This is a genomic window from Kitasatospora sp. HPM-01-4, assembly GCF_051374625.1.
Classification (GTDB): Bacteria; Actinomycetota; Actinomycetes; order Streptomycetales; family Streptomycetaceae; genus Kitasatospora.
Genome location: NZ_JBPQGP010000005.1, coordinates 5,318,463 through 5,549,148 on the forward strand (window position 1 = coordinate 5,318,463; position 230,686 = coordinate 5,549,148).

The 230,686-nt window shown below is 71.8% G+C and carries 185 protein-coding genes, 2 tRNA genes and 1 riboswitch (2 of these 188 only partly in view); of the genes, 112 read left to right on the forward strand and 75 right to left on the reverse strand.

Annotation, left to right across the window (positions count from 1 at the left end; genetic code table 11):
• Positions 1-858: the 5' portion of a flippase-like domain-containing protein gene (locus ACSMTC_RS23195; RefSeq protein WP_436561631.1), read on the reverse strand. Its footprint begins 1,782 nt before the window's first position; only the first 858 of its 2,640 coding nucleotides appear in the window; it begins with the start codon at positions 856-858; its stop codon lies beyond the left edge, outside the window.
• Positions 859-1,004: 146 nt separating this feature from the next.
• On the opposite strand from ACSMTC_RS23195, the gene ACSMTC_RS23200 reads away from it, so the two are divergent.
• The 4 genes from ACSMTC_RS23200 (at position 1,005) to ACSMTC_RS23215 (ending at position 9,878) form a co-directional block, all read left to right on the forward strand.
• Entirely contained in the window at positions 1,005-1,331 is a 327-nt protein-coding gene (locus ACSMTC_RS23200) for an MGMT family protein (protein WP_436561632.1), read from the forward strand.
• A 275-nt stretch (positions 1,332-1,606) separates the two neighbouring features.
• A complete protein-coding gene (locus ACSMTC_RS23205; protein WP_436561633.1) occupies positions 1,607-4,924 on the forward strand; it encodes an ATP-dependent helicase in 3,318 nt (1,105 codons plus the stop codon).
• Between the two features lie 374 nt (positions 4,925-5,298).
• The gene (locus tag ACSMTC_RS23210) at positions 5,299-8,499 is read left to right on the forward strand and encodes a UvrD-helicase domain-containing protein (protein WP_436561634.1); all 3,201 of its coding nucleotides are present in this window, start codon (positions 5,299-5,301) and stop codon (positions 8,497-8,499) included.
• A 191-nt stretch (positions 8,500-8,690) separates the two neighbouring features.
• Positions 8,691-9,878, forward strand: a complete 1,188-nt coding sequence (locus tag ACSMTC_RS23215) for a PP2C family protein-serine/threonine phosphatase (RefSeq protein ID WP_436561635.1) — start codon at positions 8,691-8,693, stop codon at positions 9,876-9,878.
• Positions 9,879-10,016: 138 nt separating this feature from the next.
• On the opposite strand, the gene ACSMTC_RS23220 is transcribed toward ACSMTC_RS23215, so the two are convergent.
• Positions 10,017-11,021, reverse strand: coding sequence for an endonuclease/exonuclease/phosphatase family protein (locus tag ACSMTC_RS23220; protein ID WP_436561636.1), 1,005 nt, complete (start codon positions 11,019-11,021; stop codon positions 10,017-10,019).
• Between the two features lie 59 nt (positions 11,022-11,080).
• Between ACSMTC_RS23220 and ACSMTC_RS23225 the strand changes: the two genes are divergently transcribed.
• The 5 genes from ACSMTC_RS23225 to ACSMTC_RS23245 all read left to right on the forward strand — a co-directional run bounded on the left by ACSMTC_RS23225 (position 11,081) and on the right by ACSMTC_RS23245 (position 16,329).
• Complete coding sequence (locus tag ACSMTC_RS23225; protein ID WP_436561637.1) at positions 11,081-11,680, forward strand: PadR family transcriptional regulator; 600 nt, start codon at positions 11,081-11,083, stop codon at positions 11,678-11,680.
• Between the two features lie 32 nt (positions 11,681-11,712).
• Entirely contained in the window at positions 11,713-12,489 is a 777-nt protein-coding gene (locus ACSMTC_RS23230; RefSeq protein WP_436561638.1) for an ABC transporter ATP-binding protein, read from the forward strand.
• Positions 12,490-12,665: 176 nt separating this feature from the next.
• Entirely contained in the window at positions 12,666-14,066 is a 1,401-nt protein-coding gene (locus ACSMTC_RS23235; RefSeq protein ID WP_436561639.1) for a dipeptidase, read from the forward strand.
• Between the two features lie 63 nt (positions 14,067-14,129).
• Complete coding sequence (gene nudC / locus ACSMTC_RS23240; RefSeq protein WP_436561640.1) at positions 14,130-15,047, forward strand: NAD(+) diphosphatase; 918 nt, start codon at positions 14,130-14,132, stop codon at positions 15,045-15,047.
• Positions 15,048-15,447: 400 nt separating this feature from the next.
• On the forward strand, positions 15,448-16,329 hold the full coding sequence (locus tag ACSMTC_RS23245) for a GntR family transcriptional regulator (RefSeq protein ID WP_436561641.1): 882 nt from the start codon (positions 15,448-15,450) through the stop codon (positions 16,327-16,329).
• Here the strand turns inward: ACSMTC_RS23245 and ACSMTC_RS23250 are convergent.
• On the reverse strand, positions 16,302-16,559 hold the full coding sequence (locus ACSMTC_RS23250; RefSeq protein ID WP_436561642.1) for a mycoredoxin: 258 nt from the start codon (positions 16,557-16,559) through the stop codon (positions 16,302-16,304). The two genes, ACSMTC_RS23245 and ACSMTC_RS23250, sit on opposite strands and share 28 nt — an antisense overlap.
• Positions 16,560-16,742: 183 nt before the next feature.
• Between ACSMTC_RS23250 and ACSMTC_RS23255 the strand changes: the two genes are divergently transcribed.
• The 4 genes from ACSMTC_RS23255 (at position 16,743) to ACSMTC_RS23270 (ending at position 20,664) form a co-directional block, all read left to right on the forward strand.
• Positions 16,743-19,016: an ATP-dependent DNA helicase UvrD2 gene (locus tag ACSMTC_RS23255; RefSeq protein WP_436561643.1), complete on the forward strand. Its 2,274-nt coding sequence runs from the start codon at positions 16,743-16,745 to the stop codon at positions 19,014-19,016.
• A gap of 272 nt (positions 19,017-19,288) precedes the next feature.
• Positions 19,289-19,738: a hypothetical protein gene (locus tag ACSMTC_RS23260; protein ID WP_436561644.1), complete on the forward strand. Its 450-nt coding sequence runs from the start codon at positions 19,289-19,291 to the stop codon at positions 19,736-19,738.
• 168 nt (positions 19,739-19,906) lie between these two features.
• On the forward strand, positions 19,907-20,269 hold the full coding sequence (locus ACSMTC_RS23265) for a WhiB family transcriptional regulator (RefSeq protein WP_436561645.1): 363 nt from the start codon (positions 19,907-19,909) through the stop codon (positions 20,267-20,269).
• A gap of 149 nt (positions 20,270-20,418) precedes the next feature.
• Positions 20,419-20,664 carry a hypothetical protein gene (locus tag ACSMTC_RS23270; RefSeq protein WP_436564786.1) on the forward strand — a complete coding sequence of 82 codons (246 nt, stop codon included), beginning with the start codon at positions 20,419-20,421 and terminating at the stop codon, positions 20,662-20,664.
• Between the two features lie 109 nt (positions 20,665-20,773).
• Here ACSMTC_RS23270 and ACSMTC_RS23275 read toward each other — a convergent pair whose 3' ends face one another.
• The gene (locus ACSMTC_RS23275) at positions 20,774-22,147 is read right to left on the reverse strand and encodes an ABC1 kinase family protein (protein ID WP_436561646.1); all 1,374 of its coding nucleotides are present in this window, start codon (positions 22,145-22,147) and stop codon (positions 20,774-20,776) included.
• A gap of 219 nt (positions 22,148-22,366) precedes the next feature.
• On the reverse strand, positions 22,367-23,512 hold the full coding sequence (locus tag ACSMTC_RS23280; RefSeq protein WP_436561647.1) for a ThiF family adenylyltransferase: 1,146 nt from the start codon (positions 23,510-23,512) through the stop codon (positions 22,367-22,369).
• Positions 23,513-24,090: 578 nt separating this feature from the next.
• Between ACSMTC_RS23280 and ACSMTC_RS23285 the strand changes: the two genes are divergently transcribed.
• Complete coding sequence (locus ACSMTC_RS23285) at positions 24,091-24,660, forward strand: M48 metallopeptidase family protein (protein WP_436561648.1); 570 nt, start codon at positions 24,091-24,093, stop codon at positions 24,658-24,660.
• A gap of 46 nt (positions 24,661-24,706) precedes the next feature.
• Here the strand turns inward: ACSMTC_RS23285 and ACSMTC_RS23290 are convergent, their stop codons facing one another.
• A complete protein-coding gene (locus ACSMTC_RS23290) occupies positions 24,707-25,294 on the reverse strand; it encodes an NUDIX hydrolase (RefSeq protein WP_436561649.1) in 588 nt (195 codons plus the stop codon).
• Positions 25,291-26,847, reverse strand: a complete 1,557-nt coding sequence (locus tag ACSMTC_RS23295; protein ID WP_436561650.1) for a zinc-dependent metalloprotease — start codon at positions 26,845-26,847, stop codon at positions 25,291-25,293. The genes ACSMTC_RS23290 and ACSMTC_RS23295 overlap by 4 nt, the downstream gene beginning before the upstream one ends.
• A gap of 190 nt (positions 26,848-27,037) precedes the next feature.
• On the opposite strand from ACSMTC_RS23295, the gene ACSMTC_RS23300 reads away from it, so the two are divergent.
• The 4 genes from ACSMTC_RS23300 (at position 27,038) to ACSMTC_RS23315 (ending at position 30,413) form a co-directional block, all read left to right on the forward strand.
• Entirely contained in the window at positions 27,038-28,186 is a 1,149-nt protein-coding gene (locus ACSMTC_RS23300) for an NAD-dependent epimerase/dehydratase family protein (protein ID WP_436561651.1), read from the forward strand.
• A gap of 195 nt (positions 28,187-28,381) precedes the next feature.
• Entirely contained in the window at positions 28,382-28,825 is a 444-nt protein-coding gene (locus tag ACSMTC_RS23305) for a molybdenum cofactor biosynthesis protein MoaE (RefSeq protein WP_436561652.1), read from the forward strand.
• Between the two features lie 280 nt (positions 28,826-29,105).
• Positions 29,106-29,288 carry a hypothetical protein gene (locus tag ACSMTC_RS23310; RefSeq protein ID WP_436561653.1) on the forward strand — a complete coding sequence of 61 codons (183 nt, stop codon included), beginning with the start codon at positions 29,106-29,108 and terminating at the stop codon, positions 29,286-29,288.
• A gap of 42 nt (positions 29,289-29,330) precedes the next feature.
• On the forward strand, positions 29,331-30,413 hold the full coding sequence (locus ACSMTC_RS23315) for a YlbL family protein (RefSeq protein ID WP_436561654.1): 1,083 nt from the start codon (positions 29,331-29,333) through the stop codon (positions 30,411-30,413).
• Positions 30,414-30,428: 15 nt separating this feature from the next.
• On the opposite strand, the gene ACSMTC_RS23320 is transcribed toward ACSMTC_RS23315, so the two are convergent.
• Entirely contained in the window at positions 30,429-30,992 is a 564-nt protein-coding gene (locus ACSMTC_RS23320; RefSeq protein ID WP_436561655.1) for a PPA1309 family protein, read from the reverse strand.
• A 169-nt stretch (positions 30,993-31,161) separates the two neighbouring features.
• Here ACSMTC_RS23320 and ACSMTC_RS23325 point away from each other — a divergent pair, with 169 nt between their 5' ends.
• From ACSMTC_RS23325 to ACSMTC_RS23335, 3 genes are all read left to right on the forward strand, one after another.
• Entirely contained in the window at positions 31,162-34,113 is a 2,952-nt protein-coding gene (locus ACSMTC_RS23325) for a UPF0182 family membrane protein (RefSeq protein WP_436561656.1), read from the forward strand.
• 67 nt (positions 34,114-34,180) lie between these two features.
• Positions 34,181-34,254, forward strand: a tRNA-Met gene (locus ACSMTC_RS23330).
• Positions 34,255-34,590: 336 nt separating this feature from the next.
• Positions 34,591-36,585, forward strand: coding sequence for an SEL1-like repeat protein (locus ACSMTC_RS23335; protein WP_436561657.1), 1,995 nt, complete (start codon positions 34,591-34,593; stop codon positions 36,583-36,585).
• 155 nt (positions 36,586-36,740) lie between these two features.
• Here the strand turns inward: ACSMTC_RS23335 and ACSMTC_RS23340 are convergent, their stop codons facing one another.
• Positions 36,741-37,157: a Fur family transcriptional regulator gene (locus tag ACSMTC_RS23340; protein WP_436561658.1), complete on the reverse strand. Its 417-nt coding sequence runs from the start codon at positions 37,155-37,157 to the stop codon at positions 36,741-36,743.
• 104 nt (positions 37,158-37,261) lie between these two features.
• Between ACSMTC_RS23340 and ACSMTC_RS23345 the strand changes: the two genes are divergently transcribed.
• Positions 37,262-38,740 (forward strand): catalase, encoded by a 1,479-nt coding sequence (locus tag ACSMTC_RS23345; RefSeq protein ID WP_436561659.1) that lies wholly within the window; start codon positions 37,262-37,264, stop codon positions 38,738-38,740.
• 73 nt (positions 38,741-38,813) lie between these two features.
• On the opposite strand, the gene hisN is transcribed toward ACSMTC_RS23345, so the two are convergent.
• The 5 genes from hisN to ACSMTC_RS23370 all read right to left on the reverse strand — a co-directional run bounded on the left by hisN (position 38,814) and on the right by ACSMTC_RS23370 (position 43,293).
• Positions 38,814-39,611, reverse strand: a complete 798-nt coding sequence (hisN, locus tag ACSMTC_RS23350) for a histidinol-phosphatase (RefSeq protein ID WP_436561660.1) — start codon at positions 39,609-39,611, stop codon at positions 38,814-38,816.
• 58 nt (positions 39,612-39,669) lie between these two features.
• On the reverse strand, positions 39,670-39,993 hold the full coding sequence (locus ACSMTC_RS23355; protein WP_436561661.1) for a DMT family transporter: 324 nt from the start codon (positions 39,991-39,993) through the stop codon (positions 39,670-39,672).
• A gap of 89 nt (positions 39,994-40,082) precedes the next feature.
• Entirely contained in the window at positions 40,083-41,138 is a 1,056-nt protein-coding gene (rsgA, locus tag ACSMTC_RS23360) for a ribosome small subunit-dependent GTPase A (protein WP_436561662.1), read from the reverse strand.
• A 14-nt stretch (positions 41,139-41,152) separates the two neighbouring features.
• Positions 41,153-42,472, reverse strand: coding sequence for a 3-phosphoshikimate 1-carboxyvinyltransferase (gene aroA, locus ACSMTC_RS23365; protein WP_436561663.1), 1,320 nt, complete (start codon positions 42,470-42,472; stop codon positions 41,153-41,155).
• Positions 42,473-42,591: 119 nt separating this feature from the next.
• Positions 42,592-43,293, reverse strand: a complete 702-nt coding sequence (locus ACSMTC_RS23370) for a M50 family metallopeptidase (RefSeq protein ID WP_436561664.1) — start codon at positions 43,291-43,293, stop codon at positions 42,592-42,594.
• A gap of 145 nt (positions 43,294-43,438) precedes the next feature.
• Here ACSMTC_RS23370 and ACSMTC_RS23375 point away from each other — a divergent pair, with 145 nt between their 5' ends.
• The 8 genes from ACSMTC_RS23375 to def all read left to right on the forward strand — a co-directional run bounded on the left by ACSMTC_RS23375 (position 43,439) and on the right by def (position 51,634).
• Entirely contained in the window at positions 43,439-44,194 is a 756-nt protein-coding gene (locus tag ACSMTC_RS23375) for an SOS response-associated peptidase (protein WP_436561665.1), read from the forward strand.
• A gap of 112 nt (positions 44,195-44,306) precedes the next feature.
• Complete coding sequence (locus ACSMTC_RS23380) at positions 44,307-44,942, forward strand: alpha/beta hydrolase family protein (protein WP_436561666.1); 636 nt, start codon at positions 44,307-44,309, stop codon at positions 44,940-44,942.
• A gap of 107 nt (positions 44,943-45,049) precedes the next feature.
• A complete protein-coding gene (locus ACSMTC_RS23385; protein ID WP_436561667.1) occupies positions 45,050-45,943 on the forward strand; it encodes a sigma-70 family RNA polymerase sigma factor in 894 nt (297 codons plus the stop codon).
• Complete coding sequence (gene rsrA, locus ACSMTC_RS23390) at positions 45,940-46,287, forward strand: mycothiol system anti-sigma-R factor (protein ID WP_436561668.1); 348 nt, start codon at positions 45,940-45,942, stop codon at positions 46,285-46,287. Before ACSMTC_RS23385 ends, rsrA begins: the two co-directional genes overlap by 4 nt.
• 340 nt (positions 46,288-46,627) lie before the next feature.
• On the forward strand, positions 46,628-48,064 hold the full coding sequence (locus ACSMTC_RS23395) for an HD-GYP domain-containing protein (RefSeq protein WP_436561669.1): 1,437 nt from the start codon (positions 46,628-46,630) through the stop codon (positions 48,062-48,064).
• Between the two features lie 244 nt (positions 48,065-48,308).
• Positions 48,309-49,592: an HD-GYP domain-containing protein gene (locus tag ACSMTC_RS23400; RefSeq protein ID WP_436561670.1), complete on the forward strand. Its 1,284-nt coding sequence runs from the start codon at positions 48,309-48,311 to the stop codon at positions 49,590-49,592.
• 326 nt (positions 49,593-49,918) lie between these two features.
• Positions 49,919-50,899, forward strand: a complete 981-nt coding sequence (locus ACSMTC_RS23405) for a tetratricopeptide repeat protein (protein WP_436561671.1) — start codon at positions 49,919-49,921, stop codon at positions 50,897-50,899.
• A gap of 99 nt (positions 50,900-50,998) precedes the next feature.
• Positions 50,999-51,634, forward strand: a complete 636-nt coding sequence (def, locus tag ACSMTC_RS23410) for a peptide deformylase (protein ID WP_436561672.1) — start codon at positions 50,999-51,001, stop codon at positions 51,632-51,634.
• A 71-nt stretch (positions 51,635-51,705) separates the two neighbouring features.
• Here def and ACSMTC_RS23415 read toward each other — a convergent pair whose 3' ends face one another.
• The 3 genes from ACSMTC_RS23415 to ACSMTC_RS23425 all read right to left on the reverse strand — a co-directional run bounded on the left by ACSMTC_RS23415 (position 51,706) and on the right by ACSMTC_RS23425 (position 56,005).
• On the reverse strand, positions 51,706-52,701 hold the full coding sequence (locus tag ACSMTC_RS23415) for a ribonucleotide-diphosphate reductase subunit beta (protein ID WP_436564787.1): 996 nt from the start codon (positions 52,699-52,701) through the stop codon (positions 51,706-51,708).
• A gap of 32 nt (positions 52,702-52,733) precedes the next feature.
• Positions 52,734-55,133, reverse strand: coding sequence for a ribonucleoside-diphosphate reductase subunit alpha (locus tag ACSMTC_RS23420; protein WP_436564788.1), 2,400 nt, complete (start codon positions 55,131-55,133; stop codon positions 52,734-52,736).
• Positions 55,134-55,299: 166 nt separating this feature from the next.
• Positions 55,300-55,457, reverse strand: a riboswitch (cobalamin riboswitch).
• A 53-nt stretch (positions 55,458-55,510) separates the two neighbouring features.
• Positions 55,511-56,005: a GNAT family N-acetyltransferase gene (locus ACSMTC_RS23425; protein WP_436561673.1), complete on the reverse strand. Its 495-nt coding sequence runs from the start codon at positions 56,003-56,005 to the stop codon at positions 55,511-55,513.
• 581 nt (positions 56,006-56,586) lie between these two features.
• On the opposite strand from ACSMTC_RS23425, the gene ACSMTC_RS23430 reads away from it, so the two are divergent.
• Positions 56,587-57,534 carry a helix-turn-helix domain-containing protein gene (locus ACSMTC_RS23430; RefSeq protein ID WP_436561674.1) on the forward strand — a complete coding sequence of 316 codons (948 nt, stop codon included), beginning with the start codon at positions 56,587-56,589 and terminating at the stop codon, positions 57,532-57,534.
• Positions 57,535-57,638: 104 nt separating this feature from the next.
• Here the strand turns inward: ACSMTC_RS23430 and ACSMTC_RS23435 are convergent, their stop codons facing one another.
• The 4 genes from ACSMTC_RS23435 to ACSMTC_RS23450 all read right to left on the reverse strand — a co-directional run bounded on the left by ACSMTC_RS23435 (position 57,639) and on the right by ACSMTC_RS23450 (position 61,511).
• Entirely contained in the window at positions 57,639-58,382 is a 744-nt protein-coding gene (locus ACSMTC_RS23435; protein WP_436561675.1) for a histidine phosphatase family protein, read from the reverse strand.
• Positions 58,383-58,607: 225 nt separating this feature from the next.
• Entirely contained in the window at positions 58,608-60,233 is a 1,626-nt protein-coding gene (mctP, locus tag ACSMTC_RS23440; RefSeq protein WP_436561676.1) for a monocarboxylate uptake permease MctP, read from the reverse strand.
• Entirely contained in the window at positions 60,230-60,517 is a 288-nt protein-coding gene (locus tag ACSMTC_RS23445; RefSeq protein WP_436561677.1) for a DUF3311 domain-containing protein, read from the reverse strand. The genes mctP and ACSMTC_RS23445 overlap by 4 nt, the downstream gene beginning before the upstream one ends.
• A 202-nt stretch (positions 60,518-60,719) precedes the next feature.
• Positions 60,720-61,511 (reverse strand): GntR family transcriptional regulator, encoded by a 792-nt coding sequence (locus ACSMTC_RS23450; RefSeq protein ID WP_436561678.1) that lies wholly within the window; start codon positions 61,509-61,511, stop codon positions 60,720-60,722.
• A gap of 336 nt (positions 61,512-61,847) precedes the next feature.
• Here ACSMTC_RS23450 and ACSMTC_RS23455 point away from each other — a divergent pair, with 336 nt between their 5' ends.
• The 7 genes from ACSMTC_RS23455 (at position 61,848) to ACSMTC_RS23485 (ending at position 71,488) form a co-directional block, all read left to right on the forward strand.
• Entirely contained in the window at positions 61,848-63,131 is a 1,284-nt protein-coding gene (locus tag ACSMTC_RS23455; RefSeq protein WP_436561679.1) for an extracellular solute-binding protein, read from the forward strand.
• A 111-nt stretch (positions 63,132-63,242) separates the two neighbouring features.
• Positions 63,243-64,232, forward strand: coding sequence for a carbohydrate ABC transporter permease (locus ACSMTC_RS23460; RefSeq protein ID WP_436561680.1), 990 nt, complete (start codon positions 63,243-63,245; stop codon positions 64,230-64,232).
• Positions 64,229-65,071 carry a carbohydrate ABC transporter permease gene (locus ACSMTC_RS23465; protein WP_436561681.1) on the forward strand — a complete coding sequence of 281 codons (843 nt, stop codon included), beginning with the start codon at positions 64,229-64,231 and terminating at the stop codon, positions 65,069-65,071. Before ACSMTC_RS23460 ends, ACSMTC_RS23465 begins: the two co-directional genes overlap by 4 nt.
• 7 nt (positions 65,072-65,078) lie before the next feature.
• Positions 65,079-66,596: a glycoside hydrolase family 3 protein gene (locus tag ACSMTC_RS23470; protein WP_436561682.1), complete on the forward strand. Its 1,518-nt coding sequence runs from the start codon at positions 65,079-65,081 to the stop codon at positions 66,594-66,596.
• A gap of 278 nt (positions 66,597-66,874) precedes the next feature.
• Positions 66,875-68,182 (forward strand): extracellular solute-binding protein, encoded by a 1,308-nt coding sequence (locus ACSMTC_RS23475; RefSeq protein WP_436561683.1) that lies wholly within the window; start codon positions 66,875-66,877, stop codon positions 68,180-68,182.
• 160 nt (positions 68,183-68,342) lie between these two features.
• Positions 68,343-69,401 (forward strand): SIS domain-containing protein, encoded by a 1,059-nt coding sequence (locus tag ACSMTC_RS23480; RefSeq protein WP_436561684.1) that lies wholly within the window; start codon positions 68,343-68,345, stop codon positions 69,399-69,401.
• A 569-nt stretch (positions 69,402-69,970) separates the two neighbouring features.
• Positions 69,971-71,488, forward strand: a complete 1,518-nt coding sequence (locus ACSMTC_RS23485; RefSeq protein ID WP_436561685.1) for a sensor histidine kinase — start codon at positions 69,971-69,973, stop codon at positions 71,486-71,488.
• 394 nt (positions 71,489-71,882) lie between these two features.
• Here ACSMTC_RS23485 and ACSMTC_RS23490 read toward each other — a convergent pair whose 3' ends face one another.
• On the reverse strand, positions 71,883-72,134 hold the full coding sequence (locus tag ACSMTC_RS23490; protein ID WP_014138019.1) for a WhiB family transcriptional regulator: 252 nt from the start codon (positions 72,132-72,134) through the stop codon (positions 71,883-71,885).
• 359 nt (positions 72,135-72,493) lie between these two features.
• On the reverse strand, positions 72,494-73,465 hold the full coding sequence (locus ACSMTC_RS23495) for a diacylglycerol/lipid kinase family protein (protein ID WP_436561686.1): 972 nt from the start codon (positions 73,463-73,465) through the stop codon (positions 72,494-72,496).
• A gap of 51 nt (positions 73,466-73,516) precedes the next feature.
• On the opposite strand from ACSMTC_RS23495, the gene ACSMTC_RS23500 reads away from it, so the two are divergent.
• Positions 73,517-73,945: a hypothetical protein gene (locus ACSMTC_RS23500; protein ID WP_436561687.1), complete on the forward strand. Its 429-nt coding sequence runs from the start codon at positions 73,517-73,519 to the stop codon at positions 73,943-73,945.
• Between the two features lie 79 nt (positions 73,946-74,024).
• On the opposite strand, the gene ACSMTC_RS23505 is transcribed toward ACSMTC_RS23500, so the two are convergent.
• From ACSMTC_RS23505 to sodN, 4 genes are all read right to left on the reverse strand, one after another.
• Positions 74,025-75,137, reverse strand: a complete 1,113-nt coding sequence (locus ACSMTC_RS23505; protein ID WP_436561688.1) for an RNA polymerase sigma factor SigF — start codon at positions 75,135-75,137, stop codon at positions 74,025-74,027.
• Between the two features lie 150 nt (positions 75,138-75,287).
• Complete coding sequence (locus tag ACSMTC_RS23510) at positions 75,288-75,701, reverse strand: ATP-binding protein (RefSeq protein WP_436561689.1); 414 nt, start codon at positions 75,699-75,701, stop codon at positions 75,288-75,290.
• Positions 75,702-75,932: 231 nt separating this feature from the next.
• Positions 75,933-76,406, reverse strand: coding sequence for a GNAT family N-acetyltransferase (locus ACSMTC_RS23515; RefSeq protein ID WP_436561690.1), 474 nt, complete (start codon positions 76,404-76,406; stop codon positions 75,933-75,935).
• A 115-nt stretch (positions 76,407-76,521) separates the two neighbouring features.
• Complete coding sequence (sodN, locus tag ACSMTC_RS23520) at positions 76,522-76,920, reverse strand: superoxide dismutase, Ni (RefSeq protein WP_436561691.1); 399 nt, start codon at positions 76,918-76,920, stop codon at positions 76,522-76,524.
• Positions 76,921-77,106: 186 nt separating this feature from the next.
• Between sodN and sodX the strand changes: the two genes are divergently transcribed.
• Positions 77,107-77,577, forward strand: coding sequence for a nickel-type superoxide dismutase maturation protease (sodX, locus tag ACSMTC_RS23525; protein WP_436561692.1), 471 nt, complete (start codon positions 77,107-77,109; stop codon positions 77,575-77,577).
• On the opposite strand, the gene ACSMTC_RS23530 is transcribed toward sodX, so the two are convergent.
• From ACSMTC_RS23530 to ACSMTC_RS23550, 5 genes are all read right to left on the reverse strand, one after another.
• A complete protein-coding gene (locus ACSMTC_RS23530; protein ID WP_436561693.1) occupies positions 77,561-78,157 on the reverse strand; it encodes a CGNR zinc finger domain-containing protein in 597 nt (198 codons plus the stop codon). The two genes, sodX and ACSMTC_RS23530, sit on opposite strands and share 17 nt — an antisense overlap.
• 110 nt (positions 78,158-78,267) lie before the next feature.
• Positions 78,268-79,059 carry an amino acid ABC transporter ATP-binding protein gene (locus tag ACSMTC_RS23535; protein WP_436561694.1) on the reverse strand — a complete coding sequence of 264 codons (792 nt, stop codon included), beginning with the start codon at positions 79,057-79,059 and terminating at the stop codon, positions 78,268-78,270.
• Positions 79,056-80,030, reverse strand: coding sequence for an amino acid ABC transporter permease (locus tag ACSMTC_RS23540; protein ID WP_436561695.1), 975 nt, complete (start codon positions 80,028-80,030; stop codon positions 79,056-79,058). Before ACSMTC_RS23540 ends, ACSMTC_RS23535 begins: the two co-directional genes overlap by 4 nt.
• A 33-nt stretch (positions 80,031-80,063) precedes the next feature.
• A complete protein-coding gene (locus tag ACSMTC_RS23545) occupies positions 80,064-81,005 on the reverse strand; it encodes an ABC transporter substrate-binding protein (protein ID WP_436561696.1) in 942 nt (313 codons plus the stop codon).
• Positions 81,006-81,374: 369 nt separating this feature from the next.
• Positions 81,375-82,295 (reverse strand): ABC transporter substrate-binding protein, encoded by a 921-nt coding sequence (locus ACSMTC_RS23550; RefSeq protein WP_436561697.1) that lies wholly within the window; start codon positions 82,293-82,295, stop codon positions 81,375-81,377.
• Between the two features lie 671 nt (positions 82,296-82,966).
• Between ACSMTC_RS23550 and ACSMTC_RS23555 the strand changes: the two genes are divergently transcribed.
• Together ACSMTC_RS23555 and ACSMTC_RS23560 are read left to right on the forward strand one after the other, a co-directional pair.
• Positions 82,967-84,163 (forward strand): NAD(P)-dependent malic enzyme, encoded by a 1,197-nt coding sequence (locus tag ACSMTC_RS23555; RefSeq protein ID WP_436561698.1) that lies wholly within the window; start codon positions 82,967-82,969, stop codon positions 84,161-84,163.
• A 271-nt stretch (positions 84,164-84,434) separates the two neighbouring features.
• Entirely contained in the window at positions 84,435-85,397 is a 963-nt protein-coding gene (locus ACSMTC_RS23560; RefSeq protein ID WP_436561699.1) for a zinc-binding dehydrogenase, read from the forward strand.
• A 64-nt stretch (positions 85,398-85,461) separates the two neighbouring features.
• On the opposite strand, the gene ACSMTC_RS23565 is transcribed toward ACSMTC_RS23560, so the two are convergent.
• The 6 genes from ACSMTC_RS23565 to ACSMTC_RS23590 all read right to left on the reverse strand — a co-directional run bounded on the left by ACSMTC_RS23565 (position 85,462) and on the right by ACSMTC_RS23590 (position 93,938).
• Positions 85,462-86,511, reverse strand: coding sequence for a PadR family transcriptional regulator (locus ACSMTC_RS23565; RefSeq protein WP_436561700.1), 1,050 nt, complete (start codon positions 86,509-86,511; stop codon positions 85,462-85,464).
• A gap of 1 nt (position 86,512) precedes the next feature.
• Positions 86,513-87,403, reverse strand: coding sequence for a DUF4097 family beta strand repeat-containing protein (locus ACSMTC_RS23570; RefSeq protein ID WP_436561701.1), 891 nt, complete (start codon positions 87,401-87,403; stop codon positions 86,513-86,515).
• Between the two features lie 205 nt (positions 87,404-87,608).
• Complete coding sequence (locus ACSMTC_RS23575; protein ID WP_035866044.1) at positions 87,609-87,788, reverse strand: DUF6104 family protein; 180 nt, start codon at positions 87,786-87,788, stop codon at positions 87,609-87,611.
• 123 nt (positions 87,789-87,911) lie between these two features.
• Positions 87,912-91,646 carry a multifunctional oxoglutarate decarboxylase/oxoglutarate dehydrogenase thiamine pyrophosphate-binding subunit/dihydrolipoyllysine-residue succinyltransferase subunit gene (locus ACSMTC_RS23580; RefSeq protein ID WP_436561702.1) on the reverse strand — a complete coding sequence of 1,245 codons (3,735 nt, stop codon included), beginning with the start codon at positions 91,644-91,646 and terminating at the stop codon, positions 87,912-87,914.
• 264 nt (positions 91,647-91,910) lie between these two features.
• On the reverse strand, positions 91,911-93,134 hold the full coding sequence (locus ACSMTC_RS23585) for a sensor histidine kinase (RefSeq protein ID WP_436561703.1): 1,224 nt from the start codon (positions 93,132-93,134) through the stop codon (positions 91,911-91,913).
• 66 nt (positions 93,135-93,200) lie between these two features.
• A complete protein-coding gene (locus tag ACSMTC_RS23590; RefSeq protein ID WP_436561704.1) occupies positions 93,201-93,938 on the reverse strand; it encodes a response regulator transcription factor in 738 nt (245 codons plus the stop codon).
• A gap of 590 nt (positions 93,939-94,528) precedes the next feature.
• On the opposite strand from ACSMTC_RS23590, the gene ACSMTC_RS23595 reads away from it, so the two are divergent.
• The 3 genes from ACSMTC_RS23595 (at position 94,529) to ACSMTC_RS23605 (ending at position 98,901) form a co-directional block, all read left to right on the forward strand.
• On the forward strand, positions 94,529-95,242 hold the full coding sequence (locus ACSMTC_RS23595) for a rhomboid-like protein (RefSeq protein ID WP_436561705.1): 714 nt from the start codon (positions 94,529-94,531) through the stop codon (positions 95,240-95,242).
• Between the two features lie 272 nt (positions 95,243-95,514).
• Positions 95,515-97,911, forward strand: coding sequence for an endopeptidase La (gene lon, locus ACSMTC_RS23600; RefSeq protein WP_436561706.1), 2,397 nt, complete (start codon positions 95,515-95,517; stop codon positions 97,909-97,911).
• A gap of 465 nt (positions 97,912-98,376) precedes the next feature.
• A complete protein-coding gene (locus ACSMTC_RS23605; protein WP_436561707.1) occupies positions 98,377-98,901 on the forward strand; it encodes a GtrA family protein in 525 nt (174 codons plus the stop codon).
• A 55-nt stretch (positions 98,902-98,956) separates the two neighbouring features.
• Here the strand turns inward: ACSMTC_RS23605 and ACSMTC_RS23610 are convergent, their stop codons facing one another.
• A complete protein-coding gene (locus ACSMTC_RS23610) occupies positions 98,957-99,985 on the reverse strand; it encodes a DUF3533 domain-containing protein (protein ID WP_436561708.1) in 1,029 nt (342 codons plus the stop codon).
• A gap of 123 nt (positions 99,986-100,108) precedes the next feature.
• Here ACSMTC_RS23610 and ACSMTC_RS23615 point away from each other — a divergent pair, with 123 nt between their 5' ends.
• Positions 100,109-100,567 (forward strand): MarR family winged helix-turn-helix transcriptional regulator, encoded by a 459-nt coding sequence (locus ACSMTC_RS23615; RefSeq protein WP_436561709.1) that lies wholly within the window; start codon positions 100,109-100,111, stop codon positions 100,565-100,567.
• Between the two features lie 130 nt (positions 100,568-100,697).
• Here ACSMTC_RS23615 and ACSMTC_RS23620 read toward each other — a convergent pair whose 3' ends face one another.
• The 3 genes from ACSMTC_RS23620 to ACSMTC_RS23630 all read right to left on the reverse strand — a co-directional run bounded on the left by ACSMTC_RS23620 (position 100,698) and on the right by ACSMTC_RS23630 (position 104,076).
• The gene (locus ACSMTC_RS23620; RefSeq protein WP_436561710.1) at positions 100,698-102,263 is read right to left on the reverse strand and encodes an MDR family MFS transporter; all 1,566 of its coding nucleotides are present in this window, start codon (positions 102,261-102,263) and stop codon (positions 100,698-100,700) included.
• Between the two features lie 351 nt (positions 102,264-102,614).
• Positions 102,615-102,857: a hypothetical protein gene (locus ACSMTC_RS23625; RefSeq protein ID WP_436561711.1), complete on the reverse strand. Its 243-nt coding sequence runs from the start codon at positions 102,855-102,857 to the stop codon at positions 102,615-102,617.
• A gap of 19 nt (positions 102,858-102,876) precedes the next feature.
• Positions 102,877-104,076, reverse strand: a complete 1,200-nt coding sequence (locus ACSMTC_RS23630) for an inorganic phosphate transporter (protein WP_436561712.1) — start codon at positions 104,074-104,076, stop codon at positions 102,877-102,879.
• 342 nt (positions 104,077-104,418) lie between these two features.
• Between ACSMTC_RS23630 and ACSMTC_RS23635 the strand changes: the two genes are divergently transcribed.
• Positions 104,419-105,861: a C40 family peptidase gene (locus ACSMTC_RS23635; protein ID WP_436561713.1), complete on the forward strand. Its 1,443-nt coding sequence runs from the start codon at positions 104,419-104,421 to the stop codon at positions 105,859-105,861.
• Between the two features lie 190 nt (positions 105,862-106,051).
• On the opposite strand, the gene ACSMTC_RS23640 is transcribed toward ACSMTC_RS23635, so the two are convergent.
• The 3 genes from ACSMTC_RS23640 to ACSMTC_RS23650 all read right to left on the reverse strand — a co-directional run bounded on the left by ACSMTC_RS23640 (position 106,052) and on the right by ACSMTC_RS23650 (position 111,436).
• On the reverse strand, positions 106,052-108,355 hold the full coding sequence (locus ACSMTC_RS23640) for an FdhF/YdeP family oxidoreductase (protein WP_436561714.1): 2,304 nt from the start codon (positions 108,353-108,355) through the stop codon (positions 106,052-106,054).
• Between the two features lie 64 nt (positions 108,356-108,419).
• A complete protein-coding gene (locus tag ACSMTC_RS23645; protein ID WP_436561715.1) occupies positions 108,420-110,486 on the reverse strand; it encodes an FAD/NAD(P)-binding protein in 2,067 nt (688 codons plus the stop codon).
• Positions 110,483-111,436: an amino acid ABC transporter permease gene (locus tag ACSMTC_RS23650; protein ID WP_436561716.1), complete on the reverse strand. Its 954-nt coding sequence runs from the start codon at positions 111,434-111,436 to the stop codon at positions 110,483-110,485. The genes ACSMTC_RS23645 and ACSMTC_RS23650 overlap by 4 nt, the downstream gene beginning before the upstream one ends.
• Positions 111,437-112,088: 652 nt before the next feature.
• Between ACSMTC_RS23650 and ACSMTC_RS23655 the strand changes: the two genes are divergently transcribed.
• The 9 genes from ACSMTC_RS23655 to ACSMTC_RS23695 all read left to right on the forward strand — a co-directional run bounded on the left by ACSMTC_RS23655 (position 112,089) and on the right by ACSMTC_RS23695 (position 121,750).
• Entirely contained in the window at positions 112,089-113,240 is a 1,152-nt protein-coding gene (locus ACSMTC_RS23655; protein ID WP_436561717.1) for an LLM class flavin-dependent oxidoreductase, read from the forward strand.
• Entirely contained in the window at positions 113,237-113,728 is a 492-nt protein-coding gene (locus ACSMTC_RS23660; RefSeq protein WP_436561718.1) for a GNAT family N-acetyltransferase, read from the forward strand. Before ACSMTC_RS23655 ends, ACSMTC_RS23660 begins: the two co-directional genes overlap by 4 nt.
• A 21-nt stretch (positions 113,729-113,749) precedes the next feature.
• Positions 113,750-114,688 carry an ABC transporter substrate-binding protein gene (locus ACSMTC_RS23665; protein ID WP_436561719.1) on the forward strand — a complete coding sequence of 313 codons (939 nt, stop codon included), beginning with the start codon at positions 113,750-113,752 and terminating at the stop codon, positions 114,686-114,688.
• Between the two features lie 29 nt (positions 114,689-114,717).
• Positions 114,718-115,713: an amino acid ABC transporter permease gene (locus tag ACSMTC_RS23670; protein ID WP_436561720.1), complete on the forward strand. Its 996-nt coding sequence runs from the start codon at positions 114,718-114,720 to the stop codon at positions 115,711-115,713.
• 1 nt (position 115,714) lies between these two features.
• Positions 115,715-116,479: an amino acid ABC transporter ATP-binding protein gene (locus ACSMTC_RS23675; RefSeq protein ID WP_436561721.1), complete on the forward strand. Its 765-nt coding sequence runs from the start codon at positions 115,715-115,717 to the stop codon at positions 116,477-116,479.
• Positions 116,480-116,504: 25 nt separating this feature from the next.
• On the forward strand, positions 116,505-117,494 hold the full coding sequence (locus ACSMTC_RS23680; protein ID WP_436561722.1) for an ABC transporter substrate-binding protein: 990 nt from the start codon (positions 116,505-116,507) through the stop codon (positions 117,492-117,494).
• A gap of 101 nt (positions 117,495-117,595) precedes the next feature.
• Positions 117,596-118,021, forward strand: a complete 426-nt coding sequence (locus ACSMTC_RS23685) for an SRPBCC family protein (RefSeq protein WP_436561723.1) — start codon at positions 117,596-117,598, stop codon at positions 118,019-118,021.
• A 752-nt stretch (positions 118,022-118,773) separates the two neighbouring features.
• Positions 118,774-120,486 carry a DUF885 domain-containing protein gene (locus ACSMTC_RS23690; protein WP_436561724.1) on the forward strand — a complete coding sequence of 571 codons (1,713 nt, stop codon included), beginning with the start codon at positions 118,774-118,776 and terminating at the stop codon, positions 120,484-120,486.
• Between the two features lie 355 nt (positions 120,487-120,841).
• Positions 120,842-121,750 carry a trypsin-like serine peptidase gene (locus ACSMTC_RS23695; protein ID WP_436561725.1) on the forward strand — a complete coding sequence of 303 codons (909 nt, stop codon included), beginning with the start codon at positions 120,842-120,844 and terminating at the stop codon, positions 121,748-121,750.
• 28 nt (positions 121,751-121,778) lie between these two features.
• Here ACSMTC_RS23695 and ACSMTC_RS23700 read toward each other — a convergent pair whose 3' ends face one another.
• On the reverse strand, positions 121,779-122,354 hold the full coding sequence (locus ACSMTC_RS23700; RefSeq protein ID WP_436561726.1) for a methyltransferase family protein: 576 nt from the start codon (positions 122,352-122,354) through the stop codon (positions 121,779-121,781).
• Between the two features lie 348 nt (positions 122,355-122,702).
• Positions 122,703-122,774 (reverse strand) — tRNA-Arg (locus tag ACSMTC_RS23705).
• A 215-nt stretch (positions 122,775-122,989) separates the two neighbouring features.
• Between ACSMTC_RS23705 and ACSMTC_RS23710 the strand changes: the two genes are divergently transcribed.
• From ACSMTC_RS23710 to ACSMTC_RS23770, 13 genes are all read left to right on the forward strand, one after another.
• Entirely contained in the window at positions 122,990-123,454 is a 465-nt protein-coding gene (locus ACSMTC_RS23710) for a response regulator (protein ID WP_436564789.1), read from the forward strand.
• Between the two features lie 91 nt (positions 123,455-123,545).
• Complete coding sequence (argS, locus tag ACSMTC_RS23715) at positions 123,546-125,210, forward strand: arginine--tRNA ligase (protein ID WP_436561727.1); 1,665 nt, start codon at positions 123,546-123,548, stop codon at positions 125,208-125,210.
• 93 nt (positions 125,211-125,303) lie between these two features.
• Positions 125,304-126,695, forward strand: a complete 1,392-nt coding sequence (lysA, locus tag ACSMTC_RS23720) for a diaminopimelate decarboxylase (RefSeq protein ID WP_436561728.1) — start codon at positions 125,304-125,306, stop codon at positions 126,693-126,695.
• 130 nt (positions 126,696-126,825) lie between these two features.
• Positions 126,826-128,118: a homoserine dehydrogenase gene (locus ACSMTC_RS23725; RefSeq protein WP_436561729.1), complete on the forward strand. Its 1,293-nt coding sequence runs from the start codon at positions 126,826-126,828 to the stop codon at positions 128,116-128,118.
• Between the two features lie 7 nt (positions 128,119-128,125).
• On the forward strand, positions 128,126-129,205 hold the full coding sequence (gene thrC, locus ACSMTC_RS23730) for a threonine synthase (protein WP_436561730.1): 1,080 nt from the start codon (positions 128,126-128,128) through the stop codon (positions 129,203-129,205).
• Between the two features lie 391 nt (positions 129,206-129,596).
• Entirely contained in the window at positions 129,597-130,514 is a 918-nt protein-coding gene (gene thrB, locus ACSMTC_RS23735; protein WP_436561731.1) for a homoserine kinase, read from the forward strand.
• A gap of 617 nt (positions 130,515-131,131) precedes the next feature.
• Complete coding sequence (gene rho, locus ACSMTC_RS23740; protein WP_436561732.1) at positions 131,132-133,195, forward strand: transcription termination factor Rho; 2,064 nt, start codon at positions 131,132-131,134, stop codon at positions 133,193-133,195.
• Positions 133,196-133,427: 232 nt separating this feature from the next.
• Positions 133,428-134,447 (forward strand): LCP family protein, encoded by a 1,020-nt coding sequence (locus tag ACSMTC_RS23745; RefSeq protein ID WP_436561733.1) that lies wholly within the window; start codon positions 133,428-133,430, stop codon positions 134,445-134,447.
• Positions 134,448-134,663: 216 nt separating this feature from the next.
• On the forward strand, positions 134,664-134,885 hold the full coding sequence (gene rpmE / locus ACSMTC_RS23750) for a 50S ribosomal protein L31 (protein WP_344639450.1): 222 nt from the start codon (positions 134,664-134,666) through the stop codon (positions 134,883-134,885).
• 139 nt (positions 134,886-135,024) lie between these two features.
• On the forward strand, positions 135,025-136,101 hold the full coding sequence (gene prfA / locus ACSMTC_RS23755; protein WP_436561734.1) for a peptide chain release factor 1: 1,077 nt from the start codon (positions 135,025-135,027) through the stop codon (positions 136,099-136,101).
• 20 nt (positions 136,102-136,121) lie between these two features.
• Positions 136,122-136,988, forward strand: a complete 867-nt coding sequence (prmC, locus tag ACSMTC_RS23760; RefSeq protein ID WP_436561735.1) for a peptide chain release factor N(5)-glutamine methyltransferase — start codon at positions 136,122-136,124, stop codon at positions 136,986-136,988.
• 175 nt (positions 136,989-137,163) lie between these two features.
• A complete protein-coding gene (locus tag ACSMTC_RS23765) occupies positions 137,164-137,811 on the forward strand; it encodes an L-threonylcarbamoyladenylate synthase (protein WP_436561736.1) in 648 nt (215 codons plus the stop codon).
• A gap of 38 nt (positions 137,812-137,849) precedes the next feature.
• On the forward strand, positions 137,850-138,503 hold the full coding sequence (locus tag ACSMTC_RS23770; RefSeq protein ID WP_436564790.1) for an arsenate reductase/protein-tyrosine-phosphatase family protein: 654 nt from the start codon (positions 137,850-137,852) through the stop codon (positions 138,501-138,503).
• A gap of 179 nt (positions 138,504-138,682) precedes the next feature.
• Here the strand turns inward: ACSMTC_RS23770 and ACSMTC_RS23775 are convergent, their stop codons facing one another.
• Entirely contained in the window at positions 138,683-140,179 is a 1,497-nt protein-coding gene (locus ACSMTC_RS23775) for an alpha/beta hydrolase (RefSeq protein ID WP_436561737.1), read from the reverse strand.
• Positions 140,180-140,277: 98 nt separating this feature from the next.
• On the opposite strand from ACSMTC_RS23775, the gene ACSMTC_RS23780 reads away from it, so the two are divergent.
• From ACSMTC_RS23780 to ACSMTC_RS23850, 15 genes are all read left to right on the forward strand, one after another.
• A complete protein-coding gene (locus ACSMTC_RS23780; RefSeq protein WP_436561738.1) occupies positions 140,278-141,201 on the forward strand; it encodes a helix-turn-helix domain-containing protein in 924 nt (307 codons plus the stop codon).
• A 139-nt stretch (positions 141,202-141,340) separates the two neighbouring features.
• Positions 141,341-142,600, forward strand: coding sequence for a serine hydroxymethyltransferase (locus ACSMTC_RS23785; protein WP_436561739.1), 1,260 nt, complete (start codon positions 141,341-141,343; stop codon positions 142,598-142,600).
• Positions 142,601-142,773: 173 nt separating this feature from the next.
• On the forward strand, positions 142,774-144,075 hold the full coding sequence (locus ACSMTC_RS23790; RefSeq protein ID WP_436561740.1) for an MraY family glycosyltransferase: 1,302 nt from the start codon (positions 142,774-142,776) through the stop codon (positions 144,073-144,075).
• A gap of 288 nt (positions 144,076-144,363) precedes the next feature.
• Positions 144,364-144,801, forward strand: coding sequence for a Cg1360 family ATP-synthase-associated protein (locus ACSMTC_RS23795; protein ID WP_436561741.1), 438 nt, complete (start codon positions 144,364-144,366; stop codon positions 144,799-144,801).
• 261 nt (positions 144,802-145,062) lie between these two features.
• Positions 145,063-145,890: a F0F1 ATP synthase subunit A gene (gene atpB, locus ACSMTC_RS23800; RefSeq protein WP_436561742.1), complete on the forward strand. Its 828-nt coding sequence runs from the start codon at positions 145,063-145,065 to the stop codon at positions 145,888-145,890.
• Between the two features lie 83 nt (positions 145,891-145,973).
• The gene (atpE, locus tag ACSMTC_RS23805) at positions 145,974-146,210 is read left to right on the forward strand and encodes an ATP synthase F0 subunit C (protein WP_436561743.1); all 237 of its coding nucleotides are present in this window, start codon (positions 145,974-145,976) and stop codon (positions 146,208-146,210) included.
• A gap of 36 nt (positions 146,211-146,246) precedes the next feature.
• Positions 146,247-146,804: a F0F1 ATP synthase subunit B gene (locus tag ACSMTC_RS23810; RefSeq protein WP_436561744.1), complete on the forward strand. Its 558-nt coding sequence runs from the start codon at positions 146,247-146,249 to the stop codon at positions 146,802-146,804.
• A complete protein-coding gene (locus ACSMTC_RS23815) occupies positions 146,801-147,616 on the forward strand; it encodes a F0F1 ATP synthase subunit delta (protein WP_436561745.1) in 816 nt (271 codons plus the stop codon). Before ACSMTC_RS23810 ends, ACSMTC_RS23815 begins: the two co-directional genes overlap by 4 nt.
• A gap of 150 nt (positions 147,617-147,766) precedes the next feature.
• Positions 147,767-149,341, forward strand: a complete 1,575-nt coding sequence (atpA, locus tag ACSMTC_RS23820; RefSeq protein WP_436561746.1) for a F0F1 ATP synthase subunit alpha — start codon at positions 147,767-147,769, stop codon at positions 149,339-149,341.
• 32 nt (positions 149,342-149,373) lie between these two features.
• Positions 149,374-150,288 (forward strand): F0F1 ATP synthase subunit gamma, encoded by a 915-nt coding sequence (locus ACSMTC_RS23825; protein WP_436561747.1) that lies wholly within the window; start codon positions 149,374-149,376, stop codon positions 150,286-150,288.
• Between the two features lie 2 nt (positions 150,289-150,290).
• Entirely contained in the window at positions 150,291-151,745 is a 1,455-nt protein-coding gene (atpD, locus tag ACSMTC_RS23830; RefSeq protein WP_436561748.1) for a F0F1 ATP synthase subunit beta, read from the forward strand.
• Between the two features lie 203 nt (positions 151,746-151,948).
• Positions 151,949-152,329 carry a F0F1 ATP synthase subunit epsilon gene (locus tag ACSMTC_RS23835; protein WP_436561749.1) on the forward strand — a complete coding sequence of 127 codons (381 nt, stop codon included), beginning with the start codon at positions 151,949-151,951 and terminating at the stop codon, positions 152,327-152,329.
• A gap of 130 nt (positions 152,330-152,459) precedes the next feature.
• Positions 152,460-152,966, forward strand: coding sequence for a DUF2550 domain-containing protein (locus tag ACSMTC_RS23840; protein ID WP_436561750.1), 507 nt, complete (start codon positions 152,460-152,462; stop codon positions 152,964-152,966).
• 235 nt (positions 152,967-153,201) lie between these two features.
• Positions 153,202-153,840: a Uma2 family endonuclease gene (locus tag ACSMTC_RS23845; protein ID WP_436564791.1), complete on the forward strand. Its 639-nt coding sequence runs from the start codon at positions 153,202-153,204 to the stop codon at positions 153,838-153,840.
• Between the two features lie 13 nt (positions 153,841-153,853).
• Positions 153,854-154,426, forward strand: a complete 573-nt coding sequence (locus ACSMTC_RS23850; RefSeq protein ID WP_436561751.1) for a cob(I)yrinic acid a,c-diamide adenosyltransferase — start codon at positions 153,854-153,856, stop codon at positions 154,424-154,426.
• Here the strand turns inward: ACSMTC_RS23850 and ACSMTC_RS23855 are convergent.
• Positions 154,423-154,953: a hypothetical protein gene (locus ACSMTC_RS23855; RefSeq protein WP_436561752.1), complete on the reverse strand. Its 531-nt coding sequence runs from the start codon at positions 154,951-154,953 to the stop codon at positions 154,423-154,425. The genes ACSMTC_RS23850 and ACSMTC_RS23855 overlap by 4 nt on opposite strands.
• Positions 154,954-155,100: 147 nt before the next feature.
• On the opposite strand from ACSMTC_RS23855, the gene ACSMTC_RS23860 reads away from it, so the two are divergent.
• Together ACSMTC_RS23860 and ACSMTC_RS23865 are read left to right on the forward strand one after the other, a co-directional pair.
• Positions 155,101-156,300: a sensor histidine kinase gene (locus ACSMTC_RS23860; RefSeq protein WP_436561753.1), complete on the forward strand. Its 1,200-nt coding sequence runs from the start codon at positions 155,101-155,103 to the stop codon at positions 156,298-156,300.
• Positions 156,297-156,950 carry a response regulator gene (locus ACSMTC_RS23865; RefSeq protein WP_436561754.1) on the forward strand — a complete coding sequence of 218 codons (654 nt, stop codon included), beginning with the start codon at positions 156,297-156,299 and terminating at the stop codon, positions 156,948-156,950. Before ACSMTC_RS23860 ends, ACSMTC_RS23865 begins: the two co-directional genes overlap by 4 nt.
• Positions 156,951-156,973: 23 nt before the next feature.
• On the opposite strand, the gene ACSMTC_RS23870 is transcribed toward ACSMTC_RS23865, so the two are convergent.
• Positions 156,974-157,261 (reverse strand): hypothetical protein, encoded by a 288-nt coding sequence (locus ACSMTC_RS23870; RefSeq protein ID WP_436561755.1) that lies wholly within the window; start codon positions 157,259-157,261, stop codon positions 156,974-156,976.
• Between the two features lie 171 nt (positions 157,262-157,432).
• Here ACSMTC_RS23870 and ACSMTC_RS23875 point away from each other — a divergent pair, with 171 nt between their 5' ends.
• The 3 genes from ACSMTC_RS23875 to ACSMTC_RS23885 all read left to right on the forward strand — a co-directional run bounded on the left by ACSMTC_RS23875 (position 157,433) and on the right by ACSMTC_RS23885 (position 161,615).
• Entirely contained in the window at positions 157,433-158,299 is an 867-nt protein-coding gene (locus ACSMTC_RS23875; RefSeq protein ID WP_436561756.1) for a 3-hydroxyacyl-CoA dehydrogenase family protein, read from the forward strand.
• Positions 158,300-158,617: 318 nt separating this feature from the next.
• A complete protein-coding gene (locus ACSMTC_RS23880; RefSeq protein ID WP_436561757.1) occupies positions 158,618-158,989 on the forward strand; it encodes an STAS domain-containing protein in 372 nt (123 codons plus the stop codon).
• A gap of 283 nt (positions 158,990-159,272) precedes the next feature.
• Positions 159,273-161,615, forward strand: a complete 2,343-nt coding sequence (locus tag ACSMTC_RS23885; RefSeq protein WP_436561758.1) for an ATP-binding protein — start codon at positions 159,273-159,275, stop codon at positions 161,613-161,615.
• A gap of 87 nt (positions 161,616-161,702) precedes the next feature.
• Here ACSMTC_RS23885 and nucS read toward each other — a convergent pair whose 3' ends face one another.
• Positions 161,703-162,362, reverse strand: a complete 660-nt coding sequence (gene nucS, locus ACSMTC_RS23890) for an endonuclease NucS (protein ID WP_436561759.1) — start codon at positions 162,360-162,362, stop codon at positions 161,703-161,705.
• A gap of 625 nt (positions 162,363-162,987) precedes the next feature.
• Here nucS and ACSMTC_RS23895 point away from each other — a divergent pair.
• The gene (locus tag ACSMTC_RS23895) at positions 162,988-163,380 is read left to right on the forward strand and encodes an SCO5389 family protein (RefSeq protein WP_436561760.1); all 393 of its coding nucleotides are present in this window, start codon (positions 162,988-162,990) and stop codon (positions 163,378-163,380) included.
• Positions 163,381-163,556: 176 nt separating this feature from the next.
• On the opposite strand, the gene ACSMTC_RS23900 is transcribed toward ACSMTC_RS23895, so the two are convergent.
• Complete coding sequence (locus ACSMTC_RS23900) at positions 163,557-164,705, reverse strand: LLM class flavin-dependent oxidoreductase (protein ID WP_436564792.1); 1,149 nt, start codon at positions 164,703-164,705, stop codon at positions 163,557-163,559.
• A 365-nt stretch (positions 164,706-165,070) separates the two neighbouring features.
• Between ACSMTC_RS23900 and ACSMTC_RS23905 the strand changes: the two genes are divergently transcribed.
• On the forward strand, positions 165,071-165,403 hold the full coding sequence (locus tag ACSMTC_RS23905; RefSeq protein WP_436561761.1) for an ATP/GTP-binding protein: 333 nt from the start codon (positions 165,071-165,073) through the stop codon (positions 165,401-165,403).
• An 87-nt stretch (positions 165,404-165,490) separates the two neighbouring features.
• Positions 165,491-166,285 (forward strand): alpha/beta fold hydrolase, encoded by a 795-nt coding sequence (locus ACSMTC_RS23910; protein ID WP_436561762.1) that lies wholly within the window; start codon positions 165,491-165,493, stop codon positions 166,283-166,285.
• A 186-nt stretch (positions 166,286-166,471) separates the two neighbouring features.
• Here the strand turns inward: ACSMTC_RS23910 and ACSMTC_RS23915 are convergent, their stop codons facing one another.
• The 3 genes from ACSMTC_RS23915 to mce all read right to left on the reverse strand — a co-directional run bounded on the left by ACSMTC_RS23915 (position 166,472) and on the right by mce (position 173,310).
• Positions 166,472-167,401, reverse strand: a complete 930-nt coding sequence (locus ACSMTC_RS23915) for a coiled-coil domain-containing protein (RefSeq protein ID WP_436561763.1) — start codon at positions 167,399-167,401, stop codon at positions 166,472-166,474.
• A 109-nt stretch (positions 167,402-167,510) separates the two neighbouring features.
• A complete protein-coding gene (locus tag ACSMTC_RS23920; protein WP_436564793.1) occupies positions 167,511-172,472 on the reverse strand; it encodes a hypothetical protein in 4,962 nt (1,653 codons plus the stop codon).
• 394 nt (positions 172,473-172,866) lie between these two features.
• Positions 172,867-173,310 (reverse strand): methylmalonyl-CoA epimerase, encoded by a 444-nt coding sequence (gene mce / locus ACSMTC_RS23925; RefSeq protein ID WP_436561764.1) that lies wholly within the window; start codon positions 173,308-173,310, stop codon positions 172,867-172,869.
• Positions 173,311-173,614: 304 nt separating this feature from the next.
• Between mce and ACSMTC_RS23930 the strand changes: the two genes are divergently transcribed.
• On the forward strand, positions 173,615-174,802 hold the full coding sequence (locus ACSMTC_RS23930; RefSeq protein ID WP_436561765.1) for an acetyl-CoA C-acetyltransferase: 1,188 nt from the start codon (positions 173,615-173,617) through the stop codon (positions 174,800-174,802).
• Positions 174,803-174,934: 132 nt separating this feature from the next.
• Positions 174,935-175,891, forward strand: coding sequence for a methylmalonyl Co-A mutase-associated GTPase MeaB (gene meaB / locus ACSMTC_RS23935; protein ID WP_436561766.1), 957 nt, complete (start codon positions 174,935-174,937; stop codon positions 175,889-175,891).
• 59 nt (positions 175,892-175,950) lie between these two features.
• Here the strand turns inward: meaB and ACSMTC_RS23940 are convergent, their stop codons facing one another.
• The gene (locus ACSMTC_RS23940; protein WP_436561767.1) at positions 175,951-176,469 is read right to left on the reverse strand and encodes a MarR family winged helix-turn-helix transcriptional regulator; all 519 of its coding nucleotides are present in this window, start codon (positions 176,467-176,469) and stop codon (positions 175,951-175,953) included.
• 152 nt (positions 176,470-176,621) lie between these two features.
• Entirely contained in the window at positions 176,622-177,398 is a 777-nt protein-coding gene (locus ACSMTC_RS23945; RefSeq protein ID WP_436561768.1) for a DUF2127 domain-containing protein, read from the reverse strand.
• A gap of 283 nt (positions 177,399-177,681) precedes the next feature.
• On the opposite strand from ACSMTC_RS23945, the gene ACSMTC_RS23950 reads away from it, so the two are divergent.
• Complete coding sequence (locus ACSMTC_RS23950; protein ID WP_436561769.1) at positions 177,682-177,996, forward strand: DUF3817 domain-containing protein; 315 nt, start codon at positions 177,682-177,684, stop codon at positions 177,994-177,996.
• A gap of 85 nt (positions 177,997-178,081) precedes the next feature.
• Here the strand turns inward: ACSMTC_RS23950 and ACSMTC_RS23955 are convergent, their stop codons facing one another.
• Both ACSMTC_RS23955 and ACSMTC_RS23960 read right to left on the reverse strand, forming a co-directional pair.
• Positions 178,082-179,725, reverse strand: a complete 1,644-nt coding sequence (locus ACSMTC_RS23955) for a M4 family metallopeptidase (RefSeq protein ID WP_436561770.1) — start codon at positions 179,723-179,725, stop codon at positions 178,082-178,084.
• 575 nt (positions 179,726-180,300) lie between these two features.
• The gene (locus ACSMTC_RS23960; protein WP_436561771.1) at positions 180,301-181,956 is read right to left on the reverse strand and encodes a M4 family metallopeptidase; all 1,656 of its coding nucleotides are present in this window, start codon (positions 181,954-181,956) and stop codon (positions 180,301-180,303) included.
• Between the two features lie 411 nt (positions 181,957-182,367).
• Between ACSMTC_RS23960 and ACSMTC_RS23965 the strand changes: the two genes are divergently transcribed.
• The 3 genes from ACSMTC_RS23965 (at position 182,368) to ACSMTC_RS23975 (ending at position 185,306) form a co-directional block, all read left to right on the forward strand.
• Complete coding sequence (locus ACSMTC_RS23965) at positions 182,368-182,883, forward strand: MarR family winged helix-turn-helix transcriptional regulator (protein ID WP_436561772.1); 516 nt, start codon at positions 182,368-182,370, stop codon at positions 182,881-182,883.
• Positions 182,884-183,117: 234 nt separating this feature from the next.
• Positions 183,118-183,450: a DUF3817 domain-containing protein gene (locus ACSMTC_RS23970; RefSeq protein ID WP_436561773.1), complete on the forward strand. Its 333-nt coding sequence runs from the start codon at positions 183,118-183,120 to the stop codon at positions 183,448-183,450.
• 170 nt (positions 183,451-183,620) lie between these two features.
• Entirely contained in the window at positions 183,621-185,306 is a 1,686-nt protein-coding gene (locus tag ACSMTC_RS23975) for a coenzyme B12-dependent isobutyryl-CoA mutase large subunit (protein ID WP_436561774.1), read from the forward strand.
• Between the two features lie 180 nt (positions 185,307-185,486).
• On the opposite strand, the gene ACSMTC_RS23980 is transcribed toward ACSMTC_RS23975, so the two are convergent.
• Positions 185,487-186,812: a sensor histidine kinase gene (locus ACSMTC_RS23980; protein ID WP_436564794.1), complete on the reverse strand. Its 1,326-nt coding sequence runs from the start codon at positions 186,810-186,812 to the stop codon at positions 185,487-185,489.
• A gap of 122 nt (positions 186,813-186,934) precedes the next feature.
• Entirely contained in the window at positions 186,935-187,639 is a 705-nt protein-coding gene (locus tag ACSMTC_RS23985) for a response regulator transcription factor (protein WP_436561775.1), read from the reverse strand.
• 64 nt (positions 187,640-187,703) lie between these two features.
• Here ACSMTC_RS23985 and ACSMTC_RS23990 point away from each other — a divergent pair, with 64 nt between their 5' ends.
• From ACSMTC_RS23990 to ACSMTC_RS24000, 3 genes are all read left to right on the forward strand, one after another.
• The gene (locus ACSMTC_RS23990) at positions 187,704-188,864 is read left to right on the forward strand and encodes a UDP-N-acetylglucosamine--N-acetylmuramyl-(pentapeptide) pyrophosphoryl-undecaprenol N-acetylglucosamine transferase (protein ID WP_436561776.1); all 1,161 of its coding nucleotides are present in this window, start codon (positions 187,704-187,706) and stop codon (positions 188,862-188,864) included.
• Positions 188,861-189,847, forward strand: coding sequence for an SDR family NAD(P)-dependent oxidoreductase (locus tag ACSMTC_RS23995; RefSeq protein ID WP_436561777.1), 987 nt, complete (start codon positions 188,861-188,863; stop codon positions 189,845-189,847). The genes ACSMTC_RS23990 and ACSMTC_RS23995 overlap by 4 nt, the downstream gene beginning before the upstream one ends.
• 138 nt (positions 189,848-189,985) lie before the next feature.
• Positions 189,986-191,242 carry a serine hydrolase domain-containing protein gene (locus ACSMTC_RS24000; protein ID WP_436561778.1) on the forward strand — a complete coding sequence of 419 codons (1,257 nt, stop codon included), beginning with the start codon at positions 189,986-189,988 and terminating at the stop codon, positions 191,240-191,242.
• A 198-nt stretch (positions 191,243-191,440) separates the two neighbouring features.
• Here the strand turns inward: ACSMTC_RS24000 and ACSMTC_RS24005 are convergent, their stop codons facing one another.
• On the reverse strand, positions 191,441-192,109 hold the full coding sequence (locus ACSMTC_RS24005; protein WP_436561779.1) for a TetR/AcrR family transcriptional regulator: 669 nt from the start codon (positions 192,107-192,109) through the stop codon (positions 191,441-191,443).
• Between the two features lie 393 nt (positions 192,110-192,502).
• On the opposite strand from ACSMTC_RS24005, the gene trxA reads away from it, so the two are divergent.
• From trxA to ACSMTC_RS24025, 4 genes are all read left to right on the forward strand, one after another.
• Positions 192,503-193,495, forward strand: a complete 993-nt coding sequence (trxA, locus tag ACSMTC_RS24010; protein ID WP_436561780.1) for a thioredoxin — start codon at positions 192,503-192,505, stop codon at positions 193,493-193,495.
• A gap of 673 nt (positions 193,496-194,168) precedes the next feature.
• On the forward strand, positions 194,169-194,798 hold the full coding sequence (locus ACSMTC_RS24015) for a DUF6230 family protein (RefSeq protein ID WP_436561781.1): 630 nt from the start codon (positions 194,169-194,171) through the stop codon (positions 194,796-194,798).
• Positions 194,799-194,923: 125 nt separating this feature from the next.
• Positions 194,924-195,514 carry a DUF6114 domain-containing protein gene (locus ACSMTC_RS24020; RefSeq protein WP_436561782.1) on the forward strand — a complete coding sequence of 197 codons (591 nt, stop codon included), beginning with the start codon at positions 194,924-194,926 and terminating at the stop codon, positions 195,512-195,514.
• On the forward strand, positions 195,511-196,890 hold the full coding sequence (locus ACSMTC_RS24025) for a hypothetical protein (protein ID WP_436561783.1): 1,380 nt from the start codon (positions 195,511-195,513) through the stop codon (positions 196,888-196,890). The genes ACSMTC_RS24020 and ACSMTC_RS24025 overlap by 4 nt, the downstream gene beginning before the upstream one ends.
• A 67-nt stretch (positions 196,891-196,957) precedes the next feature.
• Here ACSMTC_RS24025 and pyk read toward each other — a convergent pair whose 3' ends face one another.
• The 8 genes from pyk to ACSMTC_RS24065 all read right to left on the reverse strand — a co-directional run bounded on the left by pyk (position 196,958) and on the right by ACSMTC_RS24065 (position 211,057).
• Complete coding sequence (gene pyk / locus ACSMTC_RS24030) at positions 196,958-198,388, reverse strand: pyruvate kinase (RefSeq protein ID WP_436561784.1); 1,431 nt, start codon at positions 198,386-198,388, stop codon at positions 196,958-196,960.
• Between the two features lie 102 nt (positions 198,389-198,490).
• Positions 198,491-199,699: an acetate/propionate family kinase gene (locus ACSMTC_RS24035; RefSeq protein ID WP_436561785.1), complete on the reverse strand. Its 1,209-nt coding sequence runs from the start codon at positions 199,697-199,699 to the stop codon at positions 198,491-198,493.
• A complete protein-coding gene (gene pta / locus ACSMTC_RS24040; protein ID WP_436561786.1) occupies positions 199,696-201,831 on the reverse strand; it encodes a phosphate acetyltransferase in 2,136 nt (711 codons plus the stop codon). The genes ACSMTC_RS24035 and pta overlap by 4 nt, the downstream gene beginning before the upstream one ends.
• A 174-nt stretch (positions 201,832-202,005) precedes the next feature.
• Positions 202,006-202,920 carry an undecaprenyl-diphosphate phosphatase gene (locus ACSMTC_RS24045; protein ID WP_436561787.1) on the reverse strand — a complete coding sequence of 305 codons (915 nt, stop codon included), beginning with the start codon at positions 202,918-202,920 and terminating at the stop codon, positions 202,006-202,008.
• 176 nt (positions 202,921-203,096) lie between these two features.
• On the reverse strand, positions 203,097-205,574 hold the full coding sequence (glgB, locus tag ACSMTC_RS24050) for a 1,4-alpha-glucan branching protein GlgB (RefSeq protein ID WP_436561788.1): 2,478 nt from the start codon (positions 205,572-205,574) through the stop codon (positions 203,097-203,099).
• A 69-nt stretch (positions 205,575-205,643) separates the two neighbouring features.
• Positions 205,644-207,134 (reverse strand): maltokinase N-terminal cap-like domain-containing protein, encoded by a 1,491-nt coding sequence (locus tag ACSMTC_RS24055; protein WP_436561789.1) that lies wholly within the window; start codon positions 207,132-207,134, stop codon positions 205,644-205,646.
• 267 nt (positions 207,135-207,401) lie between these two features.
• On the reverse strand, positions 207,402-209,105 hold the full coding sequence (gene treS, locus ACSMTC_RS24060; protein ID WP_436561790.1) for a maltose alpha-D-glucosyltransferase: 1,704 nt from the start codon (positions 209,103-209,105) through the stop codon (positions 207,402-207,404).
• A complete protein-coding gene (locus ACSMTC_RS24065; protein ID WP_436561791.1) occupies positions 209,102-211,057 on the reverse strand; it encodes an alpha-1,4-glucan--maltose-1-phosphate maltosyltransferase in 1,956 nt (651 codons plus the stop codon). The genes treS and ACSMTC_RS24065 overlap by 4 nt, the downstream gene beginning before the upstream one ends.
• Positions 211,058-211,904: 847 nt before the next feature.
• Between ACSMTC_RS24065 and glgP the strand changes: the two genes are divergently transcribed.
• A complete protein-coding gene (gene glgP / locus ACSMTC_RS24070; protein WP_436561792.1) occupies positions 211,905-214,598 on the forward strand; it encodes an alpha-glucan family phosphorylase in 2,694 nt (897 codons plus the stop codon).
• Between the two features lie 51 nt (positions 214,599-214,649).
• Here the strand turns inward: glgP and ACSMTC_RS24075 are convergent, their stop codons facing one another.
• The 3 genes from ACSMTC_RS24075 to glgX form a co-directional block, all read right to left on the reverse strand.
• On the reverse strand, positions 214,650-216,557 hold the full coding sequence (locus tag ACSMTC_RS24075) for an ABC transporter ATP-binding protein (protein WP_436561793.1): 1,908 nt from the start codon (positions 216,555-216,557) through the stop codon (positions 214,650-214,652).
• Entirely contained in the window at positions 216,554-218,407 is a 1,854-nt protein-coding gene (locus ACSMTC_RS24080) for an ABC transporter ATP-binding protein (protein ID WP_436561794.1), read from the reverse strand. Before ACSMTC_RS24080 ends, ACSMTC_RS24075 begins: the two co-directional genes overlap by 4 nt.
• A gap of 211 nt (positions 218,408-218,618) precedes the next feature.
• On the reverse strand, positions 218,619-220,859 hold the full coding sequence (gene glgX / locus ACSMTC_RS24085; protein ID WP_436561795.1) for a glycogen debranching protein GlgX: 2,241 nt from the start codon (positions 220,857-220,859) through the stop codon (positions 218,619-218,621).
• 236 nt (positions 220,860-221,095) lie between these two features.
• Here glgX and ACSMTC_RS24090 point away from each other — a divergent pair, with 236 nt between their 5' ends.
• The 5 genes from ACSMTC_RS24090 (at position 221,096) to ACSMTC_RS24110 (ending at position 226,841) form a co-directional block, all read left to right on the forward strand.
• Positions 221,096-222,292 carry a L,D-transpeptidase gene (locus ACSMTC_RS24090; RefSeq protein WP_436561796.1) on the forward strand — a complete coding sequence of 399 codons (1,197 nt, stop codon included), beginning with the start codon at positions 221,096-221,098 and terminating at the stop codon, positions 222,290-222,292.
• 521 nt (positions 222,293-222,813) lie between these two features.
• Positions 222,814-224,010 (forward strand): L,D-transpeptidase, encoded by a 1,197-nt coding sequence (locus ACSMTC_RS24095; RefSeq protein WP_436561797.1) that lies wholly within the window; start codon positions 222,814-222,816, stop codon positions 224,008-224,010.
• A gap of 56 nt (positions 224,011-224,066) precedes the next feature.
• Entirely contained in the window at positions 224,067-225,245 is a 1,179-nt protein-coding gene (locus ACSMTC_RS24100) for a L,D-transpeptidase (RefSeq protein WP_436561798.1), read from the forward strand.
• Positions 225,246-225,285: 40 nt separating this feature from the next.
• A complete protein-coding gene (locus ACSMTC_RS24105) occupies positions 225,286-226,176 on the forward strand; it encodes a L,D-transpeptidase (protein WP_436561799.1) in 891 nt (296 codons plus the stop codon).
• Between the two features lie 116 nt (positions 226,177-226,292).
• Positions 226,293-226,841 (forward strand): ATP-binding protein, encoded by a 549-nt coding sequence (locus ACSMTC_RS24110; protein WP_436561800.1) that lies wholly within the window; start codon positions 226,293-226,295, stop codon positions 226,839-226,841.
• 453 nt (positions 226,842-227,294) lie between these two features.
• Here the strand turns inward: ACSMTC_RS24110 and ACSMTC_RS24115 are convergent, their stop codons facing one another.
• Entirely contained in the window at positions 227,295-228,485 is a 1,191-nt protein-coding gene (locus ACSMTC_RS24115; protein WP_436561801.1) for a MarR family transcriptional regulator, read from the reverse strand.
• Positions 228,486-229,099: 614 nt separating this feature from the next.
• The gene (locus ACSMTC_RS24120) at positions 229,100-230,293 is read right to left on the reverse strand and encodes an alpha/beta hydrolase family protein (RefSeq protein ID WP_436561802.1); all 1,194 of its coding nucleotides are present in this window, start codon (positions 230,291-230,293) and stop codon (positions 229,100-229,102) included.
• Between the two features lie 364 nt (positions 230,294-230,657).
• On the opposite strand from ACSMTC_RS24120, the gene ACSMTC_RS24125 reads away from it, so the two are divergent.
• On the forward strand, positions 230,658-230,686 hold the start of the coding sequence (locus ACSMTC_RS24125; RefSeq protein WP_436561803.1) for a sensor histidine kinase. The gene runs 1,276 nt beyond the window's last position; the window shows 29 of its 1,305 coding nt (coding positions 1-29); it begins with the start codon at positions 230,658-230,660; its stop codon lies off the right edge, out of view.

The following is a 230,686-nucleotide window of genomic DNA, read 5'->3' on the forward strand; positions in this document are numbered from 1 at the left end:
GGCGAAGCCGACCTTCCGCAGGCCGATCAGCAGGTGCTGCCCGGTGGGGCGGATGTTCGGCGAGCCGATCGCGTACAGCGTGCCGTACGCCACGGACCAGCCGATGAGCACGGTCAGGAGCAGCGAGAGCAGGGTGGTGTAGCCGCTGACCAGCTCGGTCAGCCCGCTGAGGATCACCACCACCCAGAGCGCCACCCGCCAGCGCGGCCGACTCGACATGCCGACGGCCGTCATATAGGCGATCACCGGCGCCAGGTAGCCGTGCACCGGGTCGGTGAGGGTCTGCCCGCCGCCCGGCGGCAGCTGGGTGAGCGCGTCCCGGATCGCCATCGGCGCGCCCGCCGCGACCCACCAGTCCACGCCGAGCGAGACCCCGTACGCCAGCACCGAGGCGAGCACGCCGTCGGCGACCCGCAGGCCGTCCCGTTTGATCAGCCGCTCCACCGCGAAGGCCAGCGGGACGGCCAGCACCGCCACGCTGGAGACCAGGGCGGCGATGGTGCTCATGACGCTGGGGATGCGGTGGGCGTTGACGGAGATGTCGTTCTCCAGGCCCGTGGTGGTCGAGATGGCGAACCGGGCCACCAGGAAGAGCGCCACGATGCCGGCGAGTCCGGTCAGGAACCGGAGCAGGTCGGACGGCCGGTGCGCACGGGCAGCGAGCAGCGGCTCGTCGACGGCGAGCGCGCCGCCGCCCCCCGGCTCGCCCTCCCGCACGTGCTTCTCCCCCTTGGTCAACGACACTCGCCGCTGCGGTGCCGGCCGACGCGACGGGACCTTCCCCGAAGCTGCGGAGGAGTGGCCGGTGGTGGGCTCCTCGGAGCCCTCGTCCACGTCCACGCCTGCCGTCCCGGTCATCTGGTCTTGTCCTCGTATCACCACTCACCGCCTCGAAGATGGTGGCATGCCCGAAGGGGTGCTGCTGGACAGGGGCAGTATCGGGCGCGGCGGATCCCTTGCAAGTGCTGTCCCGCCGATCGGCCTGATGGGGAAGAATCACTCCGATGACGGAGAGCACGAGCGAGGGCGGCCTGCCGCCTTTCACCGAGTCGGTCCTCGACCTCACCGAGCGCATCCCGGCGGGCCGGGTGATGACGTACGGCGACGTCGCCGAGTACCTCGGACAGGGCGGTCCTCGGCAGGTCGGGCGGGTAATGGCACTGTATGGCGGAGGGGTGCCCTGGTGGCGGGTGATCCGGGCCGACGGCCGGCCGCTGCCCGGTCACGAACACCGCGCGCTGGGCCACTACCGCGAGGAGGGCACCCCGCTGCGCACCGTCGGCGGCGAGCCCCGGGTCGACCTCCGCCGCGCCCGCTGGGACGGGCGGTAGGTCTTCGGGGGCGCGTGGAACCGCGCGCTGGGCGTGCTCGGCTGACCGCGCGCTGGTACTCGTCCAGTACGGGCGGGTACGGGCCCGCCGCGGCGGCGGGCAGCGCACTGCCGGACGTCCGGCTCCCCGCCCTGAGCCGGTGCGCCTCCCCGTCCGCGAGTGGCCGCGGGCCGGTTCTCCGCGTCACCGAGTGCGTTGCGTGGTTGCGCTCCCGGGATCGTAGGCTCGGGGGTCACGGGTCCGGCGCGGCCCGCCCGCTGTCCGATCTGCCCAGGATGTCCGTGACCTCCCCCTTCCGCTTGGTGCGCAGCCCCCTCGCCCAGCCCGCCCCGCCCGTACTGGACGAGTACCAGCGAGCGGTGGCCGAGCACGCGGGCGGCCCGCTGCTGGTGCTGGCCGGCCCGGGGACGGGCAAGACGACCACCCTGGTGGAGTCGGTGGTCCGGCGGATCGAGCGCGGCACCGACCCCGAGAAGATCCTGGTCCTCACCTTCAGCCGCAAGGCCGCGATGGAGCTCCGCGACCGGATGACCGGGCGCCTCGGCAACGGCAGGGTCGCCCCGCAGGCCACCACCTTCCACTCCTTCTGCTACGCCCTGCTCCGCTCCCACCAGGACCCGGAGGCGTACGCCGAGCCGCTGCGGCTGCTCTCCGGCCCCGAGCAGGACGTCATGGTCCGCGAGCTGCTCGCCGGCCACGCCGAGGACGCCAGGCTCGGCGTCGGCGGGATCAGCTGGCCGCTGGACCTGCGCGCCTGCCTGACCACCCGGGGCTTCGCCGACGAGGTCCGCGCCGTGCTCGCGCGCAGCCGTGAACTTGGCCTCGGCGAGGCCGAGCTGGGACGCTTCGCGGACGGCGTCCAGCGCCCGGACTGGGCCGCCGCCGCGCACTTCCTCGCCGACTACCTGGACGTCCTCGACCTGCGCGGCGTGCTGGACTACGCCGAACTGGTGCACCGTGCGGTGCTGCTCGCCGAGCGCCCCGAGGTGCGCGAGGCGCTGCGCGGGCGGTACGAGGTCGTCTTCGTCGACGAGTACCAGGACACCGACCCCTCGCAGGTCCGGCTGCTGCGCCAGCTGGCCGGCGACGGGCGCGACCTGGTCGCGGTCGGTGACCCGGACCAGTCGATCTACGCCTTCCGGGGCGCCGACATCAACGGCATCCTCGACTTCCCCGAGTCCTTCCCGCGGGCCGACGGCCGCCCCGCCGAGGTCAGGGTGCTGCGGGTCTCCCGCCGCTCGGGCGCGGTGCTGCTCGCCGCCACCCGGGAGCTGGCCCGGCGGATGCCGATGGGGCGCCTGCCCGCCGACAAGCTCGCCCAGCACCGTGCGCTGCTGCCCTCCCGCGAGGGCGGCCGGGTCGAGGTGTACACCTACCCGACGCCCGGCACGGAGCTCGACAGCATCGCCGACCTGCTCCGCCGCGCCCACCTGGAGGACGGCGTCCCATGGGGCGAGATGGCGGTCCTGGTCCGCGCCGGGGCACGCTCCATACCCGGCGTACGGCGGGCGCTCGGCGCGGCCGGGGTCCCGCTGGAGATCGACGGTGACGACCTGCCGCTGCGGGACGAACCGGCGGTGGCACCGCTGCTGCTCGCCCTGCGGGTCTGCGCCCGCCCGGCCGACGAGTGCACCGCCGAGACCGCCCGCACCCTGCTCACCGGCCCGCTCGGCGGACTGGACGGCTCCGACCTGCGCCGCCTCGGGCGGGCGCTGCGCGAGGAGGAGCGGCAGGCCCTGCGGACGGCGGCCGGGGCGGACGAGGCCGACGAGGACGCGTCCCGGCGGAGCGGAGCCGTACGGTCCGCCGAGGAGCTGATCAGGGAGGCGCTGGCGGAGCCCGAGCGGCTGATAGCGCTGGAGGGCGGGTACCCGCGCCGGGCCCGGGACCTGGGCTTGCTGCTGCGCAAGGTGCGCGAACTGCTGGCCGGGGGCGGCGGCGCCGAGGAGGCGCTCTGGGAGCTGTGGGACGGCAGCCGCCGCTGGCGCGAGCGGCTGGAGCGGGCCGCGCTGCGCGGCGGTGCGGCGGGCCGCAACGCCGACCGCGACCTGGACGCGCTGTGCGCCCTGTTCGGGACCGCCGCCCGCGCCGAGGAGCAGATCGCGGGCCACCGGGGCGCCCTGGACTTCCTGGCCGAGCTGGAGGCCCAGGACATCGCCGCCGACACCCTCACCGTGCGGACCGTCCGCCCCGACGCCGTACGGCTGATGACCGCGCACCGCTCCAAGGGCCTGGAGTGGCGGCTGGTGGTGGTCGCCGGGGTGCAGGACGGCCTCTGGCCCGACCTGCGCCGCCGCGGTTCGCTGCTGGAGGCGGACCGGATCGGCCGGGACGGCCTCGCCGAGCCGCTCTCCCCGGCCGCCCTGCTCGGCGAGGAGCGCCGGCTCTTCTACGTCGCCGCCACCCGGGCGAAGGAGCGGCTGATCGTCACCGCCGTCAAGGCGCCCGCCGAGGACGGCGACGAGCCCTCCCGCTTCCTGCGCGAGCTGTACCGCGAGGAGACCGACCCGAGGACCGGGCGGGTGAGCGGCCGTACCCCGCAGGTCACCGTCGAGGACGTCACCCACCGGCCGCGCCGCCCGCTGTCGGTGGCCGCGCTGGTCGCCGAGCTGCGGGCGGTCACCGTCGATCCGGCGTGCGAACCCGGGCTGCGCCGGGCCGCCGCCGAGCGGCTGGCCGTGCTGGCCGCCGCCGTGGACGAGGACGGGGCACCGCTGGTCCCGGCCGCCCACCCCGACCGCTGGTGGGGCCTGCTGGACCGGACCGAGTCCGACGAGCCGCTGCGGACCCCCGCCGAGCCGGTCCGGCTCTCCGGCAGCGGGCTCGAACAGCTGGAGGGCTGCACGCTCCAGTGGTTCCTGGACAAGGACGTCAAGGCCGCCGGGACCACCACCGCCGCCCAGGGCTTCGGCAACGTGGTGCACGCCCTGGCCGACGAGGTCGGGTCCGGGCGCACCCCGGCCGACCTTGCCGTGCTGATGGAGCGCCTGGACACGGTCTGGGACGCGCTGGCCTTCGACGCGCCGTGGAAGTCCCGGCAGGAGAAGGAGCAGGCGCGCGCCGCCCTGGAGCGCTTCCTGCGCTGGCACGTGCTGGAACGCGACCGCTCCACCGTGGCCACCGAGCACGGCTTCGACCTCACCCTGCCGGTCGGCGGGATCAACGTACGGATCCGGGGTTCGATGGACCGGGTCGAGCGGGACGCGGTCGGCCGCGCGTACGTGGTGGACTTCAAGACCGGCAAGCGGATCCCCACCGAGAAGTCGCTGCCCGAGCACAAGCAACTGGCCGTCTACCAGCTCGCGGTGCGCGGCGGAGCCCTCGCCGGCCTGCCCGGCTTCGAGTCCGGCGCCACCTCGGGCGGGGCCGAGCTGGTGCACCTGCGGGAGCCCGCGAAGGGCGCCCCCGACACCCCCAAGGTCCAGCAGCAGGCGCCGCCGGACGGCGAACCGTGGATCGAGAACCTGCTCGCGGACGCGGCGGGGCGGGTCCTCGCCGAGCGCTTCGTGCCCACGACGGGCGACGGCTGCGACCGCTGCGCCTTCCGCAGCAGCTGCTCGGCCCAGCGCGACGGGCGCCAGATGATCGACTAAGACCGCCCGGCACGCGACGCCGCGGGCCCTGTCGCCGGTCGGTCCGAACCTGGGACTTTTCACGGCGACGCGGCGGAACCATCCGGGCGCCGGAAGACCGCGCGGCGGCACGGGGCGGGGCCGCGGGAAGCGGAAGACCCCGCGGCCGTCCGGGCCCGGCGGGGCCGTGCACACCCGACACTCCTGGTCGGGCGGTACGGCCCGCGGTCCGCGGGCCGGAGCCGGGGCCGGCACTTCCCGCCCGCGCCGGTCCCCGCGCCAAGGGGGTGCCGCGCCCCGTCCCTGAGAGGTTCCTGGCCCTGCCGTACGGTTCCGTCGTCCCGCCGCTGAGCGGCCCGGTCCGTTTGTCGGCGGCACCGGTTAGGTTTGAGCGCGTGCGTGCCGTGCTCAGTGACCCCGAACAGCTCAAGGAGCTGCTTGGCATCCCGTTCAACCGGGAGCAGATGGCGGCGATCGGCGCGCCGTTGGAGCCCGCCGTGATCGTGGCCGGGGCCGGGTCGGGGAAGACCACGGTGATGGCCGCCCGGGTGGTCTGGCTGGTCGGCTCGGGAGCGGTCCGGCCCGAGGAGGTGCTGGGGCTTACCTTCACCAACAAGGCGGCGGGCGAGCTGGCCGAGCGCGTCCGCGACGTGCTGCGCCGGGCCCGGGTGCTGGACGCCGACGAGGACGCGCTCGGCGAGCCGGAGATCTCCACCTACCACGCCTTCGCCGGTCGGCTGCTGAAGGAGCACGGCCTGCGCCTCGGCATCGAGCCGGACGTCCGCCTGCTCGCCGACGCCACCCGCTTCCAGCTGGCCGCCAAGGTGCTGCGTTCCGCACCCGGCCCGTTCCCGGCCCTGACCGGCGCCTTCTCCGGGCTGGTCGCCGATCTGATCGCACTCGACGGCGAGCTGGCCGAGCACCTGGTCGAGCCCGCCGAGCTGCGCGCCTTCGACCAGGACCTGCTGGACGAGCTGGCCACCGTCAAGCTGAGCAACGAGGACCTGCGCGCCGTCCCCCAGACCGCCAGGGCCCGGCTGGAGCTGCTGCAGCTGGTGGAGGAGTACCGCCGCCGCAAGCGGGCCGCCGGGCTGATGGACTTCGGCGACCAGATCGCCGCCTCCGCCCGCCTCGCGCAGCAGCGCCCCGAGGTCGGCGAGCTGCTCCGGGCGCAGTTCAGGGTGGTGCTGCTGGACGAGTACCAGGACACCTCGGTGGCCCAGCGGCTGATGCTCTCCGGCCTGTTCGGCAGGTCCCGTACCGCTTCGGGGCACCCCGTCACCGCCGTCGGCGACCCGTGCCAGGCGATCTACGGCTGGCGCGGCGCGTCCGTCGCCAACCTGGACGACTTCCCCGCCCACTTCCCGCGCCGCGACGGCACCCCGGCCGCCCGGTACGCGCTCAGCGAGAACCGCCGCAGCGGCGGACGGCTGCTCGCCTTCGCCAACGAGCTGGCCGCGCCGCTGCGCGCGATGCACCAGGGGGTCGAGGCGCTGCGGCCCGCGCCGGGGGAGGAGCAGAGCGGGTTCGTCCGCTGCGCCCTGCTGCCCACCCACGCCGAGGAGATGGACTGGCTGGCCGACTCGATCGCGCACCTGGTCGCCACCGGCACCGCGCCCGGGCGGATCGCCGTGCTCTGCCGGGGCGGCGCGTCCTTCGCGGACATCCACGCGGCGCTGGTGGCCCGTGAGGTGCCGGTGGAGGTGGTGGGGCTCGGCGGGCTGCTGCAGCTGCCCGAGGTGGCCGACCTGGTCGCGGTCTGCGAGGTGCTGCAGGACCCGACCGCCAACGCCTCGCTGGTGCGGCTGCTGATCGGTCCGCGCTGGCGGATCGGCCCGCGCGACCTCGCCCTGCTCGGCCGCCGGGCCGCCGAACTGGTCCGCACCGCCCGCCCGGAGGGCGTGGACGCACTGGCCGCGGCGGTGGCCGAGACCGATCCGACCGAGGTGGTGTCGCTCGCCGACGCGCTGGAGACCTTCCTGGAGGCCGAGCAGCCGGACGAGCTGCCGTTCTCCGCCGAGGCCAGGGTGCGCTTCGCCAGGCTCGCCCAGGAGATCCGGGAGCTGCGCCGGTCACTCGCCGAGCCGCTGATGGACGTCCTCCACCGGGTCCTGGCGGTGACCGGTCTGGAGGTGGAGCTCGCCGCCTCTCCGCACGCCCTGGCCGCGCGCCGCCGGGAGACCCTGCACGGCTTCCTGGACGTGGCCGCCTCCTTCGCGGACCTGGACGGCGATCCGGGGCTCTCCGCCTTCCTGGCCTTCCTGCGGGCCTCCCAGGAGTACGAGCGCGGCCTGGACAGCAGCCTGCCCGGCGGCGAGGACACCGTGAAGGTGCTCACCGCGCACAAGTCCAAGGGCCTGGAGTGGGACGTGGTCGCCGTCCCCGGGCTGGTGAAGGACGCGTTCCCGAGCAACAAGGGGCGCGAGCGCTGGACCAGCACCAAGAAGGTGCTTCCGCACGCCCTGCGCGGTGACGCGGCCACCCTGCCCCCGGTGGGGAAGTGGGCGCCGAAGGAGATCGGGATCTTCAAGAAGGCGATGGCCGAGCACTCCGCCGTCGAGGAACTGCGGCTCGGCTACGTCGCGTTCACCCGGCCCCGCTCGCTGCTGCTCGCCTCGGGTCACTGGTGGGGGCCCAGCCAGAAGCGGCGGCGGGGGCCGTCGGGCTTCCTGCTGGAACTGCGGGCGCACTGTGAGCGGCCGGGCTGCGGCGAGGTGGAGCGGTGGGCGGAGCCGCCGCTGCCGGACGCGGAGAACCCGGCGCTGGCCGCCTCCGTGGAGACCCCCTGGCCGCTTCCGCTGGACCCGGCCGCGCAGGCCGCCCGGCGCCGGGTCGCCGAGGTGGTGCACCGCCGTCTGGCCGGTGAACCGGCCCCGGAGGCGGAGGAGTTGGGTGCCGAAGCGGAGCGGCAGGTGGCCTCCTGGGACCGTGATCTGACCGCACTGCTGGGTGAGTTGGAGCGTTCCCGGCGGTTGGTGCGCGAGGTGCCGCTGCCGGCCTCGATGTCGGCCTCCCAGCTGATGCGCCTCGCCGCCGACCCGGACGGCTTCGCCCGCGAGCTGGCCCGGCCGATGCCCCGTCCGCCGCAGCCCGCCGCCCGCCGGGGCACCCGGTTCCACGCCTGGGTGCAGTCCCGGATCGAGCCGCTGATGCTGGTCGGGCCCGACGCCCTGCCCGGGGCGGACGACGACGGGATCGAGGACGAGCGCGACCTGGAACGGCTCAAGGAGGCGTTTCTGCGCGGCCCGTACGCGGACCGGACGCCGTACCGGGTCGAGGCGCCGTTCCAGCTGGTGCTCGCGGGGCGCGTGGTGCGCGGCCGGATCGACGCGGTGTACCGGGAGCGTGACGGTGGCTCAGGGTCACCGCGCGTGCCGCGGTACGAGGTGGTGGACTGGAAGACGCACCGGGACGAGACGGCCGATCCGCTGCAGCTCGCCATCTACCGGGTGGCCTGGGCGGAACAGGCGGGTGTCGATCTGGAGCAGGTCACGGCTTCCTTCCTCTATGTCCGCAGCGGTCGTGTCGTAAGACCGTCAGGACTTCCTGACCGAAAAGAGTTGACCAGGCTCCTGATCGGGAATAGTGAAGAATGAGTCACGCAGAGCATCCAAGTCGTCACAGGAGCGCGCGAAACCTGTGCGCTGTGCACTTTTCGCGCCTATTGTGGGGTCGGTAACCGGTCACTCCCAGTACTCCGGCCGCCGACGAGGACCAAGTCCCTGACCCTCTGTCATCACCGCAGGTGTCCCCTGGCACCGGCCACCTTCCGCTGGAGAGACCGAAGTTGAGCGCGACCGGATGGATCAGAGAGCGGCTTGCGGGGCCGGTCCCGGGAGCCGTTCCAGGCGCCGTCACCGGCACCTGGCCGAAGACCGCCCTGGCACTGCCGTTCATCGGCATGGTGCTGGTGGTCTCCCTCGACTACTTCAGCAACTCCTCGGTGACGGTCGAACCCGCCATCACCGCGGTGCCCGCGCTGGCGGCAGTGGTCAGCAGACGCACCTGGTACCCGCTGGTGATCGGCCTGTTCACCGAGGTCGCGGCGTTCGTGATGGCGCTCTACAACAACGTGCTCGGCCAGTCCGTGCACACCGCCACCGTGTTCGCCATCGCCCTGGTCGCCGGCATCGGCTGGGTCAGCGCGACCCTGCGCCTGCGGCAGGAGAAGGCCCTCGCCGACGCCCAGTTGGTGGCCGAGATCGCCAGGCGGGTACTGCTGCGCTCGGTCCCCGACCGGGTCGGCAGCGTGCGGGCCGCCGTCCACTACGCGGCCGCGGCGGCCCACGCCCGGATCGGCGGAGACCTCTACGAGGTGGTCAACACCCGGCACGGGGTGCGGGCCGTGGTCGGCGACGTCCGGGGCAAGGGGCTCAACGCGGTGGAGACGGCGGCCGCGGTGCTCGGCGCGTTCCGCGAGGCCGCCCACCAGGAGCCCGAGCTGGCCAGGGTGGCGGGCTGGCTGGCCGTCAGCCTGGACCGCGCCCTGCACGAGAACGACCACCCCGGGGTGGAGGAGGAGTTCGTCACCCTGGTCCTGATCGAGGTCGGCCCGGACGGCGTCGCGGAGATCGTCAACTGCGGGCACCCGGCGCCGCTGCTGCTGCGCGTCGGCGAGCCGGCGCGGGCGCTGGAGTCGGCGGACGCCGTGCCGCCGCTCGGGGTGCTCGATCCGGCCGACGTCCGGCCGCCGGCGCACCGGGTGCGGGTGCAGCCCGGGGACCGGGTGCTGCTCTTCACCGACGGCGTGATCGAGGCCCGCGACCACCGCGGCGTCTTCTACCCGCTCGCCGAACGCCTTCCGCAGGTCGCCGTCGGCTCCCCGGTGGACGTCCTGGACCGGATCCACGAGGACGTCGTCCGCCACGTCGGCCGCAAGCTCGGGGACGACGCGGCCATGCTCCTCCTCCAGTACGAGCCGACCAACCACCACCTTCCCCAGCAGCCGGGCCATCAGACCGCGGCCCCGGTCTGACCGGAGAAGCTTCCGGGGCTCCGGCCGGTGGCCGGTGCAAGGGGGCGGGGCGTGCGGGGGCTTCCCGGGCGGCTCCCCGGGGCGGTGCCGGTCGGCCCACGGGGACCGGCCCGCAGCCCGCCCCGGGTCCCAGCGGTCTCAGAGGGTGACTTCGACGATCAGGGGCCGGTGGTCGGAGACCGCCGCGCGGGGGGCCGAGGCCGGGCCGACGGCGGTGCGGGGGACGCCGATGGCGAGCACGTGGTCGAACTGGACGGCCGGGTTGTGCGAAGGGTAGGTCGGGGTCTTCGCCAGGTCGTACCAGCCCTGCAGGCGCGGCCGGGGCTCCCGCACCCGCCGCCGGCGCACTCCCGCCTGCGCCGCCCGCAGGCGCCGGGCCGCCCGCAGATCCCGCCGCCGCAGCCGCTCCGAGCGCCGCTGCCGGGCGGTCTGAGGGTCGAGCACGGTGGCCCCGCCGAGCACGGTCCGGGGCATCGCGCCGATCAGGTTGAAGTCGCCGAGTACCAGGTACGGCTTCGGCAGGTCGGCGATCCAGCGCCGGATGCCCGCGAGTTGGGCCATGTTCCAGCCGGGGACGAAGGACAGGTGGGTGGCGACCACGGTGAACGGTCCCCGCTCGCCCTCCAGGACGGCGGCCACCGCCGCGCGCGGCTCGTCCGGCACGGGGGTCAGCCCGCGCCGCCCGGCGACCCGCAGCGGCAGCCCGAACGGCGCGGGGGCGAACCTGCGGGCCCGCCAGTGCCGCACGGGCAGCCGGGTGAGCAGCGCGGTGCCGTACGAGGGCAGGTCGGTGGCGGTGTCGATATCGGCGGGCCCGTAGACCTGGAGCCCGGGGACGGCCGGGTCGGGCACCCAGCCGGCCACCGGGGCCGGGCGGCCGTGCAGGGCCGCGGCGAAGCGCCAGTCGGCGGCGCCCATCGCCTTGGCGGCCGCGGCGGCCTGGTCCACCAGCCCGGAGCGCGCCTGGTAGCGGTCGACCTCCTGGAGCGCGAGCACGTCGGCGTCCAGCCCGGCGACGGCCTCGCCCAGCGGATCGGCGGCCTCGATGCCGGAGACCGGGGGCGGGAAGGGCAGCGGGCTGCCGTCGGCGGCCAGGGGCTGGCCGTGCAGCAGGTTGAAGGTGGCGATGCGCAGCTGGCTCACCGTACGACGGTACCGGCTGGGCTTGAGCGGGCAGAGCATACCAGGTATACATACTGAGTATGTCGATCCGTCACGGCCTGCTCGCCCTGCTCGACCAGGGCCCGCGCTACGGCTATCAGCTCCGCGTCGAGTTCGAGGCCCGTACGGGCGCCACCTGGCCGCTGAACGTCGGCCAGGTCTACACCACCCTGGGCCGCCTGGAGCGGGACGGACTGGTCGCGCCGCACGGTGAGGACGAGGACGGGCACCTGTTCTACGCCGTCACCGAGGCCGGCCGCGCGGAGCTGCGCAGCTGGTTCGAGACGCCGGTGCCCAGGGACAGCCCCCCGCGCGACGAGCTGGCGATCAAGCTGGCGATGGCGGTGACCGTACCGGGGGTCGACGTCGCGGCCGTCGTCCAGGCGCAGCGCCACCACAGCATGAAGGCGCTCCAGGACTACACCCGGCTCAAGGGCCAGGCGCTGAACGCCGATTCGGGCCGCGAGGACGATCTGGCCTGGCTGCTGGTGCTGGAGCAGCTGATCTTCCAGACCGAGGCCGAGATCCGCTGGCTGGACCACTGCGAGACCCGGCTGGCGCGGCGCCGCGTCCAGGAGGCCGCCCCGCCGCAGGCCGCCGAGGCCCCGCCGGTCCGCACCGGGCGCCGCAGCCGGATCTGAGCCACACCGAACGAGTCACTGCAGGGGAAGAGTTGAGTACTGATCAGTTGACCGGGGGCGACGCGGAGCCGGTACCGGTACTGCACCTGGCGGGGGTGACCCGGGTGCACGGGCAGGGCGCCGCCGAGGTACAGGCCCTGTGCGGGGTCGAGCTGCGGGTGTACCCGGGCGAACTGGTCGCCGTGATGGGCCCGTCGGGCTCGGGGAAGTCCACCCTGCTGACCCTGGCGGGCGGTCTGGACTCGCCGAGCACGGGGGAGGTGCTGGTCGAGGGCGTCGCGCTCGGCGGGCTGTCCCGCAAGGAGCTGGCCAGGGTCCGCCGCCGCTCGATCGGTTACGTGTTCCAGGACTACAACCTGATACCGGCGTTGACCGCCGCCGAGAACATCGCCCTGCCCCGCGAGCTGGACGGGGCCTCCGGCCGTGCCGCCCGCCGGGAGGCACTGGCGGCGCTGGCGGAGCTGGGCATCTCCGAGCTGGCGGACCGGTTCCCCGACGACATGTCGGGCGGTCAGCGGCAGCGGGTCGCCATCGCCCGCGCTCTGATCGGCGACCGCCGGCTGGTCCTCGCCGACGAGCCCACCGGAGCGCTGGACTCCGACACGGGGGAACAGGTGCTCGCGCTCCTGCGGGCGCGCTGCGACGCGGGCGCGGCCGGTGTGATGGTCACCCACGAGGCCAGGCACGCGGCCTGGGCGGACCGGGTGGTCTTCCTGCGGGACGGCCGGATGGTCGACCAGACCGTCAGCCGGGGCGCGGACAGCCTGCTGGGCTCCGCCGCGGGCAACGGTCCGGAGAAGTCCGGGTGAAGCCGGGCGCCCGGCGCGCGCGGCGGGGCGCGGGAGGGTGCCTGAGCGGCCGTGCGCTGAGGCGCGCGGGCGCGGTGGAACCGCCCCGGCGCCGCACCGGTGCGTGACGGAGGTTACTGGTCCGGGGCGCGGACGGCAGGGGCGGACACCCGCATGGGCGAACTAAAGTCGTCCGTATGACGAAAACCCCGGACAGTGCCGTCCGCTCCTACATCGACCAGCACCAGGCCGCCTTCCTGCGGGACCTCTCCGAGTGGCTGAGCATCCCGTCCGTCTCCGCCGACCCGGACCGGGCCGGAGAGGTCCGCCGCTCGGCCGAGTGGCTGGCCGCCAAGCTGACCGAGACCGGATTCCCGGTGGCGGAGGTCTGGGAGACCGACGGACTGCCGGCCGTGTTCGCCGAGTGGCCCTCCGGGGATCCGTCAGCGCCCACCGTGCTGGTGTACGGGCACCATGACGTGCAGCCCGCGGCCAGGGAGGACGGCTGGGCGACCGAGCCCTTCGAGCCGACGGTGATCGGCAAGCAGCTGTTCGCCCGCGGCGCGGCGGACGACAAGGGCCAGGTCTTCTTCCACACCCTGGGTGTCCGGGCGCACCTGGCGGCCACCGGCCGTACCGCGCCGGCCGTCAACCTCAAGCTGCTGATCGAGGGCGAGGAGGAGTCCGGCTCCCCGAACTTCGCCAAGCTGGTCCACCGGCGGGCCGACCGGCTCGCCGCGGACCTGGTGATCGTCTCGGACACCGGCATGTGGGCCGAGGACACCCCGACCGTCTGCACCGGAATGCGCGGCCTGGCCGACGCCCAGATCGACCTCTACGGCCCGGACAGCGACATCCACTCCGGTTCCTTCGGCGGTGCCGTCCCCAACCCGGCCGACGTCGCGGCCGCGCTCGCCGCCAACCTGCACGACGCCGACCGCCGGGTCGCGATCCCGGGCTTCTACGACGGCGTCGTCGAGCTGACCGAGCAGGAGCGCGAGCTCTTCGCCGAGCTGCCCTTCGACGAGGCGCAGTGGCTCAGGGTCGCCAAGTCGTACGGCGTCCAGGGCGAGGCCGGCTACACCACCCTGGAGCGGGTCTGGGCCCGGCCGACCGCCGAGGTCAACGGCATCTGGGGCGGCTACATCGGCCCCGGCGGCAAGACCATCGTCCCGGCCGAGGCACACCTCAAGCTCTCCTTCCGGCTGGTCGCGGGCCAGGAGGCCGAGCAGGTGCACGAGGCCATCCGGTCCTGGGTGGCCGCGCAGGTGCCCGAGGGCATCCGGTACGAGCTGGTCTTCCCCGGTGTCACCCGGCCGTGCCTGACGCCGCTGGACCACCCGGCGCTGCAGGCCACCGCCCGGGCGATGGGACGGGCGTTCGAGAAGAAGATCCTCTTCACCCGCGAGGGCGGTTCGGGGCCGGCCGCCGACCTGCAGGACGCGCTCGGCGCGACGGTGCTCTTCCTGGGCATCTCGGTGCCCTCGGACGGCTGGCACTCGATCAACGAGAAGGTCGAGCTCGACCTGCTGGCCAAGGGAGTGGAGACCGCCGCCTACCTCTGGGGCGACCTGGCCGAGAACTTCCGCCGGGCGTGAGTGCCGATCACGTGAGCGCCGATCACCACGTGCAGTTGACAACCAGAACGGGGATGGACCGAGTTGAGCACCGTGCCTGATACCAAGCCTCTCGCCCTGGCCCGCGCCGGCGTGGACCGGGCCGCAGAGCACCGGTTCGACGAGCCGTGGCTGGCGGCGGCCTGGAGCCACCCGAGCACCAAGGTGCTGCCGATCTCCGGCGGCGAGGCCTTCGTGGTCGACACCGAGCTGGGCACCGAGCTGGTGCTGCTGCCCTCCTTCGAGGCACCGCAGGAGGGCGACCGGTACTTCCTCGGTACCGACGAGGACGGCGTCTCGTACTTCGCGCTGGCCGGCGAGAGCCTGCCGGGGCGGCTGGACGGCGACGCCCGTCCGGCCGGGCTGCGCGAGGTCGGGGCACTGCTCTCGGACCGTGACGCCGGGCTGCTGGTGCACGCCGTCGCACTGGAGCACTGGCACCGGCTGCACAGCTTCTGCTCCCGGTGCGGCCACGCCACCGAGAAGGCGGGCGCCGGACACGTGCGCCGGTGCACCTCCTGCGCCGCCGAGCACTATCCGCGCACCGACCCGGCGGTGATCATGCTGATCACCGACGAGCAGGACCGCTGCCTGCTCGGCCGGCAGGCGATCTGGCCGGAGGGCCGCTGGTCCACGCTGGCCGGCTTCGTCGAGCCCGGCGAGTCGATCGAACAGGCGGTGGCCCGCGAGGTCCGGGAGGAGTCCGGGGTCAAGGTCGCCGAGGTCCGGTACGTGGCCAGCCAGCCGTGGCCGTTCCCGGCCAGCCTGATGCTGGGCTTCCTGGGCAAGGCCGCGGCGGACGGCACCGAGATCACCGTCGACGGCGAGGAACTGGCCGAGGCGCGCTGGTTCTCCCGCGAGGAACTGCGGGCCCAGATGGCCACGGGGGAGATCCTGCCGCCGTCCGGAATTTCGATCGCGCGTCATCTGGTCGAACTCTGGTACGGCGAGCCGCTGGCCTAGGAGGTCCGCCGGCTGTCGGCGGCGGACGAGTCCGAAAAGGGGCGTGCAGATAATCTCTGCACGCCCCTTCGGGCTTTATTGTCGGATTAATTTAGAAGGGGGGCCGTCATCGGCCGGGTGTGACGGTCGACGGCGTCGAGGGTGTGGCCGGGATGCTGCCGCGCACCGCTCGGGGCGGCGCGACGCCGATCGGACCGGCGCTCGTGGCGCGGGTGCGCGGAGCCGGTTGCGGGCGCGCTCCGCCTTCGGTGCGCCGTTCGGAATGCGGTGCCGGATTCGGCGGATGTGCCGCAGGGCGGCGCAATCGCTCCGGCCGTGGTCAATGCCGGAATCCCCGGTCCCGGCCGGTATTGGGCGGTTTCGCTGAAATGGCGCAAGCCCTATCGCTACATTCACTCGGGTGACAATCCCACGGGGCAGTGCCCAATCACCGAAGTATCAGCGCCTGGCCGCCGATCTGCGCCGCCGCATCGCGGCCGGGGAGTGGCCGAGCGACGTCCCGCTCCCGGTCGAGGGAGAGCTGGAGCAGCAGTACGGTGTGGCCCGCAACACCGTCCGCCTCGCGGTCGACGTACTGGTCAACGAGGGAAGGCTGGTCCGCCTCCAGGGCAAGGGGACCTTTCTCAAGGACCACTCGGTGCTGGACCACCGGGTGTTCGGCCCGGCGCCGGCCCCCGGTCTGCCGGACTGCCTGGCCACCCCCTCCGAGGTCTACCCGAAAGAGGCACAGGCGGCGGGACGCCGGTTGACGGTCGACTTCGAGATGCTGATCGTCCGGGCCCGGGCGGACATCGCCGAGCGGCTCGGGATGCGGCCCGGCGAGGCGGTGGTGGTCCGCCGCCAGCTGCGGCTGATGGACCGTGAGCCGTACTCGATCGAGGAGAGCCACTACCGGGCCGGGCTGGCCGCGGGTACGCCGCTGATGGAGCCGGACCCGGTGCCGGGCGGAGACGAGTCGGTGCTGGCCGCCCTCGGCCGTGCCGAGATCGGGGCGGTGGACCACCTGGTCTCACGGATGCCCGGGCCGGAGGAGTCGGCCTGGTTCCAGGGCGGCCCCGGGGTGCCGCTGCTGGTGCAGACCCGGGTGACGTACGACCGGCGCGGCCCGGTCCGGGTGGTCGAGTCCCGCTACTCGGCGGACCGCTGCCGGCTGGTGTACGGGCTGGGCGCGCTGGAGGCCCGGCCGGCGCCCGTGGCGCGTACGGACGGCCCCGGGCCGGAGCCGGCCGGGGCCGCCGCGGAGCTGATCCCGAATCAGGCGGCCAAGGCCTTCTTGACCTGAAGCAGGCTCGGGTTGGTCATCACGACCTGCTCGCCGCCGGCGCTCGGCTGCACCAGCACGGTCGGCACGGTCTGGTTGCCGTTGTTCACCGACTCGACGAAGGACGCCGAGGCCGGGTCCTCCTCGATGTTGATCTCGGTGTAGCCGATGCCCTCGCGGTCCAGCTGGCTCTTCAGACGGTTGCAGTATCCGCACCAGGTCGTGCTGTACATCGTGACGCTGCCGGACATGGCGATGGGCTCCTCTGGGGAAGGGGGCTTGCGGTCTGCGACAAGAACACACGGAGTGCTTCCGGCATTCCTTGTGCGCCCGGCGTGTGACGCAGCATGCACGCCGGATTGCGGGGTGATGGTCCGACCATCCCACCCGGCCTGTGGACAACCGGGACCGGAACGTCGGCCGACCCTGCGAGGATGGACGGCATGCAGCAAGAGCTCCTGGGCACCTCTGGCCCGTACGACACCCTCGGCCCCGCCGGTGGGGCGGCGCTCGGCGCCGACGCCGTGCTGGCCGGCCTCGACCCCGAGCAGCGGGCGGTGGCCACGGCCCTGCACGGGCCCGTCTGCGTCCTCGCGGGCGCCGGCACGGGCAAGACCAGGGCCATCACCCACCGGATCGCCTACGGCGTGCGCAGCGGCGTCTACCAGCCGCAGCAGGTGCTCGCGGTGACCTTCACCGCCCGCGCGGCCGGCGAGATGCGCGGGCGGCTGCGCCAGCTCGGCGCCGAGGGCGTGCAGGCCCGGACGTTCCACGCCGCCGCGCTCCGCCAGCTCCAGTACTTCTGGCCGCGCGCGATCGGCGGCGAGGTGCCCCGGCTGCTGGAGCGCAAGGTACAGCTGGTCGCCGAGGCCGCCGGCCGCAGCGGCCTGCGGGTCCAGCGCACCGAGCTGCGCGACCTCACCGGGGAGATCGAGTGGGCCAAGGTCACCCAGATCGTGCCGGACGACTACCCGGCCGCCGTGGTCAAGACCGGCCGTGAGGCCCCGCGCGACCCGGCCGAGATCGCCCGGGTCTACGCCGCGTACGAGCAGGCCAAGCGCGACCGCGCAGTGATCGACTTCGAGGACGTGCTGCTGCTCACCGCCGCGATCCTGGAGGACCGCCCGGAGATCGCCGAGCGGGTCCGCGCGCAGTACCGCCACCTCACCGTGGACGAGTACCAGGACGTCTCCCCGCTCCAGCAGCGCCTGCTCGACCAGTGGACGGCCGGCGGCGCCAGCCTCTGCGTGGTCGGCGACGCCAGCCAGACCATCTACTCCTTCACCGGTGCCACCCCCGACTACCTGCTGAACTTCCGCAACCGGCACCCCGAGGCCACGGTGGTCAAGCTGGTCCGCGACTACCGCTCCACCCCGCAGGTGGTGCACCTGGCCAACGGTCTGCTCGCCCAGGCCCGGGGCCAGGCCGCCCAGCACCGCCTGGAGCTGGTCTCCCAGCGCGAGGCCGGCCCCGAGCCGGTCTACGTCGAGTACCCGGACGAGCCGACCGAGGCCGAGAGCACCGCGCACGCGATCGAGAAGCTGCTGGCCCAGGGCGTGCGGGCGAGCGAGATCGCCGTCCTGTTCCGCACCAACGGCCAGTCCGAGGTCTATGAGCAGGCACTGGCCGACCTGGGCATCTCGTACCAGCTCAAGGGCGCCGAGCGGTTCTTCGAGCGGCCCGAGGTGCGGGACGCGGTGATGCTGCTGCGCGGCGCCGCCCGCGCCGGGGCCGACCCGCTGACCGCCGAGGCACCCGACCTCGCCGGGCAGGTGCGCGCGGTGCTCGCCAGCCGTGGCTTCACCCCGGTGCCGCCGGCCGGTTCGGGCACCGTCCGGGAGCGCTGGGAGTCGCTGGCCGCCCTGGTCCGGCTCGCCGAGGAGTTCGAGACCGCCCGCCGGGGCGCGGGCGCCGCCGCCGACCTGGCCGCCTACGTCACCGAGCTGGACGCCCGCGCCGCCGCCCAGCACGCCCCCGCCGTCGAGGGCGTCACGCTGGCCTCGCTGCACGCCGCCAAGGGCCTGGAGTGGGACGCCGTCTTCCTGGTCGGCCTCTCCGAGGGCACCCTGCCGATCATCTACGCCAAGACCGACGAGCAGATCGAGGAGGAGCGCCGACTGCTCTATGTCGGGGCCACCCGGGCCAGGGTGCACCTGACCCTGTCCTGGGCGCTCTCCCGCTCCCCGGGCGGCCGGGCGAGCCGCAAGCCCACCCGCTTCCTGGACGGCCTGCGGCCCGGCTCCAGCGGCTCGGGCGGGCGCTCGCGCGGCGGCCGGGGCGGAGTGGAGTTCGGTGCCGAGCGCTCGGCCGCCCGCCGCTCGCGCGGTCCGGTCAAGTGCCGGGTCTGCGACCGCACCCTGACCGAGGCGGTGGAGCGCAAGCTGCGCCGCTGCGAGGACTGCCCCTCCTCGATGGACGAGGCGCTGTTCGAGCGGCTGCGCGAGTGGCGGGCCGGGCAGGCGAAGAAGCAGGGCGCCCCGGCCTATGTGGTCTTCACCGACGCCACTCTGATGGCAATCGCGGAGGACGTCCCCACCAGCACCGGCGAGCTGGCCCGGATCTCGGGCGTCGGCGCCATGAAACTGGACAAGTACGGGGCCGCCGTGCTGTCGTTGTGTGCTGGGGAGGTGCCCGAGGACGAGTCCGAGGGAGACCAGCAGGGGGAGCTCACAGGGGGAGACACGGGGGAGTCGGACGAGCCGGCCTGAGCCGCTCGGAAGACCGCTTCGGAATCCGCCTCGGAACTCGCCGAAAAAATAGTTTGCGCGCCGTGCTGGGAGCGCAATAGCCTGCCGGAGCGGTCAAGGGGACAAGACCGCGAGCTGGACGGGGTCACTCCTGGAACAGCTTTCCCCTGCGCACCATCAGCTATGTCCGTGCTGTAGCTGAACCTGCATCACCTGAGCTGGACCTGACAGACATCCGAACATCGGAGCCCGGGGGACTGGGCACCGCGAGACGCCGAGAGGAGGCGAGTGACATGGGAACCAAGATGATCAACAAACTGACTGGCCAGACCGTCATCGCCATGCCTTGGCGTGCACTCTCGCAGTTCGACGCCACCGGTGCCTCGATTTCCGCCGTGCAGCAGTGCGGCGTGGTCGCCCTTGCCGAAGGCGGTCTGGGTCTCGACGCCACCGGTCTCTCCGTTGCCGATGCCGCCGTTCTCGGTGGCTCCACTGTCAGTGGTCTTGGCAACACTGATGCCACGTCCGTCGAGTCGGGTCTGTCCCGTGTCGAGCGACCGCTCCAGGCATCGAAGGCCGTTGTAGCCGCCGCCATGCATGGCGACTATGCGCGGGCCATCGGTGCCGGAGCCCAGCAGCAGGAGCAGCAGCAGATCAGCCAGGCCAAGGCCGCCTTTACCGGCGCCATGGCCACCCGGATTCGGTCCTTCCGCGGGCCTGGACCCTGGAGAGAACGAACCTGAGGAACCCTCAGGTCGGCACTCCAGGGCCGCGGAAACCCGTACACCGGGATCCGCGGCCCTTCTGTTTGTCCGGTACGTCAGACCCACCCTGGCCCCTCGGGGCCTCCGATCCCGTCCCACCAGTAAGACCGGATCGGAACCACAGAGAGAAGACGAGGAACACCCACAGTGTCCACGGTCATCACACCGCCACTCCCGTCCGTACCGACAGACAACACCAAGGCCGACCAGGCCGACCCTCCGGAGGTTTCCCTCATGCAGCTCACCGCGCTCGACGACGCCGAGGCGCTCGGACAGCCCATCCCGTGTCGTGCCTTCGACCCCGAGGTCTTCTTCGCCGAGACGCCGGAGGACGTGGAGTACGCCAAGTCGCTCTGCGGCACCTGCCCGGTGAAGGAGGCGTGCCTGGCCGGTGCGCTGGAGCGGCGCGAGCCGTGGGGCGTCTGGGGTGGCGAGCTCTTCGTCCAGGGTGTGGTGGTCGCCCGCAAGCGGCCCCGGGGCCGTCCGCGCAAGAACGAGGTCGTGGCATGAACCCCGCGAAGTCCGCGGCAGCCGTCCACCGGGGAGAGCAGCCCCCACTGGACAGTGCACTGCGGCACTCCATCCGCGTCGCCGCCGCCAAGGCGGATGCACAGCTCTCCCGTCCCTTCCCGAGCAAGCACCACGAGCAGGACCACCACATGACCCCCGCCGCCATCGACCCCACCGTCCGCGCCGAGCAGACCACTGAACTTCAGATCCAGAACAGGACACTCGAAATGCATCTTCTCCAGGAATCCCTGGCCAGGGCCCATATGCAAGAGCGCTTGCAGGAGGCCGAGCACCAACGCCTGGCCATCCGCGTCGCGCGGGCCGCGAAGCTGAAGCGCCGGGCCGAGCGCGCTTCGCTGCGTGCCCGTAAGGCGCTCGCGGTCGTCGTGATGTAACCGGCCTCCGCGCCTTGCGGGTTGACGCCCGCACCCCCGTACGGCGATGGCCGCTCCCCTGCGCACAGGGAGCGGCCATCGCCGTGTCCGGGGTTGTTCCGGTCGGGGGTCAGCCCTCTTCCAGGACCTCCGCCAGAGTCTGGGCCGCGGTGGTCTCCTCGGCGAAGCCGGGCAGCCACTCCAGCATCTCGGCCCGGAACGGCGCCTTGGCGCTCAGCTGGCAGAGCACCCCGATGGTGCTGAGGGTGACCCGGTGGATCAGCAGGTACGCGGGCGGCAGGTTGAGCTGCTTGCCGAGGTTGTAGGCGGGGGAGCGGGGGTCGGCGATCCTGGCCGCCTGGGAGCGCATCCAGCCGCGGGTGAAGTGGAAGGTCTCCACGGTGGCCGGCTCGATGATCGGCAGCAGGTACTCCAGGACGGCGTCCGGGTCCAGCTCGATCGAGGGCTTGACGAAGCCCTCCTCACGGAGCATGTCCAGGACTCCGGTGGCGTCCCCGGCGAGGGCCATCCGCAGCGCGTACCCGATCGGGGTGGGCAGGCCCTCGGGCAGCCGGTCCACGGTGCCGAAGTCCAGCACGCCCAGGCGCCAATCGGAGGCCGTACGGCCGTCCTTGATGAGGCGGAAGTTCCCGGGGTGCGGGTCGGCGTGCAGCAGACCGGTGCGGGACGGGCCGGCGAACAGGAACCGGGCGAGCAGTTGGCCGGCCCGGTCGCGTTCGCGCTCGGTGCCGTTCGCGATCACCTCGGCCAGCGGGACGCCGTCCAGCCACTCGGTGACCAGCACCTGGTCGGTCTGGGCCACCACCCTGGGCACCGTGATGTCCGGGTCGTCCGCGAACTCCTCAGCGTGGCGGCGCTGGGCCTGCGCCTCCAGCTCGTAGTCGAGCTCCTCGGAGACGCGTTCGCGCAGCTCGGAGATCAGCGGCTTGATGTCGAGCCCGGGGATCAGCGGGCCCAGCAGCCAGGCCACCCGGCTGAGTTGGGTGAGGTCGGAGAGCAGTGCGTCACCGGCGCCCGGGTACTGGACCTTGACCGCGACCTCCCGCCCGTCGTGCCAGACGGCCCGGTGCACCTGGCCGATCGAGGCCGCGGCGGCCGGCTTGTCGTCGAAGCTCAGGAAGTTCGACCGCCAGTCCTCACCGAGCCGTTCGGCCAGTGCGGCGTGCACCGTGGCGGCGGGCATCGGCGGTGCGGCGTCCTGAAGCTTGGTCAGCGCCGCCCGGTACGGCCCGGCGATCTCCTCGGGCAGTGCGGCCTCGAAGACCGAGAGCACCTGCCCGAACTTCATCGCACCGCCCTTCAACTCGCCGAGGACCTTGAAGAGTTGGTCGGCGGTGGCCTGCTGCAGCTCGGCGGTGACCACCTCCGCCGAACGCCCGCCGATCCGCTTGCCGAAGCCCAGCGTGGCGCGTCCGGCTATCCCGAGGGGAAGGGCGGCGAGCCGAGCCGTACGGGTCACTGCCTTGCGCGGAAGATCGCTCACCCGGGGGCCTCCCAGTCAGTCGTCCCCGTCGGTCGCAACAGACCGGAGGATGGTGGTCACTACGCCATTGTGCCCGCTCGCGGAGGCTGTTCGGTTGAACTGTCCGGAGAGATCGAATCCCTTGAACGAAAACGCTGTTCATGCTGATGATCACGTGAACGGCAGGTGACCCGCAGGGGCCGGCCGGGAACGGGCGCACTCCGGACGGCGGGGCGCGCGTCAGGCAGGGTGCATCGAGTCCCCGACGGCGGGCCTGGGACGGGGCACCGACTGCCAGAGGCAGCCGCAGTCCGGATGGCTCGGCAGCCGCAGCCGCCGGGCCATGCCGTCGGCGGCGGAGATCTCGCACCAGCCGTCGATGCTCGGCGGACTCCCGCCGTCCAGGTACAGCTGGACGTGCAGAGCGGCGAGCCCAGCCACCGCGGTGGCGAGGGCGCTGTCGCAGGTGGGCACCCGGGGCCGGCCCGGGCCCTCGTCACCGAGCTGGGCGAGCAGCCTCGGCCAGGCCTCGTCCTCGTCCCGCCGGGAGAGCGTGGCGCAGCTGCCGCAGGCCGAGGCGCCGGGAAGGACGAGCGGGCCGACGACACCCAGGTGCTCCACCACCCCGACGTACAGGTGCGGGATGCCGGCGCGCATCAGCCGGTGGGGCTCGGCCGCCGCACCGGTGAAGGCGCCGCTGCCGTCCCGCGGGGCCAGCACGACCAGCATGGGCGGCGCCTGGGTGCCCGGGGTGCGGGCGCCGCGGCGGTGCCGCTCGCCGACGGCGGCTCCGGAGACCCGGTGCACCACGTCCCGGGCGGCGGTGGTGCGCAGCCGGCCGATCTCGGTGGGCGGGTAGCCGGCGGGGGAGCAGTCCCGGGCCGTGACCCGGCCCTTGTCCAGGACGGTGACCGAGCCGACCCCGCCCGCGGCGAGTGCGGCGGCGACCGCCGCCCCCACCCGGCCGGCGCCGCGCACCTCCACCCGGGCCCGGCCCCGCCCCCGGAGCACGGCCGGGGCCTCGCCGGGCGCCGGATGGACCAGGGAGAGCGAGGCGAGGTCCGGGCCGAGCAGGTCCTGCTGCGGGCGGGGGTAGGCCGCCAGGGTCCTGCTGGTGGCCTCCGCGTCGTCGAGCAGGCCGCTCTGCGCCAGCGAGGCGAGCAGCTGCTCGGCGACCGCGCTGCCCAGGCCGAGCCGCTCACCGGCGTCGAGCAGGTCGCCGTGCTCCCTGGTGCCGTCGATCAGGTCCAGGAAGGCGGTGACGGGCTGGTCGACCTCCTCGACCAGGCGGGCGTGCTGGCGCACGGTACCGAACTGGAGGGTGTCCCTGTCCCGCCAGGCGCGGGAGAGTGCGGGCTTGAGCATGGGCCTGGAGACGGGGTTCATGACGGTCCTCCGGCGCGGTGCGGGGCGGGGAGATCGGTGGAGATCGGTGGAGATCGATGCAGGCGGGGTACCAGAGGGCGAGCGCGGTACGAGGGCGCTACGGGTGTTTCCGATGGCAGGATGCCCGATCACGCTGCGGGCCCGGGGCCGGTTGTCCACAGGCTCGGGGTGATGATCCGACCATCGTTCCGCACAACCTGTGGACAACGTTCGCCTCGGTACGGCCGGACCCTCTGCCCCGCCGCGGCCCGGACCTTCGTCACCGCCCGCACCGGCCGCCACCGCTCGCCCCGGCAAACATTTCGGCCATGGCAACGGACTTCTGTCCGTGACACCGGGTAACGTCGGGTGCCATGGCAGCCGAAAGGGACTCCCAACCTTCGGTGTCGCCCCGGCGTGCCCGTGCAGCCTCCGGGCCGGGAGTGGCGACGCCGAGCGGCCGTGCGTGCCCCGCACCCGCCGCGTCCCCGCTCTCCGGTGCCGCTCCGCATCCCGAAACCGCCTCGGCCCGCGAGCACCGGCCCGACCGCGAGCACCGGCCTGACCGCGAGACCCCGGCCGGCCGGGACGTTCCTCCGGTGCCCGACCGGTCCAAGGTCGAGGTCCGGCGCAGTGCCCGCCGCAGCCGCACGGTCTCCGCCTACCGCGAGGGCGACCGGACGGTCGTGCTGATCCCCGCTCGGATGTCGCTCGCGGAGGAGCAGCGCTGGGTGGCGCAGATGCTCGACAAGCTGGCCGCCCAGGAGCGCCGCCGCACGCTGGGGGACGACGCCCTCGAGGAGCGGGCCCGGGAGCTCTCGGCCGCCTATCTGGAGGGCAGGGCCGCGCCCGAGCAGGTCCGCTGGGTGACCAACCAGAACTCCCGCTGGGGCTCCTGCACCCCCAGCGAGCGCACCATCAGGCTCTCCCACCGGCTTCAGGGCATGCCCGGCTACGTCGTGGACTACGTGCTGCTGCACGAGCTGGCGCACCTGTTGGTGCCCGACCACGGCCCGGCGTTCTGGGCGCTGCTGGAGGCGTACCCGCGCACCGAGCGGGCCCGCGGCTACCTGGAGGGGGTCGCTTCGGCCGCCCGGCTGCCGCACATCCCGGGCGCACGCGGCGGCCATGCTCCGGCCGCGGACGAGGAACCGGAGTCCTGCGACTGACGCCTTCGGGCCCCCGCGTCGCGGGGGCCCGTCGCGGCGGCGGCCGTCAGCCGGTCAGCTTGCGGGCCAGGGAGACCAGCTCGCGTACGGAGACATCGGTCAGCTCCGGCAGACGGTCGTAGTCGAACCAGCGCAGGTCCAGCGACTCCTCGCTGATCAGCGCCTGGGCACCGGCCGGGGCCAGCGCCACGTACTGGACGTCCAGGTGGGTGTTCTCCGGCTGGTCCTTGCCCGTGCAGCGGACCAGGTGCCGGTCGAGCTTGACCGGGGTCGGCACGCCGTCGACCGCGAGCAGTTCGAGCCCCCGGATCCCCGACTCCTCGGTGGCCTCGCGCAGTGCGGCGGCGGCCAGGGTGCTGTCGCCGGGCTCGCAGTGGCCGCCCATCTGGAGCCAGATGCCGACCTTGGGGTGCAGGGTCAGCAGCACCCGCCCGGCGGACGGGTCGACCACCACAGCGCTGGCGGTGATGTGCGCGGGCAGGCAGCTGCGGTAGAGGCCCTCGGGCTGTTCGGCCAGGTGGCCGAGGTAGTCCCGGCGGAGCTGCTCCTGGTCGGGGTCGGCCACCGACCAGGCGGACAGGGCGCGGACGGCGTCGGCGTGCAGGCCGGTGCCGGCCGTGTCGATCAGGGTCATGCCTTGGCCCCGCCCTCGCCGTTCTCGTCCGACTCCGGCGAATCGCCCGGCTCCTTCGCACCCGGCGCGCCGTGCCCGCCGGCCGCGGCCTCGCCGAGCAGCTTGTCGAGCGCGTCGAAGTCGATGCCGCCCTCGACGGCGTCACCGACGCCCTGGTGCACGAAGCCGTCCGGGTCGTCCAGGTCGGCGGCGGTGGGCAGCATGTCGGGGTGCTCCCAGAGGGCGTCGCGGCCCTCGATGCCACGGGCGTCGGCCAGCGAGGCCCACAGCCGGGAGGCGTCGCGCAGCCGGCGCGGACGGAGCTCCAGTCCGACCAGGGTGGCGAAGGTCTGCTCGGCCGGGCCACCGGCGGCCCGGCGGCGGCGTACGGTCTCGCGCAGTGCGCCGGCCTGCGGCAGGTGCGGCTCGGCGGCGGCGTGCACGACCGCGTCCACCCAGCCCTCGACCAGGGCGAGGGCGGTCTCCAGACGGGCCAGCGCGGCCTTCTGCTCGGGGGTGTCCTCGGGCTGGAGCAGACCGCCGGCCAGGGCCTCCTGGAGCGCCTCGGGGTTGCTCGGGTCGAGCTGGCCGACCAGCTCCTCCATCCGGGTGGTGTCCACCTTGATGCCGCGCGCATAGGCCTCGACGGCGCCGAACAGGTGCGCCCGCAGCCACGGGACATGGGCGAAGAGCCGCTGGTGGGCGGCCTCGCGCAGGGCCAGGTAGAGCCGGACCTCCTCGGCGGGGACGCTCAGGCCCTCACCGAACTCGGCGACGTTCTGCGGCAGCAGCGCGGCCTTGCCGGCCGGGGCGAGCGGCAGGCCGACATCGGTGGAGCCGACCACCTCGGCGGCCAGCGCACCGAGCGCCTGACCGATCTGGGTGCCGAACATCGCGCCGCCCATCGAGCGCATCATGCCCATCAGCGGCCCGGCCATGGCCTGCATCTCCTCGGGAAGCACGCCGCCCATGGCGCCCGCGACCCGCTCGGCGACCGGGTCGACCAGGTCCTTCCACACCGGCAGGGTGGCCTCGATCCACTCGGCCCGGCTCCAGGCGACCGCGGTGCCCGCACCCGACGGGAACTCGGTGGCCGAGTCCAGCCAGAGGTCGGCGAGGCGGACCGCCTCCTCGACGGCCGAACGCTCGGGCCCGCTGACCGAACGGTCCTTGCTCTTGCCCTCGGCGGGCTCGGCCACCACGGTCTGCCGGGCGATGTCCTTGGCCAGCTCCCAGTTGACCGGGCCGCCGTCGAAGGAGAGCATCTGGCCGAGCTGCTGGAAGGCGGCACCCAGGTCGTTGGGGTTGAGCCCGCCGAACATCGCGCCGAACGGGTTGTCGGCCCCGCCCGGACCGCCGGCGGCACCGGGGACGCCCATGCCCCCCATGCCGAAGAGGGCGCCCAGCGGGTTGGCGCCGCCGAAGCCGAACGGCGGCTGCGGCGTCGAGCCGGACCCGGAGCCCGTGGCCGCGTCGTCCGACTTGCCCTGCCCGGGCTCGTCCTTGCCGGGCTTGCCCTTGCCGTCCTCGGGCTCCTCGGGCGGGACGGCGAATCCGAAGGGGAGGTCGCTCACGGGGGGTCCTCGATCTGGTCGGCCGTCACGCGGGTGGTGTGGCGGGAGGTGCGGGCCCTCGGCGGGATGCGGAGCGGCGGCTCGGCGACCAGGGCCGTGCCGGGTGCACCGCCTGGCCCGCGCCTCGGGCAGGATGGTCGGTACGTGACACTCGTACGTACGCACATAAGCTAACCGTGGAGGATGGCCGGTGAGTTCCCCGCCTTCGGACGTTCGCTCTGGGCTGACCGGAGGAGAGGACGCCCCAGCCGCCGCGGGTTCGCCGTCTCCAGCCTACGGCGGGCGGCCACTCACCGTGGCCGTGACCGGTGCCGCCGGGGTGCTCGGTGAACGGGTCTCGGCCCGGCTGGTGGCGTCTCGGCACGTCCGCAAGGTGCTGGCGCTGGACGACCGGCGCGGTGAGGTGCCCGGTGTGCACTGGCGGGTACTGGACGTCCGGGACCCGGCGGTGGCCGAGCGGCTGGCCGGGGTGGACGTGGTGGTCCACCTGGCGATGGACCTCGGCATGGAGTCCGACCCCAGGGCACGCAGCGCGTACAACGTGCGCGGCGCCCAGACCGTGATCACCGCCGCCGCGGCGGCCGGGGTCTCCAGGGTGGTGCTCTGCACCTCGGCGATGGTCTACGGCGCGCTGCCGGACAACGAGGTGCCGCTGGCCGAGGACTCCGAGCTGCGGGCCACCGAGGAGGCCTCGCTGGTCGGCGACCTGCTGGAGATCGAGCGCCTCGCCCGCCGGGCACCGCGCGCCCACCCGGGCCTGCAGGTGACCGTGCTGCGCCCCGCCGTGGTCGTGGGCCCCGGTGTGGACACCGTCCTGACCAGGCACTTCGAGGCGCCCAGGCTGCTGGTGGTGGCCGGTTCGCGGCCCTGCTGGCAGTTCTGCCACCTGGACGACCTGGCCTCGGCGCTGGAGTACGCGGCGCTGGGCCTGGTCGAGGGCGAGGTGACGGTCGGCTGCGACGGCTGGCTGGAGCAGGAGGACGTCGAGGAGCTGTCGGGCATCCGGCGGATGGAGCTCCCGGCCTCGCTGGCGCTCGGTACCGCGGCCCGGCTGCACCGGCTCGGGCTGACCCCGGCCCCGGCGGGCGATCTCGCGTACACCATGTACCCCTGGGTGGTCTCCGGCAGCCGGCTGCACGAGGCGGGCTGGCGGCCGGAGTTCAGCAACGAGCAGGTGCTGGCCGAGCTGCTGGAACAGGTCTCGGGCAAGCACGCGGTGGCCGGCCGGCGGCTCGGCGGCAAGGAGGCGGCGACCAGCCTGGGCGCGGCCGGTGCGACGGTGGCCCTGGTCGGTACGGCCGCGCTGGTCCGCCGGGCGCGCAAGCGGCGGCGCATCTGAGGTATGGCCTAAGGCCCGGGGGAACCGCGCGAGTGGCCGGCGGCTCCCCCGGGCCGGACGGCTTGCGGCCCGCTCGGGCGGGTTTCCGCGCGGCGCGCACGGCCGGGCCCGGGGAATTGTCGCCATGTGAAAGTCCTCGTCCGTACTGCGGAAACCACTGCTGGATCCGGCCCGGGATGAGGAATCATGGGGATCATGACCGAAAACGACCGCGACCCCATCCGCCTGCTAGCCATCCGCGAGGCCCCGCTCTCGCTGGACGAGGTCTACGCGGCCGTCGGTGACGACGCGGCCGGCGGTACCGCGGTCTTCGTGGGGACGGTGCGGGACCACGACGGGGGCAAGCCGGTCGCCGCACTGGAGTACAGCGCCCACCCGACCGCCGAGCAGGAGCTGCGCCGGATCGCCGAGAAGATCGTCGCCGAGTTCCCGGTCTGTGCGCTGGCGGCGGTGCACCGGGTCGGCCGGCTGGAGATCACCGACCAGGCGGTGATCGTCGCGGTCTCCTGCCCGCACCGGGGCGAGGCCTTCGCGGCGGCCCGGCGGCTGATCGACGATCTCAAGCACGAGGTGCCGATCTGGAAGCACCAGGTCTTCACCGACGGCGAGGAGGAGTGGGTGGGCGCGGGCTCCTGCTAGCCGCGGCAGGCAGCGCGCCGCCGGCCGGATGCGGACGCCGGCCGGTCCCCGGAGGCCGTATTCCGGTCGCGCGCGGCCGCACGGTCGTGCCGGGCCGCATCCCGCTCGCGCGACCGGTTCACCCGATCGGCCACTCGGGCCTCGCTATCGGCCACCCGGGTCCTCGGTGTCCCCCCGGGCGGTGACGCGGGACTCCGTCCCGTAACCCGGATGGCGCCGCCGCCGTTGTCCGCCAGGTTGGTTAATCTGCTCATAGGCACGACGAGCTGGGAGTACTGACATGGCTGCGCTCGCCTGGTTGATCATTCCTGTCATCGCGGCGGTCGCCGCCATGATCTGGGCCGGCTGGGCGGCCCGCACGCCCCGGGCGACCGGTGATCCCGCCTCGCTGGCGGAACACCAGCGCTTCCGGGCCGCGATGGAACGCAGCACGGCCGCCGTCTCCAAGGGCAACGGGCAGTAGCCCGGGGCGCGCTCCGTCATCCCCGTCCCGTACTGTCGAGCCATGCCACGCCGCTCTGCGACGATGCTCGCCGCGACCCTGATGCTCATAGCACTGCTCTGTGCCTCGGTGCTGATGAAGGTGCCGTACACCGAGATGAGCCCGGGTCCGACGTACAACACGCTCGGGACGCAGGACGGCACGGACAATCCGGTAATCAAGATCACCGGGCACCAGACGTACCCGGTCAGCGGGCATCTCAACATGACCACGGTCCAGGTGACGGGGGCGAAGTACCAGCCCAGCGTGGTCTCGATGGTGGTCGGCTGGCTGCGTGACGACGTGCTGGTGGTGCCGCACGAGAACGTCTACCCGGAGGGGCAGACCGATCAGCAGGCGCAGCAGCAGAACGCCGAGGAGTTCGCCTCCTCCGAGGACAGCGCCAAGACCGCCGCGCTGACCCAGCTCGGGATCCCGGTCGGGACCGAGGTGGTCGTCGGCTCGGTGCTGGCCGGCGGTCCGTCCGACGGCAAGCTGCACGCGGGCGACCAGATCGTGGCGGTGGACGGTACGCCGATCACCGCGGTGGAGGAGGTCGCCAAGCAGGTGACCAAGCACCAGCCGGGCGAGACGGTGGAGTTCACCGTGGTTTCGCACGGCAAGGACAGCACCACGCCCAACCCGGCGGACGAGCGGAAGGTCGCCATCACCACGGCCAAGGCGAGCGACGGCACCGGCCGGGCGATCGTCGGGATCGGCCCCGGGGTGACCCACACCTACCCGTTCAAGATCGACATCGGGCTGCAGGACGTCGGCGGGCCCAGCGCCGGCCTGATGTTCTCGCTCGGCATCATCGACAAGCTCACCCCCACCGACCTGACCGGCGGCAAGTTCGTCGCCGGCACGGGCACCATCAGCGACGACGGCAAGGTCGGCCCGATCGGCGGCATCTCGATGAAGGAGATCGCCGCCCGCGACAAGGGCGCCGAGTACTTCCTCACCCCCGCCGACAACTGTGCCGAGGCCGCCAGGAACACGCCCAGCGGCCTCCGGCTGATCAAGGTGAACACACTGGCCGACGCACTGAAGGCGCTTGACGGGATCAGGTCGGGCCAGACCTCGGCCCTGCCGTCCTGCACCAGGTAGTGCGGCCGGGCGCGGTCAGGCGAAGGTCGCCAGCAGTGCCTCGGTGAGGCCCGGCACCAGGTCGGGGCCGGTCAGTACCTCGCGGGCGACGTCCTTGGAACGCAGCCGCAGGGCGATCTCCTTCTTGCCGTCGCGCAGTACGGCGGCGGTGATCCGCACCTCCTGGCGCTCCGGGTGGTTGGCGACCCACTCGGTCAGCTGGGCCTCGGTGGCGTTCTTGGGGCGGGACTGCTCGGCGCCCGGCGGCAGCATCATCCGCTCGACCACCAGCGCGCAGCCGGCCACCGACTCGGGCCAGGCGATGGTGCCGAGGAACTTGTCCAGCTCCATCCCGGCGGGCAGCTCGTCCTGCTCGACCGGGGTCAGGCCGGGGTCCTCCTGGTCGTTCAGGCCGAGCTGCTTGGCCAGTGCGGGGTTGGCCTTCTTCAGCTGTGCGCCGTCGACCAGGGCGAACAGCCGGGCCGGGAGGTCCCAGCCGAGCGAGGCCGCGTACTCGTCGATCTCCAGGGCGGCACGGGTGAGCGGGGTGGCAGCCGGCGGACGGCCGTCGCCGGACAGGGTGTGGCTTGCATCGGACATGTCCCAATCCTCACATGCGCGGCCCTTCGGCCCCCGCGCGGAACCGGGGGACGGGCCGTGGGAACTCAGGTAATCACCGACTAAGTTGCATAAAGGGCTGCGCCCGCCCATTCCGCTGCCCGAACCAGCTCACCCCCGACACAGCAGAGGTGCCACCTTGGTGTTCCAGATGCCGGACCGACCAGGACCGGGCTTTCGACCCAGAATCGGCCCACCCTCCCGCCGGGCGCGGGTGCTGCTGCTGACCGCCGCCGTGCTCGCGGCCCTGATCGTGGCGTTCGTCCTGTTCGCCGGGGTGTGGACCGACTGGCTCTGGTTCAAGTCGGTCGGGTTCTCCTCGGTGTTCACGACCCGGCTGTGGACGAAGGCCGGGCTGTTCGCGGTCTTCGGCCTGGTCATGGCCGTCGTGGTCGGTTTCAACCTCTGGCTGGCGTACCGGCTGCGGCCGCCGCTCTCGGCGATGTCGGTGGAGCAGCAGAGCCTGGACCGCTACCGGATGGGCGTGGCGCCGTACAAGCGCTGGCTGCTGTCGGCGATCTCCGTGATGGTCGGCCTGGCCGCCGGCGCGGCGGCGACCGGCCAGTGGCGCACCTGGCTGCTGTGGACCAACCGGACGCCGTTCGGCGAGAAGGACCCCCAGTTCCACCTGGACGTCGCCTTCTACGCCTTCTCGCTGCCCTGGTACGAGTTCCTGCTCGGTTTCGCGTTCAGCGCGGTGATCGTCTCGCTGCTGGCCGCGGTGCTGGTGCACTACCTCTACGGCGGCCTGCGACTGCAGGGCCCGGGGAGGCGGGCCAGCGCCGGCGCCAAGGGCCACCTGGCGGTGCTGCTGGGGGTGTTCGTGCTGCTCAAGGCGGTCGCCTACTGGCTGGACCGGTACGCGCTGGCGGTGAAGTCCGGCGCGTACAAGGGGGTGGACGGCTGGACCGGCCTGCGCTACGTGGACGCCAACGCCTACCTCCCGGCCAAGACCATCCTGTTCTTCGTCGCGATCATCTGCGCACTGCTGTTCTTCCTGACCCCGATCCGCCGCACCTGGGCGCCCGCACTGATCGGCTTCGGCCTGATGGCGCTGTCGGCGGTACTGATCGGCGGGCTGTACCCGGCGGTCGTGCAGCAGTTCCAGGTCAAGCCGAACGAGCAGGCCAAGGAGACGCCGTACATCAAGAAGAACATCGACGCCACCCGGCAGGCGTACGGCATCGCCGACAGCCAGAGCCGGCAGTACGACCCCAAGCCCACGGCCGACGCCGAAGCGCTCAAGCCGGACGCCCAGACCATCGCGGACATCCGTCTGCTGGACCCGAACGTGGTCGCACCGACCTTCCAGCAGAACCAGGCGCTGCGGAAGTACTACGCCTTCCCCAAGACCCTGGACGTCGACCGGTACGGCCAGCAGGACACCGTGCTCGGTGTGCGCGAGCTCGACCTGAACGGTGTGCAGCAGCGCAACTGGATCAACGACCACTTCAAGTACACCCACGGCTACGGCGTGGTGGCCGCCAAGGGCAACCAGGTCGACAAGGACGGCAACCCGGTCTACACCGAGTCCGCGCTGCCGACCACCGGCTCGTTCGGTGACTACCAGCAGCGGGTCTACTACGGCGAGAAGAGCACGCAGTACTCGATCGTCGGCGGTAGCAACGACGAGATCGACTACACCTCGGACTCCGGTCCCGACCCGACCTACCGCTACACCGGCGCCAGCGGCGTCTCGCTGGACAATCCGCTGACCCGGGCCGCGTACGCGGTGAAGTTCGCCGAGCCGCAGATCCTCTACTCGGGCGCGATCACCGACGGCGCCCGGGTGATCTACGACCGCACCCCCAAGGAGCGGGTCGAGAAGGTCGCTCCCTGGCTCTCCATCGACGCCGACCCGTACCCGGTGGTCGTGGGCAAGCAGCTGCTCTGGGTGCTGGACGGCTACACCACCTCGGACGGCTACCCGTTCTCCTCCAAGACCACCCTGGGCGACGTCACCAAGGACTCGCTGACCGACCAGCGCGGCCGGACCCTCACCGCCGTCAACAAGGTCAACTACATCCGCAACTCGGTGAAGGCCACCGTCGACGCCTACACCGGCGAGGTGACGCTCTACCAGTGGGACGGCACCGACCCGGTGCTGAAGACCTGGATGAAGACGTTCCCGGGCACCGTCAAGCCCACGTCGGACATCCCGAGCGCGCTGCTGCCGCACCTGCGCTACCCGCAGGACATGTTCAAGGTGCAGCGCGACATGCTCGGCATGTACCACATGACCGACGCCACCGCGTTCTTCAACGGCACCGACATCTGGCAGGTGCCGGCCGACCCGGCCACCAACACCGGTGAGGTCCAGCCGCCGTACTACCTGACGGTCCGGATGCCCGACCAGGAGCGCGCGAGCTTCTCGCTGACCAGCAGCTTCGTGCCCGCCGGCCGGGACAACCTGGCCGCCTTCATGGCCGTCGACGCGGATCCCGGGCCGGACTACGGCAAGATCAGGATCCTCAAGGTGCCGACCGGGGCCGGGGCGCTCGGGCCGAAGCTGACCCAGGCGAAGCTCAACTCCGACCAGGCGGTCGCCAACCAGCTCACCCTGCTGAAGACCGGCAGCGACTCCGACATCGAGTACGGCAACCTACTGACGCTCCCGGTCGGCGGCGGCTTCCTCAACGTCGAGCCGGTCTACCTGGTGGGCCGCAGTGCCAAGGTGCCGGTGCTGCAGAAGGTGCTGGCGGTGTACGGGAACAACGTCGCACTGGAGGACAACCTGGCGAACGCCCTGGCGAAGGTGCTGGGGGGCGCGGCTTCCGGCACACCCACGGCTCCGGTCGAGCCCACCGCTCCGACCGCTCCCGGCACGGCCCCGACCTCGCCGCCGAGCACCGGTGGTGGGGGCAACCCGGCGCTGGACAAGGCGCTGCAGGATGCCCAGAAGGCGTTCACCGACGGTCAGGACGCGCTGAAGAACGGCGACTGGACCAGGTACGGCCAGGACCAGAAGGCCCTTCAGGACGCGCTCAACGCGGCCGCCGCCGCGCAGCAGAAGGGCGGTGGTGCCACTCCGGCGCCGTCGTCGGCCCCCGTGCCGCCGTCAGCCGCCCCGGCGCCGTCGGCCTCGCCCTCGGCCAGTCCCTGAGCTGCGGTCTTCCCGCGGTAGGCGATTTCTGGACCACCCCGTTCCCGTGCTATGGTTTAACCACCGACGCGGGGTGGAGCAGCTCGGTAGCTCGCTGGGCTCATAACCCAGAGGTCGCAGGTTCAAATCCTGTCCCCGCTACTCAGTAGCCAACAGGCCCGGCAGATCCTTCTGCCGGGCCTGTTGCATGTCCACACGGCGTCTGAGGCTGCTCCGGTACTATGCGTGGCCGGGGTTTGTGGGGCTCAAGTGTCGGGAAATCGACAAAGCGCCGAAGCAATCTCGCCGGGCTTCGGCCGCGCTCCGCCAAAACGGCCGGAGCAGGTGTACGCGGGTTGCGGGTGATGCGACGATGGACCACATGGGGGCTGCGGCAGGGCGGTTGACGAACCGTCCGGCCCGGTGCGCTCCAGGGGGGTTCCCCCGGCCGAAGGCTGGGGGAGGATGCCGCAGCACTCTGGGGGAGCGGGAGTCGGCATGAAGCTGATCGGCAGGAACGATTCGGGAGCGAGGCCCACCCCGGCCAAGGGCACCGGTACGGCGCGGGTCGCCGGAGCGGGGGAGCCGCCCGACGGCGCCGACACCGAGGCATGGGCGATCAGCCCCGAGGACACCCAGCGCTCCCTGCCGACCCAGCGCACCAGCAGCCTGACCGGAGGGCCCGAAGAGGCCACCGGATCGGGCCCGGAGCGCCTGGTTCACGTCTCCGCGCAGCAGCTCCTCGACGCCATCGGCCCGTACGGCACCGCGCCCGCCGCAGAGTCGGGCGAGGAGGAGACCAGCTTCGAGTCCGCGCTGGCCGCCCGTGAGCAGGCCGCACTGGAGTCCAGGCACCGTCAGGCCGCCGACGGCGGCGACGCCAACGCGGCCAGCCAGCTCGGCGCGCTGCTGCTGCGCCGGGGCGACCTGGAGGACGCCGAGCCGTACCTGCGCAGCGCCGCGGCCGCCGGGCTGCGCGCCGCCGCCAACAACCTCGGAGTGCTGCTGCACCAGCGCGGCCACCGGGCCGAGGCGGCCCAGTGGTGGCGGCAGGCCGCCGTCGCGGGCAGCGCGCCGGCCGCACACGCGCTCGGCCTGCAGCTGCGCGACCAGGGTGAGGAGGAGGCCGCCGAGTACTGGCTGCACTTCGCCGCGGAACAGGGGCACCCGCTCGGAGCGTACGCGCTGGGCGATCTGATGGAGCATCGGCGGGACGTCAGGGCCGAGCGCTGGTTCCGGGTCGCCGCCGACGCCGGCCACCGCGAGGCCGCGTACCGGCTGGCCCGGATGCGCGAGGCGGCCGGGGACAAGGAGACCGCCGAGACCTGGTACCGCACCGCCGCGGCCCGCAGCCACGCCCGCGCCGCACTGCGCCTGGGCGTGCTGCTGGAGGAGCGCGCCCAGCGGGATCCGTCCTGCGCCGACGAGGCCGCCCGCTGGTACCGGCAGGGCGCGCAGAACGGCGAGGCCAGGGCGGCCTGCGCGCTGGGCTTCCTGCTGCGCGACGCCGGGGACCCGAACGCCGCCGCCGAGTGGTGGCGGCAGGCCGCCGAGGCCGGCGACGGCATGGCCGCCAACGCGCTCGGCGCGCTGCACGCGAGCCGGGGCGAGGCCACCGAGGCCGAGCGCTGGTACCGGGTCGCGATGGATGCGAACGACCACAACGGCGCCTTCAACCTCGGTCTGCTCTGCGCGAGTACGGGGCGCGAGGCGCAGGCCGAGCAGTGGTACCGGCGGGCCGCGTACGCCGGGCACCGGGAGGCCTGCAACGCGCTGGCCGTGGTGCTGCTCCAGCGCGGTGACGAGTCCGGGGCCGCGCCCTGGTTCTCCAAGGCCGCCGAGGCGGGCAGTGTGGACGGCGCCTTCAACCTGGGCGTCCTGCACGCCGGGCGCGGGGAGCAGCAGCAGGCGCAGGAGTGGTACGCGCGCGCCGCCGCCGAAGGGCATGGCGAGGCCGCGCTCCAGCTCGCGGTGGTGCAGGAGCAGCGCGGCAACCTGACCGCCGCGCTGGAGCGCTACCGGCAGGCGGCGGCGGGCGGCTCGGCCGAGGGCGCGTTCCGGCTGGCCTCGCTGCTGGACCGGCGCGGTGACGCGGACGCGGAGGCCGAGCACTGGTACGCGGTGGCCGCCGACGCAGGGCACCGGCGGGCGCAGGTGCGGATGGGCGTACGGGCGGCGGAGCGCGGCGCGCTGGAGATCGCCGAGAGCTGGTACCGGCGGGCCGCGGAGGCGGGCAGCCGGAGCGCGGCGTTCAACCTGGGGCTGCTGCTGGCCCGGCAGGACAGCGAGGCCGAGGCGATGCTCTGGTACACCCGGGCCGCCGACGCCGGGCACGGGCGGGCGGCGCTCCGGCTCGCGCTGCTCGCACTGCGGCGGGGCGAGCCGCAGCAGGCGGAGGGCTACTGCCGGCGGGCGACCGAGTACGGGCCGGCGGAGGTCGCGGAGCGGGCGGCCCGGCTGCTCGGGGCGCTGCACGCGGAGCTCAGCGCCTGAGCCTCGCGGGGGTGCGGCCCCCGCGAACCCGAAGACGTCCGCGGTCGGCCGGGTAGGCGTACGGCCGGCCGCTCGCTGGGCCGCGGGCGGGTCGGCGCGGCCGGTGGTTCCCTGTTCCCGAAGTGCTCCCGAGGCATGCCCCGGGGCCTGAGCCGTCAGGGTCTGGAGCAGTCGGGGCAGAGGCCGCGGTAGGTGACCTCGGCGCCCGAGATGACAAAGCCGAAGCGCTCGGTGGCGGGCAGGGCGGCGATCGGATCACCCTGGGGGTGGACGTCGCGGATCGCGCCGCAGCCAGAGCAGATCAGGTGCTGGTGGGCGTGGTGCGCGTTGGGGTCGTACCGTTTGGCACGGCCGTCGGTGCTGACTTCGAGCACCTCGCCGAGGCTCACCAGCTCGCCGAGGGTGTTGTAGACGGTGGCCCGGCTGATCTCGGGGAGCCGTTCCACCGCGCGTGCGTGCACCTCGTCAGCGGTCAGGTGCACATGGTCGCCGTCGAGGACCTCGGCGACGACCCGGCGCTGCGAGGTCAGCCGCCACCCACGTCCGCGAAGCCGTTCCAGCAGGTCACTCATGGAGACAGGGTAAGCCACGTTCCGAAGTTGGTTCCAGTATTGACTTAGACAAAGTCCAAGCTAGGATCGAGTCCGTCACGACCGGATGACTCGGAGGCACTGACATGACGACCCAGGACGAGCTGCGGCCCACCCTCACCACGGAGGCCGGTGCCCCTGTTGCGGACAACCAGAACACCGAGACCGCAGGCATAGGCGGTCCGGCCCTGATCCAGGACCAGCTGCTGTTCGAGAAGCTCGCGCACTTCAACCGCGAGCGCATCCCGGAGCGAGTGGTGCACGCCCGCGGCGCCGCCGCGTACGGCACCTTCACCGTGACCGCCGACGTCACCGCCTACACCCGGGCGAAGTTCCTCTCGGAGGTCGGCAAGCAGACCGAGACCTTCCTGCGCTTCTCGACCGTGGCCGGCAACCTCGGCTCCGCCGACGCGGTCCGCGACCCGCGCGGCTTCGCGCTGAAGTTCTACACCGAGGACGGCAACTACGACCTGGTCGGCAACAACACCCCGGTGTTCTTCATCAAGGACGCCGTCAAGTTCCCCGACTTCATCCACACCCAGAAGCGCGACCCGTACACCGGCTCGCAGGAGGCGGACAACGTCTGGGACTTCTGGGGTCTGTCGCCGGAGTCCACCCACCAGGTGACCTGGCTGTTCGGTGACCGCGGCATCCCGGCCAGCTACCGCCACATGAACGGCTACGGCTCGCACACCTACCAGTGGCAGAACGAGGCCGGCGAGTACTTCTGGGTCAAGTACCACTTCAAGACCGACCAGGGCATCAGGAACCTCGCCGCGGACGAGGCGAACAGGCTCGCCGGTGAGGACCCGGACAGCCACCAGCGGGACCTGCGTGAGGCGATCGAGCGCGGCGAGTTCCCGGCCTGGACCGTCCAGGTGCAGATCATGCCCGCCGCCGACGCCGCGAACTACCGCTTCAACCCGTTCGACCTGACCAAGGTCTGGCCGCACGCGGACTACCCGCCGATCGAGATCGGCAAGCTGGAGCTCAACCGCAACCCGGAGAACATCTTCGCCGAGGTCGAGCAGTCGATCTTCTCCCCGGCGCACTTCGTGCCCGGCATCGGCCCGTCCCCGGACAAGATGCTCCAGGGCCGCCTGTTCGCGTACGCGGACGCCCACCGCTACCGGGTCGGCATCAACGCCGACCACCTGCCGGTGAACCGCCCGCACGCCACCGAGGCGCGCACCAACAGCCGTGACGGCTACCTCTACGACGGCCGCCACGGCCGCCAGAAGAACTACGAGCCGAACAGCTTCGGCGGCCCGGTCGAGACCGGCCGTCCGCTCTGGTCCGCCATCCCGGTCACCGGCGCCACCGGCGACCACGCGGCGCCCTCGCACGCGGAGGACGACGACTTCGTGCAGGCCGGCAACCTCTACCGGCTGTTCTCCGAGGACGAGAAGCAGCGCCTGATCACCAACCTGGCCGGCTTCATCGCCAAGGTCTCGGCCGACCGCGACGACATCGTCGAGCGGGCGATCGACAACTTCCGCAAGGCCGACGCCGACTACGGCCGGCGCCTGGAGAACGCGGTGCGCGAGCTGCGCAAGCAGCAGTGACCCCCACCTAGGCCGCGGGCCCCGGAACCAGCTCTGTCCTGGTTCCGGGGCCCGCACCCATGAGAGGGCGGGATCAGACGGCCAGCCGGCGGAGCGTCTCCTCGTGCAGCAGTCCGTTGGTGGCCACCGCGTCCGCGCCGTTGGGCCCGTCCACCCCGTCCAGACCGGTGAACCGGCCGCCCGCCTCCTGGACGATCACGCACGGCGCGGCCATGTCCCACAGGCTCAGCTCCGGCTCGGCCGCCAGGTCCACCGCGCCCTCGGCGACCATCATGTACGACCAGAAGTCGCCGAACGCGCGGGTCCGCCAGCAGGAGCGGGAGAGGTCGAGGAGGGCGTCCAGCCGGCCGCGGTCCTCCCAGCCGGTGAGCGAGGAGTAGGACAGCGAGGAGTCCTCGATCCGGGAGACCTTGGACACCTCGATCCGGGTCGCCTTGGCCAGGCTGCGTCCGGCGTAGGCGCCCAGGCCCTTCGCCGCCCACCAGCGGCGGCCCAGCGCCGGGGCGGAGACGATGCCGACCACCGGTTGCTGCTCGCCGTCCGGGCCGTCCTCCAGCAGCGCGATCAGGGTGGCCCAGACCGGCACGCCGCGGACGTAGTTCTTGGTGCCGTCGATCGGGTCGATCACCCAGCGGCGCGGGCCCGAGCCCTGCAGGCCGAACTCCTCGCCGAGCACCGCGTCGCGCGGCCGGGCCCGCTGCAGCACACCGCGGACCAGCTCCTCGGCGGCCTTGTCGGCGTCGCTCACCGGCGTCAGGTCGGGCTTGGTCTCGATCTGCAGGTCCAGCGCCTTGAAGCGCTCCATGGTGACGGAGTCGGCCGAGTCGGCGAGGACGTGGGCAAGGCGGAGGTCATCGTGGTAGTCGGCCATGCTCGAACACTATCGAGGCGCCGGCGGCCGAGTCAGGGCGGCTCGCGGGGCGGGCCGCTCAGTGGCCGCTGCCGCTGAGCTGGAGGCCCACCACGCCCGCGATGACCAGGCTGATCGAGACCAGCTTGAGCACGGTGCTCGCCTCGTTCAGCCAGATCATCCCGTAGATCGCCGTGCCGGCCGCGCCGATGCCGGTCCACACCGCGTAGGCGCTGCCCACCGGGAGGGACCTGAGGGAGAGGGTCAGCAGGCCGAAGCTGCCGAGCGCGAAGCAGGCGAAGCCGATGGTGGGCCAGAGCTTGGTGAAGCCGTCACTCAGCTTGAGGTTGACCGCGAAACCGGTCTCCAGCAGACCGGCGATGATCACCAGGGCCCATGCCATCGAGTCGACTCCCTGCCGCGCCGAGGACTGACCTTCTTATGATCGCCACGCCCGGCCCGTCCGACACATCCACACCCGGGAGGACCGGTCTAGTCCCCCTCGTGGGCCTCGCGGGTGGCGAGGAGGCGACGCAGGGAGTAGAGGCGGGCGTGCTCGGCATGGCCGTCGGCGACCCAGGCGTCCAGGGCGCAGTCGGGTTCGTCGTGACTGCAGGCGCGGGGGCAGTCGACGGTGCCGGGCTCCAGATCGGGGAAGGCGTGGATCACCCGGGACGGGTCGATGTGCGAGAGGCCGAACGAGCGGAAGCCCGGGGTGTCGATCACCCAGCCGGAGCCGAGCGCCTTCTTGGAGCCGGGCTTGACCCCGGGAGGCGGGGGCAGCCGCAGGGCGAGCGCCGAGACGGTGGTGTGCCGCCCGCGCCCGGTGACCGCGTTCACATGGCCGGTGATCCGCTGGCGCTCCGGGACCAGCGCGTTGACCAGGGTGGTCTTGCCGACGCCCGAGTGCCCGATGAACACCGTGGAGCGCCCGCGCAGGTACTCCCGGACGGTCTCCGCCCCGGCGCTGGCCAGCTCGTCCCGCCGGGTGACCACGTAGCGGATGCCCAGCGGGGCGTAGGACTCCAGCAGCGGTTCGGGCGAGGCCAGGTCGGACTTGGTGAGGACCAGCAGCGGTTCCATGCCCGCGTCGTACGCGGCGACCAGGCAGCGGTCGATCAGCCGGGGCCGGGGCTCCGGGTCGGCCAGGGCGGTGACGATGGCCAGCTGCTCTGCGTTGGCGACGACGATCCGCTCGTACGGGTCGTCGTCGTCCGCCGTGCGCCGCAGGACCGAGGTGCGCTCCTCGACCCGGACGATCCGCGCGAGGGTGTCCGGTTCGCCGGAGAGGTCGCCGACCACGCTGACGGTGTCGCCGACGACGACGCCCTTGCGGCCCAGTTCACGGGCCTTCATGGCGACGACCTCGCGCTCGTGCTTGGTCCCGGCGTCCACCAGGCAGGTGAGCCGACCCCGGTCCACGGTGAGGATCATCGCCTCGGCGGCGTCCTCGTGCTTGGGCCGGATCCGGGTCCGCGGCCGGGAGCCCCGGCGGGCCGGGCGGTTGCGGATGTCGTCCTCGTCGGCGTCCTTGCCGTAGCGGCGCATGATGCAGTACTCCCTCAGCCCTGGCCCAGTAGATCGGCCCACATCCGCGGGAAGTCGGGCAGAGTCTTCGCCGTGGTCGCGACGTTCTCCACCTGGACGCCCTCGACCGCGAGGCCCAGCACGGCCGCGGCGGTGGCCAGCCGGTGGTCCTCGTAGGTGTGGAAGACACCGCCGTGCAGCGGGCGCGGGCGGATCCGCAGGCCGTCCTCGGTCTCGGCGACGTCGCCGCCGAGGTCGTTGATCTCCTTGGCCAGTGCGGCCAGGCGGTCGGTCTCGTGCATCCGCAGGTGGGCGATGCCGTACAGGTGGGACTCGGAGTCGGCCAGCGCGGCCACGGCCGCGATCACCGGGGTGAGCTCGCCGACGTCGTGCAGGTCTGCCTCGATGCCGTGGATCCGGCCGGTACCGGAGAACTCCAGGCCGTCGTCGGTGAAGCGGCAGCTGCCGCCCATCCGCGTGTAGATCTCGCGCAGCTGGTCGCCCGGCTGGTAGGTGTGCCTGGGCCAGTCGCGGACCGTCACCCGGCCACCGGTGACCAGTGCGGCGGCGAAGAACGGCGCGGCGTTGGAGAGGTCCGGCTCGACCACCAGGTCGCGGCCGATCAGCGCGCCGGGGGTGACCCGCCAGATGTCCTTCTCGCCGCCGTCCTCGGGCGCGTCCACCTGGGCACCGGCCTTGCGGACCATGTCCACGGTCATCCGGATGTGCGGGAGGGAGGGCACGGTGCCGCCGGTGTTCCGGATCTCCACGCCGTTGTTGTAGCGGGCGCCGGAGAGCAGCAGGGCGCTGATGAACTGGGAGGAGGACGAGGCGTCCAGCTCGACCGGACCGCCGTCCAGCGCACCGGAGCCGTGCACGGTCAGCGGGAAGCCGCCGCGTCCGCCGTCGTCGATCCGGGCGCCGAGCGCGCGCAGGGCGTTGATCACGCCGTGCTGCGGACGCTCGTAGCAGCGCGGGTCGCCGTCGAAGTGCACCGGGCCGTCGGCGAGAACCGCGAGCGGGGGCAGGAAGCGCATCACGGTACCGGCGTTGCCGACGTCCACCTGGGCCGGGCCGTGCAGCTGGCCGGCCGGGATGACCCGCCAGGCCTCGCCGCCGCCGAAGCCGCCGCTGGCGGTGTTGACCGTCTCCTCGATGGTCACGCCGAGTGCGCGCAGGCCGTCGGCCATCAGCTGGGAGTCGCGGCTGCGCAGTGGTCGGCGCACCCATCCTGGGCTGTCGGCGAGGGCGGCCAGCACCAGGGCGCGGTTGGTCGCCGACTTGGAGCCGGGGATGGTGACAGTCGCGTCGACGGCGCTGGTCGCAACGGGGGCGGGCCACAGGGCTTCGGTCATGTGGACAAGTCTAGGGGCCCGGGAAATCAGGGCTTCGTTCCTATTCGAATGGCGGACGCGCGTTCTGCGAAGACACGCCGAAGGCGCGGTGAGCCGTGGGGGCCCGCACCCCCGGCGGGCTACCGCATCAGCCAGCTGCCGCCGGCGAGGAGGCAGGAGAGGGCGATGACCAGGAAGAGGGTGACCCAGAGGACGCCGGCCACCCCGGTGAGGCGGGCGAGCTGGTCGGCGTCGGAGTCGGGGGCCTCGCCGCGGCGGCGCTTGGTCTGGAGCTCGACCACCGGGCGGACCCCGGCGAACAGCAGGAACCAGACGCCCAGGTAGGCGAAGACCGCCTGCACCTCGCCCCCGCCGTACCAGGAGATCAGGACGAAGGCCGCACCCGTGAGCACCACGGAGACCAGCCCGAAGGCGTTCCGCACCATGATCAGGACGGCCGCCAGCAGCACGATCCCGATCCACAGCAGCTGGGCGATGTGCTGTCCGGCGAGCAGTGCGGCGCCGCCGAGGCCGAGCAGCGGCGGGGCGGTGTACCCGGCGGCGGCGGTGAGGATCATGCCGGGGCCGGTGGGCGGTCCGGAGGAGATGGTCAGGCCGGAGGTGTCCGAGTGCAGCCGGATCCCGGCCAGCCGGCGCCGGGTGAGGACGGCGGCCAGGCCGTGCCCGCCCTCGTGGGCGATGGTCACCACGTTGCGGCTGAACCGCCAGACCGGTCGCAGCACCACGGCGAGCAGCGCCACCGCCGCCGTGGCCGGGGCCACCCAGGCCGGTGGTCCGGGCTGCGAGCCGACCACCAGGTGCCATACGTATGTGCTGTCCATGCCCTGCCCTCCGTGGTCGGTCCTGGCCCTGCCGCTCGGTGTCCGAGTGCGCAGCCTCCCATGGCAGGACGGCAGGGTGGTACTTCCCGGTTCTGGTGGGTGAGACGGGGCACACCGCGGGCGGGTCGCATGGCAAGCTGGCCGCATGTGCGGACGCTTCGCCTCCACCACCAAGCCGGAGGATCTGGTCGAGATCTTCGGGGTGCGGCAGTGGGACCCGGCCGAGACCATCGCGCCGAGCTGGAACGTGGCGCCCACCGACTCGGCGTACGCGGTGCTGGACCGGGCCCCCAAGGGGGAGCGTGAGCCGGTGCGCCAGCTGAGGGTGCTGCGCTGGGGTCTGGTGCCGTCCTGGTCGCGGTCGGCCGAGACCGCGGTGAAGATGATCAACGCCCGCTCCGACACCGTGCACGAGAAGCCCGCCTACCGCCAGGCCTTCGCCTCCCGGCGCTGTCTGCTGCCGGTCGACGGCTACTACGAGTGGCAGACCATATCCGGCGAGCGGGGCAGACCCCGCAAGCAGCCGTTCTTCGTCAGCCGGGTGGACGGCCGGGTGCTGGCCCTGGCCGGGCTGTACGAGTTCTGGCGGGACCGCGCCGTGCCGGCCGACGACCCGGCGGCCTGGCTGGTGACCTGCACCATCGTGACGACGGACGCCGAACCGGCGCTGGCCCCGATCCACGAGCGGATGCCGCTCTTCCTCGATCCGTCCACCTTCGACGCCTGGCTGGACCCGGCCCTGGACAACGCCGAGGAGCTGCGGCCGCTGCTCGTACCGCCCCCGCCCGGAGCGCTGCGGGCCGTTCCGGTCTCGTCGGCGGTCGGCAACATCCGCAACAACGGGCCCGAGCTGGTCGAACCGCTGGACGAGAACGGCAACGACGGCACGATGCTCTTCTGAGCTCTTCTGAGCTCTTCCGGGCGCTTCCGAGTTCCTCCGAGCTCTTCCGAGTGCCCGTCCCCCGGGCCTGACCGCAGTCGGGGCCGATCACCCAGAACCTCCAGGAGCCGCCGTGCAGACCCTCGTGACCACCCCCGTCGGTGAGGCCAGGATCACCAGGTACCCGGCCGTCGGCCGCCCGAGGGCGCTGCTCGCGCTCGGGCACGGCGCGGGCGGTGGTGTCGAGGCGATCGACCTGCAGGCGCTGGCCGCCGGGCTGCCGGCGCGCGGGATCGAGGTCGCGCTGGTGGAGCAGCCCTGGCGGGTCGCGGGGAAGAAGGTCGCCCCCGCGCCGAAGACGCTGGATGCGGGCTGGCTCCCGGTGATGGCCGAACTCGCCGCTGACGGACCGCCGTTGGTGGTCGGCGGCCGCAGCGCCGGCGCCCGGGTGGCCTGCCGGACGGCCCTGGCCGCCGGGGCCGCCGCCGTGCTGGCGCTGGCCTTTCCGCTGCATCCCCCGGGCAAGCCGGAGAAGAGCCGGGCCGAGGAACTGCTCGGCTCCGGCCGCCCGACCCTGGTGGTGCAGGGGGAGAAGGACACCTTCGGCGCCCCGGAGGAGTTCCCGGACCTCCCGGCGGGCCACCGGCTGGTCGCCGTTCCGTACGCGGGCCACGGGTTCGCCGTCCCCAAGCGGGCGCCGTACGGCCAGGACGAGGCCCTGGGGCTGATCACCTCGGCGGTCGGCGACTGGATCCTCGAAGTCGGCTGAGGGGGCCGAAAGGACGGGGAAGTCCGTCGGGGCGCCCGGGAATGCCGCGCGGGGCACTCTGGTTAACACCACCGTCAGCAGGTGGGTCCCGTGGAAAGGCAGCACACATGGGTTCGATCGCGTGCCCCGAGCGGCCGGACGAGCGGGCGGCGATGGACGCCGCGCTGCCGGTCTGGTCGGACTGGCTTACCACGAGCGAGAAGCCGGTGAGCCCGATATCCTCGCTGTCGGGTGGGTCTGCAGTGGGCCGTGCCCGCAGAGCCGAGGAGGTGGGTCCGGTCGTCGGGACCGAGGACGAGGCCGAGCCGGGCGAGGTGCTGCCGGTGAGCGAGGTTCTCACGGGTGACGAGCTGGCCGAGGCGATCGGCGAGGACACCTTCCGGGCGTCGGAGAGCGAGACCGAGGCGGCCCGCAGGGCGCGCTTCGAGCGCGACGCCCTGGGCTACCTCGACCCGATGTACTCCGCCGCGCTCCGGATGACCCGCAACCCTGCCGACGCCGAGGACCTGCTGCAGGAGGCGTTCGCCAAGGCGTACGCGTCGTTCCACCAGTTCCGTGAGGGCACCAACCTCAAGGCGTGGCTGTACCGGATCCTCACCAACACGTTCATCAACTCGTACCGCAAGAAGCAGCGCGAGCCCCAGCGCACCGCCGCCGAGGAGATCGAGGACTGGCAGCTGGCCCGCGCCGAGTCGCACATGTCGACCGGTCTGCGCTCGGCCGAGGCCCAGGCCCTCGACCACCTGCCGGACAGCGATGTGAAGGACGCCCTCCAGGCCATTCCGGAGGAGTTCCGCATCGCCGTCTACCTCGCGGACGTCGAAGGGTTTGCGTACAAGGAGATCGCGGACATCATGGGTACACCCATCGGTACGGTGATGTCCCGACTGCACCGGGGCCGCCGCCAGTTGCGCGGCATGCTGGAGGACTACGCCCGTGAGCGCGGGCTCGTTCCGGCGGGTAGCGGAGCAGGGCAGGAAGCGAAGGGCGCGGGCTCATGAGCTGCGGCGATCCGCATGACACCGAGTGTGGCGAGGTCCTCGACCACCTCTATGAATTCCTCGACAACGAGATGGCCGAGGGCGACTGCGCCAAGCTGAGGGTGCACTTCGAGGAGTGCTCGCCCTGCTTGGAGAAGTACGGGCTCGAACAGGCCATCAAGGCGCTGATCAAGCGTTCCTGCGGCTGTGACGACACGCCTGCCGACCTGCGCGGCAAGGTGCTCGCCCGGATCGACAGCATCCGCGCCGGGCAGCGCTCCGGCGACTCGCAGCCGGTGGCCGAGGTCTCTGCCGAGGAGAACGCGGGCCACGGCGCGCGGAGCACCCTCGCCGCATCCGAGTAGGCCGTCGGCGTTTCCCGCCGCGGATCCCGTTGCCGGGGCTCCGGCCCGCCGTGACCGGCCCCTTGTGCGGTCGCACCGTGCCGGTCTTCTGGTCGGCTCACTCGTTCGGGTGAGCCGACAGTGCGTCGACCCGGGCAATGTGTTTTCGCGCCTCCGCGCGCTCCGGCAGAGGCCTATCCTCCTCTGACGGACCCTCAAGTCGGTGTGGTCCGAGGGGGACTGCGGTCATGGCGGGGAGGCGGAGATCACTGGTGAGGACCGAGAGGCCGCTTCGGCAGGCGGGGCGGCGCCCGGACTTCGGGACACCCGGCGCCCGGACCGGCGCATCGCCGGCGGCCTGGTGGCGGTACCGACCGCCGGAGCCGGCTGTCTGCTGACCCTGGCACTGCCCGCCGACGGACCGCTCGGCTGGCTGGGCGGCCCGGTCGACTGGCCGGGGGTCGCGTTGCTGGCCTTCCTGCACTGCTGCTGGGACGGTCTGGCCCAGGGCCTCCCCACCCCCTGCCAGCGGTTCTGGAACGTGCTGTTCCGTCGGCCCGGCCGGCCGGGCAGGGCGAACCCCTCGGGCGGTCCGGTCTTCTTCCCGGTGCTGTTCGCCGGGGTTCTGACACTGCCTCCGGCGGCCGCCGCACTGGTCGTCCTGCCCGCCGCGCTCACCGGGTGCGCCGACCGGCGCCGTGCGCTGCGCCGGTTCTGGAACGCCGGCCAGCTCGCCGTCTCGGCCTGGACCGCCGGGGTGGTCTTCCATCTGACGGACGGTCCACGGCTGCTGCTCGAATCGAGGTTCCCGGCCGCACTGCTCCCCGCGCTGGCCTCGGTGACGGCGTTCTGCCTGGTCAACAGCGTCCTGGTGGCCCTGATGCGGCGGCTCGCCGGATCACGTCCGCAGGTGCGGCCGCGGCCGGGCGCCGCGCTGCGCGGTCCGCTCGCGGTGGTGCTGCCCGCACTGGTGCACGGGGCCGGCGGACTGATGGCGGCGATCCTCTGGCGGGGGCCGTACGGAGCCTTCGCGGCGGTGCTCGCGCTGCTGCCGTTCACCATCTCCGCCTGGGTGCTCGCGCAGGAGCACCGGGAGCGGACGGCCCAGCAGACCGCCGTCCAGGCACTGGTGCAGGCCGTGGAGGTCAAGGACGCGTACACCAGGGGACACAGCGAACGGGTCGGCCGGGCGGCCGTTCTGATCGCCGGACAGCTGGGCATGGTGGAGGAGCGGCTGCGCACCCTGCACTTCGCCGGGACCCTGCACGACGTCGGAAAGCTGGGCGTGGCCACGGAACTGCTCCGCAGAAACGGTCCGCTGAACGAGGCGGAGCGGCGGGCGGTCGAGGTGCACCCGGTCTTCGGGCACGAGCTGATCCGGGACATCGCCTTCCTCGGCGAGGAGGGCCGGGCCGGGATCCTGCACCACCACGAGCGGGTGGACGGCCGCGGCTACCCGGACGGGCTGTCCGGGGACCGGATCCCCGAGTTCGCCCGGATCATCTCGGTCGCGGACGCCTTCGACTCGATGACCTCCACCCGGTCCTACCGGCGCGGGCGGCCGGTCGCCGAGGCGGTCGCCGAGCTGGAGCGGTGCGCGGGAAGCCAGTTCGACCCGGCGATGGTGCGGGCACTGATCGCGGCGGTCGAGGAGCACGGCTGGGAGCCCGTCCTGCCGCCGCCCGGCGGCTGGGCCGGGGAGGTGCCGGACATCCCGCTCGGTGTGCCGGAGCCCGCCAGGGCGCTGGCTCCGCAGGGGCGCGCGGCGCGCCCGGGACGCTCGGGCGGCGGACGGTGAGCCGGGGGAGCGCGGACGGGGAGCGACCGGACGGCCCGCGCCCGGGCGGAGCGGCGCAACGCCGTGGTGCCGCGCCCGGCAGCACGGTGCGCGGCCGTACGGGAGGCAGCCGAACGAAGGCAGCTGTACGGAAGGCGGGCGTGCAGATGACGGCTGTACGGAGGACGGCGGTACGGAGGACGGCGGTGCGGCCCGGGACAGGGCCGCACCGCTGTGCCGACGGTCCGGGACCCGGGCGATCGGGATGGTGAGCGCCGGGGTGGCGTGGGTGCGGGCGGTCCAGCTGGCCGCCGCCGCGCTGCTGGCGGCCGGGCTCGGCGAGCTGGTGTGGGACGGGCCGGCCGACCCGGCCACCGCACTCGCGTTCGCCGCCGTGATCGCGGTCGGTGAGCGGGTGCGGATCACCCTGCCGGGCGACCGCGAGCAGGCGCCGATCGGTATCGCCGCCGCACTGGCCTACGCCCTGCTCGGCTCGCTGCGCGGACTGCCGACCTCGCACGGGGTGCTGCAGGTGATCGCGGTCACCGGGGTGGGGATGGTCAGCGGCGCCGTACCGCCGTTCCGGGCGCCGTGCCCGGCCAGGGCGGACGCGGCCGCCCGCCGCCTGATCACGGTCGCCGTCGCGGCCGCCCTGTTCCAGCCGCTCTACCACAGCGGTGCCCTGGACCGGGCCGGTTGCACCGGGCCGCTGTACGGGCTGTTCGTCAGCGGGGTCGCCCTCCTGGCCGCGCTCTGCGACGCGGTCCTGGCCGCCGGGCTGCACCGGGCCAGGACCGGTCTGCGGTTCGCCGCCGCACTGGAGGACGAGCTGCGGTCGCTGCTCGGAATCGGCTCGGCGATCGTCGCCACCGGCATGCTGATCAGCCTGCTGGCGGCCGAGATGGGACTGTGGGCGCTGCCGCTGTTCTGCATCCCGCTGCTGCTCGCCCAGGTGTCCTTCCGCCGGGCGGCCGCGGTCAGGGCCACCACCGGGCAGACCATCGAGACCCTGGCCCGCGCCACCGAGGTGGCCGGCTACACCCCGCCGGGCCACGCCCGCCGGGTCGCCGACACCGCCTGCGCGCTCGGCCGGACGTTCGGCCTCGGCACCAGGGACCTGGCCCTGCTGGAGTACGCCGCGCTGATGCACGACATCGGGCAGCTCTCACTGGTCGAGCCGGTGCCCTGCGGCGCCACCGCCCGGCTGCCGCAGCCGGAGCAGCAGCGGATCGCCCGGCTGGGCAGCGAGGTGATCCTGCGGACCGGGGTCCCGCGGCAGGTCGCCCAGCAGGTCGCCCGGCTCGCCGACCCGTGCCGTCGTCCCGACGGCTCGGACGATCCGACCCTGCCGCTGGCCGCCCGGATCATCCGGGTCGCCAACGCCCACGACGAGCTGGTCACCCTCGCCCGGCAGCGGGGCCTGCCGGAGCCGGCCGGGCGGCGGGAGGCACTGGAGCTGCTGCGGCTGGAACGCGGTGACCGGTACGACCCGAGGGTGCTGGCGGCGCTGGTCGGCCTGGGGCTCCAGGACGGCCGGCCCCAGGCGTGAGACCGGGGCCGAGGGCGGGCGGTTCCGGCCGTGACGGGGCGGTGAACCCGCAGTGCCGGACCCGCGATTACGGCGTGGCGGAGCGGCGGAGCTGACTGAATGGACCTGCGGGGAGCGCAGTCGAACCCTGCCGTGGTTGGATGCGGTCGTAGCGTGGAACACCGGATGCGGGGCCGCCCGGCTCCCGGGGGCGTTCCGGCTGCGGCCACCGGTCCGGTTCACCGGTTCGGTGGCGGATATCGGCTCCGCGCAGGCCCCGCCCCGGGGGCCCGGACTTCCGGGCGGGCACCGGCGGTACTGGCGGACGACAACGGCAGGGACGGAACGTGAGGATCTTCCACCGCGCACGGCATCGGCCGTCGGCCACCTGGCGGCAGACGACCGACCGGGCCTTCACCCTGATCGGTGACGGCCGCTACGAGGACGCGGGGGCGCTGCTGGTGATGGCGGCCGACCTGGAGCCGTGGCTCTCCGACTCCTGGTTCAACCTCGCACTGCTGCACAAGTTCCGCCGGGACTGGGACCAGGCGCGCAGCGCCGGTCTGCGTGCCGTCGCGCTGCTCGACCGCGAGCAGGGCGCCCCCGACTGGTGGAACCTCGGCATCACCGCGACCGCGCTCCAGGACTGGCCGCTCGCCCGGCGCGCCTGGCAGGCGTACGGCCTGCGGCTGCCCGCCGGTGCCGCGCTGGACAGCCCGGTGGAGCTGGACCTCGGCACTACTCCCGTCCGGCTCTCCCCGGAGGGCGAGTCCGAGGTGGTCTGGGGCAGACGCCTGGACCCGGCGCGGATCGAGGTGCTCTCCATCCCGTTGCCGTCCTCGGGCCGCCGCTGGGGCGAGGTGGTGCTGCACGACGGTGCGCCGCACGGCGAGCGGGTCACCGACGGGGTGGCGTACCCCGTCTTCGACGAGATCGAGCTCTGGGCGCCCTCGCCGGTACCGACCTTCGTGGTGCTGCTCCAGGCGGCCACCGCCGCGGACCGGGACGCGCTGGAGCGGCTGGTCGCCGACGCCGGCTACGCGGCCGAGGACTGGACCTCCTCGGTGCGGCTGCTCTGCCGGGCCTGTTCGGAGAGCCGGATGGCCGCCGACGACGGCCACACCCACCACCACGACCCGCACGACGACGGGGACTTCGACCACCCCGGCCACCTCAGCCACCTCAGCGGCAGCGGCGGGATGTCCTGGCTGGCCGAGCGCGAGTGCGGGATCGCCGCGCCCGCCGGGCTGGTCCGCCGGCTGCTCGACCGCTGGGTCGCCGGCTCGCCGGGGACCAGGGCCTACCGCGACCTCGAAGAGGTCTGCTGAGCAAGGACGGTGCCGGGCAAAGGCGGTAAGGACCCGGAGAGGGTTCGGGCCGTACTCTTGAGCGGTAAACCCAAGTGATCCACGGAAGCGGAAGCGACGATGGCGGAGCAGCACAACCACGAGCACGACCACGACCACGAGCACGAGGAGCCTGCGGTCACCAAGGTGATCGGTGAGGTGCCGGACCTCTCCAAGGCCGAGGCCCGTCCGATCACCGTGGTCGGCAACCCCGTTCTGCACCGTGAGTGCCAGGACGTCACCGCCTTCGACGCCGAACTGTCCGCGCTGATCGACGACATGTTCGCCTCGATGTACGCGGCCGAGGGCGTCGGCCTGGCGGCCAACCAGATCGGCGTGGACCTCAAGGTCTTCGTCTACGACTGCCCGGACGACGAGGGCGTGCGCCACATCGGCCACGTCGTCAACCCGGTCCTGGAGGAGTTCCCGGCCGACCGCCGCCGGGTCCTGGACGACGGCCACGAGGGCTGCCTCTCGGTCCCCACCGCCTACGCCGAACTCCCGCGCCCCGACTACGCCGCGGTGAGCGGCCGGGACAAGGACGGCAACCCGGTCCGGGTCGAGGGCACCGGCTTCTTCGCCCGCTGCCTCCAGCACGAGACCGACCACCTGTACGGCTTCCTGTACATCGACAAGCTCTCCAAGCGCGCCCGCAAGGACGCCCTGAAGCAGATGGCCGAGGGAACCCCCAAGTACGCGACTGTGTCCAACGACTGACGGTACGGCGAAGGCCGGTACGGACGGGAGTCCGTACCGGCCTTCGTGCTACCGGCTTCTGCGCGAGCGGCCTAGAAGTCGTCGTCGAAGGAGACCGAGCCCTCGACCGCGACCTGGTAGGCGGAGACCCGGCGCTCGAAGAAGTTGGTCAGCTCCTGGACGTTCTGCAGCTCCATGAAACCGAAGGGGTTGGTGGAGCCGTAGCGGATCGGCAGGCCGAGGCGGGCCAGGCGCTGGTCGGCGACGGCCTCCAGGTACTGGCGCATCGACTCGGTGTTCATGCCGGCCAGGCCGTCACCGCACAGGTCACGGGCGAACTGGAGCTCGGCCTCGACGGCCTCCTCCAGCATCTCGGTGACCTGCTGGGCCATCTTGTCGTCGAAGAGGTCGGGCTCCTCCTCGCGGACGGTGTCCACCACGGACATCGCGAAGTCCATGTGCATGGACTCGTCGCGGAACACCCAGTTGGTGCCGGTCGCCAGGCCGTGCAGCAGGCCGCGGGAGCGGAACCAGTACACGTAGGCGAAGGCGCCGTAGAAGAACAGGCCCTCGACGCAGGCCGCGAAGCAGATCAGGTTCAGGAGGAACGCGCGGCGGTCGTCCTTGGTCTGCAGCGAGTCGAGGTGGTCGACCGCGTTCATGTACTTGAAGCAGAACTTGGCCTTCTGTGCGATGGAGGGGATGTTCTCCACCGCCGCGAAGGCCGCCGCGCGGTCGTCCGGGTCGGGCAGGTAGGTGTCGAGCAGCGTCAGGTAGAACTGGACGTGCACGGCCTCCTCGAACAGCTGCCGGGACAGGTAGAGCCGGGCCTCGGGGGAGTTGATGTGCTTGTAGAGGCTGAGCACCACGTTGTTCGCGACGATCGAGTCACCGGTGGCGAAGAAGGCGACCAGGCGGCCGATCAGGTGCCGCTCGCCCTCGCTCAGCTTGGCGAGGTCGGCGACGTCGGAGTGCAGGTCCACCTCCTCGACGGTCCAGGTGTTCTTGATGGCGTCCCGGTACCGGTCGTAGAACGACGGGTAGCGCATCGGGCGCAGGGTCAGCTCGAAGCCGGGGTCGAGCAGCATCTTGCGCTCGTCGTTGCTGGGCGCGGGGGTACTCACTGGCAAGCCTCGCAGGACTCGGGGTTCTCCAGGGAGCAGGCGATGGCGGCGGCCTGCTCCTCAGCGGTCATGGTGGGGGAGGGGATGTTCACGGCGGCGGAGCGGGTCGCGGCCTGGGCGATCCGGGTGGCCGGGCGGGAACGCAGGTAGTAGGTGGTCTTCAGACCGACCTTCCAGGCGTACGCGTACATCGAGCTGAGCTTGCCGATGGTGGGCGCGGCCATGAAGAGGTTCAGCGACTGGCTCTGGTCCAGGTACGGCATGCGGGCGGCGGCCAGGTCGATCAGCGCGCGCTGCGGGAGCTCCCACGCGGTGCGGTAGAGCGAACGGACCTCGGCGGGCAGCCAGTTGAAGTCCTGGACCGAGCCGTTGGCCTCGCGCAGCGCGTCCCGGGTCTGCTGGTCCCAGACGCCCAGCTCCTTCAACTCCCGGACCAGGTACGGGTTGACCTGGAGGAACTCGCCGGAGAGGGTCTCGCGCTTGAACAGGTTGGAGACCTGCGGCTCGATGCACTCGTACACACCGGCGATGGACGCGATGGTCGCGGTCGGCGCGATGGCGAGCAGCAGGGAGTTGCGCAGGCCGGTCTCGGCGATCCGGGCGCGCAGCGCGTCCCAGCGCTCGGTCCACTGCGGAGCAGCGTCGAAGTGGTCGATGTGCAGCTGGCCGCGGGCGGCGCGGGTCTCCGCGTACGCCTCGTGGCGGCCGAACTGCTCGGCCAGCTCGCTGGAGCGCTCGTACGCGGTGAGCATGATCCGCTCGGCGATCAGCGTGGAGAGCTGCTTGGCCTCGGCGGAGTCGAAGTCCAGCCGGAGCTTGAAGAAGACGTCCTGCAGGCCCATCACGCCCAGACCGACCGGCCGCCAGCGGGAGTTGGAGGTGCCGGCCTCGGTGGTCGGGTAGAAGTTGATGTCGATGACCCGGTCCAGGAAGGTCACGGCGGTGCGCACGGTGGCGTCCAGCCGCTCCCAGTCCATCGCGTTCAGCAGGTCGCCGGCGGTGGCGCCGTCGGCCACGTGCGCGCCGAGGTTGACCGAGCCCAGGTTGCAGACCGCGGTCTCGGAGTCGTCGGTGACCTCCAGGATCTCGGTGCAGAGGTTGGAGGAGTGCACCGTGCGGCCGGGCAGCGCGGTCTGGTTGGCGGCGCGGTTGGAGGCGTCCTTGAAGGTCATCCAGCCGTTGCCGGTCTGGGCCAGGGTGCGCATCATCCGGGCGTACAGGGTCTGCGCCGGGACGGTGCGGACGGCCTTGCCCTCGGCCTCGGCCTTGCGGTAGGCGGCGTCGAACTCGGCGCCCCACAGGTCCACCAGCTCGGGGACGTCGGCGGGAGAGAACAGCGACCAGTCCTCGTTGGCGTTGACCCGGCGCATGAACTCGTCCGGGATCCAGTGCGCCAGGTTGAGGTTGTGGGTCCGGCGGGCCTCCTCGCCGGTGTTGTCGCGGAGCTCCAGGAACTCCTCGATGTCGGCGTGCCAGGTCTCCAGGTAGACGCAGGCCGCGCCCTTGCGGCGGCCGCCCTGGTTGACCGCGGCGACCGAGGAGTCCAGGGTGCGCAGGAACGGGACGATGCCGTTGGACTTGCCGTTGGTGCCCCGGATCAGGCTGCCGCGCGAGCGGATGCGGCTGTAGGAGAGGCCGATGCCGCCGGCGTGCTTGGACAGGCGGGCGATCTGCGCGTAGCGGTTGTAGATCGAGTCGAGGTTGTCCAGCGGGGAGTCCAGCAGGTAGCAGCTGGACATCTGGGGGTGCTTGGTGCCGGAGTTGAAGAGCGTCGGGGAGGAGGTCAGGTACTCCAGGCGGCTCATCAGGCGGTACAGCTCGGCCACCTCGGCCACCGACTGCTCGCTGTCGCCGACCGCCAGGCCGGCCGCGACGCGGAGCAGGAAGTGCTGCGGGGTCTCGATCACCTTGCGGGTGATCGGGTGGCGCAGCAGGTAGCGGGACTGCACGGTGCGCAGGCCGAAGTACTCGAAGCGGTCGTCGCCGGCCAGGTCGACCAGGGCGTCGAAGGCCGCGGCGTGCTTGGCGACCAGGGCGGCGGTGTCATCGCCGATCAGGCCCTCGGTGTGGCCGACGGCGATCGAGGCGGAGAAGGAGATGGCGCCCTGGCTGATCGCCTCGTCGGCGATCTCCATGGCGAGCAGGCGGGCCGCCAGCTTCGAGTACTGCGGGTCCTCGGCGATCATCGACGCGGCGGCCTCCACGGCCAGCCCGCGCAGCTCGGCGAAGTCCGAGCCGGCGTGGCGGCCGCGCAGCGCGGCGGCGGCGACGTGGCCGGGGTCCACCTGGGGGAGGTCAACGCTGCGGTCGGTGAGGAGCCGAAGCAGTGCCGCACCGGGGTCGGTCTGGGTGGTGGCGGCTGAACCCTGGGAAGGCAGGGCAACTGAGGCAGCGATGGTCAAGGCGCTTCTCTCCTGGCGGCGGCGTCGGATGAGGGTCGTATCCGGGTCGACGTGAGCGCAGGGAGGCACAGCGCGCCCGGAAAACCGGCGCGCTCTCTACCCCCTGGCCCACCCGCGAGGCCCGGACGTACTGCGGTGCTGCAAGGCATCTGCGGGGAAGCCATGTGGCACGCCGTCGGCAGGTAACCGGACTTGCGGGCGCTTGGAGAGCCGCCCGCTCACCGCTGCGGGGCAGTCCCGGACTCGCACCGGGTTCCCCTGCTTCGACAGCGAGAGCGAGCATACATGTTGTGGCGGTCCGACGATGCGGCACCACATGTAGTGCCGTGTGTCGCGGCCGGGCCAACCCTGCGGTTGTGCGGGAGGGGTGCTCAGAAGGTGATCGAGTACACCATGAGGTCGGTCCCGGGGGCCGGCGCCCAGTCCCGTTCGGGGGTCCGGCCGAAGCCCAGGCGCTCGTAGATCCGGTGCGCCGCCTTCATTCTCGGGCGGGTCGAGAAGGCCATCCCGGCCAGTCCCAGCTCCCGGCAGCGGTTCATCGTGGCACGGACCAGGGCCTCGCCGGCACCGCGTCCGCGGGCGGCGGCGCCGACCGCCAGCATCCGGATCTCGCCCTCGTGCGGCTCGGCGATGTCGGCCCACTCGGTACCGCCGACCGCGAGGGTCACACAGCCGAGGACCTGGAGGCTGTCCGGGTCGAGCGCGACGAAGAGCTCGGCCTCCTGGTTGCGGCGCCCGGCGTCCCGGAGGAGCTGGACGTAGCCGCTGTCCGGGGAGGTGTGACCGTCGCCCACGAACGCCTCGACCGTGACGTCACCTGCGGCTTCGAGGTCCTCTTCGAGAGCGCGGCGGATGAGGATGCCCATCCGGACAGTGTGCCCGACGGGAGGGCGGCGGCGGCAATCAGGGTGGTGGCGGGTCGGGTGGCGGCGGGCCGGGTGGAGGCGGCGGGCGGGACGGTCGAGGGGCGGGCGGCGCCGGACCGCGGCCCCGGCGGGAAGGCGGAGGCGGCCGGCATGGTGCCGTACAGGCGGTCGGGAAGAACCGGAGCCGCCGGGTGGTTGGGGCCTTCGTGACTGCCATCGGGACCGCCGCCGTGACCGCCTCCTGGGCCCCGCCCGCCGTCGCCCGGGCAGGGCAGCTCACGGCCGATGAGGAAGCCGAGCAGTCCGAAGCCGCCGGTGGCGCCGATCAGGCCGAGCGAGGTCGCGAGGGTGTCGGGGGTCATGGCCTCCAGCCTGGTCCGCGCGGGCCGGCGCCACGAGTGGCAGAAACGACCGGTTGCGTCGAAATCCTGCCAACCCCTGGCAGGCCGGGGAGCGGCCCTGCCGTCCGGGGAGGAGCCGCGCGGGCGGAACCGCGCGGGGCGAGGGCGCGTGGAAGGACCGGGGAGACGAGCGAGGCGGGAGGGAGCGGGACGGGGGCGCACGTACGGCATCCCGGCCGGATGCTGGGGAACGTCGCCGCCGTGGTGCTGGAGCCGGTCCACCCGTTCGAGCTGGGCGTCGCCGCCGAGCTGTTCGGGATCGACCGCAGTGACGACGGGCTGCCGGTGTACGACTTCGCCCTCGTCGCCGACCGCCCGGGGCGGCACCTCACCCACGCCGGCTTCGGTCTGGACGTCCCGTACGGGCCCGAGCGGCTGGCCGAGGCGGACCTGATCGTGGTCACCGCGGTCGGCCGGCGCGCGGAGTACCCGGCGGAGCTCATCGAAGCACTGCGCGCCGCGGTCGAGCGCGGGGCGCGCGCGTTGTCGATCTGCACCGGCAGTTTTCTGCTGGGTGCCGCCGGGCTGCTGGACGGGCGCCGCTCCACCACGCACTGGAAGCACGTCGAGGAGATGGCCCGGCGCTTTCCGCTCACCACCGTCGAGCCCGACGTGCTCTACGTGGACGACGACCCGGTGATCACCTCGGCCGGGACGGCGGCGGGGATCGACGCCGGCCTGCACCTGATCCGCAAGGTGCAGGGCGCGGAGGTGGCCCGGGGGATCGCCCGGCGGATGGTGGTCGCCCCGCACCGGGAGGGCGGGCAGGCGCAGTTCGTCGACCGGCCGGTGCCGGTCCGCGACGCGGACTCGCTCGGCGGGCTGCTCGACTGGCTGAGCCGCCACCTGGACCACGATCTGACGGTCGATCAGCTGGCCGCCCGCGCCCATATGTCACCCCGCACCTTCGCCCGCCGCTTCCAGCAGGAGACCGGTACCACCCCGCACCGCTGGATCACCAACCAGCGCCTGCTGCTGGCCCAGCGCCTGCTGGAGAACACCGGCGAGTCCGTGGACGCGGTCGCCGCCCGCTGCGGCTTCGGCAACGCGGCCGCCCTCCGGCACCACTTCGGCCGCTGGCTCGGTACGACGCCGCAGGCGTACCGCCGTGCTTTTGCCGGGAGTTGACCGAGTACGGAGCCTCTCGCCCCGGGCCCGCCGGGCGCGGGCCGCGCCTTCGCGCCCGGTACCCCGAGGGCGCGCACCGGTCCGGGGAGCCGGCGGTGCGCGGATCAGGTCAGGTGGGCGACCGAGTTCCAGTGTTCCGCGCGGAGCCGGCCGCAGTGGGAGCGCCAGAGGCTGGTCGAGCAGTTGTGCACCGCGCACAGTTCCAGCAGTTGGGGCTCGGTGAGGCGGTCCAGGACGTAACGGAGCATCAGGACCGTGCAGTCGTGTGCCACCACCAGCACCGGCCGGCCGTCCTCCTCCTCGCAGAGGTCGCGCAGCAGGCTGCGCACCCGCAGCGCGACGTCCAGGAACGATTCTCCACCGGGCGGCCGGTAGTAGAGCTCGCCCATCTTGCGGCGGCGGGCGGCCTCGGCGGGGTGCTCCTTCTCGATCGCGGCGGCGGTCAGCATCTCCAGGACGCCGAGCTCTCTGTCCCGCAGCCGTTCGTCGTACCTGACCGGGAGCCCGTCCGGCGCCGCGCCGAGCCCGGTGGCCTCGGTGAGCGCGATCCGGGCGGTCTCGGTGGTGCGCACATAGGGCGAGCACCAGACGGCGCGGGGGCGGTCGGCGGCCGGCAGCTGGGCCAGCCAGCGGCCGAGTTCGCGCGCCTGGCCCCGGCCGTGCGGGGAGAGCGGTATGTCGGCGTCCCTGGTGGTGATCGGGACGGTCAGCGCGCCGGTCTCGGCGGCGAGCCGGAACTCGACGTTGGCGGTGCTCTCGCCGTGCCGGGTGGCGATCAGGACGGAGGGCAGCGGCCGCGGGGGCGCTGCGAGGCGGTGTCCGTTGAGGACGCCGGTGAGTTCTGCCATGGCCGTTCTCCCCGTTGGTGTCCGTGACTCGGTGGGCAGGCACGAGCCACGCACACTCCATGGTCGCGCCTGGCCGGCAGTAGGGCCCGCGGTGTCGCGTGCCCCGTCGCCGGTCGGTCTCAGGTCGGATTGCGCCGCAAAAGATCGCGCCGCCACCCCAGTGTTGACGGAGGTGACGGCGCGATCACAGGGCGCACGAGTCGGCGCCGAGTGCGCCTGTCCGGATCAGTGCGCCGCCACGGGCACCGGGGCGTCCTCCAGAGCCTTGTCCCCGACCTCGACGCTGTAGTCCGCCCTGCTGGTCTCATCGGTGCCCTCGGGGGCCTTGACGGCGCGCAGGACGAGGGTGAGCACCACGGCCACCAGCAGGTTGAGCACGAAGGCGGTGAGCCCGATGTACCCGATCTCGCCGATCCCGGGGATCGCCGCGGAGCTGCCGCCGAAGTGCTTGGTGGCCGGCGAGGGGATGCCGTACGCCTTCCAGGTGCCGTACACCATGCCGACGGCCCAGCCGGCCAGCAGCGCCCAGCGGTGGAACCAGCGGGTGAAGAGCCCGCTGACGACCGAGACGAAGGTCTGCAGGATCCACAGGCCGCCGAGCAGTTGGAGGTTGATCGCGAGCTGCTTGTCCATGCCCAGCACGAAGACCAGCGCGCCGACCTTCACCAGCAGCGAGGCGATCTTGGCGACCCTGGTCTCCTGTGCCGGCGTGGCGTCCGGCTTGAAGAACTCCTTGTAGATGTTCCGGGTGAACAGGTTCGCCGCCGCGATCGACATGATCGCCGCCGGTACCAGCGCACCGATCCCGATCGCGGCGAAGGCCACGCCGGTGAACCAGCTCGGGAAGAGGCTGTCGAACAGCTGCGGCACGGCCAGCTGGGCGTTGTAGCCCTTGACGCCCTTGCCCATCCCGGCCGCGATGGCCATGAAGCCGAGCAGCGCCAGCAGCCCGAGCATCAGTGAGTAGGCCGGCAGGATCGCCATGTTCCGGCGCACGGTGTTGCGCGACTTGGCGGCCAGCACACCGGTGACGGTGTGCGGGTACATGAACAGCGCGAGGGACGAGCCGAGCGCCAGGGTCGCGTACGCCCACTGCGCGTCCGGGCCGGTCACCATCGAGCCGACCGGCTTGTGGGTGACCGGGCTGACCGCGCTGAACTTGGCCGCCGCCGTGTCGAAGATGTGGCCGTACCCGCCGAGGCGCATCGGGAGGTAGATCACCGCGACGATGATCACGATGTACACCAGGGCGTCCTTGACGAAGGCGATCAGCGCCGGCGCCCGCAGGCCCGAGGAGTAGGTGTACGCGGCCAGCACCGCGAAAGCCAGGAACAGCGGCAGGTCCTTCATGAACCAGTTGCCGCTTCCGCCGACCCCGAGCGTGTCCAACACGGCCTGGATGCCGACCAGTTGCAGTGCGATGTACGGCATGGTGGCCAGGATCCCGGTCAGCGCGACGGCTAGCGACAGCGCTCTGGAGCCGTACCGCCCGCGCACGAAGTCCGCCGGGGTCACGTACCCGCGCACCCGGGCCACCGACCACAGCCGGGGCAGGAAGAGGAAGACCAGCGGGTACGCGATGATCGTGTACGGCACCGCGAAGAAGCCCGCCGCACCGGTGCCGTAGACCGCGGCCGGGACGGCGATGAAGGTGTACGCGGTGTACAGGTCGCCGCCGAGCAGGAACCAGGTGATCCAGGTCCCGAAGGACCTGCCGCCCAGGCCCCACTCGTCCAGGTGCAGGGCGTCGTCGGTCCGCCGCCAGCGGGCGGCCAGGAAGCCCATCACCGTCACCAGCGCGAAGAAGAGCACGAACACCACGAGGGCCGTCACATTGACGCCGTTCCTCATCGCGGCTCACCGCCCCGGGCGGCCCGGCGCCGCTGCTCGTCGCGGTTCAGCAGCAGCAGCGCGGCCCCGGTGAACAGCGCCGACACCGGGATCCAGAGGATCTGGTACCAGTAGAAGAACGGCATGCCGCCGAGCGCCGGTGCCGGCTTCGCGTACGAGGAGACCCAGAGCAGCGCGACCACCGGCACGGCCAGGCTGATTCCGGCGAGCACCCGTTCCGGGGTGACCGGGGGCAGGGCGCCCGGCGGCGCTCCGGCATCGGGCTTCGGTACTTCGGACGACATGTGCGGCTCCCGCTGATGAGGGGTCACCTCGTCGGCGCCGCAACGCACGAGGCCGTGCGACCGCCGAGCGGCACCGCCGGTGATCGGCAGTCAGTACGGCAGCGAAATGTAGCCCCGGCAGTGACCTGTGTCACTACCCCCGACCGAAGATCCCGAATGCCGGACGCCCGGTGGGACGCCGCCCCGCCCCCCCCGGGGCCGGTCACGCCGGGCGCTTGAGCCGGGTGATGAACTTGTAGCGGTCGCCGCGGTAGATGGAGCGGACCCACTCCACCGGTGCGCCCTCGGCGTCGAAGGAGTGCCGGGAGAGCTGGAGCATCGGCAGGCCGAGGTCGGAGCCGAGCAGTCCGGCCTCGCGCGGGGTGGCCAGTGTGGTCTCGATGGTCTCCTCGGCCTCGGCCACCGTGACCCCGTACACCTCGCGCAGCGCGGTGTAGAGGGAGTTGTGCTTGGCCAGGTTGCGCCGCAGCGCGGGGAAGCGCTTGGCGGAGAGGTGGGCGACCTCGATCGCCATCGGGTCGCCGTTGGCCAGTCGCAGGCGCTCGATCCGCAGCACCCGGCTGCCGGGCTTGATGTCCAGCAGCGGGGCGAGGTGCTCGTCCGCGTTGACGTAGCCGATCTCGATCAGCCGGGAGGTCGGCTCCAGGCCCTGGGCCCGCATGTCCTCGGTGTAGGAGGTGAGCTGCAGGGCCTGGGCGACCTTGGGCTTGGCGACGAAGGTGCCCTTGCCCTGGATGCGCTCCAGGCGGCCTTCCACCACCAGCTCCTGGAGGGCCTGGCGGACGGTGGTGCGGGAGGTGTCGAACTGGGCGGCGAGCGCCCGCTCGGGCGGGACCGGGGTGCCGGCCGGCTGGGTCTCGGTCAGCTGCAGCAGATGGCGCTTGAGGCCGTAGTACTTGGGGACGCGGGCGGTCGGGTCGGCCGCTACTTGCGTCGGCAGGCTCTTCGCCTGGGCGTCGCTCACCTGGGCAGTGCTGCCCCCGTCGCTGGTCATCGGCCGTATCTCCTGCTACTTGCGGGGTCGTCCCTGACCCCACTGCCTCGTTAACGGCACACATCGTTGCACGTATGTCCGGTCGACGGGGAGCTCATCACGCGATGAACGATGCGCGGTGTCGGCTTGGTAACGGGTGGTCCCGATTGCTCCGGCCACCGTTGACACACCCATTGGTCTAGGCCAAGCTCCAGGCAGTTGGTCTACACCACTGCAGACCACTCAGAGAATTCCCACCCCCTTCCCATGGGTTTGCGACACCAGTTCCTGCCGTTGTGTTCCGGTATGTCGCCCCCCCGTGGGGGCATCCCGGGCATCCCTCAGGAGGATGGCGTAATGAAGCGTCAGCTCATCGCGGCGGTAGGCGTCGCAGCTATGGTCGTCGGCCTCTCGGCGTGTGGTTCGGACGCCAAGAAGGGCGGCGGCGACAGCGCCGCTCCCGGTAGCCTCACCGTCTGGCTGACCGTCGACGCCCAGCAGAACTGGCCGGACCTGGTGAAGTCCGCCGACGACCAGCTGGCCGCCAAGTACCCCGGGATCAAGATCAACCACGAGTACTACTCGTGGAAGGACAAGAACCCGAAGCTGGACTCGGTGCTCGCCACCGACCAGGTGCCGGACGTGGTGGAGATGGGCAACACCGAGATGCTGCCCTACATGATCAAGGGTGCGCTGGCCGAGCTGGACACCTCGAAGTTCGAGAACAGCGGGGACTGGCTGGACGGCCTCAAGGCCTCCGCCACGTACAACGGCAAGACCTACGGCGTCCCGTACTACTCGGCCGCCCGCGTCGCCACCTGGCGCAAGGACATCGCCGCCGACGCCGGGGTGAGCGACACCCCGAAGACCTACACCGAGCTGACCGCCGACCTGGACAAGATCCAGGCCAAGCAGGGCGACAAGTTCTCCGCCTGGTACCAGCCCTCGCGTGACTGGTACACCGCGATGTCCTTCGTCTACGACGCCGGCGGCGCGATCGCCAAGCAGGACGGCGGCAAGTGGAAGGCCACCCTGGAGAGCCCGGAGGCGATCAAGGGCCTGAACGCCTGGAAGGACGCCCTCGGCAAGTACATGCACGGCGACCTGACCAAGGACGACTCCGACCGCTACATCGTCTACGGCCTGGGCCAGTCCGCCATGATCTACGGCGCCGGCTGGGAGGGCGGCTCCGCCGCCGACCCGAAGTTCGACAAGACCGGTGGCACGCTCAAGGACAACCTGGTCAGCTTTGTGATGCCCGGCCCGTCCGGAAAGTCGCTGAGCAGCTTCATCGGCGGCTCCGACCTGGCCGTCCCGGTCAAGTCCAAGGCCAGGACCGCCGCCTCGGAGTGGATCAACTTCTTCACCGACGCCAAGGCGCAGGAGGCCCTGATCAAGGCCGGCAACCTGCCGAACAACAAGACCCAGCTGGCCCCGCTGAAGACCGACCCCAAGGTCGGCCCCTCGGCCCAGTCGGCCGAGAACAACTGGTTCGTGCCGACCGCGCCGGGCTGGCTGCAGGTCGAGAAGGCGAACATCCTGCAGAACGCCCTCCAGGACATCGCCCAGGGCAAGAAGACCGTCGAGGCGGCGGCGAAGGACATCGACGGCCAGATCGACGCCGTCATCAACAACGCCTGAGAAACGGACCCCAGCCCGCCGGCCCCCTCGGTACCGGAGGGGGCCGGCGGGCCCCGGCCGTGAGGGCCCCCGAGAACCCTGCCAGCGCCAGGCGTAGCCGAGGAGCACGTGATGAGTGCCGAGACATCCACCGTGGAGGTGCCGCCGCAGCGGCCCTCGTCGACCAGTACGGGAGCCGGCGCGGCCCGGCCGGTGAAGCGGGGCGGCCGCTTCTCGGGCCAGGCGGCGCCCTGGCTGCTGCTCGCCCCGACCCTGGTCGTGCTCGCCGTGGTCCTCGGCTACCCGCTGGTGCGGCTGGCCACCCTGTCCTTCCAGAAGTTCGGCCAGTCCCAGCTCTGGGGCTTCCAGCCCACCGAGTGGGTCGGCTTCCAGAACTTCACCACCGTGCTCGGCGACGGCACCTTCTGGGACGTGGTGCTGCGCACCATCCTGTTCGCCGCCGGCGCGGTGGTGTTCACGATGGTGCTCGGGATGGCGCTGGCGATGCTGCTGATGCGGGTCTCCGGCTGGGTGAAGACGCTCATCAACATCGCCCTGGTGGCGAGTTGGGCGATGCCGATCGTGGTCGCCGTGACCGTCTTCAAGTGGATGTTCGACACCGACTACGGTGTCGCCAACTGGCTGCTGAGCCGGATCCCCGGCGTCGACTTCGACCACCACAACTGGTTCATCGACTCCACCCAGGGCTTCACCATCATCATGGCGCTGGTGGTCTGGGGCGCCGTCCCGTTCGTCACGATCACCCTGCACGCCGGCCTCACCCAGGTGCCCAAGGAACTGGAGGAGGCCGCGCGGATGGACGGCGCGGGATCGGTCAAGGTCTTCCGCTACGTCACCCTGCCGGTGCTCAAGCCGATCATCGTCATGCTGGCCACCCTCTCGGTCATCTGGGACATGGGCGTCTTCCCCCAGGTCTTCCTGATGCGCGGCGGCCACCCCGAACCCGAGTACCAGCTGCTCACCACGTACTCGTACGACAAGGCGTTCGTGGTCAACGACTACTCCATGGGGTCGGCCATCGCCCTGCTCACCGTGCTGCTGCTGCTCGGCGTGATCGCCGTGTACATGCGGCAGATGCTGAAGATCGGAGAGGTCGAGTGACGACCGAAGCGAAGCGGCCGCGTCCCAAGGGCCGTGCGCTCTACAACCTGATCGGCCTGCTGGTCGCCGCGGTGATGGGCTTCCCGGTGTACTGGATGGTCAACACCGCGCTGAAGCCGGCCAAGGACTCCATCTCGCCCACGCCGAAGTTCCTGCCGTTCCCGCTGTCCCTGGAGAACTTCCACCGGGCGCTGCAGATCTCCGACTTCTGGGGCCCGGTCACCCGCAGCCTGATCATCGCGAGCTCCACCGTGGGCATCGGCCTGGTGGTCGGCCTGCTGGCCGCGCTGGCGATCTCGCGCTTCGCCTTCCGCGGCCGCAAGGTGGTCATCGTGGGCATCCTGACGGTCCAGATGGTGCCGCTGGTCGCGATGATCATCCCGGTCTTCCTGCTGCTCAACGACCTCGGTCAGTACAACAAGCTGACCGGCATCATCCTGACCTACCTGACCTTCGTGCTCCCGTTCACGGTGTGGACCCTGCGCGGTTTCATCGTGAACATCCCCAAGGAGCTGGAGGAGTCCGCGATGGTGGACGGCTGCACCCGCACGGGCGCCTTCATCCGGGTGGTCTTCCCGCTGCTCGCCCCCGGCCTGGTCGCCACCGCCATCTACGGCTTCATCCAGGCGTGGAACGAGTACCTGTACGCACTCCAGCTGCTCAGTCAGCAGAACACCACCGCCACCGTCTGGCTCGGCAACTTCACCACCACCCGCGGCACCGAGTACGCGCCGATGATGGCCGGTTCGACCATGATGGCCGTCCCCGTGGTGATCTTCTTCCTGCTGGTCCAGCGCCGTATCGCCTCCGGCCTGACGGCCGGCGCCGTGAAGGGGTGACACCCGGATGAGCATTCTCGTCCCCACCGTCGTGGACAGCGACCAGCTGCACCGCGACGCCCTGACGGTCCTGCAGCCCGGTTTCGTGGGCACCGTCCCGCCCGACTGGCTGCGCCGCCACCTGGCGGCCGGGCTCGGCTCGGTCGCGCTGTTCGGACGGAACGTCACCGATCCCGGACAGCTCGCCGCGCTCACCGCCGCGCTGCGCTCGGAGAACCCGGACGTGCTGGTCGCCATCGACGAGGAGGGCGGCGACGTCACCCGGCTGGAGGCCGGCTCCGGCTCCTCCTGGCCGGGCAACCTGGCCCTCGGCGCGATCGACGATCCCGCCCTGACCCGGGACGTCGCCCGTGAACTGGGCCGGGCGCTGGCCGCCTGCGGTGTCAACTACAACTGGGCGCCCTCGGCCGACGTCAACTCCAACCCGCGCAACCCGGTGATCGGGGTGCGCTCCTTCGGCGCCGACCCCGAGCTGTGCGCCCGGCACACCGCCGCCTGGGTCTCGGGCCTGCAGTCGGTCGGCGTGGCCGCCTGCGCCAAGCACTTCCCCGGCCACGGCGACACCGCCGTCGACTCCCACCTCGGCCTGCCCGTGGTGGACGTGGACGTGGACCTGCTGCGCTCGCGCGACCTGGTCCCGTTCATGGCCGCGATCGAGGCCGGCGCCAAGGCCGTGATGACCGCGCACATCATGATCCCGGCACTGGACCCGGCCCTGCCCGCCACCCTCAGCCGGGCCGTGCTCAGCGACCTGCTGCGCGGATCGCTGGGCTACCAGGGCCTGATCGTCACCGACGGCATCGAGATGGGCGCCATCGCCGACACCTACGGCACCGGCGAGGGCACCGTCCTCGCCCTGATCGCCGGGGCCGACGCGATCTGCGTCGGCGGCGGTCTGGCCGACGAGGAGACGGTGCTGCACCTGCGCGACGCCATCGTGGAAGCGGTCCGCGCCGGCCGGCTGGCCGAGGAGCGCCTGGCCGACGCGGCCGAGCGGGTCCGCGCCCTGGGCAGCTGGGCCCGGATCGAGGCCCAGGGCGAACTGGCCGAACCCGACCTGGCGATCGGCCTGCGGGCCGCCCGCCGGGCACTGCGGGTGGTCCGGGCGCCGGGCGCGCCCGTGGCACCGGTGACCGAGCGCCCGTACGTGGCCTCGTTCTCCCCGCAGGCCAACATCGCGGTGGGCGACGAGACCCCCTGGGGCGTGGCCGGCATGCTGGCGGCCCGCTTCCCCGGCACCCGTACCGCCCGGTTCGGCCCGGACGTCGAGCCGGGGGAGATGGCGGCCCGGGTGCTCTCCGAGGCGGCCGGCCGCCGGCTGGTCCTGGTGGTCCGCGACGCGCACCGGCACTCCTGGATGTCCGCGGCCCTGGAGCGGCTGGTGGCGGCCCGTCCGGACGCGCTGGTGGTCGAGATGGGCGTACCGCAGGCCGTCCCGGTCGGCGCGCTGCACATCTCCACCCACGGCGCGGCCCGGGTCTGCGGGCTGGCCGCCGTCGAGGTGCTGACGGGACAGGCCCTCTGACCTTCCGTCACGGCCCGGGGCCCGCCGGAGACCTCCTCCGGCGGGCCCCGGGCTTTTCCCCGCCCCGCCCGCCGCACTCCCTTAAGAGGGCCTCAGGGGCACCTTGAAGGGACCGTAGGTGATGCCCCGGCCACACGCCGCGCACAACTCACAACAGGTCTGCAACACAAGCCACTTCACGCCCGCTGATGCGTTGACGCCCGATGTGGTCTAGGCCAGGATCCAGGCCAGCTGGTCTGTACCACCGCGCAGACCTACCTGTTCCTCGGGAGGATTGCGTGAAGCGTCGGCTGCTGGCGGCGATCGGTGTCACGGGCCTGCTGGCCCAGCTCGCTGGCTGCGGCTCGGCCGGCTCGGCGAAGGCCGGGGCGGCGGCCACCGCCGACCCCGCGCGGGCCACCGGCACGGTCACCGTCTGGCTGATGCCCGAGGCCCGGAACAACTGGCCGGATCTGGTGCGGAGCGTCAACGACGAGTTCACCGCCAAGTACCCGAAGGTCAGTCTCAAGGTCGGCTACCAGACCTGGAAGGACAAGACCGGGAACCTGGACGCGGCGCTCGGCAGCGGCAACGCCCCCGACGTGGTCGAACTCGGCAACACCGAGACCATGAAGTACATCCTGGCCGGCGCGCTCGCCCCGGTGGACAAGGCCGGCTTCGACAACTCCGACTCCTGGATCCGGGGACTCGTCAACACCTGTACCTACCAGGACAAGCTGTTCTGCGTCCCGTACTACGCGGGTGCCCGGGTCGGTATCTACAACTCGGCGATGTTCCAGGAGGCCACCGGCAGCGCCGGCTTCCCCGGAACCGAGGACGGCCTGCGGAGCGCGCTCGACAGGATCCAGGCGAAGCACCGGGGCGACAAGGGCTTCTCCGCGCTCTACCTGCCGGGCCCGTACTGGTACGCCGCGATGTCCTACGTGTACGCGTACGGCGGCGCGATCGCCCGCTTCGACAACTCCGGCAACTGGCACGGCAGTCTGCACGACGCCAGGTCCCAGCAGGGGATCCAGCACTTCGTGGACCTGGTGCGGACGTACAACCACGGCGACCTGACCGTCGACGAGGCCGACCAGAGCGGCGTGCTGGCCAGGCAGAAGGCGGCCGTGCTCTACGGCAACGCCTGGGAGGCCGCCGCCGCGAGCGCCCCGGCCGCCGGCGACCCCAAGCTGGCCGGCAGCCTCAGGCAGGCCGTCATGCCGGGCCCGAACGGCAAGCCGCTGCCCTCCTTCATCGGCGGCTCGGACCTCGCGGTGACCGCCAAGTCCCCCTCGGCCAAGCTGGCCGAGGACTGGATCCGGATGTTCACCAGCACCAGGTCCGAGCAGATGCTGGCCGACAAGGACACCCTGCCGAACAACCTGGTCCAGCTGGAGCCGCTGAAGACCAAGGCCGCCACGGCCGCCGCCGCCAACGCGGTCCCGGACGCCTGGTTCACCCCGCCGGCCCCCGGCTGGGCCGCCGTCGAGAAGCAGAACGTGCTGGTCCGCATGCTGGACGGCATCCTGGGCGGCAAGTCGGTGGACGCCGCCACCAGGGAGGCGGACGCGGCGATCGACAACCTGATCAACAAGCCGGCCTGACGTCCGGCGCCCGCGTACCGGAGTGTGCTCCGGACGGGCTCTCACCGTAGGATCGGCGCAGGAATCATTCGCAGCGAGTGTGCGGACTCGCCGCCGTAAAGAGGTCCCCGTCAGGCATTCGTCCGCCGGGGTTCAACCATCTCATCGGAGGCACATCCAGATGTCCGACCCGCAGACCACTTCCGTCCCCGGCCGGATCATGGCGGCGGAGATGGCCGAGCAGCCGGCCGTCCTGCAGCGCATCCTCGACGAGGGCGCACCGAGGATCCGCGAGATCGCGGCCCAGATCGCCGCCCGCAACCCGCGCTTCGTCCTGCTGACCGCGCGCGGCACGTCCGACAACGCGGCGCTGTACGCGAAGTACCTGATCGAGGTGGTGCTGGGGAAGCCCGCCGGCCTCACCTCGATGTCCACCACCACGGCGTACGGCGCCAAGCCGGACCTCACCGACGTGCTCGTGATCACCGTCAGCCAGTCCGGCGGTTCGCCCGACCTGGTGGCCTCCACCAAGGCCGCCCGCGAGGCCGGTGCCATCACCCTGGCGGTCACCAACAACGCCGCGTCGCCGCTGGCCGAGGTCTCCGAGTTCCACATCGACGTGCTGGCGGGCCCGGAGAAGGCGCTGCCGGCCACCAAGACCTACACCGCCGAGCTGCTCGCCCTCTACCTGCTGGTCGAGGGCCTGCGCGGGGGCGACGGCTCGGCGGCCAGGGTGCTGCCCGAGCTGGCCGCCCGGATCCTGGCCCGCCGGGACGAGGTCAGGAAGCTGGCCGAGCGCTACCGCTTCGCCCAGCGCCTGGTGATCACCTCGCGCGGCTACGGCTACCCGACCGCCCGTGAGGCGGCGCTGAAGCTGATGGAGACCACCTACATCCCGGCCTCCCCGTTCTCCGGTGCCGACCTGCTGCACGGCCCGCTGGCCATGGTGGACAACGTCTCCCCGGTCATCGCGATCGTGCCGGACGGCAAGGGCGGGGAGGCGCTGCAGCCGGTCCTCGACCGCCTGCGCGGTCGGGGCGCCGACCTGGTGGTCGTCGGCCAGCAGGAACAGGTGGACGCCGCCTCCGCGGGCTTCGTGCTCCCGGCCGGGGTCCCCGAGGAGGTCCAGCCGATCCTGGAGATCCTCCCGCTCCAGCAGCTCGCCTACGAGGTCACCATCGCCCGCGGTCAGGACCCGGACGCCCCCCGCTCCCTCGCCAAGGTCACCGAGACCCGCTGACCGGCGGATCCGCTGACGCGCAAGCCCCCGGCCGTCGACGGCCGGGGGCTTGCGCATGGCAGGGCGGGCATCGGGGTGCGGGTGGCCTCAGGGGGGCCCTTCAGGGGTGCGAGGAGCCGCCCGAGGGGCAGAATCTCGGCCGCGCGCCTCAGGAGCAGTGGCACCGCCGGCGGACTGTGGTGAGGGCCCGGCTCACCCCGCAGGAGGCGGAAAAGCACTACGGGCCACGGCGCCGACACGGGACCCTCAACCCGTGCGGCACCGCAGCCCGGAGCTGTCGTCGGGCGCCTCGACCGACCGATGGCTGTGCGGGGCCCTCGGGTGGTCGGCGACCGACCGAGGAGCTGCCTCGCGCGGTCAGGGCAGTTGCGCGGCGGGCCGCTCCTTGGTGCTCTTTCATTGTGGACTAGACCAATTCCGTTGTCCAGGGCGATTCGCAAATTGGTCTGGACAACTTGTCGGCGAACCCGGAACGAACCCGCGGTGAAACCCCGGGCGGCCCTCGCACCCCGGCCCGGCCGGGAGTGGTCGCCCGCCCCGCCCGCGCCGCCTCCGGTTACGCTCGCAATGTGCCCTCGCTGAACGAACTCGTCCGCCGCCACACCACGCTGACCGGTGCCGATGTGGAGTGGCTCCACATGCTGGTCTCGGAGTGGCAGCTGCTCTCCGACCTCTCCTTCGCCGACCTGGTGCTCTGGATCCCCACCTGGGACGGCATCCGGTACGTCTCGGTCGCCCAGATGCGCCCCAACACCGGCCCCACCTCGTACCAGGACGACATGGTCGGGCACCTGGTGCCGCGCGGCCGCCGCCCGCTCCTGGACGCCGCCTTCGACGAGGGACGGATCGTCCGCGAGGGCGACCCGGAGTGGCGCGAGGAGGTCCCGGTCCGCGTCGAGTCGATCCCGGTCCGGCGCGAGGGCCGGGTGCTCGGGGTGATCGCCCGCAACACCAACCTGCTGACCGTGCGCACCCCCAGCCGGCTGGAGCTCACCTATCTGCAGAGCGCTTCCGACCTGGCCCAGATGATCGCCGCAGGAACGTTTCCCTACCCCGCCGAGCAGACCGACATGGACGCCGCACCCCGGGTCGGCGACGGCCTGATCAGGCTGGACTCCGAGGGTGTCGTCACCTACGCCAGCCCCAACGCGCTCTCCGCCTACCACCGGCTCGGCCTCACCTCCGACCTGGTCGGAAGTCATCTCGGCGCCTCCACGGCCGAGTTGGTGCCGCCGTCGCGCGGTGCGGTGCACGAGGCGCTGGTGAAACTGGCCAGCGGCTGGGCCCCCCGGCAGACCGAGGTCGAGGCCCAGGGGGGAGTGGTCACCCTGCGGGCCATCCCGCTCAAGCCGAAGGGCACGCTCACCGGCTCGCTGGTGCTCTGCCGGGACGTCACCGAGCTGCGCCGCCGCGACCGGGAGCTGATGACCAAGGACGCCACCATCCGGGAGATCCACCACCGGGTGAAGAACAACCTGCAGACGGTGGCCGCCCTGCTGCGCCTCCAGTCCCGCCGGATGGACTCCGAGGCCGGGCGGGCCGCGCTGGACGAGGCCGTCCGCCGGGTGGGCTCGATCGCCATCGTGCACGAGACGCTCTCGCAGGCCCTGGACGAGAAGGTGGCCTTCGACGAGATCGCCGACCGGGTGCTGACCATGGTCAAGGAGCTGTCCCAGGACGGCAGCGTGGTGACCAGGCGCACCGGCAGCTTCGGCATCCTGCCGGCCGAGGTCGCCACCCCGCTGGCGATGGTCCTCACCGAGCTGCTGCAGAACGCGCTGGAGCACGCCTTCGGCACCAAGGCCGAGGGGAGCCTGGAGGTCAGCGCACTGCGCGGCCGGGCCCCGGCGAGCGGCAAGGGCTGGTCGGACAGCTGGAACACCGACGGCCGGCCCGCCGAGTACCTGCTGATCACCGTGCAGGACGACGGCAAGGGCATGCCCGAGGGCTTCGACCCCCAGCAGGCCGGCAACCTCGGTCTGCAGATCGTCCGTACCCTCTGCACCAACGAACTGGGCGGCAGTTTCGACATGGTCGACGCACCGGGCGGCGGCACCAAGGTGATCCTGGAGATCCCCGTCCCGTAACCGCCCTGGCGCGCCCCTCGCGAGCCGGGGGGCGCGCCGGGCCGGAGCGTCCGGAAGCGGGTGAGGGGCGGCAGCACACCAACGAGGCCCTGTCGACCGGGGGGGGGTGGGTCGACAGGGCCTCTCAACCCGTTCCGGCCGTCGGGGGGAGTCGGCCGGAACGGGGGCTCTTTGGTGGTGCGACGCCGGGCCGTGTGTTGCACACGGTGAGCGCCTCAGGTCCACAGTATTGCTCTAAGTGAGCAGTAGCAAGTGTCCTGGCCGCTCGGCGTGGTCCGGACCTCGTTGAGGCGTGGCCCGTCCTGCGGAAGGCTCTGCCGATGGCGCGACCGAAGTCGTGTTCGCGGCGGCTGAGCCCTTGATCATGGGTTGATCAGGTAGAGCTGATGGTGCGTCAGGCGGTGCGGGCGCGGTTGCGGGCGGCGCGGCGCTTCATCGCACGACGCTCGTCCTCGCTCATGCCGCCCCAGACGCCGGCGTCCTGGCCGGTCTCCAGCGCCCACTGCAGGCACTGCTCCATGACGGGACAGCGGCGGCACACGGCCTTGGCTTCCTCGATCTGCAGCAGAGCAGGACCGGTGTTCCCGATCGGGAAGAAGAGCTCCGGGTCCTCTTCGCGGCAGACAGCGCGGTGGCGCCAGTCCATGTCCAACTCCTCCGGTCGGTGGGTGGGTGACCCGTCCGACTCACTCGTGGCTTGTGAATGTGAACGCTTTCACGAATCCCACAACAGCAAAAGAGACCAAGGGCCCGCCCGGGCCTGGGTGGTCTGTGCTGAGGTGGGGTTCGGGCGGATCAAGGGAGCCGCCGCCTGCGACGCCCGTCCCGCGGGGTCGCTGGGACGTGTCCCGATCGCCATGTAGAGGTTCGCAAACCTCGGGCCGGGATACAACCCCCTTCGGGTAGGAATTTTTGATTCTTCGGTGTCGCCTAGCTCACAGCCCGTACTTCTATGGGGTGAAGGGGGCTTGTGCGTTCGAGAAGAAGGAGGAAACCGCCTTCTGGTCACACAATCACACGCAGTGCCCGCCGAACGCCTGTGAAACTGACGCGACTCCTGTCTCCAAGGTGGTCCCCATCGACCTGAAATGGGACCGGTTCCTGTGAAACCAAGGTGAAGTGTCTGACGTCGTGGTAGGAGACAACGTGCTTTCCGTGTGGGCCGACCGGCTTCGCGGAGCCAATAGCAGGAGTGTGCGAACGCAGAATCTGACGGACCGTTCGAGCCGTGCCGAACGCCGTCATTCGAGTGATGCCGAAGACATCAAGATCGGTATCGAAGGAAGCGGAGGGCGAGGGAACCACCGGGCGATTACCCAGAAAAGTCCATGGCGAGGTGTTGGACACTATCGCCATCACCAACCCCGGCACCGCTTCCTGGCCATTGATCTCCAGGTTGATCGGGCCTTTTCGGCGATGCTCACGCTCAGTGATGTAGTGCCGGAGCGCCTGGTTGACGTACAGCGCGTGTGTGGACCGGCGGCCCGACCTGCGCTGCTCCTCGACCCGGCCGACCACGCCGGCGTCGAAGCCGAGACCCGCGGTGAAGGTGAACCAGCGGTCCGGCAGGCCCTCGGTCATCGCCTTGCCCAGGCCGATCGCCCGCTCCCGCCCGTGCTCCACCGCGTCCAGCAGTGCGCCGGTCGCCTCCACCGGGTCGTTCGGCAGCCCCAGCGCGCGGGCGAAGACATTGGTGCTGCCCCCGGGGACCACCGCGAGGCGCGGCAGCCGGTCGGACGGGCCGTGCGCCAGCAGACCGTTCACCACCTCGTTGACGGTGCCGTCGCCGCCGAGCGCCACCACCAGGTCCACCCCGTCCTCGACGGCCGCCCGGCGGGCCAGGTCCCGGGCGTGGCCCCGGTACCCGGTCTCCGCGACTTCCAGCTTCAGATCGCTGCGCAGTGCGTGGATCAGTACGTCACGGGTGCGTCCACTGGTGGTGGTGGCCTTGGGGTTCACGACCAGGAGTGCGCGCATGTCGATCAGCCTACGGGGCCGTACGGATAAGGTGCCGGTTACCCTGCTGGAGTGACCGCAGAAACTACGCAGGCTCCGGGTGGGCCGACCCCGGGCAGACCGGCCCCGCTGCTCCGGGGCGCCGCCATCACCGCGCTCGAAGGGGCCGTCCTGGCCGGCTGGGGCATCTACGACATGGTCTCGGGGCTGCTCGGCGACTCGGCGGCGCTCGGCCGCAGCGAGTTCGGCGGAGTGATCCTGCTGGTGATGGGCCTGCTGCCGCTGGCGGCCGCGCGCGCCCTGCTCAGGCTCCAGCGCTGGGGCCGCAGCCCGGCCGTGCTGACCAACACCATCTGCCTGCCGGTCGCGTACTACATGTGGCAGGGCGACGGCCTGGCGCCCGCGCTGGCGGTCGTGGTGGGCGCCCTGGGCGTGTACGGCGTGGTCAGCCTGCTCAACCCCCGTGCCACCGAGGCCCTTTACGGTCCGCGGACCGACTGAGCGGGCCGCCCGGGCGGGTCGGAACGCGTACGGCCGGAGAGCTGGGCTCTCCGGCCGTACGCGTGTGCCGTGCCAGGTGTCACTCCTCGACCAGCAGCTTCTCCCGCAGCTGCGCCAAGGTCCGGGCCAGCAGCCGGGAGACGTGCATCTGCGAGATGCCCACCTCGGCGGCGATCTGGGACTGCGTCATGTTCCGGAAGAACCGGAGCACCAGGATCTTCTGTTCGCGCGGCGGGAGTTGGGCGAGCAGCGGCTTGAGCGACTCGCGGTACTCGACGCCCTCCAGGGCCTCGTCGGTCGCCCCCAGGGTGTCCGCCACGGCCGGCGACTCGTCGTCGCTGTCCGGGACGTCCAGCGAGAGCGTGGAGTACGCGTTGGCGGACTCCAGGCCCTCCAGCACGTCCTCCTCGGAGATGCCGAGGTGCTCGGCCAGCTCGTGCACCGTGGGGGAGCGGCCGTGCCGCTGGGAGAGCTCGCTGGTGGCGGTGGTGAGCGAGAGCCGCAGCTCCTGCAGCCGGCGCGGCACCCGCACCGCCCAGCCCTTGTCGCGGAAGTGCCGCTTGATCTCGCCGACGATGGTCGGGGTGGCGTAGGTGGAGAACTCCACCCCGCGCTCGTGGTCGAAGCGGTCCACCGACTTGATCAGGCCGATGGTGGCGACCTGGGTGAGGTCGTCCAGCGGCTCGCCGCGGTTGCGGAAGCGCCGGGCCAGGTGCTCCACCAGCGGGATGTGCATCCGTACCAGCTGGTTGCGCAGCTCGACCCGCTCCGGGGACCCCTCGGGCAGCGCGGCCAGCCGGACGAAGAGCGCCCGGGCGGCCTCCCGGTCGGGCGCGCCGGACCGGTGCCGGTCCTGCGCGGGCACCGCGCTGCGGACCGCCTCGGCGGCGGCCCTCAGCTCCTCGGCCGTGAGCTCCTCGGCGAGCTCGTCCTCGGCTCCGAACCCGTCCCGGTCACGGCCTTCGTCCCGGGCGCGGTCCGGCTGCTGGGCGTCCGGCTGCTGGTCCGGTGTCGGGTCGGTCGGCTGGCTCATCCGATGGGTGTCCTTCGGGTGCACGTCGGCCGCCGCGGTTCGGTCTTCCACGGCGTTTCGGGAGTGGTACGGGGCGGCGTCGCTCGCCTGGGGCGGCACGGCCACGTCGGCGGTGGCGGCCGGGCTGCCGGCCACACCTGTGCGGTCCAGATCACTCACGGCGATCACCCGTTCCGTTCCGGGAGCACTTCACATTGGTTGTACCGCACTGCGGTACGGGGGAGCCGTACGCGCGGGGAAACGCGCGTACGGCTTCACGGCCGGTTCTCGCCCGCCCGGCACGCCTCGGCGCGCCCTGCGGGCCCGCTCTCACACCGGGGCGGGCGTTCCGCCGCGCTTCTTGTGCAGGCTGATCGACACCGTGTTGTCCGGGCCGACCGAGGAGTCCACCTCGCCTGCGAGCGCGGAGAGCACCGTCCAGGCGAAGGTGTCCCGCTCGGGGGCCTTGCCGTCGGTGGTCGGCGCGGCGACGGTGACCCTGAGCGAGTCCCCGACCAACCGGAACTCGCAGCTCAGGATCGAGCCCGGCACCGCCTGCTGGAGCAGGATGGCGCAGGCCTCGTCCACCGCGATCCGGAGATCCTCGATCTCGTCCAGGGTGAAGTCCAGCCGGGCCGCGAGTCCGGCGGTGGCCGTTCGCAGCACCGAGAGGTAGGCCCCGGCTGCGGGCAGCCGGACCTCCACGAAGTCCTTCACTCCGGGCTCGCCGTCGATCTGGGACACCCTCACCTCCTGGGTGACGCGCGGTGCTTGCGGCACTGCGGCCGCGGCACTTCCTGTTGCTTGGCTCAACTGCTTCGCCCCAACTGTCCAGAGGGGTGGTGCGGTACGTACCGGTCATACCCACCCGGGAGAGGCCGGAACGCCGCGCATCCGCCCGAGACGTTACCGCGAGAGGCGCCCCGGTGTCGCGATCCGGCCCCGCCGTCACGGGAACGAGCGAAACGGACGGGATCAGCCGCCCAGTTCCGCGAGGGCCTCGTCGGTCAACCGGAAGACCGTCCACTCGTCCATGGGGACGGCCCCCAGTGACTTGTAGAACCCGATCGAGGGCTCGTTCCAGTCAAGCACGGACCACTCCAGACGGGAGTACCCGCGAGCCACGCAGATCCGCGCCAGCTCGGTCAGCAGCGCCTTGCCGTGGCCGCCGCCGCGCGCGCTCGGGCGGACGTAGAGGTCCTCCAGGTAGATGCCGTGGGTGCCGCGCCAGGTGGAGAAGTTGCGGAACCACAGCGCGAAGCCGACCGGTTCGCCACCGGCGTCGTCCTCGGCGATCAGACCGAAGACGGCGGGGTGCTCCCCGAACAGGGCGTCGCGCAGCTGTTCCTCGGTGGCCTGCGCCTCGTGCGGGGCCTTCTCGTACTCGGCCAGCTCGCGGATCATGGCGTGGATGACGGGGACGTCGCTGAGTCGCGCGGTGCGGATCATACGGCGAGGGTACTCGCGGACCCACCGCTGCCGGGAGGCCGTTTTTCGCGGCCCCGGACGCCCGAGGGCCCGGCCGCGGAGGTCGCGGCCGGGCCCCCGTGGGTGCCGGTGGTGATCAGGCGGCCTTCTTGGTCTCCCAGAAGATGCCGTCGATCTCGGCGATCAGGTCGAGCAGCGCCTGGCCGGTGGCCGGGTCGGTGGACGCCTTGGTGGCCGAGGCGGCCTTGCCGGCGCGGTTGAACAGGTCGTGCAGCTGCGGGTACTTCTCGAAGTGCGGGGCCTTGAAGTAGTCCGTGTGCAGCACGGAGAGGTGGTGCTTGACCAGCTCGGCGCGCTCCTCCTTGATGACCAGGGCGCGGGTGCGGAACTGCGGGTCCTCGTTGGCCTGGTACTTCTCCTGAGTCGCCTTCACCGACTCGGCCTCGATGCGCGCCTGGGCGGGGTCGTAGACGCCGCAGGGCAGGTCGCAGTGGGCGTGCGCGGTGGCGCGCGGTGCAAACAGACGAGAGAACATGGGAGTCCTTCCTTAGATCGTCTTCCCGCGCCTGAGATTACCTCTCCGCCCGGCCTGTTACGCCGCTGGGCCGGGGGCCTAGGGCAAAAGAAGGAGGCTCAACCGGTCGAATCCGGACGAGTGTCGAGCCCCGGAAGAAGCTGGGGGATGCTGAGTGCCGGACACTTCGGAGCGGAGAGGGAGCGGATGACTGGCAGCCGGGCGGAGACGGGCCGGGTGGAAGGGCGTGCCGGGGCGGGCGGCGGCCTGCTGCCGTTCGGGATGATCGACGTGGCCGGTCCTTCGATGCGCCCCACCCTGCTGGAGGGTGACCAGGTGGTGGTCCGCTACGGCGCGCGGATCCGCCCGGGCGCCGTGGTGCTGTTCCGGCACCCGCTGCGGCAGGACCTGCTGGTGGTCAAGCGCGCGGCCGGACGGCGCCGGGGCGGCTGGTGGCTGCTGTCCGACAATCCGCTGGTGCTGACCGACAGCCGGGAGTACGGCGCGGTGCCGGACGAGCTGGTGCTCGGGCGGGTGCTGCTGCGGCTGCGTCCGCGCCCGGCCTGGCTGGCCCCGGCGCCCTTGCTGGAGCGGGCCCTGACGTACGGTCCGCTGGCCCGTTGGGGTGCTCTGGCGGACCGCCTCGGGGTCCACCGTCCCGTCAGTTTCGAGCTGTGACGGCCTGCGCGGCCCGCTGGGCCTCCTCGCGCTTGCGGGCCCGGTAGGCGGCGACGTTGGCGCGGGTGGCGCAGCGGTCGGAGCAGTAGCGGCGGGAGCGGTTGGTCGAGGTGTCCAGGTAGGCGTTGCGGCAGGGGGCGGCCTGGCAGAGGCCCAGCCGGTCGACGCCCAGCTCGGTGAGGTGGATGGCCAGGCCCATGCAGGCGACGGCGGTGAAGTTGGCGGCGGCGGTGGGCGCGTTGTCGGCCAGGTGCAGGTGCCAGAGCGGCCGGCCGTCCGGGTTGAGGTCGTCGTGGCCGGAGATCAGCGGGCTGACCGGGTACTCGACCAGCAGGCTGTTCAGCAGGTCCACCGCCCTGACCTGGTCGCCCTCGGCCGCGGACTCGAAGACCCCGCGCAGCCGGACCCGGACCGCGCGCAGGCGCGGCAGGTCGCTCTCGTCGGCGAGCGCGGAGGCCCGCGAGGGCGTACCGAACAGCGCGCGTACGGCGTCCACGGAGGTGAGCGTGTCGGTGCCGCGGCCGGGCTCCTCGCTGTTCACCAGCCGGACGGCATAGTCGGCGTACGAGGCGAGCTCCACGGTGGTCCTTCCAGGGCCGGTAACGGGCGATCTGGATCAAGGGTATTACCTGGCGCGGGAACGCGTAGGCGCCCGGCGGAAACTTTCCGCCGGGCGCCGTGCGACGGGGTTCAGAGCACCTTGGAGAGGAAGGCCCTGGTGCGCTCGTGCTGGGGGTCGGTGAGGACGTCGCGCGGGTGGCCGGACTCGACCACCACGCCGCCGTCCATGAACACCAGTGCGTCGCCGACCTCGCGGGCGAAGCCCATCTCGTGGGTGACCACGATCATCGTCATGCCCTCCTCGGCGAGGCCGCGCATGACGTCCAGGACGTCGCCGACCAGCTCGGGGTCGAGCGCCGAGGTGGGCTCGTCGAAGAGCATCAGCTTGGGCCTCATGGCCAGCGCGCGGGCGATCGCGACGCGCTGCTGCTGGCCGCCGGAGAGCTGGGTGGGGTAGTTCCCGGCCTTGTCGGCCAGGCCGACCCGCTCCAGCAGGACCATCGCGCGTTCCCTGGCCTCGGCCTTGCTCTCCTTCTTGACCTGCACCGGGGCCTCGATGATGTTCTCGAGGGCCGTCATGTGCGGGAACAGGTTGAACCGCTGGAAGACCATGCCGATGTCACGGCGCTTGAGCGCGACCTCGCGGTCCCCCAGCTCATGGAGCCTGCCGTTCTTCATCTTGTAGCCGACCAGTTCGCCGTCGACGGAGAGGAAGCCGGCGTTGATCTTTTCCAGGTGGTTGATGCACCGCAGGAAGGTCGACTTGCCGGAGCCGGAGGGTCCGATCAGGCAGAACACCTCGCCCTGCTTGACCTCCAGGTCGATGCCCTTGAGCACCTCCACCGTCCCGTAGGACTTGTGCACGCCCTCGGCCTTGACCATCGGCTCGCCGGAGGTGTGGGCCTTCACCAGGTCGGTCATGCGTGACCACCTCCCTCAAGCCCGGGAACGACGTCGCCCCTGGCGGGCGGGACCGGCTTCCCGGCGAACAGGCCGCGCATCCGCTGCAGCGGGGTGGGCGGGAGCGTCCGGTTGGCACCGCGGGCGTAGTGCCGCTCGATGTAGTACTGGCCGACGGTCAGGACGGAGGTGAGCAGGAGGTACCAGACGCTCACCGCGATCAGGACCGGGATGGTCTGGAAGGTCCGCGAGAAGATGTTGTGACCCGCCTGGTAGAGCTCCTCGAGGGCGATGACGCTCGCCAGCGAGGAGGTCTTCAGCATCGAGATGGTCTCGTTGCCGGTCGGCGGGATGATCACTCGCATGGCCTGCGGCAGCACGATCCGGCGCAGGGTCGCGGCGCGGCTCATGCCGAGGGCGTGCGCCGCCTCGGTCTGGCCCTCGTCCACCGATTGGAGGCCGCCGCGCACGATCTCGGCCATGTAGGCGGCCTCGTTCAGGCCGAGGCCCAGCAGTGCCGCGACGAAGACGGGGATCAGCTTGTTGGTCGAGCCGGAGACGAATTCCGGGCCGAACGGGATGCCGATCGAGAGGTTGGCCCAGATCGCGCCCAGGAAGTTCCAGAACACCAGCTGGACCAGGACCGGGGTGCCGCGGAAGACCCAGATGTAGCACCAGGCCGTGCCCGACAGCAGCGGGTTGGGGGACAGCCGCATGACCGCGAGGATGATCCCGCCGATCACGCCCATCACCATGGCGAGGGCGGTCAGTTCCAGGGTGACGCCGAGACCGTGCATGATCTGCGCGTCGAAGAGGGTGTTGCCGACGACGTCCCACTGGAAGGCGGGGTTGAGGATCAGGGCGTGGAGCAGCATCGCCGCGAGCACGGCGATGACGAGGGCTCCCGCCCAGCGTCCGGGGTGGCGTACCGGGACGGCCTTGATGATCTCGGGCCGTCCCGGCTTCACCTCCCTCTGATCGGAAGGGTTCACGTTGAGTCGCCTCGGGGTTCGGTCCGGCGGTGGTCAGCTCTTGGCGGCGTTGATCTCGGCCTTGTCGATCGCCCCGGCCTCGACGCCCCACCGCTGCAGGATCTGCTTGTAGGTGCCGTCGTCCATCAGCGACTGGATGGCGCCCTGGACCGCCTTGGTCAGCGGGGAGCCCTTGGCCAGCGCGACGCCGTACGGGGCGCTGTCACGGGTGGTGCCGAGCTTCTCCAGCTGGCCGTTGGTCTGCTTGATCGCGTAGTCGACGACCTGGGAGTCGGCGCTCATGACCTGGTCGCGCCCGGCCACCAGGGCCTGGGTGACGTCCGTCTGCAGGTCGAACTTGTCGCCGTCGTTGGGGATGGCCGGCTTGCCGGCCTTGGCACAGGCGGGGTTGAGGTTGCCCTTGATGTCGTCGACCTCGGTGGTGCCGGTCTGGACGGCGACCTTCTTGCCGCAGAGGTCGGCGGGGTCGATCTTGTCCGGGTTGCCCTTCTTCACCGCGAACGCGATGCCCGAGGTGAAGTAGCTGACCATGTCGAGGGTCTGCTCGCGCTCCTTGGTGTCGGTGAAGGAGCTCATGCCGAGCTGGTACTTCTTCGCGTCGATGCCCGGGATGATCGAGGTGAAGTCGGCGTTCTGCACGTCGGCGGTCAGACCGAGCTTCTGCGCGATGGCGTTGGCCAGGTCGACGTCCATGCCGACGATGTTGCCCTTGTCGTCCTTGAACTCGTCCGGCGCGTAGGAGGCGTCGGCCGCGACCACCAGCTTGCCGGCCGCCTTGACGTCGGCGGGTACGAGCGAGGCCAGTGCCGGGTCGGCGGTGACCGCCTTGACGCTGGCACTCGGGTTGGCCGCGCCTGCGCCGGAGGAGGAACCGCCGCTACTGCCACTGCTGCTGCAGGCGGTCAGCGCGAGGGTGGCGGTGGCGAGGACGGCGCCGGCCGCCAGGAGACGGGAACGCGGGGTGCGGGCGGTCATGGGGGAACTCCTCCTGTGGGAGAGGTCGGGTGGAGGTCGTGCCGGTGTCCTTTGTTCGCCACCCTCCGCCGAGGTGGGCGATCTGGTCGCGCGGGCTCGACGAGCCGGCACTCCCCAGCCGTCGACCAGGGGTGGTACCCCCACCCGACCGGCGGGCCGAAGGAGGCGGTTTCGATCCGAGTTGGGGGGAATCCTGCCACCCGGTGCCGGTGAGCGGGCCGATATTCAGATCAAAATCGGATAACGAGGGCTCGGCGTGTCCGTTATCCGGACGGATGCAGTACATCTGTCACGTTATGTATAGATATGCAGGCATGGCGGCGGTAGGCGGCGCGGGCCGCGGTGAATCCCGAAATGACTGACCAACCGTCAGAAGCCGCCGTTGATGACCGAGTTCTGGGCAGCGCCGGCCGAGACGTTCCACTTGGCGAGGATCTTGTCGTACGCGCCACTGCGGATCGCCCGGTCCAGCGCCTTGGCGACCAGGTCCCGCAGCGCGGTGTCGGACTTCCGCAGCGCGATGCCGTACGGGCCGGGCTGGAGCTGCGGGCCGGCGAGCTGGAACTTGTCGGAGGCGGTCTTCGAGGCGTAGGCGGCGACCGGGAAGTCGTTCAGGTCGGCCACGGCCTTGCCCGAGGCGAGCTCGGCCATCGCCTGGTCGTCGGTGTCCAGCTGGTGCACGGTCAGCGGCTTCTTCAGCCTGTCGCAGGAGGCGGTCTGCCGTTCGGCGATGGCGGCCTGGGTGGTGCCGCGCTGGAGTGCGACGGTGTGGCCGCACAGATCGTCGAGGTTCCTGATGTTCTTCGGATTGCCCTTCTGCACCAGGATCGACGTCCCGGCGATGAAGTAGTCGACGAAGTCCACCCCGGGGCCGGTCTTCTTGCCGCGGTCGTCGGTGCCGTCCTGGCGCTGGCGGTCGTCGCTCAGGGCGGACATCGCGACATCGATGTCCTTGGCCTGCAGGGCGGGCAGCAGTTTGTCGAACGCGGTGTCCACGAACTGGACCCGAAGCCCGAGTTCCTTGCCGATCTCCTCGGCGATGTCCGGGTCGAGCCCGGTCGCCTCGCCGTTCTGGCCCTTGAACTCCACCGGCGCGTAGTTGAGGTCCGAGCCGATCTTCAGCACCCCGGTGGACTTCACGGCCTCGGGCAGCCTGCCGTGCAGGTCCTCGCCGCCCGCGCTCCCGGAGGAGGAGCCGCTGCCGCAGGCGGTGAGCAGCAGTGTCCCGGCCACCAGGGCCACCCCGGCCCGCCCGGCGCGGTTCGCGGTCAGTGGCGACGTTCGGTGCATGGTGGGCTCCTCCGGGTGGGCGAAAGGTGCTGGGCCGCCGGGCGCGCGCGGGCCGGGTGCCGCGGCCTGGGTGGAGCCCCGGCCCTGGGATGCCCGGTGGCCGAAAGTCGGATCCTCCCATCCCGGTCTGCCGGACGGATCGGCGGGTGTGTCAGAATCTGACATCGGGTGACCCCCGAACAGGACTCGGACCGCCGGGCCCTCTCCGTCGATAGGGCGGGGGAGGACTCGGGGCGCGCAGGACCGGAAGTCGACGACGCCGACTCTGGATCCGTAACGCCGGCTTCCCCCTTGTGTCTGGTTCACTCCTGCGAGTGCGCTTGCCTCGTCGTCGTTGCCGCCGCCGGTCGTACGGTTCTTCCGAACCCCCGGTCGTCAAGTGGTGATCTAGTGATGACGAGTGCGTGAAGAGGACAAAAAGGCATAGATCTGGCGCCTTGGTCCGACCTAGTCTCGATGTCCGGCCATGGCCGGGCGACGCTCTGACAGAGCGGAAGCACAGCGCAGAAAAACCCATACCCTCATCCGAGGGCGCGCCCGACGGCTGCGTCCCGACCCGGCTCCGGGTACGCCTCGCGTACCCGGCTTCCCGCTTCCCCGGTTCCGGGACGCGGACCGGGCCGACCGGCCGTCGGCCGAGCACCCTCGCTGATCATGACAAAGAGGTCATTGTGGCAGCGGAGATCATCCACCCGAACACCCAGGACACCGACGACCCGGTCGACGCGGTCTTCGCGCTGCACCGCGGCGGCAAGATGGAGGTGCGGGCCACCGTCCCGGTGCGCGACGCGGACGATCTGTCCCTCGCCTACACACCTGGCGTGGCCCGGGTCTGCACGGCCATCGCCGAGCAGCCCGAGCTGGTCAACGACTACACCTGGAAGTCGAACACGGTCGCGGTGGTCACCGACGGCACCGCCGTGCTGGGCCTCGGGGACATCGGTCCGGAGGCATCGCTGCCCGTGATGGAGGGCAAGGCGATCCTCTTCAAGCAGTTCGGCGGCGTGGACGCGGTCCCGATCGCGCTGGCCTGCACCGCGGTCGACGAGATCGTGGAGACCGTGGTCCGGCTCGCCCCGTCCTTCGGCGGCGTCAACCTGGAGGACATCTCCGCCCCGCGCTGCTTCGAGATCGAGCGCAGGCTCCAGGACGCCCTGGACATCCCGGTCTTCCACGACGACCAGCACGGCACCGCGATCGTCACCACCGCCGCGCTGTGGAATGCCGCCAAGGTGACCGGCCGTGAGATCGGCGACCTGCGTGCCGTCATCTCCGGTGCGGGGGCGGCCGGTATCGCGATCGCCAAGATGCTGGTCGCGGCCGGCATCGGCGACGTGGCGGTCTGCGACCGGCGCGGTGTGGTGTACCAGGGCCGGGAGGACCTCACCGACGTCAAGGCGGAGATCGCCGCCGGGACCAACAAGGCCGGGCTCAAGGGCACCCTGGCCGAGGCGCTCGCGGGCGCGGACGTCTTCATCGGCGTCTCCGGCGGCACCGTGCCCGAGGACGTGGTCGCCACCATGGCCGAGGGCTGCTTCATCTTCGCGATGGCCAACCCCGACCCGGAGATCCACCCCGAGGTCGCGCACCGGTACGCGGCCGTGGTGGCCACCGGGCGCAGCGACTTCCCGAACCAGATCAACAACGTGCTGGCCTTCCCCGGGATCTTCGCGGGCGCCCTCCAGGTCCGGGCCCGCCGGATCACCGAGGGCATGAAGCTGGCCGCCGCCAAGGCGCTGGCCGCCGTCGTCGCCGACGAGCTGACGCCGCAGAAGGTCATCCCCTCGCCGTTCGACGAGCGGGTCGCCCCGGCGGTCTCCAAGGCCGTGGCCGAGGCCGCCCGCGCCGAGGGCGTCGCCCGGAGGTAACCGCCCGAGGACGTGAGCCAGGGGCGGGGAGGAGAGCCGTACGGGCGCGTGGAGGCACGGCCGGGGCGCGCCGGTACGGCCGACGAGCCGGTTGCACCCCGGGCTCCGGACGAGCCGGCGCGACCGGCCGTCCGGACACCGGGACGGGCCCGGCTCCTGTGAGCGCGCGGTCCCTCCGCACCCCTGGCCGGCCGGTCGCGCCGGGACACGCGGTGGAGGTCACACCCCCGCGTGGTTCCCGGCCACCGGTGTCGCGGCTATCGTCCGGGTCATGTTCGCTGCCTACGCCGCACGTATCGATGCCGACGATCCGCTCAGCGCACTGGAGTTGGGGGAACTCCCCGAACCGGAGGTCCGTCCGGGATGGAGCGTGGTGACGGTCAGGGCCGCCACCCTCAACCACCATGACCTCTGGTCGCTGCGCGGGGTGGGACTGCCCGCGGAGCGGCTGCCGATGATCCTCGGCTGCGACGCCGCGGGGGTGGACGAGCACGGCAACGAGGTCGTCGTGCACTCCGTGATCGGGCAGAGCGGTCACGGGGTCGGCCCCGACGAACCGCGCTCCATGCTGACCGAGCGTTACCAGGGCGGCTTCGCCGAGCGTATCGCCGTACCGACCTGGAACCTGCTGCCCAAGCCCGCCGAGCTCACCTTCGAACAGGCCGCCTGCCTCCCCACCGCCTGGCTGACGGCCTACCGGATGCTGTTCACCAAGGCGGGCGTCAAGCCCGGTGACACCGTGCTGGTCCAGGGCGCGGGCGGCGGGGTCTCGACCGCGCTGGTGGTGCTGGCCAAGGCGGCCGGGCTGCGGGTCTGGGTGACCGGACGGGACGAGGTCAAGCGGGCCAGGGCGGTCGAGCTCGGGGCGGACGCCGCGTTCGAGAGCGGGGCCCGGCTGCCCGAGCGGGTGGACGCGGTGATGGAGACCGTCGGTGCCGCCACCTGGTCGCACTCGGTCAAGGTGCTCAGGCCCGGCGGCACCATCGTGATCTCCGGTGCCACCTCCGGCCACAACCCGCCGGCCGCCGAGCTGAACCGGATCTTCTTCCTGGAACTCAACGTGGCGGGCTCCACCATGGGCACCAAGGACGAGCTCGCCGGACTGCTCTCGCTCTGCGTCAACACCGGCGTCCGTCCGGTGATCGACAGCGTGTACCCGCTGGCCGAGGCCCGTGACGCCTTCGCCCGGCTCGCCAAGGGCGACGTCTTCGGCAAGCTGGTGCTGACGCCGTAACTCGCCTGAGGAGAGGGGCACTTCGGCCGGGCGCGCGGTTCCCCGCGCGCCCGACGGGAGTTGTCTAGCCCAGGATCTGCCGCAGGCGCTGTGCCGCCGTCGCCAGGACGGTCCGGGACTCGGCGAGCCGGTCGGCGGTCACCCCGGTGTCGCGGGCACTGTCCCTGATCTGGTCGCGGAAGCGGTCGAGCAGGCGCTCCAACTCCCGGGCGGGGTCGGCCGACGGATCGGTCTCGGTCCACGGGGGAAGGTCCACCGGGGCCCGGTCGGTGTCGCCGGCAGCGCTCTCCGTGCGGCCCGCGCCCTCCTTGTCCAGATCGATCCGGGTGATCCGGACCTCCTCCGCGGGCGCCGTGGGGTGTCCCCACCCGGCGGCGTCGGCCAGGGAGGCCAGGCCGCGGGTCAGTTCGGAGAGGCCGTCGGCCAGGCCGGCGGACCAGTCCCCGCGGGCGGCCGCCTCGCGGACCTGCTGCTCCACCCGGCGCTTGATCCGCATCGCCTCCTGCTGCGCGGCGGACCTGGCGGCCCTGGACTGCTCGCGCAGCCTGCGGGCCTCCTCCTCGGCCGCCTTCGCCTTCGCCCTGGCGGCCCGCTCCTGCTCCTTGGCCCGCTTGGCCTGCTCCTTGGCCTGCGCCTTGAACTGGGCGAACTCCTCCTTGGCCCGCTGCCAGGACTCCTTCTCCCCCCACGGGCCGTCCCACGGGCCCCCGTCCTCGGCCTGCGGCCGGGGCGCCTTCTGGGCCGCGCCCCAGAGTTCCTCGCGCAGGTCCTTGGCACTGTCCCGGACGTCCTCGCGGATCGCCCCGGCCAGCTGGGCCACCGAGTCGCGGATCTCCACCTCCAGCTCGGCCAGCTCGTCCTGGCGCATGCTCAGCTCGGCGCGCCCGGCGTCGGTGAGCCGGAAGACCTTGCGGCCGCCCTCGGAGCTGTGGGTGACCAGGCCCTCCTTCTCCAGCTTCGCCAGCCGGGGGTACACGGTCCCGGCGGAGGGCGCGTACAGGCCCTGGAAGCGCTCCTCCAGCAGGCGGATCACCTCGTAGCCGTGGCGGGGGGCCTCGTCCAGGAGCTTCAGCAGATACAGCCGGAGCCTGCCGTGGCCGAAGACGGGGGTCATGTCATGCCTCCTGAGTGCCGGCGGAGGGGAGTTCCTTCACCAGGTTGGGGCGGTCGTCCGCGTCGGGGCGGCGGAGCACCGTCACCGCGCCGGAGACGGTGGTGACCTGGAGCCTGCCGTTGCCGCTGCCGAGCTGGCCGGAGAGCTTCTTGGCTCCCCAGGTGCCGCCGAGCTTGAGTTCCTCGAAAGTGCTGGTCAGGTCGCCGCTGGTGGTGCCGGCCTCGACCCTGGTGTCGGCGAGCGAGGGCAGCCGGACACCGACCGCGCCGTTCACCGTGGTGACCCGGATGTCGGCGGCGGTCTCGACGTCCAGATCCAGGGTGACGTCGCCGCTGACGGAGTTGGCCTGGACCTTCTCGGCCTGTCCGGCGACCAGGGTGACCTGGCCGGAGACGGTGTTGACCCGGAGCTCGCCGGCCACCGACTGGGCGTTCACGTTACCGGAGACGGTGTTGGCGTCGGTCCGGCCGGTGAGGCCGACCAGGGTGGTCTCGCCGCTGGCGCCGTTCACCGAGACCTTGCCGGTGAGCCCGGAGACCGTGGCGTCGGCCGAGATGGTGCCGATCCTCGCCTCGGCGCCGGCCGGGACGGCCAGCGAGACCACGGCCCGGCGCTTGCGGCGCAGCGAGGCGAAGAAGTACTTGACCGACTGCACCGACTTCACGGCCTCGCCGAACTCGGACCAGCTGAGGTCCTTGTAGGTCACGGTGAGGACGCCGTCCTCCAGGCTGACCAGCAGCGGCTCGCCCTCCAGCTCGGTGACCTCCAGGCGGGCCGGGCCCTCGGTGGCGACGACGTTGACCGCGCCGCCGATGGTGCGCACGTGCAGAGTGTCGACCGGCTGTCCGTCGAAGTCGATCCGCTGCGGCTCGCTGACCGTCCACTGGCTCATGGTGCTGTCGCCTCCCGTTGAGTGGTTCGCGATGTATCGCGTCTCCCTTGGTTAAGACGATATATCGCGTGGTGGCCAAGTCAAGGACGCCTCGACCCTGGTCTCTCCCGTAGGGGCAGCCCCGACTGCACACTTGCCCGGAGGCGAGCGAGGAGTGACTGAGGGCCCGGCAGGCGGTTGCCTACCGGGCCCTCGGCACCGCGGATCAGTCCTCGTCCTCGTCGTCCAGCCGGGCCAGCCAGGTGGCCAGCCGCTCGACCGGGACCTCGAAGTCGGGGTTGAGGTCGACGAACTCCCGCAGCCGCTCGGCCAGCCACTCGAAGGTGACCTCCTCCTCGCCGCGCCGGCTCTCCAGTTCCTCGATGCCTCGGTCGGTGAAGTACACGGTTCTGCGCTCCGCTGTGATGGGGGTGCCGGCCCGATGGGGCTCGGCTGTCAGGATAGCCGCGGGCCCGGCCCCCGCCGGAGCGGGAGCCGGGCCCGTCAGTGCTTCAGGACTTCAGCCCGTTCAGAGGCTGAAGACCTCGTCGAGGAGCGCCTGCTGCTCGGCGGCGTGGCGCTTGGCCGAGCCGACCGCGGGGGCCGAGGAGGCCGAGCGGGCGACGCGGCGCAGGCGGGCACCGCCGTTGGCGCTGCGGCCGATGACGACCTGCAGGTGGTCGACCAGGTTCATCGCGATGAACGGCCAGGCACCCTGGTTGGCCGGCTCCTCCTGCGCCCAGGTGAACTGGACGTCGTCGCCGTAGCGGGCCAGCTCCTCCTGGAGCTCGGCCACCGGCAGCGGGTAGAGCCGCTCCATCCGGACGATCGCGGTGTCGGTGACGCCGCGCTCGGCGCGGGCCGCCTCCAGGTCGTAGTAGAACTTGCCGGAGGTGATGACCACCTTGCGGACGTTGGCCGGGTCCACGGTGGTGTCGCCGATGACCGGGCGGAACGAGCCGGAGAGGAACTCCGAGGTGGCCGACGCCGCCGCCTTCAGACGCAGCATCGACTTCGGGGTGAAGACGACCAGCGGCTTGTGGTGCGGGTTGTGCGCCTGCCAGCGCAGCAGGTGGAAGTAGTTCGACGGCAGGGTCGGCATGGCCACCGTCATGTTGTTCTGCGCGCACAGCTGGAGGAAGCGCTCCGGGCGGGCGGACGAGTGGTCCGGGCCCTGGCCCTCGTAGCCGTGCGGCAGCAGCAGGGTGACGCCGGAGTGCTGGCCCCACTTCTGCTCGGCGGAGGCGATGTACTCGTCCACCATGGTCTGCGCGCCGTTGACGAAGTCGCCGAACTGCGCCTCCCACATGACCAGCGCGTTCGGGCGGGTCAGCGAGTAGCCGTACTCGAAGCCCATCGCCGCGTACTCCGACAGCAGGCTGTCGTAGACGGTGTAGCGGGCCTGGTCCTCGGTCAGGTACAGCAGCGGGGTGTAGTCCTCGCCGGTGTTGCGGTCGATCAGGACCGCGTGGCGCTGACCGAAGGTGCCGCGGCGGCTGTCCTGGCCGGCCAGGCGGACCGGGTGGCCCTCCATCAGCAGCGAGCCGATGGCCAGGGTCTCGCCCATCGCCCAGTCGATGGTGTTGTCCTCGACCGAGGCGGCGCGGCGCTGCAGCTGCGGCAGCAGACGCGGGTGGACGGTCAGCCAGTCCGGCAGGTTGACCTGCGAGGCGGCGATCCGCTTGACCATCTCCTCGGAGATGGCGGTCTGGATGGAGACCGGGAAGTCGGCGACCGGCTTGCCGCCCGCGGCCACCGCAGGGGCGGTGGCGGCCGCGCGGACCTCGGAGAAGACCTTCTCCAGCTGGCCCTGGAAGTCCTGGAGCGCCTGCTCCGCCTCTTCCATGGTGATGTCGCCGCGACCGATCAGACCCTCGGTGTACAGCTTGCGCACCGAGCGCTTCTTGTCGATCAGGTCGTACATCAGCGGCTGGGTGAACGACGGGTTGTCGGCCTCGTTGTGACCGCGGCGGCGGTAGCAGATGAGGTCGATCACGACGTCCTTGTGGAACGCCTGGCGGAACTCGAAGGCGAGCCGCGCGACGCGGACCACGGCCTCCGGGTCGTCGCCGTTCACGTGGAAGATCGGGGCCTCGATCATGCGGGCCACGTCGGTGCAGTACATCGAGGAGCGGCTGGAGGCCGGGGCGGCGGTGAAGCCGACCTGGTTGTTCACCACGACGTGCACGGTGCCGCCGGTGCGGTAGCCGCGCAGCTGCGACATGTTCAGGGTCTCCGCGACGACGCCCTGGCCGGCGAAGGCCGCGTCACCGTGGATCTGGATCGGCAGCACCGGGAAGGTGGTGCCGCCCTGGTCCAGGATGTCCTGCTTGGCGCGGGCGATGCCCTCGACGACCGGGTCGACGGCCTCCAGGTGGGAGGGGTTGGCGGCCAGCGAGACCTTGATGGTCTCCCCGTCCAGGCCGGTGAAGGTGCCCTCGGAGCCCAGGTGGTACTTGACGTCGCCGGAGCCGTGCATCGACTTCGGGTCGAGGTTGCCCTCGAACTCGCCGAAGATCTTGCCGTACGGCTTGCCGACGATGTTGGCCAGCACGTTCAGGCGGCCGCGGTGGGCCATGCCGATGACGGCCTCGTCCAGGCGGTGCTCGGCGGCGGTGTCGATGACCGCGTCCAGCAGCGGGATGAGGGACTCGCCGCCCTCCAGCGAGAAGCGCTTCTGCCCGACGTACTTGGTCTGCAGGAAGGTCTCGAAGGCCTCGGCGGAGTTCAGCCGGCGCAGGATGCGCAGCTGCTCCTCGCGCTCGGGCTTGGTGTACGGCTTCTCCAGGCGCTCCTGCAGCCACTTGCGCTGCTTCGGGTCCTGGATGTGCATGTACTCGATGCCGACGGTGCGGCAGTAGGTGTTGCGCAGCAGGCCGAGGATGTCGCGGAGCTTCATCATCCGCTGGCCGCCGAAGCCGCCGACCGCGAACTCGCGCTCCAGGTCCCACAGGGTCAGGCCGTGGGAGACCACGTCCAGGTCCGGGTGCCGGCGCTGCTTGTACTCCAGCGGGTCGGTGTCCGCCATCAGGTGGCCGCGCACGCGGTAGGCGTGGATCAGCTCCATCACGCGGGCGGTCTTGTTGACCTCGTCCTCGTGGGTGGCGGCGACGTCGGTCGCCCAGCGGACCGGCTCGTACGGGATCCGCAGGGACTCGAAGACCTCGTCGTAGAAGTTGTGCTCGCCCAGCAGCAGCTGGTGGATCGAGCGCAGGAACTCGCCGGAGGCCGCACCCTGGATGACCCGGTGGTCGTAGGTCGAGGTGAGCGTCATGATCTTGGAGACACCCAGGCGGGCCAGCGTCTCCGGGGAGGAGCCCTGGAACTCGGCCGGGTACTCCATGGCGCCGACACCGACGATGGTGCCCTGGTTCTGCATCAGGCGCGGGACCGAGTGCACGGTGCCGATGCCACCGGGGTTGGTCAGCGAGACCGTGACGCCGGTGAAGTCGTCCATGGTCAGCTTGTTGGCGCGGGCCCGGCGGACGATGTCCTCGTAGGCCTGCCAGAAGCCGAAGAAGTCGAGGGTCTCGGCCTTCTTGATGGCCGCGACGACCAGCTGGCGGTCACCGTTGGGCTTGACCAGGTCGATGGCCAGGCCCAGGTTCACGTGCTCGGGCTTGACCAGGTAGGCCTTGCCGTCCTTCACCTGGTAGCTGTAGTTCATGCCCGGGTTGGCCTTGACGGCCTGGACCAGGGCGTAGCCGATCAGGTGGGTGAAGGAGACCTTGCCGCCACGGGCGCGCTGCAGGTGGTTGTTGATGACGATGCGGTTGTCGATCAACAGCTTGGCCGGGACCGCGCGCACCGAGGTCGCGGTCGGCACCTCCAGCGAGGCGTCCATGTTGCTGGCGACGGCCTTGGCCGGGCCGCGCAGCTGGACCAGCTCAGGGCCCTCCGCGGCCGGCGCGGGCGCTGCCGGAGCGGCGGCCTTGGGCGCGGGCGGCGCGGCGGGGGCTGCGGCGAGCGGCGCGGGCGCCGGCTGGACCGGCGCGGCCGGTGCAGCGGGGGCGGGCGCCGTAACGGCGGCAGCGGGGGCGGGAGCAGCAACGGTGGTCGGCGCGGGGCCGGCCGGGGTTGCGGCCTGGGTCACTGGAGTCACCTCGGTACCGGGCTTGTAGTCGGCGAAAAAGTCCCACCAGGCTCGGTCGACCGAGTTCGGGTCCTGGAGGTACTGCTGGTAGATCTCGTCGACGAGCCACTCATTGGGGCCGAAGCCAGTGGTGGAGCTTGCCGAGCTGGGGGTTTCAGGGTGTGGCGACACGGGGCAACCGCCCTCTTCCGCTTCCTTTTGGGATGGTGGACAGCGGTGATTAAGGCTACGCCTCCGAACAGTGATCGCGCAGTCCCCAGCCGGTAGGCGTCGTCCAGATCACAGTGTCGACCGGCATTTTGGCCGAAAATCTGCGTTAGAACTCTCGATCAACGGGTAGGCGCATACCTACTCGTCAGGTCGAAACCCCTACAGAACCGGACAATACTGCAGCTCGCTGCCCCGGGACAGCGGGTCTCACACATGGCCGGACGCCTAGTGTTCCAGTTCTGTGACAGATCGGGGCGACCGGCTCATAGCGGGCGGATCCGGTTCTTCGGCCGTTCCCGTGCCCGGCAGGGTGACCTCGATCCGGCAGCCTTCGGCCGTCTCGGCCACCCGGATCCGGCCACCGTGCAGATCCACCGCCCAGCGGGCGATAGCCAGCCCCAGGCCGGTCCCGCCGTCGCTGCCGGGTCCCTGGGCCGTCGCCGTACCGCTGCGGCCGAAGCGCTCGAAGACATGGCTGCGGTCCTGCACCGGGATGCCCGGACCCTGGTCCTCGACCTCCAGCAGCAGCGCGCCCGGATGTTCCCCGGCTCTGGCCCGGACCGTCACGGTGCCCCCGCTGGGGGAGTGCTTGCAGGCGTTGTCCACCAGGTTGGCCACCACCTGGTGCAGCCGCTCGGTGTCGGCGACGCCGGTCAGCTCGGCCGGGCTGACGTCCAGGCGCAGGGTCACGTCGTCCCGTCTGGCGTACGCGCCGCCGGCCGTGGCCCCGTCCACCGTGACGCCGCGCAGCACGCCGTCCAGGAAGGGCCGCACCTCGAAGGGGCGGGCGTCCAGCGGCACCACACCGTCGTCCAGCTTGGAGAGGTCCAGCAGGTGGGTGACCAGCCGGCCGAGCCGCTCGGTCTGCTCCAGCGCGGCGCCCAGCGTCTTCGGATTGGGCTGGACGACCCCGTCCACCACGTTCTCCAGGACGGCGCGCAGCGCGGCGATCGGTGTGCGCAGCTCGTGCGAGACATTGGCGATCAGCTCGCGGCGGTGCCGGTCGGCGGCCTCCAGGTCGGCGGCCATCCGGTTGAAGGTGGCGGCCAGCTCACCGACCTCGTCCCGGGAGGAGACCTCCACCCGGGCGCTGTAGTCGCCGCTCGCCATGGCCCGGGCGGCGGCGGTCATGGCGCGCAGCGGCGCGGTCAGCCCGTGCGCCAGGAACTGCATGAAGAGCAGTGAGGCGATCATCGAGAAGATCATGATGATCCGGATCTGGGTCTCGGACCGGATCGCGACCACCGCCATGCCGGTGGCCAGGAAGACCGACACGCTCACCAGCAGGGCCAGCTTGCCCTTGATGGAGCGGACCGGGTCGAGCGGGCGGATGTCCGCCCAGATGCGGCTGGCGGCGCGCGCCGCCAGACCACGGCGCGGTTGTGCGGCGGTGGCCGCCTCGCTGTGCCGCGCCTGGGTCACCCCGTTGCGTTGCTGTGGAAAGGTCATGTCGTCCCTGCGTCGTCCCCCGACCTGCCGGACCTGGGCCCCCCGGTGGCCCAAGCGCCGGTACGGCTAGGAGAGGGGGGCCTCCAGGGCGTACCCGACCCCGTGCACCGTACGGATCCAGCTGGCACCGATCTTCCGGCGCAGCGCCTTCACATGGCTGTCGACGGTGCGGGTGCCGGACGCGTCGGTCCAGTCCCAGACCTCGGCCAGCAGCTGCTCGCGGGTGAGCACGGCGCGCGGCTGGGCGGCCAGGCAGGCCAGCAGGTCGAACTCGGTCGGCGTCAGGTGGACGTCGCCGCTGCCCAGGCGCACCCGGCGCTGGACGTGGTCGATCTCCAGATCGCCGAAGCGCAGGGAGCCGAGTGCGGGTGTCCTGGCCGCCTGCTGGGCCCGCTCCACGCGGCGCAGCAGCACATTGACCCGGGCCGCCAGTTCACGCATCGAGAACGGCTTCGTCATGTAGTCGTCCGCGCCGACCCCGAGGCCGACCAGCAGGTCCGTCTCGTCGTCGCGCGCGGTCAGCATCAGGACCGGCACCGGGCGCTGCGCCTGGATCCGGCGGCACACCTCAAGGCCGTCGAAGCCGGGCAGCATCACGTCGAGGACCACCAGGTCCGGCTGCCAGGTGTGGAATCCGTCCACCGCGCCGGGGCCGTCGTGGGCCACGGCGACCTTGAAGCCCTCGGCGCCGAGCCTGGCTGCGATCGACTCGGCGATCGTCGGCTCGTCCTCCACGACGAGCACCCGCCGCTGTGTGGTCACCGGACTGCCAGTGCCGGTGCTCTCCTGCTGAATTTCTGTCACGGTCACGCCACCGCCCCCAGGGCTGCGGGCCGGCTGCCTGTGGGGACAGCGGGCTCCGCTCGTAGTCGTCTTGTTCCGTCATGGGCCGTGTTCCGGCCCGCGGTCCACCCGAAATGCCGTCCGCCGTCGGCATCTGAAGGCAAGGCCCGCAGGTGTGGGTCTGCGTGCCCTCCGCTCTCATCGCAGCGTACGGACACTGCGAGCATCCCGGCAGGTGAACCGGATACAACCGGCCTGTTGGCCGGGGCCGGAGACCTGCCCGGGACGGGGTACGGGGCGATACCTTACCCGGCAAAAATATCGCCCGTAACGGTGCGTATGCCCTCGAACGAATGGCAGACTTCATCGCGAAGTGACTACTTGTCCGTAAACAAAGGGCTGGTACGGACCAAGGTGGGGGCGGTTCGCGGGCCCGGTCCGGGAGCGATCTTCACAGGTCCCTCTCAGCAGGCTCTCATGAGCTCGACGTAACGTGGGCACGACAAACGCCACCCGGCCCACACACCTGGAGCGGAGGCGGGATGCCGGAGCTGCGGCGCGGTGCCGGGCGGGGGCGCGGTCTCGGCGCGGGGCATGGACGGGGGGCCGGCGTGCGGGGTGAACGGACGGCCGGACGGCCGGCGTGGACCGGGCTGCCGGGCCTGGCGTGGCGGCTGGTGCCCACCCCGCGGCGCAACCCCTTCGCCTTCGGCTACATGCTCGTGCTGCTGGGCACCACCCTGTTCTCCCAGTTCGGCGATCCCGCCCTGGTCGAGCGGCTCCTGGAGATCTCCAGCACCGACGGGCACAACCTGCTGCACCGTACGGTCCTGCCCCTGCTGCTCAGCGGCCTGTGGGTGGCCGGGCCGGTCTGGGCGCCCTATCTCTGGGCCTTCGTCCTCACCGTGGCGCCGCTGGAGCGCCGGGTCGGCGCGCTGCGGGCGGCGGCCGTCTTCGCCGCCGGGCACGTCCTGGCCACCCTGCTGTCGCAGTCGGTCGTCGCGCTCGCCGTCGCCGCCGGGAGGCTCGGTCCGGACGCCCTGGACAGCCTGGACATCGGGGTCAGCTACGGCGTGCTGGCCAGCCTCGGCGCGCTCGCCGGGCTGCTCCGGATGCCCGGGCGACTCCTGGCGCTGGCTACGGCGGCCGCGGTGATCGGACACGGCATCCTCGCCGACCGCGACCTGGTCACCGGTGTCGGGCACCCGGCGTCCCTGCTCATCGGCGTCGCGCTCTGGGGCTGGCTGCGGCGCGGCCGACCGCGCAGGGAGGCGTTCCGGGGGCGCGAGGAGCAGCGCGAGCAACCTGCGACGGCAGGGCTCTGAGCCCTCGGCCGGCCGGGCGGAGCCTCGGCGGGCCGTCGCGTGCGCGCGGACGCGGGCTGCCGTGTGAGGAGGAGGACCCTGCGGGGGCGGGCGGTTTCCGCGCCTTGGCGGGGTGACTCCCACTGCCGGGTCCGGTATGGACTCACACCTTCCGGTTCAAGGCCGTCTTCCTTCCCCGGGCTGATCGCTGAGGGCGAACACGGAGCCGGGAACAACCCGGCGCCGCCGATCCTTAGTCAGGTCAGCTCAAGTTCGCTGACTGGGGAGAGATCATGGCATCGACGTCCGCTTCGCTCACTCTGCCCGTGCTCCCGCTCGACGACGAAGTGGTGCTGCCGGGCATGGTGGTCCCGCTGGACCTGTCCGGCGCCGAGGTGCGCGCCGCGATCGAGGCGGCCAGGGCCGGGGCCGGTGCAGGGGCGAAGCCGCAGGTCCTGCTGGTGCCCCGGCTGGACGGGTCGTACGCGGCGGTCGGCACCCTGGCCACCGTCGAGCAGGTCGGCCGGCTGGCCGACGGAGACCCCGCGGCCCTGGTCCGCGCCGTCCGCCGGGTCAGGATCGGTGCCGGTACGACCGGTCCCGGCGCCGCACTCTGGGTGGAGACCAGCCCGTTCCGCGAGTCGGACCCGGGCCTGCCGGTGGCCGGGCGGGCCGCCGAGCTGGTCAAGGAGTACAAGTCGCTCTCCACGACGTGGCTGCGCAAGCGCGGCGCCTGGCAGATCGTCGACCGGGTGACGCAGATGGAGGGCGTCGGCGAGCTCGCCGACAACATCGGGTACGCGCCCTTCGCCACCGCCGAGCAGAAGCTCAAGGTGCTGCTGGAGCCGGATCAGCTGGCCCGGCTGGAGTACGCGCTGACGCTGCTGCGCGACCACCTCGCCGAGGAGGAGGTCAACGACACCATCCGCAAGGACGTCGAGGAGGGCGTGGCCAAGCAGCAGAAGGAGTTCCTGCTCCGCCGCCAGCTGGAGGCGGTCCGCAAGGAGCTGGCCGAGCTGAACGGCGGGGCGGACGGCGAGGAGGGCGACTACCGCTCCCGGGTCGAGGCCGCCAACCTGCCCGAGAAGGTCCGCGAGGCCGCCCTCAAGGAGGTCGACAAGCTGGAGCGGGCGAGCGACCAGTCGCCGGAGGGCTCCTGGATCCGCACCTGGCTGGACACCGTCCTCGACCTGCCGTGGAACGAGCGCAGCGAGGACGTCTACGACATCACCGCCGCCCGCGCCGTGCTGGACGCCGACCACGCGGGCCTGGCCGATGTGAAGGACCGGATCGTCGAGTACCTGGCCGTGCGCAAGCGCCGGGCGGGTCAGGGGCTCGGGGCGGTCGGCGGCCGCCGCGGGGGAGCGGTGCTGGCGCTGGTCGGGCCGCCCGGGGTGGGCAAGACCTCGCTCGGCGAATCGGTCGCCCACGCGATGGGACGGAAGTTCGTCCGGGTGGCGCTCGGCGGCGTCCGGGACGAGGCGGAGATCCGCGGCCACCGGCGCACGTACGTCGGCGCGCTCCCCGGCCGGATCGTGCGCGCCATCAAGGAGGCCGGGTCGATGAACCCGGTGGTCCTGCTGGACGAGATCGACAAGGTCGGCTCCGACTACCGGGGCGACCCGGCGGCCGCACTGCTCGAAGTCCTCGACCCCGCGCAGAACCACACCTTCCGCGACCACTACCTGGAGGTCGAGCTGGACCTCTCGGACGTGGTCTTCCTGGCCACCGCCAACGTGCTGGAGGCCATCCCCGGGCCGCTGCTCGACCGGATGGAGCTGGTCCGCCTGGACGGCTACACCGAGGACGAGAAGGTCGTCATCGCCCGCGACCACCTGCTGCCCCGGCAGCTGGAGCGGGCCGGGCTGACCGCCGAGGAGGTCTCGGTGGGCGAGGCCGCCCTGCGTCGGCTGGCGGGCGAGTACACCCGCGAGGCCGGCGTGCGGAACCTGGAGCGTTCGATCGCCCGCATCCTGCGGAAGGTCGCCGCACAGAGCGAGCTGGGCGAGCGCGAGCTGCCCGCCGTGATCGGCGCGGACGACCTGCGGGCGCTGATCGGGCGGCCGCACCACGTCCCCGAGTCCGCCCAGGAGCCCGCCGAGCGGCGCACCGCCGTCCCCGGCGTGGCCACCGGTCTCGCGGTGACGGGCGCCGGCGGCGAGGTCCTCTACATCGAGGCCTCGCTGGCCGACGCCGAGACGGGCGGCACCGGTCTCACCCTGACCGGTCAGCTGGGCGACGTGATGAAGGAGTCCGCGCACATCGCACTCTCCTACCTGCGCTCGCGCGGAGCCGAGCTGGAGCTGCCGGTCGTCGGCCTGCGGGACCGGGGCGTCCACCTGCACATCCCTGCCGGGGCCGTCCCCAAGGACGGGCCGAGCGCCGGGATCACCATGACCACCGCGCTGGCCTCGCTGCTGTCCGGCCGCAAGGTCCGGACGGACGTGGCGATGACGGGCGAGGTCTCGCTGACCGGCCGGGTGCTGCCGATCGGCGGGGTCAAGCAGAAGCTCCTCGCCGCAGACCGGGCCGGGATCACCACCGTGATCATCCCCAGGCGCAACGAAGCCGACCTGGACGACGTCCCGGCCGAGGTGCTGGACCGGCTCACCGTCCACCCGGTGGGTGACGTCCGCGAGGTGCTCAAGCTGGCCCTGGAGCCCGCCGAGCTCCTGATGGCGGCCGCGTAGGCGCCCAGGGCCGCGGGGCGTACGGGGCGCGGGCCCAGGGCGCGGGCCCAGGGTGCGGGGTGGTGCCGACACCACCCCGCGCCTCCGCGCAGTGCCGGTCCGGGGCCGTGGAAGTCGGCTGCGGCAAGCGGCGGTTGGTGCTCGGTTCCCCGCACCCTCGGCGGCGGCGCCGACGGTGTGCCCGCAGGGGACCCGGCAACCGTCAGCCGTAGTCGGACAGTTCACCTCCGGGTCCGGCAACCGGCAGCCGTACCCGGGAAGTTCGCCCGGTCGCCGGGGCCGTCCCTTGCCGGGGAGCCGGCCGGGGAGCCAGCCGGCGGGGCGGCTGCCGGGGCCCTGCGGACCATGGCCGGCCGGCCGCCGGATAGCGGGCCCGCCCGCCGCGCGCAAGGGCAACCGGGCGGTAATGCCCCGGGCGGGTCTTTCGGGTACCGGGGGCGATCCCCGGCGTGCGACACTGCCGAAATGCCGTCACCTACTCAACGGGCCCTGGCCCTGGTTCCGGCCCGACTGCGCCCGCTCCTGCTGCGGCACCGCAGGCTGGTGAAGTTCCTGCTGGTGGGCGGCACCTGCTTCCTGCTCACCACAGCCGTCAACTTCGGGCTGAAACTCACGGTGCTGCACGCCAAACCGGTGGCCGCGCTCACCGTCGCGACCGTGATCGCGACCGTCGTCTCGTACGTCCTCAACCGGCAGTGGTCCTTCCGTACCAACGGGAGGCACCGCGAGGCCGTGCTCTTCTTCGTGGTCAGCGGGGTGGCGATCCTGGTGAACGACGCCCCGCTGGCCTTCTCCCGCTATGTGCTGGACCTGCGCGAGCCGGACGTCAGCGCCTTCACCCAGGAGGTGGCCGACTTCCTCAGCGGGATGATCGTCGGCACCCTGCTCGCCATGGTCTTCCGCTACTGGGCGATGAAGCGCTGGGTGTTCCGGACCGAGCCGGCCCCGGCCGCCGGGGCGCGGCCCAGGCCACAACGCGAACGGGTCTGAGACCCCCGGCCGGCACTTCGGCCCGGGGGTCTCAGACCCGTTCGACGACGGTCTGTCAGCTGGCCGGTTCGCGGCCGCCGCGCGGCCCGCGCATCACCGCGAGGAAGGTGACGGCGATGCCGAGCACGGCCCAGACGGTGAGGACCAGCAGCGGGGTGCCGATGTTGGTGCTGTCGAAGTAGGCGATCGAGCGCGCCGCGTCCGTACCCGCGCCGTTGGGGATCCAGGCGCCGATGGCCCGCCAGAACGGGGGCAGCAGCGGCGGTGCGTAGACCCCGCCCGCACTCGGGTTGCCGAGCACCACGAAGATCAGGACCGCCAGTCCGATGCCGATGACGTCGAACAGCGACTGCAGGGCCATGGTGATCGCGCCGACCGAGAAGACGATCAGGCTGCCGAGACCGATCAGCTGCGCGCTGGAGCCCGGCAGGGCGTTCAGGGCCGAACCGACGATGACCGTGCCGCCGATCCCGGCCGCGACCGAGTAGAGCGCGAGGACACCGAGGCGGATCAGCGCCCGGTGGCGGTTGGCGGGCCGGGCACCCGCGCTGATGCCGAGGATCGAGGCGACCAGGTAGCCGCCGACGCACCAGCCGACGACCAGGTAGAAGGAGGAGAGGCCCCTGCCGTCGCCCGCCGTCAGCGGAACCACGTCCTCGACCTTCACGGTGCGGTGCTGGGTCTTCTCCAGGCCGGTGACGATCTGCTCGGCGGCGGTGGCGGCGGCCGCGCTGCGGGCCCCGGCGACCAGCAGGGTGTCCTCGGTGCCCTTCGGGTCGAAGACCAGGGCCGCGTAGATCTTCTGGTCCTTGAGCAGGTCGGTCGCCGCGTCGGCGCTCTCCGCCGTGCCTGCCTTCACCGCGTCGTTCGGTACGGATTCGAGGCCGGCCACCAGCTTCGGGCTGATCTGAGGCGGGGCGACGACGGCGATCGACAGCTGGTGCGGCGTGGGGTGGTGCAGGGCGCCGAGGTACGAGGTGATGAAGCCGAGCTGGAGCAGCAGTACGGCGACCACCATGAACGCTGCGCGCGGTTTCACCGCGTCCTTCAACTCTGCGAGGAACCCTTGGTCCGAGCCGGCCATCGACTCTCTCCCCCTTGATTATCGAGAACACGGTCAAAGCGAATACTTCATGAGGATGATACTTCACGAGGTGAAGCAGTTGGCCTGGTCGGAGAAAGTCCGCCCTGCGGGATACTGGTCGCCATGAGTGACGACGCGGCTGCCGAAGAGGCGTTCCTGGCGGTCGAGCGCGAGGTCGCGCTGCTGTTCCGGCGCGGCCGGGCTCGCGCGGCGGACATGTCCCGCCTGGTACATCCGCAGCTGGAGGGCGTCGCCTACAGCATGATGGCCTTCATCGAGGCCGCCGGGCGGGTGCGGATGACCGACATCGGTCTGCACTTCGGTGTGGGGAAGGCCACGATCAGCCGTCAGATCAAGGTGCTTGAGACGCTCGGCCTGGTGGCGCGCGAGGTGGACCCGCTGGACCGGCGCTCCTCGCTGGTCTCGCTCACCGAGGACGGCGCGGCGCGCTTCCTGCGGGCCAAGGGCCAGCGGATGGCCCAGTTCCGGGCGCTGCTGGGGACCTGGGAGACCGCCGATGTGCAGCAGTTCGGCGAGCTGCTGGAGCGCTTCAACGCCCTGACCGCCGCGCTCGACGCCTGAGCCTCCAGGGGCCCGTCCTCTCACGGGGTTCCGCGCGTCCCGCCGGCCGCCCCGTTCGAGCGGCGAAGAGGGGCCCGGGCCGCCGTCACGGCGACCCGGGCCCCTCCGTCCGTACAGGTGCCTTCGGTGCTCAGTCCTTGACCAGCTGCGGCTCCGCCTGCTGCGCCGGCGCCTCCTCCTGGCGGGTCCGCAGCGGCACCTCGCGGATCAGCAGCACCACCAGGAAGGCCACCAGCGCGAACGGCGCCGCCACCAGGAAGACCTCCGCCACCCCGTGCCCGAAGGCGTCGGTGACCAGCGGCACCACCGGCTTGGGCAGCCTGTGCAGGTCGGGGATCTCCCCGCCGCCGGCCGCGGCCGCGGCCGCCGGGTTGATGTGCGCGGCGACCAGGTTCTCGGTCAGGTAGTGGGTGACCCGGTTGGAGAGCAGGGCACCGAGCGCCGTGACACCCATCGCACCGCCCATGGTGCGGAAGAAGGTGACCGCCGAGCTGGCCGCGCCGAGCTCCTTGCGCTCCACGGTGTTCTGCACCGCCAGGACCAGGTTCTGCATGGTCAGCCCGAGGCCGACACCGGTCAGTGCCATGAAGAGGGCGAGCATCGGGTACGCGGTGTCGTCCCGGATGGTGCCCAGCAGTGCGAAGCCGGCGGCGAGCAGGAAGGTCCCGGAGACCAGGTACGCCTTCCACTTGCCGTACCTGGTGATCAGCCGGCCGGCCACGGTGGAGGAGACGGCCAGGCCGAGGATCATCGGCAGGGTCATGAGGCCGGCCATGGTCGGCGACTTCTCCCGGGCCAGCTGGAAGTACTGGCTCAGGAAGGTGGTGGCGCCGTACATCCCGATCCCGACCAGGGCGCTGGCGATCGCGGCCAGCGAGAAGGTCCGGTAGCGGAACAGGCTCAGCGGGATGATCGGCTCGGCGGCCCGGCTCTCGGCCAGGACGAAGAGTGCGGCCAGCACCAGGCCGCCCGGGACCATCACGGCGGTCTGCCAGGAGATCCAGGCGTAGTTCTGGCCGGCCAGGCTGATCCAGATCATCAGCAGGCTGACGGCTCCGGCGATCAGCAGCGAACCCAGGTAGTCGATCTTCACCTCGCGCTTGGTGACCGGCAGCTTCAGGGTCCGCTGCAGCACCAGGATGGCGATCAGCGAGAACGGGATGCCGACGTAGAAGCACCAGCGCCAGCCGAGCCAGCTGGTGTCCACGATGACGCCGCCGATCAGCGGGCCGCCGATGGTGGCCAGTGCGAACACCGCGCCGAAGTAGCCGCTGTAGCGGCCTCGCTCGCGCGGCGAGACCATCGCGGCCAGGCAGATCTGGCCGAGCGCCGTGACACCGCCCGCGCCGATGCCCTGCAGGACTCGGCAGGCGATCAGCTCACCGGTGTTCTGGGAGAGTCCGGCCAGGGCGGACGACACGATGTAGATCACCAGGGCGACCTGCACCAGCAGCTTCTTGCTGACCAGGTCGGAGAGCTTGCCCCAGATCGGGGTGGAGGCGGTGAGCGAGAGCAGCGCCGCGGTGATCACCCAGGTGTACGCCGCCTGGCCGCCGTGCAGGTCGTTCAGGATCCGGGGCAGGGCGTTCGACACGACGGTCGAGGAGAGGACCGCGACGAACAGACCGAGGAGCAGGCCGGAGAGGGCTTCCAGTACTTGGCGATGGGTCATGGATTCGGTCGGGGAGTCGCTCATCAAGGTCCTTCACTGGGATTCGTTGCCTTAGGCAACCATAATCCGAGATGGTTGAATTTGGCAACCTTCCTGGTGGCAAAGTAAAGCCCGCCGGTCAGGGCGGGCGAAGCGGAGTGCGGACGGCGTCCGGGGCTCGGGCGTCGGGTGTGGCGGTGCGTCCGTGTCCGGTCGGGCCCGACTGGGCGGGCCGCCTGGTCGGGCCAAAAACGCCTCAGGGGCGCGGGTGCCGCGCGAACGACCGCGCCCTCCGTAGAGGGCCGATCGCGCGGTACCCGCGCCCCTGAGTGGCGCGTGTGTCCGGGGACTTCCGAATCTCGCGGCTCCCCTTGCCCCGGCGGGCTCGCCCCGGGGTCAGCCGGCGATGAGGGTGAGGCAGTAGAGGACGGCGCCCGCGCAGGCCGCGAAGCAGAGCGAGGCGAGGGCCAGGCTGCCCTTGCCCGCCGAGCCGCCGTCGGCGCCGGCGGCCTGCACGGCCGCCTCGCGGCGGGAGAGGGCGAGGACGCCGAGCGAGAAGACGGTGACCACGGCGACGGTGATGGCGAAGCTGGCGCCCGCGGTCTGGGCCAGCGCGGCCCACTTGATGGTCATGCTCATGGGTGACTGCCTTCCGGGATCAGGCTGCGACGGTGGTCGAGGCGGCGGTCGGGGTGGTGGCGGGGGAGGCCGGGGCCACCTCGACGGTCTCGACGGGCGCGGTGGCGCTGACGGAGGTCACGTCGTTGACGTTGTCCGCGTGCACCGGCTGGCGGCGGGAGACGAGGTACATCGCGCCCGAGCCGATCACCAGGGCCGCGCCGACCAGTACGACACCCCAGGTGCCCTGGTCCACGATCACGGCGGCGAGGCCGGAGACGACGGCGGCGGCGGGCAGGGTCAGGCCCCAGGTGTAGACCATGCGGCGGGCCATGGCCCAGTTCAGCCGGGGGTTGCGGCCGCCGAGGCCGGCACCCATGATGCCGCCGGAGCAGACCTGGGTGGTGGACAGGCCGTAGCCCATGGCCGAGGAGGTCAGGATGACGGTGGCGGAGGCGCTCTCGGAGGCCAGGCCCTGCGGCGGACGGATGTCGGCCAGGCCCGAGCCCATGTTGCGGATGATCCGCCAGCCGCCCATGTAGGTGCCGAGCGCGATGGCCGCACCGGCGGTGGCGATCACCCAGACCGGCGGCGTCGCACCCTTGTGCAGGGCACCGGCGGAGACCAGGGTCAGGGTGATGATGCCCATGGTCTTCTGGGCGTCGTTGGTGCCGTGGGCCAGCGAGATCAGCGAGGCCGAGAACATCTGGCCCTTGCGGAAGCTCTTGTCGGTGGCCTTCTCGTCGGTGCGCCGGGTCACCAGGTAGGCCAGCTTGGTGGCGCCCCAGGCGGCCAGACCGGCCACGATCGGGGAGGCCACGGCCGGGATGACGATCTTGGACAGTACGGTCCCGAAGTTCACGCCGCTCATGCCGGTGCCGACCACGGTGGCGCCGATCAGACCGCCGTAGAGCGCGTGCGAGGAGCTGGAGGGCAGGCCCCTCAGCCAGGTCAGCAGGTTCCAGAGGATGGCGCCGACCAGCGCCGCGAAGATGATCGAAGGCTGGATGCCCGCCTTCTCGTTGACGATGCCGCCGGAGATGGTGCTGGCGACCTTCACGGAGAGGAAGGCACCGGCGAAGTTGAGGACCGCCGCGATGGTGACCGCGACCTTGGGCTTGAGTGCTCCTGTGGCGATGGAGGTGGCCATCGCGTTGGCAGTGTCGTGGAAGCCGTTGGTGAAGTCGAAGGCGAGCGCCGTGATGATCACAACGGCCACCAGGAACGTGATGTGTTCCATACCCAAACAATCGTCGTAGTTGTCGACCTGACAGAGCTGACAGCGGGACCGTAGGGACGGTTGGTGAACGGAAGGTGAACTGGACCGGGAATTGTGGTTCCGATCATGGCGTGACGGTTGCGCAGAGGGGGCTGGAACATGACGGCCGAGCCTCTGACGTGGGCATTTGTCGGTGATCAGACGATTTGACGGGATCCGGGTGAGACGGGACTCACAGCGGACCTGAGAATTCATCAGTCCGGTATGGACAGCCTCTGTCTGTGACGGCCCGGGCATGGCAGGATCAGCCGGTAACTCGTGGGTAACGAAGTCCGGCGCCGCCGGGCAGGGGAGGGCCGGCCGATGGGCGCTGCGGCACAGCAGGTCGAGACGACCGGCGGCGGGGCAACCCGCACCAGGCCATGGGTGCGCGCCGCGCTGCGTTGCGGGGCCGTGCTGGCGGCGGCCGCCCTCGCGCTGCCGGCGGCCGGTGCGGCGTACGCGGCCCCGGAGCCCGGGCCCACCGTCACCGTCGCACCCGGCGCCGATCCCCTGGCCGGTGCCAAGGCCACGCTCCTCCCGCTCCTGCAGCGGCTGCACCAGCTCTACACCGAGGCCGAGGCGGCCACCGAGACGTACAACACCGGCGTCGACAGGCTCCGCAAGCAGCAGGCCGCCGTCACCGACCTGGGCGTCCGGCTGGCGAAGCAGCAGGCCGCCGTGGACGCCGGTTCCGACCTCGCGGCCCAGCTCGCCGCCGCCCAGTACCGCAACGGCAACGCCTCCCAGTTCGCCGATCTGCTGCTGGCCAAGGACCCGTACGAGGCGGTGGTGGTCGCCGAGCTGCTGCAGGCGGCCGGGCGGTCGCAGTCGGTGTTCCTGGACAAGCTGAAGGCCGACCGGGATGAGCTGGACGGGCTGCAGCGGCAGGCCCAGAGTGCACAGGTGCAGGCCCAGGCGCTGGCCACCCAGCAGGAGCGGGCCAAGAACGAGGCGGCCAAGCGGCTGCAGGACGTCGAGGACATGGTGGGCTCGCTCACCGGTGCGCAGCGCGACGAGCTGGCTCAGCTGGAGAAGGAGCAGGCCGACGAGGCGCAGCTGGCCTTCCTCGCCTCCGGTGCGCTCGGCCAGGGGGAGCGCACCCCGTCGGCCGCCGGGCGCAAGGCGGTCGCGTACGCGCTGGGGCAGCTGGGCAAGGACTACGTCTGGGGCGGGGAGGGGCCGGAGGTCTTCGACTGCTCCGGGCTGACCTCGCAGGCGTGGCTGCACGCGGGCCGTCCGATCCCGCGGACCAGCCAGGAGCAGTGGGCCGGGCTCCAGCACGTGCCGCTCAACCAGCTGCGGCCCGGCGACCTGGTGATCTACCACGTCGACGCGACCCATGTGGCGATGTACATCGGCGGCGGTCTGGTGGTGCAGGCCCCGCACACCGGGTCGGTGGTGAAGATCTCGCCGGTCGGGATGCTGCCGATCCTCGGCGCGGTCCGGCCCGACCCGGGGGCGGCGGCGGACGAGCAGGGCGGGGCGTGGAAGGTGCCGGCCGCCGTGGCCGCGGCGGCGGACGAGGTGACTCCGATCAAGCCCGCGAAGCCGTCCACCCTGCCGAAGCCCGCCCCGACCAACTCCCCGCAGCCCACCGGGACGCCGTCCGGCACTCCGTCCGGCACTCCGTCGAACTCGCCGTCGGCCTCGCCCTCGGCCGCCGCGCCGGGCACGCCCTCAGGCTCCCCGTCCGGGTCCGCCTCGCCCTCGCCGTCCGGCTCGCCCTCGCCCTCGGACTCCCCGTCGCCCTCGAACCGGAGCTGACCGGAACCGGAGTCGACCGGAACAGGAGTCGACCGGAACAGGAGTCGACCGGAACAGGAGTCGACCGGAACAGGAGTCGACCGGAACGGGAGTCGACCGGAGCACGAGCCTGCCCGCGCTGACCGGCACCCGAGCCCGCCCGCGCTGACCGGTGCCGGGGCCGGGCCCCGGCACCGGTCGGGCCCGGCCGTCAGGCGGGCGGTGCCGCCCCGTCGGGAGCGGTGTCGGCCTCGAAGCGGATCACCACGGCCTTGGAGGTGGGCGTGTTGCTGATGTCCGCCGTCGAGTCCAGCGGGACCAGCACGTTGGTCTCCGGGTAGTACGCCGCCGCCCCGCCCCGGGCCACCGGGTAGTGCACCACCCTGAAGTGCGGCGCCCGGCGCTCCACGCCGTCCCGCCACTCGCTCACCAGGTCCACGTAACCGCCGTCGGCCAGTTCGAGTTCGGCGGCGTCGGCGGGGTTCACCAGGACCACCCGGCGGCCGCCGGTGATGCCCCGGTAACGGTCGTTCAGGCCGTAGACGGTGGTGTTGTACTGGTCGTGCGAGCGCAGTGTCTGCAGCAGCAGCCGGCCCGCCGGGACCTCTGGGGCGGTGAGCGGGTTGACCGTGAAGTTGGCCTTGCCGGTGGCGGTCGGGAAGGTACGGCTGTCGCGCGGACCGTGCGGGAGGGTGAAGCCGCCCGGGCGGCGCACCCTGGTGTTGAAGTCCTCGAAGCCCGGTACGACCCGGGCGATCCGCTCCCGGACGGTGTCGTAGTCGGCGGCGAACTCCTCCCAGGGCAGCGGGTTCTCCGGCCCGAGGGCGGCGCGGGCCAGCCGGCAGACGATCGCCACCTCGGAGAGCAGCTCGGGGCCCGGCGGGCGCAGCCGTCCGCGCGAGGAGTGCACCACGCCCATCGAGTCCTCGACGCTGACGAACTGGTCGCCCTTGGCCGTACGGTCCCGGTCGGTGCGGCCGAGGGTGGGCAGGATCAGCGCGCGGGCGCCGGTGACCACGTGCGAGCGGTTGAGCTTGGTGGAGACGTGCACGGTCAGCCGGCAGCGGCGCATCGCCGCCTCGGTCACCTCGGTGTCGGGCGTGGCGGCGACGAAGTTGCCGCCCATCGCGAAGAAGACCCCTATCCGGCCGTCGCGCATCGCCCTGATGGTGTCCACCGCGTCCAGGCCGTGGTGGCGCGGCGGCTCGAAGCCGAACTCCCTGCCGAGGGAGTCCAGGAAGGCGTCGCTGGGCCGCTCGAAGATGCCCATGGTCCGGTCGCCCTGCACGTTGCTGTGCCCGCGCACCGGGCAGACCCCGGCGCCCGGGCGGCCGACGTTGCCGCGCAGCAGCAGGAAGTTGACCACCTCGCGGATGGTCGGCACCGAGTGCTTGTGCTGGGTCAGGCCCATCGCCCAGCAGACGATGATCTTCTCGGAGGCCAGGACCAGCCGGGACAGCTCCTCGATCTGCCCGTACGGCAGTCCGGTGGCGGCCTCCACCTCCGCACGGTCGGTGGTCCCCGCCTCGGCCGCGAACTCCTCGAAGCCGAGGGTGTGTTCGGCGATGAAGTCGTGGTCGGCGGCGCCCTCGGTGGTGAGCAGGATCCGGTTGAGGGCGCGGAAGAGCGCGAGGTCGCCGCCGAGGCGGATCTGCAGGAAGAGGTCGGTCAGCTTGGTGCCCTGGCCGATCAGGCCGCGGGCGTTCTGCGGGTTCTTGAACCGTTCGAGACCGGCCTCGGGGAGCGGGTTGACGCTGACGATCTTCGCCCCGGCCCGCTTGGCACGCTCCAGTGCGGAGAGCATCCGGGGGTGGTTGGTGCCCGGGTTCTGGCCGGCCACGATGATCAGGTCGGCCTGGTAGAGGTCCTTGAGGTGGACGCTGCCCTTGCCCACGCCCAGGGTCTCGGTGAGGGCCGAACCGGACGACTCGTGGCACATGTTGGAGCAGTCGGGCAGGTTGTTGGTGCCCAGCTGCCGGGCGAACAGCTGGTACGCGAAGGCGGCCTCGTTGCTGGTCCGGCCGGAGGTGTAGAAGGCGGCGGCGTCCGGGGTGTCGAGGCTTCGCAGCTCCTCGGCGACGATGGCGAAGGCGCGGTCCCAGGAGACCGGGAGGTAGTGGGTGGCACCCTCGTCCAGCAGCATCGGCTGGGTGAGCCGGCCCTGCTGACCCAGCCAGTAGCCGGACCGCCCGGCCAGGTCGGCGACCGGGTGGGCGGCGAAGAAGTCGGCGGTGAGCCGGCGTTCGGTGGCCTCCTCCGCCACCGCCTTGGCGCCGTTCTCGCAGAACTCGGCGGTGTGCGTCTTGCCCGGTTCGGGCCAGGCGCAGCCCGGGCAGTCGAAGCCGTTCGGCTGGTTCACCTTGGTGAGGGTGGCGAGGGTGCGGCCGGGGCTCATCTGGGCGCCGGCCATGCGGAGGGTGTGGGCGATCGCGGGCAGGCCGGCGGCGGCGCGCTGGGGTGGGGACACCTGGGGTGCGTCCTGCACCGGGTCGCTCTGCGGGGCCTGCTTGGCCATGACTGCCACCTCCTGCTCACCAGGGCCCCCGCACCCTCGCCGGGACCGGCGGCAATCCTTTCACCTACGACGCCCGGCCGGGGAGGGGGAGTTTTTCGGGCGGGTGTTCCAGTGCCGGAGCCGTCCGGGGCGCGGCCGGGTTCCTCGGCAGGCCGTGGCGGCCGGGGGAGAGCGCGGCATCGGTACCGTCCGCCGCGCGCGGCTTCCCGTGCCGGAGCCGTCCGGGGTACGCGGCATCGGTCCCGCCCGCGAGGGCGCGGAGCAGGGTGCGGGCGGCGGCGTCGTTCTGGCGGAAGGCGGGGGCGTTGGTGAGCGGACGGGCGAAGGCGGCGTAGGCACGGCCGTTGGTGTGCGGGCCCAGGGCGGTGCGCCGGGGGTGCGGTCCGCCGTCGAGCGCGGGGTCGAGGACGCGGCCGTCGGCGGGGGCGGTGGTGAGGAGGCCCGAGCGGTGGGTGTGGCCGGCGTCGGCCACGACCTCCTCCTGGATCCGGCCGCTGCGGTGCAGGGCGCGCAGGACCGGGTCGCCGGTCCTCTCCAGCGCGTGCCTGGGGAGGTAGCCCTCGATCAGGGCGGTGGCCCGGACGGTGTGCCCGGGCACGCTCGGACTGGTGGCGAGGAAGGTGCCGGTCGACTCGTCCTCCTCGACCCGGAGGTCCGCGCCGAGGAACCGCAGTACGCCCGCCTCGGAGAGGGCGAGCAGCTGGCGCAGCCGGAACCCGGGCGGCCCGGAGGCGAGGAAGCTGAAGAACCCGGTCCACCAGCCGTCCAGTTCGGTGGCGACCGAGTGCGCGGTGAGCCGTCCGGCGGCGGTCAGCCGGGGCAGCTGGGTGTAGAGCGAGAGCAGGGCGAGGAAGGCGCCGAGGTCGGCGCTGTGTCCGGGGTCGGCGCGGCGGTCGGCGTCGGCGGTGATGTGGTCGCGCAGGTGCCGCTGGAGCTCCTCGGGGCCGGTGAAGCGGAGGTGGGCCAGTGGGCGGTCGAGGGCCTCGAAGTCGAGCCGGTCGGCCGGGTCGGGAACGGACTCGGCGATCAGGTCGGTGAGGCGGGGCTCGTACCAGCCGTGGCGGTCGTAGCGGGCGAGGAAGTCGGTCCAGGGGAGCGTGGTGCGTTCGGGGTGGGCGTGGAACAGCTCGTGGTAGTGCCCGAAGCCGATCTCCTTGGCCATCAACGGCCAGACGTCGCGCCGGAGTTCGAGCCGTCCGGGTCGGGCGATCAGGCCGTCGACCACGGCGGCGTCGAAGTAGCGGGGCAGCGGTGCGGGCGGGCCCTGGAGCCGGTAGCCGGTCTTGGAGTGGTACGGGACGCCGCGCCGGGAGCCGGCGTGGATCACCGGTTCCCGTCCGGAGGGGCGGTAGCGCAGCCCGCTGGCGGTCTCCTCGTAGCGTCCGCCGCGTCCCTCGGTGAGCAGGGCGACCAGGTCGACGAAGGCGAGGCCCAGGCCGCGCAGGATCAGCTGCTCGCCGGGGGCGACACCGGAGAGGTCCACGTCGGAGGAGAAGGCGGGCGGCAGGTGGAAGCGGCCGTGCCGGGCGGCGAAGGCTGCCGCGGCGGCGTGCTGCGGTTCGGGCGCGGAGTCGAGGTGGCCGATGGTGAGCACCACCTGGTCGGCGGCCAGCACGCGGTCGGAGAGCCGCACCAGCTGCGGGCCGTCGGCGGGTCCGGTGACCGAGCGGGCGGTGTCCCGGTGGACGGTGACGGTGATGTGCGGGGGCAGGTCGGCGACCGCGCGGCGGAACACCCAGTCCAGATAGGCGCTCTGGGCCCGGCGGGTGGGGAAGTCGGTGGGGGCGAGGGTGCGCAGCTCCGCCCGTACGGCGGGGTCGGCGACCGGGACGTACGGGGCGAACTCCTCGGGGCTGCGGGCCCATCGGGCGAGGGAGGGGCCCGGCCGGACGGGCCCCTCGACGGCCGAGGACTCGTCGGTGAACATGGTGACGTCCTCGGCCATCGAGTTCATCCGCAGCAGCGGTGACTGCTCGTACCGCCAGATCCGCCCGCCGCCCGGCGGGTGCGGATCGACCACATGGATCTCCAGGTGCCGGTCGGCGGGCAGCAGTTCGGCGGCGTTGGCGGCGATCCGCTCCAGCAGTCCGGTGCCGCGCGGGCCCGCGCCGATGATCGCCAGGGTGCTCAACGCCGGCCTCCCGTCGCCGAGTCGGCGTACGAGCGGAGGCGTTGCAGCGGGGTCGGCGGCAGGGCGCCCCGGGTGGTGCCGCGCGCGTAGTGGCGTTCCAGGTAGTACTGCCCGACGGAGAGCACGCTGGTGACCGCGACGTACCAGAGGGTGGCGACCAGCAGCAGCGGGATCACCTGGTAGGTCTGGTTGTAGATGACCTGCGCCGAGTACAGCAGGTCCTGTACGGCGAGCACGCTGACGATGCTGGTGCCCTTGAGGGTGCCGATCAGCATGTTGCCGGCGGCGGGCACGATCGAGCGCATCGCCTGCGGGACGACGATCCGGCGCAGTACCCGGGAGCGGCGCAGCCCGAGCGACTGGGCGGCCTCCAACTGGCCCTGGTCGACCGAGAGGAGCCCGCCGCGCACCACCTCGGCGGCGTACGCGGCCTCGTGCAGGGTCAGCCCGATCACGGCGGTCAGCGTGGGGCCGAGCAGGTTGACGGTCTTCACGCTGAACAGCTCGGGGCCGTACGGGATGCCCAGGCTCACGGTCGGGTAGAGCGCGCCGATGTTGAACCAGAACAGCAGCTGGACCAGGAGCGGGGTGGCCCGGAAGACCCAGACGTAGCCCCAGCTCAGCGTCCGCAGCACCGGGTTGCCGGAGAGGCGGCAGACGGCGAGCAGGGTGCCGAGGGCGAAACCGAGCACCATCACGACGGCGGTCAGCCAGAGCGTGAGCACCAGGCCGTTCACGATCGCGGCGGTGGTGAAGTACCGGCCGACCACGTCCCACTGGAAGGCCTGGTTCCGTACGACCGAGTCGAGCAGCAGCGCGAACAGCAGCAGCACGGCGGCGGAGGCGATCAGCCGGCCCGGGCGGCGGCGCGGCACGATCGGCGCCTCGGCCTCGGCGGCGGGGGCGAGCGGTGGGGCGGAGGCGGGCAGGAGGTCGTGCGTGGTGGCCATCAGAGGGGCTCCAGAGGTGGGCGTACCGGGCAACGGCCGTCACACGCACTGGCCGCGCCCCTCAACGCGGCCGGAGCCGACGCGACTTGGCGGGCTCCTCAGTGCACACTCACTCCGGCAGGATCGTACGCATGCCCGAACCGGCACTGTCAAGGGACACCGGGCGGCGGTCGCACCGGCGGACCGGCCGCGCCCCCGGTGGGGTGGCGCCTCGCTGAGAGGCGCGCCGGACCGGTCGGTCTAAGTTGCAACTTTCCCGCAACAGACGGTGGTTGACGGATCCCGAGAGTCACTGTTCAACTTGACGGCATGAACGCCGAGCAGCCCCTGGTCACGCGCGGCCACATCGACTTCGGTCGGGTGTGGTCCGCCGCGTGTTGCGGCTGACCCGGCAGCGGGCCGTCTGACCGGCCCTCCCTCTCCCTCGGAGACCTCCCTCGGTGCCCCGTTCGCGGGCCGGGACCGCCGTCCGCCCGGACGGTTCGCAGGCGCACGCTGCCGCCTTCCCCGCTCACTCCAGCTGATCCGCCGTCACTCGCCGCCCCTTCCGGCTCCCCCCGACTCCACCCGAGCCTGTCCGGCCGCCGCCGCGCCGCACCCTGCCCGCGTGCGCCGCCTCCGGCCGGCGGGCACTACCGAAAGGCCCTTCCCCATGCCCGTCGAGTTCCTCGGCATCGCCGCCACCGGCGACGGCTCGGAGACCAACGCCCGCACCACCGCCGCCTTCGACCGCGACTACACGCTGCGCCTGGCCCGCGCCCACGAGGAGCACGGCTGGGACCGGGTGCTCTTCGCCTACGGTTCGGGCTCGCCCGAGCCGGCGGCCGGTGCCGCGTTCCTCGCCTCCAGGCTGGACCGGCTGCAGATCCTGCTCGCCCACCGGCCGAACGTCTCGTACCCGACCTTCGCGGCCAAGACCTTCGCCACCCTGGACCAGATCAGCGACGGCCGCCTCACCGTGCACTTCATCACCGGCGGCAACGACCACGAGCAGCAGCGCGAGGGCGACTTCCTCACCAAGGACCAGCGCTACGACCGCACCCGCGAGTACATCCGGATCGTCAAGAAGATCTGGACCACGCACGAGCCCTTCGACCACGAGGGCGAGTACTACCGCTTCAACGACTTCGTCTCCGACGTCTTCCCGGTCCAGCAGCCGAGGCCGGGCGTCTCCTTCGGCGGCTCCTCGCCGGCGGCGTACGCGGCCGGCGGCGCCGAGGCGGACGTCTACTGCCTGTGGGGCGAGCCGCAGGCCCGGACCGCCGAGCAGATCGAGAACGTGAAGGAGGCCGCGCGGGCGGCCGGGCGGAGCGACGTGCCGAGGATCCAGGTGGCGTTCCGGCCGATCATCGCGCCGACCGAGGAGCTCGCCTGGGAGAAGGCGTACCGGACGGTGGACCGGATCAAGGCCCGGAAGTCCGACGGCCTGGTCCGGCACCGCCGGCTGAACGGGGAGAAGCCCGAGAACACCGGCTCCCAGCGGCTGATCGAGATCGCCGAGGCCGGGGAGCGGTACGACCGGGCGCTGTGGACCCCGACTGCCGCCGCGACCGGCGGGGGCGGCAACTCCAACGCGCTGGTGGGCACCCCCGAGACGGTCGCGCAGGCGCTGCTGGACTACTACGACCTCGGCGTGGACATCCTCTCCGCCCGCGGCTACGACCTGCTGGACGACGCGATCGACTTCGGCCGGTACGTGATCCCGATCGTCCGCGAGGAGGTCGCCAAGCGCGACGCCGAGCGCGCCGCCAAGGAGGCGGCCCGGGAGAACGACCGGCGGCAGCTGCTCGCGGCTCAGGTATGAGGCTGCTCACCGAGGTCCGGAGGGTCGGCCTGGACGACCGGATCACCGAACCCCTGGTACGCGAGCTCACCCATGAGTACGTCAGCCGCTACGGGCCGTCCGCGCACCAGGAGATGGCCCGCTACCCGGCCGCCGCGTTCGCGCCGCCGGACGGCCTGCTGCTGCTCCTGCTGGAGGACGGCGAGCCGGTGGCCGGCGGTGCGTACATGCGGTACGACGAGCGCACCGCCGAGCTGAAACGGGTGTGGACGCACTCCCAGCACCGCCGCCGGGGCCTGGCCCGCCGGGTGCTGACCGAGCTGGAGGCGGCCGCACGGCAGGCCGGCTACCGGCGGATCCACCTCACCACCGGACCGCTCCAGCCCGAGGCCAGGGGCCTCTACCTGGCCGCCGGCTACACCCCGCTGTTCGACGTGACGGCCGAGGCCCTCGGCCCGCTGCCGTTCGAGAAGCACCTGACCGACCGGACACCCACCGACCCCGACTGACGTACGAGAGGACCGGATCCCGTGAGACGCCCGTTCCCGGCCGCCGCCGCCCTGCTGCCCGTCCTGGTGCTGACCGCCTGCGGCGCCACCCCGGCCGCCACCGACACGGCTGCCGTGGCCGGGAGTTCGGCCGTCGCGGCGGCGGGCCAGGACGTGGTCTCGGGGGTGCGGAAGGTCGACGCCGTCGCCGCCCTGCTGCCCGAGGAGGTCCGCAGGGCGGGCACCCTGCGGCTGGGCGGCGCGGTCGGCAGCCCGCCCACCGCCTTCTACCCGGACCCGGCCACCCGGAAGGCCGCCGGTCTGGACGTGGACGTCGCCGACGCCGTGGCCGGGGTGCTCGGCATCACCGTCCAGCACGAGACCGCCGCCTTCGAGACCATCCTGCCCGCCCTCGGCAGCGGCAAGTACGACGTGGGCACCGGCAACTTCGGCGTCACCGCGGCCCGGCTGAAGAGCGTCGACTTCGTCACCTACATCGACGACGGCCAGGGCTTCGCGGTCCGCAAGGAGGACACCTCGCTGCCGCCCGTCACCGACCTCGTCCAGCTGTGCGGCCTGACCATCGGCACCGGGGTCGGCACCACCTTCGAGTCCACGCTCAACGCCAGGAAGAACGTCTGCACCGACGTCGGGAAGAAGCCGTACGAGGTCAAGGCGTACTCCGACGGCGGCGCGCTGCTCACCAGCCTCCGCCAGGGCAAGGTCGACACGGTGATGTCGACCATCAACGGCCTGCGCTACCAGGCGTCCCAGCCGGCCTCCGGGACCCGCTTCCTGAGCGAGTTCCACCGGCTGGACGTCGGCTTCGCCTTCAAGAAGGGCTCGCCGCTCACCCCGGCGTTCCAGGCGGCGGTCAACCAGCTGATCAAGGACGGGACGTACGACCGGATCCTGCGGAAGTGGGGCACCGAGGACTCGGCCGTCACCGAGTCGAGGATCAACCCGCCCGAGCACCAGTGACGTCCGTCCCCCTCGAAGGAGCGCCCCCCTTGACCACCGCCGCCGCCCGCACCGCCACCACCGGGACCCCGCCGCCCGCCAGGGTGACCGACGGCCTCGCCGACCTGCCCGTGGTCCCCGCCCGGCACCCCTGGCGCTGGCTCGCCGGGGCGGCGGCGCTGGTCGTGGCCGCCCAGTTCCTGCACGGCCTGGCCACCAACCCGGGCTGGGACTGGCAGACCTTCAGCGCCTTCCTGACCGCCGGCACCATCCTCAAGGCGGTCTGGATCACCGTCCAACTCACCTGCTACGGCACGGTCCTGGGCTTCGCGCTGGGCGCGGTGGTGGCCGCGCTGAGGCTCTCCCGCAGCCCGATCCTCCAGACCATCGCCTGGACCTACATCTGGGCGTTCCGCTCGATCCCGCTCATCGTCCAGCTGGTCTTCTGGTTCAACCTCTCCTACCTCTACAGGCGGCTCGGCATCGGCGTCCCGTTCGGCCCGACCGTGTTCACCTTCGAGACCGTGGACCTGCTCGGCGCCCTCGGCGCGGCCGTGCTCGGGCTGGCGCTGCACCAGGCCGCGTACGCCGCCGAGATCATCCGGGCCGGGGTCCTCGCGGTGGACGCCGGGCAGCTGGAGGCCGCAGCCGCGCTCGGCATCCCGCGGCTGCGGCAGGCCTGGCGGATCGTACTGCCGCAGGCGATGCGGTCGATCCTGCCGACCGCGGGCAACGAGGTGATCTCGCTCTTCAAGGGCACCTCGATCGTCTACGTGATGGCGATCGGCGAGCTCTTCTACCAGGTGCAGGTCATCTACGGCCGCACCGGGCGGGTGGTTCCGCTGCTGATGGTGGCCACCGTCTGGTACGTGGTGCTGACCACGCTGCTGACGATCGGCCAGTACTACGTCGAGCGCTACTTCGCCCGGGGCGCCGAGCGCACCCCGCCGCCGACACCGCTGCAGCGCGCCCGCGCCTTCGCCGACCGGCTCCGGACCACCCCGCCGACCGCACCGACCGCACCGACCCCGATCGGAGACCGCTGAGATGAGCACGACCATGGTGGACGTCCGCGGCGTCCACAAGAGCTTCGGCCGGCTGGAGGTGCTGCGCGGCGTGGACCTCCAGGTGCCCGCCGGGTCGGTGACGGTGGTGCTCGGACCCTCGGGCTCCGGCAAGTCCACCCTGCTGCGCTCGATCAACCACCTGGAGAAGCTCGACCGGGGCCACGTCGCCATCGACGGCGAGCTGATCGGCTACCGGCGCGTCGGCGGCAAGCTCCACGAGCTGCGCGAACGCGAGGTGCTGCGCCAGCGGACCCACATCGGCTTCGTCTTCCAGAACTTCAACCTCTTCCCGCACCTCACCGTGGTGGAGAACCTCGTCGAGGCGCCGGTGGCCGCCCTGCGCCGGCCCAGGGCGGCCGCCCGTGCGCACGCGCTGGAGCTGCTCGCCCGGGTCGGCCTGGCCGACAAGGCCGACGCCTACCCGCGCCAGCTCTCCGGCGGCCAGCAGCAGCGGGTCGCCATCGCCCGTGCGCTCGCCCTGGAGCCCAAGGTGCTGCTCTTCGACGAGCCCACCTCGGCGCTCGACCCCGAGCTGGTCGGCGAGGTCCTGGACGTCATCAAGGGCCTGGCCGGCACCGGCACCACGATGATCGTGGTCACCCACGAGATCGGCTTCGCCCGCGAGGCGGCCGACACCGTGGTCTTCATGGACGGCGGAGTGGTGATCGAGCAGGGCCCGCCCGCCGCCGTCCTGGACGACCCGCAGCACGAGCGCACCCGCGCCTTCCTCTCCAAGGTCCTGTGAACCCCGTCACCGCTGGAGCCAGAACATGACACCGCCCCGCCGCGCCCTGCTCGCCGCCTCCGCCGCCCTGGCGGCCGCCCTGCTGCTGACGGCCTGCGGCAGCGGCCCGGACACTGCCCTGGCCGGGGCCGGGGCCGCCCGGAGCGACGTCGCGCCGGACGGGACCAAGGTCAACCTGACGGCCGATCAGAAGCGGGTGACCACGGCGAAGGTGGACGCGATCGCCGCCCTCGTCCCGGAGGAGATCCGCGGACGCGGCACCCTCCAGGTGGTCGACTCGGTCAGCTCGGTGCCGCCGCTGGACTTCCGCGCCACCGACGACAGGACGGTCATCGGCGTGGAACCCGACATCGCCTACCTGATCGGCGACGTCCTCGGCCTGAAGGTCGAGCTCAACCCGGTCTCCTGGGAGAACGTCTTCGTCGGGCTGGACAGCGGCAAGTACGACGTCGGCATCACCAACATCACCGTGACCGAGGCCCGCAAGCAGAAGTACGACTTCGCCACGTACCGCCTGGACGTCCTCGGCTTCGAGGCGAAGAAGGGCGGCGGCTGGCGGATCAACGGGCCCGAGGACGTCGCCGGGCACACCATCGCCGTCTCCTCCGGCACCAACCAGGAGAAGCTGCTGGTCGCCTGGAACGAGGCCAACGTCAGGGCGGGCCGCAAGCCGGTGGACATCAAGTACTTCCAGAACTCCTCCGACTACTACCTCGCCCTCTCCTCCGGCCGGATCGACGCCTACCTCGGCCCCAACCCGACCGCCGCCTTCCACGCGGTGCAGACCGGCGAGACCGAGGTCATCGGCACCTACTCCGGCGGCGGCGACCAGGTGCTCGGCAAGATCGCGGCCGCCACCAGGAAGGACAACGGCCTGGTCAAGGCACTCGCCGGGGCGATCGACGCGGTGATCAAGAACGGTACGTACGCCCAGGTGCTGAAGCGCTGGGGCCTGGAGGGCGAGGCCGTCCCCAGCTCCGAGATCAACCCGCCGGGGCTGCCCGGGAGCGGGTGATCCGGGCCGTCGGCAGCCCGTTGGTTGCCGGGTGGCGGGCATCAGCGCAGGCTGGAAGGTACCGATGGCCCGGGTGGCCGGGCCGGGAGGCGAGGCTTCCGATGAGCAGGCTCGAAGAACAGATCGACATCGATGTGCCGGCGCAGGAGGTCTGGGCGCAGCTGCACCGCATCGACGAGTATCCGAAGTTCGTGGAGGGCGTGAGGAGTGCCGCCGCACACGGCAGCAGCCGAGCCCATCTCGACGTCCGGATCGGCGACGAAGAGCAGGCGTTCGAGACCAGACTGGCCGACCGCGGCGGTCAGGTCATGGACTGGACGGTGGACAAGCCCGAGCTGAAGTGCGCCTTCGCCGTGAACCCGCTGGACGAGGAGCACACCCAGCTCCAGATCCGGCTGGAGTACGACGCGGAGGCCGTGCGGTCGACCTTCGGCGGTCCCAAGGGGTTCGCCCAGGTCCACGCGATCGAGGAGGCGGTCCGGAGCGACCTGGAGAAGTTCAAGGACCTGCTGGAGAACCGCAGGTAGCGCTGGACGGCCCCGGGGCCCGGCCGGATATTCGGCCCCGCCCGCCGTGGTGCCCGGGTGCCGCCGCCGGTCTGGACGCCGACCCGGACTCCGAGCGAACTCCGTTCGATCCGGCGGCACTTGGGCATCGCGGCGGGAGCTCAGGGCGCGGTATCGCCGGGTGCTCGGCGCGGACGGTGATCCGGCCGCGGCGATCCGTGAACTGCTCCCGCCGGTGGACGAGTTCGCCGGCGAGTGCCTTCCGGACGACCCGTGTGCCCTGTGCGCCCGGTACGGCCTGGCCCGCCGGCCGGCCTCCGCCGGTCGCCCGGCCGAGGCCGCCGGCCCGCTCCGCGGCATCCCGACCGCCGTCGGCCCGGCTCGGGGTGCGGTTCGGGGCCGCTGTAGCCTCGGAAGTCCGGGGCGGGCATCGTCAACCGAAACGATCATTGCCTAACCCGCCCTCAGGACCCCGCCCGGAACCACTCGGGCGGGGCCCTCCCGTCCTGCCGTCGGATCACGGGCGGCCGGACAGGGTCCGCGTCCGAGCCGCGACCGGGCGAGGGGACAGGCCGCCCCGGGAGAGCCGGGCCGCTCCACTTCCGCCCGGCACCACTGACCGGTTCGTGTGCCTCCGACGGTCCCGGTCGCCGCCGTCCGGCCCGGGGGAAGCCGGCCGGCTCCGAACGGCACCGGAGGCCGATCGGGCCGCAACGGTCAAGCAACATGCAAAAGCCCCTTGAAAACCGGCTCAGCTGCGAAAAGATGGCCGAATGGTTGAAGAACTGATCGACTCTCACGCGGATGGCAGCACCCCTCGCCGCATCGCCGACGCCTTCGTCCACGAGCTCGCCGACCTCGACCCGCTGGTCGCGGTGTACCTCGGACTCAACCCCGAGGACGACCGGCTCCCCGACCTCTCCCCGGCCGGCCAGGAGAAGGTGGCGGACCTCAGCCGCCGTACCCTCGCGCAGCTGGACGAGGTGGAGGCCGCCGGCACCGAGCTCGACGACGCCGAGCGCCGCTGCGCGCGCCTGCTGCGCGAGCGGCTCACCGCGGAACTCGCCGTCGACGACGCGGGCGAGAACTTCCGCGCCGTACGCAACCTCGGCTCTCCGCTGCACAGCCTGCGTGAGGCCTTCACCCTGATGGGCACCGACACCGACGAGCAGTGGGCGGTCATCGGCCGCCGGCTGGCCCGGGTCCCGCTGGCGGTGCGGCAGTACCGCGAGCGGCTCGCCGAGGGTGTCGAGCGCGGTCTGCTGGCCGGTCCGCGCCAGGTCACCACCGTGATCGGGCAGATCGCCGAGTGGGTGGAGGGCGAGGTCCCCGGCGGCTGGTTCGGCACCTTCGTCCAGGGCGCCCCCGAGGCGCAGCACGAGGCCCTGAGCGCCGCCGCCGTGGCGGCCACCGAGTCCATCGCCGAGCTCGGCGACTGGCTGCGCGACGTCTACGGTCCGGCCGCCGCCGGGACCCCGGACGCCGTCGGCCGTGAGCGCTACGCCCGCTGGGTGCGGTACTGGACGGGTGCCGAGCTCGACCTGGACGAGGCGTACGCCTGGGCCTGGAGCCAGTTCCACGACCTGGACGCGCAGATGCGCGCCGAGGCGGAGAAGGTGCGCCCGGGCTCCACCCCGATGGAGGCCATGAAGTGGCTGGAGACCGACGGCCCGGCGGTCAAGGGTGAGGAGGAGGCCCGCGCCTTCCTCCAGGGCCTGATGGACCAGGCGATCAACGACCTCCAGGGCACGCACTTCGACCTGGCCGACCCGCTGCTCAAGGTCGAGTCGAAGATCGCCCCGCCCGGCAGCGCCGCCGCGCCGTACTACACCGCCCCCTCGCTGGACTTCTCCCGCCCGGGCCGCACCTGGCTGCCCACCCTCGGCAGGGACAGCTTCCCGGTCTGGGACCTGGTCTCCACCTGGTACCACGAGGGCGTTCCCGGCCACCACCTCCAGCTGGCCCAGTGGACGTACGTCGCCGACCGGCTCTCGACCTACCAGGTCACCCTGGGCGGGGTCAGTGCCAACCTGGAGGGCTGGGCGCTGTACGCCGAGCGCCTGATGGACGAGCTGGGCTACCTCACCGACCCCGGCCACCGGCTCGGCTACCTGAACGCGCAGATGATGCGCGCGCTGCGGGTGATCGTGGACATCGGCATGCACGTGGGCCTGGACTTCCCCGCCGACTCGCCGTACAAGCCGGGCGAGCGGATGCTCCCGGACGACGCCCGGGAGTTCTTCGGCCGGTACTGCGGGCTCTCGTCCGAGTTCCTGGACAGCGAGCTGGTCCGCTACCTCGGCATGCCGGGGCAGGCGATCGGCTACAAGCTCGGCGAGCGCGCCTGGCTGCAGGGCCGTGCCGCGGCCAAGGCCAGGGCCGAGGCCCGCGGCGAGGAGTTCGACCTCAAGGCGTGGCACATGGCGGCCCTCTCGCAGGGCTCGCTCGGCCTGGACGACCTGGTCGCCGAGCTCAGCGCGCTCTGAGCCCGGGTGCGCCCAGGGGGAGCCGCGCGACCGGCCCGGCAGCGGGCCGGGGCGGTCGCGCGGCTCCCGCACCCGCGGAAGAGTCCGCCCGGGTGCACCCGTCGGCCATCGCCGAGAAGTCGAACTGATGTTGCGTCAATATTGTTGCCCGTCAACGGTCGCCGGAGGTTTCCGGCCCCGGACGGGCGGCGCCGGACCGGTGATTCTCACATCTTTCCCAGCATAGGATCACGGGATTTCCAGCTGATCACCGCATAGTCGGAACATACGCCGCAGAGCACCGGGCGCGTGGCAAACCGTATGCTGGGCAGGAGTGACCTACCTGATGAGCCGTCATCGAAGGACAGGCCGGCGCATGAACCGTCGCCCCGTGGCGATGACCACCCTCCTCATTCTCGGTACGGCCGCCGCCATAGCGGGCGCGACCACCATCACCAGCGAGACCACCGCCTTCGGCCACCACCTGGCGGGCGGTCTGAGCCACGCCACGGCCGGCCAGGCCTCCGCCGCCCCCGCGACCAGGACGCCGAGCGCGCAGGGTGCCCCCGACGAGTCCGCCGCCGCGGGACCGTCGTCCAGCGGCGTCCCCTCCGACCTGCCGTCCCTGAGTCCCGCCCCCGGGACCACCGCCGTCGCCCCCGTCACCGACGAGTCCTCCCGGGTCGGCGCGCTCTACAGCGGGTCGGCGCCCAGCGGCAACCACTTCTGCACCGCCAGCGTGCTGCACAGCGGCAGCAAGAACCTGCTGCTCACCGCGGCCCACTGCGCGTCCAACACCGACGACCTCTACTTCGCCCCCGGCTACCGCGACGGGCAGAGCCCGTACGGCACCTGGCAGGTCACCAAGCTCTACCAGACCACCGGCTGGACCCAGGACGGCAACCAGGACGAGGACTTCGCCATCCTCCAGGTGGCCCCGAGCAACGGCCGCGCCGTCGAGGACGTGGTCGGCGCCAACAACCTCGCCCTCAACGTGGACTTCGGTGCCAGGGTCCGCCTCTACGGCTACCCCGCCAACACCGAGGAGCCCATCCTCTGCACCAACGACACGACCAAGCAGAGCGACCACCAGCGCCGGATCGACTGCCCGTCCTTCCCCGGCGGCACCAGCGGCGGTCCGTGGATCGACACCGACACCAACAAGGTGATCGGCGTCATCGGCGGCTACCAGCAGGGCGGTGACACCGACGACGTCTCCTACAGCGCCACCTTCGAGAAGGTCATAGGGGACCTCTACCAGCAGGCCGTCGCCGACAACACCTGACGGCCGCCGGCCCCGCCGGTCCCCGGTGTCACCAGACGCCGGGGACCAGCCGCTTCGTCCGGGCCGCGTACGCCTCGTAGGCCTCGCCCAGGGCGGCGAACAGGACCCGTTCCTCCACCCGGATCCGGTATCCGACGGCGAGTGCGAGACAGAGCGCCACCAGCAGCCACGAAGCCGCGTTGCCGTAGGTGGCCGCCAGCGCCAGCGCGGCCAGCAGGGCACCGGTGTAGGCGGGGTGCCGCAGGTGGCGGTACGGCCCCCAGTCGACCACCCGGTGGCCCTCCTGGATGTGGACGGTGCCCCGGAAGTACCGGCCGAGCGTGTGGATCGACCACAGCCGCAGCGCCATCCCGGCCCAGGTGAGCACCAGCAGGGCCACCAGGGCGGCCCCGCCCACCGGGTACGACAGGGCGGGCAGCGCCCGTCCGACCGGCACGGCGAGCCCGAAGCCCGCGACGGTCAGCGCGGCGAACAGCAGCAGGCTCCGCCACTCGTTCTGCCTGGTCCGTCCGCTCCGCAGCCGCTGCCGCATCTGCAGCAGCCCCTCCGCGGTCACCCAGACCCACAACGTGTCGTTGAAGGCCGTACGCATCCAATCCGCCATGGCTGTCTCTCCCCGGGAACATGGTGGCCAACTGGCATGAGCTGCTTGGAAGGTCCCACCCGGGCGGGGTGGAGCGGCTCCACTCCGGGGTGGACTTTCCGGTGGAGCCGGGGAGCGGCGGGGGCGTGCCCACGGGGGTCCGGGATCTCGGCCCGAAGCATCTTCCTGGTCCCGCCGACGGCGCCACCCGTGCGTACGGGGCCCGGCGTCGTGGTCCGGGCGCGCCTCTGACGGTCCGAGGGGAGGGCACCGGGAGCGGTGGCGCGGGTTTTCGGGGCGCGACATGACGAAGGCCCAGGTCCGCGGAGTAACTCCGCCGCCTGGGCCTTGACCGCACTTCCTGCGAAGTGCCCCCGGTAGGATTCGAACCTACGCACCCGCCTCCGGAGGGCGGTGCTCTATCCCCTGAGCTACGGGGGCCTGCCTTGTGTCGCCGACTGCTTGCTGCGACGTGGAGAACACTACCAGGCTCACGGAGTGATCAGTGCACGGGTTCCGGAACGAGATCGCGAGGCGGGCGGCGGAGGCCGCCGGGGGGCCCGCGGGCGGCTCGGCGGCGGGGCAGTGGGCGGACCGGCGCAAGTCGGGGAAAGCGCGGACAGGCGGGCGGGGGCGTGGCTACCCTCGGTGAGGTGGTGTCCGCGACGTCCGGGCGGGTCCTCGTGGTGGACGACAGCGAGGTGATCCGCCGGCTGATCAGAGTCAACCTGGAGCTGGAGGGCTTCCAGGTGGTGACCGCCGCCGACGGGGCCGAGTGCCTGGAGGTGGTCCGCCGGGTGCGTCCGGACGTCGTGACGCTGGACGTGGTCATGCCCAGGCTGGACGGCCTGCGGACGGCGGCCCGGCTGCGGGCGTCCGCCGCGACCAGCCGGCTGCCGATCGCGATCGTCAGCGCCTGCACCCCGGCCGATCTGGCCAGGGGGGAGTCGGTGGGGGTGGACGGCTACCTCGGCAAGCCGTTCGATCCGGCGGACCTGGTGGCGCTGGTGTGGCGGCTGATGGCGCTGCGTGACTCCGGGGGGAGCGGCCAGCGCCGCTTCGCGTACGGCTTCGGCGACGGCTCCGGAGGGTTTCGCTCTCGGCGAACAGACCTCCCCTGAGTGACGGCCGGACGCCGACGGGTGCGGCACGGGCGCCCGGAAGGGTAAACCGGGTGCGGGCACACCGCCCCTCTCGCCTAGGCTTGGCGTCGTGACCCCCGCAGAGCTTTCCCAGGCAGTCCAGGCCGCAGTGAGCGCCGCCGTCGAGGCGGGCGAGCTGGCCGTCGCCGTGCCCGAGCACGTGACGGTCGAGCGGCCCAAGAACAGGGACCACGGCGACTACGCCACCAACGTGGCCCTCCAGCTCGCGAAGCCGGCCGGTAAGCCGCCGCGAGCCGTGGCCGAACTGGTGGCCGCCCGACTGCGCGAGGTCACCGGTATCGCGAAGGTCGACATCGCCGGCCCCGGCTTCCTGAACATCACCCTGGACGCCGCCTCCGCCGGCGAGCTGGCCCGGACCATCGTCGCGGCCGGCGAGGCGTACGGCCGCAACGAGGCGCTCAAGGGTCTGAAGATCAACCTGGAGTTCGTCTCGGCGAACCCGACCGGTCCGATCCACATCGGCGGCGTCCGCTGGGCGGCCGTCGGCGACTCGCTCGCCCGCATCCTCCGGGCCACCGGCGCCGACGTCACCACCGAGTACTACCTCAACGACGCGGGCGTGCAGATCTCCAAGTTCGCCGGCTCGCTGCAGGCCGCCGCCAACGGCCGCCCGGTTCCGGCCGACGGCTACGTCGGCGAGTACATCGTCGACATCGCCAAGGCGATCACCGACGCCGTTCCCGGCCTGCTCGACCTGCCCGAGGACGAGCAGCGATCAGTCTTCCGCGAGCAGGGCCTGGCGCTCATGGTCGCCGAGATCAAGCGCTCGATGGAGGAGTTCGGCACCCACTTCGACGTCTGGTTCTCGGAGAAGTCGCTGCACGACTCCGGCGCGGTCGAGAAGGCCATCGAGCGGCTGCGCGAGCAGGGCCACGTCTTCGACCGGGACGACGCGATCTGGCTGCGCACCACCGACTTCGGCGACGACAAGGACCGCGTCCTGATCAAGGCCGACGGCGACACCACCTACTTCGCCGCCGACGCCGCCTACTACCTGAGCAAGCGGGACCGCGGCAGCGAGGTCTCGGTCTACATGCTCGGCGCCGACCACCACGGTTACGTCAACCGGCTCAAGGCCATCGTGGCCTGCGCGGGCGACGACATGGACCGCAACATCGAGGTGAAGATCGGCCAGTTCGTGAAGATGCTTCGCGACGGCGAAGAGGTCCGGATGTCCAAGCGGGCCGGCAACATCATCACGATCGACGACGTGGTCGACTGGATCGGCGTGGACGCCGCCCGCTACACGCTGGCGCGTTCCTCCACCGACTCCACCATCACGCTGGACATCAACCTGCTGACCAGCCAGACCAGCGAGAACCCGGTCTTCTACATCCAGTACGCGCACACCCGGATGTGCGGCGTGCAGCGCAAGGCCGAGAGCATGGGCATCACCAAGGGCTCGGCCGAGGACTTCAAGCCGGAGCTGCTGAGCACCGAGTGGGAGTCCGAACTGCTGGGCGCCCTGGCCGACTTCCCGCGCATCCTGGCCACGGCCGGTGAGCTGCGCGAGCCGCACCGCGTCGCGCGGTACCTGGAGGAGGACGTGGCTCCGAAGTACCACCGGTTCTACGACCACTGCCAGATCCTGCCCAAGGGCGACGAGGAGGTCACGGACCTCACGCGCGCCCGTCTCTGGCTGGCCGACGCCACGCGCACGGTCGTCGCCAACGGTCTGGCCCTGCTCGGCGTGTCCGCGCCCGAGCGGATGTAGCCGGGGCCCCGCGCCGCCGGGGGGCGGTGACAGTCCGGCCGGACTGTCACCGCCCCCTTCCGCAAGTACCGAGTGCCAGGGAGAGAAGCCGAGATGAGCCGCTCCGCACACCCCGCAGGACCGCGTCACGGCGATGTGCTGACCGAGGGCCACCACCTGGCCCCGCCGAGCGATCCGAACGCCCTCGATCCCAAGGTGTGGTCCCGCACCGTCGGCCGCGACGCGGCGGGCGTGGTCACCGTCGGCGGGCTCGACGTCCGGTCGCTGGCGGCCGAGTTCGGCACCCCGGCGTACGTCATGGACGAGGCGGACTTCCGCGCCCGCGCCCGCGCGTGGCGGGAGGCCTTCGGCGACGACGCGGACGTGTACTACGCGGGCAAGGCGTTCCTCTCCAAGGCGGTGGTCCGCTGGCTGCACGAGGAGGGGCTGAACGTCGACGTGTGCAGCGGCGGCGAGCTGGCCGTCGCGCTGGCCGGCGGGATGCCGGGGGAGCGGATCGCGCTGCACGGCAACAACAAGTCGGTGGGCGAGCTGGAGCAGGCGGTCAAGGCGGGCGTCGGGCACATCGTGCTCGACTCGTACCAGGAGATCGAGCGGCTGGCCGCGGTCGCCGAGCGCCACGGGACCAGGCAGCCGGTGCTGATCCGGATCACCGTCGGAGTCGAGGCGCACACCCACGAGTTCATCGCCACCGCGCACGAGGACCAGAAGTTCGGCCTCTCACTGGCCGGGGGCGCGGCGGCCGAGGGCGTCCGCCGGGTGCTGGCGCAGCCGAGCCTCGAGCTGCGCGGCATCCACTCCCACATCGGTTCGCAGATCTTCGACACCGCCGGTTTCGAGGTGGCCGCCCGCCGGGTGGTCGGCCTGCTGGCCGAGATCCGCGACGAACACGGGATCGAGCTGCCGGAGATCGACCTCGGCGGCGGCCTGGGCATCGCGTACACCAGCGAGGACGACCCGCGCGAGCCGGCCGAGATCGCCGTCGCACTGACCGGGATCGTCCGCCGGGAGTGCGGGGCGGCCGGACTGGCGGTGCCCCGGCTGAGTGTGGAGCCGGGCCGCGCGATCGTCGGCCCGACCGCGTTCACGCTGTACGAGGTCGGCACGGTCAAGCCGCTGGAGGGCCTGCGCACCTACGTCAGTGTGGACGGCGGGATGTCGGACAACATCCGCACCGCGCTGTACGACGCCGAGTACTCCGTGGCCCTGGTCTCGCGCACCAGCGAGGCGGAGCCGATGCTGGTCAGAGTGGTGGGCAGGCACTGCGAGTCCGGTGACATCGTGGTGCGGGACGCCTTCCTGCCCGCCGACCTGGTGCCGGGCGACCTGCTCGCGGTGCCGGCCACCGGCGCGTACTGCCGTTCGATGGCCAGCAATTACAACCACACACTCAAGCCCCCCGTGGTGGCCGTCAGGGACGGTTCGGCCCGGGTGATCGTCCGCCGGGAGACGGAGGAGGATCTCCTGCGTCTTGATATCGGCTGACGAAATTCTTGTCTCAGATCATGGACTCCCCGTAGATCCCCGCGGGAAGTCCCCGAGACTGGTTATCGACCGTATGCCGCCGGGCACCAGGAAAACCCCGGCGGAGACCGAGAATGCAGAGCGGAGTCGGATGATGCGTACGCGCCCGCTGAAGGTGGCGTTGCTGGGCTGTGGTGTGGTGGGCTCCGAGGTGGCGCGCATCATGACGACGACGGCCGACGACCTCGCCGCGCGCATCGGTGCACCGGTCGAGCTCGCCGGCATCGCCGTCCGCCGCGCCGGGCGGGTCAGGCCCGGGGTGCCCGAGCACCTGATCACCACCGATGCCGAGGCCCTGGTCAACCGGGGCGACATCGACGTCGTCGTCGAGGTGGTCGGCGGCATCGAGCCGTCCAAGCACCTGATCCTGTCGGCGATCGGGAAGGGCGCCTCCGTCGTCAGCGCCAACAAGGCGCTGCTCGCCAAGGACGGTGCCGAGCTGCACGAGGCCGCGGCCGCGGCCGGCGTGGACCTCTACTACGAGGCCGCCGTGGCGGGCGCGATCCCGCTGATCCGCCCGCTGCGCGAGTCGCTCGCCGGTGACAAGGTCAACCGGGTGCTGGGCATCGTCAACGGCACCACCAACTTCATCCTCGACAAGATGGACTCCACCGGCGCCGGCTACTCCGAGGCGCTGGAGGAGGCCACTGCGCTCGGCTACGCCGAGGCCGACCCGACCGCCGACGTGGAGGGCTTCGACGCCGCCGCCAAGGCCGCCATCCTGGCCGGTATCGCCTTCCACACCCGGGTGACCGCCGCCGAGGTCTACCGCGAGGGCATCACCGAGGTCACCGCCGCCGACATCGCCTCGGCCAAGGCGATGGGCTGCGTGGTCAAGCTGCTGGCGATCTGCGAGCGCGCCGCCGACGGCGCCTCCGTCACCGCGCGCGTCCACCCGGCGATGATCCCGCTCAGCCACCCGCTGGCCTCCGTGCGCGAGGCGTACAACGCGGTCTTCGTCGAGGCGGAGGCGGCCGGGCGGCTGATGTTCTACGGCCCCGGCGCCGGCGGCTCGCCGACCGCCTCGGCGGTGCTCGGCGACCTGGTGGCGGTCTGCCGCAACAAGCTGAACGGCGCCACCGGACCGGGCGACTCGGTCTACACCAAGCTGCCGGCCAAGCCGATGGGCGAGGTCGTCACCCGCTACCACGTCAGCCTGGACGTGGACGACCGGGCGGGTGTGCTGGCCCAGGTGGCGTCGGTCTTCGCCGAGCACGGCGTCTCCATCGACACCGTGCGCCAGCAGGGCCGCGACGGCGACGCCTCGCTCGTCGTGGTGACCCACCGTGCCACCGACGCCGCGCTGTCGGCGACGGTGGACAAGCTGCGCGCGCTGGACAGCGTGCGCGACGTGGCCAGCATCATGCGGGTCGAAGGGGAGTGACGCAGAGATGAACGCAGCGACTGCCTACACCCACCAGTGGCGCGGCCTGATCGAGGAGTACCGCGACCGCCTGCCGGTGAGTGACACCACCCCCGTGGTCACCCTGCTGGAGGGCGGCACGCCCCTGGTCCCCGCCCAGGTGCTCTCCGAGCGCACCGGCTGCGAGGTCTACCTCAAGGTCGAGGGCGCCAACCCGACCGGGTCCTTCAAGGACCGCGGTATGACGATGGCCATCTCCAAGGCCAAGGAGGACGGCGCCCAGGCCGTCATCTGCGCCTCGACCGGCAACACCTCGGCCTCCGCCGCCGCGTACGCGGTGCGGGCGAGGATGGTCTCGGCGGTGCTGGTGCCGCAGGGCAAGATCGCGCTGGGCAAGATGGGCCAGGCCCTGGTGCACGGCGCGAAGATCCTCCAGGTCGACGGCAACTTCGACGACTGCCTCAGGCTGGCGCGCGACCTGTCCGAGAAGTACCCGGTGGCGCTGGTCAACTCGGTCAACCCGGTACGGATCGAGGGCCAGAAGACCGCCGCCTTCGAGATCGTGGACATGCTGGGCGACGCACCCGACATCCATGTCCTCCCGGTCGGCAACGCGGGCAACATCACCGCGTACTGGAAGGGTTACCGCGAGTACGCCGCGGACGGCCTCGCCGCGCGCAAGCCGCGCATGTGGGGCTTCCAGGCGGCCGGTTCGGCCCCGATCGTGGACGGCGCCCCGGTGCTGCACCCGCAGACCATCGCCACCGCGATCCGGATCGGCAACCCCGCCTCCTGGGACTACGCGCTGGCCGCCAGGGACGAGTCGGGCGGCCTCATCGACAAGGTGACCGACCGTCAGATCCTCTCCGCCTACCGGCTGCTGGCCTCCCAGGAGGGCGTCTTCGTGGAGCCCGCCTCGGCCGCCAGTGTGGCCGGTCTGCTGGCCAAGGCGGAGGCCGGACTGGTCGACAAGGGGCAGCGCATCGTCTGCACCGTCACCGGCAACGGTCTGAAGGACCCCGACTGGGCGGTGGCCGGTGCGCCGCAGCCGCAGGTCGTGCCGGTCGACCCGGAGGCGGCGGCCCGCCGCCTCGGGCTGCTGGACTGACCTGTTCCGCCCCGCACCGGGGTTGACGTCATGTCAGCGGTGGGCCGGCCCTTTCGGGGGCCGGCCCACTCGGCGTCTGCCGCGGTGGCTTTTGTGTCAATTGGCCGACTCTTTTCGACCCCTTTCCCGTGCACTTTCCGGCCAGAACAGGCAACACGGCAGATCGGGGCCTGTGGGGTGTACCGCTGTGGAACCTCTCTTCGATAGTCTGGACCCGGCGGGTCGCGCCCTGACGTGACCGCCCGCCCCGCCGGGGCTTGTCGCACAGACCCCGCCCGGGTACCCCCACCTAGTCGGCCCGAACGCAACCGGGCCGCACACCGACCGCCGCCTGGGGCGCACCGCACCCCACGTGGCAAGGCCCGAGTTTCCCCCAGGAGAGTCCGAGCACATGGCTGGTCCTGCGTTCCGTGCTGCCGCCGTCCGGGTCCGAGTCCCGGCCTCCAGCGCCAATCTCGGCCCCGGATTCGACGCCTTCGGACTCGCGCTGGGGCTCTATGACGACGTCGTGGTCCGGGTCGCCGAGTCCGGCCTGGCCGTGGACATCGCCGGTGAGGGCGCCGAGACGCTGCCGCGCACCGAGGACCACCTGCTGGTCCGCTCGATGCGGGCGGCCTTCGACCGGCTCGGCGGCCAGCCGCGCGGCCTCGAAGTGGTCTGCGCCAACCGGATACCGCACGGCCGCGGCCTGGGTTCCTCCTCCGCGGCTATCTGCGCCGGCATCATCGCGGCCCGCGCCGTCACCATCGGCGGCCCGTCCGTCCTGGACGATGACGCGACCCTGGCCCTCGCCACCGAGCTGGAGGGCCACCCGGACAATGTGGCGGCCTGCCTGCGCGGTGGGTTCACCATCGCCTGGACCGACGAGGAGCGGGCCAGCGCGATCCGGCTCGACCCGTCCGAGCAGGTGGTACCGGTCGTCTTCATCCCGTCCACCGAGGTGCTGACCGAGACGGCGCGCGGTCTGCTGCCCAGGACCGTCCCGCTCGCCGACGCCGCGGCCAACGCCGGACGCTCCGCGCTGCTGGTCGAGGCCCTCACCCGGCAGCCCGAGCTGCTGCTCGCCGCCACCGAGGACCGGTTGCACCAGGACTACCGCGCCGCCGCGATGCCGGACAGCGCCGCCCTGGTCGCCGCCCTGCGCGCCGAGGGCGTCCCGGCCGTCATCTCCGGCGCGGGACCGACGGTGCTCGCGCTCTCCGACGAGGCCGGCGCCGACAAGTTGACGGAGTTCGGAGGTTCGGCGTTCGCCGTCCACCGGCTCCAGCTGGACCGCGCGGGTGCCTCGGTACTGCCGCTCGGCCTGTGACGAGTTTTCCCCGTGTACCACGTTGAACGGCGCGAATGCGGCAATTCAATGGACACGGGGGCGCGATTCGTGGGAGGGACACGATTCGTGGAACAGACACGATTGACGAGATCAGGGCTGGGGAATGTGTCAGGGGGTCGGTAGTGTTAACCTCATTGCTGCACCAGATGCCCTCCGGGGCGCGGTGCGCCGCGTCCCGAGCCCGCCCCGGCACTGTGGAGCAGTCCGCAGTAGCAGGATCCGGAAGTACGGGACCACGATTCTCCGGGAGCCCGCCACAGCGCGTACGCAGCCTGCCTGCGCGATTGCGGCCGCATCCCGAAGCCGTGACGGCACCTGACCCGCTCTTCCGGCCTCGCCCCTAGTGGCACGGCCGGGCGGGGCCCGGGGTACCGCCGCGCGACGGGGGCCCGGGTATCGCAGGCAGCGAGGTCGGCAGGAGACCGACCCGCCGCGCACTTCGCACCACAGTGCACCGCACATCGCAGCTCTCCCCCGACCGGCTCCGCCATCCGGGGGATCACCGCCTCGGACCGACGCAGTCGAGCGTTGGTCAGGACAGCACAACCGGTCGCCGAGCCAGACAGGCCGACGTCCGCTCCAGGGAAGGACCCTTAGTGAGCGACACCACCGATCTGATGGGCGCGCGCCCGGACGCCGACGCGTCGGACGCAGCCGCCGCCCCCGCGGCTCCGGCGCGGCGCCGCCGTACCGCCGCCGCGGGCCTGGACGGCCTGGTCCTGGCCGAGCTGCAGAAGCTCGCCTCGACCCTCGGAATCAGCGGTACCGGACGCATGCGCAAGAGCCAGCTGATCGAGGCCATCAAGGAGAAGAGCGGCGGAGACCCGCTGCTCGCCGGTGCCGCGGCCGCCGCGCCGGCCAAGCGGGCCCCCAAGGCCGCTCCCGCCGCCGCGGCTCCGGCCGCCGAGGAGGCGAAGCCCGCGCGCCGTACCCGGGCCGCCGCCGCGACCGCCGAGCCGGTCGCGCAGATCGAGATCCCGGTCCAGGCCGCTCCCGAGACCGCCGTCGTCGCCGCGCCCGCGCGCGCCGAGCGGCCCCGTCGCCGGGCCACCTCGGCCGCGGGTGCGCCGGTCGCCGAGGCCGCCGCCGAGCCGGCCGTGGCCGTGGCCGCCGAGGCCAAGGCCGAGACCCGGCCCGAGGGCAAGCCCGCCGAGGGTCGCGGCTTCGACGGTGAGGGCCGCGCCGACGGCCGCCGTGAGCGCCGTGAGCGCCGTGAGCGCCGGGACACCGAGCGCGTGGAGGGCGGCGAGACCCAGACCGCGCAGGACGGCGACGGGCGCGAGTCGCGTCGCGAGCGCCGCAGCCGCCGGGACCGCCGCGAGGGCGGTCAGCAGCAGGGCCAGCAGACCGCGCAGGACGGCGGCCAGGGCCGCCAGCCGGCCGCTCAGCCGGCCGCGGGCGGCTTCGAGGACGACGAGTACGGCGACGGCCGCCGCGGCCGCCGTGGCCGCTACCGCGACCGCCGGGGCCGTGGCCGCCGCGAGGGCTTCGAGGGCGGCACCGTCGAGCCGCAGATCGGCGACGACGACGTCCTGATCCCGGTCGCGGGCATCCTGGACATCCTCGACAACTACGCCTTCGTGCGGACCTCCGGCTACCTGCCGGGCCAGAACGACGTCTACGTCTCGCTGGCCCAGGTCCGCAAGCACGGCCTGCGCAAGGGCGACGCCATCACCGGTGCCGTGCGCCAGCCGCGCGACGGCGAGCGCCGGGAGAAGTTCAACGCCATGGTGCGGCTGGACTCCGTCAACGGCATGGACCCGGAGAGCGGCCGGGGCCGCCCCGAGTTCGGCAAGCTGACGCCGCTCTACCCGCAGGAGCGCCTGCGTCTGGAGACCGACCCGGGTGTCCTGACCACCCGCATCATCGACCTGGTGTCGCCGATCGGTAAGGGTCAGCGTGGTCTGATCGTCGCCCCGCCGAAGACCGGCAAGACGATGATCATGCAGGCGATCGCCAACGCGATCACCCACAACAACCCCGAGTGCCACCTGATGGTCGTCCTGGTCGACGAGCGTCCGGAAGAGGTCACCGACATGCAGCGGTCGGTGAAGGGCGAGGTCATCTCCTCGACCTTCGACCGCCCGGCGGAGGACCACACCACCGTCGCCGAGCTCGCCATCGAGCGTGCCAAGCGCCTGGTGGAGCTGGGCCACGACGTGGTGATCCTGCTGGACTCGATCACCCGCCTGGGCCGCGCCTACAACCTGGCGGCGCCGGCCTCCGGCCGCATCCTGTCCGGTGGTGTCGACTCGACCGCGCTGTACCCGCCGAAGAAGTTCTTCGGTGCCGCGCGCAACATCGAGAACGGCGGCTCGCTGACCATCCTCGCCACCGCGCTGGTGGAGACCGGCTCCCGGGCCGACGAGGTGGTCTTCGAGGAGTTCAAGGGCACCGGCAACATGGAGCTCAAGCTCGACCGCAAGCTCTCGGACAAGCGCATCTTCCCGGCCGTCGACGTCGACGCGTCCTCCACCCGCAAGGAGGAGATCCTGCTGGGCAGCGAGGAGCTGGCCATCACCTGGAAGCTCCGCCGGGTGCTGCACGCGCTCGACTCGCAGCAGGCGATCGAGCTGCTGCTGGACAAGATGAAGCAGACCAAGAGCAACGCCGAATTCCTGATGCAGATCGCCAAGACCACGCCGGGCTCCGGCGACTGACGATCCGTTTGACCGCAGGCCCCGGACCGCACCGCGCGGTCCGGGGCCTGCGTGCGTCCGGAGGGCGGTTAAGAAAAGGACTTACGTTCCTCAGCTTCGCTTATGCTCGAAATGGCGTGAGGGTCTGAAAGACAGCCAGACACAGAAGCGGGGCGATATGGCCGACCATCGCAGGAATCGCGGGCGACGCGGTCGGGATCGCGGGCGGCGCCGTCGTTGGCTGCGGATCGCCGTGTTCGCGCTGGCCGGTGTGCTGGTACTCGGCGGCGCGGCCGCCGGATATGCGTACTGGAAGCTGAACCGCAACATCAAGAGCGTGGACATCAACGCCCAACTCGGCACCGGCAGGCCGCCCGCCGCCACCGACGGTTCGTTCAACGTACTGGTCCTGGGCTCGGATTCGCGCGGCGGCAGCAACGGCAACCTGGCCGGCGGGAACACCGACGGCACCGCGCGATCGGACACCGCGATGGTGGTGCACGTCAATCAGAACCACACCGCGGGCAGTGTGGTGAGCATTCCCCGGGACACTCTGGTGCCCCGTCCCGAATGCCTCAGCAGCAGTGGGAAAACCGTTCCCGCGGCGAAGAGCGTGATGTACAACTCCGCGTTCGAGACCGGTGGCCCGGCCTGTGCGGTGAAGACCACCGAGCAGCTCACCGGTATGCGGATGGACCATTTCGTGGAGATCGACTTCTCCGGTTTCGCGAATTTCATAGACGCGATCGGCGGAGTGGACGTGACCACGACGGTGAAAATCAAGGACAAGGACAGCGGCCTCGACCTGGCGGCCGGTCACCACCATCTGGGCGGCACCCAGGCGCTCGCCTTCGTCCGGACCCGGCACGGCGTCGGCGACGGCAGTGACCTGGGCCGGATCGAGCTGCAGAAGCAGATGGTGAAGTCGATCATGAAGCAGATCGGCGGCACCGGGCTGCTCTCCAGCCCGACCAGGCTCTGGTCGGTGGCCGACGGCCTCACCGGGAGCCTCACCACCGACTCCGACCTGGCCTCGGTCGACGCGCTGGTGGGCATGGCCGACACCCTCAGGAAGATCGGCCCGGACGACCTGACGATGGTCACCCTGCCCGTGGGCACCGCCCCCAGCGACCCGAACCGGGTGATACCGCGGCAGCCGCAGGCCGACCGGCTCTGGGAGGCGCTCAAGGCCGATCAGGCGGTACCGCGGTCCATAGTGGCCGACCAGCCCGCCAACCCGGCCGACTCGTCCCCGGGCGCGAAGACCGGCTGAGGCCGTCCGGCACGCGACGCCGCGGGCCCCGTCGCCGGTCGGTCCGGGTCCTCGCGGCGGCGGGGGAGCGGAACGGGAGGCCGGGCCCGGAATAACCGGGAGCGCGACCCGGTTTGGGAAGAAGCGGTCAGTCCTGGCAGACTGGTCCGTCGGTCCCGGTTCACGAGCAGCTCCCTGCTGCCGACCCGGTGCCCTCCCGAAAACTAGGAGAACCCCTTGAAGCCCAACGTTCACCCCGAGTACGTGGTCACCAAGGTGACCTGCACCTGTGGCAACGAGTTCACCACCCGGTCCACCGAGACCAGTGGCGAGATCCGCGCCGAGGTCTGCTCGCAGTGCCACCCGTTCTACACCGGCAAGCAGAAGATCCTCGACACCGGTGGCCGCGTGGCCCGCTTCGAGGCTCGCTTCGGCAAGCAGCACAGCGCGAAGGCCTAGCGCTCACTCGGCGCCGGTCTCCGGTGTCCCCGTACTCGGCGGGGGCGCGGGGACCGGCGCCGTTCGTGTCTCTCCCCCCGCAGCCGTCATCCGCGCGTCACCCACGGCGGCGCGTCTCTCACGGAAGTAGGCCCATCCCATGTTCGAGGCAGTCGAAGAGCTCCTCGTCGAGCACGCCGACCTCGAAAAGAGGCTGGCCGACCCGTCCGTCCACGCCGACCAGGGACAAGCCCGCAAGCTGGCCAAGCGCTACGCCGAGCTGACCCCGATCACCCGGACCTACCGCTCCTGGAAGCAGGCCGGGGAGGACATCGAGGCCGCCCGCGAACTCGCCGCCGAGGACTCGGACTTCCTGGCCGAGGTGAAGGACTCCGAGGCCCGCCGCGAGGAACTGACCGAGGAGCTGCGCCTGCTGCTGGTCCCGCGCGACCCCAACGACGACAAGGACGTCATTCTGGAGGTCAAGGCGGGCGAGGGCGGCGAGGAGTCCGCGCTGTTCGCCGGCGACCTGCTGCGGATGTACCTGCGGTTCGCCGAGCGGGTGGGCTGGAAGACCGAGATCATCGACTCCAACGAGTCCGACCTCGGCGGCTACAAGGACGTCTCGGTCGCGGTGAAGACCAAGGGCAACACCGAGCCGGGAGCCGGCGTCTGGGCCCGGCTGAAGTACGAGGGCGGCGTGCACCGCGTGCAGCGCGTGCCGGCCACCGAGTCGCAGGGCCGGATCCACACCTCGGCGGCGGGCGTGCTGGTCACCCCGGAGGCCGAGGAGGTCGAGGTCGAGATCCACGCCAACGACCTGCGCATCGACGTCTACCGCTCCTCGGGGCCCGGCGGCCAGTCCGTCAACACCACCGACTCGGCGGTCCGGATCACGCACCTGCCGACCGGTATCGTGGCCTCCTGCCAGAACGAGAAGAGCCAGCTGCAGAACAAGGAGCAGGCGATGCGCATCCTGCGGTCGCGCCTGCTGGCCGCCGCGCAGGAGGAGGCCGAGCGGGAGGCCTCCGACGCCCGCCGCAGCCAGGTCCGCACGGTGGACCGCTCGGAGCGGATCCGGACGTACAACTTCCCGGAGAACCGCATCTCGGACCACCGCACGGGCTTCAAGTCGTACAACCTGGACCAGGTCCTGGACGGCGACCTCAATGCGGTGATCCAGTCCTGTGTGGATGCCGACGCGGCGGCCAAGCTGGCCGCAGCCCAGGAGAACTGAGTACCTAAGGGGTCGGTCGGATGAACCTGCTGCTCGCCGAGGTGGCCCAGGCCACCCAGCGGTTGGCCGCGGCCGGTGTGCCGTCGCCGCGCTTCGACGCGGAGGAGCTCGCGGCGTACATCCACAACGTCAAGCGCAGCCAGCTGCACACAGTCAAGGACGCCGACTTCGACGCCCGGTACTGGGAGGCGATCTCGCGCCGGGAGGCGCGCGAGCCGCTGCAGCACATCACCGGGCGGGCGTTCTTCCGCTACCTGGAGCTGGAGGTCGGCCCCGGGGTGTTCGTACCCCGCCCGGAGACCGAGACGGTCGTCGAGTGGGCCATAAACGCCGTGCGCGACATGGACGTCGCCGAACCCCTCGTGGTCGACCTGTGCACCGGCTCCGGTGCGATCGCGCTGGCACTGGCGCAGGAGCTGCCGCGCTCCAGCGTGCACGCCTTCGAGATGGACGAGAAGGCGCTGGAGTACACCCGCCGCAACATCGCCGCCAGCTCCGACCGGGCCCGGGTGACCCTGCACGCCGGGGACGCCACCCGCGCCTTCGAGGACGACCGCTCCTGGGACGGCCGCTTCGACCTGGTGATCAGCAACCCGCCGTACATCCCCCTCACCGAGTGGGAGTACGTCGCCCCCGAGGCCCGCGACCACGACCCGGAGCTGGCCCTGTTCTCCGGCGAGGACGGGTTGGACACCATCCGCGGCATCGAGCGGGTCGCCGCCCGGCTGCTGCGGCCCGGCGGCGTGGTCGTCATCGAGCACGCCGACACCCAGGGCGGGCAGGTGCCCTGGATCTTCAACGAGGAGGGCGGCTGGACGGACGCGGCCGACCACCGGGACCTGAACAACCGGCCTCGCTTCACGACAGCCCGAAGGGCGTCGTTGTGAACGATCGAGCAGAGCACGACCGCCCGAAGGGCGTCGTTGTGAACCGTCGAGCAGAGCACGACAGCCCGAAGGGCGTCGCTGCGAACCGTCGAGCAGAGCACAACGGCCCGACCGGCGTCGCTGTGCCGCATGCCGTCCGGACTGACCTGAACCACTGTGGAAGGGGACCGTACCGATGAGCCGCCGATACGACTGTGCCGATGCCGGGGACCGCGCCACGGGCCTGCGCGAGGCCGCCTCGGCGATCCGCCGCGGCGAGCTGGTCGTGCTGCCCACGGACACCCTGTACGGCATCGGCGCCGACGCCTTCAGTCCGGAGGCGGTCGGCGGACTGCTGGCCGCCAAGGGCCGGGGCCGCAACATGCCCTCGCCGGTGCTGGTCGGCTCGCCGACCACCCTGCACGGTCTGGTCACCGACTTCTCCGAGCGGGCCTGGGAACTGGTGGACGCCTTCTGGCCGGGCGGCCTGACCCTGGTCGCCAAGCACCAGCCCTCGCTGCGCTGGGACCTCGGCGAGACCCGGGGCACCGTGGCGGTCCGGATGCCGCTGCACCCGGTCGCCATCGAGCTGCTCAACAACACCGGTCCGCTGGCCGTCTCCAGCGCCAACAAGAGCGGCAGCCCGGCCCCCGCCACCTGCGACGACGCCTTCGCCCAGCTCGGCGAGTCGGTCGCGGTCTACCTGGACGGCGGCACGGCCGAGCACGCCACCCCCTCCACCATCGTGGACGTCACGGGCAAGGTCCCGGTCCTGCTGCGGGCGGGCGCGGTCAGCGTCGAGCAGCTGAGGGAGGTCGTCCCGGACCTGGAGGCCGGCAGTTGACAGCGGCCTCGCTGCACGGCGCCGGCCCGGCCTCCGGCATACCCGAGTACCCCGGGTACCTCACCATCTCGCCCCGGCCGCTGGACACCTTCCGGATCCTGTTCGTCTGCACCGGCAACATCTGCCGGTCGCCGATCGCCGAGCGGCTGACCCGGCACGAGCTGGACGTCAGGCTGCGCGGGTCCGCCGCCGGCCGGATCGTGGTCGAGAGCGCCGGTACCTGGGGACACGAGGGCGCGCCGATGGAGGCCCACGCGGCGACGGTGCTGGACGAGTACGGCGCGGACAGCGCCGGCTTCGTCGGCCGTGAGCTGCTGGACGAGCACGTGGTCGAGGCCGACCTGGTGCTCACCGCGACCCTGGACCACCGGGCGCAGGTCATCTCGATGGGCCACACCGCCGGGCTGCGGACCTTCACGCTGAAGGAGTTCACCCGGCTGGTGCGGCGGATCGACCCGAGTACGCTGCCGGACCCGCGGAAGGGAGCGGACGTCACCCAGCGGGCGCGGGCGCTGGTGCGCTCGGCGGCCGCGCTGCGGGGATGGCTGCTGGCCGCCTCGCCGGAGGCGGACGAGGTGCACGACCCCTACGGCGCGCCGATCGGGATGTTCCGCAACTGCGGTGAGGAGATATTCGACGCCCTCGAACCCGTGGTCACCGCCCTCACCGGGGTACCCGGACACGCGGCCTGAGCCGCGGGGCGCTCACCGGCGGCAGGACGCCGCCCGGCACGGCCGACCCACCCCGGGCCGGGGAGCGCCATCGCCCCGCGGCCCGTACCGGCGCTCCTGGCGCCGCGTCCCCGGGCGGTACCCGGGGACGGTACCCGCGCCCCCGAGCCGTCCCCCGACCGGCTCGGGAACGGCGGGACTCAGCCGCGCAGGTGCCCCAGTACCGACCGCATCGCGTGCTCCACGGCGGCGCGCGCCTCCTCGGTGTGGTCGGTCGTCTCGAAACCGTGGTGGCCGAGCGGCACGTCGATCACCTCGACATCGGCCCCGCAGTCCTTGGCGGCGGTCAGGAACTCCTCGGCCGTCGCCGCGATCTCCGGGATATCCAGTTCCACCCGGGTCAGCACGATCGGCAGCCCGCCCGCGGAGGGCAGTGCGGCCACCGGACGGAACCTGGACTCCCCGAGCCCCCAGGCCGGCATCGGCGCGAGCATGGCGTAGGTGGCCGCCACGCAGCGCAGCCACGACGGCGGCGCGGCCAACCAGTCCGCGGAGAGCAGTCCGCCCGCGGAGAAGAACCACAGGGCGACGCGCTCCGCGTCGACGCGCGGATCGGCCCGGATCAGCTCGACCGCCGCCGCGAGGTCCTCGGCGGACTGCTCGTAGCAGCCGACATCGCGCAGCCGGTGGTCCAGCGTCACGCCGACCACTCCCAGCTCCGCCGCGTACCGGCCGTAGCCCACGAAGGACGCCCAGTCCCGTGGCCTGGGCCGCATCTCGGCGGGAACGGGGCCGCCGTGGACGAACACCACCGCCGGCCGGGGGCCGTCGGCGTCGGGCAGGTAGAGATCGACGTGTTCCACCCGCTCGCGGGGCCGCTCCGGCAGGTCCAGCAGGAAGCGCCGGTGCTCCTCGGGCTGCCGCTCGGCCACGGTCAGCCGGTGCCCTTCGCCCGCGGCGGCCCGGAGCAGTACCCCGGCCAGCTCCTCGGGGCAGGAGAGCATCGGCCAGTGCCCGGTCGCCAGCTCGAAGAAGCCCACCCGGGGGTCGGTGAGCGGCTGGAAGCGCGGGTCCCCCATGCGCACCACGGTCTCGACCATGGCGATGCTCAGCCCGTTGGCGGTGCACAGGATGCCGGACGTCGGGATCCCGGAGACCGCCCCCGACAGCCGCAGCGGCTGGGTGAACGTGCCCAGCGGCTGCGGTGCGGCACCCTCGGCCAGCCGTGCCAGGGAATCCGCGGGGACGCCTTCGGTGCTGCCCAGGGACGGCCAGTCGTCGAGCGACGGCGGGACGATCCGCCAGCCGTCCTCGGCGCCCCGTACCAGCCGGTCACGGACCGCCGGGTCGGGCAGCAGGTCGAGGACCGACTCGCCGTCCAGGACCAGGCCCGCGTCCAGGTGGACGATCCGGGAGACCCGGTCCGGGCGCCGGTCGGCGGCGCCCAGCACCGGGTGGATGCCGTAGTCGTGGCCGACGATCACCACCTGGCCCGAGTCCACCCGGTCGATCAGCCGCACCAGGTCCTCGATGTGCGTCTCCAGGTTCGTGCCGGGACCCGCCAGATCTCGGCGGTCGCCCATGCCGGTGAGCGTCGCGGGGTGCACCTCGGCCCCCGACTCCCGCAGCCGGTCGGCCACCTCCTGCCAGATCCGGCCGTCGGTGAAGGGGCCCGACACCAGTACGAACGCCGTCATGATCTCCTCCTCGCACGTCTGTGTTCCGCACGGTCGGCCCCGAAGGCCGTCCGCGCTCCCCGGTACCGTAGGAACTCCCCCTGAGGGAGGTTCAAGCCTTGTCCGATGACCGCACGTTGAGCATCGGGGAGCTCGCCGAGCGCGCGAGCGTCACCGTCAAGACCGTCCGCTTCTACTCCGACCGCGGTCTGCTGCCCGAGGCCGGCCGCAGCACCGGGGGCCACCGCCGGTACGCACCCGAGGCGCTCGACCGGCTCCGTCTGATCCGTTCGCTGCGCACCCTCGACCTGCCGGTCCCCGAGGTGGGCCGGGTCCTGGACCAGGAGGACGCGCTGGAGGACGTCATCGCGGGGCGGCTGCGGGAGCTCGGCTCGCAGCTGGCCGCCCTGCGCTGGCGGGAGGCCGCCCTCCAACTGCTCAGGGACTGCGACCCCGGGGAACGCGCCGACCGGCTGCGTCTGATCGGCGCGGTGACCACCCCGCCCAGCACGGCCGCCCTGGCCCGCTTCTGGCGCCAGGTGCTGCCCCCGCGGCTCCCGGCCCGGCTGAGGTCCGCGATCGTCGAGGCGGCGGTTCCGCAGCCCCCCGCGGACCCGACCCCGGCCCAGGTACTGGCCTTCGCCCGGCTGCACGCCCTCGCCTCGGAGGCCGGCCGCTCCGGCGGGCACTGCCGGCCGGAGGGCCGCTGCTTCGGCAAGGAGTTCCAGATGGCGGCGCTCTACGACGGCCTCGCCGAGGCGTACGCGCTGGCCGCCCCGGACCTGCGGACGCGGCGGCAGCCGTACCAGGGCGACGCGCTCGACTGCTTCGTCGCCGCCCACGCCCGCTCCCAGGGCAAGCAGGACACCCCGGTCTTCCGCAGCCGGCTCAGCGGCGTGCTGGCCCAGGCCGCGGATCCCGTCATCGACCGCTACTGGCAGCTCGCCGCCGAGGTGTCCGCCGCACCTGAACCGACCCTCGGCGCGGCCGACGACTGGCTCCGCGCCGCCCTGGACACCCAGCCCGCCGGTCAGGCCGACTGACCCGGGCGACTCCCGGGCGCGCCGTCCGGTCCACCGGACAGCCCTGCGAAGCCGCGCGCCCCTCCGCGTCGGCGGGCCGGAAGAGGAGGCCCGTCCTACGCTGGAGGAGATCCGCCCGCCGCTGCCCGGGAGTCCCGCCATGACCGTCGCCGATGCCGCACAGGTGCACTGGGAGGCCGCAGCGGCCCTGCGGCAGGCCGACCCCCAGCTGGCCGATCTGCTGGCCGCCGAGGCCGCCCGCCGGGCCGAGAGCCTGCAGCTGCTGGCGGGGGAGAACGTCACCAGTCCGGCGGTGCTGTCGGCGCTGGGCGGGCCGCTGATCGACAAGTACGCCGAGGGCTACCCGGGGCGGCGGCACCATGCGGGCTGCGCGCTGGCGGACGCCGCCGAGCTGCTGGCGATCGACCGGGCCAGCCGGCTGTTCGGTGCCGAGCACGCCAACGTCCAGCCCAGATCGGGCACTTCGGCGATGCTCGCGGCTTACGCGGCGCTGCTGCGGCCCGGCGACACGGTGCTGGCGATGTCCCTGCAGCACGGCGGGCACCTCAGCTGCGGGTCACGGGCGAACTTCTCCGGCCGGTGGTTCGAGTTCGTCGGTTACGGGGTGCGCGAGGACGACCAGCTGATCGATCTCGACCAGGTGCGCGAGCTGGCGAGGCTGCACCGGCCGAAAGCCGTCATCGCGGGCGGGATCTCCTATCCCCGGCATGTGGACTGGGCCGAATTCCGGAAGATCGCAGACGAAGTGGACGCCTATCTGATCGCCTCCGTCGCGCAGATCACCGGGCTGATCGCCGGGGGACTGGCGCCCTCGCCGGTGCCGTACGCGGACGTGACCGTCGCCGCCACGCACAAGCTGCTGCGCGGCCCGCGCGGCGGACTGCTGCTCTGCTCGGCCGAGCTGGCCGAGCGGGTGGACCGGGCGGTGTTCCCGTTCAGCCAGGGCGGCGCGGCGATGAACGAGGTGGCGGGCAAGGCGGTGGCCCTCGCCGAGGCGGCGACCCCGGCGTTCGCCGGGTACCTGCACCGGGCGGTGGACGGCGCCCGCGCCCTGGCCCGGGCGCTGGCGGACGCCGGTGCCCGGCTGCAGACCGGCGGCACCGACACCCACCTGGTGACCGCCGACGTCAGCCCGCTCGGGCTGACCGGCCGGGAGGCGGAGCAGCGCTGTGCGGCGGCCGGACTGATGCTGGGCAAGTGCGCGCTGCCGTACGACCAGGCGCCCGCGGCCGAGGGCTCGGGCATCCGGCTCGGCACCGGCGCGCTGGCCGCCCAGGGGCTGGGGCAGGAGGAGTTCGCCGAGGTCGGGGCGCTGATCGGGCGGCTGCTGACCGACGGCCCCGACCCGGCGATCGGGCCGCGGGTGCGGGAGCTGGCGGCGGCCTTCGGGCTGCGCTGAGCACTGCCCGGGGCGGCCCGGCGGCCGGGAAATCGGGGGTAAGGCGAACCGCGGTGCGCAAGCGCTCGTCCGACTCAATAAGGTGTGCACCGTGGCGTCGCACCTCGAACCCCTGACAAGCACGGGAGTACCTTCGGTACTCGACCGTCGGACCGTCGCGCTGGAGGCCAGTGGTGCGTGAGTATCTGCTGGTGCTGTTCGTCACCGCGGCCGTCACCTACCTGCTGACCGGTCCGGTGCGGAAGTTCGCCATCGTCGCGGGCGCGATGCCGGCGGTCCGTGAACGCGACGTGCACCGGGAGCCGACGCCCAGGCTCGGCGGGATCGCGATGTTCGGCGGTCTGTGCGCCGGACTGCTGGTCGCCTCGCAACTGACCAACCTGGGGCACCTGTTCATCCAGACCGCCGATGTGCGGGCACTGCTCTCCGGCGCCGGGATCATGTGGATCCTGGGTGTGCTGGACGACAAGTGGGGCGTGGACGCCCTGGTGAAGCTCGGCGGTCAGATGATCGCGGGCGGTGTCATGGTCTGGCAGGGCGTGACCGTGATCTCGATCCCGGTCCCCGGCTTCGGCACGGTGTCGGTCACCCCGACCATGGGGATGATCATCTCGGTGACCCTGGTCGTCGTCATGGTGAACGCGGTGAACTTCATCGACGGCCTGGACGGCCTGGCGGCCGGCATGGTCTGCATCGCCGGAACCGCGTTCTTCCTGTACTCCTACCGGCTCTGGTACGGCTACGGCATCAACGACGCCGCCCCCGCCGTTCTGTTCAGCGCGGTGCTGATCGGGATGTGCCTGGGCTTCCTGCCGCACAACCTGCACCCGGCGCGGATCTTCATGGGCGACTCCGGCTCGATGATGCTCGGCCTGATGCTCGCCGTCGCCGCTATTTCCATCACCGGTCGTGTCGACCCCGATCTGATCACCGACCAGACCGGTTCGCAGACCACCACCGTGCACGAACTGGTGCCGATCTACATTCCGCTGCTGCTGCCGCTGACCGTGATCGCGCTGCCGCTGGCCGACCTGCTGCTCGCCGTGGTGCGCCGCACCTGGGCCGGCAAGTCGCCGTTCGCCGCCGACAAGCAGCACCTGCACCACCGCCTGCTGGAGGTCGGCCACTCGCACAGCCGGGCCGTTCTGATCATGTACTTCTGGGCCGCGCTGATCGCCTTCGGTACCGTGGCCTTCTCCTCGATGCCGGGGGCCGGCCGGGCGCTGGTGCTGAGCGTCGCCGGGCTCTGCCTGGTCGGCATCGTGGTGCTGCTGATGCCGCGCTTCCGCCCGCACGCGCCGCGCGCGGTACAGGCGTTCGTCCCGCCGCGGTACCGAAAGGCCGCGGGCGACCGGGCCAGGGCCGCCGCCGAGCTGCCGGCGATGGCGGAGCTGTCCGCCGAGGACCAGGAGCTGCTCGGCCGGATCGGCACCGGGGCCACCGCGGTCGGCAGCCGTGGTGACCGGAAGAGCTGACGCTGCGTCAACTGCACTTCACCCGTTGGACGGTAATCGCTGAGCCGCCAGTGTGACAGGGGCCACACCTTCATGGTAAAGCTCTAATCAAATAGTTTGTGATACGGTTCACGAGTACCGAGAACACGCCGAAAGATCTGACAGGTGTAGGACTTCCGTCCCTGGTCGGTCTCCCTCGACGGTCCGCTGTCGAGTGGCCGGACTCCGGCGGACGTTCTCGGAGCGGTGTCGCCACCGCGTACTCTGTGCCCGTCCCCGTTTCACCGACATGCCGCCGGAGCTGCCGACATGCCGTCCCACGACGCCCGGATTCCTCTCCGTGGCGCCGCAATCCCCACTGCGGCCGCCGGAGTTGTCGCCCTTGCGATCTCCACCGCGCTGGTGGGCACCAAGGGGCTGATCGGTGCGCTTCTCGCAACTGTCCTGGTACTGGCCTTCTTTGCCTCCGGACAGATCGCCCTGGACCGACTGACCAGGAACAACCCGCAGATGCTGATGGCCGGCGGCCTGCTCGTCTACACGACGCAGATCCTGCTGGTGGGCATCGTGCTCGCGGTGTTCAAGAACACCACCCTCTTCGACACCAAGGCCTTCGGCTTCAGCCTGCTCGGCTGCGCCCTGATCTGGACGGGCTTCCAGGTGCGCGGTGCGATGAAGGCCAAGATCTACTACGTGCAGACCGACTCCGACGAGAAGCAGAACGCGCTGTCGGGGCGTCAACAGTGACCGGACCAGGCTGTCCCCCGAGCGAGGGGGGCGGTGTTTATGCGGTACTGACGGGCTGCTATCGTCCGTCGCAACAGCGGAGTGCGGGATGCGGCCAGGTCCCTCCGGTAGTCGGACGGATCGCCCCCCGGACTCGTGAAGTCTTCGAAGGCCCCGCAGCGTCAAGCGCAGCGCCGGGCCGGCGAGAAACCCAACTAGTTCCAGTGCCGTTCCGTGGCCCGAGGCCACGCCGACACACCGAGGTTGCCGTAACCATGCGTCATGACGAAGGAGTCTGTGGTGGGTGCTGACGTACAGCTCGCCTCTGAGGCCGGATGCCACCTGTTCTCCGGTTGCGGCTTCCCCGCCCCTGGCCTGAACGAGTTCGACTTCAAGCCGATCTTCTCGGTCGGCGGTGTCGACTTCAACAAGCCGATGCTGCTCTCGATCGTTGCCGCCCTGCTGGTGGTCGGCTTCTTCTGGGCGGCCTTCGCCAAGCCGAAGCTGGTCCCGGGCAAGCTGCAGCTGGTCGGTGAGATCGGCTACGACTTCGTCAAGCGCAGCATCGTGCTGGAGACGATCGGCAAGAAGGGCGAGAAGTATGTCCCGATGCTGGTCTCGATGTTCTTCTTCGTCTGGTTCATGAACATCATGTCGATCATCCCGTTCGCACAGTTCCCTGTGACGGCGGCGATCGCGTTCCCGGCGGGCCTGGCGGCCATCGTCTGGATCACCTACATGACGCTGACCTTCAAGAAGCACGGCTTCGTCGGCGGTCTGAAGAACCTCTGCTGGCCGTCGGGCATCCCCGGCTGGGTCATGTTCATCCTGGTGCCGATCGAGTTCTTCTCGAACATCTTCGTGCGCCCCTTCACGCTCGCGGTCCGAGCCTTCGCGAACATGTTCGCCGGTCACCTGCTGATCGTGATGTTCTCCATCGCCTCCTGGTACCTGCTCAGCCCGAGCCTCGGCGCGCTCTACGGCAGCGCCTCCTTCGTGGTGGCCATCGGCCTCACCGCTTTCGAGCTGCTGGTCCAGTTCCTGCAGGCCTACATCTTCGTGATGCTGGCCAGCAGCTACATCGCCGGTGCCCTGGAAGAAGCGCACTGAGCCCGCTGTAGCGCTCGCCCCACCCCACGTACGCCCGGTGGCCAACCACCACCGGTTCTTCACCCCGCAAAGGACAAGCTGAAATGGCTGCACAGCTCGCTGAGGTCGTCGGTTCCATCGCCTCCGTCGGTTACGGTCTCGCCGCGATCGGCCCCGGCATCGGCGTTGGTCTGATCTTCGGTAACGGTGTCCAGGCCATGGCCCGTCAGCCCGAGGCCGCCGGCCTGATCCGCTCCAACATGTTCATCGGCTTCGCGCTGACCGAGGCGCTCGCCCTCATCGGCATCGTCATGCCGTTCGTCTTCGGCACCGGCAAGTAATTCCGGCCGTAGACCCTTTTCGAGGAAGGTCCAGATATGAGCATCGCGGCTCAGATCGCGGCTGAGGAGAAGATGAACCCTCTCCTCCCTGCGTGGCCCGAGGTCATCATCGGCCTGCTCTGCTTCTTCATCGTCTTCGGTCTCCTCGGCAAGAAGCTCCTCCCCAGCATCGAGAAGGTGCTGTCGGAGCGCCGGGATGCCATCGAGGGCGGTATGGAGCGTGCGCAGACCGCCCAGGCCGAGGCCCAGGCCCTGCTTGAGCAGTACCGCGCCGAGCTCGCCGAGGCGCGCCACGAGGCCGCCCGCATCACCGAGCACGCTCGCGAGCAGGGCGCCGTCCTGATCGCCGAGATGCGTGAGGAGGGCCAGCGCCAGCGGGACGCGATCGTCACCGCCGGCCACGCCCAGATCGAGGCGGACAAGAAGCAGGCGACCGCCGCCCTGCGTCAGGACGTCGGTTCGCTCGCTTCACAGCTGGCGTCCCGCATCGTGGGTGAGTCCCTCGAGGACCACGCCCGCCAGAGCGGTGTGATCGACCGCTTCCTGGACGAGCTGGAGGCCAAGGCCGCCGTTGCCCAGGGCGCGGCCAAGTGATCGGCGCCAGCCGCGAGGCCCTGGCGGCCGGTCGCGAGAACCTGGAGAGCCTGACCGACAACACCTCGGTGGACTCGGCCAAGCTCGCCGAGGAGCTCGCCGCCGTGACCGTCCTGCTGGACCGCGAGGTGTCGCTGCGCCGCGTTCTGACCGACCCCTCGCGGTCGGGCCAGGACAAGGCCCAGCTGGTCTCCTCGCTGCTGTCCGGCCAGGTCTCCGGCGAGTCGGTCGACCTGGTCGCCGGCCTGGTCCGGTCCCGTTGGTCCGGCTCCCGTGACCTGGTCGACGCCGCCGAGGAGCTCGCCGCCTACGCCGAGATCATCGCGGCGGAGAAGGCCGGCTCGCTGGACGACGTCGAGGACGAGCTGTTCCGCTTCGGCCGTGTGGTCGCCGGTTCGCACGAGCTGCGCTCCGCGCTCACCGAGCCCAAGGCCGGTGCCGTCGAGAAGACGGCACTGATCAAGAAGCTGCTCGGCGGCCGTGCCAACCCCGGTACCGTCCGCCTGGTCACGTCCCTGGTCACCAACCCGCGTGGCCGTAGCCTGGAACAGGGCCTCGAGTCCTACTCCAAGCTCGCCGCAGCCCGGCGTGGCCGCGTGGTGGCCCTGGTCACCGCGGCCGTCCCGCTGTCGGACCGCCAGAAGGAGCGGCTCACCACCGCTCTGGGCGGGCTGTACGGCCGCCAGGTACATCTGAACATCGACATCGACCCCGCGGTCGTTGGCGGTGTCCGGGTGCAGATCGGTGACGAGATCATCGACGGCACCGTGACGAGCCGCCTCGAAGGCGCTCGCCAGGCCCTCGAAGGCTGAGCACCAGCACCATCCGACCCTCGGTCGGGCGCCGACTCAACAAGAGCCGGTAAATCGTACGGCCGGTTCATACGACCCGGCCGAGAGTCGAGTACTTGCGGCCCTCAATGGCGGGCCGAGGATCGCAAACTAGGAGAGCAGGGAAGCCTGATGGCGGAGCTTACGATCCGTCCGGAGGAGATCCGGGACGCGCTGGCCGACTTTGTCCAGTCGTACCAGCCGGACGCCGCCTCGCGTGAAGAGGTCGGCACGGTCACTGACGCGGCAGACGGTATCGCCCATGTCGAGGGCCTGCCCTCGGTCATGGCCAACGAGCTGCTGAAGTTCGAGGACGGCACCCTCGGCCTCGCGCTGAACCTCGACAGCCGCGAGATCGGTGTCGTCATCCTCGGTGAGTTCGGTGGCATCGAGGAGGGCCAGACGGTGCGCCGCACCGGCGAGGTCCTCTCCGTCCCGGTCGGCGAGGGCTACCTCGGCCGCGTCGTGGACCCGCTGGGCAACCCGATCGACGGCCTGGGCGAGATCGCCTCCGAGGGCCGCCGCGCCCTGGAGCTGCAGGCCCCCGGCGTCATGGTCCGCAAGTCGGTCCACGAGCCGATGCAGACCGGCATCAAGGCCATCGACGCGATGACCCCGATCGGCCGCGGCCAGCGCCAGCTGATCATCGGTGACCGCCAGACCGGCAAGACCGCGGTGGCGATCGACACGATCATCAACCAGCGGGACAACTGGCGCTCCGGCGACCCGAAGAAGCAGGTCCGCTGCATCTACGTCGCCATCGGCCAGAAGGGCTCCACCATCGCGTCCGTCCGCGGCGCCCTGGAGGAGGCCGGCGCGCTGGAGTACACCACCATCGTGGCCGCTCCCGCCTCCGACCCGGCCGGCTTCAAGTACCTCGCCCCGTACACCGGTTCGGCCATCGGCCAGCACTGGATGTACGACGGCAAGCACGTCCTGATCATCTTCGACGACCTGTCGAAGCAGGCCGAGGCCTACCGCTCCGTCTCCCTGCTGCTGCGCCGTCCGCCGGGCCGCGAGGCCTACCCGGGTGACGTCTTCTACCTGCACTCCCGCCTGCTGGAGCGCTGCGCCAAGCTCTCCGACGAGCTGGGTGCCGGCTCGATGACCGGTCTGCCGATCATCGAGACCAAGGCCAACGACGTCTCGGCGTACATCCCGACCAACGTCATCTCCATCACCGACGGCCAGTGCTTCCTGGAGTCCGACCTGTTCAACGCGGACATCCGTCCGGCCGTGAACGTCGGTATCTCGGTCTCCCGCGTCGGTGGCTCCGCCCAGATCAAGGCCATGAAGTCGGTCGCCGGCCGCCTGCGCCTGGACCTGGCCCAGTACCGCGAGCTGGAGGCGTTCGCCGCCTTCGGTTCCGACCTGGACGCGGCCTCCAAGTCGCAGCTGGAGCGCGGTGCCCGCATGGTCGAGCTGCTGAAGCAGGGCCAGTACCAGCCGTTCCCGGTCGAGGAGCAGGTCGTCTCCATCTGGGCCGGCACCACCGGCAAGCTGGACGAGGTCCCGGTCGCCGACATCCGCCGCTTCGAGCGCGAGTTCCTGGACTACGTCCGGATCGAGCACAAGAACCTGCTCGCCGCGATCGTGGAGACCGGCAAGCTGGAGGACGGCACCATCGACGCGCTGACCACCGCGATCGACACCTTCAAGCAGGGCTTCACCACCGCTGACGGCAAGCTGCTCTCCGAGCAGGCCTGAGTCCGGTAACGAGGGAAAGGACGTAACGACCCATGGGAGCACAGCTTCGGGTCTACAAGCGCCGGATCCGCTCTGTCACCGCGACGAAGAAGATCACCAAGGCGATGGAGATGATCTCCGCGGCGCGCATCGTCAAGGCGCAGCGCGCGGTGGCCGCCTCCACTCCGTACGCCGATGAGCTCACCCGGGCGGTGACGGCGGTGGCCACCCGGTCCAACGCCAAGCACCCGCTCACCACCGAGAAGCCGGGCGCCAAGCGCGCCGCGGTCCTGCTGGTCACGGCGGACCGTGGTCTGGCAGGCGGTTACTCGACCAACGCCATCAAGCAGGCGGCCGCTCTGACCGAGCGGCTGAAGGCCGAGGGCAAGGACGTGGCGACGTACATCGTCGGCCGTAAGGGTGTCTCGTACTACGCGTTCCGCAATCTTCAGATCGCGGACTCGTGGACGGGCTTCTCCGACAAGCCGACGTACGCGGACGCCAAGACCGTGGCGAGCGAGCTGATCGAGGCCTTCACCGCCGAGGACGGCGGTGTGGACGAGCTGCACCTGGTCTCCACCAAGTTCGTGTCCATGCTGACGCAGACTCCGATGGAGGCCCGGCTGCTGCCGCTGAAGCTGGACGAGGTCCAGCTCAGCGACGAGTCCTCGGCCAAGCACCAGATCTTCCCGCTGTACGACTTCGAGCCGTCGGCCGAGGGTGTCCTGGACGCCCTGCTGCCGCGGTACGTCGAGAGCCGGATCTACAACGCGCTGCTGCAGGCGGCCGCCTCCGAGCACGCCGCCCGCCGGCGCGCGATGAAGAGCGCGACCGACAATGCGGGCGAGCTCATCAAGTCGCTTACGCGGCTTGCCAACTCGGCCCGCCAGGCCGAGATCACCCAGGAAATCAGCGAGATCGTCGGTGGCGCCAACGCGCTCGCTGACGCTAGCCGCGGGAGCGAGTGAGAATGACCACCACTGTTGAGCCGACGGGCGCCGGACTGGCCACGGGCCGCGTCGCCCGGGTCATCGGCCCGGTCGTCGACGTGGAGTTCCCCGTCGACGCGATTCCGGACATGTTCAACGCCCTGCACGTCGAGGTGGAGAACCCCGACGGCACGGGCAAGAAGACCCTGACCCTCGAGGTCGCCCAGCACCTCGGCGACGGCATGGTCCGCGGCATCTCGATGCAGCCGACCGACGGCCTGGTCCGTGGTTCGCAGGTCTCCGACACCGGTGCGGCGATCTCCGTCCCGGTCGGCGACATCACCAAGGGCAAGGTGTTCAACGCCCTCGGCGACGTGCTGAACACCGACCCGGAGGAGTTCAACGCGCAGGTCGGCACCCGCTGGCCGATCCACCGCAAGGCGCCGAACTTCTCGGAGCTCGAGTCCAAGACCGAGATGTTCGAGACCGGCATCAAGGTCATCGACCTGCTCACCCCGTACGTCCGCGGTGGAAAGATCGGTCTGTTCGGTGGTGCCGGTGTCGGCAAGACCGTTCTGATCCAGGAGATGATCTACCGCGTCGCCCGTAACTTCGGTGGCGTCTCCGTGTTCGCCGGCGTCGGCGAGCGCACCCGTGAGGGCAACGACCTCATCCAGGAGATGATCGACTCCGACGTTCTGGACAAGACCGCCCTGGTCTTCGGCCAGATGGACGAGCCGCCGGGCACCCGTCTGCGCGTGGCGCTGTCCGCGCTGACCATGGCGGAGTACTTCCGCGATGTGCAGAAGCAGGACGTGCTGCTCTTCATCGACAACATCTTCCGGTTCACCCAGGCCGGTTCCGAGGTGTCGACCCTGCTCGGCCGTATGCCCTCCGCGGTGGGTTACCAGCCGAACCTGGCCGACGAGATGGGTCTCCTCCAGGAGCGCATCACCTCGACCCGCGGTCACTCGATCACCTCGATGCAGGCGATCTACGTCCCCGCGGACGACCTGACCGACCCGGCCCCGGCCACCACCTTCGCCCACCTGGACGCGACCACCGTTCTGTCGCGTCCGATCTCGGAGAAGGGCATCTACCCGGCCGTCGACCCGCTGGACTCGACGTCCCGCATCCTGGACCCGCGGTACATCGCGCAGAACCACTACGACACCGCCGTGCGTGTCAAGGGGATCCTGCAGAAGTACAAGGACCTCCAGGACATCATCGCGATCCTCGGTATCGACGAGCTGTCCGAGGAAGACAAGATCACGGTGCAGCGTGCCCGCCGCATCGAGCGCTTCCTCTCGCAGAACACCTACGTGGCGAAGCAGTTCACCGGTGTCGAGGGTTCGACCGTCCCGCTGTCGGAGACCATCGAGGCCTTCAACGCGATCGCGGACGGCAAGTACGACTCCGTCCCGGAGCAGGCCTTCTTCATGTGCGGTGGCATCGAGGACCTCGAGCGCAACGCCGCCGAGCTGGCGAAGAAGTAATCGCCGGGCCGGATGATGGCTTAACGACCGTGAGGGGTGGTCCCCGTCTCCTGGGGGCCACCCCTCACGGCTCAAGCGGCTGTGATCCCGGTCATCTCCGTGTCCTTGGTTTCATTCCGGGGGCGCGGGCCCGTTATTCTTACCGAAACTGCCGAGTAATCGGGGCCTGCCCTGGTATCTCGGCGAGAGCCTAGGAGCCCACGTTGGCTGAGCTGCACGTCGAGCTGGTCGCAGCCGACCGCAAGGTGTGGTCCGGTGCGGCCACCATCGTTGTCGCCCGTACGGCCTCCGGTGACACCGGCATCATGCCGGGACACACCCCGGTGCTGAGCGTGCTGGAGTCCGGCCCGGTCACCATCCGCACCACTGATGGCGGCATCGTCATCGCCGCGGTGCACGGTGGCTTCATCTCCTTCGCCGACAACAAGCTGTCTCTGCTCGCAGAGGTGGCCGAGCTGGCGGACGAGATCGATGTCGCCCGTGCCGAGCGGGCACTCGAGCAGGCCAAGCAGGAGCTGGACTCGCACGCCGAGCGTCGCGCCGAGGTCCGCCTCTTCGCGGCCCGCGGCCTGAAGGCCGCCTGAGCGTAGCTTGACCGACGGTCCCGGGGACGCGAGAGCGTGACCCCGGGACTGTCGTATCAGTTGGTAGGTCAGTGCGGTCGCTTGATACGACCGATACGGGGAACGCAGGTCAGCGAGGAGGTCGGTGAGCATGGTCCTCGCCCTTGTGGTGTGTGCGGCGGTCGTGGGCCTGGGAGTTCTTGGCCTGGTGGCCTTCGCGGTACGCCGCCGCGTGATCCAGCGCGTGGGCGGGACGTTCGACTGCAGCTACCGCCTCAAAATGCCGGCGGACGCCTCCACGCAGCCAGACCTCGACGAGACCGGCGAACCCATCCCAGCCTCCACCCCCAAGTCCGGGGCAGACGGCAAGGGGTGGGTTTTTGGTATCGGCCGCTACAGCGGCGACTGCATCGAGTGGTTCCGGGTCTTCTCCTACGCCCCGCGTCCGCGCAGGATCCTCCCCCGTACCGAGATCGAGGTGCTCGGCCGCCGCTACCCCGAGGGCCAGGAGGAGCTCGCCCTGCTCTCCGGCTCCGTCGTGCTCCGATGCCTCCACAACGGATCCCCCCTCGAACTCGCCATGAGCGAGGACGCCCTCACCGGCTTCCTCGCCTGGCTGGAGGCCGCCCCGCCCGGGCAGAGGGTGAACGTCGCGTAGCGACGGACCCTCGGGTCGGGGGCACCCCCGCCCGGAGGGTGGGGGCGGGTGAACGTCGCGTAGCGACGGACTCTCGGGTCGGGGGCGGGTCAACGTCGCATGATCTTGAGTCGCCCTTTCGGGCGGTCTCGTTCGGGTTTCCTCCTGCGGTCAGGCGTGTCCGCCTAGCGTGTGTGGCGTTGGTTGTGCCACCGAGCTCGGCCCGCCCACACTGTACGGAGGAGGTGTGCTCTCGATGACTGCTATGGCCCAGGAACCGGACCTCGATTTCGAAGTCGAGGAGGAGGCTCCCGACCTCGATGAGGTGCTCTGGCAGGCCTGGAAGACCCTTGATCTCCCCGAGGGCTATCGAGCGGAGATCGTAGAGGGGTTCATCGAGGTGTCACCCACCGGACGTCGTGGCCATGCTCGTATCGCGAACCGCCTTCGAGATGCCCTGGTTCTCTTCCTGACGGGCAGTGGCTACGCGGCCTACCAGGACGTGAACGTCGTCTTCGGTCGGAAGGTGTGCATTCCCGATCTCTTCGTAGCGCCCGAGGAGATCGACGACATTCCGGACGCCGAAGGACTCGGCGTCGTGGCATCCGGTGTGTCGCTTGTCGCCGAGGTCGTCTCCCCGGGGGCGGAGGCGCATGAGCGTGATCTGGAGCGCAAGCGTCGTACGTACGCGCGCGCGGGTATCCGCGTGTACGTCATCATCGACGACTTCGACGGCAAGGGCCATGTCACCGTGCTCTCCGAGCCGAACCCGAAGAAGGCGACCTACGAGGCCGAGGTCCGGATGCCCTACGGCACCGAGGTGATCGTGCCCGAGGGGCCGGCCAAGGGCTTTGTGATCGGGACCGCAATCACGGGTGAGCCGCGCGAGGCGTGACTAGGCTGCGGCCATGGTCAATCTCACGCGTATCTACACCCGTACCGGCGACGACGGGACCACCGCGCTCGGAGACATGAGCCGGACCACCAAGACCGATCCGAGGCTGGTCGCGTACGCCGACGCGAACGAGGCCAATGCCGCGCTCGGCGTGGCCATCGCGGCCGGGGCGCTGCCCGAGGACGTGGTCGCCGTGCTGACCCGGGTGCAGAACGACCTCTTCGACGTGGGGGCGGACCTCGCGACGCCGGTCGTCGAGAACCCCAAGTACCCGCCGCTGCGGGTGCTGCAGAGCTACATCGACCGGCTGGAGGCCGACTGCGACCACTATCTGGAGCAGTTGGAGAAGCTGCGCAGCTTCATCCTGCCCGGGGGGACGCCGGGCGCGGCGTACCTGCACCTCGCCTGCACCGTGGTCCGCCGGGCCGAGCGGGCGACCTGGGCGGCGATCGAGGTGCACGGGGAGACGGTGAACCCGCTCACGGCCAAGTACCTGAACCGGCTGTCGGACCTGCTGTTCATCCTCGCGCGGGCGGCGAACAAGGAGCGCGGGGACGTGCTCTGGGTGCCGGGGGAGAACCGCTAGCGGGGGCGCTTGGGGAAGACGGTGTAGCTGGCGGCGACGACCAGGCTGATGCCGGTGACCCAGGCCATGCTCCGGTACCACTGGGTGAGGGCCGCGGTCCGGGCGGTGTCGCCGACCAGGGCGGTCATACCGGCGATGAGGGCGACCGTGACGGCGGCGGAGACCAGGGTACGGGCGAAGATCCTCCATTCGTGGGCGGCGCGGGCGCTCCCGTACTTCGGTGGTCTCACCGGAGGCGGGCCGCCCGCGAAGCGGTGGGCGAAGCGGGCGTCGGCCCAGGCCACCAGGTAGTGCCCGTAGCCGACGGAGAAGCCGACGTACGACGCGGCCAGGCCGTGGGTCCAGTCGGCCACCGTGCCGTGCCGCAGGTCCCGCACGGTGGCGGCGAGCACCAGGAGGTCGATCAGCGGCAGTGCGACCAGCAGGGCCGTGCCGGCCCGCCGCCATCTGAGCAGGTACCGTGCGGCGAGGGCGGCGGCCAGCACCACCCAGAAGCCGATCTCACCGGCGAGGATCAGGGAAACCATGCTTCGAGGGTGTGGGAGCACACACCGGGTGCACCTCGTCGCGGTTGCTGATTTCCCGCTGCAACCTTCGATGTACCGGCACTCCTCCGCCAGGCCGCCCCGGGGCCCGGCGGCGGATGGTGTGATGGTGCCGTGCGAAGGAGCGGTGTGCGAAAGATCAGTCTGGGGCCGCGTCAGGAGGACCTGCTCATCGCCGTCGCCGGGCTGCTGGGGGGCCTGGCGCTGACGGCGTTCGGCGCGTACGACCGTACCGGGGTCCCGGCCGGGGTGAACCTGGTACCGCTGGTGGCGATGGCCGGTCTCGAACTGGTGCGGCGTACCCGCCCGTGGTGGACGGTGGGCCTCGGCGCGCTGCTCTTCAGCGCCAACACCTTCGCCGGGTCGAACCTGGCCACGGTGGTCATGTACACCGACCTGCTCTACGCGGCCACGCTCTACGGCAGCCGCCGGATGGCCACCGTGCTGCACCTCGCCGGCGCCGGGATGACGGTGGTGCTGTCCAGCCTGGTGCTGATGTACGGCACGGTGGCCCAGGCGCTGCTGGTGGCGGCCTTCGCCGGTCTCGTCTTCATGGCCCCCGTCTGGACCGCCGACCTCCTGCGCGAGCACCGGGACCGTGCCGACACCGAACGGCTGCGGGCCGAACAGACCGCGCTGCTGGCCGAGTTGGACCGGCGCGAGGCCGTGGTCGCCGAACGCTCGCGGATGGCCCGCGAGTTGCACGACGTGGTGGCCAACCACCTGTCCGCGATCGCGATCCACGCCACCGGCGCCCAGTCGCTGGCGCGCCGTCAGCAGCGTCCGGCCGACGATCCGCTGCTGGTGGCGATGGCGGTGATCCGGGAGAACAGCGTCCAGGGGCTGGCCGAGATGCGCCGGATGATCGGCCTGCTCAGGGAGCGGGACGAGGGCTCGTACGAGGCGCCCAAGCTGGAGGCGCTGGACACCCTGCTGACCCAGGCCCGGGCGGCGGGGCGGGACGGCGGGCTGGTCTTCGAGCTGGCCGAGGACGGCGAGCGCGGCGAACTGCCCGCCCCCGTCGAGCTGGCGGCGTACCGGATCGTCCAGGAGTCGCTCACCAACGCGCTGAAGCACGCCGCCCCCGGCACCGTCCGGCTCGGCCTGTCCTACCGCCCCCGGCACCTGGAGATCGTCGCGGACAGCCCCTACCGGGCCGGGGAGACGCCCGCCGCACCGGGGGCGAAGGCGGGCCTGGTCGGGATGGGTGAACGCGCCGGGCTGCTCGGCGGCAGCCTGAAGGCCGGGCCGGTGACCGGCCCCGACGGCGAGCGGTGGCGGGTGCGGGCGGTGCTGCCCAGGGAGCCCGAGGGCGAGGAGGGGACATGACGATCCGGGTGCTGGTGGCCGAGGACCAGGCGGCGGTGCGCGCCGCGCTGGTGATGATCCTGCGGGCCGAGCCCGGCCTGGAGGTGGTCGGCGAGGCCTGTGACGGCGAGCAGGCGGTCGAGCTGGCGCTGCGGCTGCGGCCTGACGTGGTGCTGATGGACGTCCAGATGCCCAGGCTGGACGGGGTTTCGGCGACCCGGCAGGTGGTGGCGGCCGGGGCGGCCCAGGTGCTGGTGCTCACCACCTTCGACCTGGACGAGTACGTGTACGGCGCGCTGCGGGCGGGCGCGGCCGGGTTCCTGCTCAAGGACCTGGAGGCGGACACCCTGATCGAGGGCATCCGTACGGTCGCCCGGGGCGACGGGATGCTCGCACCCTCCGTCACCCGCCGCCTGATCGGCACCTTCGCCCGCCCCGACCGGCCCGACCAGCCCCGGGCGAAGGCCGCCGTGGAGGGACTGACGCCGCGCGAGCGCGAGGTGCTGGCCTGCCTCGGCGCCGGACTCTCCAACAACGAGATCGCCACCCGCCTGGCGATGGCCGAGGCCACCACCAAGACCCATGTCAGCCGGATCCTGGCCAAGCTGGAACTGCGCAGCCGGGTCCAGGCGGCCATCCTGGCCCAGGACTTGGGGCTGGTCGCGGAGTAGCGGCCCACGCCGGGCGGTACGCGCTATTCGAGGTGGAGTGCCTTGCGGGCGGCGGGGACGTCGGCGGGCCAGACCATCAGGCGCAGGCCGTCGCTGGTGCGCGCCAGGGTGTACCTGAGCCCGGCGGACCGTAGCAGCGCGGCCAGCCGGCGGGCCTCGGCCGGGTCCTCGGGGGCGGCCACCGGCACCAGCAGGCCGTACTCCTCGGGTCTGCCGCTGCGCGGTGGACGGGCCACCAGGGACTTGCCCGAGCCGTACGTCCAGCGCAGCAGCAGGATCAGGAGCCCGACCACCGCGAAGGAGATCAGCATCAACGCCAGGGTGCGCACGTTTCAACCTCTCAGCGGTCGGGCGCAGATCACACCGCACAAGTTCACCACGGGACGCCCCGGGGCATTAGAGTCCGGCGCGTGAGTGAGCGGTGCGGCTCGGCGGGTGACCCCGGCCTGAGCCGCCATCAGGACCGGACTCGGGAGACAGCCATGAGCAACGCATCCACCCAGCAGATCGCCGTGATCGGCGCCGGACTGATGGGCGCCGGCATCGCCCAGGTCTCCGCGCAGGCCGGTCACCCGGTGGTGCTGCGGGATGTGACGGACGCCGCGCTGCAGCGCGGTCTGGACGGTATCCGGGCCTCGTACGACAAGTTCGTCTCCAAGGGCAGGATGACCGCCGAGGAGGCGGAGGCGGCGCTCGGCCGGATCACCACCACCACGGACCTGGGCGCGGTCGGCGAGGCCGACATCGTGATCGAGGCGGTGTTCGAGCAGCTGGAGGTCAAGGAGGGCGTCTTCCGCGAGCTCGACAAGCTGGCCAAGGACGGCGCGGTGCTGGCCTCCAACACCTCGGCCATCCCGATCACCCGGATCGCCGCCGCGACCTCGCGTCCGGAGAGCGTCGTCGGCGTGCACTTCTTCTCGCCGGTTCCGCTGATGAAGCTGGTCGAGCTGGTGCGCGGCTACAAGACCAGCGACCGGACGCTGGCCACCGCCCGCGCCTACGCCGAGGGCGTCGGCAAGGAGGTCGTGGTGGTCAACCGCGACGTGGCCGGCTTCGTCACCACCCGTCTGATCACCGCCCTGGTGGTCGAGGCCGCCAAGCTGTACGAGTCGGGCGTCGCCACCGCCGAGGACATCGACACCGCCTGCCGTCTGGGCTTCGGCCACCCGATGGGTCCGCTGCAGACCGCCGACCTGACCGGTGTCGACATCCTGCTGCACGCCGCGCACAACATCTACGCCGAGACCAAGGACGAGAAGTTCGCCGCCCCCGAGGTGATGGCCCGCATGGTCACCGCCGGGGACCTCGGCCGGAAGAGTGGCCGCGGCTTCTACGGGTACGAGAAGTAGGACGGGAAGCGGGCCAAGGGCACGCCGGGACCAGGCTGATCGGCCGTCCTGCGGCAGAGGCACCGGGTGAGTTTGCTCACGCCTCTGCCGCAGACGGGTGATTTGGGCGGTAATCGAGCGTGGGTCTGGGGTCCGACTGCGTATATTCCCTCGGACGAGTGAAGTTGTTTCAGATCTGACAGTGACCAGCAACCTGCACAGCGGCTTCACCGTCAGATGAGGGGGAGTGTGGGCGTGGCCCCCGGAGTGCGACGCGGCCCAGGCGTCGGCCCGGGACGGAGCCTCGGAGCCCCCGGCGCCAGAGCGGAGGAGGAGAGCGTGCGCATCACCGGCGACCACGGCCGTCTGGCCATCGAGGGCCGCCTCGACGTCCGCAGCGCCGCCGACGCCCGGGTCCGGCTGCACCAGGCGGTGGACGGCGGCCAGGGGGACCTGGTGCTCGACCTGTCCGCTCTGGAGGCCTGGGACGCCACCGGTCTGGGCGTGATCATGGGGACGCACCGGCGGGCCGGGCGGCTGGGGCGTCGGCTGGTCCTGCGGGCCGTGCCTGCGCAGCTGCAGCGGCTTCTGGTGGCCACCCGCCTGCACCGCATCCTCGCCGTCGAGGGCACCGTCGCAGACCCGTACGGCACCGGACTCCCCGCGCTCGGTGTCACCCCGCCGAACCCGCTGGTCGCGCCCTACCTCTGAGTGCGCCTCACCGCCGAGTGAGCGCCTCGCGGACTGCGCCCCGGGTGTTCCGACCCGTGAGGCCGGGGGCGGGAAGCCCGACGTTGCACGCTCCCTCGCGCGTCCCCGCACCCCGGCGCGCCGCGACTCGCTGACGGCCGGCCCGGGACCCGTCGTGACGGGGCTGGTGTGCGGTCGCCGCGCCGCCGGGCGCCCCCTCACCCCTGGACTGGGATCGGGGGGACGAGTATGCGAGAGTCAGCGCTCGGAAGGGTGACGGCAGAGCATGGGCGGTGCGGAACACGTGGGACAGCCAACCGGAGACCTCCGGCAGGACGGACTGCGGCCCAGGACAGGTGAAGTGGTCTCCGGCGGCCTGTTGCTGACCGTCGGAAACCCGGACGGCTCCGAGGCCAGGCCCTGCCCGGAGGAGTGGCGTCCCGTACCGCGCCGCCGCGGCCCCGCCGGCCGCCGCGGCGAGCCGGTGCCGAGGCCGGCGGTCGGCCCCGAGGCGTTCGGCCGGCCCCAGGCCGATCTGCCGCTGCTGGAGCGGGAGGCCGAGATCGCGGACCTGCTGGACCTGCTCTCCCAGGGGCGGTCGGTCCGCCTGATCGGCCAGCCGGGCTCGGGCCGGAGCGTCCTGCTGGCGGCCGTCGCCGAGGCCGCCGCCGACCTCGCCCCGGACGGTGTGGTCCGGCTCAACGGCTACCGCAGGACCGCGCAGGACCTGCTCCAGGACCTCTTCGCCGCCGTCTACGACAACCCTGGCTACCGTCCGGACCGCCACCGGCTGCCCGCTCTGCTGGCCCCCGTCGGCGCGATCGTCGTGATCGACGACGTGGAGCCGTCCGGCGAGGAGCTGGAGGGGATGCTCGCCGCCGCGCCCGACTGCGCCTTCCTGATCACCGTCGCTCCGGACAGCCCGGCACCGGTGCCCGGTTCCCGGCTGGAGGACCGCCCGGTGGCCGGGCTCTCGCGGCCCGCCTGCCTGGGGCTGGTGGCCCGGCTCGCGGGGCGGCCGCTGGAGGAGCAGGAGCGGTCCTGGGTGGTGGACCTCTGGTTCGAGTCGGAGGGCCTGCCGCTGCGCTTCGTCCAGGCGGCCGCGCTGCTGCGGCAGCGCGACGCCGAGGTCGACGGTCTGGTCGTGGCCCGCCAGGAACGGCACAGCGTCTTCGGCCTGGTGAAGGACGTGGCCGACCCGGAGGACCCGGCCGAGCTGGAGAGCGAGCTGCGCCGTACCGTGCCGCTGCCCACGGTCGTGGAGAGCGCCTCGCCGGCCGTACGGCTGGCGGAGGGGCTGAGCGAGCCCGCGCAGGCGGTGCTGCGGCTGGCGGTGGCGTTCGGCGGCGAGCTGCCGGCAGCTCCGCACCTGCCCGCGCTGATCGACGTCGGGCTGGGCGAGAGCGCCCTGCGGGAGCTGTCCGACTGCGGGCTCGCGGTCTCGGTCGGCGGCCACCACCGGCTCTCCTCCGGCGCGCTCGAACTGCTCGCGCCGCACTGGGCGCCGGGGACGATCGCGGACGGTGCGGCCCAGCACTTCTCCTGGTGGGTCGGCCACGGTTCGGTGGACGTCGGACAGGTCGCCGCCGAGGCCGAGGTGCTGATCGGCGCGCTGCTCGCCGACCGGGAGGCGGGCCGCTGGCAGGAGGTGCTGCGGCTCGCCAGGGCGGCGGCCGGGGCCTGTGCCCTCTCGCTGCGCTGGGGCGCCTGGGAGCGCACCCTGGAGCTCGGTCTTCAGGCCGCGCAGGCGCTCGGTTCCACGGCGGACCAGGCCTGGTTCCGGCAGGAGCTGGGTGTGCTGGCGTTCTGCCAGGGGGCGCCGGAACGGGCGCGGGCCGAGCTGGAGACGGCCGTGACGCTGCGGGCGGCGTTCGGCGAGCCGCGCGGGAGCGCGGCGGCCCGGCGGATGCTCGATCTGCTGCAGGCCGAGACCGTGCGGCTGCCGGTGGTCGAGGGTACGCCGGCGGCCGAGAGCCGCCGTACCTCGATCCGGGCGATCGCGGTCCCGTGGCGGCTTCGGAGCGCCCGGGTGCCCGAGCGGACCCGGCGGGCCGTACTGGCCGTCGGTACCGCGGTGCTGGCGGTCTCCGTGCTCGGTACGGCGGTCGGCCTGGGCCTGGCCGGGTCCCACTCGGGTCGGACCAGGACGGTGCAGCCGGCCGCTTCACCGAGCGAGGACCCGCTCATCGAGAACCAGCCCACGGCCGGGAGCACGGCGGGCGGCTCGCGGCCCTCGGCCGGCGCCTCGGCCCCGGCGGGCCACGTGAAGGTCCCCGGGCCGGAGGGGGCCGGAGGAGCGGCCTCGGTGACGGGCGGCGGTACGGGTCACGGCGGCCACCGGCCCGTCGGCGGGAACCCGCCCGGCTCGTCGGCCACCGAGCCGTCCTCGGAGCAGACGTGGGAGCCCGCGCCCACCCACGGCAGGCCCGGCGGCGGCGGTGGCAGGCCGTCGCCCACCGGCGACCAGCCGTCGAGCGAGTCGCCGGCCCCGGAGCCGTCCAGGTCCACGCAGTCCACGCCGCCGAGCGATCCCCCCACCACGAAGCCGTCGACCGGCACGCCGACGAGTCCGGCGCCCTCGACGCCGCAGACGAGCAGCGCCGCTTCGGGAACGCAGAGCGGTGGCACCGCTTCGCAGACGCCGTAGGAGACGCCTGCCCGGGGGCTTGTCAGTCAAGCCCCAGGGGCGCGGGTGCCCTCACCCGCGCCCCTGGGGCCACCCGCCGCGCTCGGCTCAGAAGAGCTTGAGCTTGTCGTCGTCGATACCGCGCAGCTCGTCGTAGTCCAGGACGACGCAGCCGATGCCTCGGTCGGTGGCGAGGACACGGGCCTGGGGCTTGATCTCCTGGGCGGCGAAGACACCCTTCACCGGGGCGAGCAGCGGGTCGCGGTTGAGCAGCTCCAGGTAGCGGGTCAGCTGCTCGACGCCGTCGATCTCGCCGCGCCGCTTGATCTCGATGGCGACCGTGGCGCCGTCGGCGTCGCGGCAGAGGATGTCGACCGGGCCGATGGCGGTCGGGTACTCGCGGCGGATCAGCGACCAGCCGGCGCCGAGGACCTCCATCCGGTCGGCCAGCAGCTCCTGGAGGTGGGCCTCGACGCCGTCCTTGACCAGACCGGGGTCGACCCCGAGCTCGTGCGAGGAGTCGTGCAGGACCTCTTCCAGGCTGATGATCAGTTTCTCACCGGCCTTGTTGGTGACCGTCCAGGTGCCGTCGGCCTCCTTGAGACTGCAGGGCGGCGACATCCAGTTGAGCGGCTTGTAGGCGCGGTCGTCGGCGTGGATGCTGACGCTGCCGTCGGCCTTGACCAGGATCAGCCGGGTGGCGGACGGGAGATGGGCGGAGAGCCGACCGGCATAGTCGACTGAGCAACGGGCAATTACGAGACGCACGGTCGACCACGCTAGCCCACCGGGGCCAGTTGAAGCGATTCCGCGACGGCCGGGTGAAGAAAGCCCGGACACGGCGAACCATGGAGTCCGGCACCCGCGAGCCGGCGGCCACGGCACCCGCCGTCACGGCGGCCCGGGGCCGCTCAACGGGGATGGAGACGTGAGATGAACGGTCCGACGGGATCCGGCCAATCTGGTTCTTCGGGCGGTTATTCCGGTGCAATGCGCCGGATTGGCCAGCCGCGCTGACGATCGCCTGTCACTCTGTGGTGAGCGGTCGTCGCTCGATCCGGTGGCCACCGGGTCATCCGTCGTACCCGGGTCCTTCGCGGCCCGTCGGAGCGTGGCGCGGCCGTCGCAGGACCGGCCGCGTGCCGGTGCCCGCGACGGTTCCCGCATCGCTCGAGCGTCATACGAGCGTCACAGCCCCAAGCGTCACAGCAGCGTCACACAGCAGCAGTGTCATTCATGCGTCAGCCCGTCCGGGCACCCTCCGGGCGGGTCCTGAGCCACCGTGCGCGCCCGTGCGCCACCGGGCACCAGCCGAGCACCACACGGCACCATGCGCACCAACCGCACGACCACCGCGGCGGCCGCGCCGTGGTGGACCGCGAGAGGAGAACCCATGTCGCTCGACGTCTCACCGGCCCTGCTGGAGAAGGCCGAGAGAGGAGAGGTCGACGAGCGGGAGTTCGTGGACTGTGTCCGCGTCTCCCTGCCGTACGCCTGGGAGCTGATCAGCTCGCTGGTCGCCCAGGTCCAGGTCGACGGCACCGACTTCGCCGACAACCAGGTACCGCCGCCCAGTGAACAGGAGCGGGGCCAGCTGCTGCGGGCGATGGCCAGTGATGCGATCCGGGGGTCTCTGGAGCGCCACTTCGGCGTCAGGCTGGCGTTCCAGAACTGCCACCGGGTCGCGGTCTTCACCTCGTCCGAGGCGAACGAGGAGCGCTACCGGCGTTTCACCTCGATCCGGGCCCAGCTGCTCAACCAGTCGCCGGAACTGCGGGACTGCTGAACGGCGGTGCCGGGGGCGCGGGGAGCCGTGCGGCGGACCGGCCGCGCGGGCGCGGGGCCGACCGCGTGGTTCCCGCGCCCCCGGGTGGTGTGCGGACGATCGAGTCCAACCCGTCGAGCGGGTAGGGGACTTACGGGGTGGCCGGGTCAACTCGGCCGTGCCACCGGGCGGTCGGGTCAGCTCAGCTGCGGCAGTACCTCGGCGCCGAGGCGGGTGATGTTGCGCAGGGTCGCCGCGCGCTCGCCCGAGCCCTCGGCGAGCAGTGCGAACCGCCTGAGACCGGTGCTCTCGGCCGTGGCCAGCAGCCGGTCCGCGCAGTGCTTCGGCGTGCCCACCGCGTGCAGGTCGCAGAGCAGTTCGGTGTACGCGTGCGGGTCGCGCATCCGCCGCTCGCGCCCGTCCACCGTGCGGTGCGCGCCGAGCCCGTACTCGAACCAGCCGGGCATCGTCCGCAGCAGGCCGGCGCGGGCCGTCGAGGTGCGGTCCTCGATCTGCACCACACCGACCGCGACATGCTCCCGCTCGACCCTGGCGAGCTGCTCCTCGCCGCGCCCGCAGGCCCGCCAGGCCGTCCGGTAGGCGGCCAGCATCTCCCGCTTCTCCTCGTCGCCCGAGTGCATGCCGAGCAGCATCGGCAGGCCGCGCTCGGCGGCGGTCCGGACGCCGGCGGGGGAGGTGCAGGCGGCGATCACCGGCGGTCCGCTCTGCTGGGGGCCACCGCCCGCGTCGTCCCGGCGCTGGCGGGGGAAGCGCAGCAGCGCGCCGGTCCCCGGGTCCATGCCGAGCCAGTCGGCGAGGTCGGGCACCCGGGCCGTACCCGCGCCCAGGGGCTGTTCGGACGCCCGGGGCACCACGGCCACCTCGGGGAAGTCGAACTGCGGCCCGTCCGCGCCCACCCGGGCACCGCGCAGCCAGCGCAGCAGCAGGTCGAGCCGCTCGGGGAAACCGTGCTCGTACGCGGCCAGTCCGGTGCCGAAGACGTCCAGGTCGATCCACGGCCCGCCGCGGCCGACACCCAGGGTGAACCGGCCGCCCGAGACCAGGTGCAGCATGGCGGCCTGCTCGCCGAGGGCCACCGGATGCACGGTGGAGAGCACGCTGACCGCCGTCCCGACGCGGATCCGGCGGGTCCGGCCGAGCAGCAGCGCCGCCAGCGTGGCGGCGTTGGGGCAGACCCCGTACGGCACGAAGTGGTGCTCCGCCAGCCAGACGCTGTCCAGGCCGGCCCGCTCGGCGGCCACCGCCGTCTGCACGGTGCGTTCCAGTGCCTCGGCATGGCTCTGGCCCGGGAACTGGGCCGAGAGCTGGAAGGTGCCGACCCGGATCGCGTCGGTGGCCGCCGGGTGCCCGTCCGAGGCTTCGGCAAGCGGACTGCGAACCGCCGCTCCGGCCTGAGGAAGGGTGTCGGTCGGCGGGGGGCTGGTCTTGGTCATCGGGTTCCTCCTGGGGTGCCGCAGGGTCTGCGAGCCCCGCCTGTCCCCTTGTGAGTAGCCGATGTCATGTGCCAACGGCACGCAGGTACCCGAATTTCGGCGGGGAACGGGTGGATCTCGGAGGAATCTCCGGACTGTCCCTCCCTGCCGTGATAGTGGCGTGAAGGACGGAATTCGAGGGCGGTGCGTAGTCGTACCCTGGAAGACCGTGGAACGCCCCCGAGCTCCCCGAGTCCCGCCGCCGAGAGGTAGTTGACGTGTCGCCTCGCCGTAACCGGATCCCCAGCAGCAGGCGCGGGAGCGCCGCCGAGGACCTGCCGCCCTCCACCCCGTTCGGCGGTTCGCTGCGGCGGACCGAGAGTTTCGGGGGCGAGGAGTGGGTGGTGCAGACGGTCGCCGGGGTGGCGGGGCGCCACTACCGGTGCCCGGGCTGCGACCAGGAGATCCCGCCGGGTGTCGGACACGTCGTCGCCTGGCCGGGCCACGGCGCCGGGGTGGACGACCGCCGGCACTGGCACCGGGCCTGCTGGAGCGCCCGCGAGCGGCGGACCGCCAACCTCCAGCGCGGGCGGGGGGCCCCGCGGTACTGAGACCGACCGGCGGCCTGGCGGTCTGAATCGGCCGGTCCGAGGGTGCGTTGGTCGCAGGCACTCGGCGCGCCGCTCTACCGTGGCTGTATGACGTACCCCAGCACCCCGGCGTTCCGCGAGAACGGCACCGGTACCCCGCTCGTCCTGCTCCACGCCTTTCCGCTCTCGGCCCGGATGTGGGAGGCCCAACTGGAGCTGCTGCCCGGTCTGAGCGGGGATGCGGCCAGGGTGCTGACGATGGACCAACGGGGTTTCGGCGCAGCCGAGTTGGGCGAGGAGGAGCCTTCGCTCGACCTGATCGCGGATGATGTCGCCCGGCTGCTGGACGCCGCCGGGATCGACCGGGCGGTGGTCGGCGGCCTGTCCATGGGCGGTTACGTCGCGATGGCCTTCGCCCGGCGCCACGGCGACCGCCTGTCCGGCCTGCTGCTCGCCGACACCAGGGCCACCGTCGACTCCGGGCAGGTCCGCGCGAACCGGGAGCGGATCGCCCGGACCGTGCTGGCCCGCGACAGTGTGCGCCTGCTCGCCGAGGAGAAGATCGAGGAGGGGCTGCTCGGACCCGGGACCGACCCCGAACTCGTCGCCAGGGTACGGAAGATGATCGCCGAGTCGGCGCCGCGAGCGGTGGCCTGGGCACAGCGCGCGATGGCCGCGCGGGGCGACTCCCTCGACACCCTCGCCTCGGTCACCGTGCCGTCGGCCGTCATCGTCGGCGAGTTCGACGCCCTCGCTCCGCTCGACGAGGCACGGCTGATGGCCGACGTACTCCCGGACGCCCACCTCACCGTCATCCCGAGCGTCGGCCACCTCAGCTCGCTGGAGGCGCCGGAGACCTTCAACGCGGCGGTCCGGGGGCTGCTCCGCCGCGTGGGCCGCTGACGCCCGCGGGGACGGCCCACGGGCCGGGTCTTCCGGGGCGACCGGGTACGTCCTCGGGGCGCGGGGCGCCGTCCGCCGGCGCCGTGCCCCCGGCGTGGACGGTGCGGCCCGTCCCGTGCCTCTGAAGGGCTTCCGGTACGGCGAAGCGGCCCCGGCCGGTCGGTCGGGGCCGCTTGCGGGCCGAGGTCAGCGGGACTGCTGGGCCGGAACGCCGAGGGCGTCGTCGTTCGGGACGCCGGCGGCGGCGACGGCGGCACCGGTCAGGGTGGCGAGCATCTCGCGGACGTTGGTGAGCTGGGCGTTGATGGAGTCGCGGCGGTTGGTCAGCGCCGCCAGCTCGCGCTCGGATTCGCTGCGGATCCGGTCGGCCTTGGCGTTGGCGTCGGCCACGATGTCCTCGGACTGGCGCTGGGCCGTCTCGACGGTCTGGCGGGCCCGGCGCTCGGCGTCGGTACGGAGCTTCTCGGCCTCCAGGCGGAGCTGCTCGGCGCGGTGCTCGATCTCGGCGAGCCGCTTCTCGGCCTTGGCCTGGCGGGCGGCGAGGTCGCGCTCGGACTGCTCGCGGCGCTTGGCCAGGTTGGTCTCGAACTCCAGCGCGGCCTGGGCGGCCTTGGTGCGGGTCTCCTCGAAGAGGGCGTCCGCCTCCTCGCGCTTGTTCTGGGCGTCCTTGTTGGCCTCGGCGCGCAGCTGGGCCGAGTCTCCCTTGGCCTTGTCGACGATCCGCAGGCCCTCGTCCTCGGCCTTGGCCTTGCGGTCCTTGGCGTAGTTCTCCGCCTCGGCACGGACCTGCTGGGCGGCGGCCTCGGCCAGCTCGCGGTGCTGCTCGGCGGCGCGGTGCGCCTCCTCACGCAGGTCCTTGGCCTCCTCCTCGGCGAGCCGGAGGATCTTCTCCACCCGGGCACCGAGACCGGCGTACGAGGGCTCGGCCTCGGTCACCGCGGCCTGGGCGGTCTGGGTCTCCAGGTGAAGCTCCTCGATCCGCTTCTCGAGGGCGTTGATCCGGGCCAATGCACTGTCACGGTCGGCCACCAGCTTGGTGATCCGCTCGTCGACCTGGGCACGCTCGTACCCACGACGCACCAGGTCGAAGCCGTGAGGGGAGTGACTGTCGCTCATGGGACTTTGGACTTCCTGTCGTCGGACCGCTGAGGTGGTTTAGGGGGAATCCTGACACGTTACCGGAGTGTCATCGGCGGAATGCCGATGCTTCGCGGACAATGTCCGCTCAATCGGGTGGTGCGTTCCCGGAGCGATTGCCACCCGATCGGGGAGCGCCCACTCCGGCCCTGGTCTTCGAGCCGCCGTCGCGGCCGCCCGACCCGGACTTCTTGCCGTTCGATCCCCCGTTGGCCTTCTCCTGGGACACCGGTGCCGGCGCCTCGAACGCCTCCAGGGCCGACAGCACGTCCTGCACCCTGGAGATCTCGGTGTTGATGTCCTTGCGGCGGCGGACCAGTTCCTCCAACTCCCGCCGACCCTGGTCGGTTACGCGCTGGGCCTCGGCCTTGGCCTCGGCGAGCAGCCGCTCGGCCTCCTCCTTGGCCAGGCGCAGCTGTTCGTCCGCGGTCTCGTCCGCGCGGCGCAGCCGCTTCTCGGCCTCGTCGGCCGCCTTCTCGATCTGCTCCTCGGCCTCCTCCTGGGCCGCCTTGAGCCCGGCCTCCGCCTCGGTGCGCAGCTGCTCGGCCTTGGCGGTGGAGTCGGCGAGCTTCTGCTCCGCGCCCTTGAGCAGGCCCTCGGCCTTGCGCACGGCGGAGATCCGGACCTTGCTGGCCTCGGCCGACGCCTCCGAGGTGAGCTCGGACGCCCGGTCCTGAGCCGCCGTGACCAGGGTGGCCGCGCGCTCCTCGGCCTCGGCCATGGTGGCGATGGCCTGCTCCTCGGCCTCGGTCAGCTGCTCCTGAGCCGCCGTCACCAGGGCGTCCACCCGCTCGCCGGCCGACTTCATGGCCTGCGCGTTCTCCTTGCGGGCCCGCTCGTGCAGCGCCTCGATCTCGGCGTCGGTCCGCTCGCGCAGCTCCTCCGCGCGCTCGCGGATCGCGGTCGAGTCCCGGCGGGCCTCGGAGAGCAGCGCGTCGGCGTCCGAGCGGGCCCGCTCCACCTCGGCCTGCCCGGCCGCCTCGCCGGCCGCGACCAGCCGTTCGGCCTCCTTGCGGGCGGCGGCGACCATCGCGTCCGCCTGCTCCTCGGCGGCGGCGGTGGTGGCCAGGGCGGCCGTCTGGGCGTCCTCGGCGAGTGCCTCGGCGTCCGCGAACGCCTTCTCCAGCACCGACTTGGCCTGCTCGCGGGTGGTCCGGTCGTAGCTCTCGGCGGCCTCGCGGGTCTCCGCGTCGTACGCGTCCGCCCGGCTCCGGGTCGCCGCCTCGTACTCCTCGGCGAGGGTGCGGGTGGCGAGGGCGTACTCCTCGGCCTCGGTGCGCAGCGCGGCGGTGAACTCCTCGGTCTCCGCCAGGGCGGCCGCCGCCCGCTCCTCCGCCTCGGCGACGGTCCGGCGGCCCTGGGCCTCGGCCTCGGCCCGGTGCTGCTCGGACCAGTCGTGGGCGCTCTGCCGCTCGGCCTCCGCCTCGGCGCGCAGCTGCTCCTCGTACGCCTGCGCCTCGGCCCGCTGCTGCGAGATCTCCGCGGCCGCGACCTCCCGGAGGTCGGCCAGCTCGGCGGCGGTCCGGTCCCGGAGTTCGGCGGTCTCGGCGGCGGCCTGCTCGCGCTGCTCGGCGGTGTCGCGGTCGGCGGTGGCGCGGAGTTCGCGGTCGTACGCCTCGGCGAGTTCGCGCTGCTCGGCGGTGTCGCGGTCGGCGGTGGCGCGGAGTTCGCGGTCGTACGCCTCGGCCTGTTCGCGCTGCTCGGCGATCTCCTGCTCGGCGGTGGCGCGGAGTTCGGCGGTCTCGGCGGCGGCCTGCTCGCGCTGTTCGGTGGTGTCGCGGTCGGCGGTGGCGCGCAGTTCGCGGTCGTAGGCCTCGGCGAGTTCGCGCTGCTCGGTGGTCTCCTGCTCGGCGGTGGCGCGGAGTTCGGCGACCTCCTGCTCGGCGGCGGCCCGGAGCCCGGCGATCTGCTGGGAGGCGGACTCGTGCAGCCCGGCGACGGACTGGCGGATCTCGGCGGCCTCGTCCTCGGCGGCACCGACCAGTTCGGCGGCCCGGCGCTCGGCTTCGGCGGTGACCCGCTCGGCCTCGGCCGCGGCGTCGGCGGCCGTCTCCTCGGCCTCGGCGGCGGCGAGCTCGCGCTGCTCGGTGGTCTCCCGTTCGGCGGTGGCGCGGAGTTCGGCGACCTCGGCGGCGGCCTGCTCGCGCTGCTCGGCGGTCTCGCGTTCGGCGGTGGCGCGCAGTTCGCGGTCGTACGCCTCGGCGAGCTCGCGCTGCTCGGCGGTCTCCTGCTCGGCGGTGGCGCGGAGTTCGGTGACCTCCTGCTCGGCGGCGGCCCGGAGCCCGGCGATCTCGGAGTCGGCCTGCTCGCGCAGTTCCCCGGCCTCGCGGCCGAGTTCGGCGGCGTGCTGCCGGGCGCGGGCCAGCTCCTCGGCGCCCTCGGCGCGCAGCGCCTCGGCGGCCTCGGTGGCCTCGGCACGTACGGCCTCGGCGGCGCTCGCCGCCTCCTCGCGGAGGGTCCGCGCGGAGCCCTCGGCCTCGGCCAGCCGCTCGGCGGCCTCGGTGCGGGCGTCGGACAGGGTCTGCTCGGCCGCGGCCCGCAGCTCCGCCGCGGCCTGCTCGGTGGACTCCCGCAGGGCGGTGGTCTCCGCGGCCGTACGCTCCGTCAGTTCGGCGGCCTGGGCCTCGGCACTCTCCCGCGCGGCACGGGCGGCGGCGAGCTGTTCGGCGGTCTCCTCGCGCTCGCGCTGCAGCCCGGCGGCGGCCTCCTCGTACTCCTGGTGGCTCTTCTCGCGCAGGGCGGCCGCGGCGGCCTCGGCCTCGGCGCGTTCCCGGCGGGCCAGCTCCTCGGCCTCGGTGCGGTGGGCCCGGACCCAGTTCTCGGCCTCGGAGCGCTGGGCGTGGGCCCAGTCCTCGGCCTCGGCGCGCATGGCCTCGGCGGCGTGCGCGGCCTCGGCCCGGACGGCCTTCGCGGCGCGGGCGCTGTCGGCCCGCAGTTCGGTGGCGGTGCGTTCGGCCTCGACCCGGACCGTCTCGGCGTGGTGCGCCGCGTCGGTGCGCAGCGCCTCCGCGGCGGAGACGGCCTCGGTACGGAGCTTCTCGGACGCGCTGGTGGCCTCGGCGCGGACCCGCTGGTCGTACTCGGCGGCCTCGCGGCGCAGCTCCGAGGTCTCCCGTTCGGCGGCGGCGCGGTTCTCGGCGGCGGCGGCCTTCGCGGCGGCCACGGCCTCCTGGTGGTGCTGCTCGGCGGCGGCGGCCACCTTGGCGGCCTCGGTACGGGCCCGGGCGAGGGTCTGCTCGGCGCGGCCCTGCATCTCGGCGGCCTGGGCCTTGGCCTGCTCGCGGATCTTCTCGACCTCGCCGGCGGCCCCGCCGCGCAGCTCGTCGGCGTCGGACTTGGCCTTGGTGAGGAGGTCCTCGGCCTGCTTGGCGGACTCCTCGATCTGCACCACGGCCTGGCGGCGGGCACCGCCCAGGACCCGCTCGGCCTCGGCGGCGGCCTGGGCGCGCAGCTCCTCGGCCTCGGCCCGGAGCCGGGCGGCCTCGTCGTGCATCCGCTCCATCTCGCGGCGGATGCCGGCGGCGTCGTCCAGGGCCGCGTTCTGGGCCTGCTCGACGGCGGCCTGGGCCTGCTCGCGGAGCAGCTCGACCTCGGCGGCGGCCTCGGTGCGGATCCGCTCGGCCTCGGCGGCGGCCTGCTCGACGGTGGTCCTGGCGTCCGAGGAGGCGCTGGAGAGCATCTCCTCGGCCTGCTTGGCGGCCTTGGCCAGCTGGCTGGTGGCGTCCTTGGCGGCCTCGGCGCGGCCCTGTTCCACCGCCTCGGCGCGCAGCGCCTCGGCGGCGGCCTCGGCCTGTGCCCGCAGGTCGGCGAGCTCGCGTTCGGCCTCGGCGCGCAGTTCGGCGATGGCAGCCTCGGCCTCGGCCCGCAGCTGGGAGGCGACGGATTCGGCGGCGCCGCGCAGCCGCTCGCTCTCCTCGGCGGCGGCGGCCTTGGCGGCCTCGGCCTGGGCGGTGGCGTTGGCCGCCTCGGCCTTGATCAGCTCGGCCTCGCGGCTGGCCGCGGCCACCATGCGGGCGACCTCGGCCTTGGCGCTCTGCGTGCGCTGCTCGTTGGCGGCGTCGCCGTCGGCCACCTTCTGCTCGGCGACGGCGACGGCCTCCGCGTGCAGGCGCTTCGCGGCGGCCTCGGCGTGGGACTGCAGCTCGGCGGCCTCCTTGCGGGCCCGCTCGGCCTCGGCCAGCGCGTCGGCGCGCAGCCGCTCTATCTCCGCCTGGGCCTGGGTGAGGGCGGCCCCGGCGCGCTCCTGGTCGACGGCGGCCCGCCGCTTGAGCTCGTCGATCTCGGCGTGCGCGGTGGCCAGCTGCTGGCCGGCCTCGTTGGCGGCGCTGTCGCGCAGCTCCTCGGCCTGGGCGCTGGCCTGCTGGGCCTGCTCGGTGGCGGCGCGCAGCAGGCGCTCGGCGTCGTTCTGGGCGCGCAGCAGCGCGGCCTCGGCGGCGGCCTTGGCCTCGCCGCGGGCGGCGTCCACGTCGGCGGCGGTGCGGGCGCGGGCCTGGTCGGCGAGGGCGGCGGCCTCGGCGCGGGCGGCGGCGACCATCCGGTCGGCCTCGGCGCGGGCCTCCTGGAGCAGGCGCTGGGCCTCCTGCTCGGTGCCGGCCCGGGTCTGCTCGGCCCAGCTGACGTTCTCGCTGACGTGCCGTTCGGCGCTGCGGCGGAGCTCGGCGAGTTCGTCGTCGAGCTGGCGGCGGCGGGCGGCGAGCTCGGCCTCCAGCCGGGCGGTGCGCTCGGCGGCCTCGGCCATCATGCGCTGGGTGGCCGCCTGCGACTCGCGCAGCTGGCGCTCGGCGTCGGCGCGCAGCTGCTGGGCCTGCATCTCCGCGTTGCGCAGGACCTGCTCGGCCTGGCCGCTGACGGCGTCGAAGGCACGCGGCTGGGCGAGCTGCCGACGGCACTCGTGCAGCTTGGCCCGGAGCACCTCCACCTGGTAGGCGAGGTCCTCGGCATGCTCGACGGACCTGTCCCGCTCCTTGCGAGTCCGCTCCATCTCGGCCTCGAACTGGGAGAGGTGATCGTCACCCTCGTAGCGGTCGTTGCCCCGCACTCCGCGGTCCATCCGTCCCCTGGTCGCGTCCTCGACCGGGCCCGTCCCGCCCCGGCTGGTGCTGGGGCCGGACCGACTGGTCCTTGCTGCCGCGGCGGGTGCCGCGGTCGGAGTCATCGGCAGGTGGGTACGCGGATCTCCGCGCTCCTCCGTCCGGGTGGACTCCTGAGCGAACTCTTGCCTAGTGGAGAATGGTGACAGATCCGGACTGCGACTGTTCAGCCCGTGCCCGCGTAGTGGACTCCCCGGCAACAGGACCAGCCGTCAACTGCCGGCTTCTCCCGCCCTTGGCCGTGCTCTTCGGGACCGGTCCTCCCCGGAGCCTCAGTGCACCTGGGCATTGTAGTGTGCGCGGCTCCGGGGGGAACGGGTGCAGGGGTGCTTTCGAAGGTTACTGACGAGTCGTTCAGTGTCCGGTGTGCTCCGTGGGGCGTGCCGAGGTGACCAGCTCGGTCAGTACGCCGTGGCAGTCCTTGGGGTGCAGGAAGGTGATCCGGGAGTCCATCGAGCCCCGGCGCGGCTCCTGGTACAGCACCCGGACGCCCTTGTCCCTGATCGCGGCCGCGTCGCCGTCCACGTCGGCGGTGCCGAAGGCGATGTGGTGCACCCCCTCGCCGTTCTTGGCCAGCCACTTGGCGACCGTGGAGTCCTCCCGGATGGGCTCCAGCAGCTGGAGGTAGGAGGCGCCGCCGTCGTCGGTCTCGTTGATCTTGAGCATGGCCTCGCGCACCCCCTGCTCCTCGTTGACCTCGCTGTGGAACACCTCGAAGCCGTAGGTGGCACGGTAGAACTCGACGGTCTTGTCCAGGTCGAAGCAGGCGATGCCGATGTGGTCGATACGGGTCAGCACGGCGGGGGCCTCCAAGGCGGTCGCGGTCGGGTGGGCACCAGTGCAGCGCATCGGGGTTCGGCGGCGCCAGAGCCCACCGTGCGAGTCTGCTCACACCGTGCCGTGCCTCCCACGCGCGTGGCCGAAACTTCACCCCGGCGCGTGCTGACACGGTGTTGACTGGGTAGTGCCAGTGCTGCTGATCACACCTTCGCTGCGGTGACGCCTGGGTTACGGGTCAGTACATTGAGCGGCATCCCCACACGCCCCCAGCCTCCGGCCGGGGGGACCCCACCTGGCCTTGACGCGCGAAGGGGCTCGTCTCATGACTACTTCAGTGATCGTCGCCGGTGCCCGAACCCCCATGGGCCGCCTGCTCGGCTCGCTCAAGGGCTTCTCCGGTGCGGATCTCGGCGGCTTCGCCATCAAGGCGGCCGTGGAGCGGGCCGGCATCTCCGCCGAGCAGGTCCAGTACGTGATCATGGGTCAGGTGCTGCAGGCGGGCGCGGGCCAGATCCCGGCCCGGCAGGCGGCGGTCAAGGCCGGCATCCCGATGAACGTGCCGGCCCTGACGATCAACAAGGTCTGCCTGTCCGGCCTGGACGCCATCGCGCTGGCCGACCAGCTGATCCGCGCGGGCGAGTTCGACATCGTGGTGGCCGGCGGCCAGGAGTCCATGACCAACGCCCCGCACCTGCTGCCGAAGTCCCGCGAGGGCTACAAGTACGGCTCGATCGGGATGCTCGACGCGATGGCCCACGACGGCCTCACCGACGCGTACGAGAACATCCCGATGGGCGAGTCGACCGAGAAGCACAACACCCGGCTGGGGATCGGCCGCGAGGTCCAGGACAGGATCGCCGCGCTCTCCCACCAGCGGGCCGCCGCCGCGCAGAAGAACGGCGTCTTCGAGGCCGAGATCGTCCCGGTCGGGATCCCGCAGCGCAAGGGCGAGCCGGTCCTCTTCAAGGAGGACGAGGGCATCCGCGCCGACACCACGGTGGAGGGCCTGGCCAAGCTGCGCCCCGCCTTCACCAAGGACGGCACCATCACCGCCGGCACCTCCTCGCAGATCTCCGACGGCGCCGCCGCGGTGGTCGTGATGAGCAAGGCCAAGGCCGAGGAGCTCGGCCTGACCTGGCTGGCCGAGATCGGCGCGCACGGCAACGTGGCCGGCCCGGACAACTCGCTGCAGTCGCAGCCGTCCAACGCCATCCGGCACGCGGTGGCCAAGGAGGGCATCGCGGTCGAGGACCTCGATCTGATCGAGATCAACGAGGCGTTCGCGGCCGTCGCCCACCAGTCGATGAAGGACCTCGGCGTCACCGAGGAGAAGGTCAACGTCAACGGCGGCGCGATCGCCCTCGGCCACCCGATCGGAATGTCCGGCGCCCGGATCGTGCTGCACCTGGCACTCGAACTGCAGCGCCGCGGCGGCGGCACGGGCGCGGCGGCGCTCTGCGGCGGTGGCGGCCAGGGTGACGCCCTGATCGTGCGGGTCCCGCGGGCCTGACCGGTCGGCGTAGCGTCTGACATGGCGTCGGGGCTGTCGGCCGCCACCAGCGGCCGGCGGCCCCTCCCGTCCGCACGGCGGCCGCCCGGGGCGGCGCCGCGGTCGGGGTCTGAAGCGAGGAGCGGACTGAAGATGGTCGATGTGCCGACGCTGGTCGAGCAGGCCCGGCAGGGCCGGCCGCGCGCCGTCGCCCGGCTGATCACGCTGGTGGAGAACGCCGCTCCCCAGCTGCGCGAGGCGATGGCCGCGCTCGCCCCGTACACCGGGCAGGCCTACACGGTCGGGCTGACCGGCTCGCCCGGGGTGGGCAAGTCCACCTCCACCTCCGCGCTGGTCTCCGCCTACCGGCGGCTCGGCAAGCGGGTCGGGGTGCTCGCCGTCGACCCCTCCTCGCCGTTCTCCGGCGGGGCGCTGCTCGGTGACCGGGTGCGGATGCAGGAGCACGCCACCGACCCCGAGGTGTTCATCCGCTCGATGGCCACCCGGGGCCACCTCGGCGGGCTCTCCTGGGCCGCGCCGCAGGCCCTGCGGGTGCTGGACGGAGCCGGGTGCGAGGTCATCCTGGTGGAGACCGTCGGCGTCGGGCAGTCCGAGGTGGAGATCGCCGCGCAGGCGGACACCTCGGTGGTGCTGCTGGCCCCCGGTATGGGTGACGGGATCCAGGCGGCCAAGGCCGGAATCCTGGAGATCGGCGACGTCTTCGTGGTCAACAAGGCCGACCGGGACGGGGCGGACGCCACCGCCCGCGAGCTCAACCACATGCTCGGCCTCGGCGAGGCGCGCGAACCGGGGGACTGGCGGCCGCCGATCGTCAAGACCGTCGCGGCACGCGGCGAGGGCATGGACGAGGTCGTCGAGGCGCTGGAGAAGCACCGGGCCTGGCTGGCCGAGACCGGCGAACTGGCGCTCCGGCGGCGGCGCCGGGCCGCGGACGAGATCGAGGCCATCGCACTCGCCGCCCTCCGGGCCAGGATCGGCGACCTGCGCGGTGACCGGCACCTGGGGGCCCTCGCGGAGCGGGTGGCGGCCGGGGAGCTCGACCCGTACGGCGCGGCGGACCAGCTCATCGCGGACCTGACCGGCGCGTAGGCGGCCCAAGGGGGGCGCGGGTGCGCCGGGGCACTGCCCGGCCCCGCGCCCTCAGGTGTCTACGCGCGCCCGCGCAGGGCGCGCAGGTGATCGGCGATCGGGGCGAGGGCGGCGTACATCGCGTCGATCTGCTCGGGGGTGAGCCGGTCGATGAAGTGGTGGCGCACGCTCCGCACGTGGTCGGGGGCGACCTTCTGCATCGTCTCCCAGCCCAGTTCGGTCAGGTGCGCGTAGAGGCCGCGGCGGTCGCCGGGGCAGTCCTGACGGAGCACCAGGCCGGCGTTCTCCATCCGGGTGATCTGGTGCGAGAGCCGGCTCTTGGACTGGAGGGTGGCGGTGGCCAGGTCGGTCATCCGCATCCGGCGCTCCGGGGACTCGGAGAGGACGACCAGGATCTCGTAGTCGTTGCTGGCCAGGTTGTGCGGCTGGAGTTCGCGGCCCAGCTGGTAGTCCAGCAGCCTGGCCACCTCCAGATGGGCACGCCAGAACTGCTGCTCCTTGGCCGAGAGCCAGGGAGTCTCCTCTTCCTCACGGGGCTGGGGCGAGGAGATCCCGGTGTCGGTGCTGTGCATGTCCATGGGACCAGCATAACCGAGGTTGTTAAATGTTGTACAAACTTATAAGCACCCCAAGGCGGACTGTGAGCCGGTGCCCGAAGCCCCCGGGGCACAACCGTGCCACCGGCCGAATGTAACCGGCGCGGTGGCACGGTGGCAGCCGCCGGCCGGTCCTAGACCGCCGCGTGCGCGACCCCCGCCGACTGCTCGACCTCGAGCAGCGAGGCGGAGTGCCGCTCGGCCTCGAAGGCCACCACGCCGCCGCGCAGGCCGAACAGCCGCTTGGAGAGCAGGATCCACACCACCGCGGCGATGTTCAGCAGCAGCGTGCAGATCTTGAACACCGTGACATGGTGCGACAGCTCGTAGCCCTCCAGCGGGAGGAACGCGGCGGTGGCCACCACGGTCAGGTACTCGGCCCAGCGGCGGCCCAGCCAGAGCCCGAACGCCTCGACGATCTCGATCAGCGCGTACGCCAGCAGCGCGCCCGCCACGGCCAGCAGGGTGCTGTGCTTGTAGTCGAAGGTCTTGCGGATGGTCTCCACGATGGGGGAGTTCTCAAGGTCCCAGTGGAAGTGGTCGGTGACCGGCTTGAAGACGGTCAGGTTCTGGTTGAAGAGGTCCTTGACCGCGTCCTGGCTGTTGGAGAACTTCCACACCGCCCAGGCGACCAGGATGATCAGCACCCCGCGCAGCAGCCGCTCGATCGCCAGGAAGCGGAGGATGAAGATGTCGCGCAGCGCCTTGCCGCGGGGCACCAGCGGTGCGTTCCCGGCCGGGCCCGAGCCGTGCGGGGCGCCCAGGGCGAAGTCGCCGCAGCGCAGGCAGCGCCAGGCGTCGCCGAGGGAGGTCTGCGCGTGCAGGCGCGTCCGCAGCTCCGGCTCGGTGGGTGCATAGGTGGTGTGGCCGCGCCGGGAGCAGGTCCGGCGGTTCCAGTCGATGGCGAACAACGGTGTTTCCCCCGCGGTCTCCGGCGACCTGACCGTCAGGTCGCGCGGCAGCAATATAGGACCTCCGGACGACTTCGGGACGCCGGGTCCGGCGGACGGTTCGCGCGGGGCGCGGGACGCGCGCCCGGTTCCGCTCGCCGCCGCCCCCTGAGGGCGCACCGGTGCCCCGGCCCCGGGGCCACCCCGGCCGGGGGTCCGGCGGCGGGTCGGTGATAATGGGCTGGCGGCTTGTGCGCCCGTTCACAAGCCCGCCCGCCGACCCCCGATCCATGAGGTATCCATCGTGAAGAGCAGCGCCGTCCACCGTCTGCGCCTTGTCTCCGGCCCCGAGGGCCTCTCCTTCCTCCTGCTGCTGGTCTGCTCGGTGCTGAAGCGGACCACCAGCTTCAACGCCGTGCCGGTGATGGGCATGATCCACGGCGTGCTCTTCATCCTGTACGTGGTCTTCCTGGCGCTCGCCGCGCAGCAGCAGCGCTGGCCGGCCAAGCGCAGCGCGCTGCTGTTCGTCCTCTCGGTGCTCCCGACCGGCGGGTTCTTCGCCGAGCGGATGCTGGCGAAGGAGGAGCGCGGCGAGACGGCCGTCCCCGCCACCGCCTGAGCTCCGTAACGCGCCGCAGCCGGGCCGTCCGCTCTCCTGACCGGAGAGAGCGGACGGCCCGGCTGCGGTTTCCGGCCGTGCGGCGTCAGCTGACGTTCACGGCGGACCAGGCCGCGGCGACCTGGCCGTACTCGGTGGAGGAGGCGCCGTACAGGTCGGCGGCGGCCTTCAGGGTCGCGGTGCGCGCGCCCTTGTAGTTGGTGGTCGAGGTCATGTAGACGGTCAGCGCGCGGTACCAGACCTGGAGGGCCTTGGCCCGGCCGATGCCGGCCACGCTCTGGCCGTTAGAGGTCGGCGAGTTGTAGCTGTAGCCGTTGATGCTCTTGGCCCCGCTGCCCTCGGCCAGCAGGTAGAAGAAGTGGTTGGCGACGCCGGACGAGTAGTGCACGTCCAGCTGGCCGAGCGAGGAGGACCAGTAGTCGGGCGAGGTGCCGTCCTTGGAGGGCTTGTCCATGTAGCGCAGCGGGGTGCCGTCGCTGTTGAAGTCGATCAGCTCGCCCAGCCAGTAGTTCGGCTTGTTGGCGGGCAGGTTGGCGTACCACTCGACGCCGGTGCCGAAGATGTCGGAGGTGGCCTCGTTCAGACCGCCGGACTCGCCGAAGTAGTTGAGGTTCGCCGTGGCGGAGGTGACGCCGTGGCTCATCTCGTGGCCGGCCACGTCGAGTTCGGTCAGCGGGTGGGTGTTGCTGACGCCGTCGCCGTAGGTCATGCAGAAGCAGCTGTCGTCCCAGAAGGCGTTGACGTAGTTCTTGCCGTAGTGGACGCGGCTGTAGGCGCCGACCCCGTCGTTGCGGATGCCGTTGCGGCCGAAGGTGGCCTTGTAGAAGTCCCAGGTGACGGCGGCGCCGTACTGGGCGTCCACGGCGGCCGACTGGGTGTTGGAGGCCAGGCCGCTGCCCCAGGTGTTGGTCGAGTTGCTGTAGAGGGTGCCGTTGCCCGAGGTGCGGCCGCTCAGGTTGGTGGTGTACTGGTTGCCGCGGGTGGCGTCCTTCAACTGGTACGCGCTGCCGGTGTAGTTGGTGGTCAGCGGTACGGTGCCGACGAAGACGCCCTTGCCGGTGCCGGTGGCGTTGGCGGTCTGGATCTCCTCGTGGGTGGAGAGCACCTCGCCGGTGGCGGCGTCGGTGACCAGCCGCTGGCGGCTCGGGGTGCCGTCGGCGCGCATGCCCTCGACGGTGGTCTGGTAGGCCAGGCGCGGGGTGCCGGTGGCGGCCCAGACGACCAGCTTGGCCCCGCTGCTGCGGTCGACCGAGCTGAGCGCGGCGTCGTCGGCGTCCTTGGCGCCGATGGTGGCCTTGACCGTGCCGGTCGCCGTGGCGGCGGCCTGGTCGGCGGAGAGCTTCGGCGTCAGGCTGGGCAGCGCCAGCTTGCCGCCCAGCGCGCGGTCCACGGACTTGACGGCGCCCTTGGCGTCCTGGTGCACGATCAGGTCGCCGCCGAGCACCGGCAGTCCGCCGAAGGTCCGCTCGTAGCGCAGGTGCTTGGTGCCGTCGGCGTCCACCACGGCGTCCCTGGCCACCAGCTTCTCCTGGCCGCCCAGGCCCAGCGCCTTGGCGGCGGCCGCGGCCTGGGAGTCGGCCTGGGCTATCAGCTCGGCGTGCTGCTGCCCGGCGAAGGCCCCGTTGGCCGGAGCGGGGCTGGCCTGCGCCGTCCCGATGCCGGCCTGGACCGCCCCGGTGAGGAACACCGAGGCGGAGAGAACGGCTCCGACTGTCAGCTTTCGCTTCACGTACGGTCCTTCCGGTTCTACCGCGTCTGCGCGGTCGCGCCGCGTTCCGGGGCACCAGGGGTGGTGCCTGCTGGGGCGGAACGGGCGCTTACGTACTGCTCCGTGCGGTTCAGGCGGCAGCGGCCGGAGAGGTGGGGCGGCCGGTGCCGGTACGGGGCTGGCCAGAAGCATGACAATCGGACCGCTGAAATGACAGGTCCTGGGCAATGATTGGCAAACTCCCGCCAACCTCAGGCCCATGTCCGTGTGTTGGTGATGTGTCGGGCGGATGTCCGGGGCCGACGCGCGGCGGGTCCGAAGCAGGGGTTCCGGTTCGAACCGAGCCGGAGAACTGGTCGAATTCGGCCAACACCCGCCCGTGGAGCGTTCATTGCCGCAACATTGTGAATGTTTGATGTTTCGATGGGATCGGATGGACCGGATGGCGGGACTCCGCCATCGCACCCTCTTGCCCGGCTCGGCCGGCGGCTGCTAGCGCCGCCCCGGCACGCGGCACCGGCGGTGGCACGACGCACCGCAGCCGGGCCCCTGTCGGACAGGAGACCCGGCTGCGGTGGTCGGGACGAGCGGTGGTGTTACTTGACGTTGACGGCGTCCCAGCACGCCGCGACCCGCTTGTACTCGGTGGAGCCGGTGCCGCCGTACAGGTCGGCCGCCGCCTTCAGGGTCGCGGCACGCGCGCCGTGGTAGTCGGTGGTCGAGGTCATGTAGACGGTCAGCGCGCGGTACCAGACCTGGAGGGCCTTGTTGCGGCCGATGCCGGCCACCGGCTTGCCGTCGAAGGTCGGCGAGTCGTAGCTGTAGCCGTTGATGGTCTTCTTCCCGCTGCCCTGGGCCAGCAGGAAGAAGAAGTGGTTGGCGACGCCGGACGAGTAGTGCACGTCCAGCCGGCCGAGCGAGGGGGACCAGTAGTCGGCGGAACGGCCGTCCTTGGAGGGCTGGTCCATGTAGCGCAGCGGCTTGCCGTTGCCGAAGTAGTCGATGCTCTCGCCGATCAGGTAGTTCGGCGGGTTGGCGGGCAGGTTCTCGAAGAACTCGACGCCGGTGCCGAGGATGTCCGAGGTGGCCTCGTTCAGACCGCCGGACTCACCGAAGTAGTTGAGCTTCGCGGTGGCCGCGGTGACGCCGTGGCTCATCTCGTGGCCGGCCACGTCGAGCGAGGTCAGCGGGTGGGTGTTGCCCGCACCGTCGCCGTAGGTCATGCAGAAGCAGCTGTCGTCCCAGAACGCGTTCATGTAGTTCTGGCCGAAGTGGACCCGGCTGTAGGCGCCGACCCCGTCGTTGCGGATGCCGTTGCGGCCGAAGGTCTTCTTGTAGAAGTCCCAGGTGGCGGCCGCGCCGAACTGGGCGTCCACGGCGGCGGACTGGCCGTTGGAGACCTGGCCGCTGCCCCAGCGGTCGGTGAAGCTTATGTAGAGCGTGCCCTTGCCGGAGGTGCCGCCCTTGAGCGTGGTGGTGTACTGGTTGCCGCGGGTCGGGTCCTTCAGCTGGAACCAGGTCTTGTACGGCGTGGTGGTCAGCCGCACCGAGCCGTCGTGCACGCCCCGGCCGGTGCCGGCCGCGGTCGCGGTCTGGATCTCCTCGTGGGTGGAGAGCACCTCGCCGCTGGCGGCGTCGGTGACCAGCCGCTGGCGGCTCGGGGTGCCGTCGGCGCGCAGGCCCTCGACCACCGTCTCGTAGGCCAGGCGCGGGGTGCCGGTGGCGGCCCAGACGACCAGCTTGGCCTGGCCGGCGCTGCTGACCTGCTTGAGTGCGGCGGTGTCCTCGTCCGCCGCGATGCCCACGGTCGACTTCACCGCACCGGCCGCCTTGTCCGCGGCCTTGTCGGCGGAGAGCTTCGGGGTGAGGCTCGGCAGGGTGAGCTTGCCGCCGAGCGCGCGGTCCACGGAGGTGATGGCGCCCTTGGCGTCCTGGTGCACCACCACGTCGCCGCCGAGCACCGGCAGCCCGCCGAAGGTCCGCTCGTAGCGCAGGTGCTTGGTGCCGTCGGCGTCCACCACGGCGTCCTTGGCGACCAGCTTCTCCTGACCGCCCAGGCCCAGTGCCTTGGCGGCGGCCGGGATCCGGGAGTCGGCGAGGGCGATCAGCTCGGACTCCGCGGGCTGCGGAGCGGCCGCGGCCACCGTGTCGTCATCGGTGGAGGACAGCGCCTGCGCCGTCCCCGAGCTGACCTGGATCGCGGCGGCGAGAACCACCGAGGCGGAGAGAACAGCGCTGAGCTTGCGCTTCAACTGTGGATTCCTTCCATGGCAACCGCCTGCCAGCGGTCGGGTCGCGTTCCGGGGCGACAGGAATTGGTGCCGACCAGGGCGGAACGGGGCAGAGGGCATGACCGAGCATGCTGATGGAGTGACAGATGTTTAGCAGTGCTTGCCAGAACAGTGCCATGGGATTACGACAGGAAAACTGCTAATAGAGCGTCAGAATGACGGAGAAAACGGGCAAATCATCGATCCGTGTCGGCGCTATTTGAACAAACCGAGACCTTGCGGCAGGTGAGCCGGGGCAAATGGAATCACCGGTACCGGAATGCCCGGACTCCATGTCCCGGCCCCCGGCGGCGACCGGTCGGCCGGTCGGGCGGCCGTCCAGCATTGTGGACACCCGGGGTCTTTGTTCCGGCCCGCCGGTACGGTGGGGAGGTGGCCAAGCCCCTAGCTCTCGATTTCGACCCGATCGCCCGCGCCGACGAACTCTGGACCAGGCGCTGGGGAGGCGTCCCCGCGATGGCGGCGATCACCTCGGTGATGCGCGCGCACCAGATCCTGCTCTCCCGGGTGGACTCGGTGGTCAGACCGTTCGGCCTGACCTTCGCCCGGTACGAGGCACTGGTGCTGCTCACCTTCAGTCGGACCGGGGAGCTCTCCCTCTCCAAGATCGGTGAGCGGCTGATGGTCCACCCGACCAGCGTGACCAACACCATCGTCCGGCTGGAGGGCGCCGGCCTGGTCTCCCGCCGCCCCAACCCGCTCGACGGCCGGGGTGTGCTCGCCGCCATCACGGAGCGCGGCCGGGCCGTGGTCGAGGAGGCCACCCGGGCGCTGATGGCGATGGACTTCGGTCTTGAGGGCTACGACGAGGAGCAGTGCGAGCAGGTGTTCCAGCTGCTCAGGCCGCTGCGGGTGGCGGCGGGCGACTTCACTCCGCCGGTCGGGTAGGGGTGCGGCAAATGCACGCGAAGGCTGCCCGGCGATAGGGAGCGTGGGTGAAGAAGGGGGTCCCCCCGGCCGAAGGCTGGGGGAGGGTCGAGAGCCGAGTCTGGGCGTGCATCGTGAGGAGAGCGCAGCGGCGCTGCGCGCGACGAGGGATGTGCGTTCAGGCGAGAGCTATCGGCACGTGACGCCGCGGGCCCTGTCGCCGGGCAGCCTGGGCGGGCGGTTACCCTCGATGGCATGAAGCAGAGCGTGCTGACCCGTTACCGGACGATGGCCTACGTCACGGGCGTCCTCCTGATCCTGCTGACCCTGGGCGTGATCGCCAAGTACGTGCTCGGTATCTCGGGTGCGGCCGGCTTCACCACCGCCGCCGGTATCGCGCACGGCTGGCTGTTCGTCGTCTACCTGGTGTTCGCCTTCGACCTGGGCACCAAGGCGAAGTGGCCGGTCGGCAAGCTGGCCTGGGTCCTGCTGGCCGGCACGATCCCGACCGCGGTCTTCTTCGTCGAGCGCAGGATCGTCCGCGAGGTGGCGCCGCTGGTCGCCGCCCCGGAGCCGGTCGGCGTCTGACCGTACCGCCGAAGGGCGCCCTCACCCCGCCGGGGGAGGGCGCCCTTTCGTGTTCCCGGCCGGGGTGGGCCATCGACAGATACTAGGACGTCCGAGTAAATTAGTAGGACGTCCTAGTAGCTGTGCCGTCCCCCAGCGGTGGCGGCCGTACGGAGTGGAGCTCGGAGTCGATGGACGCCGACGAGATCGAGGCCGGTCGCCAGCGCTGGCAGCAGCGGTATGACAGGGCGCGCAAGCGCGACGCGGACTTCACCACGCTGAGCGGCGACGAGGTCGAGCCGGTCTACGGCCCGCCCGCGGGGCAGCCGTACGAGGGCTTCGAGCGGATCGGCTGGCCCGGGGAGTACCCCTTCACCCGCGGCCTGCACCCGACCGGCTACCGGGGCCGGACCTGGACCATAAGGCAGTTCGCCGGGTTCGGTAACGCCCAGCAGACCAACGAGCGCTACCGGATGATCCTGGAGGCCGGCGGCGGCGGTCTCTCGGTCGCCTTCGACATGCCGACCCTGATGGGGTACGACTCCGACGACTCCAAGTCGCTCGGCGAGGTCGGCCACTGCGGTGTCGCCATCGACTCCGCCGCCGACATGGACGTGCTCTTCGACGGCATCCCGCTCGGCGAGGTCACCACCTCGATGACGATCAGCGGCCCGGCCGTCCCGATCTTCTGCATGTACCTGGTCGCCGCCGAGCGCCAGGGTGTCGACCTCGGGGTGCTCAACGGCACACTGCAGACCGACATCTTCAAGGAGTACATCGCGCAGAAGGAGTGGCTCTTCGCGCCCGAGCCGCACCTGCGCCTGATCGGCGACCTCATGGCGTACTGCGCCGCCAACATCCCCGCCTACAAGCCGCTCTCGGTCTCCGGCTACCACATCCGCGAGGCCGGGGCGACCGCCGCCCAGGAGCTCGCGTACACGCTGGCCGACGGTTTCGCCTACGTCGAGCTCGGGCTGTCGCGCGGCCTGGACGTGGACGTCTTCGCACCCGGGCTGTCCTTCTTCTTCGACGCCCACCTGGACTTCTTCGAGGAGATCGCCAAGTTCCGCGCCGCCCGCCGGATCTGGGCCCGCTGGATGCGCGACCGCTTCGGCGCCAAGACCGACAAGGCCCAGTGGCTGCGCTTCCACACCCAGACCGCAGGGGTCTCGCTCACCGCCCAGCAGCCGTACAACAACGTGGTGCGCACCGCCGTCGAGGCGCTCTCGGCGGTGCTCGGCGGCACCAACTCGCTGCACACCAACGCGCTGGACGAGACCCTGGCACTGCCGTCGGAGCAGGCGGCGGAGATCGCGCTGCGCACCCAGCAGGTGCTGATGGAGGAGACCGGGGTCGCCAACGTGGCCGACCCGCTGGGCGGTTCCTGGTACGTCGAGGCGCTCACCGACCGGATCGAGGCCCAGGCCGAGGCGATCTTCCAGCGCATCCTGGACAAGGCGGTGGCCGACCACCCGATCGGCCCGATGACCTCCGGCATCCTGCGCGGTATCGAGGAGGGCTGGTTCACCGGCGAGATCGCCGAGGCCGCCTTCCAGTACCAGCAGGCCCTGGAGAAGGACGAGAAGCGCGTGGTCGGCGTCAACTGCCACCCGCGCAGCGTCACCCCCGAGCTGGAGATCCTCCGGGTCAGCCACGAGGTCGAGCGCGAGCAGGTCCGCCTCCTCGGGGAGCGGAAGGCCGCCCGCGACGAGGCCGCCGTCCGGGCCGGGCTCGACGCCATGCTCGCCGCCGCCCGCTCGGGCGAGAACATGATCCCGCCGATGCTCACCGCGATCCGCGCGGAGGCCACGCTCGGGGAGATCTGCAACACCCTCCGCGCCGAGTGGGGCATCTACCGGGAGGCCGCGGCCTTCTGATCCGCTCCCCGTCGCCTTGGATCCCGTCCTCCACCGGAGGGCGGGATCCTGGCGATCCCTTCACCGTGACGAAGCTCTCTGCTGATCCGACGCGAATTGTCGGACACGCCCAGCGCACGGGAGACCCGGGGGGTGGCCCGGCCGCGAGCCCCTCGGGGTGTTGCCCGGGCGCAGGCTCCCTCAGAAGGCGAGGCGGAAGAGCGCACCGCCGCCCGGGGCCGCCTCGGCGGTGAGTTCGGCACGGTGGGCGCGGGCGATCTGGCGGGCCATGGCGAGGCCGAGGCCGGAGCCGGGGAGGGCGCGGGCGGCGGAGGCCCGGTAGAAGCGGTCGAAGACGTAGGGGAGGTCCTCCGGTGCGATGCCGGGGCCGTGGTCGCGGACCGTCAGCAGCCGGTCGGTGAGCGTCACCTCCACCGGTCCGCCCGGCGGGCTGAACTTGGCGGCGTTGTCCAGCAGATTGCCCACCAGCCGTACCAGCCGCGCGGGTACCCCGGGCAGTGTCGGGTCCCCCTGCGGCACGTACGCGAAGGCGACCGCGGGCCAGTGGTCCCGGGCGGTCTCGACGCAGTGCGCCACCAGCGGCTCCAGCCGGACCAGTTCGACCAGGGCCTGCGGCTCCTCGTCCCTGGCGAGTTCGATCAGGTCGTTCACCAGGCCGGTCACCTCGCGCAGCTGCCGCTGCAGCCCGGCCGTCGCCCGCTGCCGCTGCTCGGGCGTCAACCGCTCGGTCCGGGCGAGCAGTTCGGCGTTGGTGCGCAGCGCGGTGAGCGGGGTGCGCAGCTCGTGCGAGGCGTCCGCGACCAGCCGCCGCTGGGCGGTCACCGACTGCTCCAGCTCGCCCAGCATCGCGTTGAACGCCCCCGCCAGCCGGGTCACCTCGTCCGCGTCGGCGGGGGCGCCCTCGGGCAGGTCGATCCGCACGGTCGCGTCCCGGGTCGCCGCGATCCGCTCGGCGGTGGCGGTCAGCCGGGCGACCGGCGCCAGGCCGGTGCGGGCGACCGTGTAGCCGAGGACCCCGGCGAGCAGTACGCCGGCCCCGGCGACCGCGGCCATCAGTTCCCCGGCCTGCCGCACTCCCTGCTGGACGGCGTCGGAGCGCAGCGCGACCTGTACCGCCTGCCCGGTCCCGGAGCCGAACCAGGTGGTGAGCATCCGTGCCGGGTGTCCGCTCACCGTGACGTCGCTGAAGTAGCCGCGGTGCTCTCCGGCCGCGACCGCCCGGGTCGCGGGGGTGACCGGGAGCAGATAGCGCTCGGCGGGGTCCTTGGCCGGGTCGGCCGGCACGATCTGGGTGCAGGCGGGCGCGGCCAGGTAGCCGCACTCGGCGTAGAGCAGCTGCGGACCCTGACCCCGGTTCTGCTGCTGCACCAGGGTGGCGTGCTGGGTCAGCTGCAGGTCGAGCTGGTGCACCAACTCGTAGCGCATGATGGTGAATCCGGCCGCGCAGACCCCGAGGGTGACCAGCGCGACCGCCGTGGAGGTGGCGACCGCCAGCCGGGTGCGCAGCGGTCTGCGGCGGCGCCAGCGGGCGTGCCGGGAGTGCTCCCGTCCGCCGTCGCCGGGATGCCCGGCCCCGTCGGGGTGTCCCGCACTGTCGGAGTGCCCCGTGCCGTCGGCGCGTCCCGCCCTCACGGCGCCTCCAGCCGGTAGCCGATGCCGTGCACGGTGTGCACCAGCCGGGGCTCGCCGGCCGCCTCCAGCTTGCGGCGCAGGTAACCGATGTACACCGCGAGGGAGTTGGAGTCCGGACCGAAGTCCGCGCCCCAGACCCGCTCCATGATCAGCTCACGTGGCAGCACCTGCCCGGGGTTCTGCAGCAGCACTTCCAGGAGGGCGAACTCGGTTCGGGAGAACTCCAGCGCGCGGCCCGCCCGGTGGCCGGTCCGGCTGACCGGGTCGACCGTGAGATCGCCCAGCACATAGCCGTGGTCGGGTACGGCGGGTGCGGCCCGGCGCAGCAGGGCGCGCAGCCGGGCGGTCAGCTCGTCCAGCGCGAAGGGCTTCACCAGGTAGTCGTCGGCGCCCGCGTCCAGACCGTCCACCCGGTCGCTGACCGAGTCCCGGGCGGTGAGCACCAGGATCGGGGTGCGGTCGCCGAGCGCCCGCAGCCGGCGGCAGACCGCCAGGCCGTCGAGTACCGGCATCATCAGGTCCAGCACCAGCGCGTCCGGCTGCCAGGCGGCCACCTCGCTCAGTGCGGCCAGTCCGTCGCCCACGCCCCGGACCTCGTATCCCGCGACCGCGAGGCCGTCCTCGACGGCGGCCCGCACCTCGGGGTCGTCGTCCACCACCAGGACCTTGGGCGTCCTACTGCTCTCCGGCACACTGCTCATGGGGATAAGCCTCTCAAAACCGGCTATTAGAACTCTCTTAGGCCCGGTCGCGACCGTCGAGGCCATGCGGACATCACACTTGTCGGTGGTCATCGGCGCCGGGGGCACCGGCGGCCACATCTACCCCGGACTCGCCCTCGCCGAGGCGTTGCGCAGGGCCGACCCGGCGGCCGAGATCTCCTTCGTCGGGACCGAGCGGGGCCTGGAGACCCGGCTGATCCCGGAGGCCGGCTACCGGCTGCACACCGTGGACATGATCCCGTTCGACGCCTCGCTCGGCCTCAAGCGCTATCTGCTGCCGGCCGCCCTGCTGAAGTCCGGCGCCCGGTGCCGGGAGATCCTGCGGGAGCAGGGCGCGCAGATCGCGGTCGGGATGGGCGGCTACCCGAGCGCGCCGGTCATCGTCGGCGCCCGGATGGCCGGCCTGCCCAGTGTGGTGCACGAGTCCAACGCCGTGCCCGGCCGGGCCAACCGCTTCGCCGCCAGGCTCACCCCGCACCTCGCGCTGGCCTTCGACCGGACCAGGGAGCACCTGCCGTCCGGCGTCGAGGCCGAGACGGTCGGGATGCCGCTGGTGGGCGCGGTCGCCGGTCTCGACCGGGCGGCGCTGCGGGCCGAGGCCCGGGCCCGGCTCGGGGTGCCGCCGGGGGTGCGGCTGGTGCTGTTCAACGGCGGCAGCCTGGGCGCGGCCCGGCTCACCGAGGCCGCGCTGGGCCTGGCGGCCGGCTGGCGCGGGCGCCCGGACGTCCGGCTGCTGATCAAGACCGGGCCCGCCGCGCTGGAGGAGGTCCGGGCCAGGCTGGGCGGCTCCTCCATCGCCAGGGCCGTGCCCTACCTGGACCGGATGGACCTCGCCTACGCCGCCGCCGACCTGGTGGTCTGCCGGGCGGGCTCGGCGACCGTCGCGGAACTGGCCAGCATCGGCCTGCCCGCCGTCCTGGTCCCGTACCCGCACGCGCCGCACGACCACCAGACCCACAACGCCCGGGTGCTCTCCGACGCGGGCGCGGGTGTGCTGCTGCCCGACGGCGAGTGCACCGCCGAGCGGCTCGCCGCGATCGTCGAACCGCTGCTGGCCGACCCGGCACGGCTGGCCGCCATGGGCCGCGCCGCCGACCCGGGCACCCACGCCCGGGCGGCCGACCTGCTCGCCGCCAAGGTGCTCCGCACCATCGGGCGGACCTCTCCCGTCATCACCCCTCTCACCTCAAGGACTTACGTATGAACGACTGGAACGGCAAGCGCGTACTCGTCACCGGCGCCGAGGGCTTCATCGGCAGCACCCTGGTCGACCTGCTGGTCGAGCGCGGCGCCCGGGTACGGGCCCTGGTGCACTACAAGCCGTACGCCGAGCGCGGCCACCTCGCCCCGTACCTGGCGAGCGGAGAGGTGGAGATGCTGGCCGGGGACGTCCGGGACGCAGGCCGGGTACTGGACGCGGTGGACGGCTGCGACACGGTCTTCCACCTGGCCGCGCTGATCGGCATCCCGTACAGCTACCAGTCGCCCGAGGCGTATGTGCAGACCAACGTGGTCGGCACCCAGAACGTCGCCGCCGCCTGTCTGCGGCACGGCGCCCGGCTGGTGCACACCTCCACCAGCGAGGTGTACGGCACCGCGATCACCGCGCCGATCAGCGAGCGGCACCCGCTGCAGCCGCAGTCGCCGTACTCCGCCTCCAAGATCGGCGCCGACATGGCGGCGCTCTCCTACTGGCACTCCTTCGAGCTGCCGGTCACCGTGGTCCGGCCGTTCAACACCTACGGGCCCCGGCAGTCCGCGCGGGCCGTCATCCCGACCATCCTGTCCCAACTCCACTCCGGGGCACGGGAGATCAGGCTCGGCTCGCTGACTCCGACCCGCGACTTCACCTACGCCACCGACACCGCCGAGGGCTTCCTGGCCGCCGCCGTCGCGGACCGCGCGCTCGGTGAGGTGCTCAACCTCGGTACGGGAACCGAGATCTCCATCGGCGACCTGGCCCGCTCGCTGATCGCCGCCTCCGGCAAGGACGCCGAGGTCGTGGTCGACCCGGGCCGGCTGCGGCCCAGCGGCAGCGAGGTCGAGCGGCTGCTCTCCGACAACACCAAGGCCCGCACCCTCACCGGCTGGGCCCCCAGGGTCTCCTTGGACGAGGGCCTGGCCGCCACCTCCCGCTGGGTCGCCGACAACCTCGCGGCCTTCGCCCCCGGCCGCTACCAGGTGTGACCCCCGGTCAGCTGTCGGGGTGGGCTCAGGGGTTGATCAGGGACGTTCCCTGATGGGCGGCCCTGCCTCCGGGAGACAGACTCGTGGCCGGGCCGGTCGATCTCCGGCCCGACCACGACCACCTCGGAGAGTCTTACCGTGAACTCCTCTGCCCGCCGCACCCGTTGGTCCACCGTGGCTGCCTCGGGCGCCCTGCTGGTCGCCCTGGCCGCCGGCCTGGCCGCTCCCGCCTCCGCCGCCACCCCGGCGCCGGCGCACGCCACGGCCGCCACGGCCGCCGCGCCGCTGCCGGGGCTCGACCCGGCCCAGCTCAGGGCGGCCATCGCCGGCCTGCCGAACGCGGACGTCACCGGTGCGCTGGTACGGATCACCGGCAGCGCGGGCCACTGGTCGGGCACCTCGGGCGTGGGTGACCTGGAGACCGGTCAGGGCGTGCCGCAGAACGCGCACATCCGGATCGGCAGCATCTCCAAGGTCTTCACCGCCACCATCGTCCTCCAGCTCGCCGCCGAGCACCGGATCGACCTGGACAAGCCCGTCCAGCAGTACCTTCCGGGCGTGCTGCCCGCGAACATCCCGCCGGTCAGGGTCGGTCAGCTGCTCGACCACACCAGCGGTCTGCCGCGCGGCGCCGCCACCCCGGACTTCGGCGACGGCAGCGCCGAGTGGTTCGCCGCCAACCGCTTCAAGAGCTTCACCCCGCAGCAGGTGGTCGACCTGACGGCCGGCCAGCCGATGGAGTTCGCGCCGGGCACCGCGCAGCAGTACAACGGGATGAACTACTACGTCGCCGGGATGCTGGTCGAGAAGATCACCGGGCACAGCTTCGCCCATGAGGTCCAGTCGCGGATCACCCGTCCGCTCGGCCTGCACGACACCTACGTCCCGGACGCCGACGACCCGCGCCTGCCCGGCCCGCACTCCCACGGCTACCTGACCGTCAAGTCGCCGGACGGCACCACCCACCCGGTCGACGTCTCCGAGCAGAGCCCCTGGCCCTGGGCCGAGGGCGGCATGATCTCCACCCCCGCCGACCTCGACCGCTTCATCACCGAGCTCTTCCGCGGCCGCTTCCTCCCGCCCGCCCAGCAGGCCGAGCTCTTCACCGTCCCCGACGTCCCCAGCCACAACAGCAGCCAGTGCCGTACCGAGGCGGACGCCGGACGGGCCTGCATGAGCATGGGCCTGATGCGGGTCAAGTCCGCCAAAGGCGTCGTGGTCTGGGGCAAGACCGGCTCCCGCCCCGGCTACACCAGCGGCGTCTTCGCCACCCGCGACCTCTCCCGCAAGATCGTCTACTCGGTCAACCCCACCAACCTCAACGGGACCGAACTCCGCTACGCCCTGCAGATCGCCGGCGCCGCCTTCGGGCCGGTGGTCCCGGCGAAGAACTGACCGTCGGCCGGCTGGCCGGGCCGGGTTCCGCGATCTCGCGGGCCCGGCCCGCGCGCTTGCCACCGCCGGCCGTTCGCGGCGCGCCGGGAGCACGGCCCACGTGGCGCACGGCCCACGTGGCGCACGGCGAACGTGGCGCACGGCCCACGTGGCGCACGGCGCACCGGGAGCACGGTGCGCGTCGGCCGGGTGGTGCCCTCAGTCCGTCTCCCAGGGCTGCCCGAACGGGCAGAGCAGCAGGGCGGTGAAGCGGTGGATCCAGGCGGGGGTGACGGGGTGGCCGCTCACCAGGAGGCGGTGCTCGACGGCGCCCGCGATGGTGTCGAAGATGATGTCGACCTCCTCGGCGGTGGTGGCCTCGTCGAGGTCGGCGCCGAGTTCGCCGCGCGCCTGGGCCTGCGCACGGCCCTGCTGGACCAGGTACTTCTGCGGCTCGACGATGCGTTCGCGGATGCGGTGGCGCAGCTGGGCGTCGCGGGAGCCCTCGGCGAACAGGGCGAGCAGGGCGGCCTGGGTCTCCGGGCGGGCCAGCAGGGTGGCGAACTGGGCGACCACGGCCTCGATGTCGGCGCGCAGGCTGCCGAGGTCGACCATCTCCAGTTCGTCGAAGAGGCTGGCGACCGCGTCGACCACGAGTTCGTTCTTGGACGGCCAGCGTCGGTAAAGGGTTGTCTTGGCGACGCCGGCCCGGGTGGCGACGTCACCCATGGTCAGTCCGCCCCAGCCGAGTTCGGCGAGGGCGGCCCTGGTGGCGTCGAGGATCGCCAGGTCGGCGGCCGCGCTGCGCGGGCGTCCCTTGCCTCGAGGGGGCGTGGCCGAGGGAGTGGCCTGGTCCGGTGCGGCGGGCTGCTGGGTGGTGGGGGCCACCGAGCCTCCTTGCTAGGGCCGGTGCGATCCGCGTCCATGCGATCTACCGGTGAGTAACGTGAGTGGGTCTGGTAACCGTAGCGATTTGTCCATCCCCTGGCAGCGGCGCGTGCGGGAAAGTGGGACAGCTCACGCCCCGAGTTCCCGAGAGGGTCTTGCGGCACCGGGCCGGGGTGCAGATACGCTACGACTCGTAGCGAAAGAGCGGCAACCACACGCCATGACCCAGGGATCGGGCGGGCGTGCGGCGCGGGTGGGGATCCGCGCCGGCTCCGCGCGCTGAGGCTGCGGTACGGGGGTGGGGAGCTCCCGAGGGGCGGGAATGACGGTCCGGTGCGACCCACTTCCGCCGGTTGGTGCACGTCACTGGTGCGGACGGGGGAGGATAGAGCCATGCAGCCACGGAATTCGCGTCTCAACAGCTCCGCCCTGCGTGGTGCGGTCGACCTCGCCGCAGTGAAGGCGGCCGGTGAGGCCGCACAGAAGGCCGAGCAGGCCAGGGCTGAGCGTGCCCGCCAGAACGCCGCCGCCGAGGCGGCCGGGGTCGACCCGCAGGGTGCGGCGTACCAGCTCGTCATCGATGTCACCGAGGAGACCTTCGAGACCGAGGTCGTGCAGCGCTCGACCGAGGTGCCGGTGGTCGTCGACTTCTGGGCCGAGTGGTGCGGCCCGTGCAAGCAGCTCAGCCCGATCCTGGAGCGCCTCGCCGAGGAGTACGCCGGCCGGATCGTGCTCGCCAAGATCGACGTGGACGCCAACCAGCTGATCGCCCAGCAGTTCGGCATCCAGGGCATCCCGGCCGTGATGGCCGTGGTGGCCGGCCAGCTCGTCCCGCTCTTCCAGGGCGCCGAGAACGAGGCCAACGTCCGCAAGATCCTGGACCAGCTGATCGCCGTCGCCGAGCAGCGCTTCGGCATCGTCGGTGGCGCCGTCGCCCCCGCCGGCGAGGCCCCCGCGGCCCCCCGCAGGCCGGAGGACCCGGCGCTGACCGCCGCGCACGAGGCGCTGGACAGCGGTGACCTGGGCGGCGCCGTCCAGGCGTACCAGAACGTGCTCTCCGAGCAGCCCGGCAACACCGAGGCGCAGCTGGGCCTGGCCCAGGCGCAGTTGCTGCAGCGGGTCGAGTCGCTGGACGCGCAGCAGGTCCGCGCGGCCGCGGCCGCCGACCCGAAGAACGTCGCCGCCCAGCTGGAGGCGGCCGACCTGGATCTGGTCGGCGGGCACGTCGAGGACGCCTTCGGCCGCCTGGTCGACACCGTCGGCAGGACTTTCGGTGAGGACCGGGACACCGCCAGGCTCCGGCTGCTGGAGCTGTTCGAGGTGATCGGCGCGGACGACCCGCGGGTGACGAAGGCGCGCGGCGCCCTTGCCCGGGTGCTGTTCTGACGCCAGATCAGCAGGCGGGTCGTGGTGGCCCGGTGGCACAGCGGGTGACCTGCGGTGCCGTCGGGGATTTGACGACAAAGCCGATGGAAATTCCGAGCTTTATCAAATCTTGACAATACCCCCTGGCGATCACCTCAGGTGATCGCCAGGGGTGTTTCGTCCGTATTTCCGGTGAATTCTACTGACGTAAACATGATCGATTGTCACCCAGGGTGACATCTTTCTCGATCGCATGATCGACGTCGAGCGTTGTTGGATTACCCGTCAGTAATGAACCCCTTGTGCTTCGCCCGGGATTCAAGCACGATCAGCCACGCCCGGTCCCCTACGAGGGGATCCCCACCGGGCAGCCGAAGGCCCGGTCCGGAGGCTTGAGGACAGGGGGGTGTCCGCGGATCCCACGCGCGGTTCCTGTCCTCCTCGCGGTCGCGCATCCCCGCGCGGTCGCTGGTTGTCGCTCGGGGGTGATCGCCGGTGTCGTCGGTCGTACCCGCTGTCGTGAAGACAGCCGGTGCCAGGAACGGGTGTGCCGTACGTGCGGCCGGACCCGGGTCCGCCGATGCCCACGGCCTTCTCCGCTACCGAGGACGTAGCTCTCTCCCATCCCAGGCCCTGCTCGGCGCGGGAAGCGCCGGACGAGGTCGGAGATGTACGTCCTAGAAGGAGGACACGCATGTCCCAGACTTACGGCAAGACCCGCTGGAAGCGCTTCGCACTGGTGATGGTCCCGGGCGTGGCGGCCACCGCCGCGATCGGCGTCGGCCTGGCCAACAACGCGCTCGCGGCGTCGTTCAGCATCTCCGGCCAGAAGTTCAAGGTGGCGGCCGACTACCTGGACGGCACGGACTTCGCCCAGTACGGCGACGTCCTCCACCACACCAACGACAAGGACCCGAACCCGGCGGCCCACGAGGCGGTCGCGGTATCGACCTTCAGGCACGCGACCATCCACAACCTGTGCCAGACGGTCACCACCGACATCCCCCTCCTCGGCACCTGGACCGTCCAGTTGAAGGCGGGCGGGCCCAAGGAGGAGGACTACGTCCAGGCCGACAATCTGGTGATCGGCCTCAACAGCCTTGAGGCGAACGCCACGTTCGACAACATCAACATCGGCCAGGACGCCTCGACCCTGCCGAGCCCCGCCAAGGGAGCGCCCGGGGCGTTCGGTCAGACCGCGCCGCACGCCGTGCTGACGGATGTGAAGCAGAAGGCCTGGTCGACCTCGGCCAGCAGCTTCACGCTCAACAACCTGAAGCTGGGCCTGGCCAAGGGCAGCGGCCCGGGCGTCGAGTGCTTCTAGCCCGTTGACGGCCGCCGGTGCTCTGCCGTCGGCCAACGGTCCATCATGGCAGGGGCGGTGGCGAGCCGTCGCCCCTGCCGCACCACCCGTTCGTCCCTCGTTCCCGTAATCGAGGAGCTTGCATCGTGTCCAGCGCAACTGCCATCGAGTGGCCCGAAGGGGCGAGCGGCTTCGGTCGGCTCCGACTGCGATTCCGGGCCTGGCGCCGTACCCGCCCGTTCTGGGGCGGGTTGCTGGCCGTGATCGCCGGCCTCCCGATCGTCTACTTCCCCTACGCCGACCTGCAGTTGGGGCAGCTGACCGTCACCATGGCCACCACGGCCGGCGCCGGCTCGCTGCTCATCGGGCTGCTGATGATGACCCTGGGCGTGACGGCCTGGTTCCAGCCGCTGGTGCGGATCTTCTGTGGGGTGGCGGTCACCATCCTGTCCCTGGTCTCCATCCCGGTCTCCAACCTGGGCGGCTTCGGACTGGGCCTGATCCTCGGCCTGTTCGCCGGGGGTCTGCTCTGCTCCTGGGCCCCGCTGAAGCCGTCGGCCGTCCAGGTGGACGAGGCGGTGCCGTCCACGAGTGCCGAGTACTCGGCCGAGCCCGGCCAGACCGTCTCGATCCCCGCCCAGGCGGAGCCGCCCGCTGAGTCCGTGCCCGCCGAGTCCGTGCCCGCCGAGTCCGCGTCGGCCGAGCAGTCCGCGGCCGACCCCGGGGAGCGACGGTGACCGGCGAGGCCGAGGGGGCGGTCACCCGGGTGCCGGGCCCCCGGCACGCCGCGCCCCGGGTCAGTGCCAGGACCCGGCTGCGCGGGAGGGCGGTCATGATCGCCGCCGTGCCGACCGCCCTGCTGATGGGGGCCATTCCGAGCATCGCCTCGGCCGACGTCCAGAAGGACAAGGCCTGCGCCACCGCCCCCGACACGGTGCTCGACGAGACACCGGTGCCGAAGAGCGAGATCACCCCGGTCCCGGACCCCACCTCGACGTCCACGAAGGCCGCGCAGTCGACCGGGCATCCCGACTCGCGTACGCGGCAGCCGAGTTCGGCTGCCACACCGAGCGCCGTGTCGTCGCCGTCGCCGACAGCCACGCCGACCCCGACGGCCGTGCCGACCGCGAGCGTCGCCACCACGCACCCCAGACCCCAGCAGGCGGCGGCGGCCGACTCGCCCGCGCCCAGCGCCGGTCGGGTCCGGCCGGCCGGGCTTCTGGACGAGATCCTCGACCCGATCCTGCACCTGGGCGACCACCGCAGCCCGACCCCGACCCCGACCCCGACCCCGACCTCGGCCCCGGCTTCGACCTCGACCCCGACCTCGTCGCCGAGGTCCGCCCCGACGCCCGCCGGTTCGGCCGTGCCCAGCCCGACCGTCACCGGGGCCCCGCGGGTTCCCCGGGCGCAGCCCCAGCCCCAGCCCCAGTCCGAGTCCCCGTCCCCGGCCGACCCGGGGGCGCCCGGGCAGTCCCAGGCGGCGAGCCCGTCGTCCGGAGGGGCCGAGCCCACCGCGACCCACTCGCCCTCCCCGTCCCCGTCTCCGTCCGCCTCGCCGAGCGGGAACCCCGACTGCCAGGTGGACACCCGGGGCCTGGCCGCCGCCAAGGCGGAGCCGAACCGGATCGTCCCCGAGCAGAACTGGACGCTGCACTCGTCCACCCTCGGCCTGTACGGCGCGAAGTTCTACGGCCTGGTGGACGTCCGCACCGCGACCGGCACCAAGCGGGTGCTGAAGTTCATGGTGGACCGGGTCGACATCGGTGATCTCGATATGTCGACATTGGAGGGCAACGGCGTCACCTTCCACGTCAAGGGTGCTCCGGGCTCGACCTCCACCATGCGCGGTGGTGAGGTGACCATGTACGTGGAACGGCTGTCCGGCCACCTGAGCAAGATCCTCGGCCTGCCGATCCCGATCGACCTCGGCGAGATCACGCTGACCCCGGACACCCTGCCGCAGTGGCTGTACGACCTGATCGGCAGCATCCCGATCCCGCTGGACCTGGAGCTGAAGAACGTCACCGCCGTCCAGGCGGGCCAGTTCGGCGGCACCCTCACCATCCCCGGCATGCGGATGTACAACGACCACCTGCCCTACGGCGGGTAGGCGCCACAACGCGTGAACGCCTGCGGGGCGGGAGCCCCACAGGCGTTCACGGCTTTCGCGGGAGCGGTTACAGCCCCGCGCGGGAGCCCAGGTGGTGCACCTGGACCATGTTGGTGTTGCCGGGGATGCCGGGCGGCGAGCCGGCGGTGACGATGACCGTGTCGCCCTCCTGGAGCAGCTGCTTGCTCAGCAGCTCCTGGTCGACCTGGACCACCATCTCGTCGGTGGTGTCGACCTGCTCGGTCACATACGCCTCGACGCCCCAGCTCAGCGAGAGCTGGTTGCGGGTGGCGACGTCCGGGGTGAAGGCGACCACCGGGATCGGCGAGCGGTAGCGCGAGAGCCGGCGGGCGGTGTCACCGGACTTGGTGAACGCGACCAGCGACTTGGCGTTCAGGAAGTCGCCCAGCTCGCACGCGGCGCGGGCGATCGAACCGCCCTGGGTGCGCGGCTTGCGGCCCGGGTTCAGCGGCTGGAGGCCCTGGGCGAGCAGCTCCTTCTCGGCCTGCTCGGCGATCCGGCTCATGGTCTTGACCGTCTCGACCGGGTACTTGCCGACGCTGGACTCGGCGGAGAGCATGACCGCGTCGGTGCCGTCCAGGATGGCGTTGGCGACGTCGGAGACCTCGGCGCGGGTCGGCCGGGAGGCGTGGATCATCGACTCCATCATCTGGGTGGCGACGATGACCGGCTTGGCGTTCCGGCGGCAGAGCGTGATCAGCTTCTTCTGTACCAGCGGGACCTTCTCCAGCGGGTACTCCACGGCGAGGTCGCCACGGGCCACCATGACGGCGTCGAAGGCGAGGACGATCTCCTCCATGGCCTCGACGGCCTGCGGCTTCTCGATCTTGGCGATGACCGGGACGCGGATGCCGACCTCGTCCATCACCTTGTGCACGTCCTCGACGTCCGCGGCGTTGCGGACGAAGGACAGCGCGACCATGTCGACGCCCAGGCGGAGCGCGAAGCGCAGGTCCTCCTTGTCCTTCTCGGACAGGGCCGGCACGTTCACGGCCGCGCCGGGGAGGTTGATCCCCTTGTTGTTCGAGAGCACGCCGCCCTCGACCACCACGGTCTTCACCCGCGGGCCGTCGACGCTGACGACCTCCAGGGCGATGACGCCATCGTTGATCAGGATCGGGTCGCCCGGCTTCACATCGCCCGGGAGGCCCTTGTAGGTGGTGCCGCAGATGTGCTGGTCGCCCGGCACGTCCTCGGTGGTGATGGTGAACTCGTCGCCGTTGTCGACGGTGACCGGGCCGTTGGCGAAGGTCGCCAGTCGGATCTTCGGGCCCTGGAGGTCGGCCAGCACGCCGATGGTGCGGCCGGTGTCCTCGGACACCTGGCGGACCTTGCGGTACCGCTCCTCGTGCTCGGCGTGCGAGCCGTGGCTCATGTTGAGGCGGGCGACGTTCATGCCCGCTTCGACGATGGCCTTCAGCTGTTCGTAGGAGTCCGTCGCCGGACCCAGGGTGCAGACAATTTTCGCTCGGCGCATATCGGTCAGTCTATCCGTTCGTGTTATAGGCGCATTTAGTGCGATTGCTGAGGTATCGCCAACGAACCGTCTCGACGGGCGGGACGCTGGGCTGATAGGCGCTCAGCTCGCGGCGTGCACCAGGTCGAAGGCCTGCCGGGCGATCTCCAGTTCCTCGTCGGTCGGCACCACGGCGACGGTAACCCGCGAGTAGGCGGGGGAGATCACCCGGGCCTCGCCGGAGCGGACCGAGTTCAGCTCGGCGTCCACCGCGATGCCCAGCTCCTCCAGGCCCGCCGTGGCCGCGGCCCGCACCGGCGCGGCGTTCTCGCCGACCCCCGCGGTGAAGGCGATCGCGTCCACCCGGCCGAGTACCGCGTAGTAACCGCCGATGTACTTGCGCAGCCGGTGGATGTAGGTGTCGAAGGCGAGCCTGGCGTCCGCGTCGCCCTCCTGGGCACGGCGCATGATCTCGCGCATGTCGTTGTCCCCGCACAGGCCGAGCAGGCCGCTGCGGCGGTTCAGCAGGTCGTCGATCTCGTCGATGCTCAGGCCGCCGACCCGGTGCAGGTGGAAGACCACGCCCGGGTCCACATCACCCGAACGGGTGCCCATGACCAGGCCCTCCAGCGGGGTGAGGCCCATCGAGGTGTCGACGCAGACACCGCCGGCCACCGCCGAGGCCGAGCCGCCGTTGCCCAGGTGCAGCACGATCACGTTCACCTCGGCGGGGTCCTTGCCGAGCAGCGCGGCGGTGGCCCGGGAGACGTACTGGTGCGAGGTGCCGTGGAAGCCGTAGCGGCGGACCCGGTGCTGGTCGGCGACCGCCTTGTCGATCGCGTACCGGGCCGCGTACTCGGGCATGCCCGCGTGGAAGGCGGTGTCGAAGACCGCGACCTGCGGCAGGTCGGGGCGCAGGTGGCGGGCCACCTCGATACCGGTGATGTTGGCCGGGTTGTGCAGCGGGGCGACCGGGATCAGCCGGCGGATCTCGGTGAGCACCTCGTCGGTGATCAGCGTCGGTGCGGTGAACCGCTTCCCGCCGTGCACCACCCGGTGGCCGATCGCGGCCAGCTCCGGGGAGTCCAGGCCGACCCCGTCGGCGGTCAGCTCCTCGGCGACCGCCTTCAGCGCCGCGGCGTGGTCCGGGAAGACCTGCCGGACCTCCCGCTTCACCCCGTCGCGCGGGGTGTGCACCAGCCGTCCGCCCGGCTCGCCGATCCGCTCCGCCAGGCCGGAGGCCAGCCGGGAGCCGTCGAGCATGTCGATCAGCTGGTACTTGACCGACGAGGAGCCGGCGTTGAGGACGAGGACGCGGGTGCCTTCACTCACTGAGCGGTTCCTTCGGTGGTGGCGGGCGACTGGGACTGGATGGCCGTGATCGCGACCGTGTTGACGATGTCCTGGACCAGGGCGCCGCGGGACAGGTCGTTGACCGGCTTGCGCAGGCCCTGGAGCACCGGGCCGACCGCCACGGCGCCGGCCGAGCGCTGCACGGCCTTGTAGGTGTTGTTGCCGGTGTTGAGGTCCGGGAAGATCAGCACGGTCGCCCGCCCGGCCACCGGCGAGCCCGGCAGCTTGGTGGCCGCGACCCTGGCGTCCACCGCGGCGTCGTACTGGATCGGGCCCTCCACCAGGATGTCCGGGCGCAGCTCGCGGACGATCTCGGTGGCCCTGCGGACCTTGTCCACGTCCGCGCCCGAGCCCGAGGTGCCGGTCGAGTACGAGAGCATCGCGACCCGCGGTTCGACCCCGAACTGCGCGGCGGTCTCGGCGGACTGGATGGCGATGTCGGCCAGCTGCTGGGCGTCCGGGTCGGGGTTGACCGCGCAGTCGCCGTAGACCAGTACCTTGTCGGCCAGGCACATGAAGAAGACCGAGGAGACGATCGAGGCGCCCGGCGCGGTCTTGATCACCTCGAAGGCGGGGCGGATGGTGGCGGCGGTGGAGTGCACCGCGCCGGAGACCATGCCGTCGGCGATGCCCTCCTGCACCATCAGGGTGCCGAAGTAGGAGACGTCCGAGACCACGTCCAGGGCCAGCTCGACCGTCATGCCCTTGTGGGCGCGCACCCTCGCGTACAGCTCGGCGAACCGCTGGCGCAGCGGGCTGGTCGCCGGGTCGACGATCCGGACCCGGGTGCGGTCGGCGGCGTCCTCCTGCGGCAGGTCGATGCCCAGGCTCGCGGCCTTGCGGCGGACCTCCTCCGGCTCGCCGAGCAGGGTCAGGTCGCAGATGTTGCGGCGCAGCAGGATCTCGGCGGCCTGCAGCACCCGCTCCTCGGTGCCCTCGGGCAGCACGACGTGCCTGCGGTCGCCGCGGGCTCGCTCCAGCAGCTCGTGCTCGAACATCATCGGGGTGACCCGCTCGGACCGGCTCAGCTCGATCCGCTTGGTCAACTCGGCGCTGTCCACGTGGAGTTCGAACAGGCCGAGGGCGGTGTCGGCCTTCCGCGGACTGTCCGGGCCGAGCTTGCCCTCCAGGTGGGTCAGCGTGGCGGCGGTCGGCCAGCTGCCGTCGGGGACCACCGCCACCGGGGTGCCGGGGGCGAGCCGGGCGGCCAGCGCCATCACGTTCGGGCCGGGGTGCTGGCCGAGCGTGAGCAGCACGCCCGCGATCGGCGGGGCGCCGGCGGCGTGCGCGGCCAGCGAGCCCACCACCAGGTCGGCACGGTCCCCGGGGGTGACCACCAGGGCGCCCTCGGTCAGCGCGTCCAGGAAGGTGGGCAGCATCGCGCCGCCGAAGACGAAGGACCGGACGTCGCGGGCCAGGCCGGCCGCGTCGCCGAGCAGCAGCTCGGCGCCGGTCGCCTCGACCAGCTGCGCCACGGTGGGCGCGGCCAGCGCCGGCTCCTCGGGGATCACGTACGTGGGGACCGGCAGCTTCTCGTTGAGCACCCGCTGGATCTGCTGCTTGGCGCCGGGCGCGACCCGGTTGGCGATCATCGCCAGGGTCGAGCAGCCCAGGTCGCGGTAGGCCCGGTGGGCGCCCAGGGTCTCGGCGGTCACGGTCTGCGGGTCCTCGTCGTGGCCGCCGACCACCGGGAGCACCCACGCGCCGAACTCGTTCGCCAGCCGGGCGTTGAAGGCCAGCTCGTCCGGGATGCCGGTGGCGGCGAAGTCGGTGCCGAGCACCAGCACCGCCTGGCACCGGCGCTCCACCTCGCGGAACCGGTCCACCAGGGCCGACACCAGCTCGTCCTGGCCGTGTGCCGCCTGCAGTGCGGCGGCCTCCTCGTAGGTCATCCCGTACAGCTCGGAGGGCGACAGGTCCAGCCGGTACCGGTCGCGGAGCAGCTCGACCACATGGTCGGTACCGCTCTCGCCGGGAGCCGCCGCGTGCACCAGGGGCCGGAACACCCCGACCCGGTCCACCTGGCGGGTGAGCAGTTCCATGACCCCGAGCTCCACGGCCTGCCGGCCGTCCCCCCGGCTGATCCCGGTCACGTACACGCTGCGCGCCACCTGGCAGTCTCCGTTTCGTCGGCATGGTCGGCAAGGACAAGACATATCGACCATACATTCGCGCCCGAGTTACCCATCGGGCCCCGGGCGGGCCCGTGGAGGCAAGGGACCAAGGTCCCGACGTCGGGTGGAGACTCCCCGGCGCACCCCGGAGGCAGGGCGCCGAGGCCCGGACTACAGATTCAGCCAGGCCAGGCAGCCGAGCCCGGCGACCGTGCAGTAGATCGCGAACGGCGTCATGCTGCGGCTCTCGAAGTACTTGGTGAGGAAGCGGACCGAGACGTACCCGGCGAGGAAGGCGGCCAGGCTGCCGGCCAGCAGCGGACCGCGCACGCCGGCGTTCTCCGGCTTGAGCAGCTCCGGCAGCTTGAGCACGGAGGCGGCCAGGATGACCGGGGTGGCGAGCAGGAAGGAGAAGCGGGCGGCGTCCTCGTGGCCCAGCCCGCGCAGCACGCCGGCGCTCATGGTGACCCCGGAGCGGCTGATCCCGGGGAACAGGGCGAGGATCTGCGCCGCTCCGATCCAGACGCCCTGGCGGTAGCTCAGCCGGGAGATCCGCAGGTCGGAGGCGAGCTCAGGGTCGGCATCGGGGCCGGTGGCGGCGCTGTGTCCGGCCCTGCGGCGGCCCGTGCCCCCGCGCTTGAGCCGCTCGGCACCGAGCAGCACCAGCCCGTTGAGCGCGAGGAAGGCGGCCGCCGGCGTGGGCTTGCCGAGGGCGTCGCGCAGCAGGCGGTCGAGGGCGAGCCCGGCGACGCCGACCGGGATGGTGGAGACCACCAGCAGCCAGGCCAGCTTCTGGTCGGGCGAGGCGATCTCGCGCTTGCGGATCGAGCTGAACAGCCCCCGGATGATCCGTATCCAGTCCCGCCGGAAGAACACCACCAGGGCCAGCGCGGTGGCCAGGTGCAGCCCGACCAGTACGGAGAGGTACGGCGACCCGTCGGCGGTGACGTCCAGGTCGGCCTTGGTCTGCCCGCCGATCAGCGCGGGTATCAGGATGCTGTGGCCGAGGCTGGACACCGGGAAGAGCTCGGTGACTCCCTGCAGCAGGCCCACACCGACGGATTCCAGGTAGGTCAGGGACGACATCACACACTCTCGGGTCTGCGGTACGGCTCTCGGCAGGCACGACCGTGCACCGAAACTGGTGTTCGGGGTCGGCTGCCGCGAACGTACTACAGCGCCTTGGACACCTGGACGTCGTTCCCTGACTGTTTACCGACTGCTCATCAGCGCGCCAGCCGGGGCGCCGTGAGCACCGCCGATCAGGCCGGCCGCAGCCACACCGTGGCCAGCGGCGGCAGGATCAGCTCCGCGCTGCGGGGCTGCCCGTTCCACGGGGTGGCCTCGCTCTTGACGGGCTGGGAGTTGGCGATGCCGCCGCCGCCGTAGATCTCGGCGTCGGTGTTGAGCACCTCCGTCCAGAGCTGGTCGGTGCCCGGGAGCTTCGGCAGGCCGACCCGGCGGCCGTGCCGGACGACGGGGGAGAAGTTGCAGACCGCGACCAGCGGGCCGCGGCGGGGCTCCCCGTCATCCCCTCCGTCGGCGGCGAAGCGGACGAAGGAGAACAGGTTGTCGTCGGCCGCGCCGCCGTCCAGCCAGCGGAAGCCGTCGGGGGAGGTGTCCTGCTCCCACAGGGCGGGCGTCTCGCGGTAGACCCGGTTGAGCTCGCGCACCAGCCGCTGGACGCCCAGGTGCTCCTCGGCGGCCGGCCACTGCCCGTCGAGCACCCACCACTGCGGTCCGTGCTCGTGGTGCCACTCCGCTCCCTGGGCGAACTCCTGTCCCATGAACAGGAGTTGCTTGCCCGGATGGGACCACATGAAGCCCAGGTAGGCACGGTGGTTGGCGCGCCGCTGCCACCAGTCGCCGGGCATCTTGGCGACCAGCGCCTGCTTTCCGTGGACCACCTCGTCGTGCGAGATCGGCAGGATGTAGTTCTCCGAGTAGGCGTACACCATCGAGAAGGTCATCTCGTTGTGGTGGTACTTGCGGTGCACCGGGTCCTTGGAGACGTAGACCAGCGAGTCGTGCATCCAGCCCATGTTCCACTTCAGCCCGAAGCCGAGGCCCCCGCTGTGGGTGGGCCGGGTGACGCCGTCCCAGGCGGTGGACTCCTCGGCGATGGTGACCACGCCGGGGCAGCGGCGGTAGACGGTCGCGTTCATCTCCTGGAGGAAGGAGGCGGCGTCCAGGTTCTCCCGCCCGCCGTACCGGTTGGGGCTCCAGCCGCCGCCCTCGCGGGAGTAGTCGAGGTAGAGCATCGAGGCGACCGCGTCCACCCGCAGACCGTCGATGTGGAACTCCTCGCACCAGTACACCGCGTTGGCGACCAGGAAGTTGCGGACCTCGGTGCGGCCGTAGTCGAACTCCAGGGTGCCCCAGTCGGGGTGCTCGGCGCGCTGCGGGTCGGCCGGCTCGTACAGCGGTTCGCCGTCGAAGCGGGCGAGCGCGAAGTCGTCCTTGGGGAAGTGCGCGGGCACCCAGTCGACGATCACGCCGATGCCGTGCCGGTGCAGGGTGTCGATCAGGTACCTGAAGTCGTCGGGGCCGCCGAGCCGGGCGGTGGGGGCGTAGAAGCCGGAGACCTGGTAGCCCCAGGAGCCGCCGAAGGGGTGCTCCATCACCGGCATGAACTCGACGTGGGTGAAGCCCATGTCCTTGAGGTAGCCGGGGAGTTCGGCGGCGATCTCGCGGTAGCCGGTGAGGTCGGGACGCCAGGAGGGCAGGTGCAGCTCGTACACCGACATGGGGGAGCGGTGGTGCACGGCGTGCGCCCGGCGTGCCATCCACTCGCCGTCCTGCCACTCGTGCCGGGAGACGGTCACCACCGAGGCGGTGTCCGGCGGGCACTGGGCGGCACGGGCCAGCGGGTCGGCCTTCTTGAGCACCCAGCCCTGGCGGGTGTGGATCTCGTACTTGTACATGGTGCCCTCGCCCAGGTCCGGGACGAACAGCTCCCAGACGCCGGAGGAACCCAGCGAGCGCATCGGGTGCCCGGTGCCGTCCCAGTGGTTGAAGTCGCCGATCAGCCGGACCCCGACGGCGTTCGGCGCCCACACCGCGAAGGCGGTGCCCTGGACCCCGTCCACCGTCCGGACGTGCGCGCCGAGCGCCCGCCACAGCTGCTCGTGCCGGCCCTCGGAGATCAGGTGCAGGTCGAACTCGCCGAGCGTGGGCCTGGTCCGGTAGCCGTCGTGCTGGACCAGCGGCCCGCCGCCCGGGTAGGTCACCAGCAGGTGGTACGGGGGGATGACCCGGCCCGGCAGCAGCCCGGTGAACAGGCCGCCCTGCAGGTGCGTCAGTTCGGCCGGGCCGTGCTCGGTCTCCACCACCACCCGCTCGGCGAACGGGCGCAGCACCCGGATCGCGATCCCCTCGGCGGTGACGTGGGCGCCGAGCAGCGAGTGCGGATCGTGGTGCTCGCCGCGCAGCAGGCGGTCGATCTCGGCCGGCGGCAGCGGTGCCTCCGGGAGCCGCAGCGCCGCCGGTGCCGTCCCGGGGCGCTCGGCCCGCCCAGGGACGGCGGGGGGGGCGACGGCGGGGGCGGCGACGGCGGGGACGGTCGACGGCGCTGGTACTGGTGCTGCTGCTGGTTCCGGTGCCGGTTCCGGGTCCGCAGGCCGGGCCGGGGCGTTGGCCTTGACCTGCGCACTGTCGCCGGACCTCCCGGCCCGCCCGGACAGAAAGGTGGCGGGCACGGCAGGCGTGGTGCGGTCGGGCTTCGGGCCGAGCGGGGTCACGGCAAAGTCCTCCTGGGCATCGGATGGCGGGGGCGCGGCGGACCGACCCCCGTGGTGATGGGGGATCGGTCAGACGGTCAGGGCCAGGCGGTTGATGGCGGCCAGGGGGATGGGCAGCCAGCCGGGCCGGTGCCGAGCCTCGTAGACCACCTCGTAGACCGCCTTGTCGATCTCCAGTGCGCGCATCAGCTCCGGTGAGGCGGACGGGTCGCTCCCGCCGCCCGCGGTGTAGCCCGCGCAGTACGCCGTCCGGTTGCGGCCCGCCCAGGTCGCCGCCAGGTGGGCCAGTTCGGGGTCGGGCTTGGCGCCGGCGAGCAGATGGGCGGCGGCGTAGTCGAAGGAGCGGAGCATCGCGGCGACGTCCCGCAGCGCGGGCTGCGGCAGGCGCCGTTCGGCGAGCGGTTTGGCGGGCTCGCCCTCGAAATCGAGCAGCACCCAGCCGTGCGGGGTGCGCATCGCCTGGCCGAGGTGGAGGTCGCCGTGGATCCGCTGCACCGGCAGCCCGTCCAGGTGGTCGGCGGTCAGCTGGCGGAACGCGGTGCGCAGCGCGGCCCGGTAGCGGAGCAGTCCGGGGACGGCGGCCACCGCGCTGTCCAGCCGCTCGGCCATCGCCCCGGCCATCAGGCTGATCTGGGCGCGGTCGAGCCGGGCCACCGGCATGGTCCTGGCCAGCACCCGGTGCACCTCGGCGGTGGCCCGGCCGAGCCGGTGCGCCTCGATCGCGAAGTTGCCCGGGGACGGGTCGCCCTTGAGCCTGGCGACCTGGTCCAGGGCCAGCTCCCAGCCGTCCTCGGCGTCCGGCAGATAGCGCTGGAGCAGGCCGAGGGTGGCCGGTTCCGAGCGCTCCAGCCGGCACTCGAACCAGGCGGCGACCCGGGGGATCCGGGTGGAGCCGGCCCGGGAGAGGGCCAGCGAGAGCTCCAGGTCCGGGTTGGTGCCGGGGCTGATCCGGCGGAACAGCTTGAGGATGAAGGCGGTGCCGTAGATCACCGAGCTGTTGGACTGCTCGGCGGTGGAGGCCCGCCCCGGCAGGTTGCCCGGCAGCCCGGGGCCGGGGGTGCGCCGGAAGGAGAGCGAGCCGAACCGGTCACCGGTGGCCATGTGTTCGAGCAGACGGCCGGTCAGCTCGGGGTCGTGCACCGCGTCGTAGACCAGCGCGCCGTCGTGCAGGCCCCCGCTGAGCCGCCCGAGCACCGCGGAGGGGACGATCGCGCCCGGCGGCTGCGAACGGATGCCCAGCAGCAGCTGGTAGATGTCGCCGTAGGCGGCGGACCCGTCACCGGCGTGCTCGACCCTGAGCAGCAGGTGCAGCAGCGTCGGGTCGCCGACCTGGAGCGGTGTGCCGACCACCGGTGTGAGGCCGGTGATCGCGCGTCCCTTGCCCGCGTACCAGCGCTGGCCGGGCAGCCAGGCGGCGATCAGCGGCAGCGCGGCCTGGACCAGTTCGCTGACCCCGGGGCTGGTTCTCCGCACCCCGGCGCTGCGAGTCCCGACGGCCCCGGTGGCCGGTTGTGCGGGATCGCTGTGCACATGGGCTTGAGAACGGGAGGTTTCGGACATGACTCCCTTTCCCCGGAAGCGGGCCGACTGCCCGACGGGTCTGGCCGGGTCCGTCAGTCTTCCGGATTTCGGCGGCGCGACGGCGACGGCACGCGAGGTGGGCTCGGGTGTCACGCCATAGTGTGGGTGGCCGTTGGGCTGTTAGCCGTACGCGGTGGTGCGGGGAGAACCCGGGGGCGCCAGGGGGCTCGCGCCCCCGGGTTGGGTGGAACCCGGTGGATCGCTACTTCGCGGCCGTCTCCCGGGCGGCCTCAGCTCCCACGAGCGTTACTCGGCGCGGGGGTTGCGCAGTTGGAACCAGTAGAAGCCGTGCCCGGCCAGGGTGAGCAGGTAGGGCCACTCGCCGATGGACGGGAAGCGCACGCCGCCGATCAACTCGACCGGGTACCGCCCCCCGTAACGCCGCAGGTCCAGTTCGGTCGGCTGCGCGAACCGCGAGAAGTTGTTCACGCACATGACCAGGTCGCCCTCGTACTCGCGCACGAAGGCCAGCACCGCGGGGTTGCTGGAGGGCAGCTCGGTGTAGCTGCCGAGGCCGAACGCGGGGTTGAGCTTGCGGATCTCGATCATGCGACGCGTCCAGTGCAGCAGGGAGGATGAACTGCTCTGCTGCGCTTCGACGTTGGTCACCTGATAGCCGTACACCGGATCCATGATGGGCGGCAGACTGAGCCTGCCCGGGTCGGCGGAGGAGAAACCCGCGTTGCGGTCGGGCGTCCACTGCATGGGGGTGCGGACGCCGTCCCGGTCGCCGAGCCAGATGTTGTCGCCCATCCCGATCTCGTCGCCGTAGTAGAGCACCGGTGAGCCGGGGAGGGAGAGCAGCAGGGCGGTGAACAGCTCGATCTGGTTGCGGTCGTTCTCCAGCAGCGGGGCGAGCCGTCGCCGGATGCCCACGTTGGCGCGCATCCGCGGGTCCTTGGCGTACTCCGCGTACATGTAGTCGCGCTCCTCGTCGGTGACCATCTCCAGGGTCAACTCGTCGTGGTTGCGCAGGAAGATGCCCCACTGGCAGCCGGAGGGGATGGTCGGCGTCTTGGCGAGGATCTCGGAGACCGGATAGCGGGACTCCCTGCGCACCGCCATGAAGATCCGCGGCATCACCGGGAAGTGGAACGCCATGTGGCACTCGTCGCCGCCGGAGCCGAAGTCGCCGAAGTAGTCGACCACGTCCTCGGGCCACTGGTTGGCCTCGGCGAGCAGCACGGTGTCGGGGTAGTCGGCGTCGATCTCCTTGCGGACCCGCTGCAGGAACTCGTGGGTCTGCGGCAGGTTCTCGCAGTTGGTGCCCTCACGGGCGAACAGGTACGGCACCGCGTCGAGCCGGAAGCCGTCGATGCCCAGGTCCAGCCAGAACCGCAGGCCGGCGATCATCTCCTCCTGGACCCGCGGGTTGTCGTAGTTGAGGTCGGGCTGGTGGGAGAAGAACCGGTGCCAGAAGTACTGCTTGCGGACCGGGTCGTAGGTCCAGTTGCTGGCCTCGGTGTCGACGAAGATGATCCGGGCGTCGGGGTAGCCCTTGTCGTCGTCCGCCCAGACGTAGAAGTCGCCGTAGGGGCCGTCGGGGTCGTTGCGGGAGGCCTGGAACCACGGGTGCTGGTCGCTGGTGTGGTTCATCACGAAGTCGATGATCACCCGCATGCCGCGCTTGTGGGCGGCGTCCACGAACTCCACGAAGTCGGCCAGGTCGCCGAACTCCGGCAGCACCGACTTGTAGTCGGCCACGTCGTAGCCGCCGTCGCGCAGCGGGGAGGCGAAGAACGGGGGCAGCCAGAGGCAGTCCACGCCGAGCCACTGCAGGTAGTCCAGCTTGGAGGTGAGCCCCTTGAGGTCGCCGATCCCGTCGCCGTTGCTGTCCTGGAAGGAGCGGACGAGGACCTCGTAGAACACCGCGCGTTTGAACCACTCGGGGTCGAGGTTCCTGGGGGACGTTTCGGCGAAGGTGTCGGCGACGGGCTCGTTGACTGTCACTGAGGGTTCCTCCGAACCGTGAGGATGTGGGCCGGGCCCGTGGCGGGGTCGAGCCGGACGTAGTTGTGCCTGGCCCAGGTGTAGGCGGCGCCGGTGAGTTCGTCGTGCACGCTCAGGCTGTGGTCGCTGTCGAGGGTCACGGTGGCTTCCTGGGTGTGGTGGGGGTCGAGGTTGACCACGGTGATCACGTGGTCGGTGAGGCCGTCGGGGGTGGTGGCCTTCTTGGAGTACGCGAGGACGCGGTCGTTGTCGGTGGGGTGGAAGACGACGTTCCGCAGCTGCTGGAGGGCCGGGTGACGGCGCCGCAGCCGGTTGAGGGTGGAGATCAGCGGGGCGAGGGAGTCCTGGGCGGCCCAGTCGCGCGGGCGCAGCTCGTACTTCTCCGAGTGCAGGTACTCCTCGGACCCGGGGTGGGCCGGCTGGTTCTCGCAGAGCTCGTAGCCCGCGTAGACGCCCCAGGTCGGGGCGAGGGTGGCGGCCAGCGCGGCCCGGACGGCGAATGCGGGCCGTCCGCCGGTCTGCAGGTACTCGGGCAGGATGTCCGGGGTGTTGGCGAAGAAGTTGGGACGCATGTACGCCGCCGCGTCCCCGGACAGCTCGGTGAGGTACTCGGTGAGCTCCTGCTTGGTGTTTCGCCAGGTGAAGTAGGTGTACGACTGGTGGAACCCGATCTTCCCCAGGGTGTGCATCATCGCGGGGCGGGTGAACGCCTCGGCCAGGAAGAGCACGTCGGGGTCGGTACGGGCGATGTCGCCGAGCACCTTCTCCCAGAAGACCACCGGTTTGGTGTGCGGGTTGTCGACCCGGAAGATCCGCACGCCGTGGGCCATCCAGTGCCGCAGGATCCGTACGGTCTCCTTGACCAGGCCGTCGAAGTCCTGGTCGAAGTTGACCGGGTAGATGTCCTGGTACTTCTTGGGCGGGTTCTCGGCGTAGGCGATGGTGCCGTCCAGCCGGTGGCTGAACCACTCGGGGTGCTTGTTCACCCAGGGGTGGTCGGGGGAGCACTGGAGGGCGAAGTCCAGCGCCACTTCGAGACCGAGGGCGGTCGCCTCGGCGACGAAGTGGTCGAAGTCCTCGATGGTGCCGAGGTCGGGATGGACCGCGTCGTGGCCGCCCTCGGGCGAGCCGATCGCCCAGGGCGAGCCGACGTCGTGCTGACCGGCGGTCAGGCTGTTGTCCGGGCCCTTCCGATAGGCGCGTCCGATCGGGTGGATCGGGGGCAGGTAGACGACGTCGAAACCCATCCCGGCGATCGCGGGCAGCCGCTCGGCCGCGGTGCGGAAGGTGCCGGAGACCGGCGGGAGGTTGCCGTCCGGGTCCACCACCGCGCCCTCGGAGCGCGGGAAGAACTCGTACCAGGAGCCGAACAGCGCCCGCGGGCGGTCCACCTGGAGCGGCAGTGGGCGGGAGGTGCTGACCAGCTCGCGCAGCGGGTAGCGGGCCAGCAGATCGGTCACCTCGGGCGCCAGGGCGGCGGCCAGCCGGCTGAGCGCGGGCAGCCCGGGGTCGCGCAGCGCGTCCACGGCGCTCAGGACGTGAGCGCGCCCCTCCCTCTTCGGGACGCCCGCGGCCGCGCGCTCCAGCAGGTTCGCGCCCTCCTCCAGCACGAGCGCGGTGTCGATCCCGGCGGGCAGCTTCACCGAGGCGGTCCTGCGCCAGCTCTCGACCGGGTCGGACCAGGCCTCCACCAGGTAGGACCAGCGCCCCGGAGCGCTCGGCGCGATGTACGCCCCCCAGCGGTCGGTACCGGGCGCCAGCTCGCGCATCGGCGTCCACGGACCGCTGCGGCCCCGCGGGTCGCGCAGCACCACGTTGGCGTTGACCGCGTCGTGGCCCTCGCGGAAGACCGTGGCGGTGACCGGGAAGCTCTCCCCGACCACGGCCTTGGCCGGACGGCGCCCGGCGTCGATCAGGGGGGAGACGTCAAGGACGGGGATGCGGCCGATCACGGTGTCGCTCTCTGTGGTCTTGCGGGCTGGGGCCCTTCGGGAGGTGGGGTTCCGGGGCGTGGACTTGCGGGTGGTCGCGGTCTTCCGGACGGCGGTCCCGTGCTGGGGCCGCTGATCAGGAGTCTGACGGTCGCTGTCCTGACGGGCCGCCGCACGTGGAGCCGGGAGTGGCGGTTCCGCGTCCGAGGGTGTACCGGATTCGCCCGCCACCGAGATGGACTGGTCCCGTGTGTCGCCGTGCATGCCAAACTCCTGCCCGAGATCGGCGGCAGCTCCCGCGGGCCGGTGCGGGGCCAGGGGAGTACCGGGAAGGACTACGTGGGTGAGGGGGAGACGTACGGCCGGCCGGAAGGCCTGCCCGCGCCGCCGTGCGCGCGTCCCGGCGCGCAGCCCTCGGAGCACGCCCTAGAGTGACCCAACCCACCCGTGAACGAGCGGATCATGGACCAGGACACGCGGGAGGACCACGGCAGAGGCCGAATGGGCTACGGAGACACGTGATGGTTCGTCGACGCAGGGGTTTACGGCCGTGGAGCAGCAGGGAGGCGCCACCCGGATCGCACTTCCCGCAGCACCAACGACCTTTGTGCATCCTCGCACCACCGGCAAGCCCTGCGTATGGGTAAGCACGCGATTTCGGACGGTAGGCAGGGGCATATCGGCCAGCGGAAACGGAGCTGATCCCGGCTGTTCACGCGCCTGGAGCGCGTCTGGGCCATGGCATGCGCCCCTGCGCGCCCCAGTACGGCCGAGTGCGCCGAATGTGATCTCATCAATAACCCGAACGGGTGCGCAATACGACAGTTGACAGCTCGTCACCTGAGTTCGGAGGTCTAGGCTTCACGCCGTGAAGGCAATCCGCAGATTCACCGTCCGCACCGTCCTGCCCGAACAACTCCAGCCGTTGCACGAACTCGCGCTCAACCTCCGCTGGTCCTGGCACGCCGAGACGAGGGAGCTGTTCCGCTCCGTCGATCCCGAGGTCTGGGCCGCGGTCGGCGAGGACCCGGTGCGGCTGCTCGGCGAGGTCCCGGCGGCCCGGCTGGCCGCGCTGGCGGCGGACCGCCGGTTCCTGCGCAGACTCGGCGACCTCCACGACGACCTGCGCGACTACCTCACCGGGCCGCGCTGGTACCAGTCCGCCCAGCTCCCGGGCGAGGGCCGGCTGCCCGCCGCCATCGCCTACTTCTCACCCGAGTACGGGATCGCCGCCGCCCTGCCCCAGTACTCCGGCGGCCTCGGCATCCTGGCCGGCGACCACCTCAAGGCCGCCAGCGACCTCGGGGTGCCGATCGTCGGCGTCGGGCTGTTCTATCGGCACGGCTACTTCCGCCAGTCGCTCTCCAGGGACGGCTGGCAGCTGGAGCGCTACCCGCTGCTCGACCCCGACGAACTGGCCGTCAGCCTGCTGCGGGAGGGCGACGGCAGCCCCTGCCGGGTCGACCTGACGCTGCCCGCAGGCCGCACGCTCGCCGCCCACGTCTGGAAGGCCCAGGTCGGCCGGGTGCCGCTGCTGCTGCTCGACTCCGACATCGAGCCCAACAGCGCCGCCGACCGCAACGTCACCGACCGCCTCTACGGTGGCGGCAGCGAGCACCGGCTGCTCCAGGAGATGCTGCTCGGCATCGGCGGCGTGCGCGCCGTGCGCACCTACTGCCGGCTGACCGGCCACCCCGAGCCGGAGGTCTTCCACACCAACGAGGGCCACGCCGGCTTCCTCGGGGTCGAGCGGATCCGCGAACTGATCGACCGGCAGGGCTCCGCCGAAGGGGGCCTGGACTTCGCCGCCGCCCTGGAGGCCGTCCGGGCCGGCACCGTCTTCACCACCCACACCCCGGTCCCCGCCGGTATCGACCGCTTCGACCGCGACCTGGTGGCCCGCCACTTCGGCGGCGACGCCGCGCTGCCCGGGGTGTCCGTCGAACAGGTGCTCGCCCTCGGTGCCGAGAGCTGGGAGGGCGGCGACCCCAAGCTGTTCAACATGGCCGCCATGGGCCTGCGCCTGGCCCAGCGGGCCAACGGCGTCTCCACCCTGCACGGCCTGGTCAGCCGGTGCATGTTCAACGGTCTGTGGCCCGGCTTCGACACCGGCGAGGTCCCGATCATCTCGATCACCAACGGCGTCCACGCGCCCACCTGGGTCGACCCGGCCGTCTTCCAGGCCGGTGCCGCCGAGATCGGCCTGGAGCGCGCCGAGGACGCCCTGATGACCGGCGAGGCCAAGCGCTGGACCGGCCTGGAGCGGATCGGCAACACCGAGATCTGGGACCTGCGCCGCACCCTGCGCGGCCAGCTGGTCGAGGAGGCCCGGCAGCGGCTGCGCGCCTCCTGGCGCCAGCGCGGCGCGGGCGACGCCGAACTCGGCTGGGTCTCCAGCGTCCTGGACCCGGACGTGCTCACCATCGGCTTCGCCCGGCGGGTTCCCTCGTACAAGCGCCTCACCCTGATGCTGCGCGACCGGGTCCGGCTGCGGGAGCTGCTGCTGCACCCGACCAGGCCGGTGCAGATCGTGGTCGCGGGCAAGGCCCACCCGGCGGACGACGGCGGCAAGCGGCTGATCCAGCAGCTGGTCAACTTCGCCGACGACCCGGCCGTCCGGCACCGGATCGTCTTCCTGCCCGACTACGACATGGCCATGGCCCAGCACCTCTACCCCGGCTGCGACGTCTGGCTGAACAACCCGCTCCGCCCGCTGGAGGCCTGCGGTACCTCCGGGATGAAGGCGGCCCTCAACGGCTGCCTCAACCTCTCCGTCCTGGACGGCTGGTGGGACGAGTGGTACGACGGCCAGAACGGCTGGGCCATCCCGACCGCGGACGGCATCGGCTCCTCCCTCCACCCGGACAGCACCGAGGCCGAGCGGCGGGACGACATCGAGGCCGCCGCGCTCTACGACCTGATCGAGCACCAGGTGGCCGCCCGGTTCTACGACCGGGGTGCCGACGGACTGCCGCACCGCTGGATCGCCATGGTCCGGCACACCCTGGTGACCCTGGGGCCGAAGGTCCTGGCCGGGCGGATGGTCCGGGAGTACGTCGAGCGGCTGTACGCGCCCGCGGCGCTGGCCCGGCGCGCGCTCAGCGGCGCGGCGGGGCCCGGCGAGGCCCCGTACGCCGGGGCGCGGGAGCTGGCGCAGTGGAAGGCCAGGGTCCGCGAGGGCTGGCCGGGCGTACGGGTCGAGCACGTCGAGGCCGAGGGGCTGGCCGAGGCGCAGGAGCTGGGCTCCACGCTCACCCTCCGGGTCCAGGTCTCGCTCGGGCGGCTGGAGCCGGCCGATGTGGAGGTGCAGGTGGTGTCCGGGCGGGTGGACGAGTCCGACGCGATCTCCGACGCCGTCGTGCTGCAGCTCAAGCCGACCGGCGGGAGGGACCTCGACGGCCGCCACCGCTACGAGGGCTCACTCGAACTCTCCCGCACCGGTCCCTTCGGCTACACCGTCCGTGTCCTTCCCGTCCACCGCTTCCTCGCCGCCCCGGCCGAGCTCGGCCTGATCGCGCTTCCCGCCGAGACGGGCGGCATGGACGCGGGGCTGCTCAGGTAGCCCCGAGGGGCTGCCCCGCCGGCCTGGGGCAGCCCCTCCCGGGCCGTTCGATCAGACGAGGCTCTCCCGCCAGGCGTGGTGGAGGTCGGCGAAGCGGCCCTGGCCGTTGATCAGTTCGGTCGGGGTGCCGTCCTCGACGATCCGGCCCTGGTCCATGACCAGGACGCGGTCGGCGATCTCCACCGTGGAGAGCCGGTGCGCGATGATCACGGCCGTCCGGCCGGCCAGGACGGTCCGCATGGCGCGCTGCACCGCCTGCTCCCCGGGGACGTCCAGCGAGGAGGTGGCCTCGTCCAGGATCAGGACCGCCGGGTCGGCCAGCAGGGCACGGGCGAAGGCCACCAGCTGCCGCTGTCCCGCCGAGATCCGCCCGCCGCGCTTGCGGACGTCGGTGTCGAACCCGTTGGGTAGCGCCGTGATGAACTCGTGGGCGCCGATCTCCCGGGCCGCCTGCTCGACCTCCTCGCGGGAGGCGCCGGGCCTGCCGATGGCGATGTTGTCGGCGACCGTGCCGGAGAACAGGAAGGACTCCTGGGTCACCATGACCACCCCGCGCCGGAGTTCGGCGGTGGAGAGCTCGCGCAGGTCCACGCCGTCCAGGGTGACCCGGCCGCTGGTCGGGTCGTAGAACCGGGCGAGCAGCTTGGCCAGGGTGGACTTGCCCGCGCCCGTCGCGCCGACCACGGCGGTGGTCTGCCCGGCGGGCAGCACCAGGTCGAACGAGGGCAGCACCTCCTTGCCCGTCCGGTACGCGAAGCGCACCTGCTCGAAGCCCACCTCGCGGCCCTTGACCGCGGCCGGCCCGCCCGCCTGCGGGTGCTGTGATCCGGTGCCGGCGGGCTCTTCGGCCAGGGCCGGGAGCGCGACGGGGGAGGCGGGTTCGGCCACCGTCGGCTCGTGGGCGAGCAGACCGGCCATCTTCTCCAGGGCGGCGGCCGCCGACTGGTAGCTGTTCAGGAACATCGCGAGCTGGTCGATCGGGTCGTACAGCCGCCGCAGGTAGAGCACGAAGGCGGTGAGCACGCCGAGTTCCAGGCTGCCGTCGCTGACCAGGAATGCTCCGAGCACCACCACACCGGTGACCCAGATGTTGGCGGTGGCGCGGGAGGTGCCGACGTAGCGGGCCATCTCCAGCAGGCCGTCCGCGGTGGCGGTGGCCGACTCGCGGTTGGCGGCGCCGAAGCTCTCGTTGTTGGCGGCCTCGCGGCGGAACGCCTTGACCGGGCGGATGCCGTTCATGGTCTCGGTGAACTTGACGATCAGGGAGGCGGCCGCCGTCCGGGAGCGCCGGTAGACCCGCAGCGAGCGGCGCCGGAACGAGCGGACGGTCAGGTACATCGGCAGGAAGGAGACCAGGGCCGCCAGACCGAGCCGCCAGTCCATCACCAGCAGGACCACGGCGATGTAGCAGACCGAGAGGACGACGGTCAGCAGTTCCTGGAGGCCCTCGGAGAGCAGTTCGCGCAGGGCGTCCACGTCGCTGGTGGCCCGGGAGATGATCCGGCCCGAGGTGTAGCGCTCGTGGAAGTCCAGGCTGAGCCGCTGGGCGTGCCGGAAGATCCGGCCGCGCAGGTCGAGCAGGATGTCCTGGTTGATCCGGCCGGTGAGGCGGATGAACGCCCACTGCAGCGCGGTGCTCAGCAGACCGCAGCCCAGGTAGGCGACGGTCACGGCGACCAGCGGGCCGCTGTCGTGGTGGCGGAGCGCCGGGATGCCCTGGTCCATCGCGACGGCGACCAGTAGCGGGCCCGACTGCAGCGCGGCCTGCTGGACCAGGATCGCCAGCATCGCGACGGCGATCCGGCGCCGCTGCGGGCCGAGCAGTTCGCGCAGCAGCGTACGGGCGGCGCCGGGCGGGACCGGGATGTCCTCCTCCTCGGCCGGGGGCGGGAGCTCCGCGGCCTCGGTGACGGCTTCCGGCTCGTCAAGGGACTTGGCGGGCTCGACGGTGGTGGTCATCGGGCGGGGCTCCCTTCGAGCGCCGGAGCTGCCTGATCGGTGTGGTTCTCGTCCGGGTGCTCCCCGTGGCCCAGCCGCTGCTCGGCGGGGTCGGCCTCGCCGGACATCAGCTCGCGGTAGACCGGCGAGCTCTTCAGCAGGTCCTGGTGGGTGCCGACGGCGACGATCCGGCCCTCGTCCAGGACCGCGACCCGGTCGGCGAGCAGTACGGTGCTCGGCCGGTGCGCCACCACCAGGGCGGTGGTGCCCGAGAGCACCCGGCGGAGCGCCTGCTCGACCAGGGCCTCGGTGTGCACGTCCAGGGCGGAGAGCGGGTCGTCCAGCACCAGGAAGCCGGGCTCGCCGACCACCGCGCGGGCCAGCGCGAGGCGCTGGCGCTGGCCGCCGGAGAGGCTCAGCCCCTGTTCGCCGACCTGGGTCTCGACCCCGGCCGGAAGCCGTTCGACGAAGCCCGCCTGGGCGGTGTCCAGGGCTGCCGCGAGCTGGTCGGCGGAGGCGTCGGGCGAGCCCATCAGGACGTTCTCCCGGACCGTGGCCGAGAACAGGGTCGGCTCCTCGAAGGCGACCGAGACCAGCTCGCGCAGCCGCTGCCGGGGGATGTCCCGGATGTCGGTCCCGTCCAGGGTGATCCGGCCGCCGGTGGTCTCGTAGAGGCGGGGGAGCAGCGCGGTGAGCGTGGTCTTGCCGCTGCCGGTCGCCCCGACCAGGGCCATCGTCTCGCCGCTGTGGATGTGCAGGTCGACTCCGCGCAGCAGGTCGGGGGCGTCGGCGGGGGCGTCCGGGTAGCGGAAGTGGACGCCGCTGAACCGGATGCCCGCGTCCGGCTGTACAGGGTGGTCACTGGGCTGGTCGGCGGGCTCGGGCTCGTCCATCACTTCGAAGAAACGATCCGTCGCGGTGCCGGCCTCGTTGGCGTAGGCGAGCAGCCAGCCGAGCGACTCGACCGGCCAGCGCAGGGCGAGCGCGGTGGAGAGGAAGGCGACCAGGGTGCCGGCGGTGAGGTGGTCGTCGGCGACCCGGACCGCGCCGAGGGCCAGGGCGCAGCCGAGGGCGAGCTCCGGCAGCCCGACGATCACGGCCCACAGGTTGGCCAGTTGGTTCGCCTTCTGCAGTTCGGTGCCGCGCAGTTCGCGGGTCTGCTGCCGGAAGCGCTCGGCCATGGTGCGGTGGCGGCCGAAGGCCTTGAGGATCCGGATGCCGAGGATGGACTCCTCGATCACGGTGGCCAGGTCGCCGTTCTGGTCCTGGGCGCGGCGGGCGAGGGCGGCGTACCTGCTCTCGAAGTAGCGGGTGAGCACCATCAGCGGCACGGCGGGCAGCAGGGTGATCAGTCCGAGCCGCCAGTCCAGGGTGAACATCAGCACCGTGCCGATCAGGAAGACCAGCGAGTTGACGATCAGGAAGACCAGCGGGAAGGCCAGGAACAGCCGCATGGTGTACATGTCGGAGGTGGCCCGGGAGAGCAACTGCCCGGAGGGCCAGCGGTCGTGGAAGGAGACCGGCAGGCGCTGGAGCTTGGCGTAGAGGTCGCCGCGCATGGCCTGTTCCACCTGGGCGAGCGGCCGGGCCACGATCATCCGGCGGACGGCGAACAGCCCGGCCTCCGCCAGTCCGAGCAGCAGGAGCAGCCCGGCGAGCGGCCAGAGCGCGTTCAGGTCGTGGTCGGCGATCGGGCCGTCCACGATGCTGCGGAGCACCAGCGGTACGACCAGCACGCTGCCGGAGGCGATCAGCGCGGCGGCGGTCGCGCCGGCGATCCGCCAGCGGATCTCTCGCGCGTAGGGCCACAGGCGCAGGAGTGAGCGCACCGTGGACCGGTGGACGGGAACGGGAGTTTGGTTCGTGGCCATCGCGCAGAGGTTAGGCGCGGGGGGTGTCTCTTCTCACCTGGTTTTACGTGCCGGACGGCGTGAACTGGCCATGGTCGCGGCGGCCTTGCGCGGCCCAGGGCCCCTTGGGCCGGTCGTGCACCGGGCCGCCGGACGTCCGGTGTGCTTCCCCGTTCTTCTGAGGCGTACGGGTGCCGAGTGGGTCAACGCCCTTGCCGGCACGGGTGGTAAGTCACCCGGTCGGCCGGTCCGCGCCGATCCTGAGCAGGCGGCAGGAGCGGGCGGAGAGTCGGACGGTGTCCAGGGCCTGGTGGGCGCGGGAGGTGAGGAGGGGGCGGGCGGTGTCGAGGACGGATTCGTAGGCGGTGGCCCAGGGGTGGCCGGGGAGGGTGAAGGGGATGCTCTGGGGGCCGGAGTTGAGCAGGAGCAGGAAGCTGTCGTCGGTGAGGGGACAGCCGTGCTCGTCCCGTTCGGACATCGCGGTGCCGGAGAGCAGCATCCCGAGCACGGCGGTCGGCGCGAACCAGTCCGCCTCGGTCATCTCCCGTCCGCGCGCGGTGAACCAGGTCAGGTCCTGCTGCCCGCCGGGCACCGCGGCGTGGCCGGAGAAGAAGGCCCGCTGCCGCAGCACCGGGTGCTCCCGCCGCAGCCGGATCAGCCGGGCGGTCAGGTCGTGCAGCGACCGCCAGCCGGGGTCGTCCAGCAGTGACCAGTCGAGCCAACTGGTCTCGCCGTCCTGGCAGTAGGCGTTGTTGTTGCCGCCCTGGGTGCGGCCGAGCTCGTCCCCCGCGGTGAGCATCGGGACGCCGGTGGAGAGCAGCAAGGTGCTGATCATGTTGCGTAGTTGGCGGTGTCTCAGGTCGACGATGCCGGGGTCGGCGGTCTCGCCCTCCGTGCCGCAGTTCCAGGCGCGGTTGTCGTCGGTGCCGTCCCGGTTGTCCTCGCCGTTGGCCTCGTTGTGCTTGCGCTGGTAGGAGACCAGGTCGCGCAGGGTGAAGCCGTCGTGGGCGGTGACGTAGTTGACGGAGGCGTACGGGCGGCGTCCGCCGCGCTGGTAGAGGTCGGAGGAGCCGGAGAGGCGGTAGCCCAGTTCCCTCACGTCGCGGCGGGCGCCGCGCCAGAAGTCGCGGACGGTGTCGCGGTACTTGTCGTTCCACTCGGCCCACAGCGGGGGGAAGCCGCCGACCTGGTAGCCGCCGGGGCCGACGTCCCAGGGCTCGGCGATCAGCTTGACCCGGCTGAGTACGGGGTCCTGGGAGACCGCGGCCAGGAAGGGGTGGCGCATCTCGACGCCGTCGCTGCCGCGGGCGAGCGCGGCGGCCAGGTCGAAGCGGAATCCGTCCACGCCCATCTCGGTGACCCAGTAGCGCAGTGAGTCGGTGACCAGGCGGACCGCCTGCGGCTGCCGGGTGTCCAGGGTGTTGCCGCAGCCGGTGTAGTCGGCGTAGCCGCGGCGGCTGCGGTCGAGCCGGTAGTAGGCGCCGTTGTCGATGCCGCGCAGCGAGAGGGCCGGGCCCAGCACCCCGCTCTCGGCGGTGTGGTTGTAGACCACGTCGAGGATGACCTCGATGCCGGCCGCGTGCAGGGCGCGCACCATCCGTTTGAACTCGCCGACCTGCTGGCCCCGGCTGCCGGTCGCGGAGTAGCCGGCGTGCGGGGCGAAGTAGCCGAGGGTGTTGTAGCCCCAGTAGTTGGTCAGTCCGCGCTGCTGGAGGTGGTCCTCGCTGACGTGGTGGTGGACCGGCAGCAGTTCGACGGCGGTGACGCCGAGACCGGTCAGGTACTCCAGCGCGGCGGGGTGGGCCAGGCCCGCGTAGGTGCCGCGCAGTTCGGGCGGGATGCCGGGGTGCCGCATGGTGAAGCCCCGGACGTGCAGCTCGTACAGGACGGTCTCGGCCCAGGGGGTCTTGGGCCGGTGGTCGTCGTACCAGTCGTCGTCGTCATGGACCACCACGGCCCTGGGCACGTACGGGGCGGAGTCCCGGTTGTCCCGGACGGTGTCGGCGACCTCGCGCTCGGGCCAGTTGCGGACGGCGGTGCAGACGGCGTCGTGGCTGGTGTAGTGGCCGTCGATGGCCCGGGCGTACGGGTCGAGCAGCAGCTTGGCGGGGTTCCAGCGGGCGCCGGTCCACGGGTCCCAGCGGCCGTGCACCCGGTAGCCGTAGCGGGTGCCGGGCAGTACGCCGGGCAGGTAGCCGTGCCAGGTCTGGAAGGTCTGCTCGGTGAGCGGGTGCCTGGTCTCCTGGCCGTCCTCGTCGAACAGGCAGAGTTCCACGGCCTCGGCCCCGGCCGCCCAGAGCGCGAAGTTGGTGCCCTGGCGCCCGGCCCCCGAGGTGCGGAAGCGGGCGCCGAGCGGCTGCCAGCTGCCGGGCCAGGGGGTGGCGGTGCCGGGGTCCGGGGCGGTGCCGTCCGGGCGGGCTCTGGCGTGTGCACGTCGAAGGGTCTCCTGCCCCAGCTCCTGCCACGCCGCCATGCCCGCACCCTCCCAGCGCGGGGAGTCCGTTCCCCGCCTCCCTCTTGTTCCCTGCCCGGCTGCCGGTGTCACGTGACGGTGCGTTTCGTGACGGAAAGTGAACGAATCTGTCCGTACGCTGGTCCTACCGGCGTCTGCCGAATGACATCGTTCCCTCGTGTCCCCCCGACGATGCGGTCGTCGTCCCGGCATCGGGCGGAGGAGACGGGGACGACCGAAGCTGGGAGGGCCGGCGCATGCACCCGGCGGTACGGGCCTTGGGGCGGTGCGCGGGGGCACTCGGGCTCCTGCTGTCCGGCGGCTGCTCGGACTCCTCGCCCTCCGGTGACTCGGCGGACCGGATCTCCCGAGCCGTGATCACCGCCAGTCCGCTGGACGGCAGCCGGAACGTCCCGACGGAGGGATCGGTCCGGGTCGCGGTGGACCAGGGCCGGCTGGTCTCGGTCCGCCTGGCCGACGACGGGGGCAACCAGCTGACCGGCCACCTCAGCCTGGACGGCACCGAGTGGACCCCGGACGTCAGACTCGCCCTCACCACCCGCTACCGGCTGGAGGTGGTGGCCAGGGACGCCAGGGGCCTGCGGGCGGTCAGCCACACCGCCTTCACCACCGCCACCCCCGAGCACACCTTCGCGGCCTTCTTCACCCCCGAGGACGGCAGCACGGTCGGCGTCGGCATGCCCCTCTCGCTGAGCTTCACCCACCCGGTCACCGACCGGGCCGCCGTCGAGCGGGCCATCGGGGTCGGGGCCTACCCGCCGGTGCCGCTGCGCGGGCGCTGGTTCGGCGACCAGCGGCTGGACATCCGCCCGGAGGGGTTCTGGGCGCCGGGTACGAGGGTGACCCTGTCGCTGCGCCTGAAGGACGTCCAGGGCGCCCCCGGCGCCTTCGGGATCCAGCAGAAGGACGTCCACTTCACCGTGGGCCGCTCCCAGATCAGCACGGTGGACCTGGACGACCACACGCTGACCGTGCGCCAGGGCTCCCGGGTGCTGCGCACCCTGCCGGTCTCGGGCGGCGGCCCGGGGTACTCCACCTATCTCGGCACCATGGTGGTCTCGGAGAAGTTCGAGGCGACCCGGATGAACTCGCGGACCGTGGGCCTCGGCGACGAGTACGACATCAAGGACGTGCCGCACGCGATGCGCCTGACCGAGTCGGGCACCTTCGTGCACGGCAACTACTGGTCGCCCAGGGGTGTCTTCGGCAACGCCAACACCAGCCACGGCTGCATCGCCCTGGAGGACGTGAAGGGCGGCGACGACGAGGGCCCGGCGGGCTGGCTGTACGAGCACACCCTGGTCGGCGACGTGGTCGAGGTGCGCGGCGAGGACGGCGAGCGGGTGCCCGCCGACAACGGCCTCAACGGCTGGAACCTGGCCTGGGCCTGGTGGCCGGTCACTGTAGGCCCTGCGGCGATCCCCATTCACTGAGTACACACCACCTCCACCCAGGGTTCACTCAGAAGGCCCAGTTATCCTGAGGTGCGTCGCCCGCTACCCTGCCGGTCGGTCTTCGGGCCCGGTGAAACTTTCCGGGGGCATCACGCGTGTATTCGGTGTGGAGACCGGGAGGAAGACAGCAGTGAAGCCCACTCAGGTGCCGGGGCGGCGCATCCGGCGGGCCCGGTGCCGACGACGGCCGGAACCCGACCCAGGGCACCGCGGGGGATGACGGCTCGTCGACCGACCGGGAAGTTCTTCGCGCTCCCGGCGCTTGGTGACGTGGTGAAGGTGGCCGGCCCCGAGGGCGGGGCGACGAGCGGGCGGAACCCGGGCCGGGCCGGCCGGTAGGCCCCTTCGGACAGCACGGCACAGCACGGCGCGGTCCGGCCGCCGTAGGCGAGTGGCCGGACCGTTGTGGCGATTTCGTGACTCGATCCTCGGTGTCGGGCGCAACTTATCGGGCGGATGCGACGTGTATACCGCTGGGATCCAGGGATGAGGGGACGAACGTGAAGTCGGTGAGAAGGGCGCTGGTGGCCGGGCTGCTCGGTGGGGCGCTGGCGCTGACCACGGCTTGCAGCGGTGGTGGCGGCGGCTCGTCGGACGGCAAGGCGGCCGAGTCGAAGGCGCCGGTGTCGGCAGCGCAGATCGCGATCTCGCCGAAGAACGGTGCGACCGACGTGAAGCCGTCGGACGGCCTGAAGGTGTCGGTGGCGAGCGGCAAGCTGACCAAGGTCACGGTGACCGACAAGGACGGCAAGCCGGTCGACGGGGCGATATCCGCGGACGGTGCCTCCTGGGTGCCCAAGGGCGGTCTCTCGGTCGCCTCGCAGTACAAGGTCAGTGCCCAGGCCACCGACGACAAGGGCGTCGCGGCCACGGTGGACAGCAGCTTCACCACCCTCACTCCGGCCAACACCGTCAACTTCAGCGACAACCTGGCCAAGGACGGCACCTACGGCGTCGGCATGATCGTCCGGCTGCAGTTCAAGAAGCCGGTCAAGAACAAGGACGACGTCCTCAAGAACATCTCGTTCGAGGCCAGTGACGGCAGCGTGGTCAAGGGCCACTGGTTCGGCAACCAGCGCCTGGACTTCCGGCCGGAGAACTTCTGGAAGTCGGGCACCAAGGTGGCGGTGCACTACAAGCTGAAGGACGTCGAGTTCGCGCCCGACGTCTACGGCGCGCGCGACCTGGACGAGTCCTTCACCATCGGCCGGGACAAGCAGAGCACGGTGGACGCCTCGACCCACCAGATGACCGTCGAGAAGGACGGCCAGGTGGTCCAGACCATCCCGATCAGCACCGGTGCCTCCGAGCCGGAGTCCTGGCGGGCCTACAACGGCACGATGGTGATCGAGGCCCGTGAGGGCTCGGCGATCATGGACTCCTCCACCGTGCCGGGCCTGCAGGGCGCGCCGTACAAGCACCCGGTCCCGCACTCGCTGCGGCTGACCGACTCGGGCACCTACGTCCACGGCAACAACTGGTCCGACGACAGCGTCTTCGGCCACCAGAACGTCAGCCACGGCTGCGTCGGCCTGAAGGACTCGCCTGGCGACCAGGGCGGCACGGACACCCCGGCGGCCAAGTTCTACGCCGACTCGATCATCGGCGACGTGGTGACCATCAAGAACTCGGTCGGCGGCCAGGTCAGCGCGGACAACGGTCTGAGCGGCTGGAACATCGACTGGAAGAACTGGTAGGCGGCCGCACCACCGGCGCCGGCCACAAGCACCAACCCACAAGGGAGACAGGTCAGATGAAGCGGATCCGCGGTGTACTGATCGCCGGTTCACTGGTGTTGGCCACCGCGGCCTGCAGCGCGGGCGGCGGCGGGGCCGAGCAGGCCAGCGCCGAGCTGGCCGCCAAGGCGGCGGTGTCGGCGGCGCAGATCGCCATCTCGGCGAAGAACGGCGCGACCGATGTGAAGCCGTCGGATGGCCTGAAGGTGTCGGTGGCGAGCGGCAAGCTGACCAAGGTCACGGTGACCGACAAGGACGGCAAGCCGGTCGACGGGGCGATATCCGCGGACGGTGCCTCCTGGGTGCCCAAGGGCGGTCTCTCGGTCGCCTCGCAGTACAAGGTGAGTGCCCAGGCCGCCGATGAGAAGGGCGTGGCGGCCACCGCGGAGAGCAGCTTCACCACCCTCACCCCGGCCAACACCGTCAACTTCTACGACAACCTGGCGAACGACAGCACCTACGGCGTCGGCATGATCGTCCGGGTGCAGTTCAAGAAGGCGGTCAAGAACAAGGACGAGGTGCTCAAGAACATCTCGTTCGAGGCCAGTGACGGCAGCGTGGTCAAGGGCCACTGGTTCGGCAACGACCGCATCGACTTCCGGCCGGAGAAGTTCTGGAAGCCGGGCACCAAGGTGTCCGTCCACTACAACCTCAAGAACACCGAGATCTCGCCCGACGTCTACGGCGCCCGCGACCTGGACGAGACCTTCACCATCGGCCGGGACCAGCGGACCACGGTGGACGCCCGCGAGGACACCATGACGGTGGAGCGCGACGGGAAGACCGTGAACACCATCCCGATCACCGCGGGCAAGCGGGGCTTCGACTCCTGGAACGGCACCATGGTGATCTCGGAGAAGGCCGAGCGCACCCGGATGAGCTCCCAGGGCGTGAGCGGCGTCTCCGCGGCCGAGTCCTACGACCTCTCCGACGTGCCGCACGCGATGCGGCTCACCGATTCCGGCACCTATGTGCACGGCAACTCCTGGGCCGTCGGCGCGATGGGCTCCTACAACGCGAGCCACGGCTGCATCGGCGTGCAGGACTCCCGGTACGGGAGCGAAAGTTCCAACGCGGGCAAGTACTTCCACTCTTCTCTGGTCGGCGACCCGGTCACCGTGGTGAACTCCAAGGGTGCCGTCGTGGCTCCGGACAACGGCCTCAGCGGCTGGAACATGGACTGGAAGAACTGGTAAACCGGCGAGGCCGGTGGAACTCGTAGGGGAGGACGGGTACATGAGGTTGATGCCCCAAAGGGTGGCGGTGACCGCGTTGGCGTTGACGACCGCGGTCGGCGGCCTGGCGCTCGGTGCGGGCAGTGCGTTCGCGGCCCAGCCGGCCGCGGCCGCACGGCAGAGCGCCGGTCCGTACGACAACGTCGAGACCGGCAGCACGTACGGCGTCGGCATGATCGTTTCGCTCAACTTCAGGAAGGCGGTGCAGAACAAGACGGCCGTCGACAAGGCCATCAGCTTCACCACCTCCGACGGCAGCAAGGTCAAGGCCCACTGGTTCGGCAGCTACCGGGTGGACTTCCGGCCGGAGCACTTCTGGAAGCCGGGCACCAAGGTGACGGTGCACTACCGGCTGACGAACGTCCAGGTCTCGCCCGGTGTCTACGGCGGGGTGGACAGCGACCAGACCTTCACCATCGGCCGTGACCAGCGCACCACGGTGGACGCCGCCAAGCACACCATGACCACGGTCCGCAGCGGCAAGAAGCTGAGCAGCTACCCGATCACCGCGGGCAAGCCGGGCTACGACTCCTGGAACGGGGTCATGGTGATCTCGGAGAAGGACCCGCACGTCGAGATGAAGTCCGCGCCCGGGGCGCCCAAGAACGAGCAGTACGACGTCAAGGACGTGCCGCACGCGATGCTGCTCACGTACTCCGGGACGTATGTGCACGGCAACTACTGGGCCGTGGGCTCCATGGGCAAGACCAACGTCAGCCACGGCTGCATCGGTGTGCAGGACGTCGAGCACGGCAGCAACGGCTCCAACGCCGGGAAGTTCTTCCGCGCCTCGCTGGTCGGCGACCCGGTCACCGTGGTCAATTCCAAGGGCGCCAAGGTGGCCCCGGACAACGGCCTCAGCGGCTGGAACCTGAGCTGGAGCCGCTGGTAGGCAGCGGCTCGTGCCGGGCGCACCTAGCCTGATGTGCGCCCGGCATATGCCAGGTGAATAGTGATCGTTTGGTCATTGTCCGTACGCGGCCGCTTGCATTCCGCAATGATTGGCGCATGGCGGGATGGGGCGAAGCGGAACGGGCATCACATCCGGGCGCGGACCTGGGTGCTGATGGCCAGGCGGCGGACTGGTCTTCGGCCCTGGAGACACTGGAGCTGCTCACTCACCGGCAGGTCGAGGAGGAGTACTTCAGACGCCTCTGCGAACTGGTCGGGGCGGAGCAGGAGGTCTTCCTGCCGTCCCGGCCGCAGCTGGTCCGGGTGGTCAGGCGGGTCGTCCTCACGGTGCTGGAGGCCTGGCGGCTGCCGCAGCTGCTGGAGGTCGGCGAGCTGCTCTCCGGCGAGCTCGCGGCCAACGCGATCCGGCACGCCAGCGGACGGATGGTCAGCATCCGGCTCAGCCGGCGGCCCGGCTGGCTGCGGCTGGAGGTACGCGACTCCTCGCGGGCGCTGCCCTGCCTGATCATGGCCGATCCGGGCACCAGTGAGCACGGCTACGGGATCAAGCTGGTGGACGTGCTCTCCGAGCGCTGGGGGGCTGAGTTGCTGCCGCGCGGCAAGGGCGTCTGGTTCGAGCTCAAGATCCGCGAGCGGCCGGTCTGAGACCGCCCGGCCGGTGCCCCCCGGGGCCTGGCGGAGAGCCGCCGAAACCGGCTGGCGGGCCGTCCGATCCGGCCGGAGAACCGCCGAATCCGGCCTGAGAACCCCTGGAAGACGATGCGGGGCCCCCGTCCCACTGATGTGTGGTCGTCGGGGGCCCCTGCATGGTCACCGCGCAGCCATGGGGGTGCGTGCCGCGCAGTGGGTGACGGCCGAACCGGGTCAGATGGAAGGCCGTGGGTTGTCTGCGGACGCACTGCGTCCGGACATGTCCGACTATTGCATGGTCTCAACATGTGAGCAAATTCGATTACAAGGTTTGCTGCCTTGTTCACCTTGGGTATGCGCATAAATTCACGTCATCGCCTGTGAATATTCACCGTGATCTTCGGTGGCCGGGCCCTTCGGCTGAGCCCTCTGGCTGAGCCCTCTGGCCGGGCTTTCCAGGTGTGGGCCTCAGCCGTCTGCCGTCGGAGTGCCCGGGGTGTTCGTCGAACGCGCCTGGCGCATCTCTGCCCGGATCCGCTCGGCGTGGGTGTGGACCGCCTCGGGGCTGAGGGGCTCGGGGGCGAAGGGTTCGGGGCTGACGGGCGTCCGGCGGATTCTCTTGTCGAGGGCTTGGCCGCTGGGGAGGGTGTCGGGCTCGCGCGACGGGATCTCCTCCAGGCAGTCGCGGCACAGGCCGCCCTGGAACTGCTCCAGGCGGCCGGGTGTGCGGCAGGCGAGGCACTCGGGGATCCGGATGACTACGGGGTCGGCTTGTCCCTTCGGAGCGCTTTCTTCGGTCTGGACGGGTGCGGGCGGCATCTTGGCGATGAGCCGTTTGCGGACGAACGCGCCCGCGCAGTGGACGGTTTCGGGCAGCCCGGAGGCGAGGGCGGTCGTGAACTGGCGCCGGTCCACCCCGCAGGCGAACCACTCGGCGGCCAGGCTCTCCAGTGCGGTGCACTCGGCGGCCGAGAGCAGCAGCCGGATGTCGGCGCGGCCGAGCGCGGCCAGGGCCTCGAAGGCCTCGGAGCGGGCGGGCCTGGCTGGGCGGGCCGGACGGGCGGCCTCGGTTGGGCGTGCGGGGCCGGCTGGCCGGACGGGCTGCGAGGGAGCGGCGGGCCGGGAGGGGGCGGCCAGTTGGGAGGGGGCGGCGGGCTCGGAGAGAGTGACGGGTGCTGGCTGCTGGATGCGCCGTGGGGCGGATCGTTGGCCAGGGCGTCGGCTCGGTTCTGGGCCGGGCGGAGCGCTCGGGGCGGGCGGGTGGTGTGGCTTCGGGCGCCTGGCGCCTCGCTCTTTCGGGTGAATGACCTTCGCAGTGGCGGGAGTTGGTACCGGCTGAGCGCCGCTGATGCGCCGGCTCGCCACGAAACGCGTCCACCACGCCTGGCTGCGAGCAGTGCGGGAGAAGTACGTCCGCTGCACCCAACGGACCTGGCCGACACCGGCGTTCTCCTTCGACCGGTGCAGATGTCCGGCTGCCAAGAGGCCGTTCAGCGCCGACCGGACGGCCTGCTGGCCGTAGAACGGCTGCAAGCCGGCGAGGGTCTTGCCGTCGATGGCGGCGCCTTCGGGCAGCTGGTCGATGATCGCCGCGATGATCGACTCGCGCAGGGGGAGATGCTCGAAGTCGTGTTCACCACGGGGGAGTTCATCCGGCACAGGACGCTTTCCGTAGCCCGGCGAGGCCATCTTGGCCGCGTGCGAGGGCAGGGGAGCGCTAGGGTTGGCAGTAGCCACGAGATCGCCTATATCGATCGGATTGGTCAGGCCCTCGTCCGGTGTCGCAAGCACCGGCGGGGGCCGTTCTGTTGCTGCGCACGCTACACCGAGACTGCGCTGAGTCGCGAATAGTAACGGTAAGTCATATATGCGGGTATACGCGGCGCTTGGGTGGGAGGGTGGTTTTCCACCGCCCACCCACCTGGAACAGAAAGCGCTCGGGTCTCGCCGCTCGGCCATCGCGCTCCGAGTCTCGGGCTCCGGGCATGGCCGGTGTCGGGCGGGCGGTGCGGTCTGGTGCCCACTGCCAGGTGCCATCGCGCGGCGGCAATGCGGGATTCCAGTACCGGCATCTTGGCCAAAAGCCTGACTGCACACGGCAATCAGCGGAACATGACGCCGCGGCCAGTTCGCCTCCCGCGACGAACTGGCCGCGGCCATCGACACCTTCGTGTTGGCCTGCGACGAACACGACGCCAAGCCCTACCGCTGGACCTTCGACGGCGGCCCACTCAAAGCCGCATGAACCCCCGAAGGATCAACGCGGCGCTGCACTAGGGCTGGAAGAGTACTTCCGGATTGTTCGGCGAGGGGCCGTCCAGCAGCGGACGGTGGATCCCCTTCAGCGTCTGGTCGAAGAACGCTGTCACGTACTCGCGGGTGATCTCCACCCCGCGTTCCGGGGAGAAGGGCGGCGTCGGGAACCCGGCCTGCTCGTGAAGCAGGTCCAGGTCGCTGAAGCTGAAGTGGTCGGCGCCGGCGACCGTCAGCCACTTCTTGTAGCCGCCGAGGGCGGCCCAGGCCTGCCCCCACGTGGTGTCCCCGCCGCCGCCGTCGGCCTCGCCCAGCATGAGGAACGGCCGGTTGATCTGGCCGGGCATCGGGGCCGGGAAGAACTTGCCGTCCATGTTCACTCCGGCCCGTACTCGCGGGTCGGCGATCATCGTGGCGGCGGCCGCCGCTCCGCCGATGGAGTGTCCGGCCATGCCGATCTCGTGCTTGTCGATGAGGTGTGCCAGGCGCCACGCGGTATTGCCATGCGTCAACTGGTCGATCAAGAAGGACACGTCCCGCGCGCGGCTGGTGGGGATGGAGTCGATCAGCGTCGGGTCATCGCAGATCGCGCACGGCGGCGTCTGGCCGTTCGCCAGCGTCTCGCCGCTGTCCTCGTAGGTGTCGCCGACGAGCGCGACGACGTAGCCGTGACTGGCCAGGTCGGTCGCGAGCGAGGTGAGCGTGATGCGCGGGTCCTCGTGCGCGGGTGAGAGGACCACCAGCGGATACTTGCCGCGCTGCGGCCGCGCGCCGTCGAAGGCGTGAGTGGTGACGCTGGAAAGGGACTGTGGGGTGACGCCGGAGCTCGCCGGCAAATTCTGCCGCTGGAGAATTCCGGCTGCCTCGGCGAGGGTCATGTAAGGGGCCGGAGTCCCGGTCCCGGGGACGGCCGGGTAGACCATCGTGACGGCCAGTTGGCGGGGGCCGGATGACGGCACCCACGGGTCAAGACGGCTCGCGTCGGTGAGGTGGATAACGTCCTCGCCGGCGGCGTAGGGGCCGGTCGGCGCGGGGAGCGCGCCGTGGAAGGACCGCGTGGGCGCGGTGGCCGTGGCCGGTGCGGTGTCGAACGCGTGCGTGGCCACCGGTGCGGCCGACGGTGTGGTCGTGGCGGCGAACCCGGCGCCGGTTCCGGTGACGAGGGCGGCGAGCGCCAGCGCCGCGACAGCGCTGATACGGCGATTGCGTTTCATGGGATCGACGCTAGGTTCCGCAGCTCCGTATCGAATCAACCCACAGAGGCAAACAGTCCGGTGTCGTTAGTAGCCCCCACGAGGTACGCGAGGTACCGGAGTCATACGCCGGGGCTATGTCGTGCGGCGCGGGGTTCCCTTCGCCGGCATCGTCGAGCGCCACCGTCCTGGCCTACGACGAACACGACGCCAAGCCCTACCGCTGGACCTACGACGGCAGCCCACTCAAAGCCGCATGAACCCCCGAAGGATCAACGCGGCGCTGAGCTAGTACCGGGGTATCACCCCCGTACCCCGGTAGCCCCCGAAATCTCGCGCTCCGGTCCGACGCCCGCGCGGGCCCCGGCTCCTAGGCTGGCCCGCGATGAAGACGCCCACCGCCACCGACGCCCG

Bases quoted from the DNA above. Each gene is read 5' to 3' on its own strand.
- ACSMTC_RS23250 (WP_436561642.1), bottom strand. From the start codon at position 16,559: ATGTCCGGCAGCGTCACGATGTACAGCACGACCTGGTGCGGATACTGC.
- ACSMTC_RS23455 (WP_436561679.1), top strand. From the start codon at position 61,848: ATGAAGCGTCAGCTCATCGCGGCGGTAGGCGTCGCAGCTATGGTCGTC.
- ACSMTC_RS23970 (WP_436561773.1), top strand. From the start codon at position 183,118: ATGAAGCAGAGCGTGCTGACCCGTTACCGGACGATGGCCTACGTCACG.
- atpD (WP_436561748.1), top strand. From the start codon at position 150,291: ATGACCACCACTGTTGAGCCGACGGGCGCCGGACTGGCCACGGGCCGC.
- ACSMTC_RS23660 (WP_436561718.1), top strand. From the start codon at position 113,237: ATGAGGCTGCTCACCGAGGTCCGGAGGGTCGGCCTGGACGACCGGATC.
- ACSMTC_RS23430 (WP_436561674.1), top strand. From the start codon at position 56,587: ATGCTGGGGAACGTCGCCGCCGTGGTGCTGGAGCCGGTCCACCCGTTC.
- ACSMTC_RS23425 (WP_436561673.1), bottom strand. From the start codon at position 56,005: ATGGGCATCCTCATCCGCCGCGCTCTCGAAGAGGACCTCGAAGCCGCA.
- ACSMTC_RS23620 (WP_436561710.1), bottom strand. From the start codon at position 102,263: ATGAGCGACTCCCCGACCGAATCCATGACCCATCGCCAAGTACTGGAA.
- ACSMTC_RS23400 (WP_436561670.1), top strand. From the start codon at position 48,309: ATGGTGAGCGCCGGGGTGGCGTGGGTGCGGGCGGTCCAGCTGGCCGCC.
- ACSMTC_RS23370 (WP_436561664.1), bottom strand. From the start codon at position 43,293: ATGGACAGCACATACGTATGGCACCTGGTGGTCGGCTCGCAGCCCGGA.
- ACSMTC_RS24015 (WP_436561781.1), top strand. From the start codon at position 194,169: ATGTCCCAGACTTACGGCAAGACCCGCTGGAAGCGCTTCGCACTGGTG.
- ACSMTC_RS23310 (WP_436561653.1), top strand. From the start codon at position 29,106: ATGGCTGCGCTCGCCTGGTTGATCATTCCTGTCATCGCGGCGGTCGCC.
- sodX (WP_436561692.1), top strand. From the start codon at position 77,107: ATGACTGGCAGCCGGGCGGAGACGGGCCGGGTGGAAGGGCGTGCCGGG.
- ACSMTC_RS23875 (WP_436561756.1), top strand. From the start codon at position 157,433: ATGAGCAACGCATCCACCCAGCAGATCGCCGTGATCGGCGCCGGACTG.
- ACSMTC_RS23550 (WP_436561697.1), bottom strand. From the start codon at position 82,295: ATGCACCGAACGTCGCCACTGACCGCGAACCGCGCCGGGCGGGCCGGG.
- ACSMTC_RS23855 (WP_436561752.1), bottom strand. From the start codon at position 154,953: ATGGTTTCCCTGATCCTCGCCGGTGAGATCGGCTTCTGGGTGGTGCTG.
- ACSMTC_RS23200 (WP_436561632.1), top strand. From the start codon at position 1,005: ATGACGGAGAGCACGAGCGAGGGCGGCCTGCCGCCTTTCACCGAGTCG.
- mctP (WP_436561676.1), bottom strand. From the start codon at position 60,233: ATGAGGAACGGCGTCAATGTGACGGCCCTCGTGGTGTTCGTGCTCTTC.
- ACSMTC_RS23385 (WP_436561667.1), top strand. From the start codon at position 45,050: ATGGGTTCGATCGCGTGCCCCGAGCGGCCGGACGAGCGGGCGGCGATG.
- ACSMTC_RS23775 (WP_436561737.1), bottom strand. From the start codon at position 140,179: ATGACGGCGTTCGTACTGGTGTCGGGCCCCTTCACCGACGGCCGGATC.
- ACSMTC_RS24045 (WP_436561787.1), bottom strand. From the start codon at position 202,920: ATGTCGTCCCTGACCTACCTGGAATCCGTCGGTGTGGGCCTGCTGCAG.
- ACSMTC_RS24105 (WP_436561799.1), top strand. From the start codon at position 225,286: ATGAGGTTGATGCCCCAAAGGGTGGCGGTGACCGCGTTGGCGTTGACG.
- ACSMTC_RS23325 (WP_436561656.1), top strand. From the start codon at position 31,162: ATGCCGGACCGACCAGGACCGGGCTTTCGACCCAGAATCGGCCCACCC.
- ACSMTC_RS23640 (WP_436561714.1), bottom strand. From the start codon at position 108,355: ATGGCCAAGCAGGCCCCGCAGAGCGACCCGGTGCAGGACGCACCCCAG.
- ACSMTC_RS23615 (WP_436561709.1), top strand. From the start codon at position 100,109: ATGAGTGACGACGCGGCTGCCGAAGAGGCGTTCCTGGCGGTCGAGCGC.
- ACSMTC_RS23910 (WP_436561762.1), top strand. From the start codon at position 165,491: ATGACGTACCCCAGCACCCCGGCGTTCCGCGAGAACGGCACCGGTACC.
- ACSMTC_RS23605 (WP_436561707.1), top strand. From the start codon at position 98,377: ATGCCGTCACCTACTCAACGGGCCCTGGCCCTGGTTCCGGCCCGACTG.
- ACSMTC_RS24120 (WP_436561802.1), bottom strand. From the start codon at position 230,293: ATGAAACGCAATCGCCGTATCAGCGCTGTCGCGGCGCTGGCGCTCGCC.
- ACSMTC_RS23655 (WP_436561717.1), top strand. From the start codon at position 112,089: ATGCCCGTCGAGTTCCTCGGCATCGCCGCCACCGGCGACGGCTCGGAG.
- ACSMTC_RS23345 (WP_436561659.1), top strand. From the start codon at position 37,262: ATGACGACCCAGGACGAGCTGCGGCCCACCCTCACCACGGAGGCCGGT.
- rsrA (WP_436561668.1), top strand. From the start codon at position 45,940: ATGAGCTGCGGCGATCCGCATGACACCGAGTGTGGCGAGGTCCTCGAC.
- def (WP_436561672.1), top strand. From the start codon at position 50,999: ATGGCGGAGCAGCACAACCACGAGCACGACCACGACCACGAGCACGAG.
- trxA (WP_436561780.1), top strand. From the start codon at position 192,503: ATGCAGCCACGGAATTCGCGTCTCAACAGCTCCGCCCTGCGTGGTGCG.
- lysA (WP_436561728.1), top strand. From the start codon at position 125,304: ATGAGCCGCTCCGCACACCCCGCAGGACCGCGTCACGGCGATGTGCTG.
- ACSMTC_RS23930 (WP_436561765.1), top strand. From the start codon at position 173,615: ATGACTACTTCAGTGATCGTCGCCGGTGCCCGAACCCCCATGGGCCGC.
- atpE (WP_436561743.1), top strand. From the start codon at position 145,974: ATGGCTGCACAGCTCGCTGAGGTCGTCGGTTCCATCGCCTCCGTCGGT.
- ACSMTC_RS23480 (WP_436561684.1), top strand. From the start codon at position 68,343: ATGTCCGACCCGCAGACCACTTCCGTCCCCGGCCGGATCATGGCGGCG.
- ACSMTC_RS23975 (WP_436561774.1), top strand. From the start codon at position 183,621: ATGGACGCCGACGAGATCGAGGCCGGTCGCCAGCGCTGGCAGCAGCGG.
- ACSMTC_RS23460 (WP_436561680.1), top strand. From the start codon at position 63,243: ATGAGTGCCGAGACATCCACCGTGGAGGTGCCGCCGCAGCGGCCCTCG.
- ACSMTC_RS23280 (WP_436561647.1), bottom strand. From the start codon at position 23,512: ATGAACCCCGTCTCCAGGCCCATGCTCAAGCCCGCACTCTCCCGCGCC.
- atpA (WP_436561746.1), top strand. From the start codon at position 147,767: ATGGCGGAGCTTACGATCCGTCCGGAGGAGATCCGGGACGCGCTGGCC.
- ACSMTC_RS23915 (WP_436561763.1), bottom strand. From the start codon at position 167,401: ATGAGCGACAGTCACTCCCCTCACGGCTTCGACCTGGTGCGTCGTGGG.
- ACSMTC_RS23695 (WP_436561725.1), top strand. From the start codon at position 120,842: ATGAACCGTCGCCCCGTGGCGATGACCACCCTCCTCATTCTCGGTACG.
- ACSMTC_RS24075 (WP_436561793.1), bottom strand. From the start codon at position 216,557: ATGACCACCACCGTCGAGCCCGCCAAGTCCCTTGACGAGCCGGAAGCC.
- ACSMTC_RS23255 (WP_436561643.1), top strand. From the start codon at position 16,743: ATGGACGGCATGCAGCAAGAGCTCCTGGGCACCTCTGGCCCGTACGAC.
- ACSMTC_RS23320 (WP_436561655.1), bottom strand. From the start codon at position 30,992: ATGTCCGATGCAAGCCACACCCTGTCCGGCGACGGCCGTCCGCCGGCT.
- atpB (WP_436561742.1), top strand. From the start codon at position 145,063: ATGACGAAGGAGTCTGTGGTGGGTGCTGACGTACAGCTCGCCTCTGAG.
- lon (WP_436561706.1), top strand. From the start codon at position 95,515: ATGGCATCGACGTCCGCTTCGCTCACTCTGCCCGTGCTCCCGCTCGAC.
- ACSMTC_RS23635 (WP_436561713.1), top strand. From the start codon at position 104,419: ATGGGCGCTGCGGCACAGCAGGTCGAGACGACCGGCGGCGGGGCAACC.
- ACSMTC_RS23445 (WP_436561677.1), bottom strand. From the start codon at position 60,517: ATGTCGTCCGAAGTACCGAAGCCCGATGCCGGAGCGCCGCCGGGCGCC.
- ACSMTC_RS23355 (WP_436561661.1), bottom strand. From the start codon at position 39,993: ATGGCATGGGCCCTGGTGATCATCGCCGGTCTGCTGGAGACCGGTTTC.
- sodN (WP_436561691.1), bottom strand. From the start codon at position 76,920: ATGTTCTCTCGTCTGTTTGCACCGCGCGCCACCGCGCACGCCCACTGC.
- ACSMTC_RS24100 (WP_436561798.1), top strand. From the start codon at position 224,067: ATGAAGCGGATCCGCGGTGTACTGATCGCCGGTTCACTGGTGTTGGCC.
- aroA (WP_436561663.1), bottom strand. From the start codon at position 42,472: ATGACCGAAGCCCTGTGGCCCGCCCCCGTTGCGACCAGCGCCGTCGAC.
- ACSMTC_RS23690 (WP_436561724.1), top strand. From the start codon at position 118,774: ATGGTTGAAGAACTGATCGACTCTCACGCGGATGGCAGCACCCCTCGC.
- ACSMTC_RS23225 (WP_436561637.1), top strand. From the start codon at position 11,081: ATGTCGATCCGTCACGGCCTGCTCGCCCTGCTCGACCAGGGCCCGCGC.
- ACSMTC_RS23630 (WP_436561712.1), bottom strand. From the start codon at position 104,076: ATGGAACACATCACGTTCCTGGTGGCCGTTGTGATCATCACGGCGCTC.
- ACSMTC_RS23435 (WP_436561675.1), bottom strand. From the start codon at position 58,382: ATGGCAGAACTCACCGGCGTCCTCAACGGACACCGCCTCGCAGCGCCC.
- ACSMTC_RS23495 (WP_436561686.1), bottom strand. From the start codon at position 73,465: ATGCGCGCACTCCTGGTCGTGAACCCCAAGGCCACCACCACCAGTGGA.
- ACSMTC_RS23290 (WP_436561649.1), bottom strand. From the start codon at position 25,294: ATGACCCTGATCGACACGGCCGGCACCGGCCTGCACGCCGACGCCGTC.
- ACSMTC_RS23340 (WP_436561658.1), bottom strand. From the start codon at position 37,157: ATGAGTGACCTGCTGGAACGGCTTCGCGGACGTGGGTGGCGGCTGACC.
- meaB (WP_436561766.1), top strand. From the start codon at position 174,935: ATGGTCGATGTGCCGACGCTGGTCGAGCAGGCCCGGCAGGGCCGGCCG.
- prfA (WP_436561734.1), top strand. From the start codon at position 135,025: ATGTTCGAGGCAGTCGAAGAGCTCCTCGTCGAGCACGCCGACCTCGAA.
- thrB (WP_436561731.1), top strand. From the start codon at position 129,597: ATGGCTGGTCCTGCGTTCCGTGCTGCCGCCGTCCGGGTCCGAGTCCCG.
- ACSMTC_RS23450 (WP_436561678.1), bottom strand. From the start codon at position 61,511: ATGACCAGCGACGGGGGCAGCACTGCCCAGGTGAGCGACGCCCAGGCG.
- ACSMTC_RS23765 (WP_436561736.1), top strand. From the start codon at position 137,164: ATGAGCCGCCGATACGACTGTGCCGATGCCGGGGACCGCGCCACGGGC.
- ACSMTC_RS23610 (WP_436561708.1), bottom strand. From the start codon at position 99,985: ATGGCCGGCTCGGACCAAGGGTTCCTCGCAGAGTTGAAGGACGCGGTG.
- ACSMTC_RS23560 (WP_436561699.1), top strand. From the start codon at position 84,435: ATGTTCGCTGCCTACGCCGCACGTATCGATGCCGACGATCCGCTCAGC.
- ACSMTC_RS23585 (WP_436561703.1), bottom strand. From the start codon at position 93,134: ATGACCTTTCCACAGCAACGCAACGGGGTGACCCAGGCGCGGCACAGC.
- ACSMTC_RS23810 (WP_436561744.1), top strand. From the start codon at position 146,247: ATGAGCATCGCGGCTCAGATCGCGGCTGAGGAGAAGATGAACCCTCTC.
- ACSMTC_RS23305 (WP_436561652.1), top strand. From the start codon at position 28,382: ATGACCGAAAACGACCGCGACCCCATCCGCCTGCTAGCCATCCGCGAG.
- ACSMTC_RS23995 (WP_436561777.1), top strand. From the start codon at position 188,861: ATGAACGACTGGAACGGCAAGCGCGTACTCGTCACCGGCGCCGAGGGC.
- ACSMTC_RS23235 (WP_436561639.1), top strand. From the start codon at position 12,666: ATGACGAAAACCCCGGACAGTGCCGTCCGCTCCTACATCGACCAGCAC.
- ACSMTC_RS23315 (WP_436561654.1), top strand. From the start codon at position 29,331: ATGCCACGCCGCTCTGCGACGATGCTCGCCGCGACCCTGATGCTCATA.
- thrC (WP_436561730.1), top strand. From the start codon at position 128,126: ATGAACGCAGCGACTGCCTACACCCACCAGTGGCGCGGCCTGATCGAG.
- ACSMTC_RS23490 (WP_014138019.1), bottom strand. From the start codon at position 72,134: ATGGACTGGCGCCACCGCGCTGTCTGCCGCGAAGAGGACCCGGAGCTC.
- ACSMTC_RS23895 (WP_436561760.1), top strand. From the start codon at position 162,988: ATGTCGCTCGACGTCTCACCGGCCCTGCTGGAGAAGGCCGAGAGAGGA.
- ACSMTC_RS23990 (WP_436561776.1), top strand. From the start codon at position 187,704: ATGCGGACATCACACTTGTCGGTGGTCATCGGCGCCGGGGGCACCGGC.
- ACSMTC_RS23650 (WP_436561716.1), bottom strand. From the start codon at position 111,436: ATGGCCACCACGCACGACCTCCTGCCCGCCTCCGCCCCACCGCTCGCC.
- ACSMTC_RS23470 (WP_436561682.1), top strand. From the start codon at position 65,079: ATGAGCATTCTCGTCCCCACCGTCGTGGACAGCGACCAGCTGCACCGC.
- ACSMTC_RS23675 (WP_436561721.1), top strand. From the start codon at position 115,715: ATGAGCACGACCATGGTGGACGTCCGCGGCGTCCACAAGAGCTTCGGC.
- ACSMTC_RS23535 (WP_436561694.1), bottom strand. From the start codon at position 79,059: ATGACCGACCTGGTGAAGGCCCACACCTCCGGCGAGCCGATGGTCAAG.
- ACSMTC_RS23205 (WP_436561633.1), top strand. From the start codon at position 1,607: ATGTCCGTGACCTCCCCCTTCCGCTTGGTGCGCAGCCCCCTCGCCCAG.
- ACSMTC_RS24110 (WP_436561800.1), top strand. From the start codon at position 226,293: ATGGCGGGATGGGGCGAAGCGGAACGGGCATCACATCCGGGCGCGGAC.
- ACSMTC_RS23795 (WP_436561741.1), top strand. From the start codon at position 144,364: ATGCCGTCCCACGACGCCCGGATTCCTCTCCGTGGCGCCGCAATCCCC.
- ACSMTC_RS23515 (WP_436561690.1), bottom strand. From the start codon at position 76,406: ATGATCCGCACCGCGCGACTCAGCGACGTCCCCGTCATCCACGCCATG.
- ACSMTC_RS23985 (WP_436561775.1), bottom strand. From the start codon at position 187,639: ATGAGCAGTGTGCCGGAGAGCAGTAGGACGCCCAAGGTCCTGGTGGTG.
- ACSMTC_RS23270 (WP_436564786.1), top strand. From the start codon at position 20,419: ATGACCCCCGCCGCCATCGACCCCACCGTCCGCGCCGAGCAGACCACT.
- rsgA (WP_436561662.1), bottom strand. From the start codon at position 41,138: ATGCGCCGCTACGGCAAGGACGCCGACGAGGACGACATCCGCAACCGC.
- ACSMTC_RS23840 (WP_436561750.1), top strand. From the start codon at position 152,460: ATGGTCCTCGCCCTTGTGGTGTGTGCGGCGGTCGTGGGCCTGGGAGTT.
- prmC (WP_436561735.1), top strand. From the start codon at position 136,122: ATGAACCTGCTGCTCGCCGAGGTGGCCCAGGCCACCCAGCGGTTGGCC.
- ACSMTC_RS23920 (WP_436564793.1), bottom strand. From the start codon at position 172,472: ATGGACCGCGGAGTGCGGGGCAACGACCGCTACGAGGGTGACGATCAC.
- ACSMTC_RS23680 (WP_436561722.1), top strand. From the start codon at position 116,505: ATGACACCGCCCCGCCGCGCCCTGCTCGCCGCCTCCGCCGCCCTGGCG.
- ACSMTC_RS23685 (WP_436561723.1), top strand. From the start codon at position 117,596: ATGAGCAGGCTCGAAGAACAGATCGACATCGATGTGCCGGCGCAGGAG.
- ACSMTC_RS23725 (WP_436561729.1), top strand. From the start codon at position 126,826: ATGATGCGTACGCGCCCGCTGAAGGTGGCGTTGCTGGGCTGTGGTGTG.
- ACSMTC_RS23570 (WP_436561701.1), bottom strand. From the start codon at position 87,403: ATGAGCCAGTGGACGGTCAGCGAGCCGCAGCGGATCGACTTCGACGGA.
- ACSMTC_RS23850 (WP_436561751.1), top strand. From the start codon at position 153,854: ATGGTCAATCTCACGCGTATCTACACCCGTACCGGCGACGACGGGACC.
- ACSMTC_RS23375 (WP_436561665.1), top strand. From the start codon at position 43,439: ATGTGCGGACGCTTCGCCTCCACCACCAAGCCGGAGGATCTGGTCGAG.
- glgX (WP_436561795.1), bottom strand. From the start codon at position 220,859: ATGGCGGCGTGGCAGGAGCTGGGGCAGGAGACCCTTCGACGTGCACAC.
- ACSMTC_RS23825 (WP_436561747.1), top strand. From the start codon at position 149,374: ATGGGAGCACAGCTTCGGGTCTACAAGCGCCGGATCCGCTCTGTCACC.
- ACSMTC_RS23865 (WP_436561754.1), top strand. From the start codon at position 156,297: ATGACGATCCGGGTGCTGGTGGCCGAGGACCAGGCGGCGGTGCGCGCC.
- ACSMTC_RS24080 (WP_436561794.1), bottom strand. From the start codon at position 218,407: ATGGCCACGAACCAAACTCCCGTTCCCGTCCACCGGTCCACGGTGCGC.
- ACSMTC_RS23625 (WP_436561711.1), bottom strand. From the start codon at position 102,857: ATGAGCATGACCATCAAGTGGGCCGCGCTGGCCCAGACCGCGGGCGCC.
- pyk (WP_436561784.1), bottom strand. From the start codon at position 198,388: ATGCGCCGAGCGAAAATTGTCTGCACCCTGGGTCCGGCGACGGACTCC.
- ACSMTC_RS23940 (WP_436561767.1), bottom strand. From the start codon at position 176,469: ATGGACATGCACAGCACCGACACCGGGATCTCCTCGCCCCAGCCCCGT.
- ACSMTC_RS23260 (WP_436561644.1), top strand. From the start codon at position 19,289: ATGGGAACCAAGATGATCAACAAACTGACTGGCCAGACCGTCATCGCC.
- ACSMTC_RS23565 (WP_436561700.1), bottom strand. From the start codon at position 86,511: ATGACCCCCGTCTTCGGCCACGGCAGGCTCCGGCTGTATCTGCTGAAG.
- ACSMTC_RS24090 (WP_436561796.1), top strand. From the start codon at position 221,096: ATGCACCCGGCGGTACGGGCCTTGGGGCGGTGCGCGGGGGCACTCGGG.
- hisN (WP_436561660.1), bottom strand. From the start codon at position 39,611: ATGGCCGACTACCACGATGACCTCCGCCTTGCCCACGTCCTCGCCGAC.
- ACSMTC_RS23545 (WP_436561696.1), bottom strand. From the start codon at position 81,005: ATGACCGCCCGCACCCCGCGTTCCCGTCTCCTGGCGGCCGGCGCCGTC.
- ACSMTC_RS23870 (WP_436561755.1), bottom strand. From the start codon at position 157,261: ATGCTGATCTCCTTCGCGGTGGTCGGGCTCCTGATCCTGCTGCTGCGC.
- ACSMTC_RS23785 (WP_436561739.1), top strand. From the start codon at position 141,341: ATGACCGTCGCCGATGCCGCACAGGTGCACTGGGAGGCCGCAGCGGCC.
- ACSMTC_RS23335 (WP_436561657.1), top strand. From the start codon at position 34,591: ATGAAGCTGATCGGCAGGAACGATTCGGGAGCGAGGCCCACCCCGGCC.
- ACSMTC_RS23415 (WP_436564787.1), bottom strand. From the start codon at position 52,701: ATGCTGCTCGACCCCGGCTTCGAGCTGACCCTGCGCCCGATGCGCTAC.
- ACSMTC_RS23700 (WP_436561726.1), bottom strand. From the start codon at position 122,354: ATGGCGGATTGGATGCGTACGGCCTTCAACGACACGTTGTGGGTCTGG.
- ACSMTC_RS24055 (WP_436561789.1), bottom strand. From the start codon at position 207,134: ATGTCCGAAACCTCCCGTTCTCAAGCCCATGTGCACAGCGATCCCGCA.
- ACSMTC_RS23845 (WP_436564791.1), top strand. From the start codon at position 153,202: ATGACTGCTATGGCCCAGGAACCGGACCTCGATTTCGAAGTCGAGGAG.